We start from the raw sequence: 227783 nt of genomic DNA on the forward strand, positions 1-227783 counted from the left end.
GAGCCTGGACCTGTCCGGCCGTCGCGGGGGCGCCGGCGGGAGCCTTGGCCTGCGGGGCCGGAGCGTTGGCGGCATTGGCTGCGACGCTGCCGGTGAAGGCCAGGCCGGATGCTGCAAGGATGACCGCAGCACGGCGGCCAGAAATAAAGCGGAACGACATGAAGAAGCCTCTCCCGATGCCTGCGAGGTGAGCTGTCGGATTCGGATGGGAGGCACCCGGCCGCGGTCCTGAGCGTGGTCAGGAACTGTGCGGCTTCACCCCCAAGGCCCGCTTCAAGCGGGCCGAAAAGTGGTTTCCCCGTCTCTGCCGGACATGGGTCTTCGAATGGTTCCTCGGGCTGCGGCAGAGTTAGGCAATCAGCGCGGGAGTGCCTCGTCGGTGAAGAAGGCACGTTTTCCACCGTACGGGAGGCTTTTCCGAATGTCACATTAAGGTAACGGGACCGTGTCGTTTCCTGCCATGCTGATCCGCGTCAGGTAGGGGGCGTGGGAGTCATGAAGTGATAATGCTCACTCTGCGGCGTTGAGCTTCCCGGCCAGACGTTCGCGCATCTGGGTGCTGGCTGAGTTGAGGCCGATCAGTTCCACCTCACGGCCGTGCCTGCGGTACTTCTCCGTGACCGCGTCCAGCACGGCGATGGTGGAGGCATCCCACAGGTGCGAGGCGTGCAGATCGATCACCACCTTGTCGATGTCAGGCTCGGCGTCGCCGGCGTAGTTGAACTGCGTGTAGAGGTCGTTGGAGGAGGCGAAGAACAGCTCGCCGTCCACCGTGTAGGTGGCTGCAGTCCGGCCGTTGAGCTCCACTTCCGTCCGCTCCACGGTGGCAAAATGGGCCACCCGGCGGGCGAACATCGCCATCGCCGCCAGAACCCCGACGCCGACGCCGATTGCCAGATTGTGGGTGACCACCACCGTGCCCACGGTGATCAGCATGACGGCGGTTTCCGACTTGGGCATCCGCTTCAGGGTGGCGGGCGCCACTGAGTGCCATTCGAAGGTGATGGCCGAGATGAAGATCATCACCGCCACGAGGGCGGCCATGGGGATGAGGCCCACGATGTCGCCCAGGGTGACTACCAGCACCAGCAGGAAGACGCCGGCGAGGAACGTGGACACCCGGCTCCGCGCGCCGGAGCCCTTGACATTGATCATGGTCTGCCCGATCACAGCGCAGCCGCCCATGCCGCCCAGGAACCCGGTGATGATGTTGGCCACGCCCTGGCCCCAGGATTCGCGGGTCTTGTTGGACCGCGTATCGGTGATGTCGTCCACGAGCTTGGAAGTCATCAGGGATTCCAGCAGCCCCACGAGCGCCATGGACAGCGAGAACGGGGCGATGGTCTGGAAGGTTTCCCACGTCAGAGGCACCTGCGGGATGAACAGCGTGGGCAGGCTTTCCGGGAGTTGGCCCTTGTCCTGGACGGTGGGGACGTCGATCCCGGCGACCACGGCGAGGACCGTCAGGAGGACGATGGCCACCAAAGGCGACGGCATCGCCGTCGTAATCCGGCGGAAGCCGATGACGATCAGCAGGCCGGCGGCGACCAGCGGATACACGGGCCAGGGGACCCCGATCAGTTCCGGCAGTTGGGCCATGAACACGAGGATGGCCAGCGCGTTCACGAAGCCAACCATCACCGAGCGCGGGATGAAGCGCATGAGCCGGGTGACGCCCAGGACGGCGAGCAGGATCTGGAAGATCCCGGCGAGGATCACCGCGGAGATCAGGTGGTCCAGCCCGTGGCTGCGCATCAGCGGCGCGATCACCAGCGCGACGGCGCCTGTTGCGGCCGAGATCATGGCGGGCCGGCCGCCAACGAAGGAGATGGTCACCGCCATGGTGAAGGAGGCGAACAGCCCGATCCGGGGATCCACTCCGGCGATCACGGAGAATGCAATGGCTTCCGGAATGAGGGCGAGGGCCACCACCAGTCCGGCGAGGGCCTCGGTCTTGAGGCGCCGCGGGGAACGGAGCGTGGCCCGGACGGACTGGAGCTGTTCGGGCTTCATGAAAACTCTATTTCTTCGTCTGGCGGTAGCGCTCGATCTGCTTCAGCCGCCGCAGGAGGCTGTCGCGCCGGGGGTGCGGGACGGCGTCGGGCGCCTCGGCGGTGAGGTCAATGTGTTTGGTGCCGTACTGCCACAGCAGGAGGTCATCCAGCAGGCGGTCCGGGCCGGGGGAGTAGCGGTGGTCCAGGGCCCTGCGGACCTCGGTGATCCGGTTGGCGCTGAGCAGTCCGGCAAGCTGGACGGTCTGCTTGAGTCCGTGGGCCGCCAGGAGTTCGGCCGCCCATCCCCAGTCGTCATCTACTTTACGGTCTACGTGCGGGAGCAGGGTACGCCAAACGTCGCGGATGCGGTTGGGAGTGAGCTGCGCCGCGCCCTCGCCGTCCACGTCCCAGTAGCTGCGGACCTCCTCGTAGCGTTCATGCAGGTCGGCGAAGGCGGTCTCCACCGTCTCCAGCATGGCGGCGGTGGCGGTGAACTGGCGGTCGAAGTGCGGCGTCCATGCCCGCGGGTCCTCGGCCTTGAAGCGGATGTCGTGCTCGATCTCGCTCCACGCGTGCGCGAACACGGTGCGGATCTGGCATTCGAAGAAGTAGCTGCCGTTGGGCGGGACTTCGGCGTTGAAGACCTGCTGGTAGTTCTTCACGACGTCGTTCTGGATGGTGCGCAGGATCAGGTGCCGGCTGGAGTAGCCGTATGTTCCGGATTCGATCGAGCCAATGTCCTTTTCCCTGTCGCCACGGCAGTCGAAGAGGTGCCGCTGGCGCTTGATCAGGTTGGCCACCAGGGCGTTCTCCGCCGGCAGCTTGGTGATGACGCGCACGCCCACCATGTCGTTGAGGGTGCGGAACGGGTCCGGGAACTTCAGCAGCCTCGGGCCGCCCTCCTCCAGCGGTTCCTCGGTCCGGGCGATCTTCTCGCGGAAGGAGTCGACCGACTTGGTCCGGCCGGTGACGAAGAGCGGCGTGACCTCGGTGTCCTTGAGCATGGTCCGCAGTATCTGCAGGACTTCCCTGGTGACAAGCTTCAGGGCAGGCCGGACGCGCTCATAGAGTTCCACGTTTTCCTGCACGGAGTCGCGCTGAGTGACATCCAGGCGATCCCAGTTGCTTGCCATGGATCAAAACTATCAAGGCGGTGCGGCAGCGGCACCGGTGACACCCCCGCCACTGCAGCCCCTTCTGCCCCACGGGAGCGGCGTCCATGTAGGCTCGGAGCATGGCTGTTGTGCGCCGCTGTGCCCTGCAACCCCGGACCCCGGGCGCGCGGGAGGTGGCAAGGAGGGGCCCGGCGCTCCGTTCGAAGGATCCTAGGAGGATGCAGTGAAGCGGCAGAAGTACCACTACGGTGACCACCCCAGCCAGTGGGGCGAGCTCTTCCTGCCGGAAACACCCGCCTCACGCAACGGCAAGCAGCCATCGACGCGCGGCATCGTTGTGGTGATCCACGGCGGCTACTGGCGCTCGCAGTACGGCGCTGAACTGGGCGAGCCGCTGGCCAAGGACCTCGCGGCGCACGGCATCGTGGCCTGGAACCTGGAGTACCGCCGCGCGGGCAACGGCGGCGGATGGCCGCGGACGTTCGAGGATGTCCTCGCCGGGATCGACAAGCTCCGTGATGTGGCCGGCGAGCACGACCTCGACCTGAACCGCGTGGTGGCGCTGGGTCACTCCGCCGGCGGGCACCTGGCCGTCTGGGCGGCCGGCCGGGACCGGCTTGCGGGACTCGGCGCTGCCGACGCCGACCGGCAGGTCGACCGCAACCTCAACGGTGAGGCCGTCCACCTGGCTGGCGTAGTCAGCCAGTCCGGGCTGCTCAACCTCGCCCAGGCGGAATGGCTCGACCTCAGCAACGGCGCCGTCAGCAACTTCCTGGGCGGTTCCGCCGAAAGGTACCCCAAACGCCACAAGTACGCCGACCCGATGAGCGCCGTGCCGCTCCCCATTCCGGTGTACGCGGTCCACGGGCTTGATGATGACACCGTACCGGTGAGCCAGTCGGAGGCCTACGCCACCGCCGCCCGCGCAGCCGGGGCGCCAGTCCAGGTGGTCAAGGTCCCGGGCGACCACTTCTCGCTGATCGACCCGAAGGCGCCGTCCTACCGTAAATGCCGCGAGCTGGTGCAGGAGCTGCTGCAACTCTAGGTGCCTCGCCGGAAGCCGGGAACTCCTCCGCCATCCGTTCGTTGCTTTGACGTGGGGTTAGGAGTGCGTGCACTCCGGCGGTAAGTATGCTTATCATCTACCGCAAAGCTCGCAGACGTCGCAACGGAGGAATATTGAACCTGGCCCGCAACGTGCCACGCCTGTCCCGCGTGGCCCTGCGCCCCGCGATGCGGACGCCGGTTGCTAGCGGCACCGGCATGGTGGACTCTTATAGTTGGGGGACAGTCAATATGTTTCGATCATGGGTTTCACTAGGAGATACACATGGGTGAGCCCGGCAGGAAGCGGACAGCATGATCCGGCTCCGCAAATTGGCGCGCGCGGCGTCTGTTCTGACCACCCCCCTTGCGCCGGAGGACATCCTCGCGCTCTTTGACCCGGTATTCTCCGCCCGGCAGCTGCGCGGGGTGGTCACCAAAGTGGTCCCCGAAACTCCGGATTCAGCCACCATCCATTTCCGGCCCGGCCGCGGCTGGAAGGCCCATAAAGCCGGCCAGTGGGCACGGATCGGCGTGGAGCTCGACGGCGTCCGGCACTGGCGGTCCTATTCGCTCAGTGCCCCGGCAGGGGAGGATCCCGCCATCACCGTGAGCGACATGGGTGCCGTGTCCGGCGTCCTGGTCCGCAACACCCGGCCCGGGGACGTCCTGTTCCTGGCGCCGCCGCAGGGCGACTTTGTCCTCCCCGAACATCCGCGGCCTCTCCTGATGCTCACCGCCGGCAGCGGCATCACCCCCGTGATGTCCATGGTCCGCACGCTGGTGCCGCACCGCCCCGACGCCGATGTGGTGCTGATCCATTCCGCCCGCAGGCCGGAGGACAGCATTTTCCGTGAGGAACTTTCCGAGCTCGCGGACCAGTTCCCCAACTTCCGCGTAACCCACTGGTTCACCGGTGAGCGCGGCCGGATGGACTTCGCCTCGGCCGCCGGGCTGGACAGCCTGTGCCCCGACTGGCGCCGCCGCGCTGCGTACGCCTGCGGCCCGGAAGGGTTCCTCGATGACGCAGAAGCCCTGTGGGCCGCCGAAGCGGCCGCCCATCCCAAGGACTCCCGGTCAGCCCGCGCCGAAGGAGCCACCGGCCCCTTCGCGGCGGACCCGGTCAACCTCATCATCGAACGCTTCAACACCAGCCTGCTGGCAGGTGCTGGGCACGACGGCGGCCTGGTCACGTTTGAGGCCTCCGACCGCGAGGTTGAGGCCGACGGCGATACCCCCCTTCTTGACGTCGGCGAAGACGCCGGGGTCCTCATGCCCAGCGGCTGCCGCATGGGCATTTGCCACAGCTGCCTGCTGCCCCTGCGTGCAGGGCAGGTCAGGGACCTGCGCACCGGCGAAGTCCACGGTGATCCGGGCCAACTAATCCAGACGTGCGTTTCGGCAGCCGCCGGACCCGTTAACCTCGACATCTGAGGAGCATCACCAGCATGACTGCAATATCCGATCGCACAGCCGCGACACCGAAGTCCACCGCCGGCGTCTCCACGGACAAGCCGGTTACCAAACCGCGGCCGGGGGCACTGGCCGCCTCGGGCCGGCCCACCGTGCGCCCGCCCGCCGCCGCACACCTGTCCGACGAGCAGGTGGCAGAGCTCGGCCGCGAGCTGGACGCCATCAAGGATGAGATCCTCGCCAAGCGCGGAGCCTCCGACGCCGCCTACATCCGGCGGGTGATCAAGATCCAGCGCGGGCTGGAAATCGCGGGGCGCGCGACGCTGCTGGCGAGTCGGAACAAGGCCGCCTGGGTCACGGGAACCAGCCTGCTCAGCCTCGCCAAGATCCTGGAAAACATGGAGATCGGCCACAACATCCTCCACGGCCAGTGGGACTGGATGCGCGATCCGGACATCCACTCCACCACGTGGGAATGGGACTTCGTGACCCCCGCGCGTTCATGGCAGCACACCCACAACGACCTGCACCACCGCTGGACCAACGTGGTGGGCAAGGACAACGACGTCGGATACAACCTGCTGCGCATGGACGAGGACCAGCCCTGGACCCCCCGCGCCCTGGGCAATCCGCTGTACAACGCGATCCTGGCCCCGATTTTCGAATGGGGCATTGCGGTCTACGACCTGGAGCTCGTCGACTACAAGGAGGGCAGGAAGAGCAAGGAGGCCATGACCCGCGACCTCAAGGCCCTCGGCGTCAAGGCCCTCAAGCAGTTCACCAAGGACTACGCCGCCACCCCGGCCGTAGCCATGCTCACCGGCTCGGGCAAGCAGGCCCTTATGGGGACGCTCACCGCCAACGCCGTGCGCAACGTCTGGGCCCACGCCGTGATCTTCTGCGGGCACTTCCCCGAAGGGACGGACACGTTCACGGAGGAAATGGTGGAGGGCGAGACCCGCGGCGACTGGTATGTCCGCCAGATGATCGGCTCGGCCAACATCTCCGGCTCCAAGTTCATGCACATCATGACCGGAAACCTGTCCCACCAGATCGAGCACCATCTGTTCCCGGACCTGCCGTCCAACCGGTACGGGGAGGTTGCGCCGAAGGTGCAGGAAATCTGCCAGCGCTACGGCCTGCCGTACACCACCGGGCCGCTGCTGAAGCAGGTGGGGTCCTCATGGGCGAAGGTCTTCAAGCTCGCGCTGCCGGGAAAGAAGGCTTAGCAGCCTAGCTTTCGGACAACTTCCTTCGGAAGGACCCGGGCGCCGGGCGGCGTTCTCTGGCAGAGTATGAGCATGCTCACTGTTATCGGCGAGGGCCTCGTTGACGTGGTCCAGCGCAGCTCCGGAATCGAAGCCCATGTGGGCGGCAGCCCGCTCAACGTCGCGGTCGGGCTCGCCCGCCTGGGGCACCCGGTGCAGTTCGTCGGCCGGTACGGCCGGGACGCCTACGGTGAGTCGGTGGCCGCCCACCTGCGGGCGAGTTCCGTCATGCTCCCGCAGGCCCCGGACGGGCTGCCCACCAGCGTCGCCACCGCACTGGTGGACGACGACGGCGCCGCCACCTACACGTTCGACCTCGCCTGGGAGCTTCCCGGCCTGGCGGAACGGCTGCCGTTCATGCTGCAGGGGACCACGCTGCTGCACACCGGTTCCATCGCCACCATGCTGGCGCCCGGCGCCGCGGAGGTGCTGGCCGCCGTCGAACATGCCCACCCGGCGGCGACCATCAGTTTCGACCCCAACTGCCGTCCCAGCATCATCACGGACGCCGATTACGCCCGCCGGCAGGCGGAGAAGTTCGTGACCCTCGCGGACATCGTCAAGGCCTCCGATGAGGACCTTGCCTGGCTCTACCCCGGCGCGGACCCGCTGGAGTCCGCGCGCCGCTGGCTGCAGCTTGGCGGCTCCGAGGGGCCGGCCATGGTGGTGGTGACGCGCGGCGCTGCCGGGCCGTGGGGCATCACCGCCGCGGGCGAGGCCGAGTTCGCCGCGCCCCGCGTGGAGGTGGCGGACACCGTTGGCGCCGGGGATTCCTTCATGGCCGCGCTGCTGTCCGGCGTGGTGGACCGCGGCTTGGCTGGCGCCCAGAACCGGGCCGACCTGCGCGCGCTCCCGGCCGAGGGGCTCACCGCCCTGCTGGCCCACGCCTCCCGCGCGGCGGCGGTGACCGTGTCCCGTGCGGGCGCCAATCCACCCACTCGGGCGGAGCTCAACCACATCGAAGCAGTAGCAGCAGAGGAAGCCGAAGTTCCCACCATCTGAGGAGCAGCCATGACATCGCCGGGCCCGTATTCCAACCTGCCGGACGTCCCAACGTTCGGACTCACCAGCCGGTCCTTCGAGGATGGCGGGACCCTGCCGCCGCCGCAGCGCAGCGGCAGGATGCACGCCGGCGGCGCCGACGAGTCCCCGCAGCTGAGCTGGACCGGGGCGCCGGACGGGACCAGAAGCTACGCCGTGACCGTGTTTGACCCGGACGCACCGGGCGCCGGAGGGTTCTGGCACTGGGCGGTCCTCAACATCCCGGCGGATGTCACGTCGCTGGCGGAGGGCGCCGGGGCCGAGGGCGGCCCGCAGCTCCCGCCCGGCGCGGTGCAGTTGAAGAACGACGGCGGCTTCCGCGGCTACCTGGGTGCGGCCCCGCCGCCCGGGCACGGCCGGCACCGCTACGTCGTCACGGTCTATGCGCTGGACGTGGAGGAACTGCCGGGAGGGACAGGGGCGAAGCCCGCAGGCCTGGGATCCGACCTCGCCCGTCACCTGCTGGGCACGGCGACGCTCACCGGCGTGTACCAGCGCTAGGGCCGCCAGCAGCAGGCAAGCTCAGCAGCAGCGGATAGAACTATTGGGTGCTGGACCGCATGAAGGATCAAGGAACTGCCGGTCCGGACGGAGCTCGTGGACCCCGAGCTGGTAGTCAGGGCATCGACGGCGTCCCCCGCCTGACCTGCGCAGGCAAGGGGCCGCCGTCGTTCTCTAGGCCGGAGCCTTCAGGTCAGAGCGCGCCCTGCGCGCTGGTGCCGGCGGGGATTGCGGCCAGCCGCGTCACCTCCACCGGCTCCGCCAGGAGTCCCTCGAGGGAGGCGTTCAGGCGCTTGACGGGGTCGCCGGCGCCGTGGGCATCGAGGAGCTCGGCGCTTTCCCACTTTTCGATCATGACGATCTGGCCGTTCGGGGCTTCGTGGATGGCGTACAGTTCGCAGCCAGGCTCCTCGTGGACCTCCGCGATGGCGGGGGAGAGGGCGGCCACAACGTCGTCGAAGGCGCCTTCCTTGGGCGTGAACATGGCGGTGACAACTACGGTCATGGGTTTTCCTTTTCCTTATCTGGTTGCGGACTTGCTGGTGGCGAGGCGGACCGGTGCCGCGCAACTGCTGCGCGGCACGAAATCCGCCATCACTTCGATGGTCCTGGCCCCTGCGGGGAGCCGGCCCTGCATCCGTCCGAGGACGAGTTCCAGGGAATGCACCGCGAGCATGCCGATTGGTTGCCGGATCACGCTGAGCGGGGGGCTTGTCAGTTCGGTCCACGGGTTGTCGTCAAAGACGATAACCGAGAGATCGTGGGGTATCCGCACGCCCATCTGGACGAGGCGCCGGACTGAGCTCTGCACCTGGGCGGTATTGGCGACGATGAGCCCGGTAGGGGCGTCCGGGGACGCCAGGAGGGACCCGACGGCGTCGCCCCCGCCGTCTCCGCGGAAGGGGACGTCCCGGACCAGCATGGGGTCGAGGCTTATCGAAGCGCTTTCGAGGGCGGCCCGGTAGCCGCCGATCCGGGAACGCCCGGTGGACGTGCTCGCGGGGCCGGTGATGAGGGCTATCCGCTCGTGGCCCAGGGCGATGAGGTGATCGGTTGCGCGCCTGGCCGAGTCGGAGTTCTCGATGCTGACGACGTCGACGTCGCTGAGTTCTGCAATGGCGCGGTCCACGAAAACCACGTTCACCCCGAGGTCCCGCAGGCGGTCCCATTTCTCGACATTTCCGCCCGTTGGCGTGGCGATGACGCCGCCCACCGATCGGTCCAGGAGCGTGTCCAGGGATTCGGCCTCAAGGTGCGGGTCCTCCTGGGTGGTCATCACCACCACCTGCACGCCGTGGCTGCGGGCCTCCCACACCACGCGGTCCGCCAGCTGGGCGAAGAACGGGTTGGCGAGGTCCGTGACCACCAGTCCGACGGTGAGGGCATGGCCCGCGCTCAATTCACGGGCCGCGGCGCGGGGGCGGTACCCGAGTTCACTGATCACATTCAGGACCTGTTCGCGCTTGGCCGGAGCGACCGGGCCGGAATCGGGGTTCAGCACCCGCGACACCACGGACACCGAGACCCCCGCCGCTGCCGCCACATCGCGGATAGTGGGCGCCTTCTTCAATGCTCCTCCTTGCGGCCGGTGGGGTTCACCGACATCTGTTGACACAGCTTAACACTGACTGGTACAAAAGTGGAACCGATTCCACTCGGTAACCCAGATCACAGCAGCTGCGACGAAGAGGTGCTCCACCGCCCCCACGGTGTGAGGTTGGCTCTCGTCGGCCAGACATCAATCAGAAAGATCCCCCATGAACCTTCACAAGCTTCTTAGCGACCGCGAGAACCAGGGCCGTCCCATTCGTGTGGGCCTCATCGGGGCCGGCCGGTACGGCACCATGTACCTCGCCCAGGCAAACAACATCCCTGGCATCCACGTTGTGGCCATCGCTGACATCAATGTGAAGCGGGCCGAGGGCGCCTTCGAGCTGGTCGGCTGGCCCCAGAACCAGATCGCCCCGGACATCGCCACCGCGCTGGAGAACCGCTCCACCGCCATCGTGGCAAACGCCGACGAGCTGTTCGACGTCGACATCGACGTCATCGTTGAAGCCACCGGCAACCCGATCGTCGGCGTAAAGCACGCGCTGCGGGCCATCGAAACCAAGAAGCACATCATCATGGTCACCGTCGAGGCGGACGCCCTCGCCGGCCCGGCCCTCGCCAAGCGCGCGGAAGAGGCCGGCGTCGTCTACTCCATGGCGTACGGCGACCAGCCCGCCCTCATCATGGAACTGGTGGACTGGGCCCGGACCAGCGGCTTCGACGTCGTATGTGCCGGCAAGGGCGCAAAGTACCTCGAGCACTACCACGAGATGAACCCGGACAACGTCTGGGAAAACTGGGAGTTCTCCAAGGAGCTCACCGACTCTGGCCAGCTCAACCCGTACATGCACACTTCCTTCCGTGACGGCACCAAGGCATCAATCGAGATGGCCGCCGTCGCCAACGGTGCCGGCCTCACGCCGTCGGACTCCGGACTGAGCTTCACCCCGGGAGACGTGGAAGAGATCGCCACCATCTGCCGCCCGGCCGACGTCGGGGGCGCCCTGGCGCACGAGGGAAGCGTGGACGTCATGTCCAGCGTCAACCGCGACGGCAGCTGGATCAGCCACAACACCCAGGAAGGCGTGTTCGTCGTCGTCAAGGCCACGAACGGCTACGTCTCCGGCTGCTTCAACGAATACCCGTGGCACCCGGACCCCACCGGCCAGTACGCAGCCCTGTACCGCCCGTACCACTACGTGGGCCTCGAGCTGAACATGTCGATCGCCAACGCAGCACTCCGCGGCATTGCCACCGGCTCGCCCATCGGCTTCTTCGGCGACGTCGTCGCCACCGCCAAGAAGGACCTGAAGGCCGGCGAATTCCTCGACGGTGAGGGCGGCTTCACCGTCTGGGGCAAGCTCGTCTCGGCCAAGCACTCAGTCGAAATCGGCGCCCTGCCGGTAGCACTGGCCCACCACGTCGAGCTGCGTGCCGACATCGCCAAGGGCGCAACGGTCCGCTGGGAAGACGTCATCATGGACGAGTCGCTCGCCCAGGCCCTCGAGCTGCGCCGCGAAACCGAGGCGCTTGTTACCGAAGCCGCGCTGACCTCCTAATTCATCCAGCAACCCACAAGACTCCTTCCAATGAAGAAAGGCATCACATGAAATCGAAGACCCGCGCCCTCACCGGAGTGCTGGCATGCACCCTCGCCGCCTCCGTCCTCGCCGGCTGCGCGTCCGGGGCGCCCGGCGGCGGCTCGCCGGTGGCCAAGATCCAGCTGTCCATCCCGGACCCGCTGACCTCCTCGGTGGGTGTCTCGGCCCAGCACTTCGCCGACCAGGTGAAGAAGACTTCCAACGGTTCGGTGGTTGTCACGGTGGTACCGAACGGTACGAGCTTCAGCGGCGACCAGAACGCCGCCGTCACGAGGCTGCAGGGCGGGTCGCTGGACGCGCTGATCCTGTCGACGTCGGTGTACGCGTCTGTGGTGCCCGAAATGAACGCAATCAGCATTCCCTACCTCTTCGATGACACGAAGGAAGAAGCTGCGTTCCTGGCGGGCAAGCCCGGCGAGGTCCTCAAGGAAAAGCTCAAGGAGAAGAACACCGTCGCCCTGTCCTTCCTCACCCGGACCGGACGCCAGATCACCAACTCCGAACGTCCCATCGAAAAGCCCGCGGACCTGAAGGGCCTGAAGATCCGCGTGCCGGGCAACCCGTTGTGGACGGACTTCTTCGGCAAGCTGGGCGCAAGCCCCACCACCATGGCGTTCTCCGAGGTCTTCACCGGCCTGCAGACCGGCACGATCGACGGCCAGGAAAACCCGATCGAGGTGCCCTGGACCAACAAGTTCTCCGAAGTCCAGAAGTACGTCTCGCTGACGCACCACATCAACGACGCCTGGGTCCTGGCCCTGTCCTCCAAGAAGTGGGACTCGCTGAACGAGGACCAGAAGAGGGTCCTGACGGACGCCTCGGCCGAGACCGCCACCTTCAAGACGGAGTACGACACGGAGCAGTCGGAGAAGCAGCTGGCCGAGCTCACCGCCAAGGGCATGAAGGCCAACGAGCCCACCGCCGCGGGAATCGAGGAGTTCAAGGCCGTTTCCAAGAGCCTCTACCCGGATTTCTCGAAGCTGATCGGCAAGGAGTTCTTCGACCAGGCCGTCGCCGCCGCCAAGTAACCCCTCTCGAGGGCCGGCGCGCCGTCCGGGCGCCCCGGCCCTCGAACACACCACCCCCGCAAACAGCATCCCCGCACTCAGCATCCCGCTCTCAACGATGACAGTCTGGAAAAACATGGAACACACACTCGCCCCCAAGGAGCTCGAAGAGGTCCTTCCCTCCGATGCGGAAGAGATCCTCCACCACGGGCACGTCCCGCCGCGCTGGAGCGGAGCGGTCTGGCTGGATAAGGCCCTGGAATGGACCGTAGGCGCGGCCATCCTCGCCGAACTCATGGTTATCCTGCTGAACATCATGGTCCGGGTTGTCACCGGGGATTCCGTGCTGTGGACGCAGGAAGTCTCCGAGATTGCCCTGCTCACCATCGCCTTCATCGGTGGTGCCATCGCCTACCCCAAGGGCGCCCACATGTCCGTCCAGGCACTGGTGATGCGCCTGCCGGCGAGCTGGAAGCCGTATCTTGCGGCCCTCGTGGACTGCCTGGTCTTCGTCATGAGCGCCGGCTCCCTCGCCCTGTTCATTCCCACCCTGGTCCAGCAGCTCGAGGAAAAGACGCCGATCCTCCAGCTGCCGGTCTTCTGGGTTTCGCTGCCCTTCGCGCTGGGCATGGTGCTCATCGCCTGGTTCGCCGTCCTCAAGCTCTGGCGGCAGCCGCGCCGCGCGGTCCTGATCGGCGCCGGCATCACTGCGGTTATGGCCGCGGCGGTTCTCTTCGCCCAGCCGCTGTTCTACTACGCCTCGCCCAACCTGATCCTCGGCGTGGTGCTCGTTGGCCTGTTCGCCCTGCTGTTCCTTGGCCTGCCGATCGCCTTCGTGCTGGCACTGGCCTCGGGCATCTACCTTTACCTGGGCGGCATCTCTGAGGTCAGCGCGATCCCGATCGGCATGGCATCAGGCGCCAAGGGCTTCGTGCTGCTGGCCATCCCGTTCTTCATCCTCGCCGGAACCGTCATGAACTCCGCCGGCCTGACCCTGCCGCTCGCCAAGCTGGTGGACGCGCTCATCGGACACCTCCGGGGCGGCCTGCTCCAGGTGGTCGTCGTGACAATGTACATCTTCTCCGGCATCTCCGGCTCCAAGGTTGCCGACGTCGCCGCCGTGGGCACCACCATGCGCGGCATGCTCGAGGAACGCAAGTACCCGCGTGGCGAGGTGGTGGCGGTGCTGTCCGCCTCCGCCATCATGGGTGAAACCATCCCGCCGAGCATCGTCCTGCTCATCCTCGGTTCCATCACCACCATCTCCACCACCACACTGTTCCTGGCGGGCTTCGTTCCCGCCGCGTTCCTGGCCCTCGTGGTCATGGGCCTCGTCTTCTTCCGGGCCCGCAAGCAGGGGGGCGTGTCCAGCCCGAAGGCCACCTGGCGTGCACGCGGCTCGGCCACCTTCTTCGCCATCCCGACGCTCCTGCTTCCGGTCGGCATGGTGGTGGGCATCCTCAGCGGCTTCGCCACCCCCACGGAGGTGTCCTCGGTCGCCGTCGCCTACGCCTTCGTCCTCGCCGCCGCGTACCGGCGCGGCAGCAAGAAGCTGCTGGGCGATACCCTGCGGGAAACCACGACGACGGCGGGCATGGTCCTGTTCATCATCGCGGCAGCCTCACCGCTCGCCCAGACGCTTGCGCTCGCCGGTGTGTCCCAGCAGATCCACGACCTCATGTCGGGCCTCGGCGACTCGCCGGTACTCTTCATGCTTTTCACGATCGTGCTGCTGGTCATCATGGGCCAGCTGCTGGAGGGCCTGCCGGCCGTGCTGATCTTTGCGCCCCTGCTCCTGCCGATCGCCACGGATTTCGGCGTGAACCCGGTGCAGTACGCCATGGTCCTGATCATCGCCATGGGCATCGGTTCATTCGCCCCGCCGGCCGGCGTCGGCTTCTATGTCGCCTGCGCAACGGGCCACGAAACGGTGGAAAAGAGCCTCAAGCATTTCTGGCCGTACCTCATCGCGGTGTTCCTCGGGCTGCTGGTGCTTGCCGCCGTTCCGTGGTTCAGCACCTTCCTGCCCGCCATGGCCGGCCTGATCCCCTTCTAACGACGTGAGCACAGTGACCGAAACACACAATGAACTGAAGCCCGAGGTTCCAACGTCCGTGGCCCTGCTGGGCACCGGCCCGATGGGCGCCCCGATCGCCCGCAATATCCTGGCCGCCGGTGTTCCCCTCACGCTCTGGAACCGCACCCCGGAAAAGGCCAGGGCCATCGGCGGGGGACAGGTGGCCGCCACCCCGGCGGACGCTGCGGCCGGCGTCGTCCTGACCGTCCTGCCGGACCTGCCCCAGGTCGCCGGCCTTCTGCACGGTGCGGACGGGCTGCTGGCCGGGTGGAAGGCGGCCGGCATCGAGGAACCTGTCCTGGTCATACACGGAACAGTGTCCCCGGTGGCCGTGGCCCGGTTCGCCGAGGACTGCCGGAGCCGGTACGGGGTGACGGTGGTGGACGCGCCGCTCAGCGGCGGAACCATCGGAGCCGAGGAAGGCCGGCTGAGCACCATGGCCGGAGGGCCGCGCGACACCGTGCAGCGCCTTCTGCCGCTCTTCGAGCTCTACAGTTCCACAGTGGTCTGGTTCGGCGAAGCGGGGGCAGGGTCCACGGTTAAGGCGTGCAACCAGATCGTCGTGTCCGCCACCGTCACGGCGCTGGCCGAGGCGATGGCCGTGGCCACCGCCACCGGGCTGGACCTTGGGAAGGTGCAGTCCATCCTGGCCGGCGGGCTGGCGAACTCGGAGGTCCTCCGGCAGAAGGGGCAGCGCTGGATCGACGGTGACTTCGAGGGCGGCGGCTCTGCGAAAAACCAGCTAAAGGACCTGAACTTCATCGCCGAGATCGCCAAGGACAGCGGGCTGAAGCTTCCTCTCTCCGCCAGCGTCCGCGGCGCCTTCGAGCTCATGGTGGACGCTGGCGACGGCGACCTGGACCACACCGGGATCTACCGGACGGTCCTGGGGGAGGCAGGATAGGCCAGTCAGGACGGGCCGGTCAGGATGGCGACACGCTAGGAGTCTATAAGGCGCCGGGCGTGCTCGGCCTCGGAAGGGTCGAGTTCGCCCGGACCGCCGCCCAGGAACGCCCAGCGGCTGGTGCGGCCATCCGGGCCGGTGAGGCTTCCCTGGCGCAGGGCATTGTCAATGCGGCTGCGGACCACGACCTCATTCGCCGGTTCGGTGGCGAAGATGATCCGCAGCCTGAGGGTGTCACCGTTTTGCTCAGGCCGGGTATCGTGCGGCGCGAGCGGGCAGGGCGGCGGGTGGTCCCAGCTTCCGCACAGCTCGAGGGTGACCGCTGCGCCGAGGGCGGCAATATCGGGTTCCGGCCTGCCGTCCTGGCCGGCTTCCATGGCGACCGCGGCCACATGCAGGAATGCCGAGCGCATAGGCGTCATGCCCCGAGGTGCTCGAGCAGCGCGTCGAGGATCGGCAGCTGGCCCTTGACGAGCTTGACGCGGGCTTCGGATTCACCGATCCACTCGGCGCGGTCAATCTCCGGGAAGTGCTGGACTGTTCCGGAGCCCTTGGGCCACTCCAGCGGAAACGTGTTGCTCAGGATTTTCTCGGGCTTGAAGGCGGATTCGGCCGTGAATGCCGTGATGAGCTTGCCCGAGGGCTGCCGGAAGGTGCCGAGCAGCACGTAGTCCGCGGCCGGCGCCGGAACTCCCATTTCCTCGGCAAACTCCCGCTGCGCCGCTGCCAGCGGATCCTCCCCTTCGGGGTACTCACCCTTGGGAATCGACCAGGCGCGCGCATCCTTGCGCTCCCAGAAGGGGCCGCCCATGTGGGCGATCCACACTTCCACTTCCGCCCCGTTGTTCTGCCGGTACAGCAGAAGGCCTGCACTCCTGACCGCCATGTTGCCCTCCTGCCCCAAGGCTACCCCCGGGCCGCCGGCAAAGAGCGTCGGGTGCCGCGGCCGGCGAGCAGAATGGCAGCAACGTTGGTGGCGACGATGACCGCGCAGCGAAAGACGATCCGTCGGTGCTCATCGCAGAATTTGCCGCGCTGGCATGGCAGGCGTACGGCGAAGGCGGCTAAAGAACGCTCCTTGTCCGGTTCCCTTCGCAGCGGGACACTGGAGAAAACGGTGTGAAAGGAGTTTGGCGTGCGCAAGAGAACAGCATGGATCATCGGAGTAGCGGTCGCTGCCGCGGCTTTGGGCGGCGCATCGGTGGCTGCGGCTTCCGTGAACCCCTTTGATGATGACACAACGGGCAACGGGGGCAGCCAGCAGCCGCTGAACCAGACCGACCGCGACAAGGCAGTTGACGCCGCAATGGCCAAAGTGGGCCCCGGACAGGTCATCGAGGTCGAACGGGGCGACGACGCCGGTTCCTCCTACGAGGTAGAGATCCGCAAGAGCGACGGGTCCGAGGTGGAAGTCAACATCGGCCCCAACTTCCAGGTGTTGAACCAGAGCCCGGACGACTAGCGGCTGACGCCGCCAAGGCAGCGGGGCTCAGTCAGCCAGCCATTCGCCGTCCTTCATCACGGCCGCCACCTCAAGTTCGGGCGTGAGGACCACCAGGTCCGCCTTCCCTCCGGCTTCGATCCGTCCGACGCCGGACAGTCCCAGCATGTCCGCAGGGTTCTGGCTGGCGGCGCGGACGGCATCGGCGAGCGGGACGCCGGCCTCGTGGACGGCGTGCCGTACCGCCGCGTCCAGCGTGAGGATGCTGCCGGCGATGGTGCCGTCGCTGACCAGGCGGGCTTCGCCGTCGGACACCCGGACGTCCAGCCCGCCCAGCCGGTACCTGCCTTCCTGCGCGCAGGCCGCCGCCATGGCGTCGGTGACGAAGACGGCGCGGGCCGGGCTTGCGGCAATGAAGCGGACCAGCGACGGGTGGAGGTGGACGCCGTCGGCTATCACCTCGGCAAACACCGCTGGGTCCTCCAGCAGCGCCAGCGCGGGGCCGGGTTCCCGGTGGTGCAGCGGCCGCATCGCATTAAACACGTGCGTCCCGGCCGTGGCTCCGGCCGCGATCGCTTCACGGGCCAGGTCGTAGCCGGCTCCGGTGTGGCCGATGGCCGCGACGGCGCCGTAGCCGGTGATCTGCCCGACGGCGGCCAGGCCGCCTTCCAGTTCCGGCGCGATGGTGACCATCCGGACGGTGCCCCGCCCCGCCAGCATCAGCCGGTCGATGGCGGCCGGTTCCGGGGCGAGCAGAAGGTCCTCAGCATGGGCCCCCCGGTGGTCGGGGCTGAGCCACGGACCCTCCAGATGGATCCCGGCCAGAACGCCTTCCTCGACCAGGGCGGCCAGCGCGGCCACCGCCTTCTCAAGCTGGGTGAGCGGGGCGGTGACCAGGCTGGCCATCAAGGTGGTGGTGCCATGCGCGCGGTGCACCCCGGCGATCCGGACTGCGGCGGCCGCGGGATCAGCGTCGTTGAAGCTGAAGCCGCCGCCTCCGTGGATGTGGGCATCTACAAAGCCCGGTGCGAGGGTGGCATCCGGAAAAGCGGCGTCGGGCTCCCGGGCGGGCAGCCCGGGACCGGCCGCGGTGATCCGGCCGCCGTCGGTCTCCACCCAGCCGGGCTCCAGCACGGCACTGGTTTCAGCGTCACTGGGAAGGATCACCCGGGAGGCAGCAATGAGCGTCGGACTCACCAGGTTTCCGTGATCTTGCGCAGGCCGCGGGGAGCGTCCGGGTCCAGGTGGCGGGCGGCCGCCATCGCATGCGCCAGCCGCTGCAGGGGCATGATCTCAAGGACCGGCGAGAGCCGCTCGTGGACGATGGGCAGCGGCACCACGTGGTTCAGCGGACGGGCGGCTCCTGCGTCGCCCACGAGGCAGACATCCGCACCCCGTTCGGCCAGCCGGTCCAGTACGGGATGCAGGGCGCGGCCGCCGGCGCCGGGGGAGGCGACGGCGATGACCGGCCGGTCGGCGTCGATCATGGCGAAGGGCCCGTGCAGCAGGTCCGCGCCGGAGAAGGCGTGCGCGGCCAGGTAGGACGTTTCCATCAGTTTCAGTGCCGCCTCCCGTGCGGTGGGGTAGGAGAAGCCGCGTCCCGTGGTGACGATGTGGGTCACGAAGCGGTAGCGGTCTGCAACCTCCAGTATCTCCGGCCGGGCCAGGACATCGGCGGCGAGACGCGGAAGGTCAGCCGCCTCGGCGCCGTTTCCTCCGGCCCAGGCGTCGATGAGCAGCCACAGCGCCAGCAGCTGCGACGTGTAGCTCTTGGTCGCGGCCACGGCGCGCTCCGGTCCGGCGAGGATGTCCAGGTGGTGCCGGGCGGCAGCCGCCAGCGGTGAGGACGGGGCGTTCGTGACGGCCACGGTGAGGGCACCGCCGCGGGCGGCCGCGGCGGTGGAGTCCACCAGGTCCGGGGAGCCGCCGGACTGGCTGACCGCCAGCCACAGCACCCCGTCCATCTTCGGTTCCGCGCCGTACACGGTGAGGCTCGACGGCGATGCCAGCCCCGCCGGGAGCCCCAGCACCGTCTCGATGAGGTACTTCGCGTACAGGGCCGCGTGGTCGCTGGTGCCGCGCGCGGCCAGAAGAACGTACTTGATGTCCGCGTCGCGGAGCGTGGCGGCCAGCCGGGTGATGGCGGCGCGCCCGTGCTCAAGCTGCCGGGCGAGCGCCTCCGGCTGTTCCAGGATTTCGGCGGCCATCAGGGAGCCGGGAAGGGGTGAGGTGGCGGTGATTTGGGTGCCCTGGGCGGTCATGGGTCTCCTTGGGTATCGGTGAGTTAGTGGTTATGGGGAAAGTGCAAGGCGGTCAGGCGGGGATTGTGGCGGCCGGCCGGGCTGGTGCGTCGGCAAGCTCACGGGCGAGCTCCACGGCGCCCCAGGCGGGGGAGCGGTCCAGCACCCGGACGTCGGTGAGGCCTTTGGCTGCCAGCAATTCGCGTACCCTGCCGGCCAGCGACGGCTGGTTGACCAGCATTCCGCCAGCCAGCAGCACCGGGGCATGTTCCGGAATGGTGCCCAGCCGTCGGTTCACCGTCAGGGCCAGGCGGGCGAGCTGCTGGGCGGCGTCGTCCACGATGGCTGCGCTCGCAGCGTCCGAGGCGGCGAGGCCGAACACGGTTCCGGCCAGCCCGGCCCAGTACCGGCGCTCAGGCCGGCGGTAAAAGAGATCCAGGAGCTCAGCGGGTTCCGCGGCTCCGGTCTGCGCCAGCAGCTGGGAAGTCAGCGGCCCGGCAGGCAGGCCGTCGTCAGAGTCCTGCAGGGCGTTGCGGACGGCGCTGCGGGCCACGGCGTAGCCGCTTCCTTCGTCGCCGAGCAGATAGCCCCAGCCGCCGGCCCGGGCTTCCCGGCCGTCGGCGGACTTCGCCCACGCGGCGGAGCCGGTGCCGGAGATGAGGACGGTGCCTGCCGTCAGGCCACCGGCGGCGAGGATGATGCGGGTGTCGTGGTCCACCTGGATCCCGGCTCCGGGGAAGCGTCGGGAGAGGAGGCCGGCAAGGCGTTCCCGGGCCGCGGGTGTGTCCGCTCCCGCGGCCCCGGCGAACACGGCGTGTATTCCGTGGTTTGCAGGATCGCCGATGCCGAGCTGCGCGGCGAGGTCGTCCACGGCCGCCGCGGCCTCGTCCGGCCCGACGGAGGCGATGTTTGCGCTGCCCACCGTGCATTCGGCGATCTGCCGGGGAACTGTTGTCCCGCCGTCGTCCGTCCCTTCAATCTCCGTCAGAATGGCGTGCGTCTTGGAGCCGCCGATATCCAGGCCAAGGACACGGTCCATACCAAGGACGCGGTCCAGGCCGGGGGCGTGCCGCATCACTTGGCCGCCGGCGTGCTGCTGCTGTCAGTGCGGCCGGGGGCTTCCGGCCAGCGGGCACCGTTTTCCCAGTAGTGGCGGATTTCCTCGAGGTTCCGGCCCTTGGTTTCGGGGGCGAGGCGGTGGACGAAGACGAAGCCGGCGATTGCCAGCGCACCGAACACGGCGAACGTGCCGGCGCCGCCGAGCCGCTGCAGCATGGTCAGGAAGAACGCCGCGACGATCACGTTGGCCACAAGGTCCGAGGTCAGCATCGCGCTGGCGCCCAGGGAACGCAGCCGGGCGGGGAACGACTCGCCGGCGTAGACCCACACCAGCGCGCCGAAGCCGAACGTGAAGCCCACCGTGAACAGCAGCACCCCGAGGAAACCGACCACGGTCAGGATTCCGCCAAAGTCGCGTCCGGCCATAAAGACGCCCACCAGGATGGCGTTGGCCACGATCATCATGCCGATGCCGCCGAGCAGAATGGGGCGCCGGCCCACCCGGTCCACGAGGGACAGTGAGACGAACACGGCCACCAGGGAGGCTGCCTGGACCAGCGCGGGCAGCAGCAGGAGGGCCGCGTTGCCCGTGAAGCCCATGGCCTCGAAGATGCGGGGGCTGTAATAGACCACGGCGTTGATGCCGGTGATCTGGATGAAGAAGCCGAGGCCGACGACGAACACGGTTGCCTTCAGGTACGGCGAGCGGAGCATCTCGCGCAGGCCGCCGCCGCGCTCTTCGCTGATGGCCTGGCGCATGTCCGCCAGTTCGGCGTCGACGTCGGCATCCGGCTCGATCGAGCTGAGGGTACGGCGGGCATCTTCGGTGCGTCCGCGCATCATGTACCAGCGGGCGGTGTCGGGGAGGCGGAAGGTGACGGCGAGGACTGCGAGGGCGGGGACGGCGGCGAGGCCCAGCATCAGCCGCCAGTTTTCGGTGGCGGACAGGACGTAGGCGGCCAGGTAGCCGATGATGATGCCGATGACGGTGGCCACCTGGTAGGCGACGAGCAGGGCGCCGCGCACTTTAGGCGGTGCCGACTCCGCCACGAAGACGGGGACCACCACCACCGAAATGCCGATGGTCAGGCCCAGGAGCAGCCGGGCCACGAGCAGCATGGGGACGTCAGCGGCCAGGGCGCTGAGCACCGCGAACGCCGCATAGGCTCCGGCTACGCCCACCATGCAGGCTTTGCGCCCCACCTTGTTGGCGAGCCAGCCGCCGAGGACGGCGCCCAGGACTTCACCGACGACGACGGCGGTGGTCACCAGCTCCTGTTGGCTGGTGGAGAGCTGGAACTCCTTGGTGATGAACAGCAGGGCGCCGGCGATATTCGACAGATCGTAGCCGTAGATTATGCCGATGGTGGCGGCGGTGCCGCCGACCAGGAGGCCGAGGCGGGGCGTCTGGCGCAGGTCTTGCAGGAACGACATCTTTGGGTCCTTGGAAGTGGGATGGGCGGATTTGGTGGTCTGAAATTCAGGCAAACCAGAATTGGTGTAAACCAATTTTCATCAGTTTGGCCTAGACCAATTTTCCTGTCAATAGGTACCATCAGATTCATGGAATCCTCCGCGGCCGCTGCCCTGCCTAAGTACTACGTACTCAAGGAGCAGATCCTCACCCTCATCGAGGACGCTGCGCCCGGAACGCTGATCCCCACCGAACGCGCGCTCGCTGAGCAGTACGGCACATCCCGGACAACCGTCCGGCAGGCCATCGGCGAGCTGGTGGCAGAGGGCCGCCTGGACCGGACACAGGGGCGGGGAACCTACGTGGCACCGCCGAAGGTGACACACGTCCGCCAGCTCACGTCCTTTACCGACGACGCCGCGAGCCAGGGCCTCACGGCTGCGGCCCGGATCGTGGACGTGAGCGTGCTCCCGGCCGACCCGGCCACGGCACGACGCCTGGCGGTGGATCCGGGAACGGACATTCACCGGGTGGAGCGCATCAGGCTGGTTGACGGCGAGCCGCTGGCGCATGAGGTTGCGTTCCTTGCGGGGCCGCTGCCGGACCTGGCGAGGACCGTGGCGGAGCGCGGCTCCCTGTACGCTGCCCTGCGCGAGGACTACGGAATCCGGATCGCCGAGGTGGAGGATACCGTCGAGACGAAACTGGCCGGGCCGGCCGAGGTGCAGCTTCTCGACGTCGAAATGGGCGCCCCCATGCTGTTGGTCCACCGGCTTGGGTTCACCCCGGACGGGCAGCCCGTGGAGTGGACCGAGTCGGTGTTCCGGGGGGACAGGTTCCGCTTCGTGGCGCGGATGCACGTCTGAACTGGGCATTTGTTACGCCCAACTGCGGAAAGTGAAGCACTGTTGCGTTGCACGACGGCGGGTGTCGCCGGGCGTTGTGAAGCAAGTTACCCGGTGGTTGTGTATGTCCATAATCAGCGACGGGGCGGCGCAACGCCCTCCCTGGATCGAGGGGGACATGATCACAGCTTTGGTTCACAGGATCAGGACGCAGTGCAGCGCGGAACTGAGCATCTTCCGCGGCCAGATGCACGCATTGGCACGGCAGGACATCGGTTCCGGCTTGGACGCGGCGGCCACCACCATGGCCCGCCGGCCGTGCCTTGCCACCCCGGGAGTTTCCGTTGACATCGTCGGCTTCACCTGCCCCCGGTCCTCAGGCGCGCCTTCGGTGCGGGTTGCCGTGTCCCTGAGCGTGCAGCCCGGCCGGGTGGCCTCCGCCGTCCACTGGGAGGAGGCCCATGCCTGGGCTGGGGCCGTGGCCGGCGGGGAATGGGTTGCCGCCGAATATGTCGGTAGCCAGGAGAGCCCCGCCGGTATGGTCTTCCATTACGCCCTGAAAGACGCGGAAGACCCTGACGCCGTGCCCGAGTATTCGGCGGTGCCGGAGTACTCCTCACCTGAGTATTCGGCGGACTATTCGGCTGTGCTCTAAAGGGGCGGTGCTGTAAGGGGGACCGACGCCGTCGCCAGCCACCCCTAAGCGCGAACTGGCAGGTAATGCCCGCAAATCCGGGATTTGCGGGCATTACCTGCCAGTTGGCGCTGTCTGCGGGCTACGACTTGAAACAAAAGGATCCGGCGGGAAATGAACTCCCGCCGGATCCTTTGTGTATTACCGGGTTGTCTGCCTTGCCGGTTTACTCCTTGCCCAGCCCTGCGGCAGAGGTCTTCTCGCCGGTGACTTCGTTCAGCTTGGTCAGGTCGAAGATGCCGTTGATATCGGCCTGCCTGGTGGTGCCCGCGTCCACGCCGTCCTGCAGCAGCTTCTTGAACGCTCCGGCCAGCGGGTCCACCGTGAACACGATGTTCTTCAGGGAGCGGTCGATGACCTCCTGCGGAAGTGCCTTGCCGGCAGCTTCCTTCAGTGCGGCGTTCACCTCCGTGGCCTTCTCCGCGGCCGGGGCGTCGTTGAGCCACTTCACGGCTTCGACGTGGCCCTTGAGCAGGGCTTCCACCGTCTGCGGGTGCTCTGCGGCGAACTTCTTGTTCACGATGAGGATAGTGGTGGGGAACTCGCCCGGCTTGCCGGTCAGCGACCCGTCCCACAGGTCCTTCTCATCTACCAGGACCTTCGCTCCGGCCTGGAGCACCAGACGGGAGGCCCAAGGCTCAGGCACCCACGCGCCGTCGAGCTTGCCGTCTTGGAACAGCTTCAGGGTCTGCGCGTTTTCGGTGGGATTGATCGCCACGTCCCCGCCGCCGCCGGGAGTGGTCTTGTAGCCCTGCTTACCCAGCCAGGCGCGCAGCGCCACGTCCTGGGTGCCGCCCAGCTGCGGGGAAGCCAGGGTCTTGCCCTTGAGGTCAGCGGCGGTCTTGATCTCCGGCTTGACCACCAGCTGGGCGCCGCCGGAGGCTGCCCCGGCGATGATGCTGACGGACTCGCCCTTGCTCTTGACGAAAGAATTGATGGCCGGATTCGGGCCGATGTAGGTGGCATCGATAGCGCCTGCGTTCAGCGCCTCGATCGCGGCCGGGCCGGCGTTGAAGACCTGTGTCGTCAGTTTGGTGTCGCCCAGCTCCTTGGCGATGAAGCCCTTCTGGACGCCCACCAGCGCGGTGGCGTGCGTGATGTTCCCGAAGTAGCCCAGTTTCAGCTCGGCAGCGGGGCTGGTGGCAGCGGCCGCGGTGGCGGAACCCGGGGCGGAGCTGTTGGCCGCCGTAGTGGCGACGGCGACGCCTGCACCCAGGACGGCAAGGATGCCGACGGCGATGCCGATCTTGAGCCCGCTGGGGCGTTTCCGGCCTGCGGCTTGGCCCGCGGCGATCCGGGTGGAGCCCGGGAAATCGTTCGAAGAGGACATGATGTTTTCCTTTTGGATGATGGAGCGGAGGGGACGGCGCTGCGCGTTGGATTGAGATTACGGAGGCGCCTCCGGCGGCCACAACGGCAGTCGACGCGGGCGTTCACCCGGCGTCGCAATGGTTCATCCGGGCGGTCGTATAGCTTCACCGGGAGTCGCGGAACGTCAAGAATCAGGGGCTTACAGCTCGTCGGCGGCGGACTTCAGGGTTTCCAGAACAGCGGGCAAAAGGTGCTGCTGCCGCCCCCAGACCGGGTCGAGGAGCTCGACGTACCAGGAATCGGCCAGCAGGAGGGCGAGGGTTTCGTTGCTCTCACGCGCCCAGTCCTGGATCTGCTCCGATTCGACCGGATTCTCGCTGCTTCCCAAAACAGTGACCACTTCGCCGTCGTGCAGCGTGACCGGAACGGAGGCCTGGCTGACCTCCCCCGGGGCATGGACGATGGCGATGAGTTCCGTCTCGGCGGACAGCTGCAGCAGCAGGGCCGCCGACTCTGCGGAGCAGAAGCCGGTGACGTACTCGCGCTGGGCATGCCCGGCCTCGGGGCCGAGACCGGGCTGGGATTCCTTCGTGAACAGTCCGCTGCGGTTGAGCTCAGCCAGCTGGCCGGCAATGGGCAGGGTCTCGTCATCGAAGCGCGGGGCGAGGGTTCCGGGCTGGTATTCGCTGGTGCCCTCAAGCCACCGCGCGGTCAGCTCTCCGGCGGCGGCCAGAGTACCCGCCTGCCGCCATACTTCGCGGTCTGCCAAAAGCCTGCCGTAGCTGTCACGTTCGGTGGTGAATTGATCGCTCATACTCGATGCTAGGCGCGCTACGGGGCTGATGGGCAGGCCGAGTGACGCCTTCGAACGCCGTATGAATCGCGGTTACGCCGTGTATCTTCGGGTTTCCCCGCGCTTTGACCGTGCTTCGGGAATCGATCGCTCCGTAACTGCCCTTATCCGGCCCGAAAACGGCAGTTACGGAGCAATCGATGGGTTTCTAGCTGGCCGGAACCACCTTTGAGCGCGGAGTTCCACTGGAACTCCGGCAACTGGTCGTTGGCTGAGAGCAGTATGTGTAGGGAATCCGGCCTGCTCGAGCTGCCGGGCGCGGAGCTGCGGGCCGACGACGATCGGCCGGAGGCCGCCTGCCGTGGCGAATTCAGCCACGGCGCGCACTGCGTCCTCGTCATCGCCCGCGATGAGGACGTCGTACTGCTGGCCGGCAACGTCACCAGCGACGAGGGTTTTGGCGAAGTTGGTGTTAAAAGGCCTTCACCACCTTGGCCCCGGTGGATTCCTGGAGCTCTTCGGCCGCGGAGCTGCCGTCGGGAACGCTGAGGCCTTCGTAGGTGGACGTGTCCACCGGATTGGTGATGTCCACGTACACCTTGCCGTCCAGTGCGCTGCTCTCCAACAAAATCAAGAGGTCGCCAGCTGTGGCGCTACGGCAGCCGGCTCGGCCGCATCACGCTCGGAACGCCCGTCTGTTCGGGCTCAAGCAGCACCGGGCTGACCAGCACCGCGGGCCCGCGGTGCAGCACGCCGTCGGAAAGCGCCCGGCAGCGCATGCCCCCGCGCCCGCGCATGGCGGCATGCGCGCCGGGCGCGAGCATGCGGTCCATCCACGCGCAGGGGTGGGCCGGCCGCCCGCCCTTGAACCGCACCACGTCGCCCTGGGATTCCAGCGCGAAGTCCTGACCCAGCAGTGGAGCGAGGTGTGCGCCCCGGAGGATCACGTTTCGCCGGGTCAGGAGCGGGTCGAAGGGGCCGGCGTCCAGCTCCGCAGCCATGGCCTCGAGGACCTCGACGGCGAACAGCGTGACCGCGGCGTCCATGTGCGCGGCCTTGCCGAAGAACCTGTCCCCGACGATGCCCTTGCCCGCCACGATCTCCACCCGGTCGGCATCCGCCGTCGGCACGTCTGCCGCGCCGTCGCGGGCGCGGCCAAAGTAGGCGTGCGCCGGCGAAACGAGCAGGTGCAGGACGTCCACGTCGTACCGGTAGGTTGCCGTCATGCAATAACGCTATACCTCGGTCAGGACTCCGGTCCGGACAGGGCTCAGGCCGGCCTCGCGAGCAGGGTGCTGGCTTCCTGGCGGGTGGTTCCGGAGTCCTGGATGCCGTCGGCGATGTGGGCTAGTTCGGCGGGGATGTCGCGGCCTTTTTTGCGCATGGCGGTGGCCCAGAGCCTGCCGGCGCGGTAGGAGGAGCGGACCAGGGGTCCGGACATGACGCCGAGGAAGCCGATCTCCTCGGCTTCGTGCTGGAGGTCCACGAATTCCTGCGGCTTGACCCAGCGGTCCACGGGGAGGTGGCGTTCGGAGGGGCGCAGGTACTGGGTGATGGTGATCAGGTCGCAGCCTGCCTGGTGGAGGTCGCGGAGGGCCTCGGAGATTTCCTCGCGGGTTTCGCCCATGCCCAGGATGAGGTTGGATTTGGTGACCATGCCCAGGTTCCGGCCCTGGGTGATGACGTCCAGGGAGCGTTCGTAGCGGAACGCTGGCCGGATGCGCTTGAAGATCCGGGGCACGGTTTCGACGTTGTGCGCGAAGACCTCGGGTTTGGAGTCGCAGATCGCGGCGATGTGCTCGGGTTTGCCGGAGAAGTCCGGGATGAGGAGTTCGACGCCGGTGCCGGGGTTGAGTTCGTGGATCTTGCGGACCGTTTCGGCGTAGAGCCAGACGCCTTCGTCCTCGAGGTCGTCCCGGGCGACGCCGGTGACGGTGGCGTAGCGCAACTGCATGGCCTGGACGGAGCGGGCCACCTTGGTGGGTTCAAACCTGTCCACGGGGGAGGGTTTGCCGGTGTCGATCTGGCAGAAGTCGCAGCGGCGGGTGCATTCGGAGCCGCCGATCAGGAAGGTGGCTTCCTTGTCTTCCCAGCATTCGAAGATGTTGGGGCAGCCGGCCTCTTCGCAGACGGTGTGCAGGCCTTCCTTCTTGACCAGGTTCTTGAGCTGGACGAATTCCGGGCCCATCTGGACCTTGGCCTTGATCCAGTCCGGTTTGCGTTCCACCGGGGTGGCCGCATTGCGCTGCTCGATCCGCAGCATTTTCCGGCCTTCTGGTGCCAGTGTCATTGTTCTCTTTCCCTAGTACTAAATCTGCAGGAGTGCTAAATCAGCAGGCCACGACGTTGACGGCGAGGCCGCCCATCGCGGTTTCCTTGTATTTGGAGCTCATGTCCTTGCCGGTCTCGCGCATGGTGACGATGACTTCGTCCAGCGAGACCCGGTGCGAGCCGTCGCCCCAAAGCGCCATTTTGGCTGCGTTGATGGCCTTCGCGGCCGCGATCGCGTTGCGTTCGATGCACGGCACCTGGACCAGCCCGCCGATCGGATCGCACGTCAGGCCCAGGTTGTGCTCCATCGCTATTTCGGCGGCGTTCTCCACCTGCGCGGGCGTTCCACCCATGACTTCGGCCAGCCCAGCGGCGGCCATCGACGACGCCGATCCCACCTCACCCTGGCAGCCCACCTCCGCGCCGGAGATGGAAGCCTGTTCCTTGTACAGCACCCCGACGGCGCCGGCGGCGAGCAGGAAACGGACCACGACGTCGTCGCGGTCTTCCTGGGTCGCCTGATCCATCCCGGGAGCGAAGTGCAGCGCATAGTAGAGGACAGCGGGGATGATGCCGGCGGCCCCGTTAGTCGGGGCGGTGACCACCCGCCCGCCGGACGCGTTCTCCTCATTGACCGCCAAGGCGATCAGGTTCACCCACTCCTGCCAGTACTTCGGGTCCCGGTCCTTGTCTTCCTTCAGGAGGCGTTCGTGCCAGTCAGGAGCACGACGGCGGACCTTCAGTCCCCCGGGCAGCAGCCCCTCGCGCTTCAGGCTGACCTCCACGCAACCCTCCATCACCGAATAGATGTGCAGCAGACCCTCGCGGATTTCGTCTTCGGTGCGGCTGTCTTCCTCATTGACCCGCATCACATCGCTGATGCTCAACGACGTGTTCTGGCAGTGCTCGAGCAGCTCTGCCGCGGTGCGGAACGGCAGCGGCAGTTCCTTCTTGGACTCGTCCAGCTCCTGCTGCGCCGCATCCTCCTCGCCCTCGCGGACAATGAACCCGCCGCCCACCGAGAAGAACGTCGCGGTGTGCAGGATCCCGCCCTCGGCGTCCGAGACGGTAAAGGTCATGCCGTTGGTGTGCCGGGGCAGCACAGTCAGCGGCCGCAGCACCATGTCTTCGACCCCGTACGGCAGCGGAACCGACCCCGCCAGCTGCAACGTCCCGGTCTCCGCGATGGCCGCCAGCCGTTCCTCGACCTCATCGGGAAGGATCAGCTCCGGGTGGTACCCCTCCAGGCCCAGCAGGATCGCCGTCATGGTTCCGTGCCCGTGCCCCGTTGCCGCAAGCGAGCCATACAGGTCCACCCGCAGGGAGGCCACCTGCCCGAGTACGCCGGAGGATATCAGCTCCTCCGCAAACACCGCCGCAGCCCGCATGGGTCCAACGGTGTGCGACGACGAAGGGCCAATGCCGATCGAGAAGAGGTCAAAAACGCCAACAGCCATGGTCGGTTCCTAACTGGATAGTTGTGGTCGGTTCGGGCTGGGGAGGGTTTGAGGTGCTTAGGGATGGAGTTTTTGTCCAGATAATGGCCGCAAAAGGGCCTCGAACTCGCGATATCTGGACAAAAACTCCAACCCCGGGGGGGACTAACCGGGGGAGGCTAGAGTTCGCCGCCGTTTGCGGTTGCGTATTCTTCGGCAGACATCAGCGGGCCTTCTTCGGTGACGGCCACCTTGAACAGCCAGCCGGCACCGTAGGGGTCGCTGTTGATCAGGGCCGGATCGGCGACGACGCCGTCGTTGATCTCGGTTACTTCACCCGTGACCGGTGCGTACAGGTCGGAGACGGACTTGGTGGATTCCACCTCGCCGCAGGTCTCTCCGGCCGTGACGGTGGAGCCGACCTCGGGCAGGTCCACGTACACGATGTCGCCCAGGGCATCCGCCGCGACGGCGGAAATCCCTATCCCAACAGGCCCGGCCCCGTCAGCAGCAACCCATTCGTGCTCAGCCGAGTACTTCAGTTCAGAAACAACTTTGCTCATGTGATTTTCCTTCGAGATCTAGGTGCTGGTTACTTGGAGCGCTTGTAGAAGGGCAGTGCCACCACTTCGAACCGCTCGGCCTTGCCGCGCAGGTCGACGTCCAGGACCGTGCCGACTTCGGAATACTCGACGTCGACGTACGCCATCGCCACCGGGTAGCCGAGGGTGGGGGAGGGCTGGCCGGAGGTGACCTCGCCGACCAGCGTGCCGTCCTTGAGGACCGGGTAGTGGCCGCGGGCGGCGCGCCGGCCCAGGCCCTTGAGGCCCACCAGCTTCTGTCCCATGGTTGAACCGACGCCGGCTGCCTTGATCGCCGCCAGGGCCTCCCTGCCCACGAAGTCGCTTTCCTTGGCCAGCGACACCACCGGGCCCAGTCCCGCCGCGTAGGCATTGACGCGGAGCGACAGCTCGTTGCCGTAGAGCGGCATGCCGGCCTCCAGCCGCAGCGAGTCACGGCAGGCCAGGCCCGCCGGAATCAGCCCGTGCGCGGCGCCCGCGTCCAGAAGCGCCTCCCACAACCCGGCAGCGTCGTCGTTGGGCACGTAGATTTCGAAGCCGTCTTCTCCGGTGTAGCCGGTGCGCGCCAGCAGCAGCGTGTGGACAGCGCCGTCGACGGCAATCCCCACCTCAACGGCCGCGTAATACTTCAGCTCGGTCACCAGGGAGTGCTGTTCTGCCGGGACCAGCTGGAGCAGGATGGCCTCCGCGTTGGGCCCCTGCACGGCGATCAGCGAGGTCTCTGCCGAGACGTCCTCGACGTCGACGTCGAACTTCGCGGCACGCTCGGCGAGGGCGTTGGCCACCTTCGTTGCATTGCCCGCGTTGGGAACCACGAGGTACTTCTCCTCGCCACGGCGGTACGAGATCAGGTCGTCGATGATGCCGCCGTCGGCGTCGCAGATCAGTGAGTACTTGGCCTTGCCGACGGCGATCGCGGACAGCTTGCCGGCCAGGGCATAGTCCAGGAAGGCGCCAGCATCCGGGCCGGTCACCCAGACTTCCCCCATGTGGGAGAGATCGAACAGACCGGCCGCGTTGCGCACGGCGTGGTGCTCGGCAAGCTCGGAGGTGTACTTGAGCGGCATCTGCCAGCCACCGAAATCGGTGAAGGAGGCGCCGGCCTTTTTGTGCTGGTCGTAGAGGGCAGTGTAGTTCTCGGTCATTGCGGAATCCTTAGTTTTCGAAGGCTGCTGTGTTGTCCTCGAACGCTTCGAGGGGAGGGCAGGAGCAGACCAGGTTCCGGTCGCCTGCTGCGCCGTCAATGCGGCCTACGTGCGGGAAGTACTTGTCCTGCCTGAGAGACGCCACGGGGAAGGCGGCCTGCTCGCGGGGGTAGGAACGGTCCCAGTTGGAACTGACCACGGCGGCTGCCGTGTGGGGTGCGTTGCGCAGCGGGGAGTTCTCCACGGTGAAGTCGCCGTTGGCGACCTGTTCAATCTCGGCGTGGATGCTGATCATCGCATCGATGAACCGGTCGATCTCGGCCAGGTCCTCGGACTCGGTGGGCTCCACCATCAGGGTGCCCGCGACCGGGAATGACAGGGTGGGGGCGTGGAAGCCGTAGTCGATCAGGCGCTTGGCCACATCCTCGGCGGTGACGCCGGTCCGGGCCGTGAGTTCTCGCAGGTCAAGGATGCACTCGTGCGCCACCAGCCCGCCTTCACCGGTGTAGAGGACCGGGAAGAACTCATTCAGCCGCGACGCGACATAGTTCGCCGCCAGTAGCGCGGACTTGGTGGCCTCGGTCAGGCCGTCGCCGCCCATGAGCTTCACATACGCCCACGAGATGGGCAGCACGCCCGCCGAGCCGAACCGCGAGGCGGAAATGGCGACGCCGTGCCCCGCTACGCCACCCTCGATCGACGCGTTGTTGGCATCGCCCGGCATGAACGGTGCCAGGTGCGCCTTCGCCGCCACCGGTCCGACGCCGGGTCCGCCGCCGCCGTGCGGGATGCAGAAGGTCTTGTGCAGGTTCAGGTGCGACACGTCGCCGCCGAACTTGCCCGGCTGGGCCAGGCCAACGAGCGCGTTGAGGTTAGCACCGTCCACGTAGACCTGGCCACCGGCCGCGTGCACCGCGTCGCAGACCTCACGGACGTCGGCGTCGTACACCCCATGGGTGGACGGGTAGGTGATCATGATCGCCGAGAGAACGTCCTTGTGCGCCTCGATCTTGGCGTACAGGTCGGCGTGGTCGATGGCGCCGTCGGCGGCGGTGGCCACGACGACGACCTTCATGCCGGCCAGCACGGCCGAGGCGGCATTGGTGCCATGCGCCGAGGCCGGGATCAGGCAGATGTCGCGCTGGTTATCGCCGCGGGACAGGTGGTAGCCGCGGATCGCCAGCAGCCCGGCGAGCTCACCCTGGGAACCGGCGTTCGGCTGGATGGACACCTGGTCGTAGCCGGTGATCTCGGCGAGGTCGGCTTCCAGGCCATCGATCAGTTCGCGCCAGCCCTCGGTCTGGGAGTCCGGGGCGAACGGGTGGATCGAGGCGAACTCCGGCCAGGAGATGGCTTCCATCTCGGCGGTGGCGTTCAGCTTCATGGTGCAGGAACCCAGCGGGATCATGGTGCGGTCCAGCGCCAGGTCGCGGTCGGAGAGCTTGCGGATGTAACGCAGCAGCTGGGTTTCCGAGCGGTGGGTGTTGAACACCGGGTGCTGCAGGTAGCCGGACGTGCGCAGCACGGCCTCGGGCAGTTCAAAGCCCGCAGCGTCCCCCACAGGACCGGCGCCAAAGGCGACGGCCACCGCGGACAGCACCTCCGCCGTCGTCGTCTCATCAATGGAGACGCCAACGGTGTCCGCGTCGATGAGGCGCAGGTTGATCCCGCGGGCCTCTGCTGCCGTGATGACCTTGTGGGCCTTGCCGGGCACGCGCACGGTGAGGGTGTCGAAGAAGGAGTCGCTGACCAGTTCGCGGCCCGCCGTCTTGAGTGCGGTGGCGAGGACGCGGGCGTTGTTGTGGACCGTCTCGGCGATTGCCTTCAGGCCGTCGGGGCCGTGGTAGACGGCGTAGAAGGAGGAGACGATGGCCAGCAGCGCCTGCGCGGTGCAGATGTTGGACGTGGCCTTCTCCCGGCGGATGTGCTGCTCACGGGTCTGCAGCGCCAGGCGGTAGGCGGGGGCGCCGGCGTTGTCCTTGGAAACGCCGACGATGCGGCCGGGGAGCGTGCGCTCCATGCCGGTGCGCACTGCCATGTACGCCGCGTGCGGGCCGCCGAAGAACAGCGGGACCCCGAGGCGCTGGGCGGTTCCGACGGCGATGTCGGCGCCCTGCTCACCCGGAGGCGTGATCAGGGTCAGGGCCAGCAGGTCAGCGGCCACGGTCACCAGCGCGCCGCGCTCCTTGGCGGCGGCGATGACGCCGGTCTGGTCCCAGACCCGGCCCGAAACGCCGGGCTGCTGGAGGACGATGCCGTTGATGTCGCCGTCGGGCAGTCCCTGGGAAAGGTCCGCCACCTCGACCTCGAAGCCGAGGGCTTCGGCGCGGCCAAGCACGACGGCGATGGTCTGGGGGAGGCAGTCGGCGTCCAGGACCGTCTTGCCGTCGTTCTTCTTGTTGGCCCGGCGCATCAGCAGCACAGCCTCGGCCACCGCCGTCGCCTCATCCAGCAGGGAGGCGTTGGCGACCGGCAGTGCGGTCAGGTCCTGGACCATGGTCTGGAAGTTCAGCAGCGCCTCCAGCCGGCCCTGCGAGATCTCAGGCTGGTACGGGGTGTACGCGGTGTACCAGGCGGGGGCTTCGAGGACATTGCGCCGGATCACGGGCGGGGTGACAGTGTCGTAGTAGCCCTGGCCGATCATCTGCACGGCGGTCTTGTTCTTGGCGGCCAGGCGGCGAAGCTCGGCCAGGACCTCAACTTCGCTCAGGGCAGCTGTGAGCCGCAGGGGGTTCTCCTGGCGGATGGACGCCGGAACGGCGGTATCCACGAGGCCATCGACGGTGTCATAGCCGACGTTCTTGAGCATGGTGTCGATGTCGGCCTGGCGCCGGGCGCCGATATGCCGGTCGGCAAACGTTGAAGGAAGAGATTGAATCGTCATGAGGAACTCCAGGTTTGGCCGGCCACGTGTGGCACGGCATGGTTTGGGTTCCTCCCCGCTCTGTATTGGACCTGAGAGATTCCGCGGAGTTGGTTCTCCGCTTGCACCGTCGGTGAGCCCGGTTACCCGAACTGCTTTCCAGAGTTGCCTAGCCGCGGCGGTACGGGGGCCTGAGAGATTCCTGGGGAGGATTTGCTCCTACGGCGCCTGCCCGGTGAATGACTGGGAGGACTCTCCCGCCACGGTTCGAAAGGCTATGAAGATGTGGGGTGATTCGGCTCACAAGTTACAGGAGATTCGCGTCGAGGCCAAATCGGAGGTCCCCGTTTGACATTTCTTCGTGACGGAGACCACACTGATCCGGTGGCCAGCGGGGCTGCGCTGACCGGCCCACGCCGGAAGACGCCCGCCGTCACCACGCGAGATTTTTCTCTACATAATTGAAAAAGCTTACGATCTGCGGCGGGAGAGCCCTGCCGGTACGTTCAGCAGGCGCCGTAGGAGCAAACCCTCCCCAGGAAACTCTCAGGCCCACGTACCGCCGCGGCGAGGCAACTCTGGAAAGCAGGCAGGCGCGTCCTGTCTCACCGACGGTGCAAGCGGAAGACCATGTCCGCGGAATCTCTCAGGTCCAAGACAGAGCGGGGAGGAACCGAATCAGTGTGGCTATTGACCACCGAACGATGGAGTTCCTTATGACGATTCATCCCCCTGCCTCGACACCCAGTTCCCCAGCCGGTGAGGCTCCCCGCCTGGAGCGGCAGCTGAGCAACCGGCACATCCAGCTGATCGCCATCGGCGGCGCCATTGGCACGGGCCTGTTCATGGGCTCCGGCAAGACCATTTCCGCGGCCGGGCCGTCCGTGATCTTCGTGTACATGATCATCGGCTTCATGCTCTTTTTCGTCATGCGGGCCATGGGCGAGCTGCTGCTGAGCAACCTGAACTACAAGTCCTTCAGCGATTTCGCCGCCGACCTGCTGGGGCCTTGGGCGGGGTTCTTCACCGGGTGGACCTACTGGTTCTGCTGGGTGATTACCGGGATCGCGGACGTCATCGCCATCGCCGGGTACTCCCGCGAGCTCTGGCCCGGACTGCCGCTGTGGATTCCGGGCCTGGCCACCGTTGCCATCCTGCTGGTGCTGAACCTCGCCACGGTCAAGGCGTTCGGTGAAACCGAATTCTGGTTCGCCCTCATCAAGATCATCGCCATCGCCGCCCTGATCATCGTGGGCATGTTCATGATCTTCAGTGGTTTCCAGAGTGACGCCGGGCAGGCAAGCTTCAGCAACCTGTGGAGCCATGGCGGCTTCTTCCCCAATGAATTCATGGGTTTTGTGGCCGGTTTCCAGATCGCTGTGTTCGCTTTTGTGGGCATTGAACTGGTGGGCACCACGGCCGCGGAGGCCAAGAACCCGGAGAAGAACCTTCCCAAGGCCATCAACTCCATCCCGGTGCGCGTGCTGCTCTTCTACGTGGGCGCCCTCATCATTCTGATGTCCGTCACGCCCTGGACCCAGTTCGCCGCCGGCCACAGCCCGTTCATCGCCATGTTCTCGCTGGCCGGTCTCGGGGCCGCCGCCACGGTGGTCAATCTCGTGGTGCTGACCTCGGCGATGTCCTCGGCCAACTCGGGCATCTACTCCACCTCGCGCATGGTCTACGGCCTGGCCCAGGAAGGCGACGCGCCGGCGGCCTTCGGCAGCCTGTCCCGCCGCAAGGTGCCCAACAACGCCCTGTTCCTGTCGTGCGTGCTGCTGCTCTCCGGCGTGGTGCTCATGTACGCCGGCCAGGACGTCGGCAAGGCGTTCGACATGGTCACCACCGTTTCGGCCGTCTGCTTCGTCTTCGTCTGGTCGATCATCCTCGCCAGCTACATCGCCTTCCGCCGCCGCCGCCCGCACCTGCACACGGCCTCCAAGTTCAAGATGCCCGGCGGCATCCCCATGGTGTGGGTGGTCTTCGCGTTCTTCGCCTTCGTGCTGTGGACGCTGACCACCCAGCCCGACACCCTGACCGCGCTGCTGGTCACGCCCGTCTGGTTCGTCCTGCTCGGTGTGGCCTGGCTGGTTCTGCGCCGCCGGCCGGCGCACCTGGCCCGCTACGCGGCCTTCCAGGATGAGCTGAAGGCTGAGGAGACCGCCGCCCGCGAGCACGCGGAGCGGCGTCTCGAGGAGAAGGAAAGCGTCAAGTGATGATCAGGACAGAGGAAAGGCCGACGGCGGTGGACCGGGCGACGGCGGAGGGCCGGGCCCGCGGGGCCCAGGCTTCCGCTGCCGGCGGGGAGTTTGTGCTCACCTTCCACTGCCCGGACTCCCTGGGAATCGTCCAGTCGGTCGCGGATTTCCTGCTCAGGCAGGAGTGCTACATCGTTGACCTCAAGCAGTTCGGTGACCGCACGGCGGGGCACTTCTTCATGAGGGTCCACTTCGCCTCGACAGGTGACCCGACAGGTGAGCCGACAGGGGACACCGAAGATGACACGGCCGCCGTCGAACAGCTCCGGGACAGCTTCGCGCCGCTGGCAGGTCAATGGAGCATGGACTGGCGCCTGGAGCGCCACGACCGCAAGCAGCGGATCCTGGTGATGGTGTCCAAGTACGATCACTGCCTCAACGACCTGCTGGTCCGCGCCCGCAACGGCGAACTGCCGGTGGAGATCGCGGCGGTGGTGTCCAACCACCCGAACCTCGAAGGGCTCGCGGCCTGGCACGGGGTCCCGTTCCACCATATCCCCGTGACGCCGGAGACCAAGGCCGAAGCGGAGGCCAAGCTCCTTGGACTGGTAGATAACTATGAGGTTGAACTGGTGGTCCTGGCCCGCTACATGCAGGTCCTCAGCGACTCGGCCACCGCCAGGCTCGCCGGCAGGGCCATTAACATCCACCATTCCTTCCTGCCCAGCTTCAAGGGCGCCAAGCCGTACCACCAGGCGCATGAGCGTGGAGTGAAGACGGTCGGCGCCACGGCCCACTACGTAAATTCGGAGCTTGATGAGGGGCCAATCATTGCGCAGCAGGTGATCGAGGTGGACCACACCTACACGCCCGCGGATCTGGTGTCCGTGGGCAAGGACGCGGAGTGCAAGGCCCTGACGAACGCTGTTCGCTGGCACGCCGAAGGAAGAATCATCCTGTCCGGGAACCGCACGGTCATCCTCCGCTGACAAGCCCATCCAACTAGACCTGGAGTTGCTCATGACCAACCCATTGCCTGTGCGCCTGGAGATCATTCCCACCGACGGGATAGTTGCCAAAGTCCAGACGCACGTTTCCGCCGGATCAACGCTGACGGTAACCTGCCTCCCGCACCACGGCGTCGAGACCACCGTGCGGGCCTCGGTCCAGCTTGGCCAGCTGGGCTACAAGGTGATTCCCCACCTGGCCGCACGAAGCATCGGCAGCCGCGCCCAGCTCGCGGGCATGCTCCGTGACTGCGAAGCTGCCGGGATCACGGAGGTTTTCGCGATCGGAGGGGACGCTCCGGAGGCAGCCGGTCCGTACAACAACAGCGGCAGGCTCATGGAGGACATTGCCGATCTGACAGGCGGGACCATGGGCATCGGCGTCGCTGGATATCCGGAAGGCCATCCGAAGCACAACGAGCTGCAGATGCTAGATGCGCTGCTGGAGAAGCAGCATCTGGCCTCGAGCGTGGTGACGCAGATGTGCTTTTCGGCGCCCAGGATCGGCTGGTACACGGAACTGCTGCGCCGCGAAGGCGTGGATCTTCCGGTCTGGGCGGGGGTGGCCGGGGCCGTCCCGCGGGCCAAGCTCATCTCGCTGGCCACCAAGATCGGGGTCGGCCCGTCGCTGAAGTTCCTGAACCGGAAGGGCCCCCTGGCCCGCAGGCTCCTGAATGCCGGCAGCTATTCATCCCGGTCCCTGGTTTCCGAACTGGCCACCATGGATCCTGCCCTCGCGGGCATCCACCTCTACACGTTCAACAACGTCGAAACCCAGCCGGCGATGGCCTGGAGCGACGGAGCAGACGCGAAGGCTTCCTGAGCCGAATCCCCGAACAGAGCGCGAACGTACAGTTGTGGCCCCTTTTCCTCCGGGAATTGGGGCCACAACTGGACGTTCGCGCTTTTTCGTGATGCCCGCTCCGCCGGCTGGTCCGCGTTCGCGGCCAGGCACGGCGGGTTCCATGCTCAGGACCGGGGTGAGGAGCCCAGGTTCACGGGGTCTTCGTCTGTTAGGTAGGCGAACTCGGAGTGCGCGGCGAGGTCGATGCCCGCGCAGTTCGTCCTCTTCGTGGATGCGCAGGCCCATGGCCATGTCCACCACCTTGGCGATCACCCAGGTCAGGCCGAAGGAGTAGGCCAGCACGGCAACGGTGGCGAGCGTCTGGATGCCCAACTGCTGCAGCCCGCCGCCGTACAGCAGGCCGCTGACGCCGTTGGGCGCGCTGTCAGTGGCGAAGATGCCGATCAGCAGCGTGCCGATGATGCCGCCCACGAGGTGCACGCCCACCACGTCCAGTGAGTCATCGAAGCCGAGGCGGAACTTCCATTCGATGGCCAGCGAGCAGACGGCGCCGGCGATCGCGCCGATGGCCACCGCGCCCAGGGGGCTGACAGCTCCGCAGGCAGGGGTGATGGCCACGAGGGCGGAAACCAGTCCCGACGCGGCACCCATGCTGGTGGTGGCGCCGTGCCGGATCCGTTCCACCAGCGCCCAGGCGAGCAGGCCCGCCGCCGCTGCCACGGCCGTGTTGAGGAACACCACCGACGCCGAGTGCCCGGCGGTCAGCGCGGACCCTGCATTGAACCCGAACCAGCCAACCCAGAGCAGGCCCGCGCCCACCAGTACCAGGGGGCGGCTATGGGGCTTGGAATGCTCCATCTTGGGCCAGCCGGAGCTGCGGCCCAGGACCAGAGCCAGGGCGAGGGCGGCGGCACCGGCGTTCATGTGCACGGCCGTTCCGCCAGCGAAGTCGATGGCCTTGATGCCGTTGGCGATCCAGCCGCCCGTCACCGAGCCGTCCGCGGAGTTGAACGCGAAGACCCAGTGCGCGATGGGGAAGTAGACCAGCGTGGCCCACACGCCGGCGAACACCATCCAGGCGCCAAACTTCATCCGCCCTGCGGCCGCACCGGCAACCAGCGCGGTGGTGACGCACGCGAAAAACAGTTGGAAGGCCGTGAAGAGCGCTGCCGGCAGGGCGGCGTCGGGGTTGTCCGTCAGCATCGGCTCGAGGCCTGCATACTGCGTGACGTCCCCGATCAGGCCCAGGCCGTTCACGGAATTGCCAAAGGCCATCGAGTATCCGAACAGCGCCCACAGCACGGCCACCAGGCTGGCCCCGCCGAAGCACATCATCATCATGTTCAGAATTCGGCGCGATCCCACCATGCCTCCGTAGAACAGGGCCAGGGCGGGAATCATCATGCACACCAGTGCAGAACTTGCGAGGATCCAGGCAACATCTCCAGCGTTCATGGGAACTCCACTCAGGAAATCGGTGTGTGGCATATTGCTGAGACCGGACGAATGCCGTTGTCCCCACAACATAGGACTCCAAAAACTGCGGTGGGTTTCAGATAAGTAAATTGCTTGTCACCACCGTTGCCTGGCACCACGGCGACGGCGGCGGGCCCCATCCGGGCCCGCCGCCGTCGTGCGTCTTGCGCCGCAGCTGTGCGGAAAAGAGCTCCTAATGCGTGACGCTGTGGTTGCTGTTCCCTGAGGTATCCACGTCGCCCAGCCAGCCGGGAACTGCACCTGCCACGCCCAGGGATCCAATGGCGATCGCCCCCACCACCGCCAGTGCACGGAGGTGGGCGGACGCCGTCGTCTGCCCCTCCGGCTCGCCGGTTCCCCTGCGCCTAGCGCGGAGCAGGACGACGGCGATCGCCAGGGTACCGAGCTCGAGGAGACAGGTGGCCACGTCGGCGAGACCAACAGGCTCGGGCACATTGGAGTTGGGGCCGAAAGGGAGCCCTGACATGCGGGACCACGCCCACAAAACCAGCGGCACCACGGAGGCAACCCCGACGGCAACGAGGACGTTCAGGCCGGGCCGGCCCAGCAGCAGGACCCCGCCGGCCACCTCCGCCAGTGCCAGGGCAAGGAAGAAGACGCTGGCCACCACCCAGTGATTGACGTGGTCAGGGATGACCGCGAGATGGATGGCGGCGGAACCGAACAGTGCCACCGCCGCTAGCGTCTGCCTGAGGTCCGTAGCGCCCGTCCGGCCGCGGGTCCAGTGCCCTGTCCAGCCGGGGCGCAGGACATCCTTCCGCCGCCCCTTCTGCCGCCGGCTGACGTCCAGCCGTCCGCCCTGGATCGCCACGGTCCACCCGGTCACCACGAGGTTAGTGAGTAGGAGCAGGCCGACGCCATAGCCAAAGGCGGCCAGCTGCAGCCCGAAGGATGCCTGATCCAGCTGTTCCACGGACTGGACGGACGACGCGTGGTGCAAGGATCCCATGAGGTCGTGCTGCAGGGCGTAGTCCCAGGCTTCACTGGCGGCCAGTATGACGGTCCCGGCCACTGTGCCGGCTGCGGCAACCAGCAAGGCGGTAATCAGGAAGGCCTTCTTGCCGGTTAGCACCGGCCCGAACCACCGCATCGCCAGCGTCACGGCCGCGATGACCGCCAGGACAAACGCCGGCAGCAGCACGGTTGACTCCCGAAGCCAGCTGGCAAAAGGCTCCTGGGTGCGCTCGATGGCCCCCACGGCGCCCCGGAGTGACACCATCCAGAACCCGTCGGCGTAGGCCATCATCGCCGCCAGCGGGATGACCGTCAGCCACGGGACCGCGGGGCGGGCCGGCGTCGAAGCGCCGGTCCCGCTGCTGCTCCAGTGGGCGGTGCCCGCGGGTGCCGCTGTCATGGCGTGATCTCCCAGCCAAACATCATGGCGTGGTCCTCGTGTGCCAGGTTGTGGCAGTGAGCCACGTACGGTCCCACAAAGTCCCTGAAGCCGCGGTAGATGATTACCGACTCGCCGGGATCCAGGGCCACCAGATCCTCACGTGACACATCGTCCGGATGTCCCTTGTCGCCGCCGCGGGTCACGTCCCTGTTGTTCCGCATGACCGTCCGGTGCTCCTCCATATGCAGGTGGAACGGATGGACCCAGCCGCCACCGCCGTTGCGGATTTCCCAGAGGTTGTAGCTGCCCTTCTTCTGCTGGGCCAACGGCGACCGTCCCGCGCGGTTCTTCAAGCTCGTGGCGACGGTATTTGGGGTGAAGGGTTTGCCGTTGATGAGCCACTCGGTTTCGCCTCCGCCGGCGCCGCGTTCCACCTCGAAGATCAGACGGTTGTCCAGCAGCGTCTGCCAGTTGCTCGGCAGCGGCGGGAGGTCGCGCATCTTCACCGGGATCTGGCTGTCGTCTGGAGCGTCGTCTCCGATCACGATCTTCAGTACGGGCACCTTGTAGTTCGGGTCCGGCGAGAACCGGGAGGAGTTGCTCCACATCCGGCCGTTGGGCATCTTCATGACGTTGGTCAGGTAGATGACGTCGCCCTTTGTGGTGGGCGTACCGTCCTGGTACCGGCTGAAGTCCACCACCACTTCGCGGCGCTTGGCGGGCCACAGCTCGAAGGAATCGCGCTTGATCGGGAACGGCAGCAGACCGCCGTCGGACGCGATCTGGGTGAACTGCATGCACTGCTGGGCGTCCGGGATCCTGTACTGGCCCTCGAGTTCGTCGCCCTTGTAGCCGAGGGATATGGCTGTCTTGGGGCCCTTGGTGGAGCTCATGAGCTTGAACTCATAGATGCGGGCGATGGACGCGTCGAGGAAGCGGAAGCGGTACTTGCGCCGCTTCACCTCCAGCACCGGGTTGGCGGTGCCGTTCACCGTGAAGATGTCGCCCACGAAGCCGTGGTTGGGGAAGTGCTTGTAGAACGTCTTGCCCCACCACTCGGGGTGCTTGGCCGGGTTCTTGGCGGCCGGGAACTCCTTCTGCACGTCGTGGATGTCCTTGTGCATGGTGACGCCGTCATCCAGCCGGCAGTCGTAGAAGGCCAGCGGAATGTCGTAGTCGACGTCGAAGGACCCGTCCGGGTTGTCCTTCCGGACGCCCGGAAGCCGCAGGCCCCGGCGCTCGTCGCCCATGTCCATGCCGTTCTTGGGGTCATAGATGGGGTAGAGGCCCACCATGCCCTTGTAGACATTGGAGCCGGTGTGGTCCATCCGGTGGTCATGGAACCAGAAGAAGCTCTGCTTTTCGCGGTCATCGTTGCCCGCGGGCCAGTTGAGGTACAGGTTGTCGCAGAACGTCTTTGGCATGTAGCCCTCGTACTTGGGGCCGCTGACCATGGTGTAGTGGGGGTTGCCGTCGCTCTCCGGCGCCGTGTGGCCGTTGTGCAGGTGGGTCAGGAAGGACCAGTCGGGCGAACCGAAGTCCTGGCGGTCCAGGTTCAGCGGGTTCTCGTCCAGGTGGTTCTCGAACCGGACCAGCGCGGGCTTGCCGTATTCGGCGTTGATCATCGGGCCGGGGAAGGTCCCGTTGAAGCCGTAGATGGTGCTCAGCGGCAGCGTGCGCTTGGTCCCGGCAGGGTACGTCTTGCGATTCTCGTCGAAGGAGATCGTTGGCCGGCCGTTCGCATCGATGGGCAGGACCTGCGATGTGGTGAACGCGTGCTGCCGCAGTAGCAGGTCGATCTTGTACACCAGAGGATCGGGGGATCCGATCGTGTTCGGCCAGATCTGGTGCCGCTCATTCTTGAAGGAACTCTGCTGGCCCTGGCCGGGGCCGGGCGGGTCGCTCCACTCGGTGTAACCCTTGGTGGAGCCGTCGCCCACGGCCGGCGTGGGGGCCAGAGCCTTGGGAACGGGCAGCTGGTCCTTGAACGGTGTCAGGATCAGGGGGCTAGTAGGGAAGGCCTCAATGTAGAACAACAGATCCCCGAGGGCGGTGGACGAGGCCGCGAACGCGCCGTCGGGCGAAAGGAGCCCTTTCTGCGCGAGCAGGGGGCCCGCCCAGCCCTGCGCGGCCACGAGGGCTGCACCGGCACCTCCGGCCGCACCCAGCCGCAGGAGATTGCGGCGGGACACTTCGTTTGTGGTGGTTGTGGATTCTTCGGACATGGGTATGCGCCTCCTTAACGGGGCAAAAAGAATGGCCTGCCGGCCCCGGTATGTTTAGCTCTCAGGGCTTTCCCGGCGGTTTCATCACCGGAAATCCTGGCCTTGCGGAAGCCGGCTGCGCTTGTCGTTGCCCCGCGCAACTACTGTGCGGGCCGGGGCTTGGGAAAACATTGGACGAATGCGGTGCAGACCCCCTCAATGAGACGGGTATAAGGGGGTGGCCGCTCCAAGGCTACGGCCGAGTAAAGAAAGGGAACGCTCTGGAAAAGCGGCGACGCTGGGTTAAACGATCAATCAGAAGTCCGCGCTAGAACAGCGGGGCGAGCCCGTTCCACCCGGCGCTGACGCGCACCCGGGAGGAAAACAGACCGGTGCCAAGCCCGGGGTAGAGCCACAGGACGCCGGCAGCGTCGCGCGCCAGCAGGTCCGGGTTGCGGTCGCCGTTAAAGTCACCGGGACTTACGACGGCGGTCATGACGTTCCAGCCGGCACCCACCCGGATGCGGGGGAGCCAGCCCCCAGTGCCGGTGCCGCGGTAGAGCCACAGGAGGCCGGTGGCGCGCTCGCGGGCCAGGACGTCGACGGCGCCGTCGCCGTTCATGTCGCCCGGGCCCACCAGGGCGTTGAAGGTATTCCAGCCGGAGCCCACGCGGATCCGCGGCAGGAACCCGCCCGTGCCGTTGCCGCGGTACAGCCAGAGGAAGCCGGTGGCGGACTCTCGGGCAAGGACGTCCACGCGCTGGTCACCGTTGAAATCACCCGGACCGATGATGGCGCTGATGGCGTTCCAGCCGGCGCCGATCCTGGTCCGGGGAAGGAACCCGCCGGTGCCGTTGCCGCGGTACAGCCAAAGGATGCCGGTGGCGTCCTCCCGGGCGAGGACATCCAGCGGGCCGTCACCGTTGAAGTCGCCAGGGGTCTCAAGGAGGCTATAGCCCCGCCAGCCGTTACCGATCCGAATGCCGGGGAGCGGACTGCCGCGGCCGTTCCCGCGGTACAGCCGCAGTTCGGCCGTCGCCGTGACCCGGGCAAGGATGTCCGTGTTCCAGTCCCCGTTGAAGTCGGCCGTCGAGCGGGACAGGGTGGAGGCCGGAACCGGCAGGGGTGTGAAGGCGTAGGGGTCGCAGGTCAGATCGTAGTCCCGGACGTCGTCGTACCACTGCGACAGGTACACGTGGCCGCCGGAGAAGCTGGGCGAGCGGCAAAGATTCAAGGCTTCGGCGGGGAAATCCAGCCGGCCGGCGGTGGCCCACACCGGAACGCCGGAGAGCCGCCAGGAGCCGGTGATGCTGGCCCAGCCCGAAGCGAACGAGTACAAGCCATAGGAATAGCCGGAATCCCGCAGCCCGCGCATGAGGCCCTCGATGATGTACCGGTTATCGCGCTGCTGCGCAGCGCTCGCCGTGGGCCAAGGCTGGGCCGGGCGGGGTTCGACGTCGATCCACACCACGCGCGGCACGAACCGGATGCGCGCCAGGCTTGCAACCGCGAACCGCGCTTCAGCGTAGCCGACGTTGGAAAGCTGCCCCGCCCGGGTGGCCGCCGACCACGGTCCCTGTGCCCGGTAGGTGCTGAGCTGGGCGGCCGTGGGGAAGGCGGACATGGTGTAAGCCTGGGCCGGCTTCCGGTTGCTGGACGCCCAGGCGACCTGGCTGGCCAGGCACGGGTTCTCCGTGAAGGGCAGTCCTTTCGTCAGGCCGATCACCACGAACTGGGACGCCGCCGGCGGGAGGGGCAGGCCAAAGCCGCCCACCGACGTCGGGCACTGGGGCCAGGAGATGTCATGGCCGTTGAGTGAAACGGCGCGCGCGGGAGCGGCGCCGGGCAGGTATCCAAGGAGGAAAGCGAGCAGGAGCAGGAGGCCCGTCAGCATGTGCCGTGCGGAAGATCCGGCCCCAGAATGATGAACTTTTCCGTCCATCGCCAGCGCTCCTTTGCTCCCACCATTTTACGTCCCGCCGCGTCTATTCGTGCTTCCGGCTCAGGTCGCGCACAATTACCCCATGGCAAAAACCAGTGCCCGGATGCCCCGGCTTGAGGATGTGGCGGAGCGCGCGGGAGTCTCGCACCAGACCGTGTCCCGGGTGATCAACAACCACCCCAACGTCAGCAAGGCTACGCGCGAGCGCGTCGAGGCGGCCATTGCCGAGTTGGGGTACCGGCGCAACACCGCGGCGCGGAGCCTGGTGACCCGGAAGTCGCAGACCATCGGCGTGCTCGGCAGTGAGCTATCCCAGTACGGTCCGGCCAACACCTTGCTGGGCGTTGAGCACGCCGCGCGCGATGCCGGCTACTTCGTCAGCATCGCGGCACTGCGGGCGGTGAGCCGCGAGGCGATCTTCGATGCCATCCGGCACTTCCTGGACCAGTCGGTGGACGGCATCGTGGTGATCGTGCCGCATTCCGAGACGCTCCTTGCCCTCGAAGAACTGAAGCCCGGGGTGCCGGTGGTGGCCGTGGGATCGCTGGGCAGCGAGTCGGTGAGCGGCGCCATGGTGGATCAGAAGCGGGGGGCCGAGCTCGCCGTCGGGCATTTGATTGAGCAGGGCCACCGCCGGATCGGCCACATTGCCGGCCCCCAGGACTGGATCGACGCCGTGGCCCGCGCCGAGGGCTGGAGCGCGGCCCTGCGCGCGGCCGGCCTGGATGACAACCTTGTGGTCGAGGGGGACTGGAGCGCCGGCAGCGGCTATGAGATCGGGCGGAAGCTGGCTGCGGAGCGGACCGCAACGGCGCTGTTCGTGGGCAATGACCAGATGTCGCTCGGCTTGCTGCGCGCTTTCAGTGAGGCGGGCGTCCGCGTGCCCGAGGACGTCTCAGTTGTGGGCTTCGACGACCAGCCGGAGTCGGGCTATTTCACGCCGCCCCTCACCACCGTGCGGCAGGACTTCGAGGAGCTCGGCCGGCGCTGCATGGATCTGATGCTCAGCGCCATCGAGAAGGGTGACACCGTGAGCACCACCGTGGTGGAGCCTGAACTCGTGGTGCGCGGGAGTACCTCCGCCCCTGCCTGAAGGCATTGATCCCGAATCGGTGATCCACAGCACTTGACGCAAAAGTTGTTAGCGCTCACAATAGTTTCAGCCCGCGAAAGCAACGAGCCTTTATCTGGAGGATTCATGGACGTCACAGCAGACGGCAGCGAAAACTATGTCATCGGGGTGGACTACGGCACCCTGTCCGGCCGGGCCGTGGTTGTTCGGGTCCGGGACGGCAAGGAACTCGGCAGCGGCGTGTTCGACTACCCGCACGCGGTAGTCACCGATGTGCTTCCGGCGGACGTGGCTGACGCTGCCGATGGAACAGCCGCCCGGCTGCCCGGGGAATGGGCCCTGCAGGTGCCCAACGACTACCGGGACGTGCTGCGGCACGCTGTCCCCGCCGCAATCGCGGACGCCGGGATCGACCCGGCCGCCGTCGTCGGAATTGCCACGGACTTCACCGCCTGCACCATGGTTCCCGTCAAAGCCGACGGCACCCCGCTCAACGAACTGCCGGGTTACGCCAACCGGCCGCACGCCTACGTCAAGCTCTGGCGGCACCACGCCGCCCAGGGGCAGGCTGACCGGATCAATGCGCTGGCCGCCGATCTCGGCGAGTCCTGGCTGCCGCGGTACGGCGGGCTGATCTCGTCCGAGTGGGAGTTTGCCAAGGGGCTGCAGCTGCTGGAGGAGGACCCCGAGGCCTACGCCGAAATGGACCACTGGGTGGAGGCCGCCGACTGGATCGTCTGGCAGCTGTGCGGCAACTACGTCCGCAACGCCTGCACCGCCGGCTACAAGGGCATCTACCAGGACGGGCACTACCCGTCCGATGACTTCCTCGCGGCGCTGAATCCGCGGTTCAAGGACTTTGTGAGCGCCAAGCTGGACCACACCATCGGCCGGCTGGGCGACGCCGCGGGTTACCTGACCGCCGAGGCCGCCGCCTGGACCGGACTGCCGGAGGGCATCGCCGTCGCCGTCGGCAACGTGGACGCGCACGTCACCGCTCCGGCCGCGAAGGCCGTGGAGCCGGGCCAGCTCGTGGCCATCATGGGCACCTCCACCTGCCACGTCGTGAACGGCGCCGAGCTCCATGAAGTACCCGGCATGTGCGGCGTGGTGGACGGCGGCATCGTCGACGGGCTCTGGGGCTATGAGGCCGGCCAGTCCGGCGTAGGCGACATCTTCGGCTGGTTCACCAAGTACGGCGTCCCGCCCGAATACCATCAGGCCGCCGCCGAGGCTGGGCAGGGCATCCACGAATACCTGACGGACCTCGCCTCCGGACAGGCGATCGGCCAGCACGGCCTGATCGCGCTCGACTGGCACTCCGGCAACCGCTCCGTGCTGGTGGACCACGAGCTTTCCGGCGTGGTTGTCGGCCAGACCCTCGCCACCAGGCCCGAGGACATCTACCGGGCGCTGCTCGAGGCCACAGCCTTCGGCACCCGCACCATCGTGGACGCCTTCCGGGATTCCGGCGTTCCGGTTAGGAATTCATCGTGGCCGGCGGACTGCTGAAAAACCGGCTCCTCATGCAGATCTACTCCGACGTGACCGGCCTCCAGCTCTCCACCATCGGCTCCACGCAGGGCCCGGCCCTGGGCTCGGCCATCCACGCGGCCGTTGCCGCCGGGAAGTACGCCGATGTTCGGGCCGCCTCCGAGGCGATGGGCGCCGCACCCGGAGCCGTCTACACGCCGATCCCGGAAAACGTTGCCGCGTACGACGAACTGTTCCGCGAGTACCGGACCCTGCACGACTACTTCGGCAGGGGAACCAACGAGGTCATGCACCGGCTCAAGGCCATCCAGCGCGATGCCGCCCAGTCCCTGTCCCCAAACGCCCACTCGTTGACCGCTGACCTGACCGCTGAGGAGGTTTCGGCGTGACCGCACTGCTGGAAACCATTGCCCGGATCCGCCGCGAGGTCTGCGAACTGCACGCCGAGCTGACCCGGTACCACCTCGTGGTCTGGACGGCAGGGAACGTCTCCGGCCGGATCCCCGGCTACGACCTCATGGTCATCAAGCCCTCAGGCGTCTCCTATGACGACCTGACCCCGGAACTCATGGTGGTTACCGACCTCTACGGCACCCCCGTCAGCAGCCTGAGCGCCGACGCCGACGGCGTCCCGGCCCAGTGGGACAACCCGGACCTCACGCCGTCGTCGGACACCGCCGCGCACGCGTACGTCTACCGGAACATGCCCGACGTCGGAGGTGTGGTCCACACCCACTCCACCTACGCCACGGCCTGGGCCGCGCGCGGCGAGGAAATCCCCTGCGTGCTGACCATGATGGGCGATGAATTCGGCGGCCCCATCCCGGTGGGCCCGTTCGCGCTGATCGGCGACGATTCGATCGGCCGCGGCATCGTGGAGACGCTCAAGAGTTCCAACTCCCCGGCGGTGCTCATGCAGAACCACGGCCCGTTCACCATCGGCAAGGACGCCCGCTCGGCAGTCAAGGCCGCCGTCATGTGCGAGGAAGTGGCCCGCACGGTCCACGTCTCCCGGCAGCTCGGTGAACCGCTGGCCATCGACCCGGCCCAGATCGAGTCGCTGTACGACCGCTACCAGAACGTTTACGGCCGCTAGTTAGGGCACCCGCCCTCAGCATCACGGCCGCCACGCGCACCGCGGCCCCCGCACACCAAAAGACTTTCAAAAGGAGACACCAATGCCCAGCGCCAACAACACCTCCCTCGAGCACTACGAGGTCTGGTTCCTCACCGGCAGCCAGCACCTCTACGGCGAGGACGTCCTGAAGCAGGTGGCGGCCCAGTCCCAAGAGATCGCCGCCGCCCTGAACGAGTCCTCGGAGGTCCCGGTCAAGCTCGTCTGGAAGCCTGTGCTGACGGAGTCGGACGCCATCCGCCGGACCGCCCTGGAAGCCAACTCGGACGACTCCGTGATCGGCGTGACGGCGTGGATGCACACGTTCTCCCCGGCCAAGATGTGGATCCAGGGCCTGGACCTGCTCCGCAAGCCACTGCTGCACCTGCACACCCAGGCCAACGTCGAACTGCCCTGGGCGGACATCGACTTCGACTTCATGAACCTGAACCAGGCCGCGCACGGCGACCGCGAGTTCGGCTACATCCAGTCCCGGCTCGGCGTGCCGCGTAAGACCGTCGTCGGTCACGTGTCCAACCCGGAGGTAGCCCGCCAGGTGGGCGTCTGGCAGCGGGCAGCCGCAGGCTGGGCCGCTGTCCGGAACCTGAAGCTGACCCGCTTCGGGGACAACATGCGCAACGTGGCCGTCACCGAAGGCGACAAGACCGAGGCGGAGCTGCGCTTCGGCGTCTCGGTCAACACCTGGTCCGTCAACGAACTCGCCGACGCCGTGCACGGCGCCGCGGAGTCCGACGTCGACACCCTGGTGGCCGAGTACGAACGGCTTTACGATGTGGCGCCGGAGCTCCGCTCCGATGGAGCCCGCCATGAATCCCTCCGCTACAGCGCCCGCATCGAGCTCGGGCTGCGCAGCTTCCTCGAAGCCAACGGCTCCGCCGCCTTCACCACGTCCTTCGAGGACCTCGGCGAACTGCGGCAGCTGCCCGGCATGGCCGTCCAGCGGCTCATGGCCGACGGCTACGGCTTCGGCGCCGAGGGGGACTGGAAGACCGCAATCCTCATCCGCGCGGCCAAGGTCATGGGCGCAGGACTGCCCGGCGGCGCCTCGCTGATGGAGGACTATACGTACCACCTGGTGCCCGGCCAGGAGAAGATCCTCGGCGCGCACATGCTCGAGGTCTGCCCCTCGCTGACCACCGCAAAGCCGCGCATCGAAATCCACCCGCTGGGCATCGGCGGCAAGGAGGACCCGGTCCGCATGGTCTTCGACACCGACGCCGGCCCCGGCGTCGTCGTCGCCCTGTCCGACATGCGCGACCGCTTCCGCCTCGTGGCGAACGCCGTCGACGTCGTGGACCTCGACGAGCCGCTGCCCAACCTCCCGGTGGCACGTGCCCTTTGGGAACCGAAGCCCGACTTCGCCACCTCCGCCGCAGCCTGGCTGACGGCGGGGGCCGCGCACCACACCGTCCTCTCCACCCAGGTGGGCGTGGACGTGTTCGAGGACTTTGCCGAGATCGCGCAGACCGAGCTGCTCACCATCGACGAAGGCACCACGCTCAAGCAGTTCAAGAAGGAACTGGCCTGGAACGCCGCATACTACCGGCTGGCCGGCAGGCTGTGACCGGGTCCCGCGCGGCAACCGAATACAACATCCGGGCGGGGGAGTACACCGCTGTTGTTACGGAACAGGCCGGTGCCCTGCGGGAGCTGCGCCACCGGGGACGGGACCTCATCGTTCCGTTCCCGGAGGGCGGGCCCATCCCTGACTACCGGGGCATCGTCGCGGCGCCCTGGCCGAACCGGATCGCGGACGGCCGGTACACGTTCGACGGCGCCGAGTACGAGGTTCCGGTCAACGAAACCGACCGCGGCTGCGCCCTGCACGGGCTGGCGTTCCGCCTGGACTGGGACCTGGAGTCGCAGGACGGGTCGTCGGTGACGCTGTCCTGCACGCCGCAGCCGACGGCGGGCTACCCGCACGAGGTACGCATCGCCGTCGAGTACCGGCTTACGGAGGACGGCCTGCACAGCCAGGTCACGGCGTCGAACCTTGGCGGTACCGCGGCGCCCTACGGGGTCTGCCCGCATCCGTACCTGGTGGCTGGGCCGGCTTCGCTCGATGAGTGGACCCTTGAGATCCCTGCCGGGCAGTTCCTTGTGGTCACCCCGGACCGGCTGCTGCCGAAGGAAACGCGCACCGTGGAGGGGCACGAGTTCGACTTCCGCACGCCGCGCACCATCGGCGCCACCGAGATCGACCACGCGTTCACCGACATAGCATTCGACGGCGGCGGGCAGGCCCGCGTGCTGGTCCGGGATCCGGGCGGGACCGGCGTCGGAATGGCCTGGGACCGCACCTGCCAGTGGCTCCAGATCCACACCGCTGACAAGCAGCCGCCGGCCCCCAACCGTCTGGGGCTCGCCGTGGAACCCATGACCTGCCCTCCTGATGCCTTCAACAGCGGCGTGGACCTGATCCGGCTGGAGCCGGGCGCCACGCACGAGGCATCCTGGAGCATCTTCGCCACGTGAGCGCCCAGGCAACGCCACGTCCTCCCGTCATGGAGGACGTGGCGCGCCTCGCGGGCGTGTCCCACCAGACCGTCTCGCGGGTGCTCAACACGCATCCGAACGTTAGTGCCCAGACCCGCAGGCGCGTGGAACGCGCCATCGCCGAGCTGGGATACCGCCGCAACACCGCGGCGCGCAGCCTGGTCACCCGGCGTTCCCAGGCCATCGGCGTCCTGGGTGCCGGCACTGCCCACTACGGCCCGGCCAACACGCTGCTGGGCGTCCAGCAGGCAGCACGGAACGAGGGCTATGCCGTCAGCATGGCCAGCCTCAGCGAGGTGACCACGGCCGGCATTCACGACGCCCTCGAACACTTCCTGCTGCAGTCCGTGGACGGGATCGTGGTGATCGTTCCGCACGAGACGATGCTCAAATCGCTGCACACCATTGCGCTGTCCGTCCCGCTGGTAGCCGTGGGGTTCCGCGCGGATGAGCACCTGACGGTCGCGGCCGTGAACCAGCGCGTTGGCGCCGCCCTCGCCGTGCAGCACCTGGTGAACCTCGGGCACGCCGCGATCGCCCACGTTTCAGGGCCGCAGGACTGGATTGACGCCGCGGCCCGGACCGAGGGCTGGCGGCGCACGCTGGAGCAGGCCGGCCTGCCGGAGGGCGTCCTGATTCAGGGGGACTGGGGCGCCGAAAGCGGCTACCGCGCCGGCCTGGAACTGGCAGCCGCAGGCAACGTCACCGCCCTGTTCGCGGCGAACGACCAGATGGCCCTGGGGGCGCTGCGCGCGTTCAGCGAGGCGGGCCTGCGCGTGCCGGAGGACGTCAGCGTGGTGGGGTTCGACGACCAGCCGGAGGCCGCCTATTTCGTTCCGCCGCTGACCACGGTGAACCAGGGTTTCAAGGAACTCGGCGCGCGGTGCATCCGGATGCTGCTGTCCGACATGGCCCATGGCCCCTCGGCAGCGGCTTCGGTTCTCAACCCCCGGCTCGTGGTGCGTGGATCCACGGCGCCACCGGCGGGCTAAGGCTGCGCCGCCGGCGGGCTAACGCCGCCGCGGCTGCGCGGGTGGCCCTGGCAGGGTCTCCCTCTGGCTCCGCTCCGGCCCCTACTGTGGATGCCATGGGTTTGAATATCATCGTCATCGGCGGCAGCGGCCACATCGGCACCTTCCTCGTCCCGCGGCTGGTTCGCGCCGGCCACGAGGTCATCAATATCAGCCGCGGGACCTCTAAGACCTATGCCGAGGCACCGGAATGGCAGCAGGTCCGGCAGGTCACCGCCGACCGGCAACAGGAAGACCGAACGGCACGTTCGGTGAACGGGTAGCGGGACTGCAGGCCGACGTCGTCGTTGACCTGGTGTGCTTTACGCTCGAGTCTGCGACCTCGCTGGTCGGCCGCCTCCGCGGCGAGATCGGGCACTTGCTGCATTGCGGCTCCATCTGGCGTTACGGCAAGAGCCTCAGGTGAGCCGCTGCAGGTTCCAGGCAGCGGCGCCGAACTGATGCACCACGTGCACGCCGACGACGTCGCCCAGGCCTTCGAGAAGGCCATCGGGCACCGGGACGCGGCCGCGGGCGAGGACTTCAACATCGTCGCCCCCACCGCGCTCAGCGTCCGTGGCTATGCCGAGACCGCTGCCGCCTGGTTCGGGCAGACTGCGACGCTGGAGACAGTCGCCTGGGATCACTTCCGCCGGTCCACCAGTGCAGAGTATGCCGAGTCGAGCTGGGGCCACCTGCACCGCAGCCACTGCTTCACCATCGAAAAGGCCAAGTCCGTCCTCGGCTACGCGCCGCGGTACGAGCCCGAACAGGCCGTGCTCGAATCCGTGAACTGGCTCATCGAACATGACCAGCTCCGCGTCGCCCGTCCGCTGGGCGCCGTGGCTGGCTGAACCGCCGTCGACCTTCACTGCCTTTAAACGCCGAGTCCCTCCCGCGGTATTACCGGGGGAGGGACTCGGCGTTTAACTGACGCGTCAGTGGATGACTTCGCGCGTCATTCCGAACGGGACCTGCTCGGACAGCGCGGCCGTGTAGTTTCCGGGCTGGTGGCGCGTGACCAGGATGCCGTGCGTGCCCGTGAGCATCGCCAGGTCCTGGAGGTTTTTCACGGCTGCTTCGAGGTGCTCGTCCAAGGCGTGCCGGCTCGTGACGCGGATGTCGATGGAATCAAGGAGGGCGGTCATGGCTGGTCCTTTCTGCTGGCCGGTGGCCGGTCGTTAGGCATTCTCGGATTCGCGGCTGCCGGCTGCCACCGGCGTGGCCGGTTCGGCCGGTGCTTTGGCTGCTGCCGGTGCCTTGGTTTCGGTGGCGGGCGGGGTGGTCCTGAGCTTGAAGCGCTTGGCAATGGAGGATCCGCCGCCGGCACGGTTCTTGTTGAAGATGTCGAAGCCGACGGCGAGCAGGAGCACCAGGCCCTTGATGAGCTGCTGGTAGTCGGTGCCGAGGCCGAGGATGGACATGCCGTTGTTCAGGACGCCCATGATGAGGCCGCCGATCATTGCTCCGGCCACGGTTCCGATGCCGCCCTGGACCGCGGCGCCACCGATGAAGGCGGCGGCGATGGAGTCCAGTTCGAAGCCGGTGCCGCCGGCGGGCTGCGCCGAGTTCAGGCGGGCCGTGAAGATTAGGCCGGCCAGGGCGGCGAGGACGCCCATGTTCACGAAGAGCCGGAAGGTCACAGCCTTGGTCTTGATGCCGGAGAGCTCGGCGGCGTGAAGGTTTCCGCCGATGGCGTAGGTGTGCCGGCCGAAGATGCTGTTGTTCATCAGCGCGGAGTACGCGATGACGAGTCCCGCGAGGACGATCAGCACGATCGGGGTGCCGCGGTAGCTGGCGAGGAGGAACGTGATGATGAGCATGAGTACGGCGATGAACGCGGTCTTCGTGGCGAACCAGGCCATGGGTTCGTTTTCGAGGTTGAACTTGCGGCGCACGCGGCGTTCCTTGATGGACTGGAACAGCAGGGACGCGGTGCCGCCGACGCCGAGGATCACAGTGAGCCATTCGAGCACGGAGGTGCCGCCGGAGATGTCCGGGAGGAAGCCGCCGCCGAGGGCGCGGAGTTCGTCCGGGAAGGGGGTGATCTGCTGGTTCTTCAGGGTGATCAGGGTCAGGCCGCGGAAGATGAGCATGCCGGCGAGGGTGACGATGAACGCGGGGATGCCGACGTAGGCGATCCAGTACCCCTGCCAGGCACCGACGAGGGCGCCGACCAGGAGGCAGGCCGGGATCGCTGCCCACCAGGCCCAGCCCCAGTGGACGATCATGACGCCGGCGACGGCGCCGATGAACCCGGCGATGGAACCGACGGAGAGGTCGATGTGCCCGGCGATGATGACCATGACCATGCCGATGGCCAGGATGAGGATGTAGCTGTTCTGGACAACGAGGTTGCTGACGTTCTGCGGCTGGAGCAGGATCCCGTCGGTGAGGACCTGGAACAGCAGGACGATCAGAATCAGGGCGACGAAGATGCCGACCTGGCGGAGGCGGCTTGCCAGGAAGCCGAGGGATTCTCGTAGGGCGGACATGTCCGTTATTCCTTCTCTTTTGTCATGTAGTGCATGAGGGTTTCCTGGGAGGCCTCGGCAATGGGGACTTCACCCGTGACGTGGCCGGCGGACAGGGTGTAGATCCGGTCGCAGATGCCCAGGAGCTCCGGGAGCTCGGAGGAGATCACAATGACCGCTTTGCCCTGGGCGGCGAGCTCGGCGATGATCGTGTAGATCTCGAACTTGGCGCCGACGTCGATGCCGCGGGTGGGCTCGTCCAGGATCAGCACGTCGGGGTCGGAGAACATCCATTTGCTCAGGACCACTTTTTGCTGGTTGCCGCCGGAGAGCTTGCCGGTGATGGCCGCGACGGACGGGGCCTTGATGTTCATGCTCTTCCGGTAGCTGTTGGCCACCGTGGTTTCCTGGTTGCCGTCCACCCAGCCGCGTTTGGAGAGCTTCGGCAGGGCCGCCATGGAGATGTTGCGCTTGATGTCCTCGATGAGGTTCAGGCCGTAGTGCTTGCGGTCCTCGGTGGCGTAAGCGATGCCGTGGCGGATGGCCTCGGGGACCGTGGAGGTGTTGATTTCCTTGCCGTGCTTGAACACCTTTCCGGAGACGGCGCGGCCGTACGTGCGGCCGAAGACGCTCATGGCCAGTTCGGTGCGGCCGGCGCCCATGAGGCCGGCGAGTCCCACCACTTCGCCCTTGCGGACGTTGAGGCTGGCGTTGTGGACTACGGTGCGGGTGTGGTCCTGCGGGTGCTGGACCGTCCAGTCTTCGATGCGGAGGACTTCCTCGCCGATCTGCGGTTCGCGCTCCGGGTAGAGGCTGTCCAGGTCGCGGCCCACCATGCCGCGGATGATGCGTTCCTGGGTGATCTGGCCCTGGTCCACGCGGAGGGTCTCGATGGACTTGCCGTCCCGGATGATGGTGACGGCGTCCGCGACCTTGCGGATTTCATTGAGCTTGTGGCTGATGATGATGCTGGTGACGCCCTGGCCTTTCAGGTGCAGGATCAGGTCCAGCAGGTGGTCGGAGTCCTCGTCGTTCAGGGCTGCGGTGGGCTCGTCCAGGATCAGCAGCTTCACTTCCTTGGACAGTGCCTTGGCGATCTCGACGAGCTGCTGCTTGCCCACGCTGATGTGCTGGATGGGGGTGACCGGATTCTCGCTCAGGCCAACGCGGGCCAGCAGCTTGGCCGCCTCCAGGTTGGTCTTACGCCAGTCCACCCAGCCGCGGGAGGCCAGTTCGTTGCCCAGGAAGATGTTCTCTGCGATGGACAGGTACGGGCTCAGTGCCAGCTCCTGGTGGATGATCACGATGCCGCGCTTCTCGCTGTCCGTAATGGACGCGAAGTCGCACGGTTCGTTCTCGAAAAGGATGTCCCCTTCGAAGGTGTTGTGGGCGTACACGCCGGAGAGCACCTTCATCAGGGTGGACTTGCCTGCCCCGTTTTCGCCGCAGATCGCGTGGACCTCGCCGCGGTTCACGTCCAGGGTGACGTCCTGGAGGGCCTTGACGCCGGGGAAGGTCTTCGTGATCCCGCGCATCTGAAGAATGGGTACGTTCATTGGTTATTTCCCGCTGATCTGTTCGATGAGCTGATCTGTTTCGGTGGTCGATCTGTTGGGGTGCGGGGGCGCCTGCGGCTGCAGGCGCCCCCGCCAGTTTGGTGCCGTGCTGCTACTTGATGTCGGCGTCCGTGTAGTAACCGGAGTCGATCAGTTCCTGCTTGTAGTTGTCCTTGGTGACGATCACGGACTTCAGCAGGAATGCCGGGACAACCTTGACCTTGTTGTTGTAGGTCTCGGTGTCGTTGGTCTCGGGCTGCTGGCCCTTCAGGACAGCGTCCACCATTTTCACGGCCTGCTCGCCGAGCTTGCGGGTGTCCTTGAAGATCGTGGAGTACTGCTCGCCGGCGACGATGGACTTCACCGAGCCCTTTTCCGCGTCCTGGCCGGTCACTACCGGCAGGGCGCCCTTGGAGTAGCCGCCGGTGCTGGTCAGGGCGGAGATGATGCCGATGGAGAGGCCGTCGTAAGGCGACAGCACGCCGTCGAGCTTCTTGCCCGAGCCGTAAGCGGCGGTGAGGATGTCTTCCATCCTCTTCTGCGCGGTTGCGGCCTGCCAGCGCAGGATGGCGGCCTGCTCAAACTTGGTCTGGCCGCTGGGGACCTTGAGGGTGCCGGCATCCAGGTACGGCTTCAGCGTGTCCATGGCGCCGGTCCAGAAGAAGTTGGCGTTGTTGTCGTCCGGGCTGCCGGCGAAGAGCTCCACGTTGAACGGGCCCTTGCCCTCGACCTTCTTGCCGGAGGCATCCACCAGGCCCAGTCCGGTCAGCAGGGACGTTGCCTGCTGGACACCCACCTCGTAGTTGTCGAAGGTGGTGTAGTAGTCAACGTTCGGAGTGCCGTTGATGAGCCGGTCGTAGGCGATGACCTTGACGTTCTGTTCCTTGGCCTTGGCCAGGACGTCCGTCAGCGTGGTGCCGTCGATGGCCGCGACGATCAGGGACTTCGCGCCCTTGGTCAGCATGTTCTCAATCTGAGAAACCTGGGTGGGGATGTCGTCATTGGCGTACTGAAGGTCCGTCTTGTAGCCGAGCTTGGCCAGGGAGTCCGAGACGTTCTTGCCGTCAGCGATCCACCGCTCCGACGTCTGCGTCGGCATGGAGATTCCCACCAGGGCTCCGGCAGCGTCGGCGCTGCTGGTTCCGGTGGTGGCGCCGGGCCGGCTGCCGCAGCCGGTGGCCCCCACCGTAACAGCCAGAACGACGGCGACGGCGCCCAGCAGTTTCTTGATTCTCACGTTATTCTCCTTCCGTGGCCTGGTTAAGCCACGAATCGGTGCTTGAGCGGAAAGCGTATGTACTTTCCGCCGGCGCCGGCCACTTGTGTCCGGCGTACCGAGGCCGTCCCGCAGGACCGGCACCGGAGGGCTGTCATTTCCGGAGCGGAGACCCCGGCTGCCCCAACATTTCTGTTAGCGCTAACAATCTTGGTCAATATTATCCGCGGTAGCGCTGTGAAGCAAGACACAAATTGGTGACGACGGCGGCGCCCGCCCGTCGCGCTCTTTCCTCGCCCCTTGTGGGGTAAGGATGAGTAGGTAGACTGGTCTACCTACTCACTCGTCTCTGCTGGAGGTATCACCGTGGCTTCATATGAAGGCCAGCCGGCAACCAAGCGGCCGGCCCGCGCATCGCTGCTCGAGGCTGCGGCCCGCCTCTTCTATGCGGACGGCGTTTCCGCCACGGGCATCGACTCCATCACCGCGGCGGCCGGCGTGGCCAAGAAAAGCCTCTACAACAACTTCGCTTCCAAGGCGGACCTGGTGGCGGCCTACCTCGCCGCCCGCCACGAGGAATGGATCGCCCTGTACCGGGCCCGCGTTGCCGTGGCCGCCACTCCCCGGGAACGTCTCCTGGCTGTGTTCGACGCCTATATTGACCACGCGAACTTTGCCTACGAACACGGCTTCAGGGGGTGCGGCCTGCTGAATGCCGCCGCGGAACTGCCTGCGGGCGCTCCCGGAAGGCTGACCGTGCGGCAGGACAAGGAAGAGGTCGAGGGCCTCCTGCTCACGCATGTCGGGGAGCTGCTGCCGGGGCAGGATGAGGCGGCGGCCAGGGTGGCCCGGCACCTGGCCTTCCTGCTCGAGGGGTCCATGGCCAGGGCAGGCCTTGAAGGCGAAGACGGCTGCCTGCAGGAGGCCCGGATGATCGCTGCCCAGATGCTGGAGGAGCTGTGAGGGGGGTGCTTGGCCGTATGAACGGGCCCCTCCTGGGCGCCATCTTTGTCGTGGGTGCGTCGGCGCTGTGGGGGACGACGGGAACGGCTGCCACATTCGCGCCGTCCGTGAGTCCGCTTGCCATCGGTGCGGTGGCAATGGGTGTGGGCGGGCTGCTCCAGGCGCTGTGCGCGGTGCAGCCGATCGCGAGCCATTGGGGCAGACTCCGCGGCCGGTGGCTGCTTGTCGCAATGGGGGCGGCCGCCGTCGCGGTGTACCCCCTCGCCTTTTACAGCTCCATGCGACTAGCTGGCGTGGCGCTCGGAACGGTGGTCTCGATCGGCTCGGCCCCACTGGCGTCAGCTGTTATCGAGCGGTTGGCGGAGCGGAAGGTGCTGACCCGCCGCTGGGTGCTCGGCGCGCTGATCGGGGTGGCGGGCGCCGGACTCCTGAGTTTTGCCGGTGAGAGCGCGGAACGCCCTGGCGCCCTTGCCGCATCCTGGGCCGTGCCGGCGGGCATCATTTTGGGGCTTGTGGCGGGCGTGACCTACGCGCTGTACTCGTGGGCCGCTCACCGCCTGATCAGCAGCGGAGTGTCGTCCCGGGCGGCCATGGGTGCTGTGTTCGGGCTCGGCGGACTGCTGCTGATGCCCGTGCTTGCCGTGACCGGCCGGCCGCTCCTTGAGTCGTGGACCAACTTCACTGTCGGGGCGTACATGGCGCTTGTGCCGATGTTCGCAGGGTACGTCCTGTTCGGTTGGGGGTTGGCCCGAGTCCGTGCCAGCACCGCAACGGGCCTTTCCCTCATGGAGACCGTCGTCGCGGCCGTGCTGGCGGTCGTGGTCGTGGGCGAGCGGTTGCCGGCGCTGGGCTGGCTCGGCGTCGTTCTGGTGCTGGGGAGTTTGTTCGTCCTGACGCCGCGCCAGCAGCGCATCGCACCAGCCTAGCCGTCGGCGGTTGGCCGCTCCGACAGCGTCACTTTAGTGTCCCCGACGTCTGCACCCCTGCGGTACTGGACGCTCACGGCCTGCCCTGGGGCCTTGCTTCGGAGCGCAGCCAACAGGTCCTCGGGTGCGTTGAGTTTTTGACCTTCGAGGGACAGCAGCACGTCCCCAGGCCTGAGCCCTGCACGGTCAGCGGGGCCGTTCCTTACCACTGAAAGGACCAGGACGCCCTCGGTGTCGGGCAGGTGAAGCTGTTCGGCGATTTGCGAAGTGATATCGGAGGGGGACAGGCCGATGAAGGAGTGGTCCGCTTTGCCGTCTTTCAGTAACTGTTCTGCCACTTGAACAGCTGTGGCTGCCGGAATGGCGAAGCCCAGGGCCACAGCGCCGGACTGGGGTGGAATGTAGGCTTCGCTGATGCCCACGATCTCACCGCGGGAGTTCACTACCGCGCCCCCGGAATTGCCTGGGCTTATGGCGGCGTCGGTCTGAATCAGGTCCACGAGTGATTGGCTGCTCGCCGCTGAGCCCGGAATCTGGCGGTGCAGCCCGGAAATGATCCCCGACGTGGCAGTGTTTTCAAAGCCCAACGGGGACCCGATAACGATCGCCAGTTCCCCGATGCGGGGCAGCTCTTTCTGGAACTTGGCGGCCGGGAGGTCTTTGCGTTGCGCTTCCACGAGCGCCAGGTCTGAAATCGCGTCTGTGGCCCGCACTTTGCCCGGCACCCGTCGCCCGTCAGCGAAGGCTACCTCGACGTTTGTGTTTCCCCGCACGACGTGCTCGTTGGTCAGGATCAGCCCGTCCGCGGCGTACACCACGCCGCTTCCGAGTCCGTCCTGGGTGAAGACGGTGACCACGGATGGCTGGACGTTCTGGATGACCGCGGGTATGTCGGCTGCGGCCTCGGGCGGTCGGGCGCTCTGGGAGCTCTGCGTTGTGGTGTTCTGGCTGCCCTGCACGGTGGGGGAGTCGGCGCCGGAAGATCCGGCCGGGGGTTGCTGGTTCGTGCACCCGGTCATTGCAAAGATGAGGGCGGCCGTCAACGCCGCGGCCCGGAGGTGGCGGTGGCAGGGACGTGAAGCTGGCCTGAATCCCATGTGCTTTCCTAACGCAGCAGGTCCTCACAAGTATCTCCGGTAGGGGGAGCGCAGACCAGACGCCCGGGCCACATGGATTATCGTGCCTTGCCCCGCGGACGTGTGAACCACGGCCTGGTCCTCGACTGCACCGCCGGCGGGGGCGGGGGCAGTTCCTTGATTTGCTCGTCGGTGAGGGAGCAGCGGATCTGGGTGGTTGTCATCCGCTCGATGTTGTCCCGGGCCACAAAGCGCAGGCCGGTAGCCGTGGAGACAAGTATTCCGTGAAGGATATCCCCATGGTCGTCCAACACCCGCTCCAGCGTTCCAAATCTTGACCCAGCATCGGACACGACCGGCGTCCCCTTTACCAATGCTGTGTACGCGACGGGTCGGCCCCCATCATTCACTGCGCCACCCCCTACAAGACACCACCGCACAGGACCTATGCATGGACACGTCCAGCTCCGTGTTGCCAAGCAAAATCCACCGATCCGGACCCACAGTACGCCAAGGAACCAGCCGCCCCGGATGAATGGCTGCCGCTGGATGTGGGACGGTCCCCGGCCGTCTATGGCCGGGGACCGCCGGGAGGGACGGCCGTGCGCGGCGGCTGCATGTGCGCTACAAGGCGCGGTGGCGTTCTGTGAATGCCTGACGCCCGAAGAGGCAGCGTTTGCGTGTAACGGGCATCCCGTCCCGGTCTATTAGGCTGCGTTGATTTGTTGCTGGCCTCCCTTGGTTTCGATTTCAATCTTGCGCGGGGCGGCCTGGGCCGCGACCGGGATCCGCAACATCAGCACGCCAGCGTCGTAGCTTGCCTTGACCTTATCTGCCTCCATGGCGTCACCGAGAATGATCTGGCGGCTGAAGACGCCGCGGGGCCGCTCGGCGGCCACGAGCTCGGTGTCCTCACCGTAGGGGGCCTTCCGTTCGGCGCGCACGGTCAGCACATTCTTCTCCACACCCAGATCGATCGCGTCGCTGTCCATGCCAGGCAGGTCAAGCGCAAAGACGTAATTATCGCCTTCCCGCCAAGCGTCCATTGGCATGGCCGCCGGGTGGGCAACCGTGCCCAAAACCTGCTCGGCGAGGCGGTCCAGGTGACGGAACGGATCGAGCATCAACATCACATACCTCCTTGATCGCCTTCGACCGGATCTATATCCGCTGACATAGATTTAATAGCACTCCGAGTTGCCGCCTGCAAGTCTTTTGGTGTCCCAGTGCTGTAGTTTTTTTCGATGGATTCACGGGCCGCGGGGGGTTCCCCAAGGGCGCGATTGGCGCCCGGATTAGGGCGAGGAGGCTATTGCGTCCGGCTGCGTCCGGTGCTAATAAATCTATGGTGGCTGATATAGATTCGAGTATGCGAACAAACGGAACAACGACGGGTACTGGTCAGGGCAACATGCACCCGTAGCTCAGCCGGAAGAGCAGGGGACTTTTAATCCTCGGGTCGTGGGTTCGAGCCCCACCGGGTGCACACCCGGCCGGATCGCTCAGCGGGAGTGATCCGGGCGTAGATCTGACGCAAGGAGGTGCTTAGGACAATGAACCCCGAACTCCAGAGAATCAGGGCGCTGGCGGCAGTCATTGCCACGGCCGAAACCGCCTTGGACGCCGCATACGTGACGCTCCGGGAATGCGCCGCGGCACTGCTGCGCAACGGGGAAGCAACCCTGGCCGAGGTCAGCGAGGCGACAGGCCTGAACCAGGGCGAACTGTTGGACCTGCTCAGCCGCAACATCCCCGGACGGGAACCAACCTGGAATCAGTATGGAACTACCGGATTGTCCTAGAATCCTGGAGCTGCCTGAGCGGACGGACTGACACGCAAACTATCCGCCAGCATTTCGATGCTTGAAATACTCCCTATTATCTGACTCGCACCGGCCCATGGAAGCGGCTGAATTCGTTTGTAAAAGGCGACGAGGGTAAAGGACCGACGACGGAGCTGGGGACCGCTGGCGTGGGGGGACGCCAGTCGGCTGTCCGCCGCCGGCCGGTTACAACTTTACTCTGACACATGGTAGAGGGCGGTCGAGCCGACAGCCGGCGCTGGAGGGCGCCACGGCGGCCGCCCAGGGGGACTGGGAACATCCCGCAGCGCGGAGTTGCCGACTTGTGAATCCATGGCCCGACGCTCAGGCGGTATGGGAATACGCCTCGTTAATCCATGTCCGGAGTTCGGTTTCGATCTCTCTACGGCCATGCAGAATGATCTCGTTGTGCCACCGGTTGGCGGAGACCCGCTCCGCACGGTGCACGCGTGCTGACTCCAGTTGCCTGTCGAGAACGATGTTGATCAGGAGGCCGCCGCGGCGGGGATGGATGCCAAGGAATGCACGTCCGTGTGCGACGTGGAACGAAGAGGCTTTCTCCTGCAGTTCACACCCGTCGAGTGCCGAAATCTCGGTAGCCAGCGCCTCATAGACCTCGGATGAGATTGGGTCACTATCGATGCGTTCTCTCGCCGTTCGCGCCACTCAGCCAGCTTAAGGCCCAATCACATCCTCGAGCCAGTAGCACCACCACTAGGCACGCGTGACCGGGATGCGCCGGCTCCCGATCCGATCCTCGCGCCCGGTGGAATCGGGTCCACCTATCGCTGGCCAATCCCTTCGGGGAATGTGCAGGCAACGGCGGGCTCTATCTTCCTGCCACTGGTACGCCCCAAAGTTTGAAATGCAATGCTAAGCATGCTTATGTTGTTCGTATGGCCGAATCGAACGGCCGCCAACCAGAGGAGGAAACACCATGGGACTAGGCGACAAGATCGAGAACGCTGCTGAGAAGGCCGGCGGCAAGGGCAAGGAAGCGGCAGGCGCCGCATCCGGCGATGAAAGCCTGCGAAAAGAAGGCCAGGCCGATCAGGCCAAGGGTGATTTGAAGCAGGCCGGCGAGAAGGTCAAGGACGCCTTCAAGAAGGACTGAACCGAACACCAGCGAAAGGGTGCACCGCATCGGTGCACCCTTTCGTGCGTCGGCATGACAGCGTGCCGTACCGGCTAGCTGACTTTCACCGCTACCTCGAAGTCCAAGCCGGGGTCGTCTACGGCGAGCCGTCGCAGCAGGTATGCCCGAAGCGCGGCGTTGCTGGTCGTGTGCGGGGCAGGGAGGGCTTCGCCGCTGAACAGTGCGTACGAGTCGCTGATATGGAACACGGACAGGATGCAATCCTGCAGGTCATCTGTCCGCAGGCTCAAAACGGAGTTGCGGAAGCTGCCCTGCGCACCGTTTTTGGGTATAGCCGTCACGGAAAAGGTCACTGCCGTTGCCATGAATCCGACCCTCCGTAAGTTCCCTGCCCGAGATCGTTGCCCCGGGACACCATCGAAAGATTAGCCCCTGTATCTGCCGAACATAAGCCTTACCCACCAGTAACGTTGGTGGGGTGCCGTTCGCAGCGGGCCTCAAGATTGAGGCGGCAATCTTGGAAGTGAAACTACGGTCGGGTGGCGGTGGCGCTCGATGAGGGACCTGGCCATCGACTGGGCCAGTTCGGCCGCCTGCGGGTCGCCTTCCATGGCGGTTACGACGGTGCCCTTCAGCAAGAGGTGCCACGCCCGAGCGAAATCAACAGAGCGCTCCAGCCCGGCTTCCTCGGCCAAGGTTTGCGCGTGTCCCCGGACCCTTGCCATGTAGCCCACGCAGGCCTTGCCCAGGGGATGGTCCGGCCCCATTTCCATCAGGATCTTGATAAAAACGTTGGACTCGTATCCGCCGTCCCCGAGCCAGTCGGCGAACACGTCAAAGATGATAAGGAGCTCTTCCTCCGGGGTCGCACTGCGGCTCTGAGCTTCAGCCACGACCTCCGCGAACCAGATCTGGTCCCGGCGAGCCAGGACTGCCAAGACCAGGTCGTCCTTGGATGGGAAGTGACGGTAGAACGTCGACTTGGCAACCCCTGATGACTCGATCAATTCGTTCACGCCGACATCCCGGAGACCCCGCCGGGAGAACAAATCGTAGGCGGTATTGAGGATAGGATCCTCAGTGCCGACACCGGAAGGTCAGCGTCAGTCAGTGTTAGTGCCCTTCCGTTTCAATCGGCAGCATGAACCTGTCCCTAGGGCATGATTTTGTATACGTCGATGGCAGTTTCCTCAGGCATGGATGTAAAACCACCCTCGATACCCTGCTGAAGACGAGGAAGAAGCGTGTTGTCCCGGAACTGTTCCCAGCTCGCTTTCGAATCGTGGACAGCAAGAATTGTCCAGCCGCCCGTCGAAGGACCGGCGGCATGAAAGATCTGCCCCGCCGGCAAGCGCCCTTCCCCTGGGTGGACAGCGGCAATAGAGGCCTCGTACTGCTCCTTAGTGCCCTGCGCAAAGAAATGCACAATTCCATATGCCGTGGCGTCCATAGCTGCTCCTCTGGATGATGTTAATGGCGGGTGCAACCATGCTGGACCCTTCCTGACTCCGCGGCAATGGGTACCACGAACGCGACAAGGACGAGTTGCTGGGTCCAGGCTTATGCGACTGGTTGCACGTCCGGCGGGCGGTCCCCGGCCGTTTCACCCTCAGGTGCGACTTCCGGTTCGGGAACCGGGCGCACTGCCCGCCACAGGACGACGCCTCCGGCAACGGCCACAATCGCTGCTGTAACACACCAGATCGTCCTGGACTGCTTTCCTATCGCAGTCGTTTGCGGCCGGAGCTCAGCCTCCGGGATCAGCCTCGCTATCCGCTGATCCAGCTGGGGCGTCGCTGCTATCTGAACCTCTCGGTCCATTTGATCAGGGCTGCGCACAAAAGCCTCCTGGAGCAGGCGGGTGAGCCAGAAGCCTAGAGCCTGTACACGCCCCTGAAAAGCCTTGAATCCACCAGATCCACGAACGTTTCCCGTCAAGGTAGAGCAGCGGGTTGCCCTCGTGCTGGGAAACAGAAATGCCACCAGTCCGCGCAGGCGGCGGGCAGCGGTGGCGGCCAATGGTGGCCCATCATCAAGCTTGCGCCCACATTCATGGAACTCTTCGTCCGGAAGGGTGCAACCGCCTATTCCCCGGACCTTGAAACAGCCGGCGCCGGCCCACTCATGGTGGGGGTGGATCGGGTCTGCGGAGTCCATCCAAGGGCGGGTCCCAGTTTGCCGGCGATGTCTGTAAGGATCTGGACGTAGTCCTCATGGTCGAAGCTGAAGGGTAGTGCGAAGGCCACCTCGTCGACTTCCTGGAATCCTGCGTGCGCGTACAACTGCTCGGCGATTTCATCGCTGGTGCCGATGAGGTCCGGGGCGAACAGCATGCCCTTTGGCCCCTGCGGCGCCCGTGTGCGGGGAGTCCGTTCATCGACGTACCGCTGGTATTTCTCCCGCTGGTCCGGCGACGCTGAATCGGTCGGGATCACCACCAGGCCCTGCGAGACCCGCGCGGGTGCATCCGCTTGGGCTGACGTTGCGGCGGCGTCACGGAAGGCACGAATCTGCGATTGCTGAATGCGGGCAAAGTCCGGTTCCTGATCCGCTTCAGGAAAGACCACACTGCTGGAGAGCAAATTGAAACCGTTTGAACCGGCCCAGACTGCCGACTTTCTGCTGGCCGCCCCATACCAAAGGCGGTCGCGCAGCCCGGGGGAGTGCGGCTCGACGCGGTTGGAGAACTCCTCGACCACACCCTGCTTGCCGGAAAAGTCCCGCACCGGTTCCCCTGAGATCAGACGGGCAAGCCGATCCATGCGGGCGTAGCCGAAGTCCTCCAGCTCTGAGGAATCCGGGTACAGCTCGTGCTTTACGGTGTCGTAGTGCATTGGTTCACCCACGCTCAGTCCCGGGTTGATTCGTCCCCCGGCGAGCAGGTCCACGGTTGCAAGGTCCTCGGCCAGGCGCAATGGGTTTTCCCAGCCCAGCGGCGTTACAGCGGTTCCAAGCTCGATCCGGGAGGTGCGCTGGCTGGCGGCGGCCATGATTGCAATGGGGGAGGAGATTCCGAACTGCAGGTGGCGGTGGCGCAGCCAGGCGCTGTCGAATCCGAGCTGCTCACCAAGTTCGATGATCTGCAAAGTGGCTTGGTGGCCAGGAGCGGGATCCGCCGGATCGAACAGGCCAATAGTCAGGAATCCAAGCTTGCGTAGGGGACGTGAGGTGTCGGGCATGAGCTTCCTTCAGGATCGGGGTACGGCTGATCCCCAGAATATGCGCCGGACCGGGCGGTTCCTGCCTGAGGACATAAAAATGCAGGGCCGGCGAATAAACCGCCGGCCCTGCATTCATCGCAACCTGCAACAGGCAATCACCACATCACCCGCGAGTCACACTCACCAACGCGCCCCGAAGCCGGAGCGTGCCGGAGTCCTTGGAAGCACAGCCTTTAGGAGCGCAGGAAGAACGTGGCCGCAGCCCGCTCGTTCTTCCCTACCTTCGCCAGCACGAGGGCACCGTTCCGGAGCACCAGGTACGAGCCGGGAACGTCGACCGACTCGAACGAGGCCCCACTAGCATCCGAGAGTCCGCCCCGCTGAAGGAAGGCCGACGACGCCCCCTCCGTTGTCGCGATGCCCACCGACGATCCCTGCACCCGGAGATAACGGCCCTTGGTCAGCACCGGTTCGATGACCACCGAGTTCTTCTTGGCGTACCCCGGGGCGAGCCGGAACTGGGACGCTCCCAGCGCAGGGGAGGAAGCGGCGGTGACGGTGACGCCGTCGTGCGCCAGGAAAGTACCCGAAGCAGAGGCGGGTTCCAGGCGGACCGGCAGTTCGCCGTCGCCCACCGGGACGCCGAAGTTCGGCGTGCCGTCCGCGTTCCAGTACAGCCGCTGGACCCGGGCGTGCCGGTTGGGGTCGTAAAGCGGGTCGCCCACGATGTTGCGGTAGGACCGTGCGTGGTACACGAGCACGTCGTTGCCGGCCTCATCAACGGTGAAGGAGTTGTGGCCGGGCCCGTACTGCTTCGAGCCCTCGTTGGTGGTGAAAACCGGAGTGGGTGTCTTGGTCCAGGACGCCGCGTTGAGCAGGTCGGCGCCGGCGTCGGCCGTCAGGAGGCCCATGCAGTAGTTGGCGTCCGTGGCGCTCGCGGAGAACGTGACGAAGATGCGGCCGTTCCGCTTGATCACCGCGGCGCCCTCGTTGACCTTGTAGCCGCGGGTCTCCCAGTCCAGCGTCGGCACGGCAATGCGGACCGGCGTGCTGGAGAGCATGGACGGCGACGACATGGAGGCGATGTACAGGCTGGAGTTCACGCCGGTGTCGCTCTGCGCCCACAGCAGATACCGCGTGCCGGCGTGCTCGAAGGTGGTGGCATCGAGCGAGAACGTGTCCGCGTGCGTGAACACCCGGGCCGGTGCACCCCAGACGGCGTTGGTCGGGTCCGCCGCGTCCGTGGAAATCACATAGATCCGCACCCGGAACACGTCGTTGCTGTCGCCGGCGGCGAAGTAGATGTGCCACTTTCCGTCGAAGTGGTGCAGTTCGGGCGCCCAGATGTGGCCGCCCATGGTTCCGGACGCGGGCCGCGTCCACACGACGGCCTCCGAAGCGCTGCCCAGGCCGGCGATGGTGGGGGAGGAGCGCACGATGATGCGGTTGTACTCGGGCACGGAGCCGGTGAAGTAGTACTTGCCGTCCGTGTGCTTCATGAGCCACGGGTCCGCCCGCTGCGGCACCACCGGGTTGATCACCGGAGTAGAGCTGGCCGGAGCTGCGGCAGCTGCAGGTGCAGCCACCAGGGCACCGCCTCCGGCACCCGCTACAGCGAAGGCGACGGCTGCGGCGGTTCCGGAGCCGAGGAACAGCCGGCGGGAGAACTGGCGGTTGGCGGAGTCATTCATGCTGAAAACCTTTCGACGTGCGGGATCGACGTACGGGAGATGACGTACGGGAGGTGACGTGCGGGTGGTGCGGGATAGGTAAGGCAGTCAGCCGGCTTTCCGGGCGAAGAGCCGCTGCAGCAGGATGAAGACGAGGAGCAGGCCGCCGATGACGATCTTGGTCCACCAGGAACTGAGGGTTCCGTCGTACGCAATGAAGGTCTGGACGATTCCCAGCACCAGCACGCCGACGACGGATCCCAGGACGTAGCCGGTGCCTCCGGTCAGCAGGGTGCCGCCGATGACCACGGCCGCGATGGCGTCGAGCTCCATGCCCTGGGCCGCGAGGCTGTAGCCGGAGAGGCTGTAGAAGGAGAACAGGATGCCGGCGATCGCGGAGCAGAGGCCGCTCAGGGCGTAGACCAGGATCTTGGTGGCCTTCACGGGCAGCCCCATCAGCATCGCGGAGTGCTCGTTGCCACCGATCGCGTAGACCGTCCGGCCGAACCGTGTGTGGTGCAGGACGAAGAAGGCCACGGCCACGATTCCCAGCGCCAGGAGCACGCCCGGCGAGACGAACAGGTCCCCGGGCAGCGGGATCTGCGCCTGCGCCATGCCGGTGAAGAATGCCTCGTTGACCGGGATCGAGTCGAGGCTGATGACGTAGCAGAGGCCGCGGGCCAGGAACATGCCGGCGAGTGTGACGATGAAGGGCTGGATGTCGAAGTACTGGATGATCAGCCCCATCAGGAGCCCCATCCCGCCGCCGATGAGCAGCACCAGGACGATGACGGCGCCCGGGTTCCAGCCCTGCTGCAGGAGCGTGGCGCTGACCATCATGGACAGTGCGACGACGGCGCCCACAGAGAGGTCGATGCCGCCGGTGAGGATCACGAAGGTCATGCCGACGGCGAGCACGATCAGGAACGTGTTGTCGATGAAGAGGTTCAGGAACACCTGGCCGGAGAGGAAGCTCGGGTACATGCCCGCTCCCACGGCGAACATGGCGATGAACAGCCCCACCGTGGCAAGAGTCGGCGCATAGCGGGCACTCCCGCGGAGGCGGTTGCGCGCCGGTGACGGCTTCTTGACGGTCAGGGGCGTAAGCGTGGACAGCGGGGACATTAGATGGCGACCTTTTCCTTTGCGGCTTCCTTTGCGGCGGGCTTGGGTGCCGCCTTGAGGCGGCTGAGCAGGTTCCGCGCCTTCGGTGCCTGCAGGAGGCACACGGTGATGACCACGAGCGCCTTGAACACCAGGGTCACTTCCGGCGGGATGCCCAGGGTGTAGACGGTGGTGGTCAGGGTCTGGATGATGAAGGCCCCGGCGACGGTTCCCACCAGGGTGTACCGCCCGCCTGCCAGCGAGGTGCCGCCGATGACCACGGCCAGGATGGCGTCCATCTCGATGTACAGTCCGGCGTTGTTCGCGTCGGCTGCCGTGACGTTGGAACTGATCATCAGGCCGGCGATCGCGGCGCAGACTGCGCTGAAGATGTAGACGATCCAGATGATGTTCCGGGCACGGAGTCCGGCCAGGCGGCTGGCGACGGGGTTGATGCCGACGGCCTCGATCAGGGTTCCCAGCGCGGTGCGCCGGGTCAGAACGGCCGCCAGGGCGAACACGGCCGCGGTGATCAGGATGGAGATCGGCAGGGTGAAGAGGTACCCGGCGCCGATTGACTTGTAGGAGTCGTTCGACACGGAGACGATCTGGCCGCCGGTGATGAGCTGGGCGACGCCGCGGCCGGCCGTCATCAGCACCAGGGTGGCGATGATCGGCTGCACGCCGATGGTGGACACGAGGAAGCCGTTCCACACACCCAGGGCAAGGCCGGCGACGACGGCGATGAGGACCGCCGTCGCGGCCGTCACCGGGGAGCCCGGCTCAGGAGAGCCGGCGATGTAGGCGCAGGAGGCCGCGCCGGCGATCGCCACCACTGCACCCACCGAAAGGTCGATGCCGCGGGTGGCGATGACCAGTGTCATGCCGAGGGCGATGAGGATGGTGGGTGCGCCGTTGCGCATGATGTCGATCAGGCTGCCGTAGAGGTGCCCGTCCTGCATCCGAAGGCTCATGAAGTCAGGCCTGAAGACCTGGTTCAGCAGCAGCAGCGCTGCGAGGGCAATCACCGGCCAGGCAAGTCGGTGTTTCAGAAGGGATTTCACTGGGCGCCTCCGGCGATGACCGTCATGACGTCTTCCACGGAAACGCCGTCGTTGTTGATTTCGGCGACCATTGCCCTGTCCTTGATGACAGCAACGCGGTCGCTCACACGCAGCACTTCCTCGAGCTCGGAGGAGATGAAGAGGATGGACATCCCGTCGGCGGCGAGTTTGTTGACAAGCTTCTGGATCTGGGTCTTGGCCCCGATGTCGATGCCGCGGGTGGGCTCGTCGAGGATCAGGAGTTCGGGGTGGGTCACCAGCCAGCGGGCCAGGAGGACCTTCTGCTGGTTTCCGCCGCTGAGGTTGCGGACGAGTGCGTCGGGGTTGGCCGGGCGGATGTCGAGGGCCTCGATGTATTCGGCCACCAGCTCGTCCTGGACGCGGCGGGGGATGCGGCGCGCCCAGCCCTTGGTGGCCTGCATGGCCAGCACCAGGTTGTCCCGCACGGTGAGGTCTCCGATGAGGCCTTCCTCCTTGCGGTCCTCCGAGCAGAACCCGATACGCTTGTCGATCGCTGCCCGCGGGGAACGGATCTTCTGGCCCGCGCCCTTGACCTTGATGGTGCCTTCGTCGGCCTTGTCGGCGCCGAAGAAGAGCCGGGCAATCTCGGTCCGGCCGGCGCCGAGCAGGCCGGCCAGGCCCACTACCTCTCCCGGATAGATGGACAGGTCCACGTTTGCCACCGATCCCATCCGGCCGAGGCCCTTGGCCTCGATGAAGGGCGTAACGCCGGCGCCTTTGCTGGCCCGGGTCCGGGCGGGGGCCTGGTCCAGTTCGGCGAGAGCTTCCATGTCCTTGCCGATCATCTTGGAGATGAGGCTCATCCGGGACAGGTCGCGGGTCATGTATTCGCCCACGAGTTTGCCGTTGCGCAGGACGGTCATGCGGTCCGAGATCTCGTAGACCTGCTCCAGGAAGTGGGAGACAAACAGGATGGCGACGCCGCGGTCGCGGAGGTCCCGGATGACGCGGAAAAGCTGGCTGACCTCGTCGGCGTCCAGGCTCGACGTCGGCTCGTCCAGGATGAGGACCTTGGCGTTGATCTCCACCGAGCGGGCGATGGCGATCAGCTGCTGGACGGCGATGGAGTGGGCGGACAGCAGCGATCCGGGATCGATGTGGTCCAGCTGCAGTTCGGCGAGGACCTCCCGGGTCCGGGACCGCACGCCTATCCAGTCGATGGAACCCCGACGGCGGGGCTCGCGCCCCAGCAGGACGTTTTCCTCAACCGTGAGGTTGGGGCAGAGGTTGACTTCCTGGTAAACGGTGCTGATGCCGGCCGCCTGGGATTCGCCCGGCGTCGAGAACCGCTTCGATTCGCCGAGTACCGTGATGGCACCGGAATCAATGGTGTACACGCCGGTCAGGGCCTTGATCAGCGTGGACTTGCCGGCGCCGTTCTCGCCCATCAGGGCGTGGACTTCACCCTGAAAGAGGCGGAAGTCGACGCCGTCGAGCGCCTTAACTCCGGGGAATCCAATAGCTATGTCGGTCATCTCGACGACCGGAACGATTTCGTTCATCCTCATGTCTTTTCTGTGCTGGGTCTGCCATGCGGCCGGTTGCCGTGCTGGGTCTGCCATGCAACTGCCGGGCTGTGGTGTGCCGTGCGGCGGCGGTGATCCGCCGCCGCACGGACGAACAGGTGCGCCGCGGCTCAGTAGGGGCGGCTGGCAAGAACCTGCTTGGCCTGCTCCTGCGTGAAGGTGGTCTCCTCGGTGACCACGCGCTCGGGAACGCTCTCGCCGGCGATGACCTTCTTGGCCAGATCCATCAGCTGGTCGCCGAGCATGGGGCTGCACTCGACGATGTAGTTGATCTTGCCGTTGCTCAGGGCGGTCATGCCGTCCTTCACAGCGTCGATCGTGATGATCTTGATGTCCTTGCCCGGAACCTTGCCGGCGGCTTCGATCGCCTCGATGGCGCCCAGGCCTTCGTCGTCGTTGTGGGCGAACACGACGTCGATGTCGGCGTTGTTCTTGAGGAAGGCCTCCATGACCTGCTTGCCGCCGCTGCGGGTGAAGTCGCCGCTCTGCGAGGCGACAATCTTCAGCTTCGGGTCAGCCTTGATGGCCTCGGCGAAGCCTTCCTTGCGGTCGTTCGCCGGGGCGGATCCGGTGGTGCCTTGGATTTCGACGATGTTGACGGTGTCGGTGGCGGCCTTGGAGTCCTTGACCAGCCAGTCGCCGGCCTTCTTGCCTTCCTCGACAAAGTCAGAGCCAAGGAAGGTCTTGTACAGCGTCTTGTCCGACGAGTCGACGGCGCGGTCGGTCAGGATGACCGGAATCTTCGCAGTCTTGGCTTCCTTCAGCACCGTGTCCCAGCCCGATTCCACCACGGGGGAGAAGGCGATGACGTCGACCTTCTGCTGGATGTAGGAGCGGATGGCCTTGATCTGGTTTTCCTGCTTCTGCTGGGCGTCGGAGAACTTCAGGTCCACTCCGGCCTTCTTCGCCGAATCCTGGACGGACTTGGTGTTGGCGGTGCGCCAGCCGCTTTCGGCGCCGACTTGGGCGAAGCCCATGGTGATCTTGTCGTCGCCGGAGTTGCCGGCAGCACTGCCGGCGCCGGCGGTTCCGCCGCACGCAGTGAGGGTCAGCATTGATGCGGCGGCCACCGCAAGCAGGGATTTCTTAAACACAACATCCTCCCGGAAGCGTTAGTTACATGCAGGCGGGAGACTTCAAACACCGCCATTGCTGCAAGTGAGCTGATGCGCTCTGTGGATCATTGTGAACGCTAACAATCTGGCCCGTCAAGTAGCTTCGGTCACAATTTCGGACCACTCGCGGAATGCCTGTCGATTTTGGGAATGCCCTTTACAAGAGTCAAAAGATGTCGAATACTCGACTCCGGCCGGTCATTTGTTAGCGTTCACAAAAAAGGCTGCCCTGCACCGCAGCCCAGTCAAACCAGTGCCGGCGAACCGTTCAATGGAGAAAGGCCTTCCCTTCCATGCCATCAAAACCACCAAGTCCCGCCAGGCGCGCCTGCACCATGGTGCTTGCCGGGTCCCTCTCGGCTGCGCTGCTGTCACTCGCGCCGGCCTTGGGCGCCAACGCTGGGCCGGGCGAGAACCGGACCATCAGCATCAACGCCGCCGGGTCCGGGCCTTCGATCGATTCGACTATGTACGGGGCATTCTACGAGGACATCAACCAGGGCGCAGACGGCGGCATCTACGCGGAACTCGTCCAGAACCGGTCCTTCGAATTCAACTCCGGGGACAACCGCACCTACACCGCGATGACCGCCTGGGAAACCCTGAAGCGGGGCAGCGACGGAACAGTCGCCGTCGTCAATGACAGCAACCGGCTGAACGAAAACAACCGGAACTACTTGCAGATTGACGCCACCGCCGCCGGCGCGGGAACCGGCGCCGGCGTGGGTGTGCGCAACAGCGGCTGGAACGCAGGGCAGAAGCTCGAGGCGCACAAGAAATACAACTACTCGGTGTGGGCGCGCACCTCCAACCCCGCCGGATCCACGCTCGCGGTGACCCTGGAGACCCCGGAGGGCACCCGGCTGGACATCGCCAACATCAAGGTCAAGGGCGACAAATGGGCCAAGTATGAGGTGACTCTCTCGCCGAAGTCCTCCACGGGCGCCGGCCGGCTCGCCACCCTTGTCCAGGGAACCGGCACCGTCCGCCTCGACATGGTTTCGCTGTTCCCCAAGGACACGTGGAACGGCAGGGAAAACGGGCTCCGCAAGGACCTCGCCGAGAAGATCAACGACCTGAACCCCGGATTCCTGCGCTTCCCCGGCGGCTGCATCGTCAACACGGGCAGCTATGACACCTACTCGAGCCCCAGCTACACGCGGGCCCGCACCTACCAGTGGAAAGACACCATCGGGCCGGTGGAACAGCGTCCGGCCAACCGGAACTTCTGGGGCTACAACCAGACCTATGGCCTCGGGTACATGGAGTACTTCCAGTGGGCCGAGGACATGGGCGCCGTTCCCGTGCCCGTGGTTCCGGTGGGCGTGACCGGCTGCGGCGACACCAACCAGGCTCCGGACCAGGCAACCCTTGACCGCTACATCCAGGACACCCTGGACCTGATCGAGTTCGCCAACGGCGACGCCAGCACCGAGTGGGGCGCCAAGCGCATCGCCTACGGCCACCCGGCGCCGTACAACCTGGACCGCATCAGCCTGGGCAACGAGGAGTACAAGCCGGCCTTCAAGCAGTACTTCACCCAGTTCTACAACGCCGTCCGGAAGGCCCACCCCGAGATCAAGATCATCGGCAACACGGGTCCGTTCAGCCAGGGTCCCGAGTTCGAGGACCTCGCCAACTTCAACGCCACCACGGGTGTGGACCTCGTTGACGAGCACTACTACAACACGCCGTCGTGGTTCCTGAACAACAACCACCGCTACGACTCCTACGACCGCAACAGCTACAAGGTTTTCCTCGGCGAGTACGCGTCGCAGGGGAACAAGCCGGAGAACGCCCTGGCCGAAGCCTCCTACATGACCGGCCTGGAGCGGAACGCGGACGTGGTCAAGATGGCGTCCTACGCGCCGCTGATCGCGAACGAGGCCAACACGCAGTGGAGCCCGGACATGATGTTCTTCAACGGAACGTCCGTGCGGACCACCCCCAACTACGAGGTCCAGAAGCTGTTCATGAACAACGTGGGCACCCAGGTGGTTCCGAGCACGCAGGACAACCCGGCCTCCGCCGTGGTACCGATTTCCGGCAAGATCGGCCTGTCCACATGGGCCACCTCCGCCCGGTACGACGACGTCAAGGTCACCGGGGCGGACGGCGCCAGCCTGTTCAGCGATGACTTCTCCGGAACCGCGGCTGCCTGGACCGGCAACGGCACCGGATCCTGGGCCATCAAGGACGGCGGCTACGTCCAGTCCAGCACCACCGCCCAGAACACGATGGTCACCGCCGGAAGCGCCGACTGGAGCAACTACACGCTCAGCACCAAGGCCACCAAGCTGGCCGGTTCGGAAGGCTTCCTCGTCTCCTTTGGCGTCAAGGACACCGGAAACTACTTCTGGTGGAACCTGGGCGGCTGGAACAACACGAAGTCCGTGGTCGAAAAGGCCGTCAACGGCGGCAAGACGAACGTCATCGAAAAAAACACCACCATCGAGACCGGGCATGAATACGACATCCGGATCGAGGTCTCCGGGCGCATGGCCAAGCTCTACCTGGACAACGTCCTGTGGGGCACCGTGGACGACACGCAGGCCGACCCCGTCTACTCGGTGGTCACCAAGGACGCCAAGTCCGGCGACACCATCGTGAAGGTGGTCAACACGAAGGCTGAAAAGGCGTCGGTGGACATCAAGGTAGCAGGCGCAGCCAACATCAGCTCCTCGGCTGCGGTGACCACTCTGACCCAGACGGCCGACGGACAGAACCTGGCCCCGGCGTCGAGCACCTTCAGCGGAGCCGGAGCGGCCTTCACGTACGAGTTCGAGCCCAACTCGGTGACCTTCATCCGGCTCGCCGCAGCCCGCAAGTAGGCAGCACACCAAAGCCACGGCTTTGACCGGGAAGGCCCGGCTGGATTGCACAGCCGGGCCTTCCCCTTTTACGCGGACCATTTCCTAGGAGATCCAATGACGAATCACGTATCCAGGCGCAACATCCTTCGGCTTGGGGCGGCCGCGGCCGTCCTGCCCTGGCTGCCATCGTTCGCCTCAGCAGCCGCAACGGCGGCTGCCCCCATGACCACCGCACTCGCGGCGGCGGCCGTCGTCCGACCCTTCAGGCTCTCCGACGTCAGCCTGGGCCCGGGCGTGTTCGCCCGGAAGCGTGAGCTGATCCTGAACTTCGCCCGCGGCTACGACGAACGCCGCTACCTCAACGTCTTCCGTGCCAACGCCGGACTGCGGCCGCTCGACGGCGTGGTTCCGCTGCCCGCCGGCGGGTGGGAAGGGCTCGACGGCGAGGCGAACGGCAACCTGCGCGGCCACTTCACCGGCCACCACATGTCCATGCTCGCCCAGGCCTATGCGGGCACAGGGGAGGAGGCCTTCGGAACGAAACTGCGGAACCTGGTGGCGTCCCTGCACGAATGCCGGCAGGCGCTCGCCCAGGAACCCGCCATCCAGCCCGTTGCCGGACGCCTGGCCGGGACCGCCGTCGACATCGCCCGGGGCTCCTATATGTACGGCCAGCTCCCCCCGGGCTCCCTCGACGGGCTGACGGGTATGACCTTCGCCGCATGGGTGCGGCCCGCGGCGGCAGCGAACTGGGCGCGAATCTTCGACTTCGGCAACGACACCAAAACGTACGCCTTTCTCGCCCAGCGCGATGGCGGCGGGCTGCCGCGGTTCGCCATCACCCGGAACTTTGCCGGGGGCGAGCAGACAATCGTGGGCACCGCCCCGCTGCCGGTCAACGAGTGGAGCCACGTTGCGGTCACCCTGGACGGCCGCACCGGAACGCTCTACGTCAACGGGAAGCAGGCCGGCCAGAACACAGGCATGACCCTGACGCCCGCGCTGCTCGGCAGCCTGGCGAACGTGTGGCTTGGGCGGTCGCAGTACAACGACCCCACCTTTGCCGGCGCCTACCAGGACGTGAACATCTGGTCCGCCGCGCTGAGCGCAGGGCAGGTCGCAGAGCTGGCGGCAGCCCGTGCGTCGGGCACCTCGGCCGGGAACGGGGACGTCGTCTCCCTCGCCTGCAACGAATCGGGCGGAAACGTGCTCTCCGATGCGTCTGGCAAGGGCCGGCATGCCACGGTCCGCCGCACCTGGGGACTGCCCAGCCATCCAGGCTTCCTCGCCGCCTACCCGGAGACCCAGTTCATCGAGCTGGAGAGCAGGACCACCGCGGACTACTTCCGGGTCTGGGCCCCGTACTACACGGCGCACAAGATCCTGAAGGGCCTCCTCGACGCCTACACGGCAACCCGGGAACCGAAGGCACTGGACCTGGCAACGGGGATCTGCGACTGGATGCACTTCCGGCTGAGCAAACTCAGCCCGGCAGTACGCCAGCGCATGTGGGGAATCTTCTCCAGCGGCGAATACGGCGGAATCGTGGAAGCCATCCTCGAGACCTACGGCCACTCGGGCAAGCCGGAGCACCTGGAGCTCGCCAGGTACTTCGACCTCGACTCCCTCATCGACGCGTGCGCCCAAAACAAGGACATCCTCGCTGGCCTGCATGCCAACCAGCACATCCCGATCTTCACCGGCCTGGTCCTGATGTACAACGCCACCGGCGAGGAGCGGTACCTCACTGCTGCCCGCAACTTCTGGACCATGGTGGTGCCGACGCGCATGTTCAGCATCGGCGGAACCAGCCAGGGCGAGTTCTGGAAGGAGCGCGACAAAGTCGCAGCCACCCTGAACGCGACCGACGCCGAGAGCTGCTGTGCCTACAACATGCTCAAGCTCTCGCGCGAGCTGTTCTTCAAGGACCAGAACCCCGCGTACATGGACTACTACGAGCGGGCGCTCTTCAACCAGGTCCTCGGGTCCAAGCAGGACCAGGAAAGCGCCGAGCTGCCGCTGGCCACGTACTTCATCGGACTGCAGCCCGGCGCCGTCCGCGACTTCACGCCCAAGCAGGGCACCACCTGCTGCGAAGGCACCGGCCTGGAGTCGGCAACGAAGTACCAGGATTCCGTCTACTTCACCGCCGAGGACGGCAGCGCGCTCTACGTCAACCTCTACATTCCGTCCACGCTCCGCTGGGCCGCGAAGAACGTCACGGTCACACAGAAGACCTCATACCCCTTCGAGCAGCGGACAACCCTGCAGATCGCCGGCTCTGGGCAGTTCGAGCTCCGGCTGCGCGTTCCGGCGTGGGTCACGGCCGGCTTCACGGTACGGGTCAACGGTGTGTCCGTGGATGCGGCGGCCACCCCCGGCACCTACCTGGGCATCGACCGGGCCTGGAAGAGCGGGGACACCGTGGACGTTGAAATGCCGTTCACCCTCCGCGCCGAGCGGGCTCCGGACGATTCTTCCGTGCAGACCCTTATGTACGGTCCGGTACACCTCGTCGCCCGGGACGCCCGCACCACCCTGCTGCCGTTCAGCCTGTACGGGGCAGCCCGGCTCAGCGGCGACCTGGCCCCGGCCCTCCAGCCGGTGGCGGGCAAGCCCCTGCACTTCACCCTGGCAGGAGTGGAGCTGGCACCGTTCCTCGAAGGAAACGAGGACGCCTTCCACTCGTACTTCCGACGCGCCGAGGCCTCCGTGGTGTTCGGCGGTGTGGATTCCGGTGTGGCCAACCCGGCGCGGGGGGACAAGACCACGCTTCTGGACGACGTCTGGCAGTCGGCACCGTTTGCCAACAAGCCGGAACTTCTCCGGCGCGTCACCCAGGTGGCGGACGCCTGGGTCGCCGAGGGATCCCTCACCCGCCCCGACGCGGACCGCATCTATAAGGCTGCCCAGCGGGCGGCGTTCGGCGCTCCGGAGGCTGAGATCGACGACCTTCAGAAGGTGGCGGACGCGGCGCTGGCAGCCGGCAGGATCACAGCCGAAACCTCCGACATGCTCGGCGCCCGGCTGAAATCGGCCAGCAAGGCGCTCGCCCAGAAGACGGCGGCCAAGGCCGTGCACTATCTCGAGCAGTACATCGACGGCGCCACGCGCAGCGTTACCGACCAGACACTGCAAAGCCTCCTGGTCAGCGGCGGTCAGGCGCTGGTGGTCAGGCTGACCGCCTGAGCCGGCCAGTCCGACGTCGTCCGTTCCTTATTGCTTCTTTCCCGCCATATCAAGCAGCGGCCTCCGGCCGCCCGAACGAAAGTGTCTCAATGCTTCCTACCCCCTCGCGGGCCCGCACGGGCCCGGCACTGATTGCCGCCGCAGCGCTGGCGCTCGGCGGGCTCGTCGCCGCAGCACCGGCCCATGCCGCCGTCGACGACGGCCTGGTCCTCAAGTACAACCTGACCGAAACCACCGGGACCGTGGCGGAGGACAGCTCCGGCAACGGCCGCAACGGCGTGATCAGCGGTGACGCCACCTCGCTGGGCAGCGAAGGGCTGCAGCTCGGCGGCATCAACGGCCACGTCCGCCTCCCGAACGACGTCATGCGCGGGCTCGGCTCCATCACCGTCTCCACGGACGTCAAGATCGCCGCCGACCAGGGCGCCCCCTACTTCATCTGGGGGATGGGCAACACCACCAACGGCACCGGCAACGGCTACCTCTTCACCACCGGTAACGCGTACCGGACGTCCATCGCCAGCGGCAACTGGTCCACGGAACAGACCCTCAGCGCCAACCGTGACCTGGCGCGCGGGGCCTGGAAGACCATCACGTACACGCTCAGCGGCGGCACCGCGGTCCTCTACGAGGACGGCACGGAGGTCGCACGGAAGACCGGCGTCACCATCACCCCCGGCAGCATCGGGGGAGGGGCGACGACGGCGAACTACCTCGGGCGCTCGGTGTACAGCGGCGACAAGTACCTCAAGGGGCAGGTCCGCGACTTCCGGATCTACAACCGTGCACTCTCGGCCGACGAGGTGCGGGATCTCGGTTACGTTTCCCCGGAGCAGCGCGTTGCCCTCGATCTGCAGGACCTGTCGCTGGGGGACACCTCCGCCGTTACCGCCAATCTGAAGCTGCCTCTGACGGGGCCGAACGGCTCGGCCTACACCTGGTCCTCCTCGGATCCGGCCACCGTGTCCGCCCAGGGAGCCGTGACCCGGCCGGCGCACGGAACAGGAGATGCGACGGTGACACTGACCGCCACTGCCAGCTCAGGCGGGGCATCGGCGTCGAAATCCTTCACCGTCACGGTGCCGGAGGACATTAGCGACGACCAGAAGGTTGCTGAGGCCGCCGCAGCCCTGAACGTGTGGGACGCGGATGCGATCCGCGGGAACATCACCCTGCCCACCGCGGGGCTGTACGGCACCAAGGTCGGCATGGGAGTTCAGCGATACCGCGGCGATCGCGGCCACGGGCGAGGTCACACGGCCGGCCTACGGCAGTGCTCCGGCGAAGCTCAACCTGCACGCCACTGTGTCCCTCGGCAAGACCAAGGACAGGAAGAAGTTCCGCGTCACGGTGCTGCCGCTGCCCAAGGCCGAGGCCAAGGAGGGCTACGCCTTCGCGTACTTCACCGGCAACGACCTCGCCGGCGAGAACATCTACATGGCCGCCAGCCGCGGCAACGACGCACTCAAGTGGGACGAACTGAACGGCGGCAAACCCGTCCTCAGGTCCGGCCTCGGCACCAAAGGCCTGCGCGATCCGTTCATCATCCGCTCCCCGGAGGGCGACAAGTTCTACATGATCGCCACGGACCTCTCCATCGGCGGCGGCACCAGCTGGGACTCCTCGCAGCGCCAGGGCAGCCAGTACATCGAGGTCTGGGAGTCGACCGACCTGGTGAATTGGTCCGGACAGCGGCACGTGAAGGTCTCGCCGGACACCGCGGGGAACACCTGGGCGCCGGAAGCGCACTACGACGAGAAGATCGGTGCCTACGTCGTCTACTGGGCCTCCAAGATCTACGCCGACAACGACCCCGGCCACACCGGCGGCACGCACAACAAGATGATGTACTCCACCACCCGCGACTTCAGGACCTTCACCGAGGCCAAGGTCTGGAACGATCCCGGCAATTCGGTGATCGACTCCACCGTCATCAAGGAGGGCGACACCTACTACCGGTTCACCAAGGACGAGGGGCAGGTCTCGGGCTGCCTGGACATCATGCAGGAAAAGTCGGGCGACCTGCTTGCCGTCGATGTGCCGACCACAACCCCGCGCAACTGGTCACTGATGGCTAACTGCATCGGCAAAAAGGCCGGAACCGGCGGCGTGGAAGGGCCCACCATCTTCAAGTCGAACACCGAGGAGAAGTACTACCTGTTCGTTGATGAATTCGGCGGGCGCGGCTACATCCCGCTGGAAAGCACCAGCCTGGAGAACCCGAACTGGAAGCTCTCCACCAACTACGAGCTGCCGCGGGCCCCGCGCCACGGCACGGTCCTGCCGGTCACCAAGACGGAGCTGGAGCGGCTGCACGCGCAGCTGTAATCCAGCCCGGTTGTAGGAGTTTTTGTCCAGATAATGGCCTCAAATCCGCCTCCAACCCGCGGTGTCTGGACAAAAACTCTCCCGCAGCGGGGGAGCCCCGCCTGAACTTCGAGCAGTTCAGGCGGGCTCTTTGGCCTTATCTCTTGCCGTACTTCTTATGAACGGCCTGCTTGCTGACGCCGAGTGCATGCGCGATCGCCTCCCAGGACAGGCCAGCCAGGCGTGCCCGCCGGACCAGAGTTGCTTCTGCCCGTCCGATTTCGCGATGCAGCTCAGCAACGGCCTGCAGACTGCTCACCGGATTGTCGCCGTCCATGGATCCCACCAATGTTTTCATTCGCGCCACCTCCATGGCGTCAACCGTAGTTGACGAGGGTCCCGGCGTCAACGAAAGTTGACGCTGGCGACGGCGGTGCGCCTTGCTTCATCTGATTCGTCAACCGGTTGACCAGTCCGCGATCATGGATGGGGTTTGGGCTATGGCCCACCCTCCCCAAAATTTGTGACATCGCCATGGAGAAAATATGCAAAGCGCCGGCATTATGGCCCTCTTCCTATCCCGCTCGGACAGCCTGGCCACAAGCGCCCTGCCCGGGGCCCCGACTGTCGCCGAGGAAGCGAAGTCCCGGCCAGCTGCCTGGAACACGTTCCGGGGCCGGACCGCCAGCTTCCTGCACCGCCTCGCTTGGACCGTTGAGCCAAAGGTTCCCGGCAACCGCTGACCTGGGGGTACGGCTCGGTCTCCGGCGCTGGGTCCGGCCTAGAATCACTTTCTAGTGATTTCCGACCGCTCTCACAGGAGTTTTGCCATGATCCGTAAGGCCCTTGCCGGCGATGCCGCCGCCCTGGCCGCCTTGGCGGCGGCCACTTTCCCGCTCGCCTGCCCGCCGGGATCCTCGCCGGAGGACATCCGGCTCCACCTCCGGCAGACGCTGAGCGAGGACTCATTTGCCAAGTACCTTGCCGACAGCAAAATCGCCATCCTGGTGCTCGAGCAGGGCGGTCGGCTTGGCGGGTACACCCTGCTGGTGGACCGGCAGTCAATGGACGCCGATGTGCTCCGCGCGCTGGGTTCGCAACGGTCCGTTGAGCTGAGCAAGTGCTACGTGCACCCGGACCACCATGGGCGGGGCGCAGCCTCGATGCTCATGCAGGCATCTTTGGACTGGGCCGCGGAGCAAGGAGCGGCAAGCGTCTGGCTGGGGGTCAACAGCCAGAACGCCAAAGCCATCCGGTTCTACGAGAAGTCAGGCTTCGCCAAGGTGGGGACGAAGTCATTCACCCTGGGCGACTCGGTGGAGAGTGACTTCATCTTGGAGTATGCCCTCCCGGGGAAGGGCTGACCGCGGCGCTCCCCTGAGGCGCGCGCCTCCTCGGGAAGGAGGCGAGGAGCTGCTGTCGCAAAGTCAGCCGGCTGCTCCGAACCACCACGATCACTGCGAGCAATCCGGTCAGCAGGACGACGGCGCCGCCGGCTGCCACCGACCAGCGGGCGCCGAAAGTGCTGCCGAGCCAGCCCATGAGCGGGGCCCCCAGCGCGGTTCCGCCCTGCAGGGTTGCCAGGTAGAGGGCCAGCACCCGTCCCCGGAACTGTGGTTCCACTGAGAGCTGGATGCTTGTATTGCAGCTGTTCAGGAAGGTGATCGATGCGAGTCCCACCGGGACCAGAATGGCGGCATACAGCCAGAACGACGGCGAGACGCTGCCGGCCAGCGTGAAGAGGCCCAGCCCCAGCGCTCCGCCAAGCAGGAAACGCAGCCGGGGCCGGGACCTACGTGCCGCTAGCAGTGCTCCGGCCAGCGTCCCGACGGCCATGATGGAGCCCAGGAGCCCGAATTCACCGGGCCCCATACCGAATTCTGCCGTGGCCATCAGGGCGTTGGTGATGGGGAAGTTCATGCCGAAGGCCCCGAGGATGCCCACCAGGACGAGGATCAGCACCAGGTCCGGACGCCGGCGGACATAGCCCAGCCCTTCGGCAACCTGGTGTTTGCTGCGGACCGCCGGCGCCGCCGGGATGAGCTCCAATGCGCGGATCCGGGCAAGCGAGATCAGGACCGCGGCGAAGCTGGCGGCGTTGAGCAGGAAAACGGGGCCGGTGCCGACCCAGGCAATGAGCACGCCTGCGATCGCAGGTCCTGTGAGCCGGGCGGTGTTGAAGGAGGCGGAGTTGAGGGACACCGCATTGGCGATATGGTCCTGGCCCACGAGTTCGGAGACGAAGGACTGGCGTGCCGGCCCGTCGATGGCGCTGGCCAACCCCAGGCAGAGGGCGGCTGCGTACACCTGCCACAGCTGCGCGGCACCCGTCACCACCAGGAGCCCGACGGCCAGCCCGCACAGCCCCATTGCCGACTGGGTCCACAGCAGGATCACGCGTTTCCGGTGCCGGTCCCCGAGCACTCCTGCGTAGGGCCCAAGCAGCAGCATGGGAAGAAACTGCAGGGCCGTGGTGATGCCGACGGCGGTGCCTGAATGGTCCGTGAGAACGGTCAGGACCAGCCAGTCCTGAGCGACCCTCTGCATCCAGGTGCCGATGTTGGAGACGAGGGCGCCGCCAGCCCACAACCGGTAATTGGGGTTCTGCAGTGCCCGGAAGGTGGCGCTCATCGGCCGCTCATTTCCTGCATGATGTGCGCGGCGCGGCTGAGGGTAAGCCGGTCCTCCGGGCTCAGGCCGGCCACCCGCTGGGCAAGCCAGGCCGTCCGCTGTTCCCGCGCCTCTTCCAGGACTTCCACCCCGGCAGGGGTGATGCCTACCTGAATCTGGCGGCCGTCCTCCGGGTGCGATGACCGGGATACAAATCCTTGCTCTGCAAGGGCGTTCACGATGCGGGTCATCGAAGGTGCCTGTACGTGCTCGCGTGCCGCCAGTTCCCGGGGCGTGCGTGGGCCGTCGCTGTGGAGCTGGGCCAGGACCGTGTACTGGCCAGGCGTGATGATGTCTCCGGTCGCTTCGACCCGGAGCCGGCGGGATGTCCGCATCACGGCGGTCCGCAGGTCGATCGCCAGGATGTCCGGCCTGATGAATTGTGAGGTTTCTGGGTGTGCCGCTTCGGTCGCAGGCATTGAGGAAGTGCGCCTCCTGTTGGTCAGGGCGATAGTTAGCAACGCTAATTAGCTTCTCTAACCATCATCCTCCCAGAGTTCCCGCGGGGCAACCGATACCCGGCTGAATGTGAGCTATTTCGCCTTCGGCGCCGCCGTGCTTGCGCGGATCACGAGTTCGGTGGGCACCAGGGTGACGCCGGGTTCGGTGGTGTTGGTGCGAATCTGCTGCAGGACGTTGTCCACGCACCGGTTGCCGACGTCGGCAAAGTTCTGGTGAACCGTGGTCAGCGGCGGAGTGTAGGAAGAGGCTTCGGGAACGTCGTCGAACCCGACCAGGCTGATGTCCCCGGGAACTGATATTCCCTTTTCCCGGAAGGCCCGCAGGAGGCCCAGGGCCATATGGTCGTTCGCCGCGAACACCGCGGTGCAGCCCGGTTCGTCGGCGAGCCGGAGCCCTGCCGCATAGCCGGAGTCCGCTGACCAGTCGCCGCGGAGCACCGGCGGCACTGTTCTGCTTGCGCCGGTGAGAGTGCTGCGCCAGGCGGCGGCGCGGCGTTCGGCGGCGAAGGATTCTTCGGGGCCCGCGACATGCCAGACCGTCTCGTGACCCAAATCCAAAAGGTGGCTGACGGCCTTCCGGGCGCCGTCGGCCTGGTCGGTGTCCACCACGCTGTACTGCTCGCCGGCATCGGAATCCACGACGACGACCTTCACTCCCGGGGGCAACGTAACCGTCGCAGCATCCAGGAGGTGGACCTCCATGATGGCGATCACCGCGTCGACGGCGAGTTCGCCCATGCGGGTGAACGCGCCCTGGATCCCGGCCTGGGTTGGGGCTGTAACCGGGATCAGGGTGATGGCGAAGTCTTGCCGGGCAGCGTTCAGCGCGATGGCCTCCAGGGTGCGCATGTTCCCGAGCGAAGACAGCGAGAAGGTGATCACGCCGATGGTCCGGAAGCTGCCGCGCTTGAGCGCCCGTGCTGCGCTGTTAGGGCGGTATCCCAGCTCGTTCATCGCCGCAATGACTTGGCGCCGCGTGCTTTCGATGACGTCGGGGCTTCCGTTGGACACGCGGGAGACGGTTTGAGCGGAGACGCCGGCGAGCTTGGCGACGTCGGCCATGGACACCTGCGGCTTGCGCGGAGGCGCGGCGCTTGCCGCACCCTGTGCAGCGGACAGATTGTGGACCGGGGGTTGACCGGGTTCGTGCTCCATGTCACCATCGTACCAATCATGTTTGCGCAAACACTCACAAAACTGCACAAGAATGTTTACGCAAACAGAACACCTTCCGTCACCTGCCGGTGACGCAGCCCTACAGAGGACCTTTCATGACAATGACGTCCCCGCAAGTCGCGGCGCGATCCGGAGAGGCGACGCCGGGTGGCCGGAAAACCCGCAGTGCAAGCCGCCGCACAAGCGGCCGTTCCTGGGCCGGCTGGTGGTTCATCGGCCCGTTCATGGCCGTGTTCGCCCTGGTTTTCTTGGCCCCGATCGCCTACTCCATCTACCTGAGCGTCTTCCGCAACCAGCTCATCGGCGGCACCGCGTTCGTGGGCCTGGACAACTACGCCCGGGCCCTGGGGGACGCGCAGTTCTGGTCCGCGCTGGGACGGGTTTCCCTGTTCCTGGCAGTCCAGGTTCCGGTCATGCTGTTCATCGCCCTCGTTGTAGCCCTCGCCCTGGACAGCGGCCGGCTCTACGGAAGGTCGTTCTTCCGGATCTCGATCTTCCTTCCCTATGCCGTGCCGGCCGTCGTCGCCACGCTCATGTGGGGCTTCATGTACGGCACCCGGTTCGGCCTGGTGGGAAACATCAACCAGGCCTTCGGCCTGAACCTGCCCAGCCCCCTCTCCTCCGAACTGGTGCTGGCCTCCATCGGAAACATCGTCACCTGGGAGTTCATCGGCTACAACATGCTAATCTTCTACTCCGCCCTGACCGTCATCCCCAAGTCGCTCTATGAGGCCGCCGAGATCGACGGCGCCGGCCAGCTGAGGGTCATCACCGCCATCAAGCTGCCGGCCATCCGCGGCGCCATCGTGGTGGCCAGCATCTTCTCCGTGATCGGCAGCTTCCAGCTCTTCAACGAGCCCAGCATCCTCAAGAGCCTCTCACCCAACACCATCTCGACCTACTTCACACCCAACCTGTACGCCTTCTCCCTGTCGTTCTCCGGGCAGCAGTACAACTATTCCGCCACGGTGGCGATCATCATGGGGCTGATCACCATGGCCATTGCCTATGCCGTCCAGGTCCGCGGCATGCGAAAGGAGCGCTGACCATGAGCGTTCAGACAGCCTCCCGTCCCGGCAGCACCGGCGCATCATCCCCGGCAAAATTCCGCACCGCGCGTCTGCAGACCCCAAACACAGGACGGCGTTCGCGCCGGAGCGTGGTTCTGACGCTCCTGATGGGCCTTGTCCTGCTCTACAGCCTGGCCCCGCTGTTCTGGCTGCTGGTCAACGCCACCAAAACCCAGGACGGCCTCCTCAACTCCTTCGGCCTGTGGTTCGACGCCGACTTTGCACTCTGGGACAACATCGCCCGGACAGCAACGTACGACGGCGGGATCTTCCTTCGCTGGTTCGCCAACACGGTCCTGTACGTCGTCCTCGGTGCCGGCGGTGCCACCTTCCTGGCCGTTCTCGGCGGCTACGCGCTGGCGAAGTTCGACTTCCCCGGCCGGAAGGCAGTGTTCGCCGTCGTCATCGGCGCCGTGGCCATCCCTGGCACGGCCCTCGCCGTTCCCACTTTTCTCATGTTCAGCCAGATGGGCATCACCAACACCCCCTGGGCCGTGATCATCCCCTCGCTTATCTCGCCCTTCGGCCTGTACCTCATGTGGACCTTCGCCTCCGAAGCCATCCCCACGGAAATCATGGAGTCCGCCCGGATCGACGGCGCCAGCGAGGCACGCACGTTCTTCCAGGTCTGCCTGCCGCTGCTGACCCCGGGCATCGTCACCGTGCTGCTCTTCACCATGGTGGCCACCTGGAACAACTACTTCCTGCCGCTGATCATGCTGAAGAACCCGGACTGGTACCCGCTCACCCTGGGCCTGAACGCATGGAACGCGCAGGCCGCCACCGCTGGCGGGGAAGCCATCTTCAACCTCGTCATCACCGGTTCTCTGCTGACCATCCTGCCGCTGATCGCAGCGTTCCTGCTGCTCCAGCGCTACTGGCAGTCCGGCCTTTCCGCCGGAAGCGTCAAAGAATAACGCCTCGTCCACCCTCATCAACAACGCAGTTAGAAGGAAGACCATGATCAAGACCCTGACCCGCCGCGGCCTGCTGCAGAGCTCCGCCGTCGCCGCCGCGCTCGCCTTGGGGCTCACCGCCTGCGGAGGCGGCGGCAACGCGGCGCCGCAGCAAACGGTCAACAGCGACGCCGTCGAGCAGGCCCTCCAGAAGGGCGGCAAGCTGACGGTGTGGGCCTGGGACCAGTCGCTGAAGAAGGTCGCCGAAGGCTTCGAGGCCAAGTACCCCAACGTGGACGTCAACCTCGTCAACGCGGGCACAGGAAATGACCAGTACACCGCCCTGCAGAACGCCATCTCCGCCGGTTCCGGCGTGCCGGACGTCGCGCAGATCGAGTACTACGCACTTCCGCAGTTTGCCCTCAGCAAATCACTGGTAGACCTTGGCCAGTTCGGCGCCGCCGACCTCGACGGCACCTTCACGGCCGGTCCCTGGTCCTCGGTGCAGGCGCAGGGCGGCGTCTATGGTCTTCCCATGGACTCAGGCCCCATGGCCCTGTTCTACAACAAGGAACTCTTCGACAAGCACGGCATCGCAGTCCCCACCACCTGGGATGAGTTCCTCGAGGCCGGACGTGCGCTGAAGAAGGCGGACCCCAAGGCTTACATCGCCAACGACACCGGCGACGCAGGGTTCACCACCAGCATGATCTGGCAGGCCGGCGGCAAGCCCTACCAGGTGGACGGCACCAACATCGGCGTGAACTTCTCCGACGCAGGATCCACCAAGTTCGCCGAGACCTGGCAGAAGCTCATCGACGAGGACCTGCTCGCCCCCATCAGCTCCTGGAGCGACGAGTGGTACAAGGGCCTCGGCAACGGAACCATCGCCACGCTGTCCACCGGCGCCTGGATGCCGGGGAACCTCGTCTCCGGCGTCGCCGACGGTGCAGGAAAATGGCGGGTCGCGCCTCTGCCGCAGTGGGAAAAGGGTGCCGCCAGCAGCTCCGAAAACGGCGGCAGCTCCCTGGCCATTCCCGCCGCCGGAAGCCAGGCCGCGCTGGCCTATGGCTTCCTGAAGTACTCCAATGTGGAGGAGGGCGTACAAACCCGGATCGACGGCGGGGCGTTCCCCGCCACCTCAAAGGACCTCGCGTCCGAGAAGTTCCAGAACACCGAGTTCAAGTATTTCGGCGGCCAGAAGGCCAACCAGATCTTCGCCGAGTCAGCGAAGAATGTGCCGGCCGGCTGGTCCTACCTGCCCTTCCAGGTCTACGCCAACAGCATCTTCAACGACACCGCCGGCCAGGCCTACGTCTCCGGCACCAAGCTCAAGGACGGCCTGACCGACTGGCAGAAGGCCTCGGTCAAGTACGGCACCGAACAGGGCTTCACCGTCAAGGAATAGCAGACCAGGCAAGCCCACCCCGGCGGACGCGCCAGCCCGGCGCGTCCGCCGCCATCCAAACTTCCTGCCCTACCCCAGCGCGCCCAAAATAGGAGATTCATGTCCCTCGCCACCAACCACCGCTGGCTGCGCTGGCCGTCCCCGGACACCAGTCGGCTGGCCTTCGGAGCCGACTACAACCCCGAGCAGTGGCCCCGCGAGGTCTGGGCTGAGGACGTCCGCCTCATGCAGGAGGCCGGAGTCAACATCGTCTCCCTCGCCATCTTCTCCTGGGCGCGGCTCCAGCCCGCGCGGGACACCTGGGACTTTTCCTGGCTCGACGACATCATCGACCTGCTCCACGCCAACGGCATCTCTGTGGACCTCGCCACCGCCACCGCCTCCCCGCCGCCATGGCTCGCTGCCGAACACCCGGAAATCCTGCCGGTCACCCACAACGGCGAAACCCTCTGGCCGGGCGGCCGGCAGCACTGGCGGCCCACATCCCCGGTCTTCCGCGAGCACGCACTGGCGCTCGTGCGCACCATGGCTGAGCGGTACAAGGACCACCCCGCCATCTGCGCCTGGCACGTTTCCAACGAACTCGGCTGCCACAACATCTATGACTATTCCGACGACGCCGCAGCCGCCTTCCGCCTCTGGCTGCAGAACCGCTACGGCACCCTTGAGGAGCTGAACACCGCCTGGGGGACCGACTTCTGGTCCCAGCGCTACGCGGACTGGAACCACATCTTCCCGCCGCGGAAGGCAGCGTCCTTCCCGAACCCCACGCAGCAGCTGGACTTCAAGCGCTTCTCCTCGGACTCCCTGCGGGACTACCTCCGCGCCGAACGCGACATCCTTAACAGCATCACCCCGGACATCCCCGTCACCACCAATTTCATGGTGATGGGGGAGACGAAGGGAATGGACTACGCCGGCTGGGCCGCCGACGTCGACTTCGTCTCGAATGACCACTACGTGGTCCCGGGCCCGCAGGACCACGACGAGCTGTCCTTCTCCGCGAACCTTACCGGCAACATCGCCGGAGGCAACCCCTGGTTCCTCATGGAGCACTCCACCAGCGCCGTCAACTGGCAGCCCGTGAACACGCCCAAGAAACCAGGCGCCCTCGCCCGGGACTCGCTCACCCATGTGGCGCACGGGGCAGATGCGGTCTGTTTCTTCCAGTGGAGGCAGTCGCGCGCCGGGGCTGAAAAGTACCACTCCGCGATGGTGTCCCACGCCGGCAGCAACAGCAGGCTCTTTCGGGACGTCACCGCATTGGGCCGGACGTTGGGTGAACTCGCGGCGATCACGGGCAGTCGGCGCGAACCGGCACGGGCTGCGATCCTGTTCGACTGGGACTCCTGGTGGGCCAGCGAGCTGGACTCCCATCCGACCGACCGGCTCCGCTACCGGCAGGAGGCCCTCGACTGGTACTCCGCGTTCCTGGCCAGCGGCATCCGTGCCGATGTCATCCCGGTGGCGGCCTCCCTTGAGGGGTACCAGCTGGTCATCGCGCCGGTCCTGCACGTGGTGCCGGCGGAGCTGCGCGCGCGCCTGACCGCTTTCGTCGAGGCAGGCGGGCACCTCGTGACCACCTACTTCTCGGGCATCGTCGACCAGAACGACCACGTGTGGCTCGGCGGATACCCCGGCGCCCTCAGCGACCTGCTGGGGATCCGGGTGGAAGAGTTCGGGCCGCTGGCCCCCGGGGACGATGCCATGCTCGACGACGGGTCGACCGGCACGCTGTGGGCGGACCCGGTGGCCACCACCTCAGGCGACACGAAGGTGCTGCGCCGGTTCACCTCCGGCGACCATGCCGGCGAACCGGCGGTGACCCGGCGCAGCGTGGGCAACGGATCCGCCGGCTACGTGGCGACGCGCCTCGGACCTGACGGCCTGGTCCCGGTCCTGCAGGAATTCGCGCATCTGGCCGGCGTCGAATCTGAACTGCCCGCGGAACTGCGTGGCGCCGTCGAACTCGCCGTCCGCGCGGCTGAGGACGGGCGCTTCCTTTTCCTGATCAACCGCACGGACCAGGCCGTCGACATCTCGGCGGTCCCCGGAACGGCGCTTGCCGCCGAACGAACCGCCAAGCTTGCCGCCCGCGGCGTGGCTGTCCTCCAAGTCCCCTAATAAGCATCACCGCACCGAAGGGAATTCAATGACGAACAGATCCAGACGGCCCTGGGCCGTGACCGCCGCCGGCGTCACCGCGGCGGTCTTCTCCGCAGGGCTCGTGGCCGGACCCGCGCTCGCTGCGCCGGCAGCGGGCAAGGCTGCCGATGAAACCGTGCCGGCGGGTACGGTGACGGTAAGGCCGGACCCGTCCTACCAGGGCGAGGCTTTCGAGGGGTGGGGCACCAGCCTGGTCTGGTTCGCCAACGCCACCGGCGACTATCCGGACGAAGTCCGCAACAAGCTCGCGGACATGGTCTTCGGCGACGACGGGCTGAACCTCAACATCGCACGGTACAACGTCGGCGGCGGCAATGCCCCTGACGTGAAGGACTACCTCCGTGCCGGCGGTGCCGTCGAGGGCTGGTGGAAGGCGCCCGCCGGCACCACGCGGGCGGATAAGGACTGGTGGGATCCCGCAAACCCGGAGCACTGGAACCTCGACGCCGACCAGACGCAGCGCTGGTGGGTGGACCGGATCAAGAACGACATCACGCACTGGGAAGCCTTCAGCAACTCCCCGCCGTGGTTCCAGACGGTCAGCGGCTACGTCTCGGGCGGCTTCAACTCCTCGCAGGACCAGCTGCGGACGGAGAGCGTTGACGATTTCTCCTCCTATCTGGTGGGCGTCGTCAAGCAGCTTGAAAAGGCCCACGGCATCAAGATCGACACGATCGATCCCATGAACGAACCGAACACGCCGTACTGGGGAACCAGCCTCAATGCGTCCGGCCAGCCCGTCGGCGGCCGGCAGGAAGGCGCCCACATGGGCCCCGAACTGCAGCAGAAGGTGGTCCAGTCGCTGGCCAAGGCCCTGGCCAGCGCGGACACCGGCGCCGTCATCAGCGCCATGGACGAGACCAACCCGTCCACCTTCGCCAACAACTGGAACAGCTACTCCGCCGAAGCCAAAGAGAACGTCGCGCAGCTCAACGTTCACACGTACGGGACCGGGCAGCGGACGTCCGTCCGGGACATCGCCAAGGGCGAGGACAAGCCGCTTTGGATGAGCGAGACCGGCGGCTCGTGGATGGACGGGCAGAACTTCACCAGCATGCAGCCCGGCCTTGGCCTGGCCCAGCACATGGTCAACGACCTCCGTGAGCTGGAGCCCGAGGCCTGGGTCTTCTGGCAGCCCGTTGAGGACTACAACAACATGAAGCCCGGCGGCGAAAGCGCCATCGGCTCCAATTGGGGCGAGATCCAGCTGCCCTTCGACTGCGCCGCCGGGGACACCCTCGAAAGCTGCCCGATCTACACGAACACCAAGTACAACACCGCGCGGAACTTCACACACTTCATCAAGCCCGGGGACCGCCTGGTCAAGGTGAACGACCTGAACAGCGCGGCGGCGGTCTCGGACTCCGGCGCCACCGTGGTGCATGTCAACGACAGCAAGCAGCAGCGTCCCGTGGCCCTGGACCTTTCCGGCTTCGGGGCCGTCCAGGGAAACGCCACCGTGACTCCGGTAACCAGCGACGCGTCCGGCGCACTCGTGGAGGGGGAGCCGGTCGCCGTCGGCAAGGACCGCACGGCGGTCCTAACGGTACCGGCGGAGTCCGTCACGACGTTCCTGGTCAACGGTGTGCACGGCGTGGCCAAGGACGCGGCCCTCGTGCAGGCGGACCACGTCTACAGCCTCAAAGGTGTGGAAAGCGGCAGGTCCCTTGCCCAGGGAACCGGCAGCGCCGCCGTCATCCGTTCCGGCGCCGGCGCTGACCAGCAGTGGAACATCCGCCGCCTCAGCGGCGAAAACAGCAGCCGTGCCCGCTTCGCTCTTGAAACGCCCGACGGCGGCCGGCAGCTCACCGTCGTCGACGGAAAGCCCCAGCTGGTGCCGGCGGAGGAGACGCCGTCCAAAGCCTCGCAGTGGACCATGTCCACCACCGGCGACGGCACGTACACGTTCGTCAACGCGGCCACCGGCCGGCTCCTCGAGGTGGGCGGCCATGCCACCGCGGACGGGTCGCCGGTCACGCTGTGGACCGCAAATTCCGGTGAGAACCAGCGCTGGCGGGTCATCGATGAAACTGTCCAGGGATTCCAGAACGTCACAGCCTTCACGGTTCCCGGGACCGCTCCGCAGCTGCCCGCCACGGTGGTCCCCGTCTACCGCGACGGCGCCCGGGGTGAACTGCCGGTGACCTGGACGATGCCGCCGGAGAGCCGGTGGAGCAAACCTGGAACCGTCGACGTGCGCGGAACGGCGCATGACGTCCTGGGCGCTGCCCATCCGGTGACGGCCAAGGTCACCGTCGACACGCTCGTGGCGACTCTTCCGGCGAGGGCCAAGACCTACGTTGGCGGAACGCCTGCCCTGCCCGCCACCGTGACTGCGGTGACTGCCCGCGGCGCCAAGGTGGTACGGCCGGTGGTCTGGGAGGCGGCTCCGGCGTTCACCGAGACCGGTGCGGCCAGTGTTGGAGGCACGGCCGATGCCGCCGACGGCCGGACGTTGCCCGCCACCGTGCGGGTGCAAGTCACGGCGGGAACGGCTGACAACGTGGCCGACGACGGCGGTGCCACGTTCAGCGCGACGTTCACCGAGCCGGGCTACGGCACGGCCGGACTCGGAAACGGCAACCTGACGGACAAGGCCTGGTCCAACTGGAAATCGGGCACCAAGAACACCACGGACACCCTGTCCGTGTCGCTGGCCCAGCTGAAGACGGTGACCGGCGTCAAGGTCCACTTCTACCGCGACGGATCAACCGACAGCTACGCCCAGAGCCTGCAGGTCCAGACCAAGGGGGCCGACGGCACGTGGAAGAACGCGGGTGCTCCGGTGCAGGTTCCCGGCGGCAGCCCCGCCCCGGTGGTCACGGTCCCGGTGGCCAACGTGGACACCAAGGAGGTGCGCGTGGTGCTCGCTGCCCGCGCGAACACCCACATGACGGTCAGTGAGGTCCAGGTTCTGGCCTCGGCTCCGGGCCAGTCCTCCGACGCCGCCGCGGCCGGGATTTCCGTCAACGGCCAGCCGCTGGCTGGCTTCTCGCCGGAGGTGACCTCCTACCGGGCTGACGCTCAGGGAGGGCGGCAGGAAGTCACGGCCACCGCAGCTGATCCGTACGCGACGGTCACCGTGCAGCCGGCTGATAAGCAGACGGGAACAGCGGTGGTCACCGTTAAGAGCGAAGACGGAAGCCAGATCCGGACCTACGAGGTGGTGTTCGGCCGGTAGCAGCCCGGCGTTCCTGTAAGTCAGCGTGAGTGCAGGGCACCGGGTGCGTCCCAACGGACGCACCCGGTGCCTTCTGCCGTTAAACAGGCTTAGCCGACAGGCCGGCTTAGCCGTTGAACCAGCCTGTGCCGTGAACCCGGACTAGGCCGTGAGGGCCGCCCCGAAACCTGTGGGGTCCGCCAGGAACCGGGCGAAGCCGAGTTCCGCCGCGCCGATCATCATCAGGTTGGAGCCGAGTGCCGCGGGGTGCACCTTAACCTGGGCGGCCGGTCCGTCCATGGCCTGGGACAGCAGCAGATCATCGAGGGCGGACGGCGCGAGCGCGTAGAGCACCCCCAGGAAACCGTCGAGGATGATCACCTCCGGGTTGAAGGTGTTGACGGCATTCCGGAGTGCGATGGCCAGGTAGCCCAGCTGCCGGGAGATCTCCTCCGCCACAGCAGGGCTGCCTGACGCGCGGAGGGCCTGCTCCAGCTGGGATGTGTCGCCGCCGCTGAGGCCCAGAAGCTCGAAGAGCCGGCCCTGGGACACTTCGGTTTCCAGGCAGCCGGTGGCGCCGCAGTGGCACTGTTCGCCGGAGGTGCGGACGAACGTGTGGCCCAATTCTCCGGCGTAGCCGGACGCTCCGCGGAGCAGCATGCCGTTGGAAATGATTCCGCCGCCAACGCCGCTGGCCCCGCCGTTGAGGTACACGAGGTTGTCCCGGCCGGCGCCGGCCCCGAAGATCAGCTCCGCCTCTGCCGCGAGTGAGGCGTCGTTGGCGGCCTGGCAGGCGTAGCCGGTGGCCTCGCTCAGCATCCGGGCCACAGGCTCGTCCCGCCAACCCAGGTGCGGCGCGTGGCGCACCGTCCCGTCGTCGGGGTTAACCAGGCCTGGCACCGCCACGCCGATACCGGTGATCCGGTAGGAGTGCTCCAGCTCCGTGCGCATCCCCTCAATCACGGCAGCGGCGATGTTGACAGCCTCCCGTGCGCTGGGAATCCGTTCGGTGGCGAACCGGATCTTCTTCTGGACGATGCCGCCGAGATTGACCAGGCCAATGGTCACCGCGTCGATCTCCGGGTAGACCGCGAGCGCCGCGATGGACGGACTCGGACGGACCTCGGGGCTCGGCCGGCCCACCTGGGCTTCACCAGTAGGCGCCGTTTCATAAACCAGGCCGAGCGCAACCAGCTGTCCGATCAGGGTGCCGACCGTTGACCTGTTCAGCCCGGTCCTTTTCGTCAGCTGCGCACGGCTGAGGACACGGTGGTGGTGGACCAGGGACGTGATCAGGGCCAGGTTGTTCCGCCGGGAGGGGTCCAGCTCGCTGGGCGGGGCGGTCGGGGCAGCCCGTTGGCGAGGGGAAGACATCATCGGAACAATATCAGCTGCCGAAAACCTTGGTGTCGAGGAAGTCGTTGCGGAACTTCCCCTCCGGATCGAGGCGGTCCGCGAGGGCCTTGAAGTCTGCGAAGCGCGGGTAGAGCGGCGCGAGCCGGGAGGCGTCGCCGTCGAACAGTTTGCCCCAGTGCGGACGGGCGCCGAACGGCGTCAGCTCCGCCTCGATCACGGGGAGCACGGCCTCGACGGCGGGCTGGTCCTGCCGCCAGGTGAGGTGCAGGCCAATGCTGTCGGTTCCGTAGTTCGGGCTCAGCCAGAGGCTGTCCGCGGCCACGGTGCGGATTTCCGAGACCAGCAGCAGCGGAGTCACCAGGCGGGACAGCCGGCGCATGGCCTGGATGGCGTCCACGGCATGCTCGCGGGGGACCAGGTACTCGCTTTGCAGCTCCTCTCCCTTGCTGGGCGTGAATTCCATCCGGAAATGGGCCATCCTGTCCGACCACGGGCCGGGCACGCCCAGCTGCTGCGTGCAGGTGGTTCCCGGCACGCCGGCGATGGGATGCCTCGGTTCTTTGGCCGGGCTGCCGCCGAAAAAGCCGGCGCGTTCCGCTATGGCTTCGGCTGGCGCTGGCCGGGATTTCAGCCAGGCCTGGCCGATCCGGTCCCCGCTCCAGTCGGTGAACAGACTGACGCTGTACGCGGAGGACGTAACGTCGTCGAAATTCTCCAGCACCTGGTCCCACTCAAGGTCCTCGAACACCGTCTGCGAGACCGGGAACGTCGATTCGATGTCCAGGGTCAGGCTGCTGACGATGCCCAGGGCGCCGAGGTTCACCACCATGCCGTCAAAGTCGGGCTCCCCGCGGCGCGCGGTGAGGATCCCGCCGTCGGCGGTCACCAGTTCAAGGCCGGCGACGGCGGTGGCAAGGTTGCCGTTTCGGTCACCTGATCCGTGGGTGGCGGTGGCGACGGCCCCGGCCACCGAGATGTGAGGGAGGGACGCCAGGTTGTGCAGCGCATAGCCCTGCCGCTGCAGCTCGGCGGCAAGGGTCCCATAGCGTGTTCCGCCGCTCACGGTCACCGTCATCGTGGCGGGGTCCACCTCGACGGCCGGCGTGAGGTGCTCAAGCGAGACCAGGGTGCCGGCGGTGTCGGCGATGCGGTTGAAGGAGTGCCGCGAACCGAGGGCACGAAGCTTGGTGGCGCCGGCCACCACGTCCTGGAGCTCCGGCACTGTGGTTGGCTCGAGTACCTCGGCGGCGGCGTACCTAAGGTTGCCGGCCCAGTTGTGCCCCGCGGTGTGCAGCTCGGTTCCTGCTTCGCTGACCATTGCCTGCCCTTCGTTTGGTGTTGCAGAGAACATAACACCCGCGGCGGGCTAACGATAGGCGTTTCCGCGGATTGAGACTGCTCTTTTAGTTCCCGAAGAACTGTTGACAGGCTGCGAAAAACGAATATGTTTGTTTATGAAACATATTCAGGATCTGCGCTTTCCTTCTTTAGGGGCAGGTCCCTCCAAACCAAACGGGAGCACTCAATGGCGATTCAGCCCACGCGCGACGACAAGTTTTCCTTCGGCCTGTGGACCGTCGGCTGGGAGGCCCAGGACCAGTTCGGTTCTGCGACCCGCCCGCCGCTGGACACAGTGGAGGCCATCAACCGGCTCAGCGATCTGGGTGCCTACGGCATCACCTTCCACGACAACGACCTGTTCCCGTTCGGCTGCTCCGCGGCTGACCGCCAGCGGGAGATCGACCGACTGACCGGCGCGCTGAAGGCCACCGGCATGGTGGTACCCATGGTGACCACCAACCTGTTCAGCCATCCGGTCTTTAAGGACGGCGGCTTCACCAGCAACGACCGCGGTGTGCGCCGCTTCGCCCTCCGCAAGGTCCTGGAGAACATCGACCTCGCCGCCGAACTGGGCGCTGAGACCTTTGTGATGTGGGGAGGACGCGAGGGCAGCGAGTACGACGCCGCAAAGGACATCCGCGGCGCCCTCGAGCGCTACCGCGAGGCCGTGAACCTGCTGGGCGACTACGTGACGGACAAGGGCTACAACATCCGCTTCGCGATCGAGCCCAAGCCGAACGAACCGCGCGGCGACATCCTGCTGCCCACCCTGGGCCACGCCCTGGCGTTCATCGAGACCCTCGAGCGGCCGGAGCTTGTGGGCATCAACCCCGAAACCGGCCACGAGCAGATGGCCGGGCTGAACTTCACCCACGGCATCGCGCAGGCGCTCTACCAGGGCAAGCTCTTCCACATCGACCTCAACGGCCAGCGCAGCATCAAGTTCGACCAGGACCTGGTGTTCGGCCACGGCGACCTGCAGAACGCCTTCTCCCTGGTTGACCTGCTGGAAAACGGAGGCCCGCAGGGCGGGCCGGCCTACAAGGGCCCGCGCCACTTCGACTACAAGCCCAGCCGGACCGAGGACATCGACGGCGTCTGGGATTCCGCGGCCGCCAACATGCAGACCTACCTGCTGCTCAAGGAGCGCGCCAAGGCTTTCCGCGCCGACCCCGAGGTACAGGCTGCGCTGGAGGCGTCGCGGGTTTCCGAGATCAATGTCCCCACCCTGAACCCCGGCGAAGGCTACGAGCAGCTCCTCGCCGACCGCTCGTCCTACGAGGATTTCGACGCCGACGCCTACTTCGGTGGCAAGGGCTTCGGTTTCGTGAAGCTCCAGCAGCTCTTCATCGAGCACTTGCTCGGTGCCCGCTAGTACTGGGATCGCTGCTCCTATGTCAACGGCTGTTCCCATGTCATTGGTTGCCGGGGTCGACTCCTCGACCCAAAGCTGCAAGGTGGTGGTGCTGGATGCGGATACCGGCGCCCTGGTCCGGGAGGGCCGTGCCGGCCATCCCGAGGGCACCGAGGTCCACCCGGACCATTGGTGGCAGGCGTTGTCCGAGGCGCTCGACGACGCCGGCGGGCTCGCCGGGGTCAGCGCGCTTTCCGTGGGGGGCCAGCAGCACGGCATGGTGCTGCTGGACCGGGACGGCAACGTGCTGCGCCCGGCGCTGCTCTGGAACGACACCCGCTCGGCAGAGTCGGCCGCAGCCCTTACCGAAGAGGTGGGCGCCGAGGACTACGCGAAGCGGACCGGCCTGGTACCCGTGGCTTCCTTCACTGTCACCAAGGTCCGGTGGGTCCGCGACCATGAGCCGGACATCGCCAGCCGGGTAGCCGCCGTCGCTCTGCCGCATGACTGGCTGACCTGGCGTCTGCGCGGCTACGGCCCGGCCGGCGCCAGCCCGCTGGGACCCGACCTGGGGCAGCTCACCACCGACCGCTCCGACGCAAGCGGCACGGGCTACTGGAACCCTGCGAATGGTGCGTATGACCTGGAGCTGTTCAGCCTGGCCTTCGGGCGGGATGCTGTTGAAGCCGGGACTGACGCGTTTGGTGCGTCGGGGGCGGCCGTTGATGCCGCGATCCTGCCCCGAGTCCTGGCCCCGGGCGCTTCGCCCGGGATTGTGCACGCGGAAATTGCGGGGCAGCCGATTCTGCTTGGTGCCGGTGCGGGGGATAACGCTGCCGCGGCACTGGGGCTGGGCGCCCGGGCGGGCGACGTCGTCGTGTCCGTGGGCACCAGCGGGACGGTGTGCGCCGTCTCCGACGAGCCGATCGGCGACCCGAGCGGGACGGTGGCTGGCTTCGCGGACGCGAGCGGGCTGTTCCTGCCGATCGCCGTGACCCTCAATGCCGCGCGGGTGCTGACGTCGGTTGCCGGGCTGCTGGGTGTGGACTTCGATGAGCTGTCCCGGCTGGCCCTGGAAGCTGAACCCGGTGCGGGCGGCGTTGTGCTGGTTCCATACTTCGAGGGGGAGCGGACGCCCAACCTGCCGCACGCCACGGCCAGTTTCTCCGGGCTGACCATCGCGTCGACCACGCGCAGCAATATTGCGCGGGCCGCCGTCGAAGGGATGTTGTGCGGGCTGGCGGGAGGTCTGGACGCCCTTCGAGCTTTGGGTCATCCTGCCGAGCGCCTCCTGCTGATCGGCGGCGCAGTGCAGAACCCTGCGGTCCAGCGGATCGCCGCCCAGGTTTTCGACCTACCCGTACTGGTTCCCAGTCCCGGCGAGTACGTGGCCCGCGGAGCTGCCGTGCAGGCGGCCTGGGCACTGACGGGGGAGCGGCCGGCATGGAACGTGGCGCTGGACGGCAAACCCGAGCCGGACTTCCGGCCTGCCATCCTTGAGCAGTACAAGGTGGAGCAGCACAAGGTTGAAAGCGCTGGCTGAGCCTTCCTCTATTGGTTGAGCTTGTCGAAACCTCTTCCTGCCCTCCCGACTAGGTAGCAGCTCAGGGCGTTCCCACGGCTGGGAACGCCCTGAGCTGCTACCTGGTTTTCGTTCCGGGGCGCATCCCAAAAAGTTTGTGGATCCATCTCCATCCGGGCCTTAACGGCCCTTAAATGTCGGTGGCCATTGGCAGACTGTGTTCATGGAGGCCATCGGAAGTTCAGCACTGACAGGAGCGCCGTCGCACTGCGTCGGGCAGCCTGTTGCTGTGGTTTCAGACGGCCTTTTTCCGGACACGGTCTTACCCTTTGACGTCGTTCCCGACAGTTGGTCCTCGTGCGAAGTCTTGCCGTTCGATGAGTTCGCGGTCGAGGGCTTCATGGAGGATGGCGTTCCCTATGACGATGACCTCAACGCCATGCTTCCCGAGGACCCCTTCCCCGGTGGGGGCTATCCCGACGGCGTTTTTCCGGAGGACCCGTTTCCCGAAGCTCTGTTTGGCGACGTCATGTTCAACGACGCCGCTGCCTTCGGCACTGTTGGGCCCAGGCCGAGTGCCGGGGGGCGGATTGCGGCGGCACCTGCCCTTTTGGAGGCCGATCTCACCGTCGACGGTCCCGGGCTGCTCGACCAGAACCGGGCGCTGGAGAAGGTCAAGGCCATGATTGCCGGGCAGCAAGCGAGGCTTGCCGTCGAGTTCGAAGGTAGACAGCGGCAGGAGCAAGCTGAACTCGGGGATGCCGCTCCTGTGCCCGCGTCGGCGGAGGGTCTGGGAAAGAAGCGCCCCAAGGAACACCTGACGGGTGTGGCTGAGCAGATCGCGATGTCCCGGGGCGAATCCCCGCACCGGGGAGGCCGGCTTCTCGGGATGGCCAAGGCCCTGGTCATCGAGATGCCCCACTCCCTGGCAGCCCTGGACACGGGCCAGCTCAATGAAGAGCGGGCCATGTATATCGTGAAGGAAACGGCCTGCCTGACCGTCGAAGACCGGACCGCGGTCGATGAGGAACTCGCAGCCGACACCGGGGCCTTCGATGGGGTCGGGACCCGCGGCGTTATCGCTGCGGCAAAGGCTGCCGCAGTCCGACGGGACCCACGCTCGGTCACCCACCGGGCCAGCCATGCCGCCTCCGAGCGATCGGTGAGCCTCCGCCCGGCACCGGACTGCATGACCTACCTCACAGCCCTGCTGCCGGCCCACCAGGGCGTCGCGGTCTACAAGGCCCTCACCCGGCAGGCCGATACCCTGAAATCTGCCGGGGATCCGCGGTCCCGGAACCAGGCCATGGCCGACACCTTCGTCGAATGGACCACCGGTACCCCCGGCGGCATCACCGGAATAGACCTCAACCTCGTCATGACCGACCGCGCCCTCCTCCAAGGGGACAGCGAACCCGCCCGCCTTACCGGCTACGGCATCGTCCCCGCCGCCTGGGCACGGGAACTCCTCATGCAGAGGCGAGGAGAGCCCGATCGCCTCCAGCCAGCCGTGGCCGGTTCGGCAGAGGTCGACTCAACGGCTGTGAAGGAACTCAAGACCTGGGTCCGGCGGCTCTACACCGCGCCCGGGACCGGCGATTTGATGGCCATGGACTCGCGGAGGCGTCTCTTCCCGGCACCGCTGCGCCGCTTCATCCAAATCCGGGACGACACCTGCCGCACACCGTACTGCGACGCCCCCATCCGCCACCACGACCACATCATCCCCTGGCACAACGACGGCACAACCAGTCTGACTAACGGCGCGGGTCTCTGCGAAGCCTGCAACCACACCAAAGAACTCCCCGGCTGGAATGTGAAACCACGGCCTGGACCGCGACACACCATCGAAATCACCACGCCGACCGGCCACACCTACCGCTCCACAGCACCGCCACTACCGGGAACAACCCGAACCACCACCAGCCTGCCCGAAAACGGTCAGGGGAGTGGCCAAGGCCCACCCCACGACGAGTGAGGCGGCGGCGGAAATACCGCCGCCGCCGAATCCAGACAAAGGAGGAACCTGGAGCCCTGCGAGGTCGCACTAGCGCAGTCCTCTTCCTCTACGAGCTGGCCTCGGCGACCTGGGCTGCCAGGGTAGTCAGTTCAACGGCCTCAGGACGTGCCGCTGTGCTGTGAATCTTCACAGCTGCGCCGCTCTTGGCCGACGCGAGCACGGACTCCATGACCTCGAGGGCGTGGTAGGCAAGCAGTCCACCGGCGCGCGGCTCGGACCCCGGTGAGGTGCCGGCGAGGTCCGCGATCCCGAACCCCCTGCCGGAATCTACGTAACCGGCCGAAACGGGTAGCGTCTGCCAGTCCTCGGCGCCCAGCGCGAACAACTGCACGTCGCCGTCGAAGTGGTTGGGGTCCGGGACGGCAAGTGAGCCGAGCTCGCCGTGGATCTCGATATTGGGGCTCTTGGTTTTGACGGCGTCGAAGCTCATCACCAGCGTGGACAGCGCTCCCGAGGCGTGAACCAGCACGCCTGTGACGTGGGTGTCGGTGGTCACGGGAACGGTTTCGCCCTCACGGGGACCTGAGCCGATGGTGCGTTCTGAGCGCGTATGGCTGGCGGCGCCCATCACTGAGACGATGGGTCCCAGCAGGGTGACCAGGGCCGAAACGTAGTACGGGCCCATGTCCAGCAGGGGGCCGCCGCCGGGCTGGTAGTAGAAGTCGGGGTTGGGGTGCCAGCGTTCGTGACCCGGAGTGACCATAGTGGCGGTGGCGGAGATGGGACGGCCGATCAGCCCGTCGTCGATCGCCTTGCAGGCTGTCTGGATTCCGGTACCCAGCACGGTGTCCGGAGCACATCCGACCAGGACGCCGGCCGCCTCGGCGGCCTCCAGCACTTCCCGTGCCTCCGCGGTTGTCGCTGCCAGCGGTTTTTCGCCGTAGACGCTCTTTCCGGCGGCGATGGCTTTGAGGGCAACGTCGGCATGGGCAGCGGGGATGGTCAGGTTCAGCACGAGTTCGACGTCGTCTGCCGCCAGGAGCTCCTCGACTGTGAGGGCGCGGACGCCCTCGTAGTCGTCGGCGACCGCCTGGGCGCGTGCAGGGTCGAGGTCTGCGACGGCCACGAGGCTGATGAGGTCCTGAAAGCGGCGGAAGCTGGCCAGGTACTGCTCAACAATCTTGCCGCAGCCGATGATTCCTACTCGTGTGTGCTCTCCTGCGTTTAGCGGCTTGCCCACAGCATGCCCCTTTCGATGATCGTGCGGACGTTGGTGTCCTGGAGAATTTCCACGCGGTGTCCGGGCGTGGCGACGAAGATACGCCCCTTGCCCCACTGGCGGGTCCAGATGGCAGGCGAGGTGACTTCACGGTTCCAGGGGTCCCATTCGCGTACCTTTTGGGTGGCGGTGGCCAGGACGTCGATGTAGTCGTCGGCCAGGACCCAGTACTGTTCGGTGACGAGGTCGAAGTCGCCGATGCCTTCGGTGATGGGGTGTTGTTCCGCTGCGGGGAGCATGTTCACGGTGTAGGGAACATAGTTGTCGGCCTGCTCACCCTTGCGCTCGTCCGGGTGCTTGCCCGGGTGGCAGGCGAACTGTCCGCCGATCATGTGCAGGTAGTCGGAGGTGTTGCGGTAGGAGTCCGCGATGCCGCCGTGCCAGCCGGCCAGGCCGGTACCGTTCTCGACGGCGGTCCGCAGGCCCTCGAACTCGTCTTTTTCAATGATGGACATGGTCATGCACTGGACGATCAGGTCCACGCCGGCCATGTATTGGGCATCGGCGTAGATTTTGGGTGATTCCTCCACCCGCACCTCGTAGCCTTGCTCTTTCAGGTATGGGATGAACAGCTCGGTGGCCTCAATGGGCTGGTGTCCGTCCCAGCCTCCGCGCACCACCAGGGCGGTCTTGTTCTCGCTTGTCATGGTTTCCTTGCAGTCTCGTCGGGTGAAGCGTTGGGTTCTCTGATACAGCTCAGCGGGTGCTGAAGGCCGCATCGAAGGCAGCGGCGGGCGGGCTGATGGCAGCAAGGCCTTTCACCATGGCCAGAGCCTGGGGTGCGCCCACCAGCCGGTCCATGCCGGCGTCTTCCCATTCAATGCTGGTGGGGCCGTCATAGCCGATCGCGTTCAGCGTGCGGAAGATCGGTTCCCATTTGACGTCGCCGTGCCCTGCGGTGACGAAGTCCCAGCCGCGGCGCGGGTCCGCCCAGGGCAGGTGCGAGCCGAGCCGGCCGTTGCGGCCGTTGAGATGGCGGACCGACTCCTTCACATGCACGTGGAAGATCTTGTCGGCGAAGTCCTGCAGGAACATCACCGGGTCCAGGTCCTGCCAGATGAAGTGGGAGGGGTCGAAGTTCAGGCCGAAGTTTTCCCGGTGGCCGATGGCCTCCAGGGTGCGCTTGGCGGTCCAGTAGTCGTAGGCAATTTCGGAGGGATGAACCTCGAGAGCGAACCGCACCCCGACCTCGTCGAAGACGTCCATGATCGGATTCCAGCGCTCGGCGAAGTCCCTGTAGCCGCGTTCGATTATGGCATTCGAGGCGGGTGGGAACATGGCCACGCATTTCCAGATCGACGAACCGGTGAAGCCGGTGACGGTCTTGACGCCCAGCCTGGCGGCCGCCCGCGCTGTTGTCTTCATCGCGTCGGCAGCCCGGGCGCGGACGCCGTCGGGATCGCCGTCGCCCCAGACCGCGGGGGAGAGGATATCCCGATGCCGTTCGTCGATGGGGTCGTCGCACACCGCCTGGCCGGTGAGGTGGTTGGCGATGGCGTGGACTTTGAGGCGGTGTTTGTCGAGGATGTCGAGTTTGCCCTGCAGGTAGGCATCGTCCTCGACGGCGCGCTCCGGGTCCAGGTGGTCGCCCCAGCAGGCGATTTCCAGGCCGTCGAAGCCCCACTCGCCCGCGAGCCGGGCCACCTCTTCGAAGGGCAGGTCGGCCCACTGGCCGGTAAACAGGGTGATGGGACGGGTCATGGCTGCACCTTCTGCCAGCGGCTGTCGTCGGTGGCGCTGGCTTCCACGGCGGCCAGTACCTTTTGCACCTGCAATGCCTCGGCGAACGACGGCGATGGCTGGCGGCCCTCGCTGATCGCGTTGACGAAGTCCACCACCTGATGGGTGAAGACGTGCTCGTAGCCGAGGCCGTGGCCGACGGGCCACCAGTTACCGGTGTAGGGGTGTTCCGGTTCGGTGACCTGGATCCGGCGGAAGCCGGCGTCGGGCTCTTGGGCGGCGTCGTAGAAGGACAGGGAGTTCATGTCCTCGAAGTCGAACGCCAACGACCCCTTGGTGCCGTTGAGTTCAAGACGCATGGCGTTCTTCCTGCCCAGGGCGAAGCGGGTGGCTTCGAACACCCCAATCGGCCCGCCGTCGGAAACGCCGCCGTCGGCAGTGCCGCCCTCGAAGCGGGCGCTGAAGATCGCCGCGTCATCAACAGTGACGGGACCCAGCTCCACGTTCTCGCCGGTGGCGCCGTGCCCGCCGAGGCCCACGAAGTCCCCGCCCACGGGGCGTTCCTTGACGAAGGTCTCGAGGAGGGCGGAGACCCCCCGTGATCCGGCGGCCGGTGATCCACTGGGCGGCATCGATGCTGTGGGCGCCGATGTCCCCGAGTGAACCGGATCCGGACTTTTCCTTGTCCAGCCGCCAGGTGAGCGGGGCACTGGCGTCGCTGAGCCAGTCCTGGAGGTACTGGGCGCGGACATGGCGGATCTGTCCCAGCCGCCCGGCGTCGACCATCCGTTTGGCGAGGGCCAGCGCAGGGGTGCGGCGGTAGCTGAAGCCGCACATCGAATACACCCCGCGGGCTGCTGCCGAGTCCGCGGCCGCGGTCATCAAATCGGCCTCCCCCACGGAGTTGGCGAGCGGCTTCTCGCACAGCACGTGCTTGCCCGCTTCCAGTGCCGCGATGGCGATCTCGGCGTGGGTGTTGCCGGGGGTGCAGATGTCGATCAGGTCGATGTCGTCCCGCTCGATCAGCCTGCGCCAGTCGGTTTCGACGCCGTCCCAGCCGTATTTGCCGGCAGCGGCCCGGACGCCCTCGGCGTTCCGGCCGGCCACCGCGGACAGCTCCGGCTGAAGCGGCAGGTCGAAGAAGCGCGGGGCCGTCCGCCAGGCGTGGGAGTGCGCGGCGCCCATGAAGGCGTAGCCCACCATCCCGACGCGCAGGGGCTTACGGTCACTCATTGGTTTGTTCCCTTCATTCTTCGGCTCAGTTGCGGAGCTGCTCACTTGCTGAATCCGGCGGTCAGGCCGCTGAGCAGCTGGCGGCGGGCCATCACGTAGAGCACCAGCAGCGGCAGCGTGGCGAGGACCACGGAGGCCAGCACTGCGGGGATGTTGGCGGTGAACTCGTCCTGGAACGTCCACAGGGAGAGCGGCAGCACGCGGGTGGAAGGGCTCTGGGTCAGGATGAGCGGGAACAGGAAGCCGTTCCAGACGTGCAGGGCGTTGTAGATGCCCACCGTCACCACCGCGGGGCGCATCAGCGGCAGCGCAAGACGCCACATCATGGTCCAGTCGCTGCATCCGTCCAGCCGCATGGATTCGAACAGTTCATTGGGGACATCCCGCATGAAGTTGGACAGGATCAGTACCGAGATGGGAATGGCGAAGGCGATTGAGGGCAGGATCAGCGCCAGGAGGGTGTCGTACATGTGGGCACGAGTGATCATCCAGTAGATCGGGATGATCGTGGCGTGCAGCGGGATGGCCAGGCCCAGCAGGAACAGCTTGCTGGTGGAGGTGATGAACCAGCCGCTGCCGCGCACGATTGCATACGCGGCCATGAAGGAGACCAGCAGGGCGGGAATCACACTGCCGACAGTGACGATCAGGCTGTTGGCGAAGTACTTCGCGAAATCCTTTTCCAGGACAAGCTTGTAGTTGTCCAGCGTCGGCTCGGTGGGCGGCATCATCGGGTTGGTTGTGAAGAACCCGGCCTGGTCCTTCAGGCTGGTGATGATGACGTAGTAGACCGGCAGGATGATCACTGCGAGCCAGATCCACCCGCCGAGTGACCCCATGAGGTTGGGACGCCGGCCGGGGCCCTTGCCGCCGCGCGGTGCGGGCTGCCGCCTCATGGCCGGGGCCACGGGAGGAACTGCGAGCTCAGTGGTTGAGGCCATGTCAGGCTCCTTCAAGTTGGCTTGCGCTGCGGTTGCGTCCGCCGAGCCGCTGCAGGAAGAGGGCCAGGACCAGGCCGATGACGACCAGGATGACGCCCAGCGCGCTGGCCGCGCCCATGTCGTTGGCTTTGAAACCGGTGAGGTACATGTGCAGCGGAAGCAGGCGGGTCGAATAGCCGGGACCGCCGGCTGTCAGGACGAAGACCAGGTCGAAGTAGGCAAGGGATCCCACGACCATCAGCGTGGAGGAAGTGATCATGGTGTACTTCAGCTGTGGCAGGGTGACGTGGAAGAACTGCTTGACCCGGCCTGCCCCGTCGATCTGTGCCGCCTCATACAGCGAGGCGGGGATCTGGCGGACACCGCCTTGATAGATAAGGGTGTGGAAGGGAACGAACTGCCAGGCGATCACGAAGACCACCACGAACAGCACCAGGTCCGAATTGCCGAGCCAGTCCTGGGCGAGGGCGGGGATGCCCAGCCCCGGCCCCATCCCGAAGTTGGGGTCCAGGAGGGCCTTGAACGCGATCGCGACAGCAGCAGACGAGAGCAGCAGCGGCAGGAAGTACAGCACGGCGAGCGCGGCCCGGTACTTGTGCGCGCCCGATGTGAAGACGCCCAGCAGCAGGCTGATGGGCGCCTGGACAACGAACGAATAGACGATGATCTTGGCGGTGACAAGCAACGCGTTGCCGGTCACCGGATCGGTGAGGACGGAGGCCCAGCTGCCGACGCCATCCAATCTAATTTCACCCAGGCCGTCCCAGCTGGTGAAGCTGAGGAACAGAACCCCGGCCAGCGGGATTACGGCGAAGACCAGGAAGAAAGCGAGGGCCGGCGCGACGAGCCATCCCGACGGACCCTTGCTCAGGCTTCGCCTGCTCAGGGTCCGCCGGGAGGTGCTTGTAATCGAAGCCACGGTTACTTTTCCACCGTCGCGTTCATGGTGTCCACAAACTGCTGGGGGGCGATCTTCTTCAGGAAGATCTGGTCCAGGTTCGAGAGCATGGCGTCTCCCTGGGCGGGGGTAAGTGCCTGGTCCCAGGACATGGTGAACGTCGGTGCGTCCTTGGCAAGGCCATAGGCGAAGGTCAGGAAGTCCTTGTCCGGGGATGCCTCCAGCTTGGACTCGATGCCCTTGACCACCGGCACGGCACCGGAGTTGATCAGGTCCTGCGTGTTCTTTTCAGTGAACATACCGTCCTTGACGTAGTTCAGTGCCGCTTCCTTCTGGGCGTCGGTGGCCTTGGAGGACACTGACCAGAAGTTGGAGGGGTTGCCGACGACGTTGCCCGGGTCACCCTTGCCGCCGGAGACAGTGGGGAACGAGGTGAAGCCGAGCTTGCCGCTGCTCACAAAGTTCCCGGCGTCCTTCTTCATGCCCTGGTAGATCCAGCCGCCCTGCAGGATCATGGCAGCCTTGCCCGTGTACAGGAGGGCCTGGTCGGCGCTGCTGTCGGCGGCGATGGAGGAGAAGCCGTTGATGAACCCACCGGCATCGACCAGATCCTGGATCTTGGTCAGTGCCTCTGTGACGGCCGGGTCAGACCAGGCATCGGGCTTGTTTGCGGCGATGTTTGCGAAGACTTCAGGGCCGCCGATGCGCTCAACCAGGTATTCGAGCCACATCAGGTTCGGCCACTTCGACTGGCCGGCCAGGGAAAACGGGGCAATACCCGCGGCCTTGAACTTGGGCACCAGTGCCATCAGCTCGTCCCAGGTCTTGGGCGGCTGTGCGCCCACCTTCTCGAAGACTTCTTTGTTGTAGTAGAGCACCACGGGCTGGGCGTTGTTGTTGGGGAAGGCGTACGCCTTGCCGTTGATCTCCCCGTTCTTCAGCACGGCCGGAAGGTAACGGTCCTTCACCTGGGGATTCTTCTCGAGGAACCCACTCAGGTCCTCAACCTGCCCCGAATCGACATAGGACTTGAGCACGCCGCCGCCCCAGCCGTATATGAAGGTGGGGCCCTGTCCGGCACCAATCGCAGTGCGGACCTTGGTCTTGTAAGCGTCGTTGGCAAAGAACTCGACCTTGATGCTCTGGTCGCTGTGCGCGCTGTTCCAGGCATCGACAGAGTTCTGCAGGGATGCCTGGTTCCCGCCTGTGAGCCCCCACATTGAGGCCGAGTCGGCGCTCACTGAGCCGCCGGCCGGGCCGCTCGAGCCGCAGGCGGCGAGGGAAAGGGCCAGCGCACCGGCTGTGAGAGCTGTACCTGCAGTACGCAGTTTCAGAAATTTCATTAGTCTTCCGTTCATCCTTCGGGGGCGTCATTGGCTCCCAGGCTTGAAACCCCATCTCCGCTGCGAGACGGGAACGAATTGCAGTGCGGCTCTCGAAACTTTTCGATAACCGTTCGATACGATGTAAAGGTACTAGTGATCGCCATCACGGTCAAGGGCCCGCGTGGAGCCGTCCTTGACCTAAATTGCCGCGGGTAGTTGACGTGAGGGCGGCGGTAGGCAAGACTTCTAATCCCGAAACATTTCGAAAGGCGGTTGGTTGTGTCCCTCTCGACACCCCCGAAGAAGATGACCCTGGCAGCCATTGCCAGACTGACGGGAGTCTCCACGCCGACCGTCTCCAAGGTGGTGAATGGCCGCGAAGACGTGGCGGAAGAGACCCGCGCAAAAGTGCTGGCCGCACTGGTGGATGCTGGCTATCAGTCCCCAATGCAGCGCCGGATCGCCTCCCCCGAGCCCTCAATCGTCGAGGTTTCCTTTGATGCCTTCACGCCGGCCTACTCCACAGCCGTCCTCAACGGGATCCTGGAATACGCGGCATCCGTGGGCGTGGAGGTCCTCATGAGCACCTCCAGCAGCGGGGCAGTTCCCGGTCTGAGCCCGGAAAAGCGCGCCGAGCGGATGGTTGCGCACGGCAGGATAGGGCTGATTCTCGTGACTTCTGATTTCAGCGAGGCCCAGCTGACAGCCCTCAGGCGGCGGAACATTCCGGTGGCCGTGGTGGACCCTCTCAACCCTCCGCCGCCGGACGTTGTCAGTGTCGGCGCCACCAACTGGGCAGGCGGCAAGGCTGCCGCGGAGCACCTGCTCAAACTCGGGCACCGGGAGATTGCCTATCTCGGCGGGCATGAGACGGCCGAGTGCAACCAGGCCCGACTGCACGGCTACATGTCGGCCCTGGCCTCCGGCGGTGTGCAGGTGAATCCGGAGTACATCATTCATGGAAAATTCCGGACCCATCACGGCATAGAGGGACTCAGGCGACTGATTGCCCTGCCACAACGGCCGACGGCGATCTTTGCCGGCAGCGATAGTGTTGCCGTTGGCGTGCTGCGGGAAGCCCGCCATCACGGCATCCGCATCCCTGAAGACCTCAGCCTGGTGGGCTTCGACGGGACAACGCTGGCGGAGGATGCCGTTCCGTCCCTGACCTCGGTTTCCCAGCCGCTGCACGAAATGGGAAGGGCGGCCCTGCGGGCTGTCCTGAGCCAGGCGCGGGGAGAAGAGCTTGACTCCCACCGTGTGGAGCTTGCCACCCAGCTCGTGGTCAGGGAATCCACCGCGCCGCCGCGGTACGATGAGCCGCGCAAAGACGCGCCCCGTAAAGATGGAGCCATGACGCGCTAGCCGCTGTCCGGCCGCATGCTGGGGGTTAGGCTGTGAGCAGTGCCCTTCAAGCAGCCGGAGGACTACTATCCATCTGCTCCGGGGGGAAGAGACTGATGAGTCGTGCAAGTGAACCGGGTGTCCAGCCGGGGCTTCGGTCCGGCGGCGGCACCGGCGCTGACTTGGCCGACAGGGTGGATGCGTTATTTGTCAGCCTTGGAGAACGCGGCAGAGTCATAGTCCGGCAACTGCCCCTGTCCGCCACAGTGCTGTTGGTAGTGGCCGCAGCTGCGATCTTTTACCCCGGGACGCTGGCCGATGAACGCTTCCGGCTCGCCTTGCTGGCCCACACCGCACTCTTTGGACTGAGCGTGGGCGTGCCCTGGGGCAGGCTCCCGAGGGGGGCCTACGCCGTGATTCCGGTTTTGGACTGCCTGGCCATCGGCTTCACACGGGAGGCTGGCGGTCCCAATTTCAGCGTCCTGAGTCTCCTGCTCGTCTTTCCGGTGATCTGGCTGTCCGTGGACAGCAACCGTGCCGGTGTCGTCCTCGCCGTGGCCGCAGCGCTCCTCAGCACCCTGCTGCCGGCGGCAGCATTCGGCACGCCGCCCACACAGGGGTCGATGATCCGGACGATATTCCTGCCGCTGGTCATGGCCGCCATAGCCGTCACCACCCACGTCGTGGCGGGGACCCTCTACCGCCAGCGCAAGACGCTGGTCAGGAAGGACGAGGCACTCGCTGACACCGTTGCCGAGAGTGTGCAGCGGCAGCGGCTCCTGGACGCCGTACTTTCCACCGTCAATGTTGGCGTGTGGGTGGTGGACCAGGACGGGCAGGACGTCCTGACCAACAAAGCCCTGCGGACCGACTCGGCGCTGTCCGGGCTGGCACCGTCAGCCAGCCGGCTGCAGCTATTCCAGGCTGACCGCGCCACTCCGGTGCCGCCGGAACGCTTCCCCACGGCGCGCGCGGCCGGCGGCGAGACGTTCACCGACGAGCTGTACTGGGCCGGCGAGGGCGAGGACATGCGCGCGTACTCGGTCACGGCCCGCACTATGGTTTCGACGAACGGAAACCACGCAGGCGCCGTGATCACCTTCGCCGAAGTCACGGCACTGATCCGTGCCCTGTCGGCCAAGGACAACTTCGTGGCCACCGTCTCCCATGAGCTCCGCACCCCGCTGACGTCCATCCTCGGTTACCTCGAACTGGTCCTCGACGAGCCCGGCCACGAGGACATCGGGGAGGAACTGCGGATCGTGCAGCGCAACGCCAACCATCTGCTCGGCCTCGTGAACGATCTGATCGCGGTCGCCTCGGAGCGGGTGGAACTGACCCTGCGGGAAGCCGATGTGGCCAGCCTGCTGGCCGGCGTGGTGGCCTCCTCTCAGGCGAAGGCCACCGTCAGCGGTGTGGAACTGGTCCTCGACGTCGAGGAACCCCTGACCGCCCGCGTCGATCCCGGCCGGATCAGCCAGGTTTTCGGCAACCTGGTGTCCAACGCGATCAAGTTCTCGCCGGACGGGGGAAGGGTCACTGCCCGCGCCCACCGGGCTAACAGCCACGTTGTCTGTTCGATCGCGGACACCGGCATTGGCATGGACGGGCAGGAACAGGAGCAGGCGTTCACCAAGTTCTTCCGGTCAGCACGCTCGCGGGAAACGGCCATCCCGGGTGCGGGTCTGGGGCTACCGATCAGCAAGACTATCGTCGAGGGCCACGGCGGCTCGATCAGCCTTCGCAGTGCGCCGGGCAAAGGCACCACAGTGACGGTGAGCCTCCCCGTCTCCTGAGCATCCGGACGGCCCACGTAAACTGGCAGCATGCGGTTGGTAGCGAGTGACATAGACGGAACGATCCTTGGGCACGACGGAAAAATCAGTGACCGCACCATCCGGGCCTTCCACGCCTGCCGGAAGGCCGGCGTCGAACTCGTCTTTGTCACCGGCCGCCCGCCGCGCTGGCTGCACCCGCTCGAGGAGCAGCTGGGCCACACCGGCACCGTGATCTGTTCCAACGGCGCCGTGGTGTGGGACCTCGAGGCGGACAAGGTTGTCTCGGCGCAGACCATGGCCATCGACGACATCTTCGAAATCCGGCGGATCATCAAGAAGGTGCGCCCCACGGCCCTCTTCGCCGCCGAAACCCTCACCGGCTTCCACCTCGAACCCGGCTTCATCGAAAACGGCTCGAGCGAACTGCTCTCCGAATTCACCCCCGCCCCGCTGGCCTCGACGCTCACCGCGGAAGACGCCGTCGTCAAGTTCCTGGCCATCGTCCGCGAAGGCACCGCCGACGACTTCCTCGCAGAGGTGGGCCCCGCCGTCGGGAACCTGGCCTCGGTGACGCACTCGGCGCCCACCGTCGCCATGCTGGAGCTGGCCGTACCGGGGATCAACAAGGCCGTCACCCTCGCCGACTACGCCTCCTCGCTGGGCATTGATGCCGCGGACGTCGTGGCGTTCGGCGACATGCCCAACGACATCGAGATGCTCCGCTGGGCCGGCCACGGCTACGCCATGGCCAGCGGGCACCCGGAAGCGATCCGTGCCGCCGGCCAGCAGGCGCCGCATTTTGACGACGACGGCGTGGCCCAGATTCTCGAGGAAAAGCTCGCCACGCTGGGCCTCCAGCTGCCGTAAGGCTGCCGTCGCCCGCCTGCCACCGAACTCCCGGCTGGCGGTCAACTTGCGTTCATATCCGCACCATAGGGTGTGGCCTGTTGGGTGAGTGACCGATAGGGGACATGGTGGCCAGGAAAAAGACCAAAAATACTTCCGAGGATCCGCTCCGGCCCGTGGAGCCGGCCCCGCACTGGTCGGCCCTTCGTGAGGGCGACCGGGTCAGCGTGTTGCTTGCGCCGGGGTTCGAAACCGGCGGCCGCGTCTCGGCCATCACGCCGGACCGCACCGTGGTGTGGGTAGATCTCGACGGCGGCCGCGGCCGCACCCTTCTGCACTGCAGCGATGGCGTGGAGATCCTGCCCGCCTGAGGCTGGTCTAAGCTTCGGGGATGACGACGGGAGCCCTGCCTTACTTCTCCGCTCCAGGTCCTGAACCCGAGGCTGCTTCCGGGCCTGGGCTGGGCAGGCCGGTGGCCATGGCCCACCGCGGGTTCTCGCTGGCCGGTCTGGAAAACACGCTGGCGGCGTTCCGCGTCGCCGTCGAGCTTGGCTATTCGCATCTGGAGACGGATGTCCACACCACGTCCGACGGCGAGCTCCTCCTCTTCCACGACCACACCCTTGACCGGGTCACGGACGGCCACGGCAGGATCCATGACCTCACGGCGGACGAAGTGCGGCAGGTTCGAATCGGCGGGGCGGAGCCCGTGCCCACGTTCGACGAACTTGTGGCGGCGTTTCCGGACGCGCGCTTCAATCTGGACGTCAAGGACTGGCACTCCGTCACCAGCGTCGTGGCCGCGATCGAGCGCCATCAGGTCCACCACCGGGTGCTGATCGCCAGTTTCTCGGACCGCCGGCGCCGCGCGGTCCTGAAGCAGCTCAGCCGCAGGACCGCATCGTCTGCGGGGACCTTAACGAACGCCCTCTTCCTGGTGCTGGGGCCACTGCTGTCCGTTCGCGCGCTGGCCTCCCCGGTGCTGGCCGTGCTGCGCCGGGCGCTGCGCGACGTCGACGCCCTGCAGGTGCCGGTCCGCTACCGGGCTATTCCTGTTGTAACGCCGGGATTCGTGCGCCGGGCGCATGAGCTCGGGCTGTACGTACACGTCTGGACCATCAATGACCCCGCCGAGATGCACAGGCTGCTGGACCTTGGCGCGGACGGCATCGTCTCCGACCGCGCCGACCTGCTGAAGGAAGTCCTGCAGGCGCGCGGGCAGTGGCGCTAGCTCTGTTCCTCCGGGTCCGGTTCGGGCAGCCCGGCCGGACCGGGTACGCCGCGCGCTGCTTCTCCGGCGTCCGTGGCGCCCGCCACGCCGATGCCGCCGGACGTAGCCGCCCCGGCTGACTCGTTGGCTGACTCCTCCGTGCCGGACGCGCCTGCCGTGCCTTGGCCTCCGCCCGTGCCCTGACCTCCGCCCGTGCCCTGACCCCCGCCCGTCCCGGTGCCGGGGCCCTGTGGCGTGGAGGTCGTGTGCACGCCCGCCCGCGGACCAGCGTCGCCATCCCTGGCATTGGAACCTTCGCTGATGGAGGAGTGCACCTGGATGTCCTCGTCGGACGCTCCGGGCTCGGGCGCGTGGGCGTCGTCGGTCGGGTCGGACGTCTGCCCCAGGTCCTCCATCGCGTTTTCCGCTGCTTTGCCAATGCTGTCGCCGATTCCCATCAGTTTGCTCCTTCGAAACGTTCCGGCCGGGCCGGACTGTGCGGCATCTGACTGTTCCAGAATTATCAGCATGCTTACAATTAGTCCAGTGTTGCCAGTCCCGGCAGCCTTAGTCCGCTACCGAAGTCCGTCGCCACGCAGGCGCACCTGTTCCAAGGAGGACCGCAGAACCATGAGCAGCTACCATCCCGAAAATGACCCGGCCAATCCGGACCGCGACGCCGCCAGGACAGGCGAAGCCGGACCCGACGACGCCGACCGCGGGGACTCGGCCGCTACGCCCAATCCCGACCCCTTGAACGGCAACGTCACGGGCCTCGAGCCCGGCGGTGGAGTGCCGCCCGGCGAGACGCCGCCCGCCGAAGACCAGATGAGCGGGGACCAGGGGCACGACGAATAGCAGGACGACTATCAAAAGGAGTGTGCGATGGCTGACCGGCTGGTTGCCGACGTAATGGTGGAGCGCCTCAAAGCCTGGGGCGTCAACAGGGTCTTCGGCTACAGCGGGGACGGCATTAACGGTTTCATGGGCGCGCTGCGCCGTAGTACGCAGGGCGGCGGAGCCGACAGCGAAACTGCGGGAGCCGGCGTCGAATTCGTCCAGGCGCGGCACGAGGAAACGGCGGCATTCATGGCCGTCGGGCACGCCAAGTACACGGGCCAGGTGGGAGTGGTGACATCCACCCAGGGGCCGGGCGCGGTTCACCTCCTCAACGGGCTCTACGACGCCAAACTGGACAGTGTTCCGGTGGTGGCCATCATCGGCCAGCAGAGCCGCAGCGTGCTGGGGTCGGCCTACATGCAGGAAATCGACCTGCTGACGCTCTTCAAGGACGTGGCGGCGCAGTTCGCGCAGATGGTCAGCACACCGGAGCAGCTTCCCATGGTGCTGGACCGTGCCTTCCGCACAGCCCTCGAAACCCGCACCCCGTGCGTTGTGGTAGTCCCGCACGACATCCAGAAGGCCCCGGCCCCCGAGCTCGACCAGGAACACGGCATCATCGTCACCGCGCCCGAATGGCAGCCTGCCCGGGTGCTGCCCCACGATGACGACCTGGCCAGGGCCGCTGAGGTGCTCGGTGCCGGCAGCAAGGTGGCGTTCCTGGTGGGGCAGGGCGCCAAGAACGCCCAGGCGGAGGTGGTGGCCCTGGCGCACCAGCTGGACGCCGGCATCACCACCAGCCTCCTGGGCAAGCCGTATATGGATGAGACGCTGCCGTTCGCGGCGGGCACCATGGGGCACCTCGGTTCCACCGCCAGCGCCCACCTGATGGGGAACTGCGACACACTCCTGATCATCGGCTCAAACGATCCGTGGACCGAGTTCTATCCGAAACCCGGGGCTGCCCGGGCCGTCCAGGTGGACATCGACGGGCGTAAGGTCGGCAACCGCTACCCCGTGGAAGTGGGTCTCGTGGGCGATGCGGCCGAAACCCTTGCCCGGCTGGCGGAACTGCTGAACGGCGCCGGCGCGCAGCCAGATGCGCACCCGCAGGCCAGCAGTCCCCAGGTAGGGGCCCGCAAGCAGTGGCGGGCGGAAGTGGAGGAGCAGGTCAGTAGCTGGCGCGACCTCGCCGAGGAGCGTTCCCGCGTTCCGGCCAGCCCAGTTAACCCTGAGCTCGTGGTCCGGGAGCTCAGCGGCAGGCTGCCGCACAACGCCCAGGTGAGTGTCGACGTCGGGAGCTGCGTCTACTGGTACGCGCGCCAGCTCACCCTGCCGGCCGGAGTTCCGGCGCACCTTTCGGGGACTCTGGCCAGTATGGGCTGCTCGGTTCCGTACGGGATTGCGGCCAAGCTGGCACGGCCGGACAGGCCCGTTGTGGCGCTGGCCGGCGACGGCGCCATGCAGATGGCAGGCATCGCGGAGCTGGTTACCGTGGCGCACCGCTGGCGGCAGTGGTCCGACCCGCGGTTCGTGGTGTGCGTGTTCAACAACAGGGATCTGGCCGAGGTCACGTGGGAGCAGCGCGAGACCGAATCCGAGCCGCGGTTCCCGGACAGCCAGGAAATCCCCGACTTTCCCTACGCCGGTTATGCGGAGCTGCTGGGCCTGACCGGCATCCGCGTTGACTCCCCGGAGCAGCTCGCCGGTGCATGGGACCGGGCGCTCGCAGCGGAACGCCCGGTGGTGATCGAGGTCCTGACCGACCCGGACGTGCCCCTCCTGCCGCCCTTCCCGGCGGGCGCCGAGAAGCTGGACGGCATGCGCTCTGCGCTGTCCGAGGAAGGCGACGCCGGAAAGGGTGCCGCGGCGCTGCTGGACACCTACGCGGGCCAGGAGGAGTCCCACAGCTGACCGCATGTCGGACCAGGCAAGCGTGTGCCGGAGCGCCGGTGGCAGGATAGGGACATGCGTATCCTCATTGCCCCGGACAAGTTCAAGGGATCACTCACCGCCGTCGAAGCCGCCGCCGCCATTGCCGAGGGCGCACTCCGGGTCTACCCGGAGGCCGTTACCACGCAGTTCCCGGTGGCCGACGGCGGCGAGGGAACCTTGGAAGCCGCCGTCGCCGCCGGCTACGAGGAACGGATCAACGCCGTCGTTGGTCCCATTCTGGCCCCAATCGGCGCTGCCTGGGCCCTCCGAAAGGACGGGTCCGGCGCCACCACGGCAGTCATCGAAACGGCGCAGGCCTCCGGCCTGGCCCACATGGAGCCAACGCCGGAGAACTCCCTGCGGGCACACAGCTACGGCTGCGGGCAGCTCATCGCCGCCGCACTCGACGCCGGCGCCACGGAAATCGTGCTGGGCGTCGGCGGCTCGGCCATGACCGACGGCGGCAGCGGCGCCCTGCGCGCGCTGGGCCTCAAGCCGCTCGACGCCGCCGGGAACGTGGTGCCGCTGGGCGGCGGTTCCCTGGCAGACGCCGTTTCCCTGGACGTCACGGGGCTGGATCCGCGGCTGTCCGCCGTCACGTTCCGGATCGCCGTCGATGTCCAGAGCCCGCTCTACGGCACCACCGGTGCCGCGCACGTCTTCGGCCGCCAGAAGGGCGCCGACGACGACGCCATTGAGAAGCTCGACGCCGGCCTGCGCAACTGGGCCTCTCTCCTCCGGGAGGCTACGGGCCGGGACGTCAACGTCCCGGGCGCCGGTGCGGCCGGCGGCTTCCCGGCGTCGTTCCTTGCCTTCACCCGGGCCACGCTGGAAGGCGGCTTCGCTTTGGTGGCCGCGTTGACGGGCTTGGCCGAGAAGCTTGCCGATGCCGACCTGGTGATCACCGGCGAGGGTTCCATGGACTCCCAGTCGCTCACCGGCAAGGCGCCGATCGCGCTCGCGGAGGCCGCCCGGGATCGCGGCATTCCGGTGGTCGCCGTGGCGGGACGGATCACGGTCACGCCGGAGGAACTGGCCGAGCATGGTGTCGTGGCTGCGGCGCAGCTGCTGGACGTCGCGCCCAGCCCGCAGGATGCCATGTCCGACGCCGGCAAATACCTGGCGTGGGCAACCCGGCAGGTGCTGGAAGGGGCCTAGCCGCCCTCTTTCTTGGCCCTCCGGTGCAGGTGCACTGGGACGTAGGCCAGGAGGATGGCCAGCACAGCGAGAAGCACGCCGCCGGCGATGAGGCCCACGGTGCGGCCTGCCGTCACGTCGAACACCAGCGCGGCGGTTCCCACGCTGAGGGCGGCCACTCCGCCCAGGGCGATCTTGGTGATGTTGTCCGCGCTGGCAACCAGGGTTGCTTTGAGCCGCTTCCGGAACAGCCGACGGTGGACGCTGACCGGCAGGAGGATGAACGCGGTGGTCAGCGCGGCAAGGGCCACGTTCACGAGGTAGAGCGTGACCTGGAAATCATCGAGGGTCTCAAAGCGCTGCTGGAAAGGCAGCGTCAGCAGGAAGCCGGCAAGGATCTGGACGCCCGTCTGCAGGACTCGCAGCTCCTGGATCAGTTCCATCCAATTTCGGTCCAGCTGCTCCTCGCGGGTCTCGTTCCGGCCGCTGCCAGCCGGGGCGTCCGGATCGGTCATGAACCCTCCTCTGTCTGGCCCGCAGCGGGCGCGCTTGCTCCAAACCTAGGCTCAAGTCCGCCCCAATTCAACAAATGCTAAGTTTACTGACTAGTCTTGCGACAGGTGGTGGACTTGCTCCTCAAACCTGCGTTAGGTTCGAACAACTGGCAGCCCGACAACGTGAACAGGTGGAGAATGAGCGACCCAGCCAAGCAGTCCGACCAGCCCGGTGATCCCCGGGGTACGTACCATTCGGGGCCCTTTCCGGAGCAGGAGCAGAAGCAGCCGGGCCTGACGGCACCCATGGATCCTCAGCCGGACCATGGCGAGCTGAGTTACGAGGGAAGCGGGGCGCTGGAGGGCAAGGCCGCGCTCATCACGGGCGGCGACTCCGGCATCGGCAAGGCGGTGGCCATCGCCTTCGCACGCGAGGGGGCCGACGTCGCCATTTCCTATCTTCCCGAAGAGGAAGAGGACGCACAGGACACCGCCGAATGGATCCGCAAAACGGGCCGGCGGGCACTGCTCCTCGCCGGTGACGGCAGGAACGAGGACTTCAGCACATCGATAGTCGGGGACGCAGTTGCTGAGTTTGGCCGGCTCGATGTGGTGGTGCTGAACGCTGCGTACCAGAAGAACCGCGACAGCCTTGAGTCCCTGCCCACCGAGGAGTTCGACCGCGTCTTCAAGACCAACCTGTACTCGCTGCTGTGGACAGCCAGGGCCGCTGTGCCGCACCTGAAGGCCGGTGCCTCGATCATCACCACGGCCTCCATCCAGGCATTCAATCCGTCTCCCGGGCTCATTGACTACGCCATGACCAAGGCGGCCCAGGTGGCCTTCACCAAAGCACTCGCCCAGGAACTGGGACCCAAGGGGATCCGCGTCAACGCCGTGGCGCCCGGGCCCATCTGGACCCCGCTCATCCCGGCCACCGAATGGCCGGACAAGCTGCCCAAGTTCGGCCAGGACACCCCGCTGCAGCGCGCCGGACAGCCCGCCGAGCTCGCCCCCGCCTACGTTCTGCTGGCGTCCGACGCCGGTTCGTACATCTCCGGGGCGGTGCTTCCCGTCACCGGCGGCAAGGGCCTTTGAGTTTCCAGTAATTCCCAGCCAAGCAATTCCCCACCAAGCAGGAGGAACAGATGAGCCAGGACAACCAGCACGCAGCCCCTGAAGAGGAAGCGGGAGGCTACGGCACGCCCACCGCTGAGCAGGAAGCCGGCGGCCAGCAGTTTGCCCAGCCCCGCGAGGAGGAAGACTTCGACGCTGCGGGCCTGAACCAGAACAGCCCCGCGGGAGAGACCTTCCAGACCGGCACACCCAACCTCAGCCACTTCGCCGAGGAGGACCAGGACAGTTCGGGCGAACCCGGGGCCGGTCGCTTCGGCGGAACCGACGAGCAGCTCCACGCCGAGGGCGAAAGCAACGTGGCAGGCTTTGACCCGGTCCCCGGTGAGTCACCGCTGCCGCGCGATCCGGACGCCTCGCCCGGAGCCGGCGCCGAGGACGGGGACACGGCAGTGCCCTCGGCGGACGCCGAAATCGACGAAGGCAACGCCGACGAATCCGGCGCCGGGCAGTTTTCCTCGGAGCCAGGGCAGGAGGCGGCGGGCATTCCGGACGGCAGCGGCAACGACCTGCCGAAGGAAAAGTCACCCAACGACGACGACGAAACGTTCGACGCCGGGTAAGCCCGCGGTCTCTTCGGAGGCAGTCCGGGAAGCGTTTACCGCTTCTTGGGCTGCCTCTTTGCTGCGGCGTTGATGGCTGCCTTGGCGGCTGGCGGCAGGCCCTGCTGCTCGGTCTCGGGCTCGGCGGCGGTGCCGCGTGCCTTCGCGATGGCCTTCATGCCGTGATAGATCACCAGGGCCGCGGCGGACCCGAGCGCGATGCCCGTGAACTTCAGGTCCCCCACGGTCCAGGTGTAGTCCGCGATGCCGATGATGAGGGAAACTGCGGCCGTGGTCAGGTTGACCGGGTTCGAAAAGTTGACCTTGTTCTGGACCCAGATCTTCACGCCGAGGATGCCGATCATGCCGTACAGCATGGTGGCGGCGCCGCCCAGCACGCCCGGCGGCACAGTGGCGATCAGTTCGCCGAACTTGGGCGAGAAGCTCAGCATGATGGCGAAGATGCCGGCCACCCAGTAGGCGGCCGTGGAGTAGACCTTCGTGGCCGCCATGACGCCGATGTTTTCCGCGTACGTCGTGGTGCCCGAACCGCCGCCGAAGCCGGCGAGCACCGTAGCGGCACCGTCGGCCATCAGGGCACGGCCGGAGACGCCGTCCAGGTTCTGGCCGGTCATGGCCGACACGGACTTCACGTGGCCGATGTTCTCGGCCACCAGCACCAGGACCACCGGCACGAACAGGCCCAGCACACCGATGTGGAACTCGGGCGTCTGGAAGTGGGGGAGTCCTACCCAGGCGGCAGCGTCCATCTTGTCGTAGCTCACCTCGCCGCGGAGCATGGCCGCGAGGTAGCCCACCAGCACGCCCACCAGGATGCTGAGGCGGCCGATGATCCCGCGAAACAGGACGCTCACCACGATGATGGTTGCGAGGGTGATCAGTGCCGTCACGGGGGCGGCGTCAAAGTTGTTCTTGGCGGCAGGAGCCAGATTGAGCCCGATCAGGGCCACGATGGCGCCCGTGACAATCGGCGGCATCAGCCGGTTGATCCAGCCGGCGCCGAACTTCTGCACGATCGCGCCAATCACGGCGAGGCCGGCGCCGGCCAGCACCACGCCGCCCAGCGCCCCGGGAATGCCGAACTGCTGCTGGGACGCGGTGATGGGCGCGATGAACGCAAAGCTCGAGCCAAGGTAGCTGGGTACGCGGCCCTGGGTGATCACGAGGAACAGGAGTGTGCCGATGCCGGAGAAGAAGAGCGTGGTGGCCGGCGGCATTCCGGTGATGATCGGCACCAGGAAGGTGGCGCCGAACATGGCCACAACGTGCTGCATGCCCACGCCGATGGTGATGGGCCACGCTAGCCGTTCGCCGGGAGCCACCACCTCGCCGGGACGTACGGCCTTGCCATTGCCGTGCAGCTTCCATTTGATTCCGAGCATGCTCATTGGCGGGGCCTTTCGGAGGGAGTTTGCCCGCTCGCCGGGCTGGATCTTCAGGACAAAGAATACCCCGCCGGACGCGGGCGCGAGAGGGCTTCCGGCCAGCAGCAGTGGCAGCACTGTGCAGCAAGCAAAGGGCTGCCGCGGTGTGTGAAATGTCACGCCGCCTATTTGGCCGTTCCGGGAAGAGCGCGCCGTTGGATCCGGTTGAACCCAACGAAAGCAACCAGGACTGCCCGACGCCGCCCGCAGGCGTATGTCGGCCTAGTGAAAGGGGCGCGAATGACTATCGCCCATGAAGAAGCAGTGATCGATTCCGCCGCCGTGGATGCCATCTTCGCCGAAGCCCGCACCGCCAACGCGTTCACCGGAGAGGTCAGCGAGCAGCAGGCCCGCGCCATTTACGAACTCACCAAGTTCGGCCCCACAGCCTTCAACTCCCAGCCGCTGCGCGTCACCTACGTGCGCTCGGAGGAAGCCCGCGCCAAGCTCGTGGCCACGCTGTCCTCGGGGAACCGGGCCAAGACGGCCTCCGCACCGCTGGTGGCGATCCTCAGCTACGACACCGCCTGGCAGGAGCAGTGGGACCACTTCCTCCCCGGCTACAACGCCCCCAAGGCAATGTACGACGCCGCTCCGGACCTGGCCACCTCCACAGGCAACAACAACGCCCACCTGCAGGCCGGTTACTTCATCCTGGCCGTCCGCTCGCTCGGCTTCGCCGCCGGCCCGATGACCGGCGCGGACTTCCCCGCCATCGACGCGGAGTTCTTCCCGGCAGGCGACCAGAAGAGCTTCCTGGTGGTCAACATTGGCCAGCCCGGCCCCGAGGCCTGGGGCGAAGCAAAGCCCAAGTTCGCCTACGAGGACGTGGTCCGCACGGTCTAAGTGCCGGGTTGCGGACAGCCTCCGAACACGGAATGCCTCCGGCAATATGGGGGACATTCCGGAGGCATTCTGGACAGTATTTCTGCAGTTTAAAACTGCAAGGCATGCATCCGGGCCACTTCCAATAGTAGTCCTGTTTGCACTTCTTGAGCATAAGCAAAGCGCCGGATGGCCACCAGCCATCCGGCGCTTTCTTGTTCCTGGGGGACCAGTAATTTCCTAGGAAATGACCCCGTCCACAAGCGCCTTGGCCTCAGCCTGGACCTGCTTGAGGTGGTCGGCGCCCTTGAAGGACTCGGCGTAGATCTTGTAGACGTCCTCGGTGCCGGAGGGGCGGGCCGCGAACCACGCGTTTTCGGTGACCACCTTCAGGCCGCCGATGGACGCGCCGTTGCCCGGCGCCTCAGTCAGTTTGGCCGTGATGGCCTCGCCTGCCAGTTCCGTCGCAGTGACGTCCGACGACGACAGCTTGCCCAGCGCGGCCTTCTGGTCCCGTGTGGCAGCGGCGTCGATCCGTGCATACACCGGCGCGCCGAACTGGTCCGTGAGGCCTTTGTACAGCTGCGACGGCGACTTGCCGGTGACAGCGGTGATCTCCGAGGCCAGCAGGGCCAGCAGGATGCCGTCCTTGTCAGTGGTCCAGACGCTGCCGTCCCGCTTGTTGAAGGAAGCACCGGCGGATTCCTCGCCGCCGAATGCACCTTCGCCGGAGAGCAGGCCGGGGACGAACCACTTGAAGCCCACGGGCACCTCCACGAGCTTGCGGCCCAGGCCGCCCGCTACGCGGTCGATGATCGAGGAGGAGACGAGGGTCTTGCCCACCACGGAATTCGGGTTCCAGCCGCTGCGGTTGCGGTACAGGTAGTCGATGGCCACGGCGAGGTAGTGGTTGGGGTTCATCAGGCCGCCGTCAGGGGTGACGATGCCGTGCCGGTCGGCGTCGGCGTCGTTTCCGGTGGCAACGTCGAACGCGGTGGACCCGTCCGCACCAACCGACATCCGGTTGATGAGGGATGCCATGGCCGACGGCGAAGAGCAGTCCATCCGGATCTTCTCGTCCCAGTCCAAGGTCATGAAGGCCCACTGCGGGTCCACCGTGGGGTTGACCACCGTGAGGTTCAGCTGGTGGCGTTCGCCGATCTCGCCCCAGTAGTCCACGGACGCGCCGCCCATGGGGTCGGCCCCGATCCGGACGCCGGCGTCGCGGATGGCGTCCAGGTCCAGGACGGAGGGCAGATCGTCCACGTAGCTGCTGAGGAAATCGAACTTTCCGGTGGTTTCGGCCTCGAGGGCCTGGGCCAGGGGAATCCGCTTCACGCCGCGGAGCCCGTTCTCCAGCAGTTCGTTGGCGCGGTTGGCGATCCAGCCCGTCGCGTCGGTGTCGGCGGGGCCGCCGTGCGGAGGGTTGTACTTGAAGCCGCCGTCGGCCGGCGGGTTGTGGCTGGGGGTGACGACGATGCCGTCAGCCTGCGGTGCTCCGGCGGGGGCGTTGTTGTTGTACGTGAGGATGGCGTGGCTCAGGGCCGGGGTGGGGGTGTAGCCGTGCCGCGCGTCGATGAGGACGTTCACGCCGTTTGCGGCCAGCACCTCAAGGGCGGAGTTCTGCGCCGGTTCGCTCAGTCCGTGGGTGTCCTTGGCCAGGAACAGCGGGCCGGTGATGCCCTGTCCGGCGCGGTACTCCACGATCGCCTGCGTGATCGCCACGATGTGCCCCTCGTTGAAGGACGCTTTCAGGCTTGAGCCGCGGTGCCCGGAGGTTCCGAATGCCACGCGCTGGCCGGGATCCCCCAGGTCAGGCTTGACGTCGTAGTACGCGTCGAGCAGTGCGGTCAGGTCGACAAGGTCTTGGGGTTGGGCAACTGTGCCCGCTCGGCTAGCCATGGCACCAGCATGCCAGACGACGGCGGAGGTCAACACGGAGTGTCCGAAATCCGGCCCCTGTGACGCAGAATGTCGCGAATTTTCCGCGCTACTTGCATTTATCCGGAACAAAAAACTGAGTAGTGCGGAAAAAGTACTTATATACCCGCCCATGAGGTGGCTGTTACGTTCAAACGGCAGGAACGCGCGGTGCCAGGTACGACGCCGGGCGGCCGGACCAGCGGAAACGTCCCCGGAGCCTGTGGCTGAATTTTAGCCGCGCCATCCGCGGGAGGGTAATTCCGCCCGTTGGGGCCAGCAATTCGTCCGGCTTTGGGCCGGGAAAATTTTACGGCCGGGTGATTTGGTTCGGTTGAATTGGGCCGGTCATTCGGAAGACGAGCGAGCAATGCAGAGGTGAACAATGGGGGCTGGAGATGCAGCATTCGAACGGACGAGGCTAGCCTCCGAACGCATCGCGCGGCTGAAGCGCGACCTCGCCCCCGGCGGCGGGGGCCGGGTTGAGGGCGCGGGCTTCGGCCCCGCCGGCCAGGCTGGAGCGGGCAAGGCCGGAGTTGTCCCTGTTGGATCCGGCCCCGTTGGTGCCGGTTCTGTGGGTGCGGAGCAAAGCAGCCATCTGGTGGCCGAGCGGCTTGCCGAGCTGGCGCCCTACGGCTGGTTCCTGCTGCACGACGTCCATTGGCCCGGCCGCCCGCTCGCGCGGCTGGAGCATGTCCTGGTGGGGCCAGCCGGTGTGGTGGTGGTCAGCGTCAAGAACTGGTCCGGCAACATCGACGTCGTGGATGGCGCGCTACTCCAGAACGGTCATGACCGGTTCCCGGCGGTGGAGACGTCGTTGGCGCAGGCAGCCGCGGTGGCCGCGGTCCTGCCGGCGCCGTGGCGGAGGCTGGTCCGCTCGCTGATCTGTCTGACAGCCCAGCCGGAACTGCGGGGCACCACCGGGTCGGGCATCGAGGTGCGGGGCATCGACTGCATCGCGGGCGCCGTGACCGGCCTGCCGGATGTGCTGGATGCGCCCTCGGTCCTGTTGCTGTACGCACAACTCGGGCAACTCCTCACCCGTCCGCAGGTGCCGGAAACCGGGCCCGTCCGGAACCCTGCGTACCGCCCAGCCACGGGCAGTGGTGCAGGCCGTGCGGGCACCCAGGGAACGGATGACGCGAACACGTCCAGGCCAGCGCTCCGGCGTCCGGCCCACAAGCTGCCGGCCCACAAGCGTCCGGCTCCACCGCACTACCGATATGGCGGGGATCGCCGGCCGGGCACCGTGCTGCGGGTGGTGGGACGGTCGCTCGTGGCCGGCCTCGTTTCAGCTGCACTGCTGGCACCGCCGCTGTGGCTGTTGTGGGAGCTGCTCCCAAAGTAGGGCCAGCCCCTGCCCGGATCAGATGTCCCCGGCATAAACGGCCGGGGACGGCGGTAGTGTTCTGTTGAGGACAGAATGAGGGGATTTCCATGACAGAGCAGCGTCCCGGAACCGGCGACGAGCCGAAACCGGACACTCACCAGCAACCGCAGTACGGTCACCAGCAGGGTCCGGACATTCCAGCCCCGCCGTTGTACAACCCGCCGCTGTACACCCCGCCCGGCCAGCAGTTTGGCGGGCAGCAAGGTGACGCGCGCGCTGGCGGTGCCTACGGCCAGCCGGTGAGCCCCTACAGCCAGCAGTACGGGCAACAATATGGCCAGCAATACAATCAGCAGTATTCCAGCCCGTACGGCCAGCCGTCGTACTACGGTGCAGCGCCACAACCGAAGGGCCTCAGCATTGCCAGCCTGTGCTGCGGCATCGCCGTCTATTTGGGCTTCGGGGTCTTTATCCTGCCGCAGCTGGCCGCCGTGATCCTGGGCCACATGGCGCTGCGGCGTGAACCGTCAGGCCGCGGCTTCGCCGTTGCCGGCCTGGTGATGGGGTATCTCGGCCTCGCCCTGACAGTCCTCGCAATCGTGGGGCTGGCCATCCTGGCGAGCCTCGCGAGCACGTCCAGCACTATCTGAACGACTGGCACCCCAAGCTAAAACCCCAGCTGGGCCGCCACCTGCAGGAGCAGCGCCTCCGAGCCGGGCCGGCCGATCAGCTGGATGCCCATCGGCAGCCCCGCTCCCGGGCTGCTCCCGGTCCAGTGCACGGGGATACTGACGGCCGGAAGGCCGCACACATTGACCATGGATGACCATGGTGCGAACTCGCACTGCCTGCGGTAGTCGCCGTCGGCGTCGCCTGCCCATTCCGACGCTGGCCACCGGCCGTCACCATGGCCAGTCCCGGTGAACCAGCCCACCGGGCGCGGTGTCTGGGCCAATGCAGGCGTCAGGATCAGGTCCCAGTCTGAGTACTGCGCCAGGGTGTCGCGCTCGAACTGCCGCAGGAACGCCAGGCATTCGTTGAGCTTGGCGGCGCTCCGCTGCTGCGCGCGCCGCCGGAAGGTGCGCGTCAGCGGGGTCAGCAGGGCCTCGCGGTGCGGCGCGATCCGGGCCGCACCCACCCCTGCCGTCCAGGCGGTGGTGAACGCGTCGGGATAACGGTTGTCGTACCGGATCTGAGCCTCGCCGACGTCGTGCCCGGCCGCGGTGAGCAGCCGGACGCCGGTGTCCAGCGCGTCCAGTGCCTCCGGGTCCGGCGTGAACGGGAAAATTCCGGCCCAGGGGCTGTCCAGGCTGACGCCGATCCGCAACGGAGCGGGCACGCGGCCAACGGCGTCCAGGTAGTTGGCGCCGTTGGCGGCCAGGACATCCAGTAGCATTGCGGCGTCGGCCGCGGAACGCGCCAATGGTCCGGCCACCACGAGGCCGGCGGGATCCCCGCTGCTCTCACCCGCAGGGACCACACCCCGGCCGGGTTTCAGGCCCAGCAGGCCGCAAGCCGCCGCCGGGATCCGGATCGATCCTCCGCCGTCGGTACCGGGAGCGAACGGCACGAGTTCCGCCGCCACGGCGGCGGCGCTGCCGCCGGAGGAACCGCCCGAGCTCCTGCTCAGGGCATGGGGATTGCGCGACGGCGGTGCGATGCGGTTTTCGCTGTAGGCCGTCAGCCCGAATTCGGGAACCTGCGTCTTGCCGAGGGAGATGGCACCCGCGCCCCTGAGGGCTGCGGCGAGGGCGCCGTCGGCCGGTGCCGGGCGCCGGTCCAGCGCTGCGCTGCCGTGGGTGCTGACAACGCCGGCTACATCCGTGAGGTCCTTGAAGGCGACCGGCATCCCGTGCAGCGGCGGGAGCGGCTGGTCCGGGTGTCGCCGGGCGAACAGAGCGTCTGCGGCGGCGGCCTCGGCCATCGCCCTCGGCCCGGTAACGGTGATGAAGGCCCCCAGCCTCGGGTTCGATTCCTCGATCCGGGCCAGGAAATGCGCCGTGACTTCGCGGGCGGAAAGCTCTCCGGAACGCAGCGCTGCCCTCAGCTGCACCGCCGGCAGGCGGTGGATGTCAGCGAGGCGGTGTGGGGCGGACACTGTGCTCCTTTGCGGCGGCTCGCGGGCTTCGGACCAGCGTAACCTGTGCCGGCCGAAGGGTAGGGTTGCTGCGCTGGCGATACGCTGGAGCTGACAGCTTTGAGGCCAAGGAGAGGACTCCCATGAGCGACTTCGATACCGTCACCGTAAAGGACGTCCCCGCGGACGCCACCATCCTGGACGTGCGGGAGGACTACGAATGGGCGGCCGGGCACGCTGAGGGCGCCCTGCACATCCCCCTCGACCAGCTGCCCGGCAAGCTGGACGACCTCGACCCGGACGAGGACCTGTACGTCATCTGCCGGACCGGCGGACGTTCCTTCCGCGCGGCCCAGTGGCTGGTGGGCCAGGGGTATACGGCGGTCAACGTGGCAGGCGGGATGGACCAGTGGCTTGAATCCGGCAAGCCGCTGGTGTCCGACAACGGCCTCAAGCCCGTGGTTTTGTAGGCCGACCGCCGTCGCGCGCCACCCAACGCCGATCCCTACCCCCAAAGGAATACCCATGCCCGCCGCCCGCCGCACCTACACCTTCCTCGGCCCCGAAGGCACGTTCACGGAGGCGGCGCTCCTGCAGGTTCCGGATGCGGCCGAAGCCGTGCGCATCCCCTCCTCCAACGTCAACGCGGCGCTGGACCGCGTGCGTGACGGATCGGCCGACGCCGCGATGGTGCCCATCGAGAACTCGGTGGAGGGCGGCGTCACGGCCACCCTGGACGCCATTGCCACCGGACAGGAACTGCGGATCATCCGTGAGGCACTCGTGCCCATCAGCTTCGTGCTGGTGGCGAGGCCCGGCGTCGAACTTGCCCGGATCCGCCGGATCTCCACTCACGGGCACGCCTGGGCGCAATGCCGGCTCTGGGTGGACGAGCATATTCCCGGCGCTGAATACATTCCCGGTTCCTCTACGGCCGCTGCTGCGATGGGCCTGCTGGAGGACGACGCGCACTATGACGCGGCGATCTGTGCGCCCATAGTAGCCGCGGAGCAGCCCGGCCTGCAGGTGCTCGCCGAGAACATCGGGGACAATCCCGGCGCCGTGACCCGGTTCATCCTGGTCAGCCGGCCGGGCGTCCTGCCGGTCCGGACCGGCGCGGACAAGACAACGGTCGTTGTGCCCCTTCCCGAGGACCGGCCGGGCGCGCTGATGGAAATCCTGGACCAGTTCGCCACCCGCGGCGTCAACCTGAGCCGCATCGAGTCCCGGCCCACGGGGCAGTACCTGGGGCACTACTTCTTCAGCATCGACGCCGACGGCCACGTAGGCGATGCGCGGGTGGCCGACGCCCTCGCCGGCCTGCACCGCATCAGCCCCGCCACGCGGTTCCTCGGTTCCTACGGCCGTGCCGATGCGCAGGCGCCCGTAGTGCTCGAGCACACCTCCGACGAGGCATTCCGGGCAGCGCATGAATGGGTCAAGGGGATACTCGGTGGCGGATCCCTGCGCTCGGAGTTGCCGGTGGAAGCTTCGCCGTCAGCGTAGATAAATGCCCCTCGGGGCACTTCCCTGCAAATGTTGCTGTGCGTATGCTTGCTTGATCAACAAAGGGATGGCCCCAGCGAAAGGAGCGGGTCATGTCGGACAAGAATGACAATGACGGCCAGGGAATGATCGTCAACCCAAAGCCCACAGCCGAGAACCAGGACTGGGACGGGGATGAGGCCGACCGTGCGGACCGCCTGCGTTTCGAGGAGGAGCAGGCCATGATCCGCGAACAGTCCGAGGCCCGGGCAGCCGCTAAGGCCGCTGCCGAGTCCGCCAAGCACGCCGGCACCGCGCAGTCAGCATAGGCGCGAATTCAGTCTAGGCCCGCGCTCCCAGGCGCGCGGTTTCGTCCCTGACCCGCACCAGCAACGATCTCGGCTCCACCTGGACCGTCACCTTCGTGGCGTCCCCCGACGTGTCGCCGTCGAGCTGGGTCGGCATGGGTTCCGGGCACCTGATGACCACCTTGCCGGAACGGTACATGCTCATGACGGGCAGATGCCGCTTGTGCTTGAACAGGATCTTGGCGTACATCGCCAGCCAGCCCACGGCGCTGCGGGGGCTCATGACCACCACGTCCAGCATCCCGTCGTCGATCATGGCCTGCGGGATGAAATCGATGCCGCCAGGCACCAGGCCGCAATTGGCAAACAGGACGCTGCGGATCTTCCTCGACTGGTCAGGCTGGTCATCCAGCGAGATGGCCACCTTTTTCCTGCGCCCGGGAAGATGGCGCACTCCTGCCTCCGTGTAGGCAAGCCAGCCGACGGCGCGCTTGAGGCCATCGTTCGTGTCACCAACGACCTCGGCGTCCATGCCGATGCCGGCCATGACGAGGAACGAGTGGCTTGAGGAGTGCCCGGTCAGCGAATTCTCGATTTCCATCCGCGCCGTGTCGATGAACCGCTGGTGGCCGAAGAGCGCTGTCTGGATGTTGCCGTACAGGTCGTAGACGTTCAGGTCCACGTTGCGGGCCAGCAGGTTGCCTGTGCCCAGGGGGATCAGGCCCATGGCCACCCCGGTATGCGCAAGGGCCTCAGCCGCCACGCGCACTGTGCCGTCGCCGCCGCCCACAAGTACGACGTCGGCCCCGTACTCCAGCGCCGCCCGCACCTGCGAGTGGCCCGGGTCCTCTACAGTCGTTTCGAAGAACCGCGGCTCCTCCCAGCCGGCAGTCAGGCAGGCGCGCTGGATGGTGGCGCGGGCTTCATCGGCCTTGGCTTTGATGGGGTTGAGGATGACGGCCACACGCTGGCGTTCCAGGCCGTGTTCGTGGGCCGCCTCCCGCACCGCGCTGCGGATGTGAAGGGCCTTCAGCCTGCGCACGCCCCACCAGCTGGAGACGGCGAAGGCCAGCGCTGCAGCGATCAGGACGTAAAGAAGCAGGTCGCTCATGGTGCTCCAACACTATCCCGCCCGGAGTGTCCCGCGGATTCGATACCCTTGTCTGGTGATCGACGTAAAAGACCTCAGCGAAAATCCGGACAAGTTCCGCGCCAGCCAGCGCGCCCGCGGTGCGGACGAAACCCTGGTGGACGCGATCATCGACGCAGACGCCGCGCGCCGCACAGCGCTGATCAGCTTCGAGAACCTCCGCGCCGAACAGAACGTGTTCGGCAAGAAGGTGGCGCAGGCCAAGGGCGAGGAAAAGCAGGCGCTGCTCGCCGAGGTCCGCGAGCTTGCGGGCGCGGTGAAGGCCGCCTCGGCCGAGGCCGACGCAGCGCAGGCCAAACAGGAAGAACTGCTGCGCACCATCCCCAACCTCATTGAAGACGGCGTGCCGGAGGGTGGCGAGGATGACTACGTTGTGGTCAAGACCGTGGGCACACCGCGCGAATTCCCCGACTTCGAGCCCCGCGACCACCTCGAAATCGGCGAGCTGATCGGCGCGATCGACATGGAGCGCGGCGCGAAGGTCTCCGGAGCACGCTTCTACTTCCTCCGTGGCGTGGGTGCCCGGCTGGAAATGGCCTTGCTGCAGATGGCCATGGAACAGGCCATCGAGGCCGGTTTCATTCCCATGATCACCCCCACGCTCGTCCGTCCCGAGACCATGCAGGGCACCGGATTCGACGTAAAGCACGACGCCGAGATCTACCGTCTCGCCGAGGACGACCTTTACTTGGTAGGCACCTCGGAGGTGCCCCTCGCCGGGTACCACGCAGACGAGATCCTGGACCTCTCCGCCGGCCCCATCCGCTTCGCAGGCCAAAGCTCCTGCTACCGCCGCGAGGCCGGTTCGCACGGCAAGGATACCCGCGGGATCATCCGCGTCCACCAGTTCAACAAGGTGGAGATGTTCATCTACACGACGGTGGAAGAGGCCGCGGCCGAACATGAGCGCCTGCTGGCCTGGGAAGAGCAGATGCTGGCCAAGTGCGAGCTGCCGTACCGTGTGATCGACACCGCAGCCGGCGACCTCGGCATGTCTGCAGCCCGCAAGTTCGACTGCGAAGCCTGGGTCCCGACGCAGGGCGCGTACCGCGAGCTGACGTCAACGTCCAACTGCACCACCTTCCAGGCGCGCCGCCTGAACATCCGCGAGCGTGTGTTCACCGAGGACGGCAGCCCCAAGGGCACCCGTGCCGTGGCGACACTCAACGGCACGCTGGCAACCACGCGCTGGATCGTGGCACTGCTGGAGCACCACCAGAACGCCGACGGCTCGGTCAATGTGCCCGCGGCCCTGCAGAAGTACCTCGGCGGCCTCGAGGTTCTCCCCGTTCTTTAGTTCTGAACCTATTGAGCGGGTAAATACTCACACCGGGAACAACCTGTGAGTATTTACCCGCTGTTCACGCGCTGCTGTGCTCTGCGTCCTAGCTGGTGTCAGGGGGCACCTGCTCTACTAGGAAGCATGACTACATTGACTGAATTCTCAGCCGCCGGCACCGAAGACCGGCGAGAAGCACAACAGAAACTCATGATTGCCCTGGACGTGGACGGCACCCTCGTGGACCACGATGGCCACATGTCCGCTCCGGTCCGCGACGCCGCACAGGCTGTGGTGGCGGCCGGGCACGAGGTAATGATCGCCACCGGGCGTTCGCTCAACGCCACGCTTCCGATCATCGAACAGATCGGCCTGGACCGCGGTTATGCCGTCTGCTGCAACGGCGGCGTGACACTGCGCCTGGACCCAGGGCTGCCCAACGGCTACGACATCATCCACAAGGCCACCTTTGATCCCGGCCCGGCGCTCCGCGCTCTCCGCAAGCGTCTGCCGGCGGCGAAATATGCGCTGGAGGACGAGGACGGGAACTTCCTCTCCACCGAGCGCTTCCAGGACGCGAGCTTCGGTGTCGAGGCCATCGGTGTCGATTTCCAGACCATGCTCGAGGCCACGGCCGTCCGCGTCGTCGTCTTCAGCGCGGAAAACACGCCGGAGGAGTTCAACGAAGCCATCGAACACATCGGCCTTGCCGGTGTGACCTATTCCGTGGGCTGGACAGCGTGGCTGGATATCGCCGCGGCCGGCGTCACCAAAGCCAGTGCACTGGAGAACCTCCGCAGCCGCCTCGGCGTCGATCCCGCCGCCACGGTTGCCATCGGCGACGGCCGCAACGACATCGAGATGCTCAGCTGGGCGGGCCGCGGCGTGGCCATGGGACAGGCTCCGGAAGAAGTGGTGGCCGCTGCGGACGAGGTCACCAAGTCGGTATACGACGACGGTGCCGCCCACGTGCTGCGCGGCCTTTTGTAACCGGCGGCTCTGGTTGTAACAGGCGTCGCTAGTTGTAGCAGCCGGCTCTAGCGCACGTCGAGGATCATCGAGAGAAGCCTGGCCGCTGCCGGCCGGGCCGCGTGCTCCTCGTTCCACTGCGACCTCGCCACCGCCTTGCTGACGGCCTGGGACGTAATGCCGAGTTCGGCAGCCACGGTCTTCTGCTGGCCGCGCACCCCGGGGGTCATCAGGTCGAGCACGCGCCACTCGGCCTCGCTCCTGTCCCGGACGATGTGGCCGAGCAGGCGGAGCACCGACTCGGATTCGGCGGCGACGTCTGTCAGGGGACCTTCAACGGCCACAGGGATGCGCTCTTTGCTGTTGCGGAGGCGGTCCACGGCGCGGCGGGCGTAGATGAGGCCGTGCCCGCTGGCGTCCTTGATCTGGTTCGGCAGTGGCTCATTTACCGGGCCCACGCCGATCCCCACGTACCAGCTCCCGCAGCGGAGTGCGATCAGGGCGGCATCCACCGCCTGGTGCGGGCACTCCACGATGCCCTGCACCTCGTCCTCCACGGAGCGGTCAAAGTCCAGTCGCGCCGGGATATGCCGTAGGTCCTTGAGGAGATGCGGGACCCGGTCGCCGTCGCGCCGGCTGTCTGTTTGATTGATAGTCAGCGTGAACATGGTGGACATCAGACTACCCGGTGGCCACGTCGAGGCAAGCTGGGAGCCGACGGGGCGTTACGGATCTCACTCAAGCGCGAACTGGCAGCTGATGCCCTCTAAACCCGGATTTGAGGGCATCAGCTGCCAGTTCGCGCGTTAAAGAACGACGGCGGGAGGTGAGGTTCACGATGAACTGCACTTCCCGCCTCCCCACCGCCGCCCGGGTTAGTGTGCTGCGGGCACGTAACGCTTGATGGAAGCCTCAAGCTCGGCTTCGGCTGCGGCGCGGTCGGCCCAGCCTTCGGCCTTGACCCACTTGCCGGGCTCCAGGTCCTTGTAGCGGGTGAAGAAGTGTTCGATTTCCTTGATCAGGAATTCGTTGACGTCGCTGACTTCCTGGATGTGATCGAACCGCGGGTCGGCCGGAACGCAGAGGACCTTGGCATCTCCGCCGCCGTCGTCCGTCATGTTGAAGACACCGATCGGACGGGCCTCAACGATGACGCCCGGGTGCAGATCGAAGTCCTGCAGGAGCACCAGCGCGTCCAGCGGGTCACCGTCTTCGCCGAGGGTGTTCTCGAAGAAGCCGTAGTGGGTGGGGTACTGCATGGAAGTGAAGAGGACACGGTCCAGGCGGACTCGGCCGGTCTCGTGGTCGACTTCGTACTTGACGCGCGATCCCTTAGGGATCTCGATGGTCACGTCATGCTTCATGGAATGCTCCTCGACGATTGCTTGGTGTTCGCGGCACACGCGATGATCAACCAAAAATGGGCTGTCGGTGCCGCCGACTACTATTGAGGATATAGCGAGAGGCCCAGGTTTCAGGAACTAATGGGGTAATTTCAGGACTTTGAGGACCAGCAGCATGAGCGGCACCAGGGGCACGGCGAGCGGCCGCGGCAGGCTTTCCACAGTGGTCCGGAGTTGGCCCACCCTCCTGATCACCGTGCTCCTCCTGGCGCTGGCCGTTCCCGCCGGGCTGCTCGTTGCGCCCGCGCTCACCGGCCCGGCCCGGCCCACGGCCCAGCCTGCCCAGACCCCCGCTTGGCAGCTGGTCCCGGAACGCCTGTCCGTCCCGCAGGGGATCGATCCGCTCAGCAGCGCTGCGCCGGTGCCGGTTCCCGCCGACGTTGCTGCCCGGGTGGATCCCGTCCTCAAGGCCGACGGCGGCGGCTCGTTTACGGCCGTGGTCCAGGACGCCGCCACCGGCAAGGTCCTTTATGACCGGGAAGGCGCCAGCAACAGGATCCCGGCCTCCAACATGAAGCTCCTCACCGCCGTGGCCGCTTTGCGGGGGATCGGCCCCGAGAAACGGTTCAGCACCAGGGTCGTCGCCGAAGCGGCTGCAGCGGCAACACCGGGTGCTGCTGCCGTCACGAGGTCCGTGGTGCTGGTGGGCGGCGGCGACGTCCTGCTCGGCGCCGGCGAATCCGCCGAGGACAAAGTCCTGGGCCACGCCGGGCTCGGCACGCTGGCCAAACTGACTGTGGACTCACTGCGGAAGGGCGGCTTCAAGGGACAGGTCCAGGTGCTGGTGGACGATTCCCTCTTCACCGGGCCGGCGCTGAACCCGGCCTGGAGCGCGGACGACGTTGCCGCCGGCGAAACGGCCCCGCTGTTTCCGCTCGCCCTGAACTCGGCACGGTTTGATCCGGCGGACACCACGGCACCCCGGCCCCAGGACTCTGCCATCGCCGCGGGGGAGGCGTTCGCGGCCGACCTGAAAGCGGCTGGTGCGGCCGCGGGCCTCACGGTGGCACCCGCCGTCGTACGTCTTGACGGAAAGCCTACGGCGGACGCCAGAGTTCTCGCCGAAGTGCAGTCCGCGACGGTCAGCCAGCAGGTGGACCTCATGCTCCAGACCTCAGACAACTACCTCGCCGAAACCCTTGGCCGCATGACCGCGGTGGCAGGCGGCCAGCCTGCGACGTACGAGTCGGCCAAGGCCGCAGTGCTGGGCCAGCTCACCGGCCTGGGCATTCCCACGGAAGGGATGGTCGCGGCCGATGTTTCCGGCCTGGCCCTCGCCAACCAGGTTTCTGCCCGCCAACTCTCGGAAGTGGTGCGCGCCATCACCAACGGCAAGGACACCCGGCTCAGGGCCGCGCTGGCGGGGTTCCCGGTGGCGGGGCTGACAGGCACGCTCGGCGACAGATATATCGACGAGTCCACGGCCGAGGGCGCCGGCCTGGTGCGGGCCAAAACGGGAACCCTGAACACGGTGATCGCGCTGAGCGGGTACGTGGTGGACGCCGACGGCCGGCTCCTGGTGTTCTCCTTCATCGGCAACGGCCTGACGCCGGGAGCCGAGGGAAACAAGCCGGCCCTGGACACGGCGGCCACGGCGCTGGCCGGCTGCGGCTGCAGCTAGTTCGCCGGTCAGCGAACTTAAGGCGCGCTGACGGGCGCGTATGTTCTGATGGACCGTATGGAGTCCACTGCAAGCCAGTCATCCGCCCCGGCCCAGGCCCTCATCAACTGGGACCTTGCCGCGTCCGCAGCGGCACGGCTGGCTCCGCCGGGTCCGTCGCTGACTGCCCGTGAGATCGGGGACGCCGTTTCCCAGCTGCGCGAGCTGGCGGATGCCTCCGTTCCGCACGTTCACCAGATCACCGGGCTGGAGGCTGCACGCGACCTCCGCGACTCATCAGTCCTGGTGGTGGACCGTGCCTCATGGGCGAAGGCCAACACGCAGAGCTTCGCGGTGATGCTCAAGCCCGCCATCGAAAAGATGCTCGAGAGCCGCCGTGGCAATATCAGCCCCGGAGCCGCCACCGTCAGCGGTGCCATCACCGGCAGCCAACTTGGCGCCGTGCTGGCATTCCTCTCCAGCAAAGTCCTGGGCCAGTACGATCCTTTCGCCGCCCTCGCCGAAGGATCGCAGGCGCCGTCGGGCGGCCGCCTGCTGCTCGTCGCGCCAAACATCATCGCCGTCGAGCGCGAGCTCAATGTGGATCCAACGGACTTCCGGCTCTGGGTGTGCCTGCACGAACAGACCCACCGGGTGCAGTTCGCCGCGGCACCCTGGCTCCGGCACCACATGCTGAACGAGATCGACAACCTCAGCGGGCACCTGCTGGGCAACGTGGACTCCCTGATGGAACGCGCTTCAGCAGCCGCACGCTCGCTCAAGGACCGCGCCGGCGCTGGTTCGACTCCGGGCCGGGGCGCCATCCTCGATCTCCTGCAGGACCCCGAGGAAAAGGCTTCGCTGTCCCGTCTGACGGCGGTCATGAGCCTGCTCGAAGGCCACGCCAACGTGGTGATGGACGCGGTGGACGCCAGCATCGTCCCCTCCGTGAAGACCATCCGGCAGCGGTTCAACGCCCGCGGCAAGGACAGGGGCGTCGTTGAGAAGTTCATCCGCAGCCTGCTGGGACTTGACGCCAAGATGAAGCAGTACAGCGACGGCGCCAAGTTCGTCCGGGCTGTGGTGGACGTGGCCGGGATGGACGGCTTCAACCGCGTTTGGGAAGCTCCGGCGAATCTGCCCACCGAGGAGGAGATCCACAACGCCCGGATCTGGCTCGACAGGATGGGTTTCTAGGTTTCCGTGTACCATCCCCCCAACACTGCAGGCGGCTCTGTTCCCAGCGGTCCTGTCCCCAGCGGCAGGCGGCGGCCGGGCCGGCTGGTTCCGGTTGTCGGCACGGCACGGAAAATGCTGCAGGCTGCCTTGGCTGAAGCGGGTTACCCGGAACGGGTCCTGGTGGCCTGCAGCGGCGGCCCCGACTCCCTGGCCCTGGCCGCTGTGGCCGCCTACTTCGCCCGGCGCGGCCACGTGGATGGCCGGCCGGTTGCCGTGGGCGCGGTGGTGGTGGACCACCAGCTGCAGGCAGGTTCCTCGGACGTTGCCTCCAGAACCGCTGAGACGCTGCGGGAGCTCGGCCTGGACCCGGTGCAGATCCGCACGGTCGATGTCGCTTCCACCGGTTTCGGACCGGAAGCCGCAGCCCGCGATGCCCGCCACGCCGCGCTCGACGCGGCGGCGGGGGAGTGGGGAGCGGGTGCCGTCCTGCTGGGGCACACGCTCGACGACCAGGCGGAGCAGGTGCTGCTGGGCTTGGCGCGGGGCTCTGGCACGCGGTCCCTGGCCGGAATGCGGCCCGCGCGGGGGAAGCTGCTCCGGCCGTTCCTTGGCCTGCGCAGGGCAGATACCCTGGAGATTTGCCGCGCAGAGGAGCTGGACGCCTGGCACGACCCCAGCAACGCCGATCCCGCCTTCGCGCGCTCGCGGACCAGGGTGGAGGTCATGCCGGTGCTGGAGGAAAAACTCGGCCCCGGGGTGGCAGAATCCCTGGCGCGGACTGCGGCCATCCTGCAGCTGGATGCCGACTACCTGGAGGACGTGGCCAACAGCACTTACACCTCGCTCGTTGAGCACGACGGCCCGGACGCCAGCCTCCCGGAGGCTGCCCTGGCCGAACTGGCCCCGGCCATCAGGTTCCGCGTGATCGCCAAGGCGGCTGCCGGCGTCGGCGGCCAACAGCCCAGTTATCAGCGCCTTTTGGCGGCGGAAGCACTGCTGCGGCGGACTGGCTCGGCCGGTCCGGTGGAACTGCCCGGCGGGGTCAGCGTGTACCGTCTCTCGCTGGCCGAGCTGCAGGACCGGGAGCGTGCCCAGGGGCAGGGCGGGGCGGACGGCGTTCCCCGCGAGGCCGCCCGCTGTGGGAAGCTTGTATTCCGGCTTCATAAACCGTCCCGCAAATAGTCGCACCCGCATCTACACAGGAGCAATTGGTGGATTCATCCGACGTCCAGGCAGACCTCAAGCACGTTCTCTACACCAAGGAACAGATCCAGCAACGCATCACTGAGCTCGCGGCCCAGATCGACAAGGACTACGAGGGGCGCGACCTGCTCATCGTCGGCGTGCTGAAGGGCGCTGTCATGGTGATGGCCGACCTCGCGCGGGCACTGCACAGCCACGTTTCCATGGACTGGATGGCTGTCTCCTCCTACGGCTCCGGTACGCAGTCCTCCGGCGTGGTGCGTATCCTCAAGGACCTGGACACGGACCTGATGGGCAAGGACGTGCTGATCGTTGAGGACATCATCGACTCCGGCCTCACCCTGTCCTGGCTGAAGACCAACCTCGAATCCCGTGGCACCGCGTCAGTGGAGATCTGCACCGCCTTCCGCAAGCCGACCGCCGCCAAGGTGGAGATCGACGTCAAGTACGTCGGCTATGACATCCCCAACGAGTTCGTGGTGGGCTACGGCCTGGACTACGCCGAAAAGTACCGCAACCTGGACTTCGTGGGCACCCTAGCCCCGCACGTCTACGAGTAAACGCCAGCCGCCGAAGCCGCCCCCGCATTTTTGCACCGCTTTCGGTGACCGCGCCGCCGTCGAGCCCTGAGAACACGGGTCCGACGGCGGCGCGAGCCGGTTAAAGCGGTGCAAAAAAGTCCGCGGGCCCAGCAACGCGGGCCGGATCAGAAGGGCGTCCGCGCGGGAGTGGTGAGCGTCAGCCTGATCTGCGCCAGCATTTCCTCCGGCCGGTGCAGCACATCCTCGTAGAGGTAGCGCAACACCCTGTATCCGGTGGCCGCGCCAACGTTGTTCCGCCGGATGTCCTTCTTGAACTGGGGCTTGTTCAGGTGGAATCCCACGCCATCGATTTCTACGATCAGGCAGCCGTTGAGCAGGAAATCCACATAGCCGATGCCCGCCAGGTAGACCTGGGTGTGCACGTCGAAGCCGTGCCGCCGGAACAGTACCCGGGCCACTGTTTCCAGCAGGGAATCCGAGCCGCGTTCCACGAGGTCCAGTACCGCACGCGCCCGCCCGTTCCGCGGTCCGGGGAGTAGCCTGCGCAGGAAATCGAGGTCAATGTCGCCGCGGCCAAACGCGCATTCCACCATGACCAAGGCCTCCAGTTCCGGAAGGCACTGCAGCGCGTGGACGAGGACATCCTTCAGCGGGAGCACGGGCGGGTGCAGGGTGGAGATGTTGCCGCTGAACCTGTGAGGCAGTATGCCGCGCTCCAGCCGGCGGTGACAGGCAGCGAGGTGCGGCTGGCCGGGCGTCTGCAGGGTCCAGAGGGCGTAGTGTCCCGCGGCCGAGACGCAGGTGACCGCGGCGTTCGCTTCGTAGGCACTGACAAAGTCGCAGTTCGCCTGCGGCAGCCGGTAGATCCCGTGGCGGGGATTCTGCATCAGTCCGGAGTCCACCGCCCGGCCAATCTGCCCCGGGTGAATCCTGCCCTCCGCAGGTGAGCCAGCCTGGCCACCCCACCGTGCCGTGCGAGGAAGTCCGTGGGCTGCATGTGGTCCAGCGTGGGGCCACCGCGGTGCATTCCGGCAGTCAGAGCCCCTCGTATGTGGACAAACCCGGGCGGCGGAGAAGCTGTGGAGGGCGGTGGCCGCCAACGGGCCCTGCATTTCTGCACCACTTTCGCGGGACGTCGAGGGGCTCGGCCCGGCAACGCCGCGACGGGTTTTCCGGGCGGCCGTGAAAGCGGTGCAGAAATGTGGCGGCACAGCCCAGTAGGGGCGCGACCCCGGCCCGACCAGCCACTACGCCCTGAGGGAACTTTTGTATTACACCGTGCGTGAATTACTCCTGACGGTGTATAGCTAGAAGCGACGCAGCACCACACGCGCGCAGTCCTCGCGCCGTGCAGCACTACCAGGAGGGACGGGGCCAGCCCCCGAACAGATGAAAGCTAAGAGTTTCTTCAAGGGCCCGGGCATTTGGATCATTGTGGTGGTCGGCATGCTCCTGCTGGCCTTTGCAACGTTGGCTCCGGGCGGCTCGACGCGCATCGACACGCAGCCGGGCCTCGAGCTCCTGGCCCAAAGCGGCAAGGTGGAACAGGCCAAGATCTTCGACGGCGAAAACCGCGTCGACCTGGTGCTGAAAGACAACCTCGTCATCGACGGCCAGGACAAGGGCAAGAACGTCCAGTTCTTCTTCGTCAATGACCGCGGCCCGGACGTCGTCAAGGCCGTGACTGCCTCCAGTCCCTCCAAGGGCTACACGGACCAGCCGGTGGAGAGCAACTGGCTCTCGGGACTCTTCTCGCTGCTGGTGCCGGTGCTGCTGCTCGGCGTCCTGTTCTGGTTCCTGCTGTCCCGCATGCAGGGCGGCGGCTCCAAGGTGATGCAGTTCGGCAAGTCCAAGGCCAAGATGGTCAGCAAGGACATGCCGCAGGTGACCTTCGCTGACGTCGCCGGCGCAGACGAAGCCGTCGAGGAACTGCAGGAAATCAAGGAGTTCCTGCAGGAGCCCGCCAAGTTCCAGGCTGTGGGTGCCAAGATCCCCAAGGGCGTGCTGCTCTACGGCCCTCCGGGCACCGGCAAAACCCTGCTGGCCCGAGCCGTTGCAGGCGAGGCCGGCGTACCGTTCTTCTCCATCTCGGGCTCGGACTTCGTGGAAATGTTCGTCGGCGTTGGTGCGTCCCGCGTCCGCGACCTCTTCGAGCAGGCCAAGTCCAACTCCCCCGCCATCATCTTCGTCGACGAAATCGACGCCGTCGGCCGCCACCGCGGTGCTGGCGTGGGCGGCGGCAACGACGAACGCGAGCAGACCCTCAACCAGCTCCTGGTTGAGATGGACGGCTTCGACGTCAAGACCAACGTCATCCTGATCGCAGCCACCAACCGGCCCGACGTGCTGGACCCGGCACTGCTCCGTCCGGGCCGCTTCGACCGCCAGGTTTCCGTGGAAGCCCCGGACCTGATCGGGCGCGACCAGATCCTCCAGGTCCACGCCAAGGGCAAGCCCATGGCCTCCACCGTAGACCTGAAGGCCGTTGCGAAAAAGACGCCCGGCTACACGGGTGCAGACCTGGCCAACGTACTCAACGAAGCGGCGCTGCTGACCGCCCGCTCGAACGCGAACCTGATTGACGACCGCGCCCTGGATGAAGCCATCGACCGCGTCATGGCAGGCCCGCAGAAGCGCAGCCGCGTCATGAAGGAACACGAGCGCAAGATCACCGCGTACCACGAAGGCGGCCACGCCCTGGTGGCGGCGGCGCTGCGCAACTCGGCGCCGGTCACCAAGATCACCATCCTGCCCCGCGGCCGTGCCCTGGGCTACACGATGGTGGTCCCGGAAAACGACAAGTACTCCATCACCCGCAACGAGCTCCTGGACCAGATGGCGTACGCCATGGGAGGCCGCGTGGCCGAGGAAATCGTCTTCCACGATCCGTCCACGGGCGCCTCGAACGACATCGAAAAGGCCACCTCCACGGCCCGCCAGATGGTCACCCAGTACGGCATGAGCGAGCGGGTGGGCGCCGTGCGCCTGGGCCAGGGCGGCGGCGAGCCGTTCCTCGGCCGTGACGCGAGCCACGAGCGGAACTACTCGGACCAGATCGCCTACATCGTGGATGAAGAGGTCCGCCGCCTGATCGACCAGGCCCATGACGAGGCCTACGCGATCCTCACCGAGAACCGGGACGTCCTGGACCGCTTGGCCCTGGAACTCCTGGAACGGGAAACCCTGAACCAGGCCGAAATCGCCGACGTCTTCCGCGATATCCGCAAGCGCGACTTCCGCGAGGTCTGGCTGTCCAAGGAAACCCGCCCGGTGCAGACCGCCGGTCCTGTGGAGTCCCGTCAGGAACGTGCCGAACGCGAGGCCCAGGAGGAAGCCAAGGAAGCCCGCCTCGAGGAACCGCTGGACGCGATTCCGCCGCACCCCCAGGGTGTTCCGGAGGACGCCTCCTTCCAAGGTGGAGTAACGGAAGCGGGACCAGACGGCCACCGCGGCTAAGCTCTTTGATGTGACTCACTTCGACGACGACGACCTCACCGCCACCGCCGACCATTCGGCGGTGGGCGGATCAGGCCACCACCACAAGGTGGACAGGCCCCGGATTGAAGCAGCCGTGCGGGAAATCCTGCTGGCCATAGGCGAGGACCCGGACCGCGGCGGGCTGCAGGACACGCCCAAGCGCGTGGCCAAGGCTTATGCCGAGGTGTTTGCCGGCCTGCACCAGGATCCGGGCAGCGTTCTCGGCACCACGTTCGACCTCGACCACGAGGAACTCGTGCTGGTGAAGGACATCCCGTTCTACTCCACCTGCGAGCACCACCTGGTTCCGTTCCACGGCGTCGCGCATGTGGGGTACATCCCCTCGCACGACGGCAGGGTGACGGGGCTGAGCAAGCTGGCACGCCTGGTGGACATCTACGCCCGCCGCCCGCAGGTGCAGGAGCGCCTCACCACCCAGATCGTCGAAGCGCTGGTCACATTCCTCAAGCCGCGCGGAGCCATTGTGGTGGTGGAATGCGAACACATGTGCATGTCCATGCGCGGCATCCGCAAGCCCGGAGCCAAAACCGTCACAAGCGCGGTTCGCGGGCAACTTCATGACCCGGCCACCCGTGCCGAAGCCATGAGCCTCATACTCGGAAGGTAAAAAACAGACTATGGATTCCCTAGCTGCAGCACCTGGAACCGGACCCGCAACGTCACCCCTGCCCATCCTGCGCAAACCGCGGCCGGCAGCCAAGTTCGACGACCTGCCCACCGACCGCACGCTCGTCATGGGCATCCTCAACGTCACCCCGGACTCGTTCAGCGACGGCGGCAAGCACGCGACGGCGGACACTGCCATTGCCGCGGGCCTCCGGATGTTCTACGCGGGAGCCGACATCATCGACGTCGGCGGCGAATCCACCCGCCCCGGCGCGGAGGAAGTCAGCCCGGAGGAAGAGCAGCGGCGGGTGGTGCCTGTCATCCAAGCCCTCGTGAAGGCCGGCGCGCTGGTCAGCATCGACACTACGCACGTCTCCACCGCCGAGGCTGCGCTGAATGCCGGAGCGGCGATCATCAACGACATCTCCGGCCTCAGCATCGAACCCGGCATGGCAGAGCTCGTGGCGAAGGCCAAGGTGCCGTATGTCCTGACCCACCGCCGAGGCGACGCCAAGACCATGACGTCCCTGACGGAGTACGACGACGTCGCGAACGATGTCGTCTCGGAGCTGAACGGCGTCCGCGACAAGCTGTACGCGGCCGGCGTCCTGCCCGAGCAGATCATCGTGGACCCGGGCATCGGGTTCTCGAAAACTGACGTGCAGAACTGGGAACTGCTGCGGAACCTGGACCGGCTCGATGCCATGGGCCACAAGGTGCTGGTGGGCGCGTCCCGCAAGCGCTTCCTGGGCACGCTCCTGACGGTCGCCGGCAAGGCGGCGCTCCCGGAAGAGCGCGACGCAGCCACGGCCGCCATCACTGCCATCAGCGCCGCCCGCGGCGCCTGGGCCGTGCGCGTGCACGACGTCGGATCCAGCCTTGACGCTGTGAAGGTCGCCGCCCGCATGTCCTCCCCGGACCACGGCAGCTGAGCAGGAAAGGCCGAGCAGAACCGCCATGGACAGGATCTCGCTGACCGGTGTCACCGCCACCGGCTACCACGGGGTGTTCGATTTTGAGCGCCGCGAAGGCCAGCCGTTTGTTGTGGACGCCGTGCTGCACCTGGATTTCAGCCAGGCTGCGGCGTCGGACGATGTGCGCGACACCGCCCACTATGGCGAGGTGGCCGGACGGATCACCGACTGGATCACCGGCGAGCCCCTGAACCTGATAGAAGGACTGGCGGTGCGGATGGCCGAGGGCCTGCTCCAGGAATTCAAAATCCAGGCCGTCGAGATCACCGTGCACAAGCCGAAGGCGCCCATCGAGGTTCCCTTCGGCGACGTCGCCGTCAGCGTCTACCGGGAGCGGACATGACTCCGGCACCCGCACTGCATGAGAAGCCGGTCCATGAGAAGCCGGTGCACGGGAAGGCGCCAGCCAAAACCGCCTACACACGCGCGGTGCTGGCACTGGGCAGCAACCTCGGGGCGCGGAACGAGACGCTGTCCGAGGCCGTGGCAGACCTCGTGGACCGCCCGGAGGTGCGGCTCCTGGCCGTCTCTCCGATAGTGCAGACCAAGGCCGTCGGTGGCCCCGCCGGGCAGCCGGAATTCCTCAACATGGTGATTTCGGTCGAAACCTCGCTGGAACCGCTCGAACTGCTCAGGCACTGCCAGTCGGTGGAGAACAAGCACCACCGTGTCCGTGAGGTCCACTGGGGTCCGCGCACGCTCGACGTCGATGTGATCGTCTACGGGGACCTCGAAAGTTCTGACCCTGTGCTGACCCTCCCGCACCCGTTCGCCGCTGTGCGGGCCTTCGTGCTCTACCCCTGGTCCCAGATGGACCCCTCGGCCACCCTGAACGGGCAGCCGGTGGGGGAACTGGCCGCCAGGGCTGCCGATTTCCCCGACCTGAAGCCGTTCGACGGCTTCGGGGACTTCGATGGCGTGCCCGACGTCGGGGCGGTGGAGCAGCCGTGAAACCCGTTAGCCCGCTGCTGCTCGCCGTCGTGGGCCTTGCCCTGGCCATCGCCGGCTGGTCCGCGGCCGTCCTGACCGTCCGCTACGGCATGGCCACGCCGGTCCTGCCGGCCACGGCGCTGGTCACCATGGGCGTGATCGTGGCCCTGACCCTGGTGCTGGGCATCCGCGTGCTCCGCTGGCGGAACGGCAAAAAGAAGAAAATGCTGAACCCCATCCTGGCGGCGTGGACGCTGGTGCTCGCCCAGGCCTGTGCCTACACCGGCGCGATGCTGCTGGGCTGGCACGCCGGGATCTTCCTGGACCAGCTGCGGTTCTGGAGCATCCGCAGCGGGCTGGACGTCACCTGGCTTGCCCTCGGCATGGCCGGCGGCGGGCTGGTCATGATCGTGGTGGGGCTCGTCGTCGAACGCTTCTGCAAGATCCCGCCGGAGGACGGCGAGACGGACGCTCCAGAGGGCCTGCCGGGCCATGGCCGGGGCAAGGCCAAGGGGGAAGGCGAGTATGCCTACCGCGGCGATTGATCCTCCCGGGATCACCTGGCTGCGCGTGTCCCCGAAGTACGTCACGGTCCGGCTCGTGGAGTGGGCCCTCGGCAACCTGGTGATGGTGGCCGTGCTGAGCCTGCCGCTGGTGTTTGTCCGGCTCGGCTGGTGGCGCTGGCCGCCGCTCTGGCTGGCCATTGGCCTTCCGGCTTTCATGCTGCTGCTGGCGCTGTGGCGCCTGGTCCTGATCCCGCGGCAGGTGCGGGCCATCGGCTACGCGGAGCGCGAGGACGACCTCCTCATCCGCGGCGGCATCTTCTTCCAGCGCGTCATGGTGGTGCCGTACGGCCGCATGCAGTACGTGGACATCAGCGCCGGACCGGTGGAACGCGGGCTGGGCCTGTGCACCCTGAAGCTGCATACGGCATCGGCCGGAACCAACGCCGGCATCCCCGGCCTTCCCGCCCCGGAAGGCGCCCGGCTCAGGGAACAGCTCTCGGCGCGCGGCGAAGCCAGGCTGGCCGGGCTGTGAGCGCCGGCGGCCTCGCTTCAGGAAAGCCCGACGGCGAGTGGCTGCGCGTGCACCCGGCGACACCGTTTGTCCGGGGCTGGGTTGCGCTGGCCGCCATCGGGTACTTCTTCGGGCGTGACAGCTTTGAACGGATGCTGCAGGGCCAGCCGCTGATCGATGACCGCCTCGCGGGGCGCGCCCCGTGGCTCCTGGGCGCCGGGGCATTGATGCTGGTGCTGGCGGTCCTCAGCTTCGTCCTGTCCTGGTATTTCACCAGGTACCAGGTGGCGGAGGGCTACGTCCGTGTCAACACCGGCTTCCTGTTCAAGCAGCAGCGGCAGGCGCGGCTGGACCGGGTCCAGGCCATCGACATCGTCCAGCCACTGCTGGCCAGGATCTTTGGCCTCGCGGAACTGAAGTTCGAAGTTGCCGACGCCGGCGAGTCGGCCGTCCGCCTGGCCTACCTGCGCATTGGCGATGCCCGCCAGCTGCGCGCCACCATCCTGGCCCGCGCCTCGGGCGTGCGGCTGGATCCCGCGCAGCCCGAAGCAGCCGCCCCCGAGGCGCCCGAGCAGCAGGTCCTGCAGGTCCCGCCGTCGCGCCTGTTTGGCTCGCTCCTGCTCAGCGAGCAGACAGTGTTCATTGTCCTGAGTGCCGCGGCGTCCGTGGTGCTGTCCGCGCTCACCGAGAACAGGGCTTTCTTCCTTTACCTGATTCCGGCGGCGCTGGGTTTCGTCGCCGCATACTGGAGCTCGTTCAACAAGGGCTACAACTTCACGGCGGCCATCTCCCCGGACGGGATCCGGCTCCGGTACGGGCTGCTCGACACGCAGGCGCAGACTCTGCCGCCGGGCCGGATCCAGGCGCTGAAGGTGGCGCAGCCGCCGCTGTGGCGCCTGTTCGGCTGGTACCGGATGCAGGTCAACGCCGCCGGTTACGGGGCGGGGGCGAACAACGGCGAGGGGGGCTCCCGCACCACTCTGCTGCCGGTGGGGAAGTGGGGCGATGTCCTGAACATGATGGCCCTCGTGCTGCCGGACCCCGGAACGGCTGATCCGCTGGGCGTTTTCCACCACGGTGTGAACGGACTGGATTCCGACGGCGGCTTTGTCACCACACCGCGCCGGGCGCGGCTGCTCGCGCCGCTCGGCTGGCGGCGCAATGCCTTCGCCGCCACGGACACCGCGCTGCTCATGCGGTCGGGCCGCTGGTGGAGGCAGCTTGTGGTGGTCCCGCACCAGCGGACGCAGTCGATCGCCCTGCAGCAGGGACCCCTGGCGCGCCGGTTCGGGCTGGCCGACCTCGTGCTGCACACCACTGCCGGTCCGGTCGCCCCACGGGTGATCCAGGCGGACCTCCGGGAGGCGCAGGGGCTCTTCGACGCGCAGGCAGCCCGCGCAAGGGCGGCCCGCCGGCGGCAGACGAGCGAGCAGTGGCTGGCCCAGGTTGCTCCGGTCTCGACTCCGCTGATTGAGCGTGTCGAAACCGAGCCGGCCGAAATGCGCCCCAGCACTCCAGCACCCCAACAGGAAGGTCCGCAACGTGGCTAAGCCAGGACGCCTCGGCGTCGGAATCATCGGCGCCGGCAAGGTGGGCGCCGTCCTCGGTGCGGCGCTCCGCGCGGCCGAGCACGCCGTCGTCGGGGTTTCCGCCGTCTCCGACGCGAGCCGGGAACGGGCCGAAACCCTGCTGCCCGGCGTTCCCGTCCTGGAGATCCAGGACATCGTGGAGCGTTCCGAACTGGTGCTCCTGGCCGTTCCGGACGATGCCCTCGGCGGGCTGGTGGAGGGGCTGGCCAAGCTCGGTGCGTGGCAGCCCGGCCAGCTCGTGGCGCACACATCAGGCCGCTTCGGGGTCGGCGTGCTGCATCCGGTCCGGGCCGCCGGTGCCGTGCCGCTGGCGCTGCACCCGGCCATGACCTTCACTGGCATGAGCCTCGACCTGACCCGGCTGCTGGACTGCACGTTCGGGGTCACGGCCGACGCCGCCATGCTTCCCATCGCCCAGGCGCTCGTCGTCGAGATGGGGGCCGAACCCGTGGTGATCGCCGAGGGTGACCGCACCATCTACCACGCGGCCCTGGCCCACGGTTCCAACCACTTGGTCACGCTGGTGGCGCAGGCGTCGCAGCTGCTGGCCGAGGTGGGCGTCGAGGCGCCGGACCGCATGCTCGGGCCGTTGCTGCGCGCGACCCTGGAGAACGCTCTCGCCTCCGGCGAATCGGCCCTGACGGGCCCGGTGGCGCGGGGGGACGCCGGAACAGTGAAGGCGCACGCCCGCGCGCTGCGGGAGCACGACGGCGGGACCCGCGGTGACGTCCTCACGGCGTACCTCGCCATGGCGCAGGCCACTGCCAGGCGCGCTGAAGGGCGGGGCCTCCTGAAGCCGGATCAGGCGGACAATATTCGCACCGCACTTGAGGACACAGACGACGACGGCCAGGATGACGGCCGTGCATGAAACCGGCCACGGGGCCAAGGGAGGACACTGACATGGCAATCCGACTCGTAACGACGGCGGACTCCCTCCGTGCGCAAAGCCGACTGCTGCTGACACAGAAGAACGGCTCCTCCCTGGGCCTCGTGCCAACCATGGGTGCCCTGCATGCGGGCCACGGGCGGCTGGCGCGAACCGCCGCCGAACAGAATGACGTCGTTGTGGCCTCCATTTTTGTGAACCCGCTGCAGTTCGGCGAGGCGCAGGACCTGGACCGGTATCCTCGGACTCTCGAGGCGGACATGGCGCTGCTCGAGGAGCAGGGAGTGGATCTGGTCTTCGCACCGTCGGTCGAGGAGATGTACCCCGACGGCCCGCCGATGGTCAGGATCACGTCCGGCCCGCTCGGGGAGAAATGGGAGGGCGCCTCCCGGCCCGGCCACTTCGACGGCGCGCTCACCGTGGTGGCCAAGCTGCTGCACCTGGGCATCCCCGGCACCGGCCTGCCCGGCAGCCGCGCCTTCGTTGCCGGCTCCGGCGGCGGGCTGCCGGCGTACCGCGCCTACTTCGGGCAGAAGGACGCCCAGCAGCTGGCCCTGGTCCGCCGCATGGTGGCCGACCTGAATTTCCCCGTGGAGATCGTGGCCGTGCCAACTGCCCGCGACACCGACGGGCTGGCGCTGTCCAGCCGGAACCGCTTCCTTTCCGGCGAGGAGCGCGAGGCAGCGCTGGTCCTGTCCCGCGCCCTGCGCCTCATTGAGGAGCGGGCGAACGCGAACGAGCCGCTTGATGTCGATTCGGCCAGGGCCCTGATCGAGTCCCAGCCCTTGGTCCGGCTGGACTACCTCGACGTCGTCGATCCCGTCGCGCTGGAGCCGCTCGCCGAGAACTGCCACGAGACACCCTTCCGCGGTGAAGGTCTGGCACTGGTTGCCGCGAAGGTGGGCGCCGTGCGGCTGATCGACAACGTGCCGCTCAGCTCCTGACGGATAAAGTGCCCGGATAGAGAGCCGGGCGCTCAATTCACTGGTGACCTGAATCTCGCCGGTTGAATCCCGTGTACGGGAATGGGTCCGGCCACTACACTGTTGGAGTCTGCAGCGGCGCTGACCGCCAGCCACCAATTCCAACACCCTGAGGGTCTCGCCATGTCTACCAAAGTCACGTCCAATTCGTCTGGCGAACCTGCCCAGGAGCCTCCCGCTCCCGTTGCAGCCCCGGCCGCAGCACCGGCCCCGGCCGCAGCACCGCCCTCGGACAGGATGTCCCGCGAGTCCGTAACGGTGATCGTCACGCTCTTGGTGGCCACCTTCGTGGTGATCCTGAACGAAACCATCATGAACGTTGCCCTGCAGCGGCTCATGGTGGACCTGCGCGTCGATGCCCCCACCGTCCAGTGGCTCTCCACCGGGTTCATGCTGACCATGGCGGTGGTGATTCCGACTACCGGGTTCATCCTGCAGCGGCTGTCCACGCGGTCCGTCTTCCTCCTGGCCATGGGTCTGTTCGCCGGCGGTACGGCGCTCGCCGCAGCGGCGCCCGGTTACGAGATCCTGCTGCTGGCACGAATCATCCAGGCCGGCGGCACCGCCATCATGCTTCCGCTGCTGATGACCACCATCCTCACACTGGTGCCGCTGGCCCGCCGCGGCGCCGTGATGGGCAACGTCAGCATCGCCATCTCCGTTGCTCCGGCCATGGGGCCCACCGTCTCTGGGTTCATCCTGCAGCACTTCTCCTGGCGCTTCATGTTCATCTTCGTCCTTCCCATCGCGCTGGCAGCACTGGCTATCGGCGCAAAGTTCCTGACCAACGTCGGCGAGACAGAAAAGTCCAGGCTCGACTTCCTCTCCGTGGTGCTGACCGTCCCGGCCTTCGGTGGCCTCGTGTACGGCCTGAGCCAGATCGGCGGCGGCCACGGCGGCAGCCGCGGCCCAAGCACGCTGGCCATCGTTGCCCTGGTTGCTGGCGTCGCCGGCCTTGCCGCATTCACGTTCCGCCAGCTCCGGCTGCAGAAGTCCGAGGCCCCGCTGCTGGACCTGCGGGCCTTCAACTTCCGGATGTTCACCGTCTCCGTCCTGCTGATGGTTGTGGCCATGGTGGCCCTCTTCGGCGCCGTGATCCTGCTGCCGCTGTACCTGCAGGAAATCCGCGGCCTGCAGTCCCTCGAGACCGGCCTGGCCCTGCTGCCCGGCGGGCTCGCCATGGGCCTGCTCGGCCCGGTGATCGGCCGGCTGTTCGACAAGGTGGGGCCGCTGCCGCTCACGGTCACCGGATCCTCGCTGATGGTCCTGACCCTGTGGCAGTTCTCGATGCTCGACGCCGGCACTCCGGTCTGGTGGATCGTCACCCTGCACGTCGGGCTCAGCTTCGGGCTGGCACTGCTCTTCACGCCCGCGTTCACCACCGGGCTGAACCCGCTGCCGCCGCACCTGTATTCGCACGGCTCGGCCATTATGAGCACCCTGCAGCAGGTGGCCGGCGCGGCGGGCACGGCGCTGCTCGTATCCATCTTTGCGGTCGTTTCGGCGGGCTCCGGCCTCGTTGCGGGCATGAACGCAGCGTTCCTCACGGCGACCGTCATAGCCGTTGCCGCCGTCGTCCTCTCCACCATGATGCGGAAGACGGCAGGCGCCGAAGGCGCACCCGCGGCCCACTAGCACCACAGCAAGAGCAACGCGGGGTCATTTCGCGCCCAAACCGGAGGGTTCATTGGGCGCGAAGTGACCCCGCGTTGCTTTATTAGCCCGCGAAGAACTCGCTGAGCTCGGTGATAAGCCTGTCCGGGGCGCGGTTGACGCCGTCGTGCCCGAAGCCGGGCAGGATGGTGTAGCTGGAGCCGGAGAGGACGTCGTGGATCTGGCCGCACGCCACGCCGAAGTAGGCCGGGCTCTTCTCGCCGACGATGATGAGCGTCTCCAGCGGCAGGGCCAGGAACGGTTCGGCCGGCATGTCCGCGGCAATGATTGCCTTGATCTCCCGGACGCCGGTGCGCATCATTTCGCGCATCTGCTTGCCCACCGTGGTTCCCGCCGTCAGCTTGTTGGCGAGGGTCATCATGGACAGCGGCATGCGGGAGGAGAAGGCGCTTTCGGCCTCGAGCCCGCGGAGCAGGACGGCCAGGGCGCGGTCGTCGTCGCCAGTGGCCGTCGCCCGTTCGTACTCGGTGGTCCAGTTGGCCGTGACGCTGTGGTTGACCGAGACTGCGGGGTCGTACACGGCGAGCCGCTCCACCGGCAGGGTCCTGGCCGCGTGGATGGCCACGGCTCCGCCGAAGCTGTGGCCGAAGACGTCGGTGCTGTCGGTGTGCTTCATGACCGTATCGAGGTCGCGGATGTCAACGTCCAGGGTGTAGTCGCCGGCCTGCTCGGAGGAGGCGCCCCGGCCGCGGCGGTTGAACGTGTGCACCGGCCGGCCGAGGGAGGCGCTGAGCTTCTGCGCGAAGCGGGTGTAGTCCGCCGCCGTCACCATGGAGGCCGTAACCACAACCACGCCGGAGCCGGCCGTGGCCAGCTCAGCGCCCGTGCTGAACAGCTCGAGCTTGCCGCCGTCGGGTGTGCTGATGATCTCGCGAGTCATGCTCCGAGCCTATCGGAGGCCGGCGTGTGCCGACAGCCGGCCATGACCAGCTGCCGGCCCTTGCCGCCGGCCCTGGCTACCCGCGCCGGCGCTTCCTGCTCTGCGGAGTGATGGTCCCGTCGGTGCCGTTCAGGAAACGGGCGATGCGGATGGCCAGGCGTTTGCCCGGCCGGATCGGCCCCTCGTGCAGCTGGCCCGGAACCACCGCGAAGTCGATTGCCGGCACGGCCGAGGCCAGCTGGCGGCCGGTGTCTGCGAAGTATCCCGGGCTCCAGCCGCCGCTGAGCATGAGCGTGGGCGTGGCCAGTTCCTTGAAATCCGCGAGCTCCGCGTCGGCGTCGAGCACGGCCCGCATTTCCTTGACGGCGGTGGGCAGCAGCTCTCGCATTTCCGCGCCGACGCTGGTCCGGGCAGACATGATGCTGAGCATCCGCAGCGCGCCGAGGGGCAGGTACGACAGCGGGCCGGCCGTGGCCAGCCCCTGCACCAGGTGCGCCCAGGCATGGTTGAGCTGCCCGTCCGTCACGGCCTGCTCCAGTTCCGGCCGCCAGCGGTGGTGCAGGTTGCCGGAGAGGGACACGGCGGCGTCGTACGTGACGAGCCTGCGCAGCGGCATGTCGCGTGCCGCCTGGAGTGCCACGAAGCCGCCGAAGCTGTGCGCCACTACGTCTTCAGAACCCGTCGCCTTCATCACGGCGGCGAGGTCCCGGATCTCGGTCTCGACCGAATAGTCGTCCGGCTGCGGCGCGGAACCGGCGCGGCCGCGCCGGTTGTAGCAGTGCACCGGCCGGCTCAGCAGGAGGCTCAGGTTGCGGGCGAACGGCCGGTACAGCGCGTCGGTCACCAGTGTTCCGTGAATAACGACGACGCCGGGCGCCGTCACCGGGGTTGGGTCGCCATTCGCGGAGGTGCTGCTGCCGGAGTTGCCGCCGGGGTTGCCGGCAGAATTATTCCCTTCGGCACCGGTGGGTGCGGCGGGCCTGAAGGAGTGCACCTCAAGGCGGCTGCCGTCGTCGTCCGTCTCAACTGTCCAGGTCTCCACAGCCCGAGTCTATGCCCCACCCCCTTTTGAGTTTCTGTCCAGATATCGTGCCCAAATGGCCTCGGAAGTCCGAATATCTGGACAAAAACTCCAAGGTAAACTTGATGACTGTGACTTCCCAAAACACCCCCGCCCCCAAGAACTCCCCAGAACCGCTCGACGCCAGCGAACAGATGCGCATCCGCATGGAGAAGCGCGCCAAGCTGATCGAACGTGGGACGGAGGCGTACCCGGTGGGTGTTGAGCGCACGCACTCGCTCAGCGAAATCCGCGAAAAGTACGCCCACCTGCAGGCCGACGAGACCACCGGCGACGTCGTCGGCGTCACCGGCCGCGTGGTGTTTGTCCGGAACACCGGCAAGCTGTGCTTCGCCACGTTGCAGGAAGGCGGCACGGACGGCAAGGGCACCCGGCTGCAGGCCATGCTCAGCCTGGCGAACGTGGGCGAAGAGGCCCTCGCCGACTGGAAGGCCCTGGTAGACCTGGGCGACCACGTTTTCATCAGGGGCGAAGTTATCTCCTCGCGCCGCGGTGAACTCTCCGTCATGGCTGAGTCCTGGTCCATGGCCTCCAAGGCGCTCCGCCCGCTGCCCGTGCTGCACGCCGAACTCAACGAGGAAACCCGCGTCCGCCAGCGCTACGTGGACCTGATGGTCCGCGACGAGGCCCGCGAGATGGTGTACACCCGCGCCGCCATCACCCGCTCCATCCGCGAGACCCTGTTCCGCCACACCTACGTCGAGGTGGAAACGCCCATCCTGCAGCTGGTCCACGGCGGCGCCCTCGCCCGGCCGTTCGAGACGCACATGAACGCGTTCGACCAGAAGATGACGCTGCGCATCGCCACCGAGCTGTACCTCAAGCGCGCCGTCGTGGGCGGCATCGACCGCGTCTATGACATGGGCCGCGTGTTCCGGAACGAGGGCGTGGACTCAACCCACAGCCCGGAGTTCACCACGCTTGAGTGCTACGAGGCTTGGGCGGACCAGTTCGTCATGGCGGAGCGCATCAAGGAGATCATCCTGGACGCCGCGGACGCCGTGGGTGCCGGACGCGTGCTCCAGACCGAAGCCGGGGAGATTAACCTCGACGGCGACTGGGCCTGGGTGGCCGTGTACCCGGGGCTTTCCGAGGCGGTGGGCCAGGAGATCACCCCCGACACCACGCTCGAGGAGCTGCGCGCCGTGGCCGGGAAGCACGATGTCAAGGTCGATCCCAAGTGGGACGCCGAGAAGCTGGCCGTGGAACTCTTCGGTGAAATCGTGGAACCCACCCTGCTGAACCCCACGTTTGTCTACGACTACCCGCCGTCCGCCCAGCCGCTGGCCCGCCCGCACCGGGAAGACGGCCGCCTGATCGAGGCCTGGGACCTGATCATCGGCGGCATGGAACGCGGCACCGCATTCTCCGAGCTCATTGACCCGGTCATCCAGCGCGAACGCCTCACCGAGCAGTCCAGGCACGCCGCCGCCGGCGACGTCGAGGCCATGCAGCTGGACGAGGACTTCCTCCGCGCCCTGGAATACGGTGCACCGCCCATGGGCGGCATAGGCCTGGGCATCGACCGCCTGGTCATGCTGTTTACCGGCGCGGGCATTCGCGAAACAATTCTCTTCCCCCTCCTCAAGCCCGAAGGCCACTGATGATGGACTATGTCGCCGTCCTGCTGCCCTCGCTGGTGGTTGGCCTGATCTTCTGGTTCGCCATGAAGTCGATATTTTAACGCGGACAAGGCCGAACGCCAGGCCGAAGCCCGCGCACAGGCTGAAGCCGACGCGCAGGCGGCCGGCGGAGATGATTCTCCCGAGCCGCCGACCAAATCAGACAAATAACAGGCGACTTTTAATACCTCCAGTTATCCCCAAGGAACCATTGCGTGTTTTGACGCGTTCCCTTATCGGGGGAGATACTTCAGGTAGATACATCCTGCTTATCTGATTACACGTCCTTTCCAAAAGAGAGATTTTTGATGGCACAGAAAGTCAATATCGTCCTTGTGGACGATCTGGATGGGGGATCTGCGGACGAAACCGTTCGCTTCGGCCTGGATGGCGTTGGTTATGAAATTGACCTGTCCTCGGCCAATGCTTCAGAACTGCGGTCATCGCTGGAACGCTTTGTTTCAGCGGGCCGCAAAACATCCGGCGGCCGGCCTGCCCGTGCCAAGGCATCGGGTGGACGCAACCAGGACTCCGCCCAGATACGCCAGTGGGCGCGGGATCACGGTTACACCGTAAACGCGCGCGGCCGTATTCAGGCAGAAATCCAGGAAGCCTACCAAAAGGCCAATTCCTAGCCCGGTGCCCTGACAACCCGTTAGTGCACAAAATGTTCTGGACATACGTGCGGCGCCCCCGGTTGACGGGGGCGCCGCGCTTTAACGGGCCGTTGCCGTCAGCAATAAACAGAACGGCCGTTATTCAGGGCCGCCCGCCAAGCGGTTATCGATGTGCCGGCTAATCCCGGGCCTTTGGGACATTCCGTCCCGGGTGATTTCCAACACCCCGCCAAGGGAAAGCGGTAATTGCCCGCCGGGTGGCAGTCCGATGGTATTCAAAGCCTGCAGCGGCATTGCGCCGCAAGGCTGGTACGGCAGCTGCCCGGACCTGCGCAAGGCCCCCGGTTTCCCCTGTGGCGAACAAGCTCCCCAAGTCAGGCTTCTCCCACGTAGCATCAAAGTACGTCGTAGCTAGGAGTGTGGCGAAATGTTTGAGCGATTTACGGACCGTGCCCGTCGCGTAGTTGTGCTTGCCCAAGAAGAGGCACGCATGCTGAACCACAATTACATTGGTACCGAACACATCCTCTTGGGTCTGATCCATGAGGGTGAGGGCGTTGCCGCCAAAGCTCTTGAGTCCTTGAGCATTTCGCTCGACGGCGTCCGCGAGCAGGTGCAGGAGATCATCGGCCAGGGCCAGCAGGCTCCCTCGGGCCACATCCCCTTCACGCCGCGTGCAAAGAAGGTGCTGGAGCTTTCGCTGCGCGAAGCCCTGCAGCTCGGCCACAACTACATCGGCACGGAGCACATCCTGCTGGGACTCATCCGCGAGGGTGAGGGTGTGGCAGCACAGGTGCTGGTGAAGCTCGGCGCTGACCTGAACCGGGTCCGCCAGCAGGTCATCCAGCTGCTCTCCGGCTACCAGGGCAAAGAGACCACCGGCGCCGGCGTCGGCCAGAGCCAGGCAGAGGGTACCCCCCGCCGGCTCTGTTGTGCTGGACCAGTTCGGCCGGAACCTGACGCAGGCTGCCCGCGAGAACAAGCTGGACCCTGTGATCGGACGCGAGCAGGAAATGGAACGCGTCATGCAGGTCCTTTCCCGCCGCACCAAGAACAACCCCGTGCTGATCGGCGAGCCCGGCGTCGGCAAGACCGCCGTCGTCGAGGGCCTGGCCCAGGCGATCGTGCGCGGCGACGTGCCGGAGACCATCAAGGACAAGCAGCTCTACACGCTGGACCTTGGCTCCCTCGTTGCCGGCTCCCGCTACCGTGGTGACTTTGAAGAGCGCCTGAAGAAGGTCCTTAAGGAAATCCGCACCCGCGGCGACATCATCCTCTTCATTGACGAGATCCACACCCTCGTGGGTGCCGGTGCCGCCGAAGGCGCCATCGACGCGGCCTCGATCCTGAAGCCGATGTTGGCCCGCGGCGAGCTGCAGACCATCGGTGCCACCACGCTGGACGAGTACCGCAAGCACATCGAGAAGGACGCCGCCCTCGAGCGCCGCTTCCAGCCCATCCAGGTCAAAGAGCCTTCGGTTGCTCACGCAATCGAAATCCTCAAGGGCCTGCGGGACCGCTACGAGGCACACCACCGCGTCACCATCACCGACGGTGCCCTCGCCTCGGCCGCGAACCTCTCCGAACGCTACATCTCGGACCGGTTCCTGCCGGACAAGGCGATCGACCTCATCGACGAAGCGGGCGCCCGGCTCCGCATCCGCCGAATGACCGCTCCGCCGGAGCTCAAGGAGATGGACGAGCGCATCTCCGAGCTGAAGATGGAGAAGGAGTCCGCCATTGACGCGCAGGACTTCGAGGGTGCTGCCGCGCTGCGCGACAAGGAGCAGAAGCTCATCACCGAGCGCTCCGAGAAGGAACGCCACTGGAAGACCGGCGGCATGGACGACATCTCCGAGGTGGACGAGGACCTGATCGCCGAAGTCCTCGCGAACTCCACGGGCATTCCGGTCTTCAAGCTGACCGAGGAAGAATCCTCGCGCCTGCTGAAGATGGAAGACGAGCTGCACAAGCGCGTCGTCGGCCAGGACGAGGCCATCAAGGCCCTGTCCCAGGCCATCCGCCGCACCCGTGCAGGCCTGAAGGACCCGAAGCGTCCGGGCGGATCGTTCATCTTCGCCGGCCCCACCGGCGTCGGCAAGACCGAACTCGCCAAGGCCCTCGCGGAGTTCCTGTTCGGCGAAGAGGACGCCCTCATCACGCTGGACATGTCCGAGTACTCCGAGAAGCACACGGTATCGCGCCTCTTCGGTGCCCCTCCGGGTTACGTCGGCTATGAAGAGGGCGGGCAGCTGACCGAGAAGGTCCGCCGCCGTCCGTTCTCAGTGGTCCTGTTCGACGAAGTGGAAAAGGCCCACGCGGACCTCTTCAACTCGCTGCTGCAGATCCTGGAAGACGGCCGCCTGACCGACTCCCAGGGCCGCGTGGTGGACTTCAAGAACACCGTGATCATCATGACCACGAACCTCGGAACCCGGGACATCTCCAAGAGCGTTGCCACCGGCTTCCAGTCCGGCACGGACACCCAGACCGGCTACAACCGGATGCGCGCCCGGGTCACGGAGGAGCTCAAGCAGCACTTCCGCCCCGAGTTCCTCAACCGTGTTGACGACGTCGTGGTGTTCCCGCAGCTGACGCAGGACGAGATCATCGAGATCGTGGACATGTTCGTGACGCGCCTGGAGAAGCGCCTCAAGGACAAGGACATGGGTATCGAGCTGACCAAGACAGCCAAGGTGCTCCTGGCCACCCGCGGCTACGATCCAGCCATGGGTGCCCGGCCGCTGCGCCGCACCATCCAGCGCGAGATCGAGGACCAGCTCTCCGAGAAGATCCTCTTCGGCGAGCTGCACCCCGGCGACATCGTGGTGGTGGATGTGGACGGCGAAGGCGACGACGCGAAGTTCACCTTCGCCGGAAATGCCAAGCCGCGCATCCCGGAAATCGCCCCCACCGCCTAGCACTGGGCGCCCAGCCCCCAGCTGCCCAGCACCCAGCCGCACTCCAGCGCCAAGAGGCCCCGCCAGCCCCCGAAAGGGAGCCGGCGGGGCTTTTTGCTTGCGCCCCGCCGGCTAAAGAGGTGCTGAATGGAAGGGTTCACCAATAGTGAACCCTTCTGTGATGTAGCGCACAGGAGGTGTTGAATCGGCACATGTCAACTGATGATGCAGCGATCCTGCGTGAGCAACCGGCGACACCCTTCCACGACCTCGACCACTACCTGGCGATCCCGCGCGTCAGTGGCCTGGCGATCAGCCCCGACGGCCGGCGGCTGGTGACCACGGTCGCCACGCTGAACAGCAAGGGCACCGAGTACGGCACGGCGCTGTGGGAGCTTGACCCGGCGGGCAGGAAGCAGGCCCGCAGGATTACCCGCAGCGCCAAGGGCGAAGCCGGCGCCGCGTTCGCGGCCAACGGCGACGTCTACTTCACGTCCGCCCGACCGGATCCGGACCGGGAGGCCGACGCCGATCCCGTCACTGCGCTCTGGGTCCTCCCCGCGGACGGCGGCGAGGCCCGCGTGGTGCTGTCGCGGGCCGGCGGCGTGGACAAGGTCATGGCGGCCAGGGACGCCAACGCGGCCTTCGTCACCGCCTCCGTTCTTGCCGGCTCCCGCGACGAGGAGGCCGACGCCGGGCGCCGCAAGAGCCGCAAGGACAACAAGGTGGCGGCCATCCTGCACAGCGAGTATCCGGTGCGGTACTGGGACGCGGACCTCGGCCCTGCCCAGCCGCGGCTCTTCGCGGTGGAGCCGGGGCCCGAGCCGGAACCCGGCAAACCCTCCACTGTGGACAGCGCCGCGCCGCTTACGCTGCGCAACCTCACCCCGGACGCGGGCTCCCGCCTCCGGGAGGCCGTCTCGGTGGTCAGCCCGGACGGAAAGACCATCTACACGAGCCTGTTGAGGCCGCTGCCGAAGGCGGACCTGCGCTCGGTCCTGGTCGCCGTTGACGTCGCCACCGGCACTCAGCGGGTCCTCCTCGACGAGGAGGGCATGAACTACTTTCCCGGTCCGGTCAGCCCCGACGGCGGCCTGCTCGCCGTCGTCAGTGAAAGCGACACAACGCCGCAGCAGGCACCGCGGGTCAAGCTGCATCTCCTCGATGTGACCGGGGAAGCCGGTCCGGAGGACCTGCAGCCCCTGGCACAAGAGTGGGACCGCTGGCCCCACCCGGAGGCGTGGCTCCCGGACGGTTCCGCCCTCCTTGTCACGGCAGACGACGACGGCGCATCGCCCGTTTTCAGCGTCAACGTTGCGGCAGTTGCCGCCCGGGAGAGCGCCGCCCGGGGGAGTGTCACCCGGGTGACGCCGGACCCGGCGGCCTACACCGACGTCGTCGTCTCACCCGATGGCCGCAGCGCCTATGCGCTGCGGAGCTCGTACGAGTTCCCGGCCGAGCCTGTCCGGATCGACCTCGCCACCGGGGACGTCACACGGCTGCCGTCCCCGGCGGAACGGCCGCAAACCGAGGGGCGGTTGGAGCGGGTTGAGGCGACGGCGGCCGACGGCACCCGCGTGCCCGCCTACCTGGCCCTGCCGGCCGGCGCCTCCGCCGAGAGCCCCGCGCCGCTGCTGCTGTGGATCCACGGCGGACCGCTGGGATCCTGGAATGCGTGGACGTGGCGCTGGAACCCGTGGCTGCTCACCGCCCGGGGGTACGCTGTCCTGCTGCCAGACCCTGCCCTGTCCACGGGCTACGGGCAGGAGTACATCCAGCGCGGCTGGGGCGGCTGGGGCAAGGCGCCGTTCACGGATCTCATGGCCGTCACGGATGCGGTGGTGCAGCGGCCGGACATCGACGAAAGCCGCACGGCCGCGATGGGTGGCTCCTTCGGCGGCTACATGGCCAACTGGGTGGCCGGGCAGACGGACCGCTTCAAGGCGATCGTCACCCACGCCAGCCTGTGGGCGCTGGACCAGTTCGGGCCCACCACCGACGCGTCGCAGTACTGGCTCAAGGAGATGACGGCGGAGATGGCGCTGGAAAACTCCCCGCACCTGCACGTCGAGAAGATCCGGACGCCCATGCTGGTCATCCACGGAGACAAAGACTACCGGGTGCCCATCGGGGAGGGCCTGCGGCTCTGGTACGAGCTGCTCTCCAAGTCCCAGCTCGCGTCCGACGAGAAAGGGCAGACCAGCCACCGGTTCCTCTTCTATCCCGACGAGAACCACTGGATCCTGCAGCCGCAGCACGCCAAGGTCTGGTATGGAGTGGTTGAACACTTCCTGGCCAGGAACGTCCTCGGGGAGGATATCGAGCTGCCGGCGGATCTGGGCCTCTGACCTCCAGTCCGGAGGCGACCGGGGCCGTCGCCGTAAGATGGGGGCTGTGACTGACTCCTTCACCGTTCGCCCTGCCCGGACCAGCGATGTGGCTGCCATCAAGAAACTGGTGGCGCCGCTGGCGGAAGAGCGAATACTGATGGCCAAGGAGACGGTGGCCTATTACGAGAGCCTGCAGGAGTTCCTGATAGCCGAGTCGGCGGCCGGCGAGGTCATCGGATGTGGCGCCCTGCACGTCATGTGGGAGGACCTCGCAGAAGTCCGCACCCTTGCCGCCTCGGATGCCTGGCGAGGCAGGGGAGTGGGCCACGTCCTCGTCGAGAGTCTCCTGAAGCAGGCCGCCGCGCTGGGCGTTTCGCGGGTGTTCTGCCTGACTTTCGAGGTGGACTTTTTCAAACGGCACGGATTCGAGGTCATGGCGGACCAGTCGGCAGTGGATCCGCAGGTGTACTCCGAGCTGCTCCGCTCGCATGACGAAGGCGTGGCGGAGTTCCTGGACCTTGCGCGCGTGAAGCCCAACACGCTGGGCAACACGAGGATGATCAAGGCTCTCTAGAGCCTGCCCCGATCCCCGCGGGACGGACTCAGCCCGGCTGGATTCTCCCGTAACACTCCTTTCCATTTATAAATTTGCTGGATAAACTCTTTGGAGTCGGAAGGGACAGCATTGGGGGCTGTCCCTTCCGCCGTTTCCGAACTACCGCGCAGCAGGTGCCGGTAGTAGGGTCAAAGCACATCCTGACGGATGTCAATGAAGCATCGAGAGCCCAGGAGCCGGCCGTGAAAAAGCTCATCAATGATCCCCGCGCTGTTGTGGATGAATCCGTGGAGGGATTCGGCCTAGCCCATGCAGACCTAGTAACCGTCAGCGCCGACCCGAAGTACGTCACCCGCAAGGACGCGCCCGTTGCCGGCAAGGTCGGCCTGGTCTCGGGCGGCGGCAGCGGGCATGAACCGCTTCACGCCGGATTTGTGGGGCGCGGTATGCTCGACGCCGCTGTTCCCGGCGCCGTCTTCACCTCACCGACCCCCGACCAGATCATTCCGGCCACGCTCGCGGTGAACTCCGGTGCAGGGGTGGTCCATATCGTGAAGAACTACACCGGCGACGTCCTGAACTTCGAGACGGCGGCCGAGATGGCCCAGGCCGAGGGCGTTGAAGTCCGCACCGTGCTCGTCAACGACGACGTCGCGGTGGAGGATTCGCTGTACACGGCCGGCCGCAGGGGCGTGGGCGGCACGGTCCTGGTGGAGAAGATCGCCGGGGCGGCGGCCGAGCGCGGCGACGACCTCGACGCGGTGGCGGCCATCGGTGACCGCGTGAACCAGAACGTGCGGACCATGGGCGTTGCGCTCTCGGCCTGCACGGTGCCCCATGCCGGCACCCCGAGTTTCGACCTGGAGGAAAACGAAATCGAAATCGGCATCGGGATCCACGGTGAGCCGGGCCGGCACAGGATCGCCATGGAGGACGCCGACGGCATCACCGGCCGCCTGCTGGAGCCGATCCTCAGCGACCTCGGAACGGCGTCGGGGGAGAAAGTGCTCCTGTTCGTCAATGGCATGGGTGGAACGCCGCTGAGCGAGCTGTACATCGTCTATCGCCGGGCCGCGCAGATCCTGGCGGAGCGGGGCCTCGCGGTGGAGCGTTCCCTGGTGGGGAACTACATCACGTCCCTCGAGATGCAGGGCTGTTCCGTCTCGGTGCTGCGGCTTGATGATGAGATGACGGCCCTCTGGGATGCGCCCGTGCACACGCCGGCCCTGCGGTGGGGCGTGTAGCCGTGGGGCTCGACGTGACCTGGGCCGTCAAATGGCTGACGCTGTCGGCCCAGGCGATGGCGGAGCACAGGGTGGAGCTCATCGAGCTGGACAGGGCCATCGGCGACTCTGACCACGGCGAAAACATGGACCGCGGCTTCCAGGCGGTGCTCGACAAGCTCGCCGAAAGTCCTCCCGAAACCCCCGGCGCAGCGCTCAAGCTGACGGCCATGGCGTTGATGTCGAAGGTCGGCGGGGCTGCGGGTCCGCTCTACGGCACGGCATTCCTGCGGGCCGCAACCACGCTGGGCGATGCCGCGTACATTGATGCTGCATCGCTCGCTGCAGCACTCGCAGCGGCGCGGGACGGCATCGTGGCCAGGGGGAGGGCCGAGACGGGCGACAAGACGATGGTTGACGCCTGGACCCCTGCCGTTGACGCAGCCGCAGCGGCAGCGGCCGACGGCGACACGCTCGCGGTCCTGATCGCCGCGGCGGAGGCTGCCGAGGCCGGCGCCGTGGCCACTGATCCGCTGGTGGCGCGCAAGGGCAGGGCCAGCTACCTCGGGGAGCGGAGCGCCGGCCACCGGGATCCCGGAGCCGCCTCAAGTGCCCTCATCCTCCGCGCCGCCGCGGGAGCCGCCGCATGACGGTGCGGATCGTGGTGGTTTCGCACAGTGACAAGATTGCCGACGGCGCCGTGGAGCTCGCGGCCCAGATGGCGCCGGACGTGATGATGGTTCCGGCCGGTGGAACGTCGGACGGCCGCATCGGCACCAGCATGGAAAAGGTGATGGCGGCGCTGGAGACCGCTGCCGGAGGCGATGGTGTGGTGGTGCTGACCGATCTGGGCTCGGCCGTGATGACCGCGGAATCGGCCATGGAATTCGCCGAGGGCAGCGGCACCGTGCTCCTCGCCGACGCCCCGATCATCGAGGGTCTCGTGGCGGCGGCGGTGGCGGCCCAGGGAGGAGCCAGCGTTCATGCTGTCCGGCGTGCAGCCGAGGCGACCCATGGCTATCCCGCGCCGCGGCCCAAGGCAGAGAATTACGCGGCCGCTGCCACCGCCGGAAAGGAGCCCGGAACGCAGACCCCTGCCGGCCAGGCCGCAGGTGAGCCGGAACCTCTGGCCCCGGATGCCAGCGGCGACTTCGAGCTCGTCAACCTCGCAGGAATGCATGCCCGGCCGGCCGCCAAGATAGCCGGCGGCCTGTCAGCGCTGGATGCGGACGTGACCGTGAACGGGGTGGACGGCGCCTCCATGACGGGGCTGATGACACTGGGTGCGGGCAAGGGATCGGTACTGCACGTGGAAGCGTACGGACCCGACGCCGAGCGCGCCGTGGAGTATGTGGCGGGGCTGGTACGGGACGGTTTCGGGGAACCCTGAGAGGGTTCAGGCAGGCTGGTTCAGGCAGCTACCTGTCCTGCCTGAGGCCTGACGCATCCAGCACCACTGAGGCGGAGATGAACCGCCCGCATTGCTCGCCGAACGGATAGCTGGCCCTGGGGGCGAAGCGCAGCGTGCGGACGGGCAGCGGCTCGCCGTCGGTGTAGCGCCCACTGGCCGTGACGTCGATCGGTGACTCGCCCAGCGCGTCCAGATTCAGCATTCCCCGCTGCGTGCCGTCCGGCTTGGACGTTGCCGCACACACGGCATCGGGCCTGGAATCATCGGCGCAGCCTAAGTCAACCGGCACCGAGCCCGCTACGAGCTGGAGGGTGTCCTCTTTGCACTTGCCGTCCTGGCAGGCCTTCACATGAAGCGTCTTCACTTCGGGCGCGTAGCCTGCGGCCACCGTGACCGCGACCCCTGACGCCTGGCCGATTGCCGGGCACGCAGTTTCGAAAGCATGGCACCCCGAGAGGAGTGCCGTCGTCGTGATTGTGGCCAAAAGTACCCCTGTCTTGCCCATACTTCAGGCTAGTTCCGATGTCCTGAAGGGGACCCGGCGGGGCCAAAACTGGCGCCCTCATCGTTACCCGGGTCCGTGGGGTGGGTGCCTAATTGAGACCAAAGCCCGGGCGGCAGGTGCCGGGCGGTCCGGGCGCGGCAGTCAGGCGGGCAGCCGATACCCGCCCTGGTGCAGTTCGGCCAGGCCGTCCTCGAGGAGGCCCGCCAGCGCCCGTTCCAGCTGCTCGGGCGCACAGTTCAACCGGTGCAGGGCGGCCAGCGGCACGCCGATGCCGGCGGCTTCGAACCCGAGGTCGGCGGGGGCCTGCTGGAACATCTCCGCCGGCACCGGCGCGTCCGCCAGGCGGAGGACCGCCATCACGCCGCCGCGGACCTGGCGGTCTGTGCCGTGCCACGCCTGGCCCTTGGGCGTATACGACGGCGGCGGCTCGCCGGCGGCGAGCCACGCGCACCGGTCGCGTACGGGGCAGGCGGCGCACTTGGGTGCCCGCGCCGTGCAGACCAGCGCCCCCAACTCCATAACCGAAGCGTTCCAGCGGACGGAACTGCCGGCGTCGGACGGCAGCAGCTCCGCGGCAAGCCGCATCTCGGCGGCCGTCAGGGCCGGGGCGGGGAGGGCGGAGCCGGAAAAGAGCCGCGCGTGGACGCGGCGGATGTTGGTGTCCACCACCGTCTCGCGGCGCCCAAAGGCAAAGGCGGCGACGGCGGCCGCCGTGTAGCTGCCCACCCCCGGCAGTCCGAGCAATTCGGCGTAGTCCTGCGGGACCCTGCCGCCGTGGTCGCGTTCGATGGCGGTTGCGGCAGCATGCAGCCTGAGCGCGCGCCGCGGATAGCCCAGCCGGCCCCAGGCACGGACCGCCTCACCGGCGGGTTCCCGTGCCAGCGCTGCAGGCTCCGGCCATCGGCGCAGCCACTCTTCCCAGACCGGCAGCACGCGGACCACGGGGGTCTGCTGCAGCATGATCTCGCTGACCAGCACGCCCCAGGGCGGGCAGTCGGGCGAGCGCCACGGCAAATCCCGGGCTTCGGCGTCGAACCAGTCCTCCAGTGAGGAGTGGACGTCCGTCAGGTCGGGGTAATCGGCTGTGGTTTTGATGCCAACACTCTAGTTGAAAACCCCGACGGCGGTTTCCGGCCCGGCGCCGTCAGCTGGCCTCCTTCTCCGCGGGAGGCAGTCCTTCCTGCCGCGCAGGCAGCCGCCTGACATGGCCGTGCAGGGTTTCGCCGCCGCGGCCGTTGGCCGCCGGAACAGCAAGGGCCACTACGAAGCTGGCGCTGTTCGGGTCCACTGAGCGGATGGTCAGGCTGCGCGTTCCTTCCGGTATTGAGGGCGCAAAGAACTGCAGCTGGCGGGAGCCGACGGTGGCCACCTCATCCAGCTTGTACTCTGTGCCGAAATGGTCATGGATAACGATTTCGGGGGTTTGCGGCTCGTCGTCATTGACTGAGGCGAGATGCAGGTTCACCACGATCCCGGTGTCCCAGATCTCAACCGCAAGCACCGTGAACGCAGTGCCCTGGCTCTGATGTTTGCCAAACGTCAGCGGCAGCAGAACGCGTTCGAGGTGACCGCCAGACACGTGATCTACCATCAGTGGTCCTCTCCAACTCGGCCCGGTAAGTGGTATCCGGGATTCAATTTTAGTAAGTGTGCTGACAGTTGTCACCCGAATTTGAGTCACGAATTGGACATGGTGGCGCGGTGGCGGCGTGGTGCTGCAGCAGAAACCCGGCCGTTACTTAGCCTAGAAGCATGGGCAGGCAAGACACTCCGAACTCCGGCGCGGGCCGGAACCGGTCACCGAAACCGGCGGCACAGAAAACGGCACCCGGGAAAACGGCGCCGCGCGCGGGCCGTAAGCCGAGCCCCGCAGTGTACCGCCGTCGTCGGCTCTTTGCCGGAGTGGCGCTGCTGCTGGTCCTGGGACTGGTTGCCGGCGGTGTCGCAACGGTTTCCAGCCTCCTCGGCGGCGCCGAGCGGGCCGTCTCCGCGCAGGATTCCTCGCAGGGCTCCTCAACGGCGGGCAGCACCGCGCAGCCGGGGGCAACGGCGTCGGCAAGCCCTTCTGCCACCCCCTCCACCTCGCCCACGTGCGACCAGAAGCTCGTGACAGTCAAGGCGGCCACCAACAAGACGTCCTACGCCGCAGATGAGAAGCCGGTGCTGAGCCTCACGGTCACCAACGGCGGGAAGCTTCCGTGCAAGGTGAACATCGGCACGTCGCAGATGGACTTCCTGGTCACCAGCGGCTCGGACCGCGTCTTCTCCTCCGCCGACTGCCAGGCCGCGAGCACTGACCTGGTCAAGACCATTGCGCCGGGCAAGAGCGAAACGGCGAACTTCCCGTGGCCGCGCAACCGTTCCGTGCAGGGCTGTGAGTCGGTGCCGGACGGTTCGGTTGCCGGCAGCGGGTACTACGTGTTCATCGCGAAGCTTGGCGCCAAGGTCAGCCCGCCGACGGTTTTCCAGCTCGGCTGACGCTGCGTGTTCCATCGGTTGCTCCGTAGCGGCCCTTTTGGGCGCCCCAAAGGGCTGGGCCCACGCCGACAGGGTTCCCTGGCCGAGCTTGCGAGGCGAGGGTGGCGGTGGGGAGGAGCACTCGACCGGGTTAGAGGAAATCGGCCGGGTTAGAGGAACCGGTCCAGCAGGCTGGCTTCGGCCATCCGGCTGAGGCCCTCGCGGACCGTGCGGGCGCGCTGGTCGCCGATGCCGTCCACGGTCATCAGGTCATCAATGGTTGCGGCCATGAGGTACTGCAGCCCGCCGAAGTGGTCCACGAGCCTGTCCGCGACAGCTTTCGGCACGGCCTTGAGTCCGGACAGGAGCCGGTAGCCCCGCGGCTGCACCACGGCGTCGAGGGTGTCCACGCCGCCGGCGAAGCCGATGATTCCGGCGATCTTGCTGAGGTCGATCAGTTCGGTGGGGCCGAGGTTGAGGAGCGCGCTGACCGCGCCGTCGATGTCCTCCGGAGCTGCGTTCGGCCCGGCGTAGTCACGGATGATGATGTCGCTGCCCGGGCCGCGGCCCACTGTGAGCTCGTCCAGCTGGAGGGACAGCAGCCTGCCGTCCTCGCCGAGCTCCAGAACATACTGCGAGATTTCCTCGGAGATCCGGCGCACCATCTCCTGGCGCTGCAGGGTCACGGCCACATCACGGACCGTCACCATGGCCTCGATCTCCAGGGCGGAGAGCGAGCTGGTCACCTGGTCAAGGCGGGAACGGTAGCGTTCCAGGGTGGCCAGGGCCTGGTTGGCTCGGGCCAGGACCTTTTCGGAGCCCTCGAGCACATGCCGCAGCCCGTTGACGTACAGGGCGATGATCTGCATGGACTGGCTCACCGAGATCACCGGGACGCCGGTCTGGATGGCGACGCGTTCGGCGGTCCGGTGCCGGGTGCCCGATTCCTGAGTTTCGATGCTCGAGTCCGGGACGAGCTGAACTGCCGCGCGCAGGATGTTGCTGGCATCCTTATCGCAAACAATGGCGCCGTCCATCTTGGCCAGTTCGCGGAGCCGGGTGGGCGAGAAGTCGATGCCGATGTCGAAGCCGCCGGAACAGATCGAGTCGATGGTCCGGTCCGAGCCCAACACGATCAGCGCGCCGGTGCGTCCGCGGAGAATGCGTTCCAGGCCGTCCCGCAGCGCGGTCCCCGGGGCCACCCTCCCCAAAGTCGCCTTGAGCGATTCTTCAGGGCTGCGAGCCATAGATATTCCCTTCAAAGGTGCAGGCGGGCCTGCAGGTTCGCCGGTTTCCGATAGTTCGCCGGCAGGATCAAAAGTACTCGGTTTCCCGCATGCACCATCCTAGAGGTAGATTACCCCAACAACCGCACGGACAAGCCTTAAAGTGCCTCGTCGGGGGCGTGCGGAACAGGCATCCGGAGTGCGTCCGACGCCGGCCGGCTGAGGGGCACTTTTGGCCCGCTTTCGGTGCGGATTCCGCCCCTGCGATAAACTTGAAGCCTTGGCTGGCAGGTTCCGCCGCCACCTTTTCCAATCAGGATCCCCCGCGGATCGCAGTGAAAGTAGCACCGTGTCCCAAGAAGTGCAGAGCCCCGCCCGAGTGCACGAGATCCATAAGCAGGCCTCCCGCCGCCGGACGTTCGCTGTCATCTCCCACCCGGACGCCGGCAAGTCCACGCTCACCGAGGCCCTCGCCCTGCACGCCAAGGTGATCGGCACCGCCGGCGCTTCCAGCGGCAAGGCCAACCGCAAGGAGACGGTCTCGGACTGGATGCAGATGGAGAAGGACCGCGGCATCTCCATCAGCTCGGCCGCCCTGCAGTTCTCCTACCGGGACACCGTGATCAACCTGCTGGACACCCCCGGCCACGCCGACTTCTCCGAGGACACCTACCGCGTGCTCGCCGCCGTCGACTGCGCCGTGATGCTCGTGGACGCGGCCAAGGGCCTTGAGACGCAGACCATGAAGCTGTTCGAGGTCTGCAAACAGCGCAACCTCCCCATCATCACTGTCATCAACAAATGGGACCGCCCGGGCCTGGACGCACTGGCCCTCATGGACGAGATCACGGAGCGAACCGGGCTGCAGCCCATGCCCCTGACCTGGGCCGTGGGTATCTCCGGAGACTTCCGCGGCGTCTGGGACCTGCGCAACGACAGGTTCGCGCGCTTCCAGCGGAACAACGCCGGCGCGAGCATCGCCCTCACCGAGTACTTCACCCCCGAAGAAGCGGCCGAAAGCCAGGGCAACAACTGGACGGATGCCGTCGACGAGGCTGGCCTGGTCATCGAGTCCAACCTCGCCTTCGACGTCGAAAGCTTCCACGCCGGCAAGGCCACCCCCATCCTGTTCAGCTCCGCGGCGCTGAACTTCGGCGTCAAGGAACTTCTGGACGCCCTGGTGGACTTCGCCCCGCCGGCCGCGCCCCGCCCGGACATCGAGGGCAGCCCGCGTGCCGTCGAGTCCCCGTTCTCCGGCTTCGTCTTCAAGGTCCAGGCAGGCATGAACAAGGCCCACCGCGACCACGTGGCCTTCATCCGTGTCTGCTCCGGCGTGTTCGAGCGCGGCATGGTGGTCACGCAGACCCGCACCGGAAAGTCGTTCGCCACGAAGTACGCGCAGCAGGTGTTCGGCCGGGAACGCGAGGTCATCGACGAGGCCTACCCGGGCGACGTCGTGGGCCTGGTCAACGCGTCCTCGCTCCGCGTGGGGGACAGCCTGTTCCTGGAGGAAGCCGTGGAGTTCCCGGCCATCCCGCTGTTCGCCCCCGAGCACTTCCAGGTTGCCCGCTCCAAGGACCCCAGCCGCTTCAAGCAGTTCCGCCGCGGCATCGAGCAGCTTGAGCATGAGGGCGTCATCCAGGTGCTGCGCTCCGACGTCCGCGGTGACCAGGCGCCCGTGCTCGCCGCCGTCGGGCCCATGCAGTTTGAGGTGGTGGAGGACCGCATGGCGCACGACTTCAGCGCGCCCATGCGGCTGGAACGCCTCCCGTACTCCATGGCCAGGATCTCGACGGCGGACGCCATGCCGGCGCTGGCCAACGTGCCGGGCGCCGAGGTGCTGCTGCGGTCCGACGGCGAATACCTGGCCCTCTTCAACGACGTCTGGGCCCTGCGCCGCATCGAGAAGAACCATCCCGACCTCACGCTGGTGCCCATCGGGACGCACAACCCCGCAAAGTAACTGCACCAACGCGGGGCTCCGGCTCCCGAACGGTCTCCCAACCAACGAAGCAAGGTATCGCCGTGCCCACAAACCAGCCGTCTGCCGCAACACCCGTTACAGGAGCAGCCCGCGTCGTCGTGACCGGCATGGGTTCCATGAACCCGCTCGGGGCCACCGTGACCGAGACCTGGGAGGCCATGCTGGCAGGGCGCTCGGGCATCGCGGCGCTCGAGGACGGCTGGGCTGAAGCCCTGCCGGTGCGCATCGCCGGCCGGGTCACCGCCGATTTGGGCGCGTTCCTGAGCACCCGCGAGCTGAAGCGCATGGACCGCTGCGGGCAGCTGGCGCTCGTTGCCTCCCGCGAAGCCTGGGAGCAGGCGGGGAAGCCGGGCGTCGAACCGGAGCGGTTGGCTGTCGTCATTGGCTCGGCCTACGGCGGCATGGACACCGTGATCGCGCAGGTTCGGGAACTGGACAACGGCGGCCCGCGCAAGGTTTCGCCGCACACCCTGACCCGGCTCATGGTGAACGGGCCGTCCGCGTGGGTTTCCATCGACCTCGGTGCCAAGGGCGGGGCGCACACTCCGGTCAGCGCCTGTGCGTCCGGGGCCGAGGCGATTGCCCAGGGTGCCGAAATGATCAGGTCCGGGGCGGCCGACGTCGTCATTGCCGGCGGCGTTGATGCCGCAGTCAACGACCTGATCATCAGCGGCTTCTCGCAGATCCGGGCGCTCTCTACGCGCAACGACGATCCGGAGCGGGCATCGCGGCCGTTCGACCGGGACCGCGACGGCTTCGTCCTGGCCGAGGGCGCGGGGATTGTGGTGCTGGAGCGCGAGGACCACGCACGCGCCCGGGGCGCGGAAGTGCTGGGCGGCGTAGCCGGGGCAGCCGTGACCTCGGACGCGAACGATATCGTGGCGGCCGATCCGGACATGCAGGTGCGGGTCATGGAGAAGGCCCTTGCCTCCGCCGGCCTCCGCGGGACGGACATCGGATTCGTGCACGCGCACGCCACCTCAACCCCCGTGGGCGACCGGCTGGAGGCGCAGGCCATCAAGACCATTGCCGGTGACCAGGTCCCGGTGACCTCCACAAAGTCGCTCACCGGGCACCTGCTTGGCGGAGCGGGAGCTCTGGCCGCCATCGCCACGCTGCAGGCCCTCCGGACCGGCGACCTGCCCGGCACCTACAACGTGGCTGCCCTTGACCCCGAGGTGGACCTCAACGTCATCACCGGTACCGTCAGCGGCAGCACCGCGACGGTGGGACTCGTCAATGCCTTCGGGTTCGGCGGGCACAGCGCGGCGCTCGTGGTCACCCGCGGCTAGTTCTGCTGCGGTTTCCTGGTCCGCACCAGGGCCGCCGTCCCGGCAGCCAGGCCGAGCAGGCCTGCGCCGAGGCCGATGATGCCGAACGTGTTGTCAGGCGCGGCGGCGACCGGGGTGGTCGACGCTGCCGCCGCCGTATCTGCTGTGTCCGCAGTTGCCGTGTCTGCAGTCGTGCTGCCGGCGGCGGGGGCCGCCGCGGCAGCCGGTGCCGCATGCGAGTGCTCGTCCGCGGCCGCAGTGGTGACGAACGAGGGGACCGGGTGCTCGGGCTCGGGCTGGCCGGCGGTTTCGGGCTGGTTCCAGTTCACCACTGTCCCGTCGGAGTAGGTCTGTGCGGCAGGCAGGGCTACTGTGGTACCGGCCTCCGGGAGCCGCCCGACGGAGATGGAGAACGTCTGGTATTCATGCTGGCCGAGCTGGTGGGCGGCATCGGCGGTCCAGGTGACCGTGGCGGCTGCCTTGGTGACCTTGGCCCCGTCCACCGTGACGGGCGCGGGCAGGGCCGCCTCGGCGATCTTGGCCGTCCAGCCGTCCATGGGCTTGACCGAAACGGAGGTGAACGGCGTCGCCGTGGGCAGCGTGACGGTGACCTTGGTGGTCTTGGCGGCAGCGGACTCGTTGGGAACCCTGAAGGTCAGCTGCGAGAAGCCGCCGGCCGAGGTTGAGGCGGGGTCCACATGGACATGGGCGGATGCCGAGCCCACCCCCAGGACCATGAGGCCGGCCGCCGCCGTGAAAACTGTGGCGGTTTTGAGGGCAGAGGTTTTCAGTGACCGGGACTTTGTTGCACGGGAGTTTGAGGTAGTCATGACGGGGCCTTTCGCGGGTGCTGCGGCGCTCGTGTGGAGGGGCAGCGGAGTGAGGGATGGTCAGGCGGCGTCCCGGCACCCCTCCGCAGGCTCGTTGGCCATGCGCAGGAAGGTTACTAGATGGTGCGCGGGAGGGCGGCCTTGGGCGGGCCGCGAAGAGTGTCGTGCCGCTGGTTGCGGCGCTGGGCAGCGACGAAGACCGTGTGCCAGGCCGCAGGGCGGTGAGGGGCGGGCGTGAGCCCGGCGGGCCGGGGGAGCCGCGCCAGCGGGCGGAGCCATGCCAGGAGCTGCCACAGTGCGGCCTCGCCCCGCCGCAACAGCCAGGCGGTGGCGAGCATGGCGAGGAGGTGGCCTGCCAGCATGGCGGGCGAATTGGCGCCGTCGCCCATGGCCACTGTATCCATGGCCGTGGTCTGCGTTGCCGCCGTGCAGTTCAGGCCCCCATGCCCGTAGTGCGCCAGCGGGGCAAGGGTCAGCTGGGGCAGGCAGGAAGCCCCGGCGGAGAAAACTGCGAAGGCTATATGCAGCGCCAGCTGGCCGGCGCCGAGCAGCGCGAAAAGGACAGCGAACGACAGCTGCCGCCGCGCGAGCCAGGCGGCCGGGGCCAACAGGACTGCCGCCGCCAGGGCAACTGTCTCGACGTCGGGAAGCTGCCCGCCACCCAGCACGTGGCCTGCGGTGGCAAGTGAGGCCGCCACGACGGTAACCAGGACCGCGCGGAAGTGGCGCAAGGGACCTCGGAGTTCCATCGGTGCCTCCCTCCACCAGGCCCGGAGCTGCTGTGACACCCCGACCGTAAACACGGCAGCGTGGGAAAACCTTGGGTCCTGACTGGTTTGTTACGGGTTGGGCGGCCCGGAATGGTGGTCCGGGTCATGGGGCAGGGCAGCAGCACGGGCCGGCCAGTAGAATTGCTGGGACGCCCGCTGTGCCCGTCGATCTTCCGGAAAGGACCGCTGATGATGCCCCGCGCCTCGTTCCGGCTTTTCCGCACCGGGCTGATCGGTTCGCTCATTATCGGGTTTGCTGCCGGCGGGCACCTCGCGGGCGGCGGCCAGCTTCCCTCAGCGGCCATCCTGGCGGCACTGTTCGCGGTGACACTGGTTCCCGTCGCCGCACTGACGCGGTTCCGCCTCTCCGCACCTGCCTTGGTGTCATTGCTGGGTGCTGGCCAATCGTGGCTGCACTGGGCTCTCGATGCGCTGGGTGGCGCGGGTACGGCCGCACCGGAGTCCGCGGCGCTGATGACGGGCCATGCCGGCCATCCGGGTGCCATAACTCCAGACGTGCTGGCCGCCGCAGGGTCGGCAGCCGCCGGAAGCGTCCATTCCGCGGCGTCCGACGGCGTCATGTTCGCAGCGCACGCAGTGGCCACCCTGTGCACCGCAGCCCTGCTGGCGCGGGGGGAACGCGTGCTGTCAGCCCTTGCTTCCTGGCTGCGGCCGCTTATCCGCCTGCCCGAGCCGCCAGTTATCCTTCCCGCCCGCACCCCCGCGCCATTTCCATCCCCGGCGCTCCTCCCGCGGACGCGCCTAGGCGTCCGGCTGCCCACCCGGCGAGGGCCGCCGGTGCCTTTGGCCGCCTAGACGGGTTCCTTTCAGAACGGGCCGTTCCTTGATGGACGGTTCCGCTTTTCAGGCAGGGCCCGACGGCGGCGTGCAGCTACCTGCCCGTGCCGCCTTGATGACGCATCGATGGTGCACGGCCCCTGACTGTTTTTTCTTTGAAAGGCATTACCCTCATGAACTCCTCCATGCGCCGTACCCTCAAGACCGCCGCAGCCGCATCCCTCACCGCCGGGCTCCTCGCCGCCGGCGCCGCAGCCGCCTCTGCTCACGTCACGGTTGACCCCTCCGCAACTGCCGAGGGCGGCTTTACCAAGCTGACGTTCAGCGTTCCGAACGAATCGGAGACGGCCAAGACCGACCGGCTGGAGGTCAAGCTCCCCACCGACACCCCGCTGACGTCGGTCTCCGTGAAGCCCATGGACGGCTGGAAGGCGCAGGTGGTCACCTCTACCCTTCCCAAGCCGGTGGAAATTGCAGGCGCAACAGTCACCAAGGCCCCCACCAGCGTGATCTGGACCGCCGATGCGGCCCACCAGATCGGGCAGAAGGAATTCCAGACCTTCACTCTGTCCGTCGGCCGGCTCCCCGTAGCGGGGACCACCCTGATGCTGCCCGCGGCCCAGCGCTACACCGACGGCACCACCGTCAACTGGGCAGACGCGGCCGAGGCCGAACACGACCACGCGTCCGCAACCTCCTCCGCCGCAGCTTCCGCTCCGGCCGCTGAGGCGAAGGAGCACCACCCCGCGCCCTCGTTCGTTGTCACCGCGGCGGAGGCGGCTAGTTCCGCATCGGCCACGCCCGAGGCCGCGCCGGCATCGGAAACGCAGGCAACAGGATCCAATGGCGGCCAGGCCGCGGGCTGGATCGGGCTGGTCGCTGGACTTCTTGGCCTCGCCGCGGGCGCCACGGCCCTGGTCCGCACCCGGGCGGCCAAGAAGTAGCCCAAGGGCGGTAACAGCAGCGGCCCGCGCCATCTCCTGGAGCTGCCCGGGGGAGGGCGCGGGCCGCTTTCGCTGAACGGCGAACAGATGCGCCGGTTTAGCTATTGCGTCGGCCTAGCTATTGCGCCGGTCTAGCTAATGCTTAGGGCTTGGTGATGAGCAGTTCCAGGACCTCGGTCAGGTGGCCCACTTCCCTCACGTTGAAGCCTGCCGGGACCGGGCCGGGACCGGTGGGGCTGGATGGAACCACTGCGTGCGTGAATCCCAGCCGGTGGGCCTCATGGATGCGCTGGTTGATGCCGGGGACGGGGCGCACCTCACCGGCCAGGCCCACCTCGCCGAAGGCGATCAGACGCTGCGGCAGGGGTTTCTTGTGCTTCGCGGACGCGACTGCCAGCGCCACCGCCAAGTCGGTGGCCGGCTCGCTGAGCTTCACGCCGCCCACCGTGGCCACGTATGAATCGTCCTTCTGCAGCTGGCACCCGGCGCGCTGCTGCAGCACTGCCAGGAGCATGGCCACCCGGGAACTGTCCAGGCCGCTGGTTGCCCGGCGGGGCTGTGAATTTCCGGTCTCGGCGAGCAGGGACTGCACCTCGGCAAGCAGCGGCCGGCGGCCCTCCATGGTGACGGTGATGCAGGTGCCGGATACCGGGTCCTTGGTGCGGGTGACGAACAGCCCGCTCGGATCGGCGAGGCCCAGGATGCCGTCCTCGGTGAGGTCGAAGCACCCCACGTCGTCGGTGGGCCCGTAGCGGTTCTTAACCGCCCGGAGCAGGCGGAGGCGGGAGTGGCGCTCGCCCTCGAACTGGCACACGACGTCCACCAGGTGCTCCAGCAGCCGGGGCCCGGCGATGGAACCGTCCTTGGTCACATGCCCCACCAGCAGCGTGGTCATGTTCCGGCGCTTGGCCGCCGAGATGATGGAGGCAGCCACCTCACGGACCTGGGAGACGCCGCCGGAACTGCCCTCCACGTCCGCGCTGCTGAGCGTCTGCACGGAGTCCACCACCAGCAGCTTCGGTTCCACCTTCTCCACCTGGCCGAGCGCCTGGCCAAGGTCCGTCTCCGCTGAGAGGTAGAGGGTGTCCGCGATCGCGCTGATCCGATCGGCGCGTAGCTTCACCTGGGCCGCCGATTCCTCGCCTGTCACATAGAGGACGCTCTGCCCGGTCCGGGCGAACTTTGCGGCAACGTCCAGCAGCAGGGTGGACTTTCCCACGCCGGGCTCGCCCGCGAGCAGGATGACGGCGCCGGGAACCACGCCGCCGCCGAGCACGCGGTCCAGTTCGTCCACCCCGGTGGGCAGATAGGCGGCAGTGGTGGCGTCAATATCGGCAATGGGGCGGGCTGGCTCCAGAACTGTAGTTGCCGCCGTCGTACGCGCCACCGCGGTGCCGGTTTCCTCAACGGTTCCCCACGCCTGGCACTCACCGCACCGGCCCACCCACTTGACCGTGGTCCAGCCACATTCCGCGCACTTATAGCCCGGCGCTTTGGAAACCCGGGAAGTCTTTGTAGCCATTGCTCCACACTAACCGGGAACTGTGACATTCCTGTCCGGCGCCGCCTACAGCGGGGGCAGGAGGTCGCGCGCCTCGCGGGAATCGATGCCCGTGGCTTCCAGCAGGTCCACCATGAGCGGCCGGAACAGCATCACCACGGTCTCGCCCTCGAGCTTCTGCACCTTCAGCATTCTTGGATGCAGCCGCCCGGCGATCTCGCCCAGGTCCTGCCGCGCACTGCGCAGGTGGGCATCTCGCGCGCCCTCCTGCACCTCCGCGAGGCCGAGCGAGAGCTCGTCCACGGCCGCCCCTGTCTCCAGCAGGACCTCGGCGATGTTTTCGGTGGCTTCGTCGGACAGCGCGGCGTGGTTGATGGAACTGGTGAGCCGGCGCGCGAAGACACGGCTGTTGCGCAGGGCAAGGTCGATGTACTCGAGCGACTGCTCCAGCCGGTCCAGTTCGTCACGGTGGCGCCGGTAGGCGGGCGCCAGCGTGGCCACCTCGCCGGATGCCCGCAGCGAGTGACGCATGGCGTCCACCAGCGGCTGGCTGTTCCGGCCCCGGACCAGGGCATGCCAGGCCCGGGTGGAATCGCTCTCAACCAGGGCAGCGGCGCATTCCCGCAGTACTTCGGCCAGTTCATGAAGCAGCTTCTGGACGTCCTTGCGCGGTTCCCGACGCGGGTCCTTGGGAGCCAGGACGGTGATCAGCAGCGCGACCACTCCGCCCACCACAGCGTCGATGCTGCGCGTGAACGGGCCGCCGGAGGGCGCCGGCAGCAGCACCACCAGCAATGACTGCAGTGCCAGTTGGGTGGTGAAGATATTGCCGCTGTCCAGGAAGCGGGCCAGCAGGATGGAAACCAAAAGAACGACGGCGGCCTGCCAGATCCCGGCCCCGAGCCAGTGGAGCAGCATGTCGCCCACGGCGATGCCGATGGTGCAGCCCAGTCCCACCTCCATCACCCTCCGCATGCGCAGGTCGCGGGAGAAACCGAGGGCAATCAGGGCGGACGTGGCGGCGAACAGTGGGCCGGTATGGCCCAGGACGAACTCGGCGAATGCGTAGGCTCCCACGGCGCCGAAGGTCATCTGGATCGCGGGGACCAGCGAATTCCGGCTCCGGACCATCCCTGTTCTGATCCGGCCGCGAAGGAAACGTCTGCTGGCGGAGAGTCCGGTCTGGGGCATGGCTTCAGTCTATGGCGGGAGCTGGCACGGACCGGGAACCAACGGACCGGTTTCGACCCCCGCCGGAAGACCTGCCCCGGAACCACAAAAGAAAGGGCCGCCGCCGCCATGCGGCGGCGGCCCTGACGTTCGGGGTGGTGGGGCTACCCGTTGATGACTTGGGGGATGCCGAGGTGTTTGAGGCCTTCGACGCCGAATTCGAGGCCGTAGCCGGATTGCTTGGCGCCGCCGAAGGGGACGCGGGGGTCAACGGCGCCGTGTTTGTTGATCCAGACGGTGCCGGCTTCGATGCGGGTGGCGACTTCGCGGGCGGCGGTGAGGTTGGGGGACCAGACGGAGGCGCCGAGTCCGACGTCGAGGGCGTTGGCGTATTCGATGGCCTGGTCGATGGTGCTGTAGCGGATGATGGGCAGGGCCGGGCCGAACTGTTCTTCGGCGACGAGCGGGTTGTCGTTGTCGATGTCGGCGACGAGGGTGGTGGGGTAGAAGTAGCCGGGCTGGCCGGGGTCGGGGTTGCCGCCGAGCAGGATCCGGGCGCCGGAGTCGCGGGCGGCTTCGACGAGGTTGGCGACGATGTCGTACTGGGCTTTGTTTTGCAGCGGGCCGAGGACGTTGTTCTCATCGAGCCCGACGCCCATGGGCATGGCCTTGGCGACGGTGGTGAGTTCTTCGCAGACGGCGTCGTAGATGTCGTCGTGGACGTAGAGGCGCTTCAGGGCCGCGCAGGTCTGGCCGGTGTTGATGAACGCGCCCCAGAACAGGTCCTGGGCGATGGTTTTGGGGTCGGCGTCGGGCAGGACGATGCCGGCGTCGTTGCCGCCGAGTTCGAGGGTGAGCCGTTTGACGGTGTCGGCGGAGGATTTGATGATCGCTTTGCCGGCGGCGGTGGAACCGGTGAACATGATTTTGCCGATGGCCGGGTGTTCGGCGAGGCGGGCGCCGACTTCGCGGTCGCCGGAGATGACGGACAGGACGCCGTCGGGGAGTTCTTCGTTGAGGACCTTGATCAGGGCCAGGACGGAGAGCGGGGTCATTTTGGAGGGTTTGACGACGGCGGTGTTGCCCATCCGGAGGGCGGGGGCGATCTGCCAGATGGTGATCATCATGGGCCAGTTCCAGGGGCCGATGGCGCCGACGACGCCGATGGGCTTGTAGTGGAGTTCGGCGTAGGTTTCGCCGTCGTCGACCACCACTTCGGGTGTGAGTTCGGTGGTGGCGGTGTTGCGGAGCCAGGCGGCGCAGGCGCCGACTTCGAAGCGGGCGTTGGGGCCGTTGAGGGGTTTGCCCTGCTCGCGGGAGAGCAGCTGGGCGAGTTCCTCGGCGGAGCGTTCGACGGCGTCGGCGGCCTTGAGGAGGGCGGCGGACCGGGCGTCGTGGCCCAGTGCAGCCCATGCGGGCTGGGCGGCGACGGCCGCGGCGACGGCGGTCTCGAGGTCCTCAACGGTGTGGACCGGGGCTTCGCCGACGACGCCGCCGGTGGCGGGATCGAAAATGGTCCGGGTCTCGCCGGAGCCGGGGGTGATGGACGCGAGGAGGGCATCGTAGGTTTCCAAGAGGTACTCCACTTCGAGTAGGAAAGTGCGCTCAGCCGGTCGGCGAGGCGGGCATACCTAAGTGTTGTCCGTCCGCAGGGCCGCTGGCTTGTCTTTGGGTGCAGGACCCTTGACTTGGGGCGAACTGTGCACGTGACTGCTCCCCTATTAACTTCCCTCGATTGCTCCGTAGGTGCCCTTTTCACCCTCCAAAACGGCATCTACGGAGCAACGGATGAGAGTTAGACGCCGGCAGTTGCTTTGGCGGCGTCGGCTGAATCCGCCCGGCGCCGGTCGAAGATGGTGGCGCCGACCTCCTGTTCGGCCTGGTTGTTGATGCCCAGGTCGATGCCTTTGCGTTCCCGGATCACCAGGACCGCGGCCGTTGAAACGAGGGCCACGATCAGGAGGTAAAGGGACACCGAGGCCGTTGTCCCGGTGGCCTGGACCAGTGCGGTGGCGATCATCGGAGCGAAGGCGCCGCCGATGATGGCACCGAGCGCATAGGAGATCGCGACGCCGGAGAACCTGATGGAGGCGGGGAACAGCTCACTGTAGAGCGCTGCCTGCGGGCCGTAGGTCAGGCCGAGCCCGACGGTGAACAGCGCAAGGCCGAGGAAGAGCGACCAGGTGTTCCCGGTGTTCACCAGCCAGAACAGCGGGAACACAGTCAGGATGAGGCAGGCATAGCCGATGAGGTACGTCTTTTTGCGGCCGATGCTGTCCGCAAGGTAGCCGGAGATCAGCGTGAACAAGAACCACAGTGCAGCCGAGCCGGTCACTGCGAGGAGCACTTCCGTGCGGTCCATGGCCAGTCCTGCGGGATTGGCGGCATAGCTGAGGATGTAGCCGCCGGTGGTCATGTAGCCCGCTGCGTTGTTGCCCGCGAAGACCAGCGCCGCGATGATGACCAGCAGCCAGTGCTTCTTGAAGAGTTCGACGATCGGAACGCGGGTCTGCTGCTTTTTCTGTGCGATCTCCTCGAAGACTGGGCTTTCCTCCACGCTGCGGCGGACCATGAATCCGACGACGATCAGGACGAAGCTGAGCAGGAACGGGATGCGCCAGCCCCACTGCACAAAGGCCGCGCCGGGGGAGACCACGCCGGACATCAGGGCCAGGACGCCGGAGGCCAGCAGCATGCCCAGGGGAACGCCAAGTTGGGGGAACGCGCCAAACAGGCCACGCTTGCCGCGGGGTGCGTGCTCCACCGCCATCAGGACCGCGCCGCCCCACTCGCCGCCGGCCGAGATGCCCTGCAGGATGCGTAGGAGCAGCAGCAGGATGGGCGCCACAACACCTGCCGTCTCGAAGGTCGGCAGCACGCCGATGAGGGTGGTTGCTGCCCCCATCATGATCAGCGTGATGACGAGCATGGCGCGGCGGCCCAGCCGGTCCCCGAAGTGTCCGGCCAGGAAGGCGCCCAGTGGCCGGAACAGGAAGCTGAGTCCCACCGAGGCGAAGGAAATCAGGATGCCGATGTCATTGCCGGCGGGTTCGAAGAACAGTTTCGCGAAAACCAGGCCTGCGGCGTTGGCGTAGATGAAGAAGTCGTACCACTCGACGGTTGTTCCGATGATGGTGGCAAACGCTACGCGGCGGTTATCCCTCGCCGAGCTGCGCTGCCCGTGCTGGACAGTACTCAATGTTTTTCCTTCAGTTGGCGTAGGGGTCGGCGATGCCGATGTACTGCGTGGTGGTGTATTCGGCGATGCCTTCGGAGCCGCCTTCGCGGCCGAGTCCGGACTGCTTGACGCCGCCGAAGGGTGCCGCGGCGTTGGAGATGACGCCGGCGTTGAAGCCGAGCATGCCGAATTCGATTTGTTCGGCCACGCGCAGCAGGCGGTTGAAGTCGCGGCTGTAGAGGTAGGAGGCCAGGCCGTATTCGCTGGCGTTGGCCAGCCGGATGGCGTCCTCCTCCGTGGTGAATGTGGTGACCGGGGCGACGGGGCCGAAGATTTCCTGGCGGAGGATTTCGGCGTCGTTGGGTACATTGCCCAGCACGGTGGGCTGGTAAAGTAGCCGGCACCCTCAACCGGGGCACCGCCGGTGATGGCGGTGGCTCCGGCGTCGACGGCGGCACTCACCAAAGCGTGCACGTCGTCGCGGGCGCCGGCGTCGATGAGGGGACCGACCTGGGTTTCCGGTTCGGTGCCGCGGCCGGTGGCCAGGGCGCCCATGGCGGCGGCGAACTTGGCGGTGAACTCGGCGGCGACGGATTCCTGCACGAGGAAGCGGTTCGCGGCGGTGCAGGCTTCGCCCATGTTCCGCATCTTGGCGGCCATGGCCCCTTCCACGGCCTTGTCGAGGTCGGCGTCCTCGAACACGATGAACGGGGCGTTCCCGCCGAGTTCCATGGAAGTGCGCAGGACGTTCTGCGCGGCGTCGGCCATGAGGCGCTTGCCCACGGGGGTGGAGCCGGTGAAGGAGACCTTGCGCAGCCGCGGGTCGGCCAGCAGCGGCCCGGAGATCCCGGAAGCCGAGGACGACGAGACCACGTTCAGGACGCCGGCGGGCAGGCCGGCGTCGAGCATGGTCTGTGCGAAGTACTGGGCGGTGAGCGGGGTGAGCTTGGCGGGCTTGAGGATCATGGTGCAGCCGGCGGCGATGGCTGGCGCGACCTTGCGGGTGGCCATAGCCAGCGGGAAGTTCCACGGGGTGATGAGCAGGCACGGGCCCACGGGTTTGTGCTGGACGAGGATCTAGTTTTTGCCCTCGGGGGTGGTGAGGTAGCGGCCGTAGTCGCGGACGGTTTCCTCGGAGAACCAGCGCAGGAACTCTGCGCCGTAGGTGACTTCGCCGCGTGCTTCCGCCAGTGGCTTGCCCATCTCCAGGGTCATCAGCAGGGCGAAGTCCTCGGCGCGTTCGGTGACCAGGTCAAAGGCGCGGCGCAGGATCTCGGCCCGGACCCGGGGTGCAGTGCGCGCCCAGGAGGACTGGGCGGCGTCGGCGGCATCCAGCGCTGCGACCGCATCTGCGCTGGTGGCCGAGGCGAGGGTGGCGAGCACCTCCCCGGTGGCGGGGTCGTGGACGTCGAACGTGCCGCCGTCGGACGCGTCCACCCACTGGCCGTTGATGAGCAGGCCGGTGGGCACGGACGCGAGGAGCGATGCTTCGCGTTCCGGCGAGATGGCAGGGGAGAGTACGGGCGAAGCGGTCATGCGGGGGTCTCCTGAGAAAGTGTTGGGGTGGCCGGTGGTTGGGTCTGCCCTGGAAGAGGTTCGGCAGGCCCAACCACCGGGGTCAGTAGCTGGCCGGGGTTTCGCCGTCGGACCGCTGGACGTATTCGGCGGCGAGGGCTTCGGAGCCGCGGGCCAGGAGGGCGACGTCGGCGCCCACCAGGATGAAGGCGGCACCGGCGTCGAGGTAGGCGCGGGCGGTGGCGGGGGCGAAGGCGTTGACGCCGGCGGGTTTCCCGGCCGCTTTCGCGGCGGCGAGGCAGTGTTCGACGGCGGCGCGCACCTCGGGGTGTTCCTGCTGTCCCAGCAGCCCCATGGAAGCGGCGAGGTCGGAGGGTCCCACGAAGATGGCGTCCACGCCGTCGACCTTCAGGATGTCCTCCACGGCCTCAACCGCGGCCGTCGATTCGATCTGGACGGTGACGCTGACCGTAACGGCGGCGCGGGCGAGGTAGTCCGGGACGCGGTTCCAGCGGGCGGCGCGGGCGAGTGCGGAGCCCACGCCGCGGACCCCGTGCGGCGGGTAGCGGGTGGCGGCCACCGCGGCTTCCGCCTCGGCCACGGAGTTGACCATGGGGACCAGCAGGTTCTGCACGCCCAGGTCCAGGTACTGCTTGATCAGCACGGTGTCGTTTACCGGTGGCCGGACCAGGGTGTGTACCGGGTAGCCGTGGATGGCCTGGAGCTGGGCGAGGATGGATTCGAGCCCGTTGGGGCTGTGTTCGGCGTCCACCAGGAGCCAGTCCAGGCCGGATCCCGCGCAGAGTTCGGCGACCAGCGGGCTGCCGGAGCACACCCACATGCCGGCCAGCGGCCTGCCTGCTTTGCCGATTTGACTGGCGAGGGCGGACCGGAAGGTGTCTTCTACTCGAAGCGGCATGTGACAGTCCCCAGGGGTCCGTAGTCGGCGTGGACGGTGTCGCCCTTGTACACCCAGAGCGGGCGGGTGAAGGAGCCGGCCAGGATGATGTCGCCGGCCTTCATCGAGTCCCCGTGCGCGGCGATCTTGTTGGCCAGCCAGTGCACACCGTTGGCCGGGTGGTCCAGGACGCCCGCTGCCACGCCGGTTTCCTCCACGGTCTGGTTCTTGTAGAGGATGGCGGAGACCCAGCGAAGGTCGACGGCGTCCGGCTTGACCGGGCGTCCGCCCACCACCATGGCGCCCATCGCGGCGTTGTCCGAGATGGTGTCCACAATGGTCCGGCCCTCCATCTCGATCCTCGAATCGAGGATTTCGAGGGCCGGAACCACGTAGTCGGTGGCGTTGAGGACGTCGAAGATGGTGCAGCCGGGGCCTTTGAGCCCGTCCTTCAGGACAAACGCCAGTTCAACTTCCACCCGGGGATGCGTGTACCTGTCCCATTCCACCGAGCAGCCGGTTTCCAGCACCATGTCATCGAAGATGGCACCGTAGTCCGGTTCGGTGATGCCGGTGGCGGCCTGCATCGCCTTGGACGTGAGGCCGATCTTGCGCCCCACCAGGGTCCGGCCGGCGTCCTCGTTGCGGCGCCGCCACAGCTGCTGCACCGCGTACGAGTCCTCCACCGTCATGTCCGGGTAGCGGGCAGTCAGGCGGGGCACAGGGGTGCGGGTCCGGCCGGCTTCCACCAGTTCGTCCGCAATGGCCTCGATCGTCTTCGCGTCCAGCATCGGTTAGACCTGGGCTCCCAGCTTGAAGCCCACTGCGTCGGTGCCTGCGGCAGAGGAGGTCTCGTCCTTGCGGGTGTAGGAGAAGCCGTCCGCGCCCACGGTCACTGCCATTTCGGAGGCGTCGGTGCGCTCGATGACCGGCTGCGGGTTGCCGTCCAGGTCCAGGACCAGAGAGGCCTCGGTGTACCAGGACGGGACCACGGGGTTGCCCCACCAGTCACGGCGCTGGTTGTCGTGGACGTCCCAGGTGACGGTGGGGTTGTCCGGGTCGCCGGTGTAGTAGTCCTGGGTGTAGATCTCGATGCGGTGGCCGTCCGGGTCCAGGATGTAGAGGTAGAACGCGTTGGACACGCCGTGCCGGCCGGGGCCGCGTTCGATCCGGTCGCTGATCCGCAGGGCGCCCATCTTGTCGCAGATCTGGATGATGTTGTGCTTCTCGTGCGTGGCGAAGGCGACGTGGTGCATGCGCGGGCCGTTGCCGCCGGTCAGGGCGGTGTCGTGCACCGTCTGCTTGCGGTGCATCCACGCGGCGTACGTGACGCCGTCGGCGTCCTTGATGTCCTCGGAGACCCGGAAGCCGAGGTCCTCCAGGTAGGCGCGGCCCCGGGGAACGTCCGGGGTGACCTGGTTGAAGTGGTCCAGGCGGACCAGTTCACCCGCGGAGTAGAGGTCGTAGCGCTGGGTGAGCCGCTCCACGTGCTCGGTCTCGTAGAAGAACTCGTAGGGGAAGCCCAGCGGGTCCTCGACGCGGACGGAGTCGCCGATGCCCTTGGTGAAGCCTTCCCTGCGGCGCTCGGTGCGGCAGCCCAGTTCCTTGTAGTAGGCCTCCGCGGCGTCCACCTCGGCGGGGGACTTCACCCGGTAGGCGAAGGCTGCGACGGCAGCGATAGGTCCCTGGCGGAGCACCAGGTTGTGGTGGATGAACTCCTCCAGCGAGCGGAGGTAGATGGTGTTCTCGTCTTCCTCGGTGACGTGCAGGCCGAGGACGCCGACGTAGAACTCGCGCGACTTGGCGAGGTCGGTGACCACGATTTCCATGTAAGCGCAGCGGACGATATCCGGTGCCGGGACGGTGGGGGTAGGAACGAAGTTGGTCATGATGTTCTCTCTTCTTCGAAAGGGGGTTCGGGAAAGTACGACGGCGGGTTAGGCGCCGAATTCGGAGGTGTGGCCAAATTTAGGGGTATGAACCGGGCCGAGCGTGATGTGCACGGCCTGCTGGTCGGTGTAGAAGTCGATGGAGCGGTAGCCGCCCTCGTGGCCGAGTCCGGAGGCCTTGACGCCGCCGAACGGGGTGCGCAGGTCGCGGACGTTGTGGCTGTTCAGCCACACCATGCCGGCTTCCACGTTCTGCGAGAAGTTGTGGGCCCGGGTCAGGTTCTGGGTCCAAATGTAGGCCGCCAGGCCGTACTTGGTGTTGTTGGCCAGGGCGAGGGCCTCGTCGTCGTTCTCAAACGGGGTGATGGCGACGACGGGACCGAAGATCTCCTCCTGGAAAATCCTCGCGTCGGGGGAGACATCGGCGAAGACGGTGGGGGCGATGTAGTTGCCCTCCGGGAGGCCTTCGGGGCGTCCGCCGCCGGCCAGCAGCCGGCCTTCCGATTTGCCGATCTCCACGTAGGAGGCCACCTTTTCGTAGTGCTCCGGGTGCACCAGGGCGCCCACCTGCGTCTTCGGATCGTGCGGGTCGCCGACCACGATGTTCTTGGCGCGGGCGGCGTACTTCTCGCAGAACTCGTCGTAGATGGCGCGTTCCACCAGGATGCGGGAGCCGGCGGTGCAGCGTTCGCCGTTGAGGGAGAAGACACCGAACAGGGCGGAGTCGATCGCGGCGTCCAGGTCGGCGTCGGCGAACACGACGCAGGGGGACTTGCCGCCGAGCTCCATCGAGAGGCCCTTGAGGTTGGCAGCCGCGTTGCGGAAGATCGTCTGGCCCGTGGTGGTCTCGCCGGTGAAGGAGATCAGCGGGACGTCCGGGTGCTTGACCAGGGCGTCGCCGGCTTCCTCACCCAGGCCGTTGACCAGGTTGAACACGCCGTCCGGCAGTCCGGCTTCCTTGAAGATGGTGGCCCAGAGGGACGCCGACAGCGGGGTGAATTCGGCCGGCTTGAGGACCACGGTGTTGCCGGTGGCCAGGGCCGGGGCGAGCTTCCAGGACTCGAGCATGAACGGGGTGTTCCAGGGGGTGATGAGCCCGGCGACGCCGATCGGCTTGCGGTTCACGTAGTTGATCTGTGAGCCGGGGACCTTCATGGCGTCGTCGAACTGGGCCACGATCAGGTCCGCGAAGAAGCGGAAGTTCTCCGCAGCACGCAGCGCCTGGCCCTTGGCCTGGGTGATCGGCAGGCCGGTGTCGAAGGTTTCGAGTTCGGCGAGGCGCGCTTCCTGTGCCTCCACGGCGTCGGCGATCCGGTTCAGGACCTTGGCGCGCTCGCGGGGCTTCATCTTCGGCCATGGGCCGCTGGTGAACGCCTCGCGGGCTGCGGCGACGGCGAGGTCAATGTCTTCCTTCTGGCCTGCCGCGGCGGTGGCGTAGTTCTTGTTGGAGACCGGATCCAGGACGTCGAAGGTCTTTCCGCCCACCGAATCAACGAACTTGCCGTTGATGAAGTGCTGGATGTGGGTGGGCAGGTTCTCGGGAACGTAGTGCTTTGTTGCAGTCTCTACAGGGGTCGTCATCGTTGAGGTCCTTACTGGTTTTTTGCTTGGGAGAGGTATGCGTCCAGGGTGGCGCTGCGGTGGAGTCGTGCTGCTTTTTCGATGGTGTCGGCGTCGGCACCGGATTCAATGAGCCGGAGCAGGGCCTCGTGTTCGTCCACGGATTCGTGGGCCCGGCCGGGAACAAAGCGGAAGGTTGAGGACCGCAGTGATGCCAGCCGGTTCCAGCCGCGGTGGACAAGATCCAAAATGTGCGGGTTGGGGCAGTGCTCGAACAGGACGCTGTGGAAGTCCTGGTTGAGCCGGGTGAAGCGGACGGGGTCGAAGTGCTGCAGGCACTCGCGCATCTCGGCGTTCACGGCGCGGGCACGGGCAATGTCCGCCTCGCCAACCAGCGGCGCGGACAGTGCGGTGGCTGCACCCTCCACGATGCTCAGGGTCTGCATCGTGTAGAGGTACTCGGTGGGATCGATCCCGGAGACGGTGGCGCCGATGTTGCGCTCGAACTTCACCAGGCCTTCGGCCTCGAGCCGGCGGATGGCTTCGCGGACCGGGACCACGCTGAAGCCGAGGTCCTTGGCGATGGCGGCCAGGACCAGCCGGTAACCGGGGGTGTAGGTGCCTTCGACGATCCGTGCCTTGATGGCCTGGTAGGCCTGCTCGGACTTGCTGCCGGCGGTGCCCTCAGAAATGCTGGCGGGGGCGGTGACTGTTTCAGTCATTGGCTTTGCCTGCTTCCCATTCCAAGTACTTGGTGCGCCATTCCGCATTCAACGGGTAGAGCCCGTCCACGCTGTGGCCCTGTTCCACCATTTCAGCGATGAAGACCTCTTCGCGTTCCTGGGCGATCGAGTCGTTGGCGACTTCCTCAGCGATGGCCGGCGGGATCACCAGGATGCCGTCCGAGTCCGCCACGATGATGTCGCCTGGCTGGACGGTGGTGCCGCCGCAGGCGATGGTGATGTCCGTGTCCCACGGAATGTGGCGGCGGCCCAGCACGGCGGGGTGCGGGTTGGAGTAGTAGGTGGGCAGCTCCATGGCGGCCACCGCGGAGAAGTCGCGGACCCCGCCGTCGGTGATGATGGCCGCGGCGCCGCGGACCTGGGCGCGCAGGGCGAGGATGTCGCCGATGGTCCCGGTGCCCTTTTCGCCTCGGGCTTCCATGACCAGGATTTCGCCCTCGTTGACGGAATCGATGGCGCGTTTCTGGGCATTGAAGCCGCCGCCGTGCGTCTTGAAGAGATCTTCGCGGTTGGGCACGTAGCGCAGGGTCCGCGCCAGGCCCACCACCTTGCGGTCCGGGCGGGTGGCGGTGAGTCCGTCGATGCTGACGTTGTTCAGGCCGCGCTTGCGCAGCTGCGAGGACAGCGTGGCGGTGCAGACGCTCTCCAGCTTCGCCTTCAGCTCCGGGCTCAGCACAGATTCCGTTGCTTCTGAAGACACGGCCGGAAGACCGGCGGCCTCCCGCGAGCCGTACGCCTCTTCGCGCTGCAGGTCATCGGCCTTGGGCCGGGCACCAAAGTCAGCGAACGCCGTCGTACCTTCCTTGACTGTGGTGGTGAGGCGGCCGGTGCTCAGCCCGCCGTCCACGGTGGATACCTCGACTTCGAGAACGTCGCCAGGGACGGCAACGGACGCACCGGCGGGGGTGCCGGTGAGGATGATGTCGCCCTCCTCGAGGGTGAGCAGCTGGGACAGGTCGGCCACGAGCCTCGCGAACGGGAAGAGCAGGTCTCCGGTGGTGTCGTCCTGGACGAGTTCGCCGTTGTGCCAGGTGCGGATCCGCAGGTTGGCGGGGTCGACGGCGTCTGCCGGAATCAGTGCCGGGCCCACCGGGGTGAAGCCGTCGCCGCCCTTGGACCGGAGGTTGGAGCCCTTGTCCGCGTAGCGGAGGTCGTACACGCCGAGGTCGTTGCTGGCCGTGACCGCGGCGACGTGGCCCCAGGCGTCTTCGACGTCGACGCGCCGGGCAGCCTTGCCGATGATGATGGCGATCTCGCCCTCGTAGCCGAGCAGTTCGCAGCCGGCCGGGCGTTCGACGGCGGTGCCGGTCAGGGACAGCGACGACGACGGCTTCAGGAAGTAGGAGGGCTGCGCCGGGGTCCGGCCGCGCTGGGCTGCGCGGCTCGGGTAGTTGATGTGCACCGCGATCACCTTGCGTGCTGCTGCCAAGGTGTCGTCGTTGACCTGCTCCAAAGCGTTCTCCTCATCAGGTACGAAATCGTATACGAATCATAGTGAACCGTCCGGACGGGTTCGTCAACCCCCGATTTTGGGAAGGGGAAGCTGCTTGTACCTCGGGTCATATGTGACGTACAGTACTGAAGCATAACCACAATTTCTATTATCGAACCATCTGTTCGGATATAGAACACACGATTTGGCGAAAGCCAGCCACACAGTGAAGTGAGGAAAGCCCGTGCAGTTCCACCACCACGGTTACGTTTCCGGTGACCCGCGCATCCAGCCGGCCGCCGGCGTCGGCATCAACCGCCCCGAAGAGCTGCCCGACGAGGTCGACGTGCTCATCGTGGGCTCCGGCCCTGCGGGCATGCTCGCAGCGGCCCAGCTCTCCCAGTTCCCGGACATCACCACGCGCATCGTGGAGCGCCGCGGCGGACGCCTGGCGATCGGCCAGGCCGACGGCATCCAGGCCCGCAGCGTCGAAACCTTCCAGGCATTCGGCTTCGCCGAGGAGATCACCGCAGAGGCCTACCGGATCACCGAGATGGCGTTCTGGAAGCCGAGCCCCGAGAACCCGCAGCACATCGTCCGTGCCGCCCGCGCAGTCGACGACGAAATGGGCATCAGCGAATTCCCGCACCTCATCGTCAACCAGGCCCGCGTGCTGGACTACTTCGCCCGGGTCATGGCCTATTCCCCGAGCCGGATGACCCCCGACTACGGCTACGAGTTCAGGAGCCTCCACGTAGCGGATGCGGGGGAGTACCCCGTCACCGTGATTCTGCTCCACACCACGGGCGAGCTGGCGGGCCAGGAGCGCATAGTGCGCGCCAAGTACGTAGTGGGTGCTGACGGCGCCCGCAGCAGGGTCCGTGAATCGATCGGCTGCACGCTCGCCGGCGACCAGGCCAACCACGCCTGGGGCGTCATGGATGTCCTCGCATCCACCGACTTCCCGGACATCCGCACCAAGTGCGCCATCCAGTCCCACGATGGCGGCAGCATCCTGCTGATCCCGCGCGAGGGCGGCCACCTCTTCCGCATGTACGTCGACCTCGGCGTCGTGCCGGAGAACGACAACGGCGCCATCCGCAAGACCACCATCGAGCAGATCATCGCCCACGCGAACCAGATTCTGCAGCCCTACACCCTCGACGTCCGCAACGTCGCCTGGCACAGCGTGTACGAGGTGGGCCACCGCCTCACTGACAGGTTCGACGACGTCCTGCCCGCCGAGCGCGACACCCGCACGCCGCGCGTGTTCATCACCGGCGACGCCTGCCACACGCACAGTGCGAAGGCTGGCCAGGGCATGAACGTGTCCATGCAGGACGGCTTCAACATCGGCTGGAAGCTCGGCCACGTGCTCGAGGGCCGCAGCCCGGAGTCGCTACTCGCCACGTATTCCGCGGAGCGCCAGGTGGTCGCGAAGAACCTCATCGATTTCGACAAGGAATGGTCCACCCTCATGGCCAAGAAGCCCGAGGAGTTCGAGGACCCCTCGGAGCTCGAGGACTTCTACGTGCGCACCGCGGAATTCCCGGCGGGCTTTATGACCGAATACGCGCCGTCGATGATCGTCGCCGAGGCGAAGCACGCAGGGCTGGCCACGGGTTTCCCGACCGGCAAGCGGTTCAAGTCTGCTCCCGTGCAGCGGGTGTGCGACACCAACCCGCTGCAGCTGGGCCATCAGGCAGCAGCAGACGGGCGCTGGCGTATCTACGTGTTCGCCGACCCTTCCGAGGCGGGCGCGCCGTCGCCGACCACCCACTTCGCGCAGTGGCTGGAGAACTCGCCGGAGTCCCCGCTCGCGGCCACACCGGAAGGCGCCGACGCCGATGCCTGGTTCGACGTGAAGGTCATCTACCAGCAGGACCACCGGGGCATCGACATCAACGCTGTGCCTGCCGTGTTCAAGCCGGAGGTCGGGCCGTTCAAGCTCACCAACCTCGAGAAGGTCTACGGCACCGACCCGAAGGCCGACATCTTCGAACTGCGCGGCCTTGACCGCGGCGGCGTCGTGGTGGTGGTCCGCCCGGACCAGTACGTGGCGAACGTCCTGCCGCTGACGGCGACGGCGGAGCTCGGGGCATTTTTTGCGCCGCTGCTGCCGGCCCGCCAGCCAGCTCCGCTCCAGGCGGAGCCGCTCCAGTCCGCTGGCTCGGGGCTCGTCGCCCACCTGGTGTAAGAGAGGCTGCCGGGGAGCCCGCAACGTCCCCGGCAGAGCTTTCGCTTCCGGAGTCCGGATCCCTGCAACAGGGGATCCGGACTCTTTTGTTCTCGGGCCTGCTTGACCTCATGGGCGCTCCACGGGACCCTCGGAATAAGGGCTGCGCCACCCGCGAGCAGTGCGCTGAGGCACAACAACTGATCGCTGCCAGACAAGCCCCATCCGACCGGGACTGCAAAGCTGGATCCAGCGGTGCGAGGCCATTGCCAGCACCCTCTCCAACGCTCATGACCGTTAAGAAGGATCCAATGAGTATTTCAAATTCCGAGTCCCGGACTGCAGAAGCAAATCCGCGCAAGGAGCAGTCCACCGCCCTCCGCGCGGGCAGCATCGGCGTCCTGGGCATCCTCTTTTTCGTTCTTTCAGCCCAGGCTCCGCTGACCGGCATTGTCGGCGCTGCGCCCCTGGCTGCTGCACTCGGCAATGGCGCCGGGGCACCGGGTGCCTACCTCGTGGTGGGCATCGTCATTGTCATCTTCGCCGTCGGGTTCGTCGCCATGAGCCGGAAGGTGCAGGCCAACGGCGCCTTCTACGCCTACATCACGGCCGCCTTCGGCAGAAAGACCGGCACGGGCGCCGCCTGGCTGGCACTGCTGGCGTACAGCACAGTTCAGGCCGCCATGTACGGCCTCTATGGTGCGGCCTTCTCGGGCCTGCTGGGTTCCGCCGGCGTGACCGTTCCATGGTGGCTTCTGGCCGTTGCCACCATGGCAGGCGTGCAGGTGCTTGGCTCGATGAACATCGAACTTGGCGCCCGCGTCCTCGCTGTCCTGGTGGGCCTGGAGGTGGCGATTCTGCTGCTGTTCGGTCTCACCGTCCTGCTGAGGGGCGGAGGCCCCGAGGGCCTCGACATGGCAGCCTCATTTTCCCCGGAAGCGATCGCAAGTGGCGCCCCGGGAGTGGCCATCATGTTCGCCGTGGCATCCATGTTCGGCTTCGAATCAACGGCCATCTACTCCGCCGAGGCCAAGGATCCCCACCGGACGGTGGCCCGGGCAACGTACCTTTCCGTGGGCATCATCGCCGTGTTTTTCGCCTTCATCACCTGGATGCTCGTGAGCTTCTACGGGCCCTCGCACGTCATTGACGCCGCCGGCGCCGCCCTCGAGTCAGGGGACGCGACCTCCTTCGTGATTGGCCCGTTGGTTGAGCTATTCGGCCCCTGGGCCGGCGTGACCGCCGGAATGCTCCTGGTGACGTCCCTCCTGGCAGGCATCATCGCTTTCCACAACGGCATCAACCGCTACCTCCACTCGCTGGCCCTGCGCGGTTCCCTGCCCGCTGTCCTGGCGCGGACCAACAGGCACCGCGCCCCGGCAAACGCAGCCTGGGTTCAGACGAGCGTCGCCGTGCTGCTCGTGGCACCGTTCGCGGTGCTGGGAATGGACCCGGTCCTGACGCTCTTCTCGTGGTTCAGCGGGCTGGCCGTTGCGGCGCTGCTGGTGCTGTACATGCTCTGCTCCCTGGCCGTCGTCGCATTCTTCCGGCGCGAACGGGTGCGGGGCCAACTCTGGCAGACCCTCATCGCACCGGCGCTCGCATCGCTGCTGCTGGCATGGGTCCTCTACCTGGTGGTCAGCAACTTCACCTCCCTCATCGGCGGCAGCGCCGAAACAGCCGTCGCGCTGCTGGTTGCGGTGCCTGTGATGTTCGTGGCCGGAGTGCTGGCGGAAATCGTCGTGGAGAAGCGGGCGGGAACCCTAGAGCCGGAGCTTGCCGGGTAGCGGGCGTTCGACGGCGGCACCGCCCGTTCCGCTGCGGCGGCCTCGCCTCGCGAGGCCGCCCGCCAGCAGCAGAAGTGCGGCAAGGCTGGCCCCCGCGGCCGCGGCTGCCGCGACGCCGGCCGGCCAATGACCGGTAATCCCCAGGAATGCCGGCACCGTGGCAGAGGCCTGGCTGGTGAGCACGAGGGACCAGCCGATCAGCGGTGCCATCCGCTCAAAGCCCAACGCCATGTGAAGAAAGAACAGCAGCCACAGATAGGTCCAGCAGAGCCACAGAACGGAAAGCAGCGGATCCTCCCCGGACCAGGCCACGGCGAGCAAGAGTCCGCAGAAGCCCACCATCCCGCAGAACCAGCCGAGCCCTTTGGACCCCAGTCCCAGCCGGAAGTCCAGGCCGACGTAGGCATACGTCAGCCCGAACAGGAAAATCCCGGCGGGCCCCAGCAAGGACTGCGTCCCGCGTCCCGCGGTGGCAGTCAGGTGCGCAACGCCCAGAATCAGCTGGGCGGTCCCGATGACCAGGCTGAAGACGGCAGCGTCCCGGCGGGGGACCAGATTCAGAGTGGCCAATCCGTTGATCAGCAGTGCGGCTCCGGACAGGAGCAGGCAAATGTACGCCATCAGACGCCCTTTCCAGCCCGCGGCGCCATGGATGATGTTCTCATTGCGTGGAATTTTTCTGTCACAATACGGAGAATAAGCGATTTCGCGGCGACCGGCTAACAAGCTGCGGTCTTAATCGGTAAGGTTGAAAGGTCAACCATAGGCGGCTGAAAATATCCTTTCGGCCGTTGCTCGCTGAGTTAAGGACAGAGTCATGGATGCACGGCTGGAAGCCGTCAGGGATACGGTACTGGCGCGGAACCCCGGCGAGTCTGAGTTCCACCAGGTGGTGGTCGAGGTGTTCGAAAGCCTTGGCCCCGTCCACGACCGGCACCCCGAGTTCCTGGAAGCCGCCATCCTGGAACGGCTCTGCGAGCCCGAACGGCAGATCATCTTCCGGGTGCCGTGGACCGACGATTCCGGCCGGGTGCAGATCAACCGCGGTTTCCGCGTGGAGTTCAACTCCGCGCTCGGCCCCTACAAGGGCGGGCTCCGGTTCCACCCTTCCGTTTACCTCGGGATCGTGAAATTCCTCGGCTTCGAGCAGATCTTCAAGAACGCGCTGACCGGCATGCCGATCGGTGGCGGCAAAGGCGGTTCCGACTTCGACCCCCGCGGCCGCAGTGACGCCGAAGTCATGCGCTTCTGCCAGTCGTTCATGACCGAGCTCTACCGCCATATTGGCGAGTACACCGACGTCCCGGCCGGCGACATCGGTGTGGGCGGCCGCGAAATCGGCTACCTCTTCGGCCAGTACAAACGCATCACCAACCGCTACGAATCAGGCGTACTGACCGGCAAGGGCATCTCCTGGGGAGGTTCCCTGGTGCGGCCCGAAGCCACCGGCTTCGGCACGGTGATCTTCACGGAGGAGATGCTGAAGACGCGGGGCTCATCGTTCGACGGGCAGCGCGTGGTGGTTTCCGGCTCCGGCAACGTGGCCATCAATGCCATCGCCAAGGCCCAGGCGCTCGGCGCCAGCGTGGTGGCCTGCTCCGACTCCTCCGGGTACGTTGTGGACGAGGCGGGGATCGACGTCGGGCTGCTCCGCCAGGTCAAGGAAGTGGAACGCGGACGCCTCAAGGACTACGTTCTGCGCCGTTCCGGCGTTTCCTACGTGGAGGCCGGCTCCGTCTGGGATGTCGATGGTACTGTCGCCCTGCCGTGCGCCACGCAGAACGAGCTCGACGGCGGTGCTGCCGCCCGGCTGGTCCGCAACGGACTGCTCGCCGTCGGTGAAGGCGCCAACATGCCCTGCACCCGGGACGCCGTGGCAGTGTTCCAGGAGGCGGGCGTGCTGTTTGGGCCCGGCAAGGCCGCCAACGCAGGCGGCGTGGCCACATCGGCGCTGGAGATGCAGCAAAACGCGAGCCGCGACTCCTGGTCCTTCGAGCACACGGAACAGCGCCTGACGGACATCATGGTGGGAATCCACCACCGCTGCGCCTCCACCGCGGACGAGTACGGTGACCCCGGCAATTACGTGCTGGGCGCGAACATCGGCGGCTTCGTCAAAGTGGCGGACGCGATGCTCGCGCAGGGTCTGATCTAGGCAGGACCCTGATTTAGGCCCCGGCTGCTTAGCTGGCTGATTGGGCGCCGCGCCGCCAGTCGCTGGGGGACTCGCCGAAGGCCTCGCGGAACGTCCTGCTGAAGTGGGCTGCGTCCAGGAAGCCCCAGCGCGCTGCCACCGCCCCCACGGAGGTGCCCGAGTGCAGCGGATCCCTGAGGTCCCGGCGGACCCGTTCCAGCCGGCGGCTGCGGATCCAGCTGGCAACAGTACTGCCGGACTCGTGGAAGACGTTGTGCAGGTGGCGGGTCGAAATGAAATGGGCTGCGGCAATGCTGGCCGGCGAAAGCTGCGGGTCAGCGAGATTCGCCTCAATGTATTCACGGACCGAGGTCGCCAGCACCGCCTGGGGTTTCATGCTGTCCGCAGCCAGATCCAGTTCGGAATGGAGCATGGTGGAGACAAGGTCCAGGGTGTTGGCCGCGAGCCGGGAACCGCTGGGCCCGCTAAGTGCTTCCAGGTTGCCGGCGAGCTGCGTGATGAACGGTCCCACAATGCCCGCCAGGCTGGACTCGCCGGCCAGCCGGACGGCTGACAGCTGCCCCACATAGTCCCGCGGCAGCGACAGGGAGTCGTGCGGGAACATGACCACCACCACGCGGGCCTGCTCTTCGAACGCCAGCGTGTACGGGCGGTTGGTGTCATAGATGGCCAGGTCGCCGGGGCGGAGCACGGCCTCGCGGTTGTCCTGGATGAGGAGCCCGGTGCCCTCCAGTTGGAGGTTGAGCTTGAAATAACGTTGGTCGGACTGTGCCAGAAGCGCCGGTGTGCGGTGGACGCTGTGGCCCGAAGCCGACACCTCCACGATGCACGTGCGGTCCAGCACCCTTGAGCGCATGCGGCCCCGGAACTCGTCGGGCCGGGCCGTTTCGGCGGCCAGCGGCACGAAGGACTGGGCTACGAGGTGCCTCCAGTGGTCAAAGGAGGTGGCCACGCTGGAGGTGAGGGTCTGGTCCGCGGGGCGGGCCGTGGTTGCTGGCATGAACGTTCCTGACACCGGTTGGCTGTCTGTTAGCGGGTCCCCAACACTGTGTCCTGGGACACAGTCATTTCAGGTTAGCGGCGAAATCCTGCCCTGTCATCTTTTTTCAACACATGGCGAAAAAAGATTTTGAACAGGAACGTCCGGACCCTTAATTGTTCTTGCCCCGGGCGGCCACGGGCCAGCGGTCCACGAGTTCGCCGCCGCCCACCACTGCGACGTCGTCCACCAGGTTCATCGCGAGGCATACGTGGTTGGGGATGACGCGCAACCTATCGCCGATGGCCGGCAGGGTTCGGCGCTCGGGCCACTCGACGGTTGCATGGTGCTCCGACAGTGCGGTGATCCGGGCGTCCGGATGGTCCATCAGCCGTCCGAAGCCGCTGGCCCATGCTGGCCGGTCGCTGCCGAGAACCTTGCTGCCGGCGTCGATGATGAAACGTGCCGGTCCGTCCGCGGGGGTCTCGTGGTGGCTGACCACGGTGGCCGCCACTGTCAGCGCGATGTCCTCGGCAGCACACCGCCCCAGCTCCAGCTGCTGGGCATCGCCAAAGACGTAGACGCCGGGGCGCACCTCGGTGGCAGCCGGATTCCCGGTCAGCATCGCCGTCGGGGTGGAGCCGCCGCTGCGGCAGGTGACGTCGAATCCCGCCGCCGCCAGAACCTCGGACGCCCGGTGCAGGGCCTGCTCCTCCTGCCTGGCCGCCTCGACCGGCATGCCCGGGGCGTAGCTGTGTCCCGGGAAGGTGAACACGCCCTCGACCTTCAGCCCTGCCCGCACTGCTGCTTCGGCGACGGGTGCGACGGATTCCGGATGGACGCCGCTCCGGTGGTGGCCGCTGTCGACTTCCACGAGGGCGCTGATGCTCCCGGCGGCATTGCCCAGGCCGGATCCCAGCGCCGTTGCTCCCTCCGCGGAGTCGACCCCGACCACGATCTGCGCAGTTTGCGACAGGCGCCGAAGCCGCTCGGCCTTCTGCGGTGAAAGCCAGAGGGGGTAGGCGATGAAGAGGTTGCTGACTCCCGCGGCCGCGAACACTTCAGCTTCGCCGATGGTGGCAACTGTAAGCCCGGAGGCTCCGGCTGCCATTTGGCGGGCGGCGATTTCGGGAATCTTGTGGGTTTTGGCGTGGGGGCGCAGACTCAGGCCCCGCGCCCGGACGGCTGAAGCCATCCGCTCGATGTTCCGGTCGAGAATGTCGACGTCGATCATGATGTCCGGAGTATCGATTTCATGCGGGATGGTCACTGCCGGCGTCTCCTGGGGTGTTGTTCTGGCTCAATTTTGGCCCGTCAGCAGGGCAAGGAATCCCTCAAGCTGCCTGTCCAGGCCGAGCTCCGTCTGGCCCTCCGGAAGCAGCGCGGCCGCGATCTGGGCGCCCAGCAGCATGTTGAGCAGCTGGCCTGCCAGGCTGTCGTCGTCGACGGCGGTACTCACGTCGCGGCTGTCCCGGGCCTCTCCGAGATAGCGCCGGATGGCATCCCGCCACTGCTGCATCGATTCCCGGTGGATCTGCGCCTTGCCGGGGTCGTTGATGGCCTTCTGCCAGAAGGGGATGACGATCCGGGCTTCGTTGATCCGTTCCTCATCGAGCGGGAGCACTTCGACGCAGAAGGCCCGCAGGGCTGCCAGCCCAGAAAGCCCGGCGGTGACCTCGGCGATGCGGTCATTGGTCCGGTTGAAGACGTGGCCGAAGGCGAAGGTCAGCAGCGTGTCCTTGGTGGGAAAGTACGGTTTGAGGGCCCCGTTGGCGAAGCCCGCTTCGGTGGCGATTTCCCGCATCGTGGCGCTTTCAATGCCCATCCGGGCGATGATCCGCCAGGTCGCATCCACCAGTTCCAGGCGGCGCTCGTCGTGGTCAACAATCTTTGGCACGCTGCCGCTCCCCAGTAAATATTTTCGCCCAGACTCTTGTGAGCCATCTTACGTTCGCTTATTCTCTACAACTATAGAAAATAAACATCCGACCCGCCAGGGTCATGGACAAAGGCCGCTATGACGCTCTCCATCACAGAAACAGCCAGCCCGTTCCGCCTTGCCTCAGCCGCGGAGATCAGCGAGGTGCAGGGCATTCTCCGCTCTGGGGGTTTCCTTGGTCCGGAGAAGCGCATCGCCTACCTGGGCCTCCTTGACCCTGCCCGCGGAGCAGGAGCAGGAGCAGGAGCCGGAACCGGAACGGACGCGGATCGGCGTTTCCGGGTCTTCATCCACGACGTTTCGGGCGGCCGGCCCCATGACGTCACTGTCTCGGTCACCAGCGGCACGGTGATCTCCGCCGTCGAACTCGACACCGCTGCCACCGGCGAACTGCCGGTCCTCGAAGAGGAGTTCGAGGTGGTGGAGCAGCTCCTGGCTACTGACGAGCGGTGGCTGAAGGCCCTGGCCGCACGGAACCTGGACGTCCGCAAGGTGCGCGTCGCCCCCCTGTCCGCCGGCGTCTTCGAGTACGCGGAGGAAAAAGGCCGCCGGATCCTCCGCGGGCTTGCCTTCGTGCAGGAGTTCCCCGAGGACAGCGCGTGGGCCCACCCGGTTGACGGGCTGGTGGCCTACGTGGACGTGGTCAGCAAGGAGGTCACCCAGGTGATCGACACCGGCGTGTTCCCCGTCCCGGCAGAGCACGGCAACTACACCGATCCCGAGCTCACGGGTCCGCTCCGCGCCACCCAGAAGCCCATCAGCATCACCCAGCCCGAAGGCCCCAGTTTCACCGTGACAGGCGGCAACCACATCGAGTGGGAGAAATGGAGCCTGGACGTTGGATTCGACGTCCGCGAGGGCGTGGTGCTGCACAACATCGGCTTCAGGGACGGTGACCGGCTCCGGCCCATCATCAACCGCGCGTCGATCGCCGAGATGGTGGTCCCGTACGGCGATCCGTCCCCGATCAGGTCCTGGCAGAACTACTTCGACACGGGGGAGTACCTCGTTGGGCAGTTCGCCAACTCCCTCGAGCTGGGCTGCGACTGCCTCGGCGACATCACCTACCTGAGCCCGGTCATCAGTGACGCCTTCGGCAACCCCCGCGAAATCCGCAACGGCATCTGCATGCACGAGGAGGACTGGGGCATCCTGGCCAAGCACAGCGACCTCTGGTCAGGCATCAACTACACCCGCAGGAACCGCCGCATGGTGATCTCCTTCTTCACCACCATCGGCAACTACGACTACGGCTTCTACTGGTACCTCTACCTCGACGGCACCATCGAATTCGAGGCCAAGGCCACCGGCATTGTCTTCACATCTGCATTCCCGGAAGGCGGCTCGGACAACATTTCCCAGCTGGCACCGGGGCTCGGTGCTCCGTTCCACCAGCACATCTTCAGCGCCCGCCTGGACATGGCGATCGACGGCTTCACCAACCGGGTGGAGGAAGAGGACGTGGTCCGCCAGGCGATGGGCCCGGGCAACGAGCGCGGCAACGCGTTCAGCCGGAAGCGCACCGTGCTGACCCGCGAGTCCGAAGCTGTCCGCGAAGCGGACGCCCGCACCGGGCGTAGCTGGATCATCTCCAACCCGGAATCGCGCAACCGCCTGGGCGAGCCGGTGGGCTACAAGCTGCACTCCCACAACCAGCCCACGCTGATGGCCGACCCCGAATCCTCCATTGCCCAGCGGGCCGCCTTTGCCACCAAGGACCTGTGGGTCACCCGCTACGCCGAGGACGAGCGCTACCCGACCGGCGACTTCGTCAACCAGCACTCCGGCGGCGCGGGCCTGCCCGCCTACATCGCCCAGGACCGCGACATCGACGGCCAGGACATCGTCGTGTGGCACACCTTCGGCCTGACCCATTTCCCGCGTGTGGAGGACTGGCCCATCATGCCGGTGGACACCGTCGGGTTCAAGCTCCGCCCCGAAGGCTTCTTCGACCGCAGCCCCGTTCTGGACGTCCCGGCCAACACCAGCCAGTCCAGCTCCCACTGCCACGGCTAGGTTCCCGCCGTGACCGCACTGCAGCTGCACTCCCGGACCGTCTCTGCGGTGACCGCCGCGTCCTGCTTGGTGCACCTGTGGCTTGTGGCGGGGAACCACCACGGCCCCTGGCTGGGGATCCTCATGCTCGCGATGGTCGGGGTTTGCCTGCCGTGCGCAGTGCACCTGTGGCGCGGCGGCCGGGAGAGTGCCCTGCGTCAGGTGATGGGCTGCGCACTGGCCATGACTGCCCTGCACGCCGTCCTGTTGCTGGGGGCGCCGGCCCTTCCCGGGGGCGGCGTGTCCGGCCACTCGCATGGAGGAGCGGCAGCGGCGCCTGGAGGGGGTTCGTTTGGATCGGACGCTGAAGGCCTGCTGGCCGTCGTCGTCCTGGAAATTACGACGGCGTTCCTCGCCGCAACGCTGCTGGCCCGCCTTCGCTCCGTCCCCCGGACGGCTGGGCTGGTGGCTCGCTGAAACCGGCAGAGCTAAACAAAAGCAAAGAAAACCCAAGTGAGTAGCAGCACAGGGCGTTCCCAGCGCTGGGAACGCCCTGTGCTGCTACTGAGTTGGGGCGGCGAAGGCTTACGGCGCCAGTCGGCGGAACTCCGAGCCGAAATGGACCAGCGGGTCCGGAGCCTCGGACGGTTCCGCCCCACTACCCATCGCCACCACCTCGCCAACAACAAGCAGGTGGGTGGCAGCAGAATGGACCGAAACGGTGCGCAGCTCAAAATAGGCGAGGCAGCCGTCAATGACCGCTGATCCCGTGGCCGGCCCGCGCCGGTAAGGCACCTGCGCTAGCAGTCCGTGCAGCGGCGTCCCCGGACTGGCCAGCCACGTCGCCGTGCCCTGGTGCTTGCCGGACAGCACGCTGAGTGCCCAGGTACCAGATTCCTCCACCGCTTCACCAATGCGGGATTCCGCGTACAGGCTGACCAGCATGGTGGGCGGGTCGTAGGAAACCGAGAGGAAGCCGCTGACCGTGGCGGCGTAGTCCCTGTTCCGCAGCCGGGTGGAAACCACGGCGACGCCCGCGGTGATGTCCGAACTCAGCCTGCGGTACAGGTCCACGTCGGAATCCGACGGCGGCCCCTCGCCAAACTGCCGTGCGTTCAGCGGCCCTGAAATTTCCATGCGCCCATCGTGCCACGTGGGGCCGATGTTAGCCCTGTTGACAATGTGGCGGATCCACTACGGCTGTGGCGCAGCTAACGCAATGGCAACCCAGCATCTGTAAGCCAATGGCCCGCCGTCGTTAACCCTGCGTTCACCTCCGACCCCAAAACTTGTTACCTGCGGGCCATAACTTCATTGAAGGTACAAAAAGTACGAATCTCACGTACGGACGTCTCCGGTCCGCACCGCATCAGAAACCCTGGAAGGGGTACACCCAGTGAAGGCACTCCGCTTCGGCCGCCACGCGGCAATCGCTGTTATCGCCGCTGGCGCACTCGCGCTCACCGCCTGTGGTTCAGACAACGCCACGGGCACCGCACCGGCAGGCAGCGCCTCCGCCGCCGGCACCAAGGTCACCGGCACCCTGACCGGCATCGGCTCCTCCGCACAGGGCGCGGCCATGGATGTGTGGAAGACCAACTTCGCCTCCGCGAACCAAGGCGCCACCGTGCAGTACTCCCCGGACGGCTCCGGTGCCGGTCGCAAGGCGATCGTCGACGGTTCGGCTCAGTTCGCCGGTTCCGACGCCTACCTGAAGGATGAGGAACTGGCCGCGGCCAAGAAGGTGTGCGGCCCGGAGGGTGCCATCGAGATCCCCGTCTACATCTCGCCGATCGCCATTGCCTTCAATCTGCCGGACATCACCGAGCTGAAGCTGGACGCCCCCACCGCGGCCAAGATCTTCCGCGGCGAGATCGCCAAGTGGAACGACCCCGCCATCGCAGCGCTGAACCCGGACGCCAAGCTCCCGGACCTCGCCGTTACCCCGGTGAGCCGCTCTGACGACTCCGGCACCACCAAGAACTTCACCGAGTACCTCTCCGCTGCGGCTCCCGATGTCTGGAAGGACAAGGCCGACGGCATCTGGCCTGCATCCCTCAAGGGCGAGAACGCCAAGGGCACGTCCGGCGTCGTCAAGACCGTCACCGACACCCCGGGCGCCGTGGCCTACGCCGACGACTCCGCCGTTGGCGGCAAGCTGGGCATCGCCCAGATCAAGGTCGGTTCCGAGTTCGTCAAGATCTCCCCGGAAGCTGCTTCCAAGGCAGTCGACGCCGGCAAGCCTGTTGAAGGCCGCGCTGACACCAGCGGTGCCATCAAGCTCGACCGCACCACCACCGAGGCCGGCGCCTACCCGGTGGTCCTGGTTTCCTACCACATCGTCTGCTCCACCTACGACAAGCAGGAAACCGTGGACCTGGTCAAGGCCTTCGAGACCTACGTAGTGTCCGAAGAGGGCCAGAAGGCCGCCGCCGAGTCCGCCAAGTCGGCTCCGATCTCCGCCACCCTGGCCGAGAAGGCCGTCAAGGCCATCGAAACCATCAAGGTCAAGTCGTAACGACTCACCTGTTCGCCGAGGTTCCCCGCCCAGCCGCCAGGCAGGGCGGGGAACTTAGCCGTGTAAAGCGCGGTTTCAGCACGATCCACATTTCTGCACCACCAACACCGAAGGGCCGGGTATGACCACCACCTCCCTGACCAGTTCCCGAGGCGCCGGCCGCGCCGGGGACAAAGTCTTCTCCGGAGCGGCCCTGGCGGCAGGCTGCCTGATCCTTGCCGTACTGTTCGGCGTGGCGCTCTTCCTCGTCATCCAGGCGATTCCCGCCTTCACGGCCCCCGCCGCGGACATCCAGGGCGGCGAGGGCTTCTTCGCCTACATCTGGCCGATCGTCGTCGGCACCCTCATTGCCGCCATCATCGCCCTGGCCATCGCCACGCCGGTGTCCATCGGAGTGGCCCTCTTCATCTCGCACTTCGCCCCGCGCGGCCTCGCATCCGGCCTCGGCTACGTGATTGACCTGCTCGCCGCGATCCCCTCCGTGGTTTACGGCGCCTGGGGTGCGGCCTTCCTGGCCCCCCCAGATTTCGCCCGCGTACGGCTGGCTCGCCGCGAACATGGGCTGGTTGCCCATCTTCCAGGGACCCGCCTCCGCCACCGGCAAAACCATTCTGACCGCCGGCATCGTGCTGTCCGTCATGGTGATCCCCATCATCACGTCGCTGTCCCGCGAGATCTTCCTCCAGACCCCCAAGCTGCACGAGGAAGCAGCCCTCGCACTGGGCGCCACACGCTGGGAAATGATCAAGATGTCGGTGCTGCCCTTCGCCCGACCGGGCATCATCAGTGCCGTCATGCTGGGCCTCGGCCGCGCCCTGGGTGAAACCATGGCTGTGGCGCTCGTGCTGTCCTCCGGCGCACTCACCGCCAGCCTGATCCAGTCCGGCAACCAGACCATCGCCGCCGAGATCGCGCTGAACTTCCCCGAGGCCAGCGGCCTCAAGGTGAGCACCCTGATTGCCGCGGGCCTGGTCCTGTTCGTGATCACCCTCGCCGTCAACATGATCGCCCGGTGGATCATCAGCCGGCACAAAGAATTCTCGGGAGCCAACTAAATGACCTCCACCCTGACCCCGGTCCGCAAGCGGTCAGCCCTGACCAAGGGCCAGCTGCCAAAGTACGCCCCTTACGTGGTCCTGGGCGTGGCACTGGTCCTCGGGGCCGCCATCCTTGCCCTGATCGGCTTCAACGCCTTCGGCTGGGGAGTGGTCTCGGCCATCCTGTTCGCCGCAGGACTCGTCGGCTGGAGCGCCGCCGTCGAGGGCTCACGCAAGGCCAAGGACAAGCTGGCCACCTGCCTGGTGGTGGGCGCCTTCCTCGTGGCGCTGCTCCCGCTGATTTCCGTCATCTGGACGGTCATGGCCAACGGCATCCCGGGCCTGCTCAACCCCGGCTTCCTGGGGACGTCGATGAACGGCGTCACCGGCGTGTTCGACAACCGGGCGGCAGAAGGCACCGGGCCGGTTATCGGCGGCATCTACCACGCGCTCGTCGGCACCCTGCAGATCACCCTGCTGGCCACCGTGATCTCAGTTCCGGTGGGACTGCTGACGGCCATCTACCTTGTCGAGTACGGCAACGACCGCCCGCTGGCCCGCGCCATCACGTTCTTTGTGGACGTCATGACCGGCATCCCGTCCATCGTGGCCGGCCTCTTCGCTGCCGCGTTCTTCTTCGCGGTGGTGGGGCCCGGCACCAAAACCGGCGCCGTCGCCGCCGTCGCGCTGTCCGTGCTTATGATCCCGGTGGTGGTGCGCTCCAGCGAAGAGATGCTGAAGATCGTGCCCAACGAGCTCCGCGAGGCAGCGTACGCCTTGGGCGTCCGCAAGTGGCGGACCATCCTCAAGGTGGTCATTCCGACGGCTATCTCCGGCATTGCGTCCGGCGTCACCCTGGCGATCGCCCGGGTCATCGGCGAGACCGCCCCCATCCTGGTGACCGCAGGGTTTGCCACGAGCATCAACAACAACGTGTTCGGCGGGTGGATGGCGTCCCTGCCCACCTTCATCTACACGCAGATCCTAAACCCCACCTCCCCGTCCAACCCCGATCCGTCGTCGCAGCGGGCATGGGGTGCGGCCCTGGTTCTCATCATCCTCGTGATGCTGCTCAACCTCGGCGCCCGCCTGATTGCCCGGGTCTTCGCGCCGAAGACAGGCCGCCGCTAGGCCGGACCGGCCATACCGGGCCATATTTCGGCCCGGGAAGCCGGGATCTAGACTTCATTTCATACCAGCAAGTTAAAGGAACATCATGTCCAAGCGCATCGACGTCAAAGACCTGAACGTGTACTACGGCAATTTCCTGGCCGTGGAAGACGTCAGCATCAACATCGAAGCCAAGTCCGTCACGGCTTTCATCGGCCCCTCGGGCTGCGGCAAGTCCACCTTCCTGCGCACGCTCAACCGCATGCATGAGGTGCTGCCCGGAGCCCGGGTCGAGGGTGAAGTCCTGCTCGACGGCGACAACCTGTACGGCCCCGGGGTGGACCCGGTGACGGTGCGCTCCCAGATCGGCATGGTGTTCCAGCGGCCCAACCCGTTCCCCACCATGTCCATCCGGGACAACGTCCTGGCCGGCGTGAAACTGAACAACCAGAAGATCTCCAAGGGCGAGGCCGATGCCCTGGTGGAGCGCTCGCTCCGCGGCGCCAACCTCTGGAACGAGGTCAAGGACCGCCTGGAGAAGCCGGGTTCGGGACTCTCCGGCGGCCAGCAGCAGCGCCTGTGCATCGCCCGCGCCATTGCCGTGGAGCCGCAGGTGATCCTCATGGACGAGCCGTGCTCCGCTCTGGACCCGATCTCCACCCTGGCCGTCGAGGACCTCATCAACGAGCTCAAGGACCAGTACACCGTGGTGATCGTGACCCACAACATGCAGCAGGCGGCCCGCGTCTCGGACAAGACGGCGTTCTTCAACATCGCCGGCACAGGAAAGCCGGGCAAGCTCATCGAGTTCGCCGAGACCAGCACCATCTTCAACAACCCGAGCCAGAAGGCCACCGAGGACTACGTCTCCGGCCGCTTCGGATAATCCCCACCGCCACCCTAACCTCGCAAGCTCGGTCAGGGAACCCTGGCGGCGTGGGCCCAACCGCCTACCCCGTCGATTGCTCCGTAACTGCCCTTATGAACGCTCAGAATGGCACTTGCGGAGCAGTCGATTTTAGATGCCGATCAGCGGGGAGAGCGCCAGCTCCAAGACGAAGGCGCCCGCGGCGGTGGCTGCCGGCGTCAGGACCCACAGCGACAGGATCCGGGTCACCAGCTTGCGGTGGCTGGTGGCGAACTGCTGGTTTTCCCCTGCGCCGAGCACGGCGGACGTGACTGTGTGGGTGGTGGACACGGGCCAATGCAGCCCGATGGCGCCAATAAACAGCAGGAGGGCACTAAAGCCCTGGGCCACCACGCCGCGCAGCGGGTCGATCCGGGTGAGCCGGTAGCCGATGGTGTGCGAGATGCGCCAGCCGCCGAACAGCGTGCCCACCGTGATCATCACTGCGGACAGCAGCGCCACCCACATTGGAAGCGATCCGCCGTCGGAATAGCCGGCGGCCAGCAGCGCCAAAATGAGCACTGCGCTGACCCGCTGGCCGTCCTGCAAGCCGTGGCCAAAGGCCACGGCCCCGGCCGCGATGGACTGCGCCGCCCGGAAACGCTTGTTGACCACGCTCGGCTGGGTGTAGCGCGCGGCCCAGGTGACGGGAAAGACCAGCAGGTAGGCGGCGATGAAGGCTACAACTGGCGAGAGAGCCAAGGGAAGGACCACCTGAAAGAGCAGTGACTGGTCCACGCCGCCCACCGAGTGACCGCCCACCACCGCGCTGGCGGTTCCGGCGCCCGCGAGTCCGCCCACCAGGGCATGCGTGGAGGAGGAGGGAACGCCTCGCCACCACAGGAAAATACCCCAGGCGCACGCGCTGGCGAGGCCGGCGGCGATGATGGTCAAACCGCTAGTCCCGGGAGGGAGGGCCACCCAGTTCTGGCTGATGGCCACGGCCAGCCCGGCGCTGAGAAAGGCACCGATGAGGTTGAAAAGCGCGGCCAGCAGGACAGCGATGGTCGGGGTCAAAGCCCGCGTGCGCACGGCCAGGGCTACGGACGTGGACACATCCCGGAAGCCGTTGATGAAGGCAAACGCCGCGGTGAGGAGCACCACCAGGGCGAAGATGAACAGCGTCACCCTCAGGATTCCTTGACGATGATGCTGCCCACCTGGGTGGCGATCCGGCGCATGTCCTTGGTGACCTCGACCAGCTGGTTGGCGATGTCCCTGTTGCGGGCGTACTGGGCGGATTTCATGTCCTTGAGCATGTCCGCCACCCAGACGCGGTGCGTGCGCTCGGCCCGCTTGGCCAGGCGCAGAACCTCGATCCAGTAGTCCTCAAGGTCGTCCAGGTTGTTCAGCCGGCGCATGGCGTCAGCCGTCAGCTCCGCCTGGCGGCTGATGATCTCCAGCTGGTCGGCCGCACGCTTGGGCAGCCGGTCCAGGTTGTAGAGCGCCACCAACTCGGCCGCGGCGTCGAGCTTTTCAATTGCTTCGTTCAGGCTCTGCGAAAGGGCATACATGTCCTCGCGGGGGAGCGGATTCACAAAGCTGGTGCGCATGTGCGTCAAAAGGGCGAAGTGCAGCTCGGCCGACTTCGCCTCGTGGTTGTGCATGTCCTCCACCAGCCGGTGGTGCTCGGAGGGCGGTGCGCCCAGGATTTCCGCCATGGTAGCGCTGGCAAAAACGATCTGCCGGGCCAGCTGCGAAAGAAGGTTCAGGCCTGCGGGCTCCTGGGGAAAAAGGCGCAGCTTCATGAGTACCGGTCTCCGGAGGATCGTCAGGGCGGGACGCCGCGGAATTCTTGACTTGACGTCCGAGCCGCAGCTAGTCAGTACTTTACCGGCACCTGCGTTGGGGCATAAAAATGGTGCCGAACCGGATACGCCTCTCGGCGGTAGGCCGCTCTAGGCGGCTAAATGTTGAAGCCCGGGGGTTTCGCGGTTCGGCACCGATTTCAGTCTTCTACTTTGGCTGGGTCAAGTCAACATTGACAGATCGGGCCTGATGGGTCAGTCAAGCTCACCCAACCGCCAGGCGTTGGCGGCGTGTTCCAGGTCCTCTGCGGTCTTTACGAGCAGGTGGGAGTTGCGCGTCAGTTTGCGTGCGTGGCTCTCGTTCGAATGCTCCGCGCCGTCCGCGAGCGTGGCCTGGCCGAGCGCCACCACGCGGCAAAAAGCGGCAGAGCGCTCCAGTGCAACGTCGAACTCGCCGTCGAAGGCCCCGGACAGGATCGCGTCCGCCATGGTCTTCATTTCATCGGCGCCCGGCGGCTCAGCCGCGCCGGCCACCACATGGGAGACCTGGGCGGTGTCCTTGCCGGCCTTGAAATAAACGGAGATGCGCTCGGGATCCTGCACCGTTGCCGCACGAAGGGCGTACAGTCGCCACAGCGCGCCGGGCAGCGAGCGGGCCGGGCTTTCCGCCCACATCTCCGCTATCGCCTCAAGGCCCTGCTCGTCGGCCAGCTTGACCAGCCGTTTGGTGATGACGGGATCATCGCTGTCCCGCCCGTGGCGCACCAGGGCCTGGGCGGCCAGATGCGCAGCTTCCGAGACGCGCGCCGGGTCGGCGCCGCCTGCGAAAGGTTCGAAATCAATGGGCGCAAAAGGCTTCGGTTTGTGGTGCCGCTCCGCCCCGCCCGGGCCGCTGGTTCCTGCGTTCTGGCTCATGGTCCCACGCTACTCCTGCAGGGAACCGGAATCGAGCGTCCTTTCAGCGCCCGCATTTCCCGGAAACGGCATCCTTTGGATACCTGAACTCCTTGCTGCCTCCCGGCAAAGACACGTTCGACGGCGGCGGCGGGGCGCCGTGCTGAAGTCGCCACCGTCTGGGGTACAGTATTAAACGTTCAGAAATGGACTGGAACTGTTTCGCGTTTGCAGGCTTTGTGGCCAGCATTCCAGTAGGCAGTTTGGGCCTTTAGCTCAGTTGGTAGAGCATCGGACTTTTAATCCGTGGGTCGTGGGTTCGATCCCCACAGGGCCCACTCTTTTAGCGAAGAGTGGAAAATCCCCGGATTCCTGGCAACAGGAATCCGGGGATTTTTTATTTGCGGGGTTATCGGACAAAAAGGCGGCTAACTCGCTGCCGGCAGGGCGTCCTCCGCTGCCTGGCGGTCGTGACCCTCCCGGGCCGGGCAGCCCTGCGGGCTGGTTTCCGCGGTCGGGTATGCGCCATTCGCTGCCGCCGGGGCTTCGAGGCCTGCCGTCACGTCCAGCCCGAACAGTGTTTCAAGGGCAGCGGTGTACTCGTCCTGCCGGCCGGCTGCCGCCAGTTCGCGCCCCCGCGAGGTGGGCACATGCAGGAGCTGCCGCACCACCCGCCGCAGGGCGAATTCCACCGCTTCCGCCGTGGCCGTGCAGCCGTGCTGGTTCTTCACCCGCGCCACTTCATCAGCCAGTACCGAATGCATGTGTCCGCGCAGCGCTACGATCGCCGGATCCAGAAGCCGTGACTGCCGGTCCTCCTCAAACCTCACGGCGGCCTGCCGGACAAGCTCACCGGCCTGCCGGACGACGTCGGTTTGTTCACGCGGCGAGGCCAGCCGCACATGCTCCAGCGTGATGAGGTCAAGCCCGGGCAGTTCGCCTACTTCCGGCTCAAAGTCCCGGCTCAGGGCGAGATCGACGACGACGAGCGGGGCGGCAGCGCCCTGCCGGAAGCTCCGAAAGTCCGCGGAGCTGAGCCTGGGGCCGCGGCCGCTGCAGCCGATCACCACATCCGCTCGACTGACGGCAGCGGGCAGGTCCTCGGCGGTCAGGCCGGTGGCGCCCCGGGCTGACGCGAAGGCCTCGGCCCGTCCGGACCAGGAAAACACGGACACCGCAGAACACGCCCTTGCCGCCAGAAGCGCAAGGGTAGAACCGGCGTAGGCCCCGGTGCCGATGACCACCACGGACAGCCCGGAAAGGTCCTGGCATCCGAGCTTGGATGGGGCTCCCTTGGATGGGGCTCCGAGCTTGGATTGGGCCAGGTCCAGCGCAACGGACACCATGGAGCGGCCGGCCCCGCCCAGGGCCGTCAGCGATCCAACTTCCCGGGCGGCACGGGAGGCCGCCTGGAAGAGCCGGACCAGGGCGCCGCTGGCCGTTCCGTCCTCCTGTGCGGAGGCCAGCGACCGGCGCAGTTGCCCGGCGATTTCGCGTTCGCCCACCACTGCCGAGTCAAGGCCGGCGCCCACCGAGAAAAGATGCTCAGTCATGGCGGTGCCTGTCAGGCAATCCAGGGCCCGGTCGAGTTCGTAAGGGGAAACACCTGAACATGTGCTTATGACACGCAGCACGCGCTTCCTGATGACGTCCGGATCCGCGGCGGGAGCGACGTCGCAATAGACTTCGAACCGGTTGCACGTGGCGAGCACCACTGCTCCGGCAACGCCGTCCACGTCCGCAATCACGCCCGAGGTAATACGGAGGGGTCCCGAACCGAGCCGGGCCAGGAACTCAAGGCCGGATCCCCGACCTTCCTCGTCGCCAACCGGTTCGGGACCCCCGTTTCCGTACCCGGGAATAGAACCCCGGTACGGTGAGCGGGCATGATGGGAAACCACAAGAGCAAACTGCCGTTCTGACGGGGGTAAGCCTCCTATGGACCCCCCTGCACCCTGCAACAATTCGGCCCCCTTCTGCCGCAACGTTCCCCATCCTGTCCTGCCGCGCCACTTGGTTGCCGCCCCAGATGGTGGCCGCCGCTTTACGCTAAGGAGGTCACTGTTTGCCCGGACCGGTCCCGCCAGTGGCCGCCGCTTAGAGGACACCGCCGGTTGTCGCTGGGGCCAGGCGCCGTTGCCTGGCCCCAGAGCCAAGAGACCTTGCAGAAAGAGTGGGGTACCCACCTTGGGAAATTCTTGACGGGCGGGGCGGCCTGCAGTCTGCAACGATGTAGCTGAGAGGAATGTAGCTAAGAGATAGGCCCGGAGGAAAAGTGCGCCGTGAAGGGGGTATGCATGGCTGTGACAATGAACGATGTTGCGCGCGCGGCCGGAGTTTCCCTGAAAACCGTGTCGAACGTGCTCAACAACTATGAGTTCATCAGGCCTGCCACCCGGCAGAAAGTGCTGGACGCCATCGCCGAGCTCGGGTACGAGGCCAACCTGACCGCACGAAGCCTGAGGTCCGGAAAGTCCCGCATGCTGGGCCTGGTGGTGTCCGACCTTTCCGTGCCGTATTACGCAGAGCTCGCTTCCCGGCTTATGACCGTGGCAGCAGCCCGGGACTACCGCGTCCTGGTAGAGCAGTCGGCGGCAACCCGGGCCAACGAGCTTACTGCCCTGCAGGGATCGCTGAGCCAGCTGACGGACGGGCTCCTTTTCACTCCGTTGGTGCTCGACGCGGACGCTGTGGCCGTTGCCCGGCGCGGAACCAAACCCCTCGTGATGCTCGGCGAACACATCGACGACCCCCGGTTCGACCAGGTCACCATGAAGAATGTGGGCGCGGCCAAGGCCATGACAGCCCACCTGCTGGCGGGAGGCCGTCGTCGTATCGCGGTGATCGGTGCATCCCCCGGGGACCGTGCCGGTTCGCCCGGCCTTCGGCTGGCGGGATACCGGGAGGCGCTGGCCGAGGCGGGAGTCGACTTTGACCCGGCACTGATTGTGCCTGCGGATTGGCGCCGTGACGGGGGTGCCTCCGCGGTGGCCAGGCTGCTCGAGGGCGGCGAGCTGTTCGACGCCGTCTTTGGACTGAATGACGCCCTGGCCCTGGGCGCCTTGCACGAACTGCTGCTCCGCGGGGTAAGGGTGCCGGAGGACGCAGCCGTGGCCGGGTTCGACGACATCGATGAGGCGCGGTTCTCGTCCCCGTCGCTGACCACTGTTGCTCCCGGCATGAACGAGATTGCCGAGCGGTCCGTCCAGCTGCTGATTGACCGGATCGAAGGTAGCGGGAACGCCGCTTTCGGGGTGCATGTGGAAGCAGAATTCGAACTGAGGATCCGTGCCTCGGCCCCCGCGGCCGGGGTTTCGCAGGTGCCGCAAACGGGTACATCACCGGCATCGGCAGCGGAAGGAAAGATGGATCCATGATTGCCCTGCTCGTCATCGACATGCAGAACGCGTATTTCGAAGCGCCGGAACTGGCAGCACAGCGGGAGCGGCTGGTCGCCTCCTGCAACAGGCTGCTGGAGGGCTTCACCTCCAGCGGACACAAGGCGCTGCTGGTTGGCACCGAGCACGAGCGCGACAAATCAACGTGGACGCTGAGCATGCTTGATGACGACCAAGGCTTCATTTTCCGCGGCAGTGAGCAGGCGGAGGCTGTGCCCGGCCTCGCCACCGACGGCCTACCGCAGCTGAGCAAGACGCGGGACAGCGCCTTTATTGGCACCAACCTGCTGTCCCGGCTGCGGAACTGGGGCGCCGACGAAGTGGTGCTGGCCGGGGTCTCGACGCACAACTGCATCGCCCAGACCGGAGCGGACGCCTTCGCCCACAACATCCGGGTTACGTACGCGGAGGACGCCATGGCGTCGGAGGACAGCCAGGATGCCAAGGACATGCTGCGCATCCTGTCCACCACGTACCGCCAGCCGGTCCAGTCGAGCGATGAGATCCTCGCCCGGCTCAGCGGCGCCCGCTGAGGGCCGGATCCGCACTCCTGAAACGTGGTGGAAACGAACTGGGCCTAGTCTGGGTCCCACGCCGACCCGCAGGCCGTTGAAGGGATCCTCATGCATCTGCTGCCCCGTGAGCAGGAAAAGCTCATGATCGTGGTCGCCGCCGACCTCGCCCGCAGGCGCCAGGAGCGCGGGCTCAAACTGAACTACCCGGAAGCCGTGGCCATCATCAGCTATGAGCTGATCGAGGGCGCCCGGGACGGCCGCACCGTGGCTGAGCTCATGAGCTACGGCACCACGCTGCTCGGCCGCGACGACGTCATGGAGGGCGTGCCGGAGATGATCCACGATGTCCAGATCGAGGCCACCTTCCCTGATGGCACGAAGCTCGTCACCGTCCACAATCCCATCCGATAGGGGCGCCGTGATTCCCGGAGAGTACGTCCTGCGTCCCGAACCGCTGGTGATTAATGCCGGCCGCGAGGCGGTCGATGTCGTTGTTCTCAACACCGGTGACCGTCCCGTGCAGGTGGGCTCGCACTACCACTTCGCGGAGGCGAACCCGGCGCTGGAATTCGACCGCGGCGCCGCCCACGGGCGGCGCCTGGACATTCCCGCAGGTACCGCAGCACGGTTCGAACCGGGCGACGGGAGGACGGTCAGGCTGATCAGGCTGGCCGGAAGCCGGGGAGTCTACGGCCTGAGCAACGCAGTGAACGGCAGTCTTGGCGACGGCGCCGGCCAGGGCGGCACAGACCGGGACGGGGGTGACCGATGAGTTTCGAGTTGTCCCGCAGGCAGTACGCGGACCTATACGGCCCGACGACGGGCGACGCCATCCGTCTCGCCGACACCGATCTGTTCCTCGAGATCGAGAAGGACCTCACGAACTACGGCGAGGAAGTGGTCTTCGGCGGCGGCAAGGTCATCCGGGACGGCATGGGCCAGAACGGCCAGGCCACCCGGGACGGAGGCCCTGACGGCGGCGTTCCGGACACCGTCATCACCAACGTTGTGGTGCTGGACTACACCGGCATCTACAAGGCGGATGTGGCACTGAAGGACGGCCACATCTTTCGGATCGGCAAGGCCGGAAACCCGCAGATTGCCGACGGCGTGGACATTGTCATCGGCGCCAGCACAGAGATCATCGCGGGGGAGCGCAAGATCCTCACCGCCGGGGGAGTGGACACCCACATCCACTTCATCTCCGCAGACCAGGTGGCCACGGCCCTGTGCAGCGGGGTGACCACCATGGTAGGCGGCGGCACCGGACCGGCCGAAGGCACCAAGGCCACCACCGTCACCCCGGGAAAATGGCACATCCACCGCATGCTGCAGGCCGCCGAGGGGTTTCCCGTCAACATCGGGCTGTTCGGCAAGGGGCACGCTTCCGCCGTCGAACCGTTGGCCGAGCAGATCCGTGCTGGTGCGGTGGGCCTGAAGGTCCACGAGGACTGGGGTTCCACCACGTCCTCGATCGACACCTCACTGAAGGTTGCGGACGAGTATGACGTCCAGGTGGCCATCCACACAGACACGCTGAATGAGTGCGGCTTCGTGGAGGACACTATCCGCGCCATCGACGGGCGTGTCATTCACACGTTCCACACCGAAGGCGCCGGGGGAGGGCACGCACCGGACATCATCAGGATCGCCGGCCTGCCGAACGTGCTTCCAGCCTCCACGAACCCAACGCTGCCCTACACGCGGAACACCATCGAGGAGCACCTGGACATGCTCATGGTGTGCCACCATCTCAACCCGGACATTCCGGAGGACGTGGCTTTCGCCGATTCCCGCATCCGGGCGGAGACCATTGCGGCGGAGGACGTCCTGCAGGACCTGGGCATCTTCGCCATCACGTCATCGGACTCCCAGGCCATGGGGCGTGTAGGTGAGGTGATCACCCGCACCTGGCAGGTGGCGGACAAGATGAAGAGGCAGCGCGGCGTCCTGAAGGACCCCGCCGGCGCCGCCCACGGTGCAGCATCCGGCTCCGGCACGGAGGGTGACAACTTCCGGCTGAAGCGCTACGTGGCGAAGTACACCATCAACCCGGCCATCGCCCAGGGCATGGCTGATTCCATCGGCTCCGTCGAGGAGGGGAAGTTCGCCGACTTGGTGCTCTGGGATCCGGCGTTCTTCGGCGTGAAGCCCGAACTGGTTATCAAAGGCGGCCAGATTGCCTACGCCCTGATGGGCGACGCCAACGCCTCCATCCCCACACCCCAGCCGCGCACCATGCGGCCAATGTTCGGCGCCCACGGAAAGGCGCTGCAGCAGTCGTCCATCACCTTCCTCTCCCAGGCGGCCATTGACGCCGGCGTGCCGGAGGAACTGGGCCTGGAGAAGGTCATCCGGCCGGTCTCCGGCATCCGGACCCTGACCAAGGCGGACCTGAAGCACAACGACGCCACACCAGATATCCAGGTGGACCCGGAGACGTACACGGTGACTGTGGACGGGGAAAACGTCACCTGCGAACCGTCCGACGTACTGCCCATGGCGCAGCGGTACTTCCTCTTCTAGGAGATGTAGATGATCATCGAGAAAGTCCTCGGCAACCTGCGCGACCAGCCTGCCGGATCCTACTCCGGCCTGCACCGGGAGAAAGTGGTGCTGCCGAGCGGGCAACTGGTCAAACGGATCCAGCGCGTCACCACAGACCACGGCAATGAGATCGGCATCAGGCTTCCTGCAGGATCGGCTGACCTCCGCGACGGCGACGTGCTGCACATGGCCGAAACCAACATGATCGTGGTCTCCGTGCTGCCCACCGACGTCCTGGTGATCGCACCGCGTTCCATCCACGAGATGGGCGTCGTGGCCCACTCCCTCGGCAACCGGCACCTTCAGGCGCAGTTTTTCGACGCGTCGTCCGAGTACGGCGCCGAAGTCATGGTGTGCCAGTACGACCACACCGTCGAGGACTACCTCAAACACGTCGGAGCGCCCTACCGCCGCCAGGAACGCGTCCTGCCAGTGCCTTTCCGCCATGCTGAACACAGCCACTAGCTACCAGCTGGCGCTTAGGCAGCTTACTGATTCCGCCTTGCCTACTGGGGCTTTTGCGCACTCGCTTGGGTTTGAGACCTATATCGAGCGGGGGGTCATTCATGATGAGGAGTCCTTCGGGGTGTGGCTGGCTGCGTTTTTGGGGCAGCAGCTGACTTATTCGGATGCCTTGGCTATCCGGTTTTTGTATGAGGGGGTTTCTGTCCTTGAGTTGGATGGGTTGCTTACTGCTCAGCTTTTGGCGCGGCAGGTTCGTGAGGCCAGCATCAAGATGGGTGGGCGGTTGATCGAGATCGGCGCCGAAGTGTTTCCCTCTCCCGAGCTGTCGGAGTACCGTGCGCTGGTGAGTGGGGGCCGGGCCGCCGGCCATCAGCCGCTGGCGTTCGCCGTCGTCGCCCGTTCTCTGGGGGTACCGCAGGCGGAGGCGACCGCCGCCTACCTGTTCGCCGCCGTCACCTCCCTGACGCAGAACGCCGTCCGGGCCATCCCGCTCGGGCAGAACGCCGGCCAGCGGGTGCTGCGGAACGCGCACGACGCCGTTGCTGCCGCCGTCGAGCGGGCCGCCCGCCTCACGCCGGACGACTTCGGGGCGGTCAGCCCCGGACTGGAAATTTCGCAGATGAGGCATGAACGCCAGCGTGCCCGCATGTTCATGAGCTAACTGCGCTTTGGAATCAAAGGAGGACAGCATGACTGAACCCATCAAGATCGGCGTCGGCGGCCCCGTCGGCGCCGGAAAGACCCAGCTCGTGGAACGGATCACCCGCCACATGAGCGCGGAGATCTCCATGGCCGCCATCACCAACGACATCTACACGATCGAGGACGCGAAGATCCTGGCCGCCAACGGCATCCTGCCGGAGGACCGCATCATCGGCGTCGAAACCGGCGGCTGCCCGCACACCGCCATCCGCGAAGACACGTCCATGAACACGGCCGCCATCGAGGAGCTGAAGCAGCGGCACCCCGACCTGCAGGTGATCTTCGTGGAATCCGGCGGCGACAACCTCTCCGCCACTTTCAGTCCCGAGCTGGTGGACTTCTCGATCTACATCATCGACGTTGCGCAGGGCGAGAAGATCCCCCGTAAGGCCGGACAGGGCATGATCAAGTCCGACCTCTTCATCATCAACAAGACAGACCTCGCCCCGCACGTCGGCGCCGACCTAGCCGTGATGGAACGCGACTCCAAGGAATTCCGCGGCGCCAAGCCGTTCTGCTTCACGAACCTCAAAACGGACGAAGGCCTCGAGCACGTCATCGAATGGATCCGGCACGACGTCCTGATGCTCGATTTGGCGCAATGAGCACGACGACGAGCGTCGCGCCGGCGGCTTCACCGGATGAAGGGGGCCGTGCCCGTCCCCAACCGCTCCCAACTCTCGCAAGCTCGAGTCGGGGCCTTCGCGGCAGTGGGCCCCCCCACGCGGCCCGCCACGCCGCGGCCCCCTTCATCCGGCTCCGCCGCCTCTGCTGTCAGGCCGCCTTACGGTGTGCTTGAGCTCGTCATCAGAGAACGTGGAGGACGTTCCATTGCGTCCCGGCAATTTCACGAAGGGGCGCTGCGCGTACTGCGGCCGCACTATTTGGATGAGTCCGGGCAGGTTTGCTACGTCGTCGTCAATCCTGGCGGGGCGTATTTGGGGGCAGACCTTTACGTTGTCGACGTGGAGGTGGAAGACGGGGCTGACCTGCTGCTTACTACCCAGTCCGCGACGAAGATCTACCGGACCCCGGAGTCGTTTGCCGAGCAGCGGATGACCGTCCGGCTGGGCGAAGGTTCGCGGCTGGAGCTGGCGCCGGACCAGGTCATCGCCTACCGGGAGGCCAGCTACCGGCAGAACACGCACATCACGGTGCGGCCGACGTCGAGCCTGGTGATGGCCGAGGTGATCACGCCGGGGTGGTCACCGGACGGGGCCTCATTCCGGTACGAGGAGCTGCGCCTCCGCAACGAGATCCACGTGCAAACGGACGGGGGCACCAGGCTGCTCGCCCTGGACAACCTGCTGATCCGCCCGTCCCTCGACGACATCACCGGCACGGGCTTCATGGGGGGCTACAGTCATCTGGGTTCGCTGGTGGTGGTGGACGCGCGCGTGGACCAGGCGCTCGCCGACGAACTGCACCAACTGGCGGAAAAGTCCGACGCCTACACAGGAATCTCGCTCAGTGCCACAATGGACGGCATCACGGCACTGGTGCTCCGGTCCCTGTCGAACAGCACCGAAAAACTCAATACGCTACTGGGTGGCTGCAGTGGCCTTCTCCGTCAACGCTGGTACGGCCAGGCGCCCCTGAACCTGAGGAAGTACTGATGACTACCTTGACTCAGTTCGCCGCCATGTACCGTGAGCGGGAGCAGTTGCCGCTCCGGACGCGCCTGCTGGCCACCTTTTCCGCGGTGGGCATCCTGCACCTTGCCGCCGTCGTTCTTCTGGTCACCGGTACTGCCGCGTCGGGGCAGCCGCTGGCGTTCGGACTGGTGCTTACGGCGTACCTGGCCGGCATCAAGCACAGCTACGACTGGGACCACATCGCCGCGATCGACAACTCCACCCGGAAATTCGTGGCGCAGCGGCAGGATCCCACCAGTGTGGGATTCGCCTTCAGCCTGGGGCACAGTTCGGTGGTGATCCTGGCCGGGGCCCTGGTGGTCTCCGGGGTGTCGCTGATAGGCAGGTTCATGACCGATGGCAGCACCGGGAACCTGATTCTGGGGCTGATTGGCAGCGGGGTTTCCGGCCTGTTCCTGCTGGCCATGGGGCTCTTCAACGGGTCGGCATTTCTCGGTGCCGCGAGGTCCTACCGGAGGGTTCGGGGCGGGGGAACGGTGCTGCCGGAGGAGCTCGAAGCCAAGGGCTTTGTGGCACGCCTTCTGGCCCGGCCGCTCTCAAAGGTGCGGCGGCCCAGGAACGTGTACGTGATCGGTTTCCTGTTCGGGCTCGGTTTCGATACCGCCACCACCATTGGGCTCCTGGTGATGACGACGGCGGCCTCCTTGGCTGGCGTTTCACCTGTCGCGCTGCTGGCACTTCCGCTCTCGTTCACCGCCGCCATGACCCTGTGCGACACCACGAACGGCATTGCCATGATGCGGATGTACAGGTCGGCCATCCACGATCCCCTGCGCAAACTTGGCTTCAACGCCGTCATCACCGGGCTCTCGGCCCTCTCCGCGCTATTCGTTGCGGTGATAACCCTCGGCGGATTCTTCAACGCGGCCTTCGGGCTGAAGGACCCTCTCACCGCCTGGCTGGGCGCCATCGATCTGGGCGATGCAGGGCTGCTGCTGGTGGCGGCATTCCTGGCGCTGTGGGGTGCGGCGTCCTTGCTTGGGCGCCGGAAGGCCGCAGCCTCCTAGCCGGGTTGCTTCCTGCTCCGCGCCTCAGCCCGCGTCTGCCGCGATCCGCTTATAGAGTTCCTTCAGCCCGCCCACCGTGCCAACCATCTGGCCCAGCATGAGTCCGTCCATCACGGCCAGGCTGCACAGCTTCACGATGTCCGCCGGCACCCACAAGGCCACGATGCGGCTGCGGAAGATACTGAAGACGATGTAGGCCACCAGGATGATGACGCCAAGGACATCTAATGCCCACCACGGTCCTGGCGGCCCGGTCCCATTCCAGCCGGAACATGCGGCTGGCCACGAGTCCGATGGTGACTCCTCCCGCCAGCCCCGCCACAGCCGGCGTGACCGCCTCGGCAGTGGCCAGGAAGAGCCCAACAATCACCACCGCGATCTCAGCTTCGCCTAGTTGCCCAGCTTCGCCCGGAGCCCGCTGATAACCACATCCCGGCCGAAATCGAAGGCGTGCCCAGCATTCCGGGGTAGGGGCCGGCAGGCAGCAGCTGTCCTAGGCGACGGCTGCGGGGGCCGCCTCTTCTGCTGCGGGGGCCGCCGCGTCCTCCGGCAGGTCCGCGAGGAGTTCGGCCGCCGTGGGAGGGTTGGCTCCCGGGCGGCGCACGGTGATCGCGGCGGCCTTGGAGGCAGTGCGTCCCAGGGTTTCCAGCACTGCCGGCGCCAGGCCGTCCGTTCCGCGTGCCAGCAGCCCGTAGATGAGCGCCGCCATGTACGAATCCCCGGCGCCGATGGTGTCGGCCACTGCGGACCGGACGGCAGGCACCACCAGCTGCAGCTCCGGAGTAGCCAGCAGCGACCCCTCGGAACCACGGGTGACCACCGTGAGCCCCGCACCTAGCTCAAGGATCCGCGCCGCGGCGTCCTCCAGCTGCAGGCCAGGATAGAGCCAGTGGGCATCCTCGTCGCTCAGCTTGACCACGTCGGTGAGCGGTACCAGCTCCTCGAAGATGGTCCGGGCCTCGGCATGGCTGCCGAGCAGTGCCGGGCGGATGTTGGGATCGTAGGTGACCACGCATTCGCGGTGCGACTGCTCCAGGAGGGTCCTGACAGCTGCTGCGCCCGGAGCCAGGAAGGTCGCGATGGAGCCGGTGTGGAGCACCTTGGGCAGGGATGCCGGCGCCACCGGCGGCAGTTCCCAGCGGATGTCGAAGTCGTAGGTGGCGGAACCGTCGGCGCCCAGCGTCGCCGTGGCCGTCGCCGTTCTGCCCGGTGTCCTCGAACCGGGCAGGAGCGCCACGCCGGCACGCTGCAGGTGCGCCTCGATGGCCCGGCCGCGGTGGTCGTCGCCGATCGAGGTGAGGAGTGCGGTCCGGATGCCGAGCCGGCCCAGCCCGTAGGCAACGTTCGACGGCGATCCGCCCGGGTGCTCGACGGTTCCGTCGGCGGACGCAACGACGTCCACCAGGGCTTCACCGATGACGATGACTTCCGGGGTTGCCGCGTGGGCTCCTGGGTAAGCAGTTGCTGCGTTCGCGTTGCCGGGGGTGCCGGTTCCGGGGTTGGAGGTTGGGATCACGGTGGGGCCTTTCAGGGAGCCGTCCGCGGGCCGGATTCGGCCCGCGGACGGATGTGGAGAGTGCTGCGCTGCTGGTGGTGCGATTTGGTGCCGCTTTTTGGTAGCGCCGGGTTCCGGGTTCTGGACGAAGCCGCCCGGTCAGGCTGTGGCGGCGCCCGTCATGATTGCCACGGCGTCGGTCATGCTGTGCGACTGCGGCGTGATGGTGGCCGCGCACTTGCCGAGCCGCTGGATGTGGATGCGGTCTGCCACGTCGAACACATGCGGCATGTTGTGGCTGATCAGGATAACCGGCAGGCCCCTGTCGCGGAGGTCCCGGACCAGCTGCAGGACCTGGTTTGATTCCCGCACGCCGAGGGCCGCCGTCGGTTCGTCCAGCACGACCACTTTGGAGCCGAACGCCGCGGCGCGGGCCACGGCGACAGCCTGGCGCTGGCCGCCGGACAGGTTTTCCACCGGCACCGTCACGTCCTGAAGCGTCGAGATGCCAAGCCGGGTCAGTTCTTCCTTGGCTTTGCGCCGCATGCCTTTGGTGTCGAGGACGCGGAAGATCCTTCCCAACGGTCCGGGAACGCGCTCTTCGCGGCCCAGGAACAGGTTGGAGGCGACGTCGAGCGCCGGTGAGACCGCGAGGTTCTGATAAACAGTTTCGATGCCATGGACGCGGGCATCCTGCGGGCGCTTGAAGTGGACTGGCTGGCCGGAAACGAACAACTCGCCCGAGTCCGGGACCTCGGCACCGGTGAGGCACTTGATGAGCGTGGACTTTCCGGCACCGTTGTCGCCGATGATCGCGAGAACTTCGCCCGGGTAGAGGTCAAGGCTTACGCCGTCCAGGCCCACGACGCGTCCGAAGGTCTTGACGAGGTTCCTGGCTTGCAGGATGGGCTGGCGGACCTCAGTCTTCGCCGGCTGGAATTCTGTGGCGGTCATGATTTCACCTTTCGGATCCACTGGTCGATGGACACAGCGAGGATGATGAGGACGCCCACGGCGAGGGTCTGGTAGAGCACATCGAGGCCAGCCAGCGAGAGGCCGTTGCGGAACACCCCGACGATCAGCGCACCGAGGAGGGAGCCCCAGATGGAGCCGCGACCGCCAAAGAGGCTGGTTCCGCCAATCACGACGGCGGTGATGGAGTCGAGGTTCAGGTCCACGCCGGCGTTGGGGCTGGCTGCGTTCGTGCGGCCAATCTGGATCCACGCACCGACGGCCAGCACGGCTCCCGCTGCAAGGTAAACGCTCATCAGGACGCGGTTCACCGGGATACCGGCCAGACGGGCGGCTTCCTTGTCATCGCCCACCGCGTAGACGTGCCGGCCCCAGGCGGTCTTTCCGAGGATGAACGCCACCGCGACGTAGAGCAGGAGCATCATGACCACGCCGGTGGAGATCCTCACGGGGCCAACCGGGAACGTGCTGCCCATCCACGTCAGCAGGCCGGGCATGCTGGAGCCGCGGACGGTGGAGCCGCCGGAGTAGAGGAGCGTCACGGCGATGAAAATGTTGAGCGTTCCGAGCGTGACGATGAACGGGGGGAGCCGGAACCTGGTGACCAGGAAACCGTTCAGCGCCCCGGCTGCCAGCCCCACGACGAGGCCAAGGAGGAGAGCGAGCGGAGCGGGCACGCCGCTGCCGACGGCGAGTTGCGCCACCACCATGGATGACAGGATCATGACCGCACCGACGGAGAGGTCAATTCCGGCGGTCAGGATGATGAGCGTCTGGGCGATGGCGAGCGTGCCCACAACCGAAACCTGCTGCGTGATCAGGGACAGGTTCTCGACCCGCAAGAACCTCTCATTGAGGAGCCCGAAGACCACCACAGCAACAAGCAGGACAATGGCCGGGCTTAGTGCTGGATAGCGGTGGAGGATGTTGCGGATTCGGCTGAGCGGGGTCTGGCGGTCGAGGAATTCCTCGGCCGGGTCTGCATGCCCTGCTGCGGGCGGGCCGGCGGTCTGTTGCTGGGTCACTGTTGCTCCTGAACTTCAAGGTCCTGCTGGGGCTGGTTCGGCTGGGGCTGGTGCGGCGTCCGCTGCTTCGGCAATTAATTCTCCTGCTGTGAACCGCGGGAAGGTAGTGAATTTTCAGCACCTTCCCGCGGTGCGAGGCTCAGGCTGGCTACTTGCCCCAGCAGATCTTGGCGGCCTCGGACGTTGTGATGCTCTTGACGCCGTCCGCGGCCTTGTCCGTGACGAGCTCTACGCCGGTGTTGAAGAAGTCCAGCCCTGCTGAATTGGCTGGCTTCTGGCCGGTCTTGGCGAGGTCAACGATGGCTTTGACGCCCAGTTCCGCCATCTTGACCGGGTACTGCTGGGCGGTTGCACCAATGACGCCGGCCTTGACGTTGTTGACGCCGGAGCAGCCGCCGTCCACCGAAACCACCAGGACGTCCTTTTCCTTGCCTGCGGACTTGAGCGCCTCGAAAGCGCCTGCCGCGGCAGGTTCGTTAATGGTGTAGACAACATTGACGTTCGGGTTCTTGGCCAGGAGGGTCTCCATGGCGGTACGGCCGCCGTCCTCGGCGCCCTGGGTTGCCTGGCTGCCCACGATCTCGTAGTCGCCGCCCTTGCCGCCGGTGTACTTGCCGGTCTTGGCCTCGTCACCGTTCTTCTTCTTGTCCGCAGTGTCGATGCCGAGGCCGCTGAGGAAACCCTGGTCCCGGTTGTAGTCCACGGAGACCACCTTGTCGTCGAACAGGTCCAGCAGCGCGATGGTGGCCTTCTTTCCGCCAAGTTGCACGGCGGTCCACTTGCCGATCAGTTCGCCAGCGGCGAAGTTGTCGGTGGCGAATGTGATGTCGGCGGCGTCAGCGGGGTCCGGCGGAGTGTCCAGGGCGATAACAAACAGGCCGGCGTCCTTGGCCTTCTTCAGCGCATCGACGACCGAGGGGCCGTTGGGCGTGATCAGGATGCCTTTATCGCCCTTGGAGATTGCGTTTTCGATCGCCTGGATCTGCGTTTCTTCGTCGCCGTCAGCCTTGCCGGCCGCGAGCTTCAGGTCCACGCCGTCGGCTTCGGCGGCCTTCTTTGCGCCGTCTTGCATTGAAACGAAGAACGGGTTCGACGTGGTTTTCACGATGAGGGACACGCCGACCTTCTCGGCCGAGGAGCTCCCGGTTGACGAGGTGCTGGGGGAACTGCCGCCGCAAGCGGTGAGGCTGAGCGTGCCGAGGGTCAGGACGGCACCGATGGCAAGCAAGCGGTGGGTGACTGTCCGCGGGGCTTTGGAACTCAACATTGAATCTCCTGGTTTCGTGGCACTTCTGGTGCCTGACAACGATGTCATGCATCATGTAATCAAGCTCACAGGGTAGAGTCAAGAGAAATTCGATGATGAAGGACCAATCAATGACAACGATGTCTAATCGTTACCAGCCCGAGACAACGAAGAGTCGGCCCACGATGCGACACGTCGCGGCACTGGCAGGCGTCGGCATCAAGACCGTCTCCCGGGTGATGAACGATGAACCGGGGGTGTCCGAGGCAACCCGTCAGCGCGTGCTTGGCGCCTCCCAGCAGCTCAATTACCAGCTGGACATGGCGGCGGGGAGCCTTCGCCGTGCAGGCCGCCAGACCCTCTCCATCGGTCTCCTGCTGCCAAGTGTGTCCAACCCGTTCAGCGGCGAGATTCACCGCGCCCTGGAGGACTCCTTGACCGCCCGAGGTATTGCGGTCTTCGCGGCCAGCCTGGACGACGATCCCGAACGAGAGAAGGCGTTGGTCGCGGCTTTCCTGGGCAGGCGCGTGGACGGACTGGTCCTGACGCCCATTGCCAAGAGCCAGTCCTACGTCATCCCGGAGCATTCACGGGACCTGCCCATGGTCTTCATCGACCGTGAACCCGTTGGCATCGAGGCGGACGCCGTGGTGACGGACAACGCAGTGGGAGCGGCGAGAGCTGCGGCCCACCTGATCGCCCAGGGTCACACGAAGCTCGCCTATCTTGGCGACCGCACCGACATCCAGACCGCCCGGGAGCGCCGGCGCGGCTTCATCGAAGAACTGGGCCGGGCTGGCATTCCCACGTCCGTGGTCCCTGTGCGCGAAGGCCTCCATGACAAGGAGTCGGCGCGCAGGGCGGCGGTTGAGCTGCTCAATTCCGAGGACCCGCCCACGGCCATCTTCTCCAGTCAGAACCTCGTCACATTCGGAGTTATGCGGGCCCTGAAGGAGCTCGGCGCCAGCAGGAAAGTGGCGCTTGTGGGGTTCGACGACTTTACCCTTGCGGACATGATGGAACCCGGAATTACGGTCATCGCGCAGCACCCCGAGAAGATCGGAAAGCTCGCCGCCGAGCGGCTCCTGGCGCGGATCGACGGCGACGACAGCGCCCCGAAGACGTACGTCGTTCCCACCGAACTTATTGAGCGAGGATCAGGGGAACTGCGCCCGCCGAGCTGAGTCGGCCAACCTTCGTGCCGCCTGCATTTCAACACCCACACCGAACCTTTAAGAGGGGAAAACCATGACGAAAACGCTGTACGCAGAATTCACCGTCAAGCCCGGCAGCGAAGACCGGGTCGCGGAAATGATGCGCGAACTGACCGAGCACGTCCGCCGCGAGCCGGGCAACCAACTGTTCCTGCCATACACCCGGGAAACCAACCCTCGGGAGTACTTCGTCTTCGAGGTGTACGACGGCGATGCCGCCTTCCAGGAGCACATCGGCGCCGACTATGGCGCCCGGTTCAACGCGGAGCTTTCGGAACACATCGAGGAGGACGGCTCAGTGCTGACCTGGCTGCAGCCGGTCCACTAGGTCCCGGACCTGCCCCTTCCGGCGCTAACACCGCCCAGTGCGAAGAGGCCGGTATCTGCACACAAAGAAGGCCGGTGGCCGCAATATCTGCGGCCACCGGCCTTTCCCTTCGTCTGCCTTATCCCGACTCCGCCCCTTACTTCCTGTTCTTGGCCGGCACCTGCGCGGCCTGGAACATGGACTGGCTGAGCGGTCTGACGGTCAGCGACTTCAGCCGGGCGGTACCACCTTCGGCGAAGAGCGCCACCTGGTTGGCGCCCTGTTCCGGGAAGACCTGGTCCGTGATGGTCCGTAGGCCGTTCTGCGCGAATACCTCTACCGAGGACCTGTCGACGTAGATGCGCAGTGTGACGTTGCCGCTGGCATCCACGGCCACGGGTGCGGAGTCAACCGAGGCGAAGAGCGGGTGGAAGTCAGTCATGCCGGAGTTGCTCCGGTCGACGTACACCTCGCTCGTGGCCTTGTCGTAGCCGATGACTGTCGACTTGCTGCCGTTCCCCAGCACGGTGATTCCAGCCTTGGCTGCTGAACCGGGGGCGAAGGTCACGTCGATCCGCTGCACGTCCCCTGAGGCCGCAGACGGCAGCATGTGGGTGCCGGCCGGGATGTTTCGCGCCCGCTTTTCGGCGTAGCTTTCCTTCCCGGCGAGGCCATCCACCTGCTGGACGGCCTTTTGCGTCAGGCGCGGACCGCCAGCCGTCTGCGTCAGGGCCACTTCGCGCGGCAGGGACATGGCGCTGCGCCACGGCGAAGTTGGAATGTTGTTGGCGTAGTCCCAGTTGTTCATCCAGCCGAGCATGATCCGCTTGTTCTGCGGCATGTTGCTGAAGGATACGGATGCGTAGTAGTCCCGGCCGTAGTCCAGCCAGTCGTAGGTCTGCACCCGCGGCGTGGCCGGACGCGGTGAGGCGACGAACTCGTCCGCCAGGATGTGGCCCCAGCCGAAGCGGTTGTTGTCCACCACGCGGATGCTGGCCTGCTGCCCCTTGAACTCGGAGACGTTCCACGATGCCCAGTCCAGGACCTCGCTGTTGGCCCCGGTGGCCGTCCTGACCACCTTGCCGTCCACCACGAGATTGACGGTGGTCTCATCGGAACGCGGCACGGCGGCCTGGTCCGTCAGCATGACGTGATCCAAGGTGAGGTGGCCCCAGCCGCCGGTGGCCTGGTCCACGACCCGCAGCTGTGCCTGCTGCCCAGCGAATTCGGAAACGTCCCAGCCCTTCCAGTTCAGGGCGCCCGCGTCGTCTCCGGCGAGGCTGCGCACCACGTTCCCGTTCACCACAAGCTGGACTTCCAGCGTCTGCCCGGAGCCCGCCGTGCGGTGTCCGCCACCCACCAGCATGCTCATGAAGTCCCGGTTCACCGTGAACGACGGCGACGTCAGGGTTCCCTGCCTGTCGTCGCCCGGGGCTCCTCCCGTATCGAACGTGTTGATCCGCTTGGCGCCGATGTAGAAGTCCCCGCCGGAGGCAGACGGCTGGAACGCCGGTGCCAGATCCCCGGTTCCTGTCCACCCGGCGTCGGCCAGAGTGGAACCGTCCGCTAGTTCAAAGCCGCTGAACAGGAGGTCCCCAGGCGGCGCGGTGTTGTCCAGCTTGTCCGAGACCCGCGGATGCTGTCCGCCGCCCACCAGGAAGTTGAGGTAATCGCTGGCCACGGTGAACTGCGGCGAGTTCATCGAGCCCACCGGCCAGTCGCCGTCGTTGAATGAATTGACCAGACCGGCGCCGGCAAAGCCGGTGACGCCGTTCTGCCCGGGGAGGGTGCCCGACGCCGGTGCCCCGGCGAACGGGCCGTCCTTCGGGTTTCCGGGTTCATTGTTCACCGTCCAGTCGCTGTACGTGCCGTCGTTGAAGCCTGCCAGGGGAGTGCCCGCGGGCAGTGCGTCACTGGCCTTCGTGGTCTCCGACGTGAAGGTGGTGCCGTCAAAGTTGCCCACGAAGTACTGCCCGGCCGAGCCTCCCGCCACGCCGCCCGGGTTGATGTTGACCACCATCACCCATTTGACGTTCGCGGGGTCGCCGTCGACAGCCAGCGGGAACAGGTCGGGGCATTCCCAGAGCCCGCCCGTGGCATTCGCCGGGCCGAATTCGCTGAGCTGCGTCCAGTCCTTGAGGTTGCCGGACCTGTACAGCACCACCTTGTGCTCGGTGGCCTCAACAGCGGCCATCACCCAGTAGCCACCTCCGCCGGGGGAGTCGTACCAGAACACCTTCGGGTCGCGGAAGTTCGCCGAGTTGCGGTTGAGCACCGGGTTGCCGCTGTACTTGGTCCAGGTCTTCCCCTCGTCCAGGCTGTACGCGAGGGATTGGGCCTGCAGCCCCTTATAGGGCGAGGCGTCCTTGTAGGCGCTGGTGAAGATGGCCACCAGCGGCGGGTTCTCTGCCGTGCCGAGGCCGGAGCTGTTGTTCTTGTCTACCACCACGCTGCCGGAGAAGATGTCCTGCTGGTCGTCAGTGGCGATGGCCAGCGGCTGCTCCTTCCAGTGCACCAGGTCAGTGGAGGTGGCGTGGCCCCAGGACATGTTGCCCCACTGGTTGCCGGACGGATTGTGCTGGTAGTAGAGGTGGTAAACGCCCTTGTAGAACACCATTCCGTTGGGATCATTCATCCAGTTCTGCTGCGGCGTGTAATGGTAGGCCGGCCGGAACTGCTCGTCGCCGGAGGTCCCGGCCGCCGTCGCTGTTCCTGTTCCGGCCAGCGCCCCCGCCAAGCTGAGACCTGCCACGGTCAGCGCGGTACATAGCTGTAATCTGCCGAATTTTCTTTGGTGCATAGTGCTGGTATCGCCCTTCATCGCGCGTGCCTTCTGCCCTCCCCCTGATTGATGGGCAAGGTAGACAACGTTGTCAGTGGTTGGAACGCTAGGGGATGTCCGCAAGACAAGTCAACGGGTTCGACGGCGGTGTGTCGGCGGGGCACTCAGCCTCCGTGCCCTCGTCCGCCCGCGATTGCGACGCCGCTGTCGGCGGGGTTGAGGTGCGCTGGCCAAGCGCGGTTTGGCGGTTAGCCGCTATGGCAGGCGATCGAGACACCGTTGTCATTGCCTAACGAAGGCTGGGCATGGCTGGTACCGAGGGCAGCCTTCGGTCGCCGGATTTCCCCAGGGCACCGTTGCTAGGGTGGGATCATGAAACGCAGCTTCCTCGCCATGTCCATGCTTCCTGTTGTTGTCCTGCTGGCGGGCTGCGCCCAGGCCGAGGAGGCAGCCCACAACGCGGCGAGCTCTGCGGTCTCCCAGGTGGCCAACGCCGCGGCCGAGCAGGTGAAGGGCCAGATCTGCAACTTGATCGAAGACGGCCTGGTCAGCGCCTCGGACAAGGCGGCGCTCGCGGGCCTTGTGGCCGGCGCCGAGACCGCCGGCGTCCCCGCCGAAATCACCGGGCCCCTGCACGCGATAGCCCAGGCCGGCGACCAGGTCCCCAGCGATTCTGTCCGCGAACTTCAGATAGCCTGCACTGCCGCCTGAGGCATGGCAACGGTGTGAGACTTGGCCGGGGGCTGAGGCTAGCCGCGGGGTTGAGCGGCGGCATGCAGCCGGCACCCTGCGGGGTAAGCCCACCACACCTACCAGGCCCTCTGTCCGGGACAGCCAACGTAGCCTGCAATAATCGGAACCAGCAGTTGCGGGGGTGCTGAAAAGGGCCGGCCGCGACGGGCAGCAGCGTTAGTTTCGGGCCGATTACAGCAGACGAGGCGGATATATGAAGGCTCCCAGCCAGCAGCACGCGACTTCCCC

200 protein-coding genes, 2 tRNA genes, 10 pseudogenes and 3 riboswitches (2 of these 215 running past the window's edge) are annotated in these 227783 nt (G+C 66.6%); of the genes and pseudogenes, 113 read left to right on the forward strand and 99 right to left on the reverse strand.

Annotated features, from left to right (window positions below):
* From ACHMXB_RS18270 to ACHMXB_RS18280, 3 genes are all read right to left on the reverse strand, one after another.
* Positions 1–160: the 5' end (the start) of an NlpC/P60 family protein gene (locus tag ACHMXB_RS18270; protein ID WP_395400692.1), read on the reverse strand. The gene continues 593 nt to the left of window position 1, outside the view; 160 of the gene's 753 nt are visible here — the first part of the coding sequence; its start codon is at positions 158–160; the stop codon falls past the left edge of the window.
* A gap of 3 nt (positions 161–163) precedes the next feature.
* A riboswitch (cyclic di-AMP (ydaO/yuaA leader) is annotated at positions 164–366 on the reverse strand.
* A 144-nt stretch (positions 367–510) separates the two neighbouring features.
* A complete protein-coding gene (locus tag ACHMXB_RS18275; RefSeq protein ID WP_395400694.1) occupies positions 511–2013 on the reverse strand; it encodes a SulP family inorganic anion transporter in 1503 nt (500 codons plus the stop codon).
* A 7-nt stretch (positions 2014–2020) separates the two neighbouring features.
* Positions 2021–3127, reverse strand: a complete 1107-nt coding sequence (locus tag ACHMXB_RS18280) for a GTP pyrophosphokinase family protein (protein WP_395400696.1) — start codon at positions 3125–3127, stop codon at positions 2021–2023.
* 205 nt (positions 3128–3332) lie between these two features.
* Between ACHMXB_RS18280 and ACHMXB_RS18285 the strand changes: the two genes are divergently transcribed.
* From ACHMXB_RS18285 to ACHMXB_RS18305, 5 genes are all read left to right on the forward strand, one after another.
* Entirely contained in the window at positions 3333–4154 is an 822-nt protein-coding gene (locus ACHMXB_RS18285; protein WP_395400698.1) for an alpha/beta hydrolase, read from the forward strand.
* 314 nt (positions 4155–4468) lie between these two features.
* Positions 4469–5587 (forward strand): ferredoxin reductase, encoded by a 1119-nt coding sequence (locus tag ACHMXB_RS18290; RefSeq protein ID WP_395400700.1) that lies wholly within the window; start codon positions 4469–4471, stop codon positions 5585–5587.
* A 14-nt stretch (positions 5588–5601) separates the two neighbouring features.
* The gene (locus tag ACHMXB_RS18295; RefSeq protein WP_395400702.1) at positions 5602–6795 is read left to right on the forward strand and encodes a fatty acid desaturase family protein; all 1194 of its coding nucleotides are present in this window, start codon (positions 5602–5604) and stop codon (positions 6793–6795) included.
* A 72-nt stretch (positions 6796–6867) separates the two neighbouring features.
* Positions 6868–7836 (forward strand): carbohydrate kinase, encoded by a 969-nt coding sequence (locus tag ACHMXB_RS18300; protein ID WP_395400704.1) that lies wholly within the window; start codon positions 6868–6870, stop codon positions 7834–7836.
* 9 nt (positions 7837–7845) lie between these two features.
* Positions 7846–8376, forward strand: coding sequence for a YbhB/YbcL family Raf kinase inhibitor-like protein (locus ACHMXB_RS18305; protein ID WP_395400706.1), 531 nt, complete (start codon positions 7846–7848; stop codon positions 8374–8376).
* 193 nt (positions 8377–8569) lie between these two features.
* On the opposite strand, the gene ACHMXB_RS18310 is transcribed toward ACHMXB_RS18305, so the two are convergent.
* Together ACHMXB_RS18310 and ACHMXB_RS18315 are read right to left on the reverse strand one after the other, a co-directional pair.
* Positions 8570–8881 carry a putative quinol monooxygenase gene (locus ACHMXB_RS18310; RefSeq protein ID WP_111904192.1) on the reverse strand — a complete coding sequence of 104 codons (312 nt, stop codon included), beginning with the start codon at positions 8879–8881 and terminating at the stop codon, positions 8570–8572.
* Between the two features lie 15 nt (positions 8882–8896).
* Positions 8897–9946, reverse strand: coding sequence for a LacI family DNA-binding transcriptional regulator (locus tag ACHMXB_RS18315; protein WP_395400708.1), 1050 nt, complete (start codon positions 9944–9946; stop codon positions 8897–8899).
* 187 nt (positions 9947–10133) lie between these two features.
* Between ACHMXB_RS18315 and ACHMXB_RS18320 the strand changes: the two genes are divergently transcribed.
* The 4 genes from ACHMXB_RS18320 to ACHMXB_RS18335 all read left to right on the forward strand — a co-directional run bounded on the left by ACHMXB_RS18320 (position 10134) and on the right by ACHMXB_RS18335 (position 15516).
* Positions 10134–11486, forward strand: coding sequence for an NAD(P)H-dependent oxidoreductase (locus ACHMXB_RS18320; RefSeq protein WP_395400710.1), 1353 nt, complete (start codon positions 10134–10136; stop codon positions 11484–11486).
* 47 nt (positions 11487–11533) lie between these two features.
* Complete coding sequence (locus tag ACHMXB_RS18325; RefSeq protein WP_395400712.1) at positions 11534–12556, forward strand: DctP family TRAP transporter solute-binding subunit; 1023 nt, start codon at positions 11534–11536, stop codon at positions 12554–12556.
* Positions 12557–12671: 115 nt separating this feature from the next.
* Positions 12672–14591 carry a TRAP transporter large permease subunit gene (locus ACHMXB_RS18330; RefSeq protein ID WP_395400714.1) on the forward strand — a complete coding sequence of 640 codons (1920 nt, stop codon included), beginning with the start codon at positions 12672–12674 and terminating at the stop codon, positions 14589–14591.
* A gap of 4 nt (positions 14592–14595) precedes the next feature.
* Positions 14596–15516, forward strand: a complete 921-nt coding sequence (locus ACHMXB_RS18335) for an NAD(P)-dependent oxidoreductase (protein WP_395400716.1) — start codon at positions 14596–14598, stop codon at positions 15514–15516.
* A gap of 35 nt (positions 15517–15551) precedes the next feature.
* On the opposite strand, the gene ACHMXB_RS18340 is transcribed toward ACHMXB_RS18335, so the two are convergent.
* Positions 15552–15938, reverse strand: a complete 387-nt coding sequence (locus ACHMXB_RS18340) for a hypothetical protein (protein WP_395400718.1) — start codon at positions 15936–15938, stop codon at positions 15552–15554.
* The gene (locus tag ACHMXB_RS18345) at positions 15935–16402 is read right to left on the reverse strand and encodes an NUDIX domain-containing protein (protein WP_395400720.1); all 468 of its coding nucleotides are present in this window, start codon (positions 16400–16402) and stop codon (positions 15935–15937) included. Before ACHMXB_RS18345 ends, ACHMXB_RS18340 begins: the two co-directional genes overlap by 4 nt.
* A gap of 249 nt (positions 16403–16651) precedes the next feature.
* On the opposite strand from ACHMXB_RS18345, the gene ACHMXB_RS18350 reads away from it, so the two are divergent.
* Positions 16652–16978, forward strand: coding sequence for a PepSY domain-containing protein (locus ACHMXB_RS18350; RefSeq protein ID WP_395400722.1), 327 nt, complete (start codon positions 16652–16654; stop codon positions 16976–16978).
* A gap of 27 nt (positions 16979–17005) precedes the next feature.
* Here ACHMXB_RS18350 and nagA read toward each other — a convergent pair whose 3' ends face one another.
* Genes nagA through ACHMXB_RS18370 form a run of 4 tightly spaced genes read right to left on the reverse strand, consistent with a single transcriptional unit; the run spans position 17006 to position 21765 of the window.
* Positions 17006–18154: an N-acetylglucosamine-6-phosphate deacetylase gene (gene nagA / locus ACHMXB_RS18355; protein ID WP_395400724.1), complete on the reverse strand. Its 1149-nt coding sequence runs from the start codon at positions 18152–18154 to the stop codon at positions 17006–17008.
* Positions 18151–19218 carry an SIS domain-containing protein gene (locus ACHMXB_RS18360; RefSeq protein ID WP_395400726.1) on the reverse strand — a complete coding sequence of 356 codons (1068 nt, stop codon included), beginning with the start codon at positions 19216–19218 and terminating at the stop codon, positions 18151–18153. The genes nagA and ACHMXB_RS18360 overlap by 4 nt, the downstream gene beginning before the upstream one ends.
* Before the next feature lie 52 nt (positions 19219–19270).
* Positions 19271–20272, reverse strand: coding sequence for an N-acetylglucosamine kinase (locus ACHMXB_RS18365; protein WP_395405332.1), 1002 nt, complete (start codon positions 20270–20272; stop codon positions 19271–19273).
* A complete protein-coding gene (locus ACHMXB_RS18370; protein ID WP_395400728.1) occupies positions 20272–21765 on the reverse strand; it encodes a sugar porter family MFS transporter in 1494 nt (497 codons plus the stop codon). Before ACHMXB_RS18370 ends, ACHMXB_RS18365 begins: the two co-directional genes overlap by 1 nt.
* Positions 21766–21819: 54 nt before the next feature.
* Between ACHMXB_RS18370 and ACHMXB_RS18375 the strand changes: the two genes are divergently transcribed.
* Positions 21820–22536, forward strand: coding sequence for a GntR family transcriptional regulator (locus tag ACHMXB_RS18375; protein ID WP_395400730.1), 717 nt, complete (start codon positions 21820–21822; stop codon positions 22534–22536).
* A 157-nt stretch (positions 22537–22693) separates the two neighbouring features.
* Positions 22694–23170, forward strand: a complete 477-nt coding sequence (locus ACHMXB_RS18380; protein WP_395400732.1) for a hypothetical protein — start codon at positions 22694–22696, stop codon at positions 23168–23170.
* Between the two features lie 205 nt (positions 23171–23375).
* Here ACHMXB_RS18380 and ACHMXB_RS18385 read toward each other — a convergent pair whose 3' ends face one another.
* From ACHMXB_RS18385 to gcvP, 9 genes are all read right to left on the reverse strand, one after another.
* Positions 23376–24539: an ABC transporter substrate-binding protein gene (locus ACHMXB_RS18385; RefSeq protein ID WP_395400734.1), complete on the reverse strand. Its 1164-nt coding sequence runs from the start codon at positions 24537–24539 to the stop codon at positions 23376–23378.
* A 180-nt stretch (positions 24540–24719) separates the two neighbouring features.
* On the reverse strand, positions 24720–25334 hold the full coding sequence (locus tag ACHMXB_RS18390; protein WP_395400736.1) for a DUF6919 domain-containing protein: 615 nt from the start codon (positions 25332–25334) through the stop codon (positions 24720–24722).
* A 451-nt stretch (positions 25335–25785) separates the two neighbouring features.
* On the reverse strand, positions 25786–25947 hold the full coding sequence (locus ACHMXB_RS18395) for a hypothetical protein (RefSeq protein ID WP_395400738.1): 162 nt from the start codon (positions 25945–25947) through the stop codon (positions 25786–25788).
* Positions 25948–25966: 19 nt separating this feature from the next.
* Positions 25967–26539 (reverse strand): MOSC domain-containing protein, encoded by a 573-nt coding sequence (locus ACHMXB_RS18400; protein WP_395400740.1) that lies wholly within the window; start codon positions 26537–26539, stop codon positions 25967–25969.
* Positions 26540–26583: 44 nt separating this feature from the next.
* Positions 26584–27603, reverse strand: coding sequence for a lipoyl synthase (gene lipA / locus ACHMXB_RS18405; protein WP_395400742.1), 1020 nt, complete (start codon positions 27601–27603; stop codon positions 26584–26586).
* Between the two features lie 40 nt (positions 27604–27643).
* Positions 27644–29041 (reverse strand): L-serine ammonia-lyase, encoded by a 1398-nt coding sequence (locus ACHMXB_RS18410; protein WP_395400744.1) that lies wholly within the window; start codon positions 29039–29041, stop codon positions 27644–27646.
* Between the two features lie 158 nt (positions 29042–29199).
* Positions 29200–29583 carry a glycine cleavage system protein GcvH gene (gcvH, locus tag ACHMXB_RS18415; RefSeq protein ID WP_307098910.1) on the reverse strand — a complete coding sequence of 128 codons (384 nt, stop codon included), beginning with the start codon at positions 29581–29583 and terminating at the stop codon, positions 29200–29202.
* A gap of 29 nt (positions 29584–29612) precedes the next feature.
* Complete coding sequence (gene gcvT / locus ACHMXB_RS18420; protein ID WP_395400747.1) at positions 29613–30746, reverse strand: glycine cleavage system aminomethyltransferase GcvT; 1134 nt, start codon at positions 30744–30746, stop codon at positions 29613–29615.
* 10 nt (positions 30747–30756) lie between these two features.
* A complete protein-coding gene (gene gcvP, locus ACHMXB_RS18425; protein ID WP_395400749.1) occupies positions 30757–33630 on the reverse strand; it encodes an aminomethyl-transferring glycine dehydrogenase in 2874 nt (957 codons plus the stop codon).
* A 148-nt stretch (positions 33631–33778) separates the two neighbouring features.
* Positions 33779–33879: riboswitch (glycine riboswitch) on the reverse strand.
* A gap of 204 nt (positions 33880–34083) precedes the next feature.
* Positions 34084–34181, forward strand: a riboswitch (glycine riboswitch).
* 144 nt (positions 34182–34325) lie between these two features.
* Between gcvP and cycA the strand changes: the two genes are divergently transcribed.
* From cycA to ACHMXB_RS18440, 3 genes are read left to right on the forward strand one after another with little or no spacing between them, the layout of a single operon-like run.
* Positions 34326–35825 carry a D-serine/D-alanine/glycine transporter gene (cycA, locus tag ACHMXB_RS18430; protein WP_395400751.1) on the forward strand — a complete coding sequence of 500 codons (1500 nt, stop codon included), beginning with the start codon at positions 34326–34328 and terminating at the stop codon, positions 35823–35825.
* Positions 35825–36796 (forward strand): formyltetrahydrofolate deformylase, encoded by a 972-nt coding sequence (purU, locus tag ACHMXB_RS18435; protein WP_395405334.1) that lies wholly within the window; start codon positions 35825–35827, stop codon positions 36794–36796. Before cycA ends, purU begins: the two co-directional genes overlap by 1 nt.
* Positions 36797–36827: 31 nt before the next feature.
* The gene (locus ACHMXB_RS18440; protein ID WP_395400753.1) at positions 36828–37637 is read left to right on the forward strand and encodes a methylenetetrahydrofolate reductase; all 810 of its coding nucleotides are present in this window, start codon (positions 36828–36830) and stop codon (positions 37635–37637) included.
* A gap of 146 nt (positions 37638–37783) precedes the next feature.
* On the opposite strand, the pseudogene ACHMXB_RS18445 reads toward ACHMXB_RS18440, so the two are convergent.
* The 4 genes and pseudogenes from ACHMXB_RS18445 to ACHMXB_RS18460 all read right to left on the reverse strand — a co-directional run bounded on the left by ACHMXB_RS18445 (position 37784) and on the right by ACHMXB_RS18460 (position 44550).
* Positions 37784–39074: pseudogene (locus ACHMXB_RS18445) on the reverse strand (ammonium transporter).
* Between the two features lie 214 nt (positions 39075–39288).
* The gene (locus tag ACHMXB_RS18450) at positions 39289–40470 is read right to left on the reverse strand and encodes a hypothetical protein (RefSeq protein WP_395400755.1); all 1182 of its coding nucleotides are present in this window, start codon (positions 40468–40470) and stop codon (positions 39289–39291) included.
* Positions 40467–42677, reverse strand: a complete 2211-nt coding sequence (locus ACHMXB_RS18455; RefSeq protein WP_395400757.1) for a multicopper oxidase family protein — start codon at positions 42675–42677, stop codon at positions 40467–40469. Before ACHMXB_RS18455 ends, ACHMXB_RS18450 begins: the two co-directional genes overlap by 4 nt.
* Before the next feature lie 307 nt (positions 42678–42984).
* Entirely contained in the window at positions 42985–44550 is a 1566-nt protein-coding gene (locus tag ACHMXB_RS18460) for an FG-GAP-like repeat-containing protein (protein ID WP_395400759.1), read from the reverse strand.
* A gap of 130 nt (positions 44551–44680) precedes the next feature.
* Here ACHMXB_RS18460 and ACHMXB_RS18465 point away from each other — a divergent pair, with 130 nt between their 5' ends.
* From ACHMXB_RS18465 to ACHMXB_RS18495, 7 genes and pseudogenes are all read left to right on the forward strand, one after another.
* Positions 44681–45691: a LacI family DNA-binding transcriptional regulator gene (locus tag ACHMXB_RS18465; RefSeq protein ID WP_111902251.1), complete on the forward strand. Its 1011-nt coding sequence runs from the start codon at positions 44681–44683 to the stop codon at positions 45689–45691.
* A gap of 105 nt (positions 45692–45796) precedes the next feature.
* Positions 45797–47553, forward strand: a pseudogene (araB, locus tag ACHMXB_RS18470) (ribulokinase).
* Positions 47550–48260, forward strand: a complete 711-nt coding sequence (locus ACHMXB_RS18475) for an L-ribulose-5-phosphate 4-epimerase (RefSeq protein ID WP_395400762.1) — start codon at positions 47550–47552, stop codon at positions 48258–48260. The pseudogene araB and the gene ACHMXB_RS18475 overlap by 4 nt, the downstream one beginning before the upstream one ends.
* An 82-nt stretch (positions 48261–48342) precedes the next feature.
* Positions 48343–49863 carry an L-arabinose isomerase gene (araA, locus tag ACHMXB_RS18480; protein ID WP_395400764.1) on the forward strand — a complete coding sequence of 507 codons (1521 nt, stop codon included), beginning with the start codon at positions 48343–48345 and terminating at the stop codon, positions 49861–49863.
* Positions 49860–50774 carry an aldose 1-epimerase family protein gene (locus ACHMXB_RS18485; protein WP_395400766.1) on the forward strand — a complete coding sequence of 305 codons (915 nt, stop codon included), beginning with the start codon at positions 49860–49862 and terminating at the stop codon, positions 50772–50774. Before araA ends, ACHMXB_RS18485 begins: the two co-directional genes overlap by 4 nt.
* Positions 50771–51787 (forward strand): LacI family DNA-binding transcriptional regulator, encoded by a 1017-nt coding sequence (locus ACHMXB_RS18490; protein ID WP_395400768.1) that lies wholly within the window; start codon positions 50771–50773, stop codon positions 51785–51787. The genes ACHMXB_RS18485 and ACHMXB_RS18490 overlap by 4 nt, the downstream gene beginning before the upstream one ends.
* Positions 51788–51888: 101 nt before the next feature.
* A pseudogene (locus tag ACHMXB_RS18495) lies at positions 51889–52659 on the forward strand (NAD-dependent epimerase/dehydratase family protein).
* Between the two features lie 84 nt (positions 52660–52743).
* Here ACHMXB_RS18495 and ACHMXB_RS18500 read toward each other — a convergent pair.
* The 4 genes from ACHMXB_RS18500 to chvE form a co-directional block, all read right to left on the reverse strand.
* Positions 52744–52953, reverse strand: coding sequence for a hypothetical protein (locus ACHMXB_RS18500; protein ID WP_395400770.1), 210 nt, complete (start codon positions 52951–52953; stop codon positions 52744–52746).
* A gap of 33 nt (positions 52954–52986) precedes the next feature.
* Positions 52987–54300 carry a multiple monosaccharide ABC transporter permease gene (gene mmsB / locus ACHMXB_RS18505; protein ID WP_395400772.1) on the reverse strand — a complete coding sequence of 438 codons (1314 nt, stop codon included), beginning with the start codon at positions 54298–54300 and terminating at the stop codon, positions 52987–52989.
* A 5-nt stretch (positions 54301–54305) separates the two neighbouring features.
* Positions 54306–55835: a multiple monosaccharide ABC transporter ATP-binding protein gene (gene mmsA / locus ACHMXB_RS18510; RefSeq protein ID WP_395400774.1), complete on the reverse strand. Its 1530-nt coding sequence runs from the start codon at positions 55833–55835 to the stop codon at positions 54306–54308.
* Between the two features lie 112 nt (positions 55836–55947).
* The gene (gene chvE, locus ACHMXB_RS18515) at positions 55948–57072 is read right to left on the reverse strand and encodes a multiple monosaccharide ABC transporter substrate-binding protein (RefSeq protein ID WP_395400776.1); all 1125 of its coding nucleotides are present in this window, start codon (positions 57070–57072) and stop codon (positions 55948–55950) included.
* A gap of 345 nt (positions 57073–57417) precedes the next feature.
* Between chvE and ACHMXB_RS18520 the strand changes: the two genes are divergently transcribed.
* Both ACHMXB_RS18520 and ACHMXB_RS18525 read left to right on the forward strand, forming a co-directional pair.
* A complete protein-coding gene (locus tag ACHMXB_RS18520; protein ID WP_395400778.1) occupies positions 57418–58014 on the forward strand; it encodes a TetR/AcrR family transcriptional regulator in 597 nt (198 codons plus the stop codon).
* Positions 58015–58031: 17 nt separating this feature from the next.
* Positions 58032–58940 carry a DMT family transporter gene (locus ACHMXB_RS18525; protein WP_395400780.1) on the forward strand — a complete coding sequence of 303 codons (909 nt, stop codon included), beginning with the start codon at positions 58032–58034 and terminating at the stop codon, positions 58938–58940.
* Here the strand turns inward: ACHMXB_RS18525 and ACHMXB_RS18530 are convergent.
* The 3 genes from ACHMXB_RS18530 to ACHMXB_RS18540 all read right to left on the reverse strand — a co-directional run bounded on the left by ACHMXB_RS18530 (position 58937) and on the right by ACHMXB_RS18540 (position 61146).
* A complete protein-coding gene (locus ACHMXB_RS18530) occupies positions 58937–60037 on the reverse strand; it encodes a S1C family serine protease (RefSeq protein WP_395400782.1) in 1101 nt (366 codons plus the stop codon). The two genes, ACHMXB_RS18525 and ACHMXB_RS18530, sit on opposite strands and share 4 nt — an antisense overlap.
* A gap of 77 nt (positions 60038–60114) precedes the next feature.
* The gene (locus ACHMXB_RS18535; RefSeq protein WP_395400784.1) at positions 60115–60330 is read right to left on the reverse strand and encodes a hypothetical protein; all 216 of its coding nucleotides are present in this window, start codon (positions 60328–60330) and stop codon (positions 60115–60117) included.
* A gap of 393 nt (positions 60331–60723) precedes the next feature.
* Positions 60724–61146 (reverse strand): Hsp20/alpha crystallin family protein, encoded by a 423-nt coding sequence (locus ACHMXB_RS18540; protein WP_395400786.1) that lies wholly within the window; start codon positions 61144–61146, stop codon positions 60724–60726.
* Between the two features lie 283 nt (positions 61147–61429).
* Between ACHMXB_RS18540 and ACHMXB_RS18545 the strand changes: the two genes are divergently transcribed.
* Positions 61430–61502: transfer RNA gene (locus ACHMXB_RS18545), tRNA-Lys, on the forward strand.
* A 67-nt stretch (positions 61503–61569) separates the two neighbouring features.
* On the forward strand, positions 61570–61818 hold the full coding sequence (locus ACHMXB_RS18550) for a hypothetical protein (protein ID WP_395400788.1): 249 nt from the start codon (positions 61570–61572) through the stop codon (positions 61816–61818).
* 345 nt (positions 61819–62163) lie between these two features.
* On the opposite strand, the gene ACHMXB_RS18555 is transcribed toward ACHMXB_RS18550, so the two are convergent.
* A complete protein-coding gene (locus ACHMXB_RS18555; RefSeq protein WP_395400790.1) occupies positions 62164–62505 on the reverse strand; it encodes a DUF5655 domain-containing protein in 342 nt (113 codons plus the stop codon).
* A gap of 271 nt (positions 62506–62776) precedes the next feature.
* Between ACHMXB_RS18555 and ACHMXB_RS18560 the strand changes: the two genes are divergently transcribed.
* Entirely contained in the window at positions 62777–62953 is a 177-nt protein-coding gene (locus ACHMXB_RS18560; protein WP_395400792.1) for a CsbD family protein, read from the forward strand.
* A gap of 74 nt (positions 62954–63027) precedes the next feature.
* Here ACHMXB_RS18560 and ACHMXB_RS18565 read toward each other — a convergent pair whose 3' ends face one another.
* The 9 genes from ACHMXB_RS18565 to ACHMXB_RS18605 all read right to left on the reverse strand — a co-directional run bounded on the left by ACHMXB_RS18565 (position 63028) and on the right by ACHMXB_RS18605 (position 72575).
* Complete coding sequence (locus tag ACHMXB_RS18565; protein WP_395400794.1) at positions 63028–63300, reverse strand: hypothetical protein; 273 nt, start codon at positions 63298–63300, stop codon at positions 63028–63030.
* Positions 63301–63432: 132 nt separating this feature from the next.
* Entirely contained in the window at positions 63433–64005 is a 573-nt protein-coding gene (locus ACHMXB_RS18570; protein ID WP_395405336.1) for a TetR/AcrR family transcriptional regulator, read from the reverse strand.
* A gap of 83 nt (positions 64006–64088) precedes the next feature.
* A complete protein-coding gene (locus tag ACHMXB_RS18575) occupies positions 64089–64385 on the reverse strand; it encodes a hypothetical protein (protein WP_395400796.1) in 297 nt (98 codons plus the stop codon).
* Positions 64386–65019: 634 nt separating this feature from the next.
* Positions 65020–66114 carry an LLM class flavin-dependent oxidoreductase gene (locus tag ACHMXB_RS18580; protein ID WP_395400798.1) on the reverse strand — a complete coding sequence of 365 codons (1095 nt, stop codon included), beginning with the start codon at positions 66112–66114 and terminating at the stop codon, positions 65020–65022.
* Positions 66115–66329: 215 nt separating this feature from the next.
* A complete protein-coding gene (locus ACHMXB_RS18585; protein WP_395400800.1) occupies positions 66330–67787 on the reverse strand; it encodes a family 43 glycosylhydrolase in 1458 nt (485 codons plus the stop codon).
* Between the two features lie 87 nt (positions 67788–67874).
* The gene (yjfF, locus tag ACHMXB_RS18590) at positions 67875–68891 is read right to left on the reverse strand and encodes a galactofuranose ABC transporter, permease protein YjfF (protein WP_395400802.1); all 1017 of its coding nucleotides are present in this window, start codon (positions 68889–68891) and stop codon (positions 67875–67877) included.
* The gene (locus ACHMXB_RS18595) at positions 68891–69934 is read right to left on the reverse strand and encodes an ABC transporter permease (RefSeq protein WP_395400804.1); all 1044 of its coding nucleotides are present in this window, start codon (positions 69932–69934) and stop codon (positions 68891–68893) included. The genes yjfF and ACHMXB_RS18595 overlap by 1 nt, the downstream gene beginning before the upstream one ends.
* Complete coding sequence (locus ACHMXB_RS18600) at positions 69931–71457, reverse strand: sugar ABC transporter ATP-binding protein (RefSeq protein ID WP_395405338.1); 1527 nt, start codon at positions 71455–71457, stop codon at positions 69931–69933. The genes ACHMXB_RS18595 and ACHMXB_RS18600 overlap by 4 nt, the downstream gene beginning before the upstream one ends.
* 134 nt (positions 71458–71591) lie before the next feature.
* Entirely contained in the window at positions 71592–72575 is a 984-nt protein-coding gene (locus ACHMXB_RS18605) for an ABC transporter substrate-binding protein (protein ID WP_395400806.1), read from the reverse strand.
* Positions 72576–72889: 314 nt separating this feature from the next.
* On the opposite strand from ACHMXB_RS18605, the gene ACHMXB_RS18610 reads away from it, so the two are divergent.
* The gene (locus ACHMXB_RS18610; protein ID WP_395400808.1) at positions 72890–75427 is read left to right on the forward strand and encodes an alpha-L-arabinofuranosidase C-terminal domain-containing protein; all 2538 of its coding nucleotides are present in this window, start codon (positions 72890–72892) and stop codon (positions 75425–75427) included.
* A gap of 96 nt (positions 75428–75523) precedes the next feature.
* Positions 75524–78598, forward strand: a complete 3075-nt coding sequence (locus tag ACHMXB_RS18615) for a beta-L-arabinofuranosidase domain-containing protein (protein WP_395400810.1) — start codon at positions 75524–75526, stop codon at positions 78596–78598.
* 86 nt (positions 78599–78684) lie between these two features.
* Here the strand turns inward: ACHMXB_RS18615 and ACHMXB_RS18620 are convergent, their stop codons facing one another.
* Entirely contained in the window at positions 78685–78942 is a 258-nt protein-coding gene (locus ACHMXB_RS18620; RefSeq protein ID WP_395400812.1) for a hypothetical protein, read from the reverse strand.
* Positions 78943–78963: 21 nt separating this feature from the next.
* Between ACHMXB_RS18620 and ACHMXB_RS18625 the strand changes: the two are divergent.
* Positions 78964–79491, forward strand: a pseudogene (locus ACHMXB_RS18625) (LamG domain-containing protein); the annotation flags it as partial.
* Positions 79492–79529: 38 nt separating this feature from the next.
* Here ACHMXB_RS18625 and ACHMXB_RS18630 read toward each other — a convergent pair.
* Positions 79530–79808: a hypothetical protein gene (locus tag ACHMXB_RS18630; protein WP_395405397.1), complete on the reverse strand. Its 279-nt coding sequence runs from the start codon at positions 79806–79808 to the stop codon at positions 79530–79532.
* Here ACHMXB_RS18630 and ACHMXB_RS18635 point away from each other — a divergent pair.
* Positions 79748–79894, forward strand: a pseudogene (locus ACHMXB_RS18635) (hypothetical protein); the annotation flags it as partial. The gene ACHMXB_RS18630 and the pseudogene ACHMXB_RS18635 sit on opposite strands and share 61 nt — an antisense overlap.
* A gap of 9 nt (positions 79895–79903) precedes the next feature.
* A complete protein-coding gene (locus tag ACHMXB_RS18640) occupies positions 79904–80926 on the forward strand; it encodes a glycoside hydrolase family 43 protein (RefSeq protein ID WP_395405340.1) in 1023 nt (340 codons plus the stop codon).
* A 136-nt stretch (positions 80927–81062) separates the two neighbouring features.
* On the opposite strand, the gene ACHMXB_RS18645 is transcribed toward ACHMXB_RS18640, so the two are convergent.
* Positions 81063–81278, reverse strand: coding sequence for an AsnC family protein (locus ACHMXB_RS18645; RefSeq protein WP_395400814.1), 216 nt, complete (start codon positions 81276–81278; stop codon positions 81063–81065).
* 172 nt (positions 81279–81450) lie between these two features.
* Here ACHMXB_RS18645 and ACHMXB_RS18650 point away from each other — a divergent pair, with 172 nt between their 5' ends.
* Together ACHMXB_RS18650 and ACHMXB_RS18655 are read left to right on the forward strand one after the other, a co-directional pair.
* Positions 81451–81648 (forward strand): hypothetical protein, encoded by a 198-nt coding sequence (locus tag ACHMXB_RS18650; protein ID WP_395400816.1) that lies wholly within the window; start codon positions 81451–81453, stop codon positions 81646–81648.
* 87 nt (positions 81649–81735) lie between these two features.
* Positions 81736–82269 carry a GNAT family N-acetyltransferase gene (locus ACHMXB_RS18655; RefSeq protein WP_395400818.1) on the forward strand — a complete coding sequence of 178 codons (534 nt, stop codon included), beginning with the start codon at positions 81736–81738 and terminating at the stop codon, positions 82267–82269.
* On the opposite strand, the gene ACHMXB_RS18660 is transcribed toward ACHMXB_RS18655, so the two are convergent.
* From ACHMXB_RS18660 to ACHMXB_RS18670, 3 genes are all read right to left on the reverse strand, one after another.
* Complete coding sequence (locus ACHMXB_RS18660) at positions 82235–83536, reverse strand: MFS transporter (protein WP_395400820.1); 1302 nt, start codon at positions 83534–83536, stop codon at positions 82235–82237. The two genes, ACHMXB_RS18655 and ACHMXB_RS18660, sit on opposite strands and share 35 nt — an antisense overlap.
* A complete protein-coding gene (locus ACHMXB_RS18665; protein ID WP_395400822.1) occupies positions 83533–83994 on the reverse strand; it encodes a MarR family winged helix-turn-helix transcriptional regulator in 462 nt (153 codons plus the stop codon). The genes ACHMXB_RS18660 and ACHMXB_RS18665 overlap by 4 nt, the downstream gene beginning before the upstream one ends.
* 114 nt (positions 83995–84108) lie before the next feature.
* Positions 84109–85191, reverse strand: a complete 1083-nt coding sequence (locus ACHMXB_RS18670; RefSeq protein ID WP_395400824.1) for a LacI family DNA-binding transcriptional regulator — start codon at positions 85189–85191, stop codon at positions 84109–84111.
* A gap of 122 nt (positions 85192–85313) precedes the next feature.
* Between ACHMXB_RS18670 and ACHMXB_RS18675 the strand changes: the two genes are divergently transcribed.
* The 5 genes from ACHMXB_RS18675 (at position 85314) to ACHMXB_RS18695 (ending at position 93933) form a co-directional block, all read left to right on the forward strand.
* The gene (locus ACHMXB_RS18675) at positions 85314–86258 is read left to right on the forward strand and encodes a carbohydrate ABC transporter permease (protein ID WP_395405342.1); all 945 of its coding nucleotides are present in this window, start codon (positions 85314–85316) and stop codon (positions 86256–86258) included.
* A 2-nt stretch (positions 86259–86260) separates the two neighbouring features.
* Entirely contained in the window at positions 86261–87199 is a 939-nt protein-coding gene (locus tag ACHMXB_RS18680; protein ID WP_395400826.1) for a carbohydrate ABC transporter permease, read from the forward strand.
* A 43-nt stretch (positions 87200–87242) separates the two neighbouring features.
* Positions 87243–88586 carry an ABC transporter substrate-binding protein gene (locus ACHMXB_RS18685; RefSeq protein WP_395400828.1) on the forward strand — a complete coding sequence of 448 codons (1344 nt, stop codon included), beginning with the start codon at positions 87243–87245 and terminating at the stop codon, positions 88584–88586.
* Between the two features lie 99 nt (positions 88587–88685).
* Positions 88686–90710, forward strand: a complete 2025-nt coding sequence (locus ACHMXB_RS18690; RefSeq protein ID WP_395400830.1) for a beta-galactosidase — start codon at positions 88686–88688, stop codon at positions 90708–90710.
* A 28-nt stretch (positions 90711–90738) separates the two neighbouring features.
* On the forward strand, positions 90739–93933 hold the full coding sequence (locus ACHMXB_RS18695) for an Ig-like domain-containing protein (RefSeq protein ID WP_395400832.1): 3195 nt from the start codon (positions 90739–90741) through the stop codon (positions 93931–93933).
* Between the two features lie 141 nt (positions 93934–94074).
* Here the strand turns inward: ACHMXB_RS18695 and ACHMXB_RS18700 are convergent, their stop codons facing one another.
* Both ACHMXB_RS18700 and ACHMXB_RS18705 read right to left on the reverse strand, forming a co-directional pair.
* A complete protein-coding gene (locus ACHMXB_RS18700; protein ID WP_395400834.1) occupies positions 94075–95289 on the reverse strand; it encodes an ROK family protein in 1215 nt (404 codons plus the stop codon).
* A 10-nt stretch (positions 95290–95299) separates the two neighbouring features.
* Positions 95300–96586, reverse strand: coding sequence for an FAD-binding protein (locus ACHMXB_RS18705; RefSeq protein ID WP_395400836.1), 1287 nt, complete (start codon positions 96584–96586; stop codon positions 95300–95302).
* 207 nt (positions 96587–96793) lie between these two features.
* On the opposite strand from ACHMXB_RS18705, the gene xylA reads away from it, so the two are divergent.
* The 3 genes from xylA to ACHMXB_RS18720 all read left to right on the forward strand — a co-directional run bounded on the left by xylA (position 96794) and on the right by ACHMXB_RS18720 (position 101463).
* Entirely contained in the window at positions 96794–97984 is a 1191-nt protein-coding gene (gene xylA, locus ACHMXB_RS18710; protein WP_395400838.1) for a xylose isomerase, read from the forward strand.
* Between the two features lie 37 nt (positions 97985–98021).
* Positions 98022–99506, forward strand: a complete 1485-nt coding sequence (gene xylB / locus ACHMXB_RS18715; RefSeq protein WP_395400840.1) for a xylulokinase — start codon at positions 98022–98024, stop codon at positions 99504–99506.
* Positions 99507–99708: 202 nt separating this feature from the next.
* Complete coding sequence (locus ACHMXB_RS18720) at positions 99709–101463, forward strand: HNH endonuclease (RefSeq protein WP_395400842.1); 1755 nt, start codon at positions 99709–99711, stop codon at positions 101461–101463.
* 88 nt (positions 101464–101551) lie between these two features.
* Here the strand turns inward: ACHMXB_RS18720 and ACHMXB_RS18725 are convergent, their stop codons facing one another.
* The 7 genes and pseudogenes from ACHMXB_RS18725 to ACHMXB_RS18755 form a co-directional block, all read right to left on the reverse strand.
* Complete coding sequence (locus ACHMXB_RS18725; RefSeq protein WP_395400844.1) at positions 101552–102685, reverse strand: Gfo/Idh/MocA family protein; 1134 nt, start codon at positions 102683–102685, stop codon at positions 101552–101554.
* Entirely contained in the window at positions 102670–103371 is a 702-nt protein-coding gene (locus ACHMXB_RS18730) for a ThuA domain-containing protein (RefSeq protein WP_395400846.1), read from the reverse strand. Before ACHMXB_RS18730 ends, ACHMXB_RS18725 begins: the two co-directional genes overlap by 16 nt.
* 49 nt (positions 103372–103420) lie before the next feature.
* The gene (locus tag ACHMXB_RS18735; protein WP_395400848.1) at positions 103421–104425 is read right to left on the reverse strand and encodes a sugar phosphate isomerase/epimerase family protein; all 1005 of its coding nucleotides are present in this window, start codon (positions 104423–104425) and stop codon (positions 103421–103423) included.
* Positions 104422–105637 (reverse strand): annotated as a pseudogene (locus tag ACHMXB_RS18740) (Gfo/Idh/MocA family protein). Before ACHMXB_RS18740 ends, ACHMXB_RS18735 begins: the two are co-directional and overlap by 4 nt.
* A gap of 41 nt (positions 105638–105678) precedes the next feature.
* On the reverse strand, positions 105679–106533 hold the full coding sequence (locus ACHMXB_RS18745) for a carbohydrate ABC transporter permease (RefSeq protein ID WP_395405344.1): 855 nt from the start codon (positions 106531–106533) through the stop codon (positions 105679–105681).
* Between the two features lie 46 nt (positions 106534–106579).
* Positions 106580–107497, reverse strand: coding sequence for a carbohydrate ABC transporter permease (locus tag ACHMXB_RS18750; protein WP_395400850.1), 918 nt, complete (start codon positions 107495–107497; stop codon positions 106580–106582).
* Positions 107498–107499: 2 nt separating this feature from the next.
* Entirely contained in the window at positions 107500–108819 is a 1320-nt protein-coding gene (locus ACHMXB_RS18755; protein WP_395400852.1) for an extracellular solute-binding protein, read from the reverse strand.
* A gap of 261 nt (positions 108820–109080) precedes the next feature.
* On the opposite strand from ACHMXB_RS18755, the gene ACHMXB_RS18760 reads away from it, so the two are divergent.
* The 5 genes from ACHMXB_RS18760 (at position 109081) to ACHMXB_RS18780 (ending at position 114000) form a co-directional block, all read left to right on the forward strand.
* The gene (locus ACHMXB_RS18760) at positions 109081–110166 is read left to right on the forward strand and encodes a LacI family DNA-binding transcriptional regulator (RefSeq protein WP_395400854.1); all 1086 of its coding nucleotides are present in this window, start codon (positions 109081–109083) and stop codon (positions 110164–110166) included.
* Positions 110167–110261: 95 nt separating this feature from the next.
* Entirely contained in the window at positions 110262–111941 is a 1680-nt protein-coding gene (locus ACHMXB_RS18765; RefSeq protein ID WP_395400856.1) for a sensor histidine kinase, read from the forward strand.
* A 30-nt stretch (positions 111942–111971) separates the two neighbouring features.
* Positions 111972–112790 (forward strand): HAD family hydrolase, encoded by an 819-nt coding sequence (locus tag ACHMXB_RS18770; RefSeq protein WP_395400858.1) that lies wholly within the window; start codon positions 111972–111974, stop codon positions 112788–112790.
* Between the two features lie 104 nt (positions 112791–112894).
* Positions 112895–113140, forward strand: coding sequence for a hypothetical protein (locus ACHMXB_RS18775; protein ID WP_395400860.1), 246 nt, complete (start codon positions 112895–112897; stop codon positions 113138–113140).
* Positions 113141–113160: 20 nt separating this feature from the next.
* Positions 113161–114000 carry a glycerophosphodiester phosphodiesterase gene (locus ACHMXB_RS18780; protein WP_395400862.1) on the forward strand — a complete coding sequence of 280 codons (840 nt, stop codon included), beginning with the start codon at positions 113161–113163 and terminating at the stop codon, positions 113998–114000.
* Here ACHMXB_RS18780 and ACHMXB_RS18785 read toward each other — a convergent pair.
* Positions 113997–114437 carry a hypothetical protein gene (locus tag ACHMXB_RS18785; protein ID WP_395400864.1) on the reverse strand — a complete coding sequence of 147 codons (441 nt, stop codon included), beginning with the start codon at positions 114435–114437 and terminating at the stop codon, positions 113997–113999. The two genes, ACHMXB_RS18780 and ACHMXB_RS18785, sit on opposite strands and share 4 nt — an antisense overlap.
* 172 nt (positions 114438–114609) lie before the next feature.
* Here ACHMXB_RS18785 and ACHMXB_RS18790 point away from each other — a divergent pair, with 172 nt between their 5' ends.
* From ACHMXB_RS18790 to ACHMXB_RS18800, 3 genes are read left to right on the forward strand one after another with little or no spacing between them, the layout of a single operon-like run.
* On the forward strand, positions 114610–114837 hold the full coding sequence (locus ACHMXB_RS18790) for a DUF6480 family protein (RefSeq protein ID WP_395400866.1): 228 nt from the start codon (positions 114610–114612) through the stop codon (positions 114835–114837).
* A 27-nt stretch (positions 114838–114864) separates the two neighbouring features.
* Positions 114865–116733, forward strand: coding sequence for a thiamine pyrophosphate-requiring protein (locus ACHMXB_RS18795; protein WP_395400868.1), 1869 nt, complete (start codon positions 114865–114867; stop codon positions 116731–116733).
* A gap of 54 nt (positions 116734–116787) precedes the next feature.
* Entirely contained in the window at positions 116788–117912 is a 1125-nt protein-coding gene (locus ACHMXB_RS18800; protein ID WP_395400870.1) for a glycerate kinase, read from the forward strand.
* On the opposite strand, the gene ACHMXB_RS18805 is transcribed toward ACHMXB_RS18800, so the two are convergent.
* Complete coding sequence (locus tag ACHMXB_RS18805; RefSeq protein ID WP_395400872.1) at positions 117909–118406, reverse strand: DUF6328 family protein; 498 nt, start codon at positions 118404–118406, stop codon at positions 117909–117911. The genes ACHMXB_RS18800 and ACHMXB_RS18805 overlap by 4 nt on opposite strands.
* 177 nt (positions 118407–118583) lie before the next feature.
* Here ACHMXB_RS18805 and ACHMXB_RS18810 point away from each other — a divergent pair, with 177 nt between their 5' ends.
* Positions 118584–119483, forward strand: a complete 900-nt coding sequence (locus tag ACHMXB_RS18810) for an SDR family oxidoreductase (RefSeq protein WP_395400874.1) — start codon at positions 118584–118586, stop codon at positions 119481–119483.
* 50 nt (positions 119484–119533) lie between these two features.
* Complete coding sequence (locus tag ACHMXB_RS18815; RefSeq protein WP_395400876.1) at positions 119534–120082, forward strand: hypothetical protein; 549 nt, start codon at positions 119534–119536, stop codon at positions 120080–120082.
* Between the two features lie 35 nt (positions 120083–120117).
* Here the strand turns inward: ACHMXB_RS18815 and ACHMXB_RS18820 are convergent, their stop codons facing one another.
* On the reverse strand, positions 120118–121470 hold the full coding sequence (locus ACHMXB_RS18820; RefSeq protein ID WP_395400878.1) for a uracil-xanthine permease family protein: 1353 nt from the start codon (positions 121468–121470) through the stop codon (positions 120118–120120).
* Between the two features lie 276 nt (positions 121471–121746).
* Between ACHMXB_RS18820 and ACHMXB_RS18825 the strand changes: the two genes are divergently transcribed.
* Complete coding sequence (locus ACHMXB_RS18825) at positions 121747–122352, forward strand: malonic semialdehyde reductase (protein WP_395400880.1); 606 nt, start codon at positions 121747–121749, stop codon at positions 122350–122352.
* A 219-nt stretch (positions 122353–122571) separates the two neighbouring features.
* Here ACHMXB_RS18825 and pgm read toward each other — a convergent pair whose 3' ends face one another.
* A complete protein-coding gene (gene pgm / locus ACHMXB_RS18830) occupies positions 122572–124233 on the reverse strand; it encodes a phosphoglucomutase (alpha-D-glucose-1,6-bisphosphate-dependent) (RefSeq protein ID WP_395400882.1) in 1662 nt (553 codons plus the stop codon).
* A 403-nt stretch (positions 124234–124636) separates the two neighbouring features.
* Between pgm and ACHMXB_RS18835 the strand changes: the two genes are divergently transcribed.
* Both ACHMXB_RS18835 and ACHMXB_RS18840 read left to right on the forward strand, forming a co-directional pair.
* Positions 124637–125599, forward strand: a complete 963-nt coding sequence (locus ACHMXB_RS18835; RefSeq protein WP_395400884.1) for a nuclease-related domain-containing protein — start codon at positions 124637–124639, stop codon at positions 125597–125599.
* An 89-nt stretch (positions 125600–125688) separates the two neighbouring features.
* Positions 125689–126231, forward strand: coding sequence for a DUF4190 domain-containing protein (locus ACHMXB_RS18840; RefSeq protein ID WP_395400886.1), 543 nt, complete (start codon positions 125689–125691; stop codon positions 126229–126231).
* Between the two features lie 17 nt (positions 126232–126248).
* Here the strand turns inward: ACHMXB_RS18840 and ACHMXB_RS18845 are convergent, their stop codons facing one another.
* Positions 126249–127679 (reverse strand): amidase, encoded by a 1431-nt coding sequence (locus ACHMXB_RS18845; protein WP_395400888.1) that lies wholly within the window; start codon positions 127677–127679, stop codon positions 126249–126251.
* Positions 127680–127801: 122 nt separating this feature from the next.
* Here ACHMXB_RS18845 and ACHMXB_RS18850 point away from each other — a divergent pair, with 122 nt between their 5' ends.
* The 3 genes from ACHMXB_RS18850 to ACHMXB_RS18860 all read left to right on the forward strand — a co-directional run bounded on the left by ACHMXB_RS18850 (position 127802) and on the right by ACHMXB_RS18860 (position 129472).
* The gene (locus tag ACHMXB_RS18850; RefSeq protein WP_111902188.1) at positions 127802–128128 is read left to right on the forward strand and encodes a rhodanese-like domain-containing protein; all 327 of its coding nucleotides are present in this window, start codon (positions 127802–127804) and stop codon (positions 128126–128128) included.
* A gap of 55 nt (positions 128129–128183) precedes the next feature.
* Positions 128184–129164 carry a prephenate dehydratase gene (pheA, locus tag ACHMXB_RS18855; RefSeq protein WP_395400890.1) on the forward strand — a complete coding sequence of 327 codons (981 nt, stop codon included), beginning with the start codon at positions 128184–128186 and terminating at the stop codon, positions 129162–129164.
* A gap of 92 nt (positions 129165–129256) precedes the next feature.
* Positions 129257–129472 carry a hypothetical protein gene (locus ACHMXB_RS18860; protein ID WP_190605680.1) on the forward strand — a complete coding sequence of 72 codons (216 nt, stop codon included), beginning with the start codon at positions 129257–129259 and terminating at the stop codon, positions 129470–129472.
* 13 nt (positions 129473–129485) lie between these two features.
* Here ACHMXB_RS18860 and ACHMXB_RS18865 read toward each other — a convergent pair whose 3' ends face one another.
* A complete protein-coding gene (locus ACHMXB_RS18865; protein ID WP_395400892.1) occupies positions 129486–130562 on the reverse strand; it encodes a diacylglycerol/lipid kinase family protein in 1077 nt (358 codons plus the stop codon).
* 55 nt (positions 130563–130617) lie between these two features.
* Between ACHMXB_RS18865 and serS the strand changes: the two genes are divergently transcribed.
* On the forward strand, positions 130618–131898 hold the full coding sequence (gene serS, locus ACHMXB_RS18870) for a serine--tRNA ligase (RefSeq protein ID WP_395400894.1): 1281 nt from the start codon (positions 130618–130620) through the stop codon (positions 131896–131898).
* Between the two features lie 126 nt (positions 131899–132024).
* Positions 132025–132870 (forward strand): HAD family hydrolase, encoded by an 846-nt coding sequence (locus tag ACHMXB_RS18875; protein ID WP_395400896.1) that lies wholly within the window; start codon positions 132025–132027, stop codon positions 132868–132870.
* Positions 132871–132917: 47 nt separating this feature from the next.
* Here ACHMXB_RS18875 and ACHMXB_RS18880 read toward each other — a convergent pair whose 3' ends face one another.
* Together ACHMXB_RS18880 and ACHMXB_RS18885 are read right to left on the reverse strand one after the other, a co-directional pair.
* Positions 132918–133517, reverse strand: a complete 600-nt coding sequence (locus ACHMXB_RS18880; protein WP_395405346.1) for a hypothetical protein — start codon at positions 133515–133517, stop codon at positions 132918–132920.
* Positions 133518–133724: 207 nt separating this feature from the next.
* On the reverse strand, positions 133725–134213 hold the full coding sequence (locus ACHMXB_RS18885) for an inorganic diphosphatase (RefSeq protein WP_003799714.1): 489 nt from the start codon (positions 134211–134213) through the stop codon (positions 133725–133727).
* Positions 134214–134367: 154 nt separating this feature from the next.
* On the opposite strand from ACHMXB_RS18885, the gene dacB reads away from it, so the two are divergent.
* The 4 genes from dacB (at position 134368) to hpt (ending at position 138794) form a co-directional block, all read left to right on the forward strand.
* Positions 134368–135873, forward strand: coding sequence for a D-alanyl-D-alanine carboxypeptidase/D-alanyl-D-alanine-endopeptidase (gene dacB / locus ACHMXB_RS18890; protein WP_395400898.1), 1506 nt, complete (start codon positions 134368–134370; stop codon positions 135871–135873).
* Between the two features lie 57 nt (positions 135874–135930).
* Complete coding sequence (locus ACHMXB_RS18895) at positions 135931–137049, forward strand: zinc-dependent metalloprotease (RefSeq protein ID WP_395400900.1); 1119 nt, start codon at positions 135931–135933, stop codon at positions 137047–137049.
* A gap of 114 nt (positions 137050–137163) precedes the next feature.
* Complete coding sequence (gene tilS / locus ACHMXB_RS18900; RefSeq protein ID WP_395400902.1) at positions 137164–138213, forward strand: tRNA lysidine(34) synthetase TilS; 1050 nt, start codon at positions 137164–137166, stop codon at positions 138211–138213.
* Between the two features lie 29 nt (positions 138214–138242).
* Positions 138243–138794 (forward strand): hypoxanthine phosphoribosyltransferase, encoded by a 552-nt coding sequence (hpt, locus tag ACHMXB_RS18905; protein ID WP_111903204.1) that lies wholly within the window; start codon positions 138243–138245, stop codon positions 138792–138794.
* Between the two features lie 146 nt (positions 138795–138940).
* On the opposite strand, the gene ACHMXB_RS18910 is transcribed toward hpt, so the two are convergent.
* The gene (locus tag ACHMXB_RS18910; protein WP_395400904.1) at positions 138941–139663 is read right to left on the reverse strand and encodes an endonuclease domain-containing protein; all 723 of its coding nucleotides are present in this window, start codon (positions 139661–139663) and stop codon (positions 138941–138943) included.
* A gap of 502 nt (positions 139664–140165) precedes the next feature.
* Here ACHMXB_RS18910 and ftsH point away from each other — a divergent pair.
* The 11 genes from ftsH to ACHMXB_RS18965 all read left to right on the forward strand — a co-directional run bounded on the left by ftsH (position 140166) and on the right by ACHMXB_RS18965 (position 150897).
* Positions 140166–142232 (forward strand): ATP-dependent zinc metalloprotease FtsH, encoded by a 2067-nt coding sequence (gene ftsH / locus ACHMXB_RS18915; RefSeq protein WP_395400906.1) that lies wholly within the window; start codon positions 140166–140168, stop codon positions 142230–142232.
* A 10-nt stretch (positions 142233–142242) separates the two neighbouring features.
* Complete coding sequence (gene folE / locus ACHMXB_RS18920) at positions 142243–142881, forward strand: GTP cyclohydrolase I FolE (protein WP_003799730.1); 639 nt, start codon at positions 142243–142245, stop codon at positions 142879–142881.
* Positions 142882–142891: 10 nt separating this feature from the next.
* The gene (gene folP, locus ACHMXB_RS18925) at positions 142892–143812 is read left to right on the forward strand and encodes a dihydropteroate synthase (protein WP_395400909.1); all 921 of its coding nucleotides are present in this window, start codon (positions 142892–142894) and stop codon (positions 143810–143812) included.
* Between the two features lie 25 nt (positions 143813–143837).
* Positions 143838–144197 (forward strand): dihydroneopterin aldolase, encoded by a 360-nt coding sequence (gene folB, locus ACHMXB_RS18930; protein ID WP_102973367.1) that lies wholly within the window; start codon positions 143838–143840, stop codon positions 144195–144197.
* Positions 144194–144805 (forward strand): 2-amino-4-hydroxy-6-hydroxymethyldihydropteridine diphosphokinase, encoded by a 612-nt coding sequence (gene folK, locus ACHMXB_RS18935; protein WP_395400911.1) that lies wholly within the window; start codon positions 144194–144196, stop codon positions 144803–144805. The genes folB and folK overlap by 4 nt, the downstream gene beginning before the upstream one ends.
* The gene (locus tag ACHMXB_RS18940; protein ID WP_111903209.1) at positions 144802–145329 is read left to right on the forward strand and encodes a DUF3180 domain-containing protein; all 528 of its coding nucleotides are present in this window, start codon (positions 144802–144804) and stop codon (positions 145327–145329) included. The genes folK and ACHMXB_RS18940 overlap by 4 nt, the downstream gene beginning before the upstream one ends.
* Positions 145310–145822, forward strand: a complete 513-nt coding sequence (locus ACHMXB_RS18945) for a PH domain-containing protein (RefSeq protein ID WP_395400913.1) — start codon at positions 145310–145312, stop codon at positions 145820–145822. Before ACHMXB_RS18940 ends, ACHMXB_RS18945 begins: the two co-directional genes overlap by 20 nt.
* Complete coding sequence (locus tag ACHMXB_RS18950) at positions 145819–147351, forward strand: PH domain-containing protein (protein WP_395400915.1); 1533 nt, start codon at positions 145819–145821, stop codon at positions 147349–147351. Before ACHMXB_RS18945 ends, ACHMXB_RS18950 begins: the two co-directional genes overlap by 4 nt.
* On the forward strand, positions 147344–148261 hold the full coding sequence (locus ACHMXB_RS18955; protein ID WP_395400917.1) for a Rossmann-like and DUF2520 domain-containing protein: 918 nt from the start codon (positions 147344–147346) through the stop codon (positions 148259–148261). Before ACHMXB_RS18950 ends, ACHMXB_RS18955 begins: the two co-directional genes overlap by 8 nt.
* A 32-nt stretch (positions 148262–148293) precedes the next feature.
* Positions 148294–149223, forward strand: coding sequence for a 4-phosphopantoate--beta-alanine ligase (locus tag ACHMXB_RS18960; protein WP_395400919.1), 930 nt, complete (start codon positions 148294–148296; stop codon positions 149221–149223).
* A gap of 162 nt (positions 149224–149385) precedes the next feature.
* The gene (locus ACHMXB_RS18965; RefSeq protein WP_395400921.1) at positions 149386–150897 is read left to right on the forward strand and encodes a DHA2 family efflux MFS transporter permease subunit; all 1512 of its coding nucleotides are present in this window, start codon (positions 149386–149388) and stop codon (positions 150895–150897) included.
* Between the two features lie 82 nt (positions 150898–150979).
* Here ACHMXB_RS18965 and ACHMXB_RS18970 read toward each other — a convergent pair whose 3' ends face one another.
* A complete protein-coding gene (locus tag ACHMXB_RS18970) occupies positions 150980–151816 on the reverse strand; it encodes an alpha/beta fold hydrolase (protein ID WP_395400923.1) in 837 nt (278 codons plus the stop codon).
* A 76-nt stretch (positions 151817–151892) separates the two neighbouring features.
* Entirely contained in the window at positions 151893–152858 is a 966-nt protein-coding gene (locus ACHMXB_RS18975) for an alpha/beta fold hydrolase (protein ID WP_395400925.1), read from the reverse strand.
* 104 nt (positions 152859–152962) lie between these two features.
* On the opposite strand from ACHMXB_RS18975, the gene lysS reads away from it, so the two are divergent.
* From lysS to dhaM, 9 genes and pseudogenes are all read left to right on the forward strand, one after another.
* Positions 152963–154501, forward strand: a complete 1539-nt coding sequence (gene lysS / locus ACHMXB_RS18980; RefSeq protein WP_395400927.1) for a lysine--tRNA ligase — start codon at positions 152963–152965, stop codon at positions 154499–154501.
* Positions 154502–154503: 2 nt separating this feature from the next.
* A pseudogene (locus tag ACHMXB_RS18985) lies at positions 154504–154690 on the forward strand (hypothetical protein).
* A gap of 137 nt (positions 154691–154827) precedes the next feature.
* Positions 154828–155154: an Lsr2 family protein gene (locus ACHMXB_RS18990; RefSeq protein ID WP_214857685.1), complete on the forward strand. Its 327-nt coding sequence runs from the start codon at positions 154828–154830 to the stop codon at positions 155152–155154.
* A 409-nt stretch (positions 155155–155563) separates the two neighbouring features.
* A pseudogene (locus ACHMXB_RS18995) lies at positions 155564–158057 on the forward strand (ATP-dependent Clp protease ATP-binding subunit).
* 191 nt (positions 158058–158248) lie between these two features.
* Positions 158249–160384, forward strand: a complete 2136-nt coding sequence (locus ACHMXB_RS19000) for a prolyl oligopeptidase family serine peptidase (protein ID WP_395400929.1) — start codon at positions 158249–158251, stop codon at positions 160382–160384.
* 37 nt (positions 160385–160421) lie between these two features.
* On the forward strand, positions 160422–160940 hold the full coding sequence (locus ACHMXB_RS19005; protein WP_194717972.1) for an amino-acid N-acetyltransferase: 519 nt from the start codon (positions 160422–160424) through the stop codon (positions 160938–160940).
* Positions 160941–161164: 224 nt separating this feature from the next.
* Positions 161165–162166, forward strand: a complete 1002-nt coding sequence (gene dhaK, locus ACHMXB_RS19010; RefSeq protein ID WP_395400932.1) for a dihydroxyacetone kinase subunit DhaK — start codon at positions 161165–161167, stop codon at positions 162164–162166.
* Positions 162167–162168: 2 nt separating this feature from the next.
* Positions 162169–162795 (forward strand): dihydroxyacetone kinase subunit DhaL, encoded by a 627-nt coding sequence (gene dhaL / locus ACHMXB_RS19015; RefSeq protein ID WP_395400934.1) that lies wholly within the window; start codon positions 162169–162171, stop codon positions 162793–162795.
* Positions 162792–163535, forward strand: a complete 744-nt coding sequence (gene dhaM, locus ACHMXB_RS19020) for a dihydroxyacetone kinase phosphoryl donor subunit DhaM (RefSeq protein WP_395400936.1) — start codon at positions 162792–162794, stop codon at positions 163533–163535. The genes dhaL and dhaM overlap by 4 nt, the downstream gene beginning before the upstream one ends.
* A gap of 28 nt (positions 163536–163563) precedes the next feature.
* Here dhaM and ACHMXB_RS19025 read toward each other — a convergent pair whose 3' ends face one another.
* The 3 genes from ACHMXB_RS19025 to ACHMXB_RS19035 all read right to left on the reverse strand — a co-directional run bounded on the left by ACHMXB_RS19025 (position 163564) and on the right by ACHMXB_RS19035 (position 165652).
* A complete protein-coding gene (locus ACHMXB_RS19025) occupies positions 163564–164061 on the reverse strand; it encodes a hypothetical protein (RefSeq protein WP_395400938.1) in 498 nt (165 codons plus the stop codon).
* A 141-nt stretch (positions 164062–164202) separates the two neighbouring features.
* Positions 164203–165039: an A/G-specific adenine glycosylase gene (locus ACHMXB_RS19030; RefSeq protein ID WP_395400940.1), complete on the reverse strand. Its 837-nt coding sequence runs from the start codon at positions 165037–165039 to the stop codon at positions 164203–164205.
* A 166-nt stretch (positions 165040–165205) separates the two neighbouring features.
* A complete protein-coding gene (locus ACHMXB_RS19035; RefSeq protein ID WP_395400942.1) occupies positions 165206–165652 on the reverse strand; it encodes a hypothetical protein in 447 nt (148 codons plus the stop codon).
* Between the two features lie 161 nt (positions 165653–165813).
* Here ACHMXB_RS19035 and ACHMXB_RS19040 point away from each other — a divergent pair, with 161 nt between their 5' ends.
* Positions 165814–166539, forward strand: coding sequence for a hypothetical protein (locus ACHMXB_RS19040; RefSeq protein WP_395400944.1), 726 nt, complete (start codon positions 165814–165816; stop codon positions 166537–166539).
* A 149-nt stretch (positions 166540–166688) separates the two neighbouring features.
* Here the strand turns inward: ACHMXB_RS19040 and disA are convergent, their stop codons facing one another.
* Positions 166689–167765, reverse strand: a complete 1077-nt coding sequence (gene disA / locus ACHMXB_RS19045; protein WP_395400946.1) for a DNA integrity scanning diadenylate cyclase DisA — start codon at positions 167763–167765, stop codon at positions 166689–166691.
* Between the two features lie 328 nt (positions 167766–168093).
* Between disA and ACHMXB_RS19050 the strand changes: the two genes are divergently transcribed.
* Both ACHMXB_RS19050 and ACHMXB_RS19055 read left to right on the forward strand, forming a co-directional pair.
* A complete protein-coding gene (locus ACHMXB_RS19050) occupies positions 168094–169707 on the forward strand; it encodes a peptide chain release factor 3 (protein WP_395400948.1) in 1614 nt (537 codons plus the stop codon).
* Between the two features lie 62 nt (positions 169708–169769).
* Complete coding sequence (locus ACHMXB_RS19055; protein ID WP_395400950.1) at positions 169770–171020, forward strand: beta-ketoacyl-[acyl-carrier-protein] synthase family protein; 1251 nt, start codon at positions 169770–169772, stop codon at positions 171018–171020.
* Here ACHMXB_RS19055 and ACHMXB_RS19060 read toward each other — a convergent pair.
* Together ACHMXB_RS19060 and ACHMXB_RS19065 are read right to left on the reverse strand one after the other, a co-directional pair.
* Positions 171017–171829: a YcnI family protein gene (locus ACHMXB_RS19060; protein ID WP_395400952.1), complete on the reverse strand. Its 813-nt coding sequence runs from the start codon at positions 171827–171829 to the stop codon at positions 171017–171019. The genes ACHMXB_RS19055 and ACHMXB_RS19060 overlap by 4 nt on opposite strands.
* Positions 171830–171945: 116 nt before the next feature.
* The gene (locus tag ACHMXB_RS19065; RefSeq protein WP_395400954.1) at positions 171946–172578 is read right to left on the reverse strand and encodes a hypothetical protein; all 633 of its coding nucleotides are present in this window, start codon (positions 172576–172578) and stop codon (positions 171946–171948) included.
* Between the two features lie 210 nt (positions 172579–172788).
* On the opposite strand from ACHMXB_RS19065, the gene ACHMXB_RS19070 reads away from it, so the two are divergent.
* On the forward strand, positions 172789–173415 hold the full coding sequence (locus ACHMXB_RS19070; protein ID WP_395400956.1) for a hypothetical protein: 627 nt from the start codon (positions 172789–172791) through the stop codon (positions 173413–173415).
* A 155-nt stretch (positions 173416–173570) separates the two neighbouring features.
* The gene (locus tag ACHMXB_RS19075; protein WP_395400958.1) at positions 173571–174341 is read left to right on the forward strand and encodes a YcnI family protein; all 771 of its coding nucleotides are present in this window, start codon (positions 173571–173573) and stop codon (positions 174339–174341) included.
* 142 nt (positions 174342–174483) lie between these two features.
* Here ACHMXB_RS19075 and radA read toward each other — a convergent pair whose 3' ends face one another.
* The 11 genes and pseudogenes from radA to ACHMXB_RS19130 form a co-directional block, all read right to left on the reverse strand.
* Positions 174484–175863, reverse strand: coding sequence for a DNA repair protein RadA (gene radA, locus ACHMXB_RS19080; RefSeq protein ID WP_395400960.1), 1380 nt, complete (start codon positions 175861–175863; stop codon positions 174484–174486).
* A 45-nt stretch (positions 175864–175908) separates the two neighbouring features.
* Positions 175909–177033 carry an aromatic acid exporter family protein gene (locus tag ACHMXB_RS19085; protein ID WP_395400962.1) on the reverse strand — a complete coding sequence of 375 codons (1125 nt, stop codon included), beginning with the start codon at positions 177031–177033 and terminating at the stop codon, positions 175909–175911.
* A 143-nt stretch (positions 177034–177176) separates the two neighbouring features.
* A complete protein-coding gene (locus ACHMXB_RS19090; protein ID WP_395400964.1) occupies positions 177177–178586 on the reverse strand; it encodes an aldehyde dehydrogenase family protein in 1410 nt (469 codons plus the stop codon).
* 221 nt (positions 178587–178807) lie between these two features.
* Positions 178808–180211, reverse strand: coding sequence for an MFS transporter (locus ACHMXB_RS19095; protein WP_395400966.1), 1404 nt, complete (start codon positions 180209–180211; stop codon positions 178808–178810).
* A gap of 10 nt (positions 180212–180221) precedes the next feature.
* A pseudogene (locus tag ACHMXB_RS19100) lies at positions 180222–181726 on the reverse strand (NAD-dependent succinate-semialdehyde dehydrogenase).
* 82 nt (positions 181727–181808) lie between these two features.
* Positions 181809–182624 carry an HpcH/HpaI aldolase/citrate lyase family protein gene (locus ACHMXB_RS19105; RefSeq protein ID WP_395400968.1) on the reverse strand — a complete coding sequence of 272 codons (816 nt, stop codon included), beginning with the start codon at positions 182622–182624 and terminating at the stop codon, positions 181809–181811.
* Positions 182609–183394 (reverse strand): 2-oxo-hept-4-ene-1,7-dioate hydratase, encoded by a 786-nt coding sequence (gene hpaH / locus ACHMXB_RS19110; protein ID WP_395400970.1) that lies wholly within the window; start codon positions 183392–183394, stop codon positions 182609–182611. Before hpaH ends, ACHMXB_RS19105 begins: the two co-directional genes overlap by 16 nt.
* Positions 183395–183397: 3 nt before the next feature.
* Entirely contained in the window at positions 183398–184492 is a 1095-nt protein-coding gene (gene hpaD, locus ACHMXB_RS19115; RefSeq protein WP_395400972.1) for a 3,4-dihydroxyphenylacetate 2,3-dioxygenase, read from the reverse strand.
* A gap of 48 nt (positions 184493–184540) precedes the next feature.
* On the reverse strand, positions 184541–186073 hold the full coding sequence (gene hpaE, locus ACHMXB_RS19120; RefSeq protein ID WP_395400974.1) for a 5-carboxymethyl-2-hydroxymuconate semialdehyde dehydrogenase: 1533 nt from the start codon (positions 186071–186073) through the stop codon (positions 184541–184543).
* 11 nt (positions 186074–186084) lie between these two features.
* Entirely contained in the window at positions 186085–186774 is a 690-nt protein-coding gene (locus ACHMXB_RS19125; protein ID WP_395400976.1) for a GntR family transcriptional regulator, read from the reverse strand.
* Entirely contained in the window at positions 186767–188248 is a 1482-nt protein-coding gene (locus ACHMXB_RS19130) for a fumarylacetoacetate hydrolase family protein (protein ID WP_395400978.1), read from the reverse strand. Before ACHMXB_RS19130 ends, ACHMXB_RS19125 begins: the two co-directional genes overlap by 8 nt.
* Before the next feature lie 223 nt (positions 188249–188471).
* Here ACHMXB_RS19130 and ACHMXB_RS19135 point away from each other — a divergent pair, with 223 nt between their 5' ends.
* Positions 188472–190424, forward strand: a complete 1953-nt coding sequence (locus ACHMXB_RS19135) for an FAD-binding monooxygenase (protein ID WP_395400980.1) — start codon at positions 188472–188474, stop codon at positions 190422–190424.
* 290 nt (positions 190425–190714) lie between these two features.
* Complete coding sequence (locus ACHMXB_RS19140; RefSeq protein ID WP_395400982.1) at positions 190715–192190, forward strand: APC family permease; 1476 nt, start codon at positions 190715–190717, stop codon at positions 192188–192190.
* Here the strand turns inward: ACHMXB_RS19140 and ACHMXB_RS19145 are convergent.
* A complete protein-coding gene (locus ACHMXB_RS19145) occupies positions 192167–192811 on the reverse strand; it encodes an AmiS/UreI family transporter (protein ID WP_395400984.1) in 645 nt (214 codons plus the stop codon). The genes ACHMXB_RS19140 and ACHMXB_RS19145 overlap by 24 nt on opposite strands.
* 196 nt (positions 192812–193007) lie before the next feature.
* Here ACHMXB_RS19145 and gdhA point away from each other — a divergent pair, with 196 nt between their 5' ends.
* The gene (gene gdhA, locus ACHMXB_RS19150) at positions 193008–194345 is read left to right on the forward strand and encodes an NADP-specific glutamate dehydrogenase (RefSeq protein ID WP_395400986.1); all 1338 of its coding nucleotides are present in this window, start codon (positions 193008–193010) and stop codon (positions 194343–194345) included.
* A 28-nt stretch (positions 194346–194373) separates the two neighbouring features.
* Here gdhA and ACHMXB_RS19155 read toward each other — a convergent pair whose 3' ends face one another.
* The 3 genes from ACHMXB_RS19155 to ACHMXB_RS19165 form a co-directional block, all read right to left on the reverse strand.
* Positions 194374–195345, reverse strand: a complete 972-nt coding sequence (locus ACHMXB_RS19155) for a helix-turn-helix domain-containing protein (protein WP_395400988.1) — start codon at positions 195343–195345, stop codon at positions 194374–194376.
* A 151-nt stretch (positions 195346–195496) separates the two neighbouring features.
* The gene (locus ACHMXB_RS19160) at positions 195497–196558 is read right to left on the reverse strand and encodes a D-TA family PLP-dependent enzyme (protein ID WP_395405348.1); all 1062 of its coding nucleotides are present in this window, start codon (positions 196556–196558) and stop codon (positions 195497–195499) included.
* A 66-nt stretch (positions 196559–196624) separates the two neighbouring features.
* Positions 196625–197221, reverse strand: a complete 597-nt coding sequence (locus ACHMXB_RS19165) for a TetR/AcrR family transcriptional regulator (RefSeq protein WP_395400990.1) — start codon at positions 197219–197221, stop codon at positions 196625–196627.
* Between the two features lie 120 nt (positions 197222–197341).
* Between ACHMXB_RS19165 and ACHMXB_RS19170 the strand changes: the two genes are divergently transcribed.
* On the forward strand, positions 197342–199279 hold the full coding sequence (locus tag ACHMXB_RS19170) for a primary-amine oxidase (RefSeq protein ID WP_395400992.1): 1938 nt from the start codon (positions 197342–197344) through the stop codon (positions 199277–199279).
* 9 nt (positions 199280–199288) lie between these two features.
* Entirely contained in the window at positions 199289–199735 is a 447-nt protein-coding gene (locus ACHMXB_RS19175; protein WP_395400994.1) for a hypothetical protein, read from the forward strand.
* Positions 199736–199843: 108 nt separating this feature from the next.
* On the opposite strand, the gene ACHMXB_RS19180 is transcribed toward ACHMXB_RS19175, so the two are convergent.
* A complete protein-coding gene (locus ACHMXB_RS19180) occupies positions 199844–200395 on the reverse strand; it encodes a flavin reductase family protein (protein WP_395400996.1) in 552 nt (183 codons plus the stop codon).
* Positions 200396–200654: 259 nt separating this feature from the next.
* Between ACHMXB_RS19180 and pstS the strand changes: the two genes are divergently transcribed.
* The 4 genes and pseudogenes from pstS (at position 200655) to pstB (ending at position 204809) form a co-directional block, all read left to right on the forward strand.
* Entirely contained in the window at positions 200655–201776 is a 1122-nt protein-coding gene (gene pstS, locus ACHMXB_RS19185; protein ID WP_395400998.1) for a phosphate ABC transporter substrate-binding protein PstS, read from the forward strand.
* Positions 201777–201897: 121 nt separating this feature from the next.
* Positions 201898–202831: pseudogene (gene pstC, locus ACHMXB_RS19190) on the forward strand (phosphate ABC transporter permease subunit PstC).
* Positions 202832–203944 (forward strand): phosphate ABC transporter permease PstA, encoded by a 1113-nt coding sequence (pstA, locus tag ACHMXB_RS19195; RefSeq protein ID WP_395401000.1) that lies wholly within the window; start codon positions 202832–202834, stop codon positions 203942–203944.
* 85 nt (positions 203945–204029) lie between these two features.
* Positions 204030–204809 carry a phosphate ABC transporter ATP-binding protein PstB gene (gene pstB, locus ACHMXB_RS19200; protein WP_003799400.1) on the forward strand — a complete coding sequence of 260 codons (780 nt, stop codon included), beginning with the start codon at positions 204030–204032 and terminating at the stop codon, positions 204807–204809.
* 132 nt (positions 204810–204941) lie between these two features.
* On the opposite strand, the gene ACHMXB_RS19205 is transcribed toward pstB, so the two are convergent.
* The 3 genes from ACHMXB_RS19205 to ACHMXB_RS19215 form a co-directional block, all read right to left on the reverse strand.
* Positions 204942–205958 (reverse strand): anion permease, encoded by a 1017-nt coding sequence (locus ACHMXB_RS19205; protein WP_395401002.1) that lies wholly within the window; start codon positions 205956–205958, stop codon positions 204942–204944.
* Positions 205959–205960: 2 nt separating this feature from the next.
* Positions 205961–206578: a DUF47 domain-containing protein gene (locus ACHMXB_RS19210; protein ID WP_395401004.1), complete on the reverse strand. Its 618-nt coding sequence runs from the start codon at positions 206576–206578 to the stop codon at positions 205961–205963.
* 255 nt (positions 206579–206833) lie between these two features.
* Positions 206834–207493: a hypothetical protein gene (locus ACHMXB_RS19215; protein ID WP_102972823.1), complete on the reverse strand. Its 660-nt coding sequence runs from the start codon at positions 207491–207493 to the stop codon at positions 206834–206836.
* Positions 207494–207737: 244 nt separating this feature from the next.
* On the opposite strand from ACHMXB_RS19215, the gene ACHMXB_RS19220 reads away from it, so the two are divergent.
* Positions 207738–207810 (forward strand) — tRNA-Lys (locus ACHMXB_RS19220).
* A gap of 90 nt (positions 207811–207900) precedes the next feature.
* Here ACHMXB_RS19220 and ACHMXB_RS19225 read toward each other — a convergent pair.
* The gene (locus ACHMXB_RS19225; RefSeq protein WP_395405350.1) at positions 207901–209262 is read right to left on the reverse strand and encodes a glutamyl-tRNA reductase; all 1362 of its coding nucleotides are present in this window, start codon (positions 209260–209262) and stop codon (positions 207901–207903) included.
* 507 nt (positions 209263–209769) lie between these two features.
* On the opposite strand from ACHMXB_RS19225, the gene ACHMXB_RS19230 reads away from it, so the two are divergent.
* The 10 genes from ACHMXB_RS19230 (at position 209770) to ACHMXB_RS19275 (ending at position 217761) form a co-directional block, all read left to right on the forward strand.
* The gene (locus ACHMXB_RS19230; RefSeq protein WP_395401006.1) at positions 209770–210849 is read left to right on the forward strand and encodes a LacI family DNA-binding transcriptional regulator; all 1080 of its coding nucleotides are present in this window, start codon (positions 209770–209772) and stop codon (positions 210847–210849) included.
* Positions 210846–211403, forward strand: a complete 558-nt coding sequence (locus ACHMXB_RS19235; protein WP_395401008.1) for a cysteine hydrolase family protein — start codon at positions 210846–210848, stop codon at positions 211401–211403. The genes ACHMXB_RS19230 and ACHMXB_RS19235 overlap by 4 nt, the downstream gene beginning before the upstream one ends.
* 90 nt (positions 211404–211493) lie before the next feature.
* Entirely contained in the window at positions 211494–211796 is a 303-nt protein-coding gene (locus ACHMXB_RS19240; RefSeq protein ID WP_395401010.1) for an urease subunit gamma, read from the forward strand.
* Positions 211797–211803: 7 nt separating this feature from the next.
* Positions 211804–212157 (forward strand): urease subunit beta, encoded by a 354-nt coding sequence (locus tag ACHMXB_RS19245; protein WP_395401012.1) that lies wholly within the window; start codon positions 211804–211806, stop codon positions 212155–212157.
* Positions 212154–213911: an urease subunit alpha gene (gene ureC / locus ACHMXB_RS19250; RefSeq protein WP_395401014.1), complete on the forward strand. Its 1758-nt coding sequence runs from the start codon at positions 212154–212156 to the stop codon at positions 213909–213911. The genes ACHMXB_RS19245 and ureC overlap by 4 nt, the downstream gene beginning before the upstream one ends.
* A 9-nt stretch (positions 213912–213920) precedes the next feature.
* On the forward strand, positions 213921–214397 hold the full coding sequence (gene ureE, locus ACHMXB_RS19255) for an urease accessory protein UreE (RefSeq protein WP_395401016.1): 477 nt from the start codon (positions 213921–213923) through the stop codon (positions 214395–214397).
* Entirely contained in the window at positions 214378–215058 is a 681-nt protein-coding gene (locus ACHMXB_RS19260) for an urease accessory protein UreF (RefSeq protein ID WP_395401018.1), read from the forward strand. The genes ureE and ACHMXB_RS19260 overlap by 20 nt, the downstream gene beginning before the upstream one ends.
* A 28-nt stretch (positions 215059–215086) precedes the next feature.
* A complete protein-coding gene (gene ureG, locus ACHMXB_RS19265; protein WP_395401020.1) occupies positions 215087–215704 on the forward strand; it encodes an urease accessory protein UreG in 618 nt (205 codons plus the stop codon).
* A 225-nt stretch (positions 215705–215929) separates the two neighbouring features.
* Positions 215930–216715, forward strand: a complete 786-nt coding sequence (locus ACHMXB_RS19270; RefSeq protein WP_395405352.1) for an urease accessory protein UreD — start codon at positions 215930–215932, stop codon at positions 216713–216715.
* Positions 216715–217761: a HoxN/HupN/NixA family nickel/cobalt transporter gene (locus tag ACHMXB_RS19275; protein ID WP_395401022.1), complete on the forward strand. Its 1047-nt coding sequence runs from the start codon at positions 216715–216717 to the stop codon at positions 217759–217761. Before ACHMXB_RS19270 ends, ACHMXB_RS19275 begins: the two co-directional genes overlap by 1 nt.
* A gap of 24 nt (positions 217762–217785) precedes the next feature.
* Here the strand turns inward: ACHMXB_RS19275 and ACHMXB_RS19280 are convergent, their stop codons facing one another.
* The 5 genes from ACHMXB_RS19280 to ACHMXB_RS19300 all read right to left on the reverse strand — a co-directional run bounded on the left by ACHMXB_RS19280 (position 217786) and on the right by ACHMXB_RS19300 (position 222520).
* A complete protein-coding gene (locus ACHMXB_RS19280; protein WP_395401024.1) occupies positions 217786–217962 on the reverse strand; it encodes a hypothetical protein in 177 nt (58 codons plus the stop codon).
* 292 nt (positions 217963–218254) lie between these two features.
* Positions 218255–219277 (reverse strand): carbohydrate kinase, encoded by a 1023-nt coding sequence (locus ACHMXB_RS19285; protein WP_395401026.1) that lies wholly within the window; start codon positions 219275–219277, stop codon positions 218255–218257.
* Between the two features lie 138 nt (positions 219278–219415).
* Positions 219416–220210 carry an ATP-binding cassette domain-containing protein gene (locus ACHMXB_RS19290; protein ID WP_395401028.1) on the reverse strand — a complete coding sequence of 265 codons (795 nt, stop codon included), beginning with the start codon at positions 220208–220210 and terminating at the stop codon, positions 219416–219418.
* Positions 220207–221253 carry an ABC transporter permease gene (locus tag ACHMXB_RS19295; protein ID WP_395401030.1) on the reverse strand — a complete coding sequence of 349 codons (1047 nt, stop codon included), beginning with the start codon at positions 221251–221253 and terminating at the stop codon, positions 220207–220209. The genes ACHMXB_RS19290 and ACHMXB_RS19295 overlap by 4 nt, the downstream gene beginning before the upstream one ends.
* Before the next feature lie 148 nt (positions 221254–221401).
* On the reverse strand, positions 221402–222520 hold the full coding sequence (locus tag ACHMXB_RS19300; protein ID WP_395401032.1) for a substrate-binding domain-containing protein: 1119 nt from the start codon (positions 222518–222520) through the stop codon (positions 221402–221404).
* A 164-nt stretch (positions 222521–222684) separates the two neighbouring features.
* Here ACHMXB_RS19300 and ACHMXB_RS19305 point away from each other — a divergent pair, with 164 nt between their 5' ends.
* A complete protein-coding gene (locus tag ACHMXB_RS19305) occupies positions 222685–223683 on the forward strand; it encodes a LacI family DNA-binding transcriptional regulator (RefSeq protein ID WP_395401034.1) in 999 nt (332 codons plus the stop codon).
* 64 nt (positions 223684–223747) lie between these two features.
* Positions 223748–224041: a putative quinol monooxygenase gene (locus tag ACHMXB_RS19310; RefSeq protein ID WP_395401036.1), complete on the forward strand. Its 294-nt coding sequence runs from the start codon at positions 223748–223750 to the stop codon at positions 224039–224041.
* Positions 224042–224177: 136 nt separating this feature from the next.
* On the opposite strand, the gene ACHMXB_RS19315 is transcribed toward ACHMXB_RS19310, so the two are convergent.
* On the reverse strand, positions 224178–226841 hold the full coding sequence (locus ACHMXB_RS19315) for a GH32 C-terminal domain-containing protein (RefSeq protein ID WP_395401038.1): 2664 nt from the start codon (positions 226839–226841) through the stop codon (positions 224178–224180).
* Between the two features lie 333 nt (positions 226842–227174).
* On the opposite strand from ACHMXB_RS19315, the gene ACHMXB_RS19320 reads away from it, so the two are divergent.
* The gene (locus ACHMXB_RS19320; RefSeq protein ID WP_395401040.1) at positions 227175–227513 is read left to right on the forward strand and encodes a hypothetical protein; all 339 of its coding nucleotides are present in this window, start codon (positions 227175–227177) and stop codon (positions 227511–227513) included.
* Positions 227514–227748: 235 nt separating this feature from the next.
* Positions 227749–227783: the 5' portion of a 4-alpha-glucanotransferase gene (gene malQ, locus ACHMXB_RS19325; RefSeq protein WP_395401042.1), read on the forward strand. The gene runs 2209 nt beyond the window's last position; only the first 35 of its 2244 coding nucleotides appear in the window; it begins with the start codon at positions 227749–227751; its stop codon lies off the right edge, out of view.

The sequence above is a fragment of the Arthrobacter sp. UC242_113 genome (assembly GCF_044054585.1).
Classification (GTDB): domain Bacteria; phylum Actinomycetota; class Actinomycetes; order Actinomycetales; family Micrococcaceae; genus Arthrobacter.

Bases quoted from the DNA above. Each gene is read 5' to 3' on its own strand.
- ACHMXB_RS18795 (WP_395400868.1), top strand. From the start codon at position 114,865: ATGGCTGACCGGCTGGTTGCCGACGTAATGGTGGAGCGCCTCAAAGCC.
- ACHMXB_RS18455 (WP_395400757.1), bottom strand. From the start codon at position 42,677: ATGTCCGAAGAATCCACAACCACCACAAACGAAGTGTCCCGCCGCAAT.
- ACHMXB_RS19075 (WP_395400958.1), top strand. From the start codon at position 173,571: ATGAACTCCTCCATGCGCCGTACCCTCAAGACCGCCGCAGCCGCATCC.
- ACHMXB_RS18650 (WP_395400816.1), top strand. From the start codon at position 81,451: ATGCAAAGCGCCGGCATTATGGCCCTCTTCCTATCCCGCTCGGACAGC.
- ACHMXB_RS18720 (WP_395400842.1), top strand. From the start codon at position 99,709: ATGGAGGCCATCGGAAGTTCAGCACTGACAGGAGCGCCGTCGCACTGC.
- ACHMXB_RS18880 (WP_395405346.1), bottom strand. From the start codon at position 133,517: ATGTTCACGCTGACTATCAATCAAACAGACAGCCGGCGCGACGGCGAC.
- ACHMXB_RS18360 (WP_395400726.1), bottom strand. From the start codon at position 19,218: ATGACCGCCCAGGGCACCCAAATCACCGCCACCTCACCCCTTCCCGGC.
- ACHMXB_RS18805 (WP_395400872.1), bottom strand. From the start codon at position 118,406: ATGACCGATCCGGACGCCCCGGCTGGCAGCGGCCGGAACGAGACCCGC.
- ACHMXB_RS19005 (WP_194717972.1), top strand. From the start codon at position 160,422: ATGGGGGCTGTGACTGACTCCTTCACCGTTCGCCCTGCCCGGACCAGC.
- ACHMXB_RS18775 (WP_395400860.1), top strand. From the start codon at position 112,895: ATGGTGGCCAGGAAAAAGACCAAAAATACTTCCGAGGATCCGCTCCGG.
- ureC (WP_395401014.1), top strand. From the start codon at position 212,154: ATGAGTTTCGAGTTGTCCCGCAGGCAGTACGCGGACCTATACGGCCCG.
- ACHMXB_RS18580 (WP_395400798.1), bottom strand. From the start codon at position 66,114: ATGCCCGACACCTCACGTCCCCTACGCAAGCTTGGATTCCTGACTATT.
- ACHMXB_RS18675 (WP_395405342.1), top strand. From the start codon at position 85,314: ATGACGTCCCCGCAAGTCGCGGCGCGATCCGGAGAGGCGACGCCGGGT.
- ACHMXB_RS19275 (WP_395401022.1), top strand. From the start codon at position 216,715: ATGACTACCTTGACTCAGTTCGCCGCCATGTACCGTGAGCGGGAGCAG.
- ACHMXB_RS18790 (WP_395400866.1), top strand. From the start codon at position 114,610: ATGAGCAGCTACCATCCCGAAAATGACCCGGCCAATCCGGACCGCGAC.
- ACHMXB_RS19035 (WP_395400942.1), bottom strand. From the start codon at position 165,652: ATGGTAGATCACGTGTCTGGCGGTCACCTCGAACGCGTTCTGCTGCCG.
- ACHMXB_RS19315 (WP_395401038.1), bottom strand. From the start codon at position 226,841: ATGAAGGGCGATACCAGCACTATGCACCAAAGAAAATTCGGCAGATTA.
- ACHMXB_RS18280 (WP_395400696.1), bottom strand. From the start codon at position 3,127: ATGGCAAGCAACTGGGATCGCCTGGATGTCACTCAGCGCGACTCCGTG.
- pstA (WP_395401000.1), top strand. From the start codon at position 202,832: ATGACCTCCACCCTGACCCCGGTCCGCAAGCGGTCAGCCCTGACCAAG.
- ACHMXB_RS19170 (WP_395400992.1), top strand. From the start codon at position 197,342: ATGACGCTCTCCATCACAGAAACAGCCAGCCCGTTCCGCCTTGCCTCA.
- ACHMXB_RS18840 (WP_395400886.1), top strand. From the start codon at position 125,689: ATGACAGAGCAGCGTCCCGGAACCGGCGACGAGCCGAAACCGGACACT.
- lipA (WP_395400742.1), bottom strand. From the start codon at position 27,603: ATGACACTGGCACCAGAAGGCCGGAAAATGCTGCGGATCGAGCAGCGC.
- dacB (WP_395400898.1), top strand. From the start codon at position 134,368: ATGAGCGGCACCAGGGGCACGGCGAGCGGCCGCGGCAGGCTTTCCACA.
- ACHMXB_RS18610 (WP_395400808.1), top strand. From the start codon at position 72,890: ATGCCATCAAAACCACCAAGTCCCGCCAGGCGCGCCTGCACCATGGTG.
- ACHMXB_RS19230 (WP_395401006.1), top strand. From the start codon at position 209,770: ATGGCTGTGACAATGAACGATGTTGCGCGCGCGGCCGGAGTTTCCCTG.
- gcvT (WP_395400747.1), bottom strand. From the start codon at position 30,746: ATGACCGAGAACTACACTGCCCTCTACGACCAGCACAAAAAGGCCGGC.
- pstB (WP_003799400.1), top strand. From the start codon at position 204,030: ATGTCCAAGCGCATCGACGTCAAAGACCTGAACGTGTACTACGGCAAT.
- ureE (WP_395401016.1), top strand. From the start codon at position 213,921: ATGATCATCGAGAAAGTCCTCGGCAACCTGCGCGACCAGCCTGCCGGA.
- ACHMXB_RS18765 (WP_395400856.1), top strand. From the start codon at position 110,262: ATGAGTCGTGCAAGTGAACCGGGTGTCCAGCCGGGGCTTCGGTCCGGC.
- ACHMXB_RS18990 (WP_214857685.1), top strand. From the start codon at position 154,828: ATGGCACAGAAAGTCAATATCGTCCTTGTGGACGATCTGGATGGGGGA.
- ureG (WP_395401020.1), top strand. From the start codon at position 215,087: ATGACTGAACCCATCAAGATCGGCGTCGGCGGCCCCGTCGGCGCCGGA.
- ACHMXB_RS19180 (WP_395400996.1), bottom strand. From the start codon at position 200,395: ATGGAAATTTCAGGGCCGCTGAACGCACGGCAGTTTGGCGAGGGGCCG.
- gdhA (WP_395400986.1), top strand. From the start codon at position 193,008: ATGGATGCACGGCTGGAAGCCGTCAGGGATACGGTACTGGCGCGGAAC.
- pgm (WP_395400882.1), bottom strand. From the start codon at position 124,233: ATGGCTAGCCGAGCGGGCACAGTTGCCCAACCCCAAGACCTTGTCGAC.
- ACHMXB_RS19060 (WP_395400952.1), bottom strand. From the start codon at position 171,829: ATGACTACCTCAAACTCCCGTGCAACAAAGTCCCGGTCACTGAAAACC.
- ACHMXB_RS18440 (WP_395400753.1), top strand. From the start codon at position 36,828: ATGACCAACCCATTGCCTGTGCGCCTGGAGATCATTCCCACCGACGGG.
- ACHMXB_RS18670 (WP_395400824.1), bottom strand. From the start codon at position 85,191: ATGGAGCACGAACCCGGTCAACCCCCGGTCCACAATCTGTCCGCTGCA.
- ACHMXB_RS18685 (WP_395400828.1), top strand. From the start codon at position 87,243: ATGATCAAGACCCTGACCCGCCGCGGCCTGCTGCAGAGCTCCGCCGTC.
- ACHMXB_RS19155 (WP_395400988.1), bottom strand. From the start codon at position 195,345: ATGCCAGCAACCACGGCCCGCCCCGCGGACCAGACCCTCACCTCCAGC.
- ACHMXB_RS18835 (WP_395400884.1), top strand. From the start codon at position 124,637: ATGGGGGCTGGAGATGCAGCATTCGAACGGACGAGGCTAGCCTCCGAA.
- ACHMXB_RS19300 (WP_395401032.1), bottom strand. From the start codon at position 222,520: ATGTTGAGTTCCAAAGCCCCGCGGACAGTCACCCACCGCTTGCTTGCC.
- ACHMXB_RS19065 (WP_395400954.1), bottom strand. From the start codon at position 172,578: ATGGAACTCCGAGGTCCCTTGCGCCACTTCCGCGCGGTCCTGGTTACC.
- ACHMXB_RS19145 (WP_395400984.1), bottom strand. From the start codon at position 192,811: ATGGCGTACATTTGCCTGCTCCTGTCCGGAGCCGCACTGCTGATCAAC.
- ACHMXB_RS18825 (WP_395400880.1), top strand. From the start codon at position 121,747: ATGACTATCGCCCATGAAGAAGCAGTGATCGATTCCGCCGCCGTGGAT.
- ACHMXB_RS18820 (WP_395400878.1), bottom strand. From the start codon at position 121,470: ATGAGCATGCTCGGAATCAAATGGAAGCTGCACGGCAATGGCAAGGCC.
- hpaH (WP_395400970.1), bottom strand. From the start codon at position 183,394: ATGCTGGACGCGAAGACGATCGAGGCCATTGCGGACGAACTGGTGGAA.
- ACHMXB_RS18380 (WP_395400732.1), top strand. From the start codon at position 22,694: ATGATCACAGCTTTGGTTCACAGGATCAGGACGCAGTGCAGCGCGGAA.
- disA (WP_395400946.1), bottom strand. From the start codon at position 167,765: ATGGCTCGCAGCCCTGAAGAATCGCTCAAGGCGACTTTGGGGAGGGTG.
- ACHMXB_RS18600 (WP_395405338.1), bottom strand. From the start codon at position 71,457: ATGAACGAAATCGTTCCGGTCGTCGAGATGACCGACATAGCTATTGGA.
- xylB (WP_395400840.1), top strand. From the start codon at position 98,022: ATGTCATTGGTTGCCGGGGTCGACTCCTCGACCCAAAGCTGCAAGGTG.
- ACHMXB_RS18450 (WP_395400755.1), bottom strand. From the start codon at position 40,470: ATGACAGCGGCACCCGCGGGCACCGCCCACTGGAGCAGCAGCGGGACC.
- mmsB (WP_395400772.1), bottom strand. From the start codon at position 54,300: ATGTCCGCCCTACGAGAATCCCTCGGCTTCCTGGCAAGCCGCCTCCGC.
- ACHMXB_RS18755 (WP_395400852.1), bottom strand. From the start codon at position 108,819: ATGAAATTTCTGAAACTGCGTACTGCAGGTACAGCTCTCACAGCCGGT.
- hpaD (WP_395400972.1), bottom strand. From the start codon at position 184,492: ATGACCAACTTCGTTCCTACCCCCACCGTCCCGGCACCGGATATCGTC.
- ACHMXB_RS18665 (WP_395400822.1), bottom strand. From the start codon at position 83,994: ATGCCTGCGACCGAAGCGGCACACCCAGAAACCTCACAATTCATCAGG.
- gcvH (WP_307098910.1), bottom strand. From the start codon at position 29,583: ATGAGCAAAGTTGTTTCTGAACTGAAGTACTCGGCTGAGCACGAATGG.
- hpaE (WP_395400974.1), bottom strand. From the start codon at position 186,073: ATGACGACCCCTGTAGAGACTGCAACAAAGCACTACGTTCCCGAGAAC.
- ACHMXB_RS18340 (WP_395400718.1), bottom strand. From the start codon at position 15,938: ATGACGCCTATGCGCTCGGCATTCCTGCATGTGGCCGCGGTCGCCATG.
- ACHMXB_RS19215 (WP_102972823.1), bottom strand. From the start codon at position 207,493: ATGAGCCAGAACGCAGGAACCAGCGGCCCGGGCGGGGCGGAGCGGCAC.
- ACHMXB_RS19160 (WP_395405348.1), bottom strand. From the start codon at position 196,558: ATGATCGACGTCGACATTCTCGACCGGAACATCGAGCGGATGGCTTCA.
- purU (WP_395405334.1), top strand. From the start codon at position 35,825: ATGATCAGGACAGAGGAAAGGCCGACGGCGGTGGACCGGGCGACGGCG.
- dhaM (WP_395400936.1), top strand. From the start codon at position 162,792: ATGACGGTGCGGATCGTGGTGGTTTCGCACAGTGACAAGATTGCCGAC.
- ACHMXB_RS18875 (WP_395400896.1), top strand. From the start codon at position 132,025: ATGACTACATTGACTGAATTCTCAGCCGCCGGCACCGAAGACCGGCGA.
- ACHMXB_RS18645 (WP_395400814.1), bottom strand. From the start codon at position 81,278: ATGGAGGTGGCGCGAATGAAAACATTGGTGGGATCCATGGACGGCGAC.
- ACHMXB_RS18770 (WP_395400858.1), top strand. From the start codon at position 111,972: ATGCGGTTGGTAGCGAGTGACATAGACGGAACGATCCTTGGGCACGAC.
- ACHMXB_RS18910 (WP_395400904.1), bottom strand. From the start codon at position 139,663: ATGCAGAATCCCCGCCACGGGATCTACCGGCTGCCGCAGGCGAACTGC.
- ACHMXB_RS19025 (WP_395400938.1), bottom strand. From the start codon at position 164,061: ATGGGCAAGACAGGGGTACTTTTGGCCACAATCACGACGACGGCACTC.
- ACHMXB_RS18500 (WP_395400770.1), bottom strand. From the start codon at position 52,953: ATGACCGCCCTCCTTGATTCCATCGACATCCGCGTCACGAGCCGGCAC.
- ACHMXB_RS18730 (WP_395400846.1), bottom strand. From the start codon at position 103,371: ATGACAAGCGAGAACAAGACCGCCCTGGTGGTGCGCGGAGGCTGGGAC.
- ACHMXB_RS18365 (WP_395405332.1), bottom strand. From the start codon at position 20,272: ATGCGGCACGCCCCCGGCCTGGACCGCGTCCTTGGTATGGACCGTGTC.
- ACHMXB_RS18860 (WP_190605680.1), top strand. From the start codon at position 129,257: ATGTCGGACAAGAATGACAATGACGGCCAGGGAATGATCGTCAACCCA.
- xylA (WP_395400838.1), top strand. From the start codon at position 96,794: ATGGCGATTCAGCCCACGCGCGACGACAAGTTTTCCTTCGGCCTGTGG.
- ACHMXB_RS19105 (WP_395400968.1), bottom strand. From the start codon at position 182,624: ATGCCGCTTCGAGTAGAAGACACCTTCCGGTCCGCCCTCGCCAGTCAA.
- ACHMXB_RS19305 (WP_395401034.1), top strand. From the start codon at position 222,685: ATGCGACACGTCGCGGCACTGGCAGGCGTCGGCATCAAGACCGTCTCC.
- ACHMXB_RS18885 (WP_003799714.1), bottom strand. From the start codon at position 134,213: ATGAAGCATGACGTGACCATCGAGATCCCTAAGGGATCGCGCGTCAAG.
- ACHMXB_RS18965 (WP_395400921.1), top strand. From the start codon at position 149,386: ATGTCTACCAAAGTCACGTCCAATTCGTCTGGCGAACCTGCCCAGGAG.
- ACHMXB_RS18550 (WP_395400788.1), top strand. From the start codon at position 61,570: ATGAACCCCGAACTCCAGAGAATCAGGGCGCTGGCGGCAGTCATTGCC.
- ACHMXB_RS18290 (WP_395400700.1), top strand. From the start codon at position 4,469: ATGATCCGGCTCCGCAAATTGGCGCGCGCGGCGTCTGTTCTGACCACC.
- ACHMXB_RS19240 (WP_395401010.1), top strand. From the start codon at position 211,494: ATGCATCTGCTGCCCCGTGAGCAGGAAAAGCTCATGATCGTGGTCGCC.
- ACHMXB_RS19085 (WP_395400962.1), bottom strand. From the start codon at position 177,033: ATGCCCCAGACCGGACTCTCCGCCAGCAGACGTTTCCTTCGCGGCCGG.
- mmsA (WP_395400774.1), bottom strand. From the start codon at position 55,835: ATGAACGTACCCATTCTTCAGATGCGCGGGATCACGAAGACCTTCCCC.
- ACHMXB_RS18585 (WP_395400800.1), bottom strand. From the start codon at position 67,787: ATGAATGACTCCGCCAACCGCCAGTTCTCCCGCCGGCTGTTCCTCGGC.
- ACHMXB_RS18785 (WP_395400864.1), bottom strand. From the start codon at position 114,437: ATGGGAATCGGCGACAGCATTGGCAAAGCAGCGGAAAACGCGATGGAG.
- folB (WP_102973367.1), top strand. From the start codon at position 143,838: ATGGACAGGATCTCGCTGACCGGTGTCACCGCCACCGGCTACCACGGG.
- ACHMXB_RS18295 (WP_395400702.1), top strand. From the start codon at position 5,602: ATGACTGCAATATCCGATCGCACAGCCGCGACACCGAAGTCCACCGCC.
- gcvP (WP_395400749.1), bottom strand. From the start codon at position 33,630: ATGACGATTCAATCTCTTCCTTCAACGTTTGCCGACCGGCATATCGGC.
- ACHMXB_RS18330 (WP_395400714.1), top strand. From the start codon at position 12,672: ATGGAACACACACTCGCCCCCAAGGAGCTCGAAGAGGTCCTTCCCTCC.
- ACHMXB_RS19040 (WP_395400944.1), top strand. From the start codon at position 165,814: ATGGGCAGGCAAGACACTCCGAACTCCGGCGCGGGCCGGAACCGGTCA.
- ACHMXB_RS18390 (WP_395400736.1), bottom strand. From the start codon at position 25,334: ATGAGCGATCAATTCACCACCGAACGTGACAGCTACGGCAGGCTTTTG.
- ACHMXB_RS18810 (WP_395400874.1), top strand. From the start codon at position 118,584: ATGAGCGACCCAGCCAAGCAGTCCGACCAGCCCGGTGATCCCCGGGGT.
- ACHMXB_RS18815 (WP_395400876.1), top strand. From the start codon at position 119,534: ATGAGCCAGGACAACCAGCACGCAGCCCCTGAAGAGGAAGCGGGAGGC.
- cycA (WP_395400751.1), top strand. From the start codon at position 34,326: ATGACGATTCATCCCCCTGCCTCGACACCCAGTTCCCCAGCCGGTGAG.
- ACHMXB_RS18460 (WP_395400759.1), bottom strand. From the start codon at position 44,550: ATGCTGACGGGCCTCCTGCTCCTGCTCGCTTTCCTCCTTGGATACCTG.
- ACHMXB_RS19235 (WP_395401008.1), top strand. From the start codon at position 210,846: ATGATTGCCCTGCTCGTCATCGACATGCAGAACGCGTATTTCGAAGCG.
- ACHMXB_RS18275 (WP_395400694.1), bottom strand. From the start codon at position 2,013: ATGAAGCCCGAACAGCTCCAGTCCGTCCGGGCCACGCTCCGTTCCCCG.
- ACHMXB_RS19140 (WP_395400982.1), top strand. From the start codon at position 190,715: ATGAGTATTTCAAATTCCGAGTCCCGGACTGCAGAAGCAAATCCGCGC.
- ACHMXB_RS18630 (WP_395405397.1), bottom strand. From the start codon at position 79,808: ATGCCGACCTTGGTGCCGTACAGCCCCGCGGTGGGCAGGGTGATGTTC.
- ACHMXB_RS18400 (WP_395400740.1), bottom strand. From the start codon at position 26,539: ATGACGGCAACCTACCGGTACGACGTGGACGTCCTGCACCTGCTCGTT.
- ACHMXB_RS18660 (WP_395400820.1), bottom strand. From the start codon at position 83,536: ATGAGCGCCACCTTCCGGGCACTGCAGAACCCCAATTACCGGTTGTGG.
- ACHMXB_RS18565 (WP_395400794.1), bottom strand. From the start codon at position 63,300: ATGGCAACGGCAGTGACCTTTTCCGTGACGGCTATACCCAAAAACGGT.
- ACHMXB_RS18680 (WP_395400826.1), top strand. From the start codon at position 86,261: ATGAGCGTTCAGACAGCCTCCCGTCCCGGCAGCACCGGCGCATCATCC.
- ACHMXB_RS18465 (WP_111902251.1), top strand. From the start codon at position 44,681: ATGGCAAAAACCAGTGCCCGGATGCCCCGGCTTGAGGATGTGGCGGAG.
- ACHMXB_RS19320 (WP_395401040.1), top strand. From the start codon at position 227,175: ATGAAACGCAGCTTCCTCGCCATGTCCATGCTTCCTGTTGTTGTCCTG.
- ACHMXB_RS18385 (WP_395400734.1), bottom strand. From the start codon at position 24,539: ATGTCCTCTTCGAACGATTTCCCGGGCTCCACCCGGATCGCCGCGGGC.
- ACHMXB_RS18705 (WP_395400836.1), bottom strand. From the start codon at position 96,586: ATGGTCAGCGAAGCAGGAACCGAGCTGCACACCGCGGGGCACAACTGG.
- ACHMXB_RS18410 (WP_395400744.1), bottom strand. From the start codon at position 29,041: ATGGCTGTTGGCGTTTTTGACCTCTTCTCGATCGGCATTGGCCCTTCG.
- ACHMXB_RS18655 (WP_395400818.1), top strand. From the start codon at position 81,736: ATGATCCGTAAGGCCCTTGCCGGCGATGCCGCCGCCCTGGCCGCCTTG.
- tilS (WP_395400902.1), top strand. From the start codon at position 137,164: ATGCTGCAGGCTGCCTTGGCTGAAGCGGGTTACCCGGAACGGGTCCTG.
- ACHMXB_RS18735 (WP_395400848.1), bottom strand. From the start codon at position 104,425: ATGACCCGTCCCATCACCCTGTTTACCGGCCAGTGGGCCGACCTGCCC.
- ACHMXB_RS18865 (WP_395400892.1), bottom strand. From the start codon at position 130,562: ATGAGCGACCTGCTTCTTTACGTCCTGATCGCTGCAGCGCTGGCCTTC.
- ACHMXB_RS19290 (WP_395401028.1), bottom strand. From the start codon at position 220,210: ATGACCGCCACAGAATTCCAGCCGGCGAAGACTGAGGTCCGCCAGCCC.
- ACHMXB_RS18700 (WP_395400834.1), bottom strand. From the start codon at position 95,289: ATGATGTCTTCCCCTCGCCAACGGGCTGCCCCGACCGCCCCGCCCAGC.
- ACHMXB_RS18320 (WP_395400710.1), top strand. From the start codon at position 10,134: ATGAACCTTCACAAGCTTCTTAGCGACCGCGAGAACCAGGGCCGTCCC.
- ACHMXB_RS18850 (WP_111902188.1), top strand. From the start codon at position 127,802: ATGAGCGACTTCGATACCGTCACCGTAAAGGACGTCCCCGCGGACGCC.
- ACHMXB_RS18970 (WP_395400923.1), bottom strand. From the start codon at position 151,816: ATGACTCGCGAGATCATCAGCACACCCGACGGCGGCAAGCTCGAGCTG.
- ACHMXB_RS18540 (WP_395400786.1), bottom strand. From the start codon at position 61,146: ATGTTGATGCTCGATCCGTTCCGTCACCTGGACCGCCTCGCCGAGCAG.
- radA (WP_395400960.1), bottom strand. From the start codon at position 175,863: ATGGCTACAAAGACTTCCCGGGTTTCCAAAGCGCCGGGCTATAAGTGC.
- ACHMXB_RS18745 (WP_395405344.1), bottom strand. From the start codon at position 106,533: ATGAGGCGGCAGCCCGCACCGCGCGGCGGCAAGGGCCCCGGCCGGCGT.
- ACHMXB_RS18310 (WP_111904192.1), bottom strand. From the start codon at position 8,881: ATGACCGTAGTTGTCACCGCCATGTTCACGCCCAAGGAAGGCGCCTTC.
- ACHMXB_RS19310 (WP_395401036.1), top strand. From the start codon at position 223,748: ATGACGAAAACGCTGTACGCAGAATTCACCGTCAAGCCCGGCAGCGAA.
- ACHMXB_RS19260 (WP_395401018.1), top strand. From the start codon at position 214,378: ATGCTGAACACAGCCACTAGCTACCAGCTGGCGCTTAGGCAGCTTACT.
- ACHMXB_RS18300 (WP_395400704.1), top strand. From the start codon at position 6,868: ATGCTCACTGTTATCGGCGAGGGCCTCGTTGACGTGGTCCAGCGCAGC.
- ACHMXB_RS18325 (WP_395400712.1), top strand. From the start codon at position 11,534: ATGAAATCGAAGACCCGCGCCCTCACCGGAGTGCTGGCATGCACCCTC.
- ACHMXB_RS19125 (WP_395400976.1), bottom strand. From the start codon at position 186,774: ATGACTGAAACAGTCACCGCCCCCGCCAGCATTTCTGAGGGCACCGCC.
- yjfF (WP_395400802.1), bottom strand. From the start codon at position 68,891: ATGTCCCCGCTGTCCACGCTTACGCCCCTGACCGTCAAGAAGCCGTCA.
- ftsH (WP_395400906.1), top strand. From the start codon at position 140,166: ATGAAAGCTAAGAGTTTCTTCAAGGGCCCGGGCATTTGGATCATTGTG.
- ACHMXB_RS18615 (WP_395400810.1), top strand. From the start codon at position 75,524: ATGACGAATCACGTATCCAGGCGCAACATCCTTCGGCTTGGGGCGGCC.
- folK (WP_395400911.1), top strand. From the start codon at position 144,194: ATGACTCCGGCACCCGCACTGCATGAGAAGCCGGTCCATGAGAAGCCG.
- pheA (WP_395400890.1), top strand. From the start codon at position 128,184: ATGCCCGCCGCCCGCCGCACCTACACCTTCCTCGGCCCCGAAGGCACG.
- ACHMXB_RS18895 (WP_395400900.1), top strand. From the start codon at position 135,931: ATGGAGTCCACTGCAAGCCAGTCATCCGCCCCGGCCCAGGCCCTCATC.
- ACHMXB_RS18945 (WP_395400913.1), top strand. From the start codon at position 145,310: ATGCCTACCGCGGCGATTGATCCTCCCGGGATCACCTGGCTGCGCGTG.
- ACHMXB_RS18525 (WP_395400780.1), top strand. From the start codon at position 58,032: ATGAACGGGCCCCTCCTGGGCGCCATCTTTGTCGTGGGTGCGTCGGCG.
- ACHMXB_RS19000 (WP_395400929.1), top strand. From the start codon at position 158,249: ATGTCAACTGATGATGCAGCGATCCTGCGTGAGCAACCGGCGACACCC.
- ACHMXB_RS18530 (WP_395400782.1), bottom strand. From the start codon at position 60,037: ATGGGATTCAGGCCAGCTTCACGTCCCTGCCACCGCCACCTCCGGGCC.
- ACHMXB_RS19210 (WP_395401004.1), bottom strand. From the start codon at position 206,578: ATGAAGCTGCGCCTTTTTCCCCAGGAGCCCGCAGGCCTGAACCTTCTT.
- folP (WP_395400909.1), top strand. From the start codon at position 142,892: ATGGATTCCCTAGCTGCAGCACCTGGAACCGGACCCGCAACGTCACCC.
- ACHMXB_RS18575 (WP_395400796.1), bottom strand. From the start codon at position 64,385: ATGGACGCCACGGCATATGGAATTGTGCATTTCTTTGCGCAGGGCACT.
- ACHMXB_RS18695 (WP_395400832.1), top strand. From the start codon at position 90,739: ATGACGAACAGATCCAGACGGCCCTGGGCCGTGACCGCCGCCGGCGTC.
- ACHMXB_RS18960 (WP_395400919.1), top strand. From the start codon at position 148,294: ATGGCAATCCGACTCGTAACGACGGCGGACTCCCTCCGTGCGCAAAGC.
- araA (WP_395400764.1), top strand. From the start codon at position 48,343: ATGCCCAGCGCCAACAACACCTCCCTCGAGCACTACGAGGTCTGGTTC.
- ACHMXB_RS18690 (WP_395400830.1), top strand. From the start codon at position 88,686: ATGTCCCTCGCCACCAACCACCGCTGGCTGCGCTGGCCGTCCCCGGAC.
- ACHMXB_RS18345 (WP_395400720.1), bottom strand. From the start codon at position 16,402: ATGGCGGTCAGGAGTGCAGGCCTTCTGCTGTACCGGCAGAACAACGGG.
- ACHMXB_RS18560 (WP_395400792.1), top strand. From the start codon at position 62,777: ATGGGACTAGGCGACAAGATCGAGAACGCTGCTGAGAAGGCCGGCGGC.
- ACHMXB_RS18375 (WP_395400730.1), top strand. From the start codon at position 21,820: ATGGAATCCTCCGCGGCCGCTGCCCTGCCTAAGTACTACGTACTCAAG.
- ACHMXB_RS18305 (WP_395400706.1), top strand. From the start codon at position 7,846: ATGACATCGCCGGGCCCGTATTCCAACCTGCCGGACGTCCCAACGTTC.
- ACHMXB_RS18800 (WP_395400870.1), top strand. From the start codon at position 116,788: ATGCGTATCCTCATTGCCCCGGACAAGTTCAAGGGATCACTCACCGCC.
- ACHMXB_RS19070 (WP_395400956.1), top strand. From the start codon at position 172,789: ATGATGCCCCGCGCCTCGTTCCGGCTTTTCCGCACCGGGCTGATCGGT.
- lysS (WP_395400927.1), top strand. From the start codon at position 152,963: ATGACTGTGACTTCCCAAAACACCCCCGCCCCCAAGAACTCCCCAGAA.
- ACHMXB_RS18780 (WP_395400862.1), top strand. From the start codon at position 113,161: ATGACGACGGGAGCCCTGCCTTACTTCTCCGCTCCAGGTCCTGAACCC.